The organism is Photorhabdus sp. RW14-46 (genome assembly GCF_963887965.1).
In the GTDB taxonomy this organism is placed as follows: Bacteria; Pseudomonadota; Gammaproteobacteria; order Enterobacterales; family Enterobacteriaceae; genus Photorhabdus; species Photorhabdus laumondii.
The window spans coordinates 1-205,632 of sequence record NZ_CAWPHH010000007.1; the positions used below are offsets into that span (position 1 = coordinate 1).

187 protein-coding genes, 13 tRNA genes, 2 other RNA genes, 6 pseudogenes and 1 riboswitch are annotated in these 205,632 nt (G+C 41.6%); of the genes and pseudogenes, 124 read left to right on the forward strand and 84 right to left on the reverse strand.

What is annotated here, in order from left to right; genetic code table 11:
- The coding region (locus AACQ38_RS07770; protein ID WP_165577844.1) for a ShlB/FhaC/HecB family hemolysin secretion/activation protein at positions 1-664 on the reverse strand (664 nt) is incomplete at its 3' end.
- A gap of 701 nt (positions 665-1,365) precedes the next feature.
- On the opposite strand from AACQ38_RS07770, the gene AACQ38_RS07780 reads away from it, so the two are divergent.
- The 14 genes from AACQ38_RS07780 to der all read left to right on the forward strand — a co-directional run bounded on the left by AACQ38_RS07780 (position 1,366) and on the right by der (position 21,566).
- The gene (locus tag AACQ38_RS07780) at positions 1,366-1,512 is read left to right on the forward strand and encodes a hypothetical protein (protein ID WP_165577845.1); all 147 of its coding nucleotides are present in this window, start codon (positions 1,366-1,368) and stop codon (positions 1,510-1,512) included.
- A 735-nt stretch (positions 1,513-2,247) separates the two neighbouring features.
- The gene (locus AACQ38_RS07785) at positions 2,248-3,048 is read left to right on the forward strand and encodes an MBL fold metallo-hydrolase (RefSeq protein WP_011145677.1); all 801 of its coding nucleotides are present in this window, start codon (positions 2,248-2,250) and stop codon (positions 3,046-3,048) included.
- Positions 3,049-4,213: 1,165 nt separating this feature from the next.
- Positions 4,214-4,396, forward strand: coding sequence for a hypothetical protein (locus tag AACQ38_RS07790; protein ID WP_165577846.1), 183 nt, complete (start codon positions 4,214-4,216; stop codon positions 4,394-4,396).
- 16 nt (positions 4,397-4,412) lie between these two features.
- Positions 4,413-9,443: an alpha-2-macroglobulin family protein gene (locus AACQ38_RS07795; protein WP_165577847.1), complete on the forward strand. Its 5,031-nt coding sequence runs from the start codon at positions 4,413-4,415 to the stop codon at positions 9,441-9,443.
- Positions 9,444-9,499: 56 nt separating this feature from the next.
- On the forward strand, positions 9,500-11,821 hold the full coding sequence (pbpC, locus tag AACQ38_RS07800; protein ID WP_165577848.1) for a peptidoglycan glycosyltransferase PbpC: 2,322 nt from the start codon (positions 9,500-9,502) through the stop codon (positions 11,819-11,821).
- A 219-nt stretch (positions 11,822-12,040) separates the two neighbouring features.
- Positions 12,041-12,466 (forward strand): nucleoside-diphosphate kinase, encoded by a 426-nt coding sequence (gene ndk, locus AACQ38_RS07805; protein WP_011145680.1) that lies wholly within the window; start codon positions 12,041-12,043, stop codon positions 12,464-12,466.
- A 182-nt stretch (positions 12,467-12,648) separates the two neighbouring features.
- A complete protein-coding gene (locus tag AACQ38_RS07810) occupies positions 12,649-13,827 on the forward strand; it encodes a bifunctional tRNA (adenosine(37)-C2)-methyltransferase TrmG/ribosomal RNA large subunit methyltransferase RlmN (protein WP_011145681.1) in 1,179 nt (392 codons plus the stop codon).
- Between the two features lie 92 nt (positions 13,828-13,919).
- Positions 13,920-14,345 (forward strand): tetratricopeptide repeat protein, encoded by a 426-nt coding sequence (locus AACQ38_RS07815; protein ID WP_041379995.1) that lies wholly within the window; start codon positions 13,920-13,922, stop codon positions 14,343-14,345.
- A 121-nt stretch (positions 14,346-14,466) separates the two neighbouring features.
- The gene (gene rodZ, locus AACQ38_RS07820; RefSeq protein ID WP_165577849.1) at positions 14,467-15,507 is read left to right on the forward strand and encodes a cytoskeleton protein RodZ; all 1,041 of its coding nucleotides are present in this window, start codon (positions 14,467-14,469) and stop codon (positions 15,505-15,507) included.
- Between the two features lie 73 nt (positions 15,508-15,580).
- Positions 15,581-16,702 carry a flavodoxin-dependent (E)-4-hydroxy-3-methylbut-2-enyl-diphosphate synthase gene (ispG, locus tag AACQ38_RS07825; protein ID WP_011145684.1) on the forward strand — a complete coding sequence of 374 codons (1,122 nt, stop codon included), beginning with the start codon at positions 15,581-15,583 and terminating at the stop codon, positions 16,700-16,702.
- Positions 16,703-16,820: 118 nt separating this feature from the next.
- Positions 16,821-18,098: a histidine--tRNA ligase gene (gene hisS, locus AACQ38_RS07830; RefSeq protein ID WP_165577850.1), complete on the forward strand. Its 1,278-nt coding sequence runs from the start codon at positions 16,821-16,823 to the stop codon at positions 18,096-18,098.
- A gap of 11 nt (positions 18,099-18,109) precedes the next feature.
- The gene (locus tag AACQ38_RS07835) at positions 18,110-18,730 is read left to right on the forward strand and encodes a YfgM family protein (protein WP_011145686.1); all 621 of its coding nucleotides are present in this window, start codon (positions 18,110-18,112) and stop codon (positions 18,728-18,730) included.
- A gap of 14 nt (positions 18,731-18,744) precedes the next feature.
- Entirely contained in the window at positions 18,745-19,917 is a 1,173-nt protein-coding gene (gene bamB, locus AACQ38_RS07840; RefSeq protein ID WP_011145687.1) for an outer membrane protein assembly factor BamB, read from the forward strand.
- Between the two features lie 167 nt (positions 19,918-20,084).
- Positions 20,085-21,566, forward strand: a complete 1,482-nt coding sequence (gene der / locus AACQ38_RS07845; RefSeq protein ID WP_011145688.1) for a ribosome biogenesis GTPase Der — start codon at positions 20,085-20,087, stop codon at positions 21,564-21,566.
- A gap of 24 nt (positions 21,567-21,590) precedes the next feature.
- On the opposite strand, the gene AACQ38_RS07850 is transcribed toward der, so the two are convergent.
- From AACQ38_RS07850 to hemF, 3 genes are all read right to left on the reverse strand, one after another.
- Positions 21,591-21,908 (reverse strand): protealysin inhibitor emfourin, encoded by a 318-nt coding sequence (locus AACQ38_RS07850; RefSeq protein WP_011145689.1) that lies wholly within the window; start codon positions 21,906-21,908, stop codon positions 21,591-21,593.
- Between the two features lie 160 nt (positions 21,909-22,068).
- Complete coding sequence (prtS, locus tag AACQ38_RS07855; protein ID WP_011145690.1) at positions 22,069-23,166, reverse strand: metalloprotease PrtS; 1,098 nt, start codon at positions 23,164-23,166, stop codon at positions 22,069-22,071.
- Between the two features lie 232 nt (positions 23,167-23,398).
- Entirely contained in the window at positions 23,399-24,307 is a 909-nt protein-coding gene (gene hemF, locus AACQ38_RS07860) for an oxygen-dependent coproporphyrinogen oxidase (protein WP_165577851.1), read from the reverse strand.
- Between the two features lie 137 nt (positions 24,308-24,444).
- On the opposite strand from hemF, the gene AACQ38_RS07865 reads away from it, so the two are divergent.
- Positions 24,445-24,876, forward strand: a complete 432-nt coding sequence (locus tag AACQ38_RS07865; RefSeq protein WP_011145692.1) for a GNAT family acetyltransferase — start codon at positions 24,445-24,447, stop codon at positions 24,874-24,876.
- A 124-nt stretch (positions 24,877-25,000) separates the two neighbouring features.
- On the opposite strand, the gene AACQ38_RS07870 is transcribed toward AACQ38_RS07865, so the two are convergent.
- On the reverse strand, positions 25,001-25,417 hold the full coding sequence (locus tag AACQ38_RS07870; RefSeq protein ID WP_041379996.1) for a YgiW/YdeI family stress tolerance OB fold protein: 417 nt from the start codon (positions 25,415-25,417) through the stop codon (positions 25,001-25,003).
- 174 nt (positions 25,418-25,591) lie between these two features.
- Between AACQ38_RS07870 and AACQ38_RS07875 the strand changes: the two genes are divergently transcribed.
- From AACQ38_RS07875 to AACQ38_RS07905, 7 genes are all read left to right on the forward strand, one after another.
- Positions 25,592-26,200 carry an RpoE-regulated lipoprotein gene (locus tag AACQ38_RS07875; RefSeq protein WP_165577852.1) on the forward strand — a complete coding sequence of 203 codons (609 nt, stop codon included), beginning with the start codon at positions 25,592-25,594 and terminating at the stop codon, positions 26,198-26,200.
- 367 nt (positions 26,201-26,567) lie between these two features.
- Positions 26,568-27,590 (forward strand): sulfate ABC transporter substrate-binding protein, encoded by a 1,023-nt coding sequence (locus AACQ38_RS07880; protein ID WP_165577853.1) that lies wholly within the window; start codon positions 26,568-26,570, stop codon positions 27,588-27,590.
- Positions 27,590-28,423 (forward strand): sulfate/thiosulfate ABC transporter permease CysT, encoded by an 834-nt coding sequence (gene cysT, locus AACQ38_RS07885; RefSeq protein WP_011145696.1) that lies wholly within the window; start codon positions 27,590-27,592, stop codon positions 28,421-28,423. Before AACQ38_RS07880 ends, cysT begins: the two co-directional genes overlap by 1 nt.
- Positions 28,423-29,268 carry a sulfate/thiosulfate ABC transporter permease CysW gene (cysW, locus tag AACQ38_RS07890; protein WP_011145697.1) on the forward strand — a complete coding sequence of 282 codons (846 nt, stop codon included), beginning with the start codon at positions 28,423-28,425 and terminating at the stop codon, positions 29,266-29,268. Before cysT ends, cysW begins: the two co-directional genes overlap by 1 nt.
- A 14-nt stretch (positions 29,269-29,282) precedes the next feature.
- Positions 29,283-30,371 (forward strand): sulfate/thiosulfate ABC transporter ATP-binding protein CysA, encoded by a 1,089-nt coding sequence (gene cysA, locus AACQ38_RS07895; protein ID WP_011145698.1) that lies wholly within the window; start codon positions 29,283-29,285, stop codon positions 30,369-30,371.
- Between the two features lie 138 nt (positions 30,372-30,509).
- Positions 30,510-31,391 carry a cysteine synthase CysM gene (gene cysM / locus AACQ38_RS07900; RefSeq protein WP_011145699.1) on the forward strand — a complete coding sequence of 294 codons (882 nt, stop codon included), beginning with the start codon at positions 30,510-30,512 and terminating at the stop codon, positions 31,389-31,391.
- A gap of 75 nt (positions 31,392-31,466) precedes the next feature.
- Complete coding sequence (locus tag AACQ38_RS07905; protein WP_278249231.1) at positions 31,467-31,592, forward strand: hypothetical protein; 126 nt, start codon at positions 31,467-31,469, stop codon at positions 31,590-31,592.
- A 166-nt stretch (positions 31,593-31,758) separates the two neighbouring features.
- Here AACQ38_RS07905 and crr read toward each other — a convergent pair whose 3' ends face one another.
- The 5 genes from crr to cysZ all read right to left on the reverse strand — a co-directional run bounded on the left by crr (position 31,759) and on the right by cysZ (position 36,878).
- Positions 31,759-32,268, reverse strand: a complete 510-nt coding sequence (gene crr / locus AACQ38_RS07910) for a PTS glucose transporter subunit IIA (protein WP_011145700.1) — start codon at positions 32,266-32,268, stop codon at positions 31,759-31,761.
- A gap of 48 nt (positions 32,269-32,316) precedes the next feature.
- Positions 32,317-34,044 carry a phosphoenolpyruvate-protein phosphotransferase PtsI gene (gene ptsI / locus AACQ38_RS07915; protein ID WP_011145701.1) on the reverse strand — a complete coding sequence of 576 codons (1,728 nt, stop codon included), beginning with the start codon at positions 34,042-34,044 and terminating at the stop codon, positions 32,317-32,319.
- A gap of 184 nt (positions 34,045-34,228) precedes the next feature.
- Positions 34,229-34,486 (reverse strand): phosphocarrier protein Hpr, encoded by a 258-nt coding sequence (ptsH, locus tag AACQ38_RS07920; protein WP_011145702.1) that lies wholly within the window; start codon positions 34,484-34,486, stop codon positions 34,229-34,231.
- 553 nt (positions 34,487-35,039) lie between these two features.
- Positions 35,040-35,993 (reverse strand): cysteine synthase A, encoded by a 954-nt coding sequence (cysK, locus tag AACQ38_RS07925; protein WP_011145703.1) that lies wholly within the window; start codon positions 35,991-35,993, stop codon positions 35,040-35,042.
- A gap of 114 nt (positions 35,994-36,107) precedes the next feature.
- Positions 36,108-36,878, reverse strand: a complete 771-nt coding sequence (gene cysZ, locus AACQ38_RS07930) for a sulfate transporter CysZ (RefSeq protein WP_165577854.1) — start codon at positions 36,876-36,878, stop codon at positions 36,108-36,110.
- A gap of 220 nt (positions 36,879-37,098) precedes the next feature.
- Between cysZ and zipA the strand changes: the two genes are divergently transcribed.
- The 4 genes from zipA (at position 37,099) to AACQ38_RS07950 (ending at position 41,934) form a co-directional block, all read left to right on the forward strand.
- The gene (gene zipA, locus AACQ38_RS07935; protein WP_011145705.1) at positions 37,099-38,010 is read left to right on the forward strand and encodes a cell division protein ZipA; all 912 of its coding nucleotides are present in this window, start codon (positions 37,099-37,101) and stop codon (positions 38,008-38,010) included.
- A 61-nt stretch (positions 38,011-38,071) separates the two neighbouring features.
- Positions 38,072-40,090: an NAD-dependent DNA ligase LigA gene (gene ligA / locus AACQ38_RS07940; RefSeq protein WP_165577855.1), complete on the forward strand. Its 2,019-nt coding sequence runs from the start codon at positions 38,072-38,074 to the stop codon at positions 40,088-40,090.
- A 360-nt stretch (positions 40,091-40,450) separates the two neighbouring features.
- The gene (locus AACQ38_RS07945; RefSeq protein ID WP_011145707.1) at positions 40,451-41,635 is read left to right on the forward strand and encodes a NupC/NupG family nucleoside CNT transporter; all 1,185 of its coding nucleotides are present in this window, start codon (positions 40,451-40,453) and stop codon (positions 41,633-41,635) included.
- A gap of 83 nt (positions 41,636-41,718) precedes the next feature.
- Positions 41,719-41,934, forward strand: coding sequence for a DUF3820 family protein (locus tag AACQ38_RS07950; protein ID WP_011145708.1), 216 nt, complete (start codon positions 41,719-41,721; stop codon positions 41,932-41,934).
- A 92-nt stretch (positions 41,935-42,026) separates the two neighbouring features.
- Here the strand turns inward: AACQ38_RS07950 and AACQ38_RS07955 are convergent.
- The 4 genes from AACQ38_RS07955 to gltX form a co-directional block, all read right to left on the reverse strand.
- Positions 42,027-42,102, reverse strand: a tRNA-Ala gene (locus AACQ38_RS07955).
- Between the two features lie 56 nt (positions 42,103-42,158).
- Positions 42,159-42,234, reverse strand: a tRNA-Ala gene (locus AACQ38_RS07960).
- Between the two features lie 111 nt (positions 42,235-42,345).
- Positions 42,346-42,576: a hypothetical protein gene (locus tag AACQ38_RS07965; RefSeq protein ID WP_162129043.1), complete on the reverse strand. Its 231-nt coding sequence runs from the start codon at positions 42,574-42,576 to the stop codon at positions 42,346-42,348.
- A gap of 34 nt (positions 42,577-42,610) precedes the next feature.
- Positions 42,611-44,029, reverse strand: a complete 1,419-nt coding sequence (gltX, locus tag AACQ38_RS07970) for a glutamate--tRNA ligase (protein WP_165577856.1) — start codon at positions 44,027-44,029, stop codon at positions 42,611-42,613.
- A gap of 269 nt (positions 44,030-44,298) precedes the next feature.
- Here gltX and AACQ38_RS07975 point away from each other — a divergent pair.
- The 6 genes from AACQ38_RS07975 (at position 44,299) to AACQ38_RS08000 (ending at position 44,940) form a co-directional block, all read left to right on the forward strand.
- Positions 44,299-44,374: transfer RNA gene (locus AACQ38_RS07975), tRNA-Val, on the forward strand.
- Between the two features lie 30 nt (positions 44,375-44,404).
- Positions 44,405-44,480 (forward strand) — tRNA-Val (locus AACQ38_RS07980).
- 45 nt (positions 44,481-44,525) lie between these two features.
- Positions 44,526-44,601 (forward strand) — tRNA-Val (locus tag AACQ38_RS07985).
- Between the two features lie 43 nt (positions 44,602-44,644).
- Positions 44,645-44,720, forward strand: a tRNA-Lys gene (locus AACQ38_RS07990).
- Between the two features lie 35 nt (positions 44,721-44,755).
- A tRNA-Lys gene (locus AACQ38_RS07995) sits at positions 44,756-44,831 on the forward strand.
- Positions 44,832-44,870: 39 nt separating this feature from the next.
- Positions 44,871-44,940: transfer RNA gene (locus AACQ38_RS08000), tRNA-Lys, on the forward strand.
- A 134-nt stretch (positions 44,941-45,074) separates the two neighbouring features.
- On the opposite strand, the gene nadS is transcribed toward AACQ38_RS08000, so the two are convergent.
- Complete coding sequence (gene nadS, locus AACQ38_RS08005) at positions 45,075-45,359, reverse strand: NadS family protein (RefSeq protein ID WP_011145710.1); 285 nt, start codon at positions 45,357-45,359, stop codon at positions 45,075-45,077.
- 1 nt (position 45,360) lies between these two features.
- Entirely contained in the window at positions 45,361-45,693 is a 333-nt protein-coding gene (locus AACQ38_RS08010) for a type II toxin-antitoxin system RelE/ParE family toxin (protein WP_165577857.1), read from the reverse strand.
- Between the two features lie 233 nt (positions 45,694-45,926).
- Between AACQ38_RS08010 and AACQ38_RS08015 the strand changes: the two genes are divergently transcribed.
- A tRNA-Lys gene (locus AACQ38_RS08015) sits at positions 45,927-45,996 on the forward strand.
- An 85-nt stretch (positions 45,997-46,081) separates the two neighbouring features.
- Here AACQ38_RS08015 and dinQ read toward each other — a convergent pair.
- A complete protein-coding gene (gene dinQ / locus AACQ38_RS08020; protein WP_272482622.1) occupies positions 46,082-46,174 on the reverse strand; it encodes a damage-inducible type I toxin DinQ in 93 nt (30 codons plus the stop codon).
- An 841-nt stretch (positions 46,175-47,015) separates the two neighbouring features.
- Here dinQ and glk point away from each other — a divergent pair.
- From glk to pgm, 4 genes are all read left to right on the forward strand, one after another.
- Complete coding sequence (gene glk / locus AACQ38_RS08025) at positions 47,016-47,981, forward strand: glucokinase (protein ID WP_165577858.1); 966 nt, start codon at positions 47,016-47,018, stop codon at positions 47,979-47,981.
- A gap of 493 nt (positions 47,982-48,474) precedes the next feature.
- A complete protein-coding gene (locus AACQ38_RS08030; protein ID WP_207631807.1) occupies positions 48,475-48,654 on the forward strand; it encodes a hypothetical protein in 180 nt (59 codons plus the stop codon).
- A gap of 339 nt (positions 48,655-48,993) precedes the next feature.
- Positions 48,994-49,518, forward strand: coding sequence for a replication initiation negative regulator SeqA (gene seqA / locus AACQ38_RS08035; RefSeq protein ID WP_011145712.1), 525 nt, complete (start codon positions 48,994-48,996; stop codon positions 49,516-49,518).
- A gap of 61 nt (positions 49,519-49,579) precedes the next feature.
- Positions 49,580-51,220 (forward strand): phosphoglucomutase (alpha-D-glucose-1,6-bisphosphate-dependent), encoded by a 1,641-nt coding sequence (pgm, locus tag AACQ38_RS08040; RefSeq protein WP_011145713.1) that lies wholly within the window; start codon positions 49,580-49,582, stop codon positions 51,218-51,220.
- Between the two features lie 63 nt (positions 51,221-51,283).
- On the opposite strand, the pseudogene AACQ38_RS08045 reads toward pgm, so the two are convergent.
- Positions 51,284-51,696, reverse strand: a pseudogene (locus AACQ38_RS08045) (EamA family transporter).
- On the reverse strand, positions 51,623-51,784 hold the full coding sequence (locus AACQ38_RS08050) for a hypothetical protein (RefSeq protein WP_339367037.1): 162 nt from the start codon (positions 51,782-51,784) through the stop codon (positions 51,623-51,625). The pseudogene AACQ38_RS08045 and the gene AACQ38_RS08050 overlap by 74 nt, the downstream one beginning before the upstream one ends.
- 686 nt (positions 51,785-52,470) lie before the next feature.
- Here AACQ38_RS08050 and AACQ38_RS08055 point away from each other — a divergent pair.
- The 7 genes from AACQ38_RS08055 to AACQ38_RS08085 all read left to right on the forward strand — a co-directional run bounded on the left by AACQ38_RS08055 (position 52,471) and on the right by AACQ38_RS08085 (position 61,173).
- Complete coding sequence (locus AACQ38_RS08055; RefSeq protein WP_165577860.1) at positions 52,471-53,703, forward strand: MFS transporter; 1,233 nt, start codon at positions 52,471-52,473, stop codon at positions 53,701-53,703.
- Complete coding sequence (locus tag AACQ38_RS08060) at positions 53,669-54,064, forward strand: ParB N-terminal domain-containing protein (protein ID WP_011145716.1); 396 nt, start codon at positions 53,669-53,671, stop codon at positions 54,062-54,064. The genes AACQ38_RS08055 and AACQ38_RS08060 overlap by 35 nt, the downstream gene beginning before the upstream one ends.
- Positions 54,057-55,253, forward strand: a complete 1,197-nt coding sequence (locus AACQ38_RS08065; protein ID WP_165577861.1) for a SidA/IucD/PvdA family monooxygenase — start codon at positions 54,057-54,059, stop codon at positions 55,251-55,253. The genes AACQ38_RS08060 and AACQ38_RS08065 overlap by 8 nt, the downstream gene beginning before the upstream one ends.
- Positions 55,254-55,495: 242 nt before the next feature.
- The gene (locus AACQ38_RS08070; RefSeq protein ID WP_207631808.1) at positions 55,496-57,346 is read left to right on the forward strand and encodes an aminotransferase class I/II-fold pyridoxal phosphate-dependent enzyme; all 1,851 of its coding nucleotides are present in this window, start codon (positions 55,496-55,498) and stop codon (positions 57,344-57,346) included.
- Positions 57,343-58,017, forward strand: coding sequence for a formyltransferase family protein (locus AACQ38_RS08075; RefSeq protein ID WP_011145719.1), 675 nt, complete (start codon positions 57,343-57,345; stop codon positions 58,015-58,017). The genes AACQ38_RS08070 and AACQ38_RS08075 overlap by 4 nt, the downstream gene beginning before the upstream one ends.
- 144 nt (positions 58,018-58,161) lie before the next feature.
- Positions 58,162-58,965, forward strand: a complete 804-nt coding sequence (locus AACQ38_RS08080) for a Cof-type HAD-IIB family hydrolase (protein WP_165577863.1) — start codon at positions 58,162-58,164, stop codon at positions 58,963-58,965.
- Between the two features lie 675 nt (positions 58,966-59,640).
- Entirely contained in the window at positions 59,641-61,173 is a 1,533-nt protein-coding gene (locus AACQ38_RS08085) for an MAC/perforin domain-containing protein (protein ID WP_165577864.1), read from the forward strand.
- A gap of 265 nt (positions 61,174-61,438) precedes the next feature.
- On the opposite strand, the gene kdpE is transcribed toward AACQ38_RS08085, so the two are convergent.
- The 7 genes from kdpE to AACQ38_RS08120 form a co-directional block, all read right to left on the reverse strand.
- Complete coding sequence (gene kdpE / locus AACQ38_RS08090) at positions 61,439-62,131, reverse strand: two-component system response regulator KdpE (protein WP_191214880.1); 693 nt, start codon at positions 62,129-62,131, stop codon at positions 61,439-61,441.
- Positions 62,128-64,821 (reverse strand): two-component system sensor histidine kinase KdpD, encoded by a 2,694-nt coding sequence (kdpD, locus tag AACQ38_RS08095; protein WP_165577865.1) that lies wholly within the window; start codon positions 64,819-64,821, stop codon positions 62,128-62,130. Before kdpD ends, kdpE begins: the two co-directional genes overlap by 4 nt.
- An 8-nt stretch (positions 64,822-64,829) precedes the next feature.
- Positions 64,830-65,411 (reverse strand): potassium-transporting ATPase subunit KdpC, encoded by a 582-nt coding sequence (kdpC, locus tag AACQ38_RS08100; RefSeq protein ID WP_165577866.1) that lies wholly within the window; start codon positions 65,409-65,411, stop codon positions 64,830-64,832.
- Between the two features lie 11 nt (positions 65,412-65,422).
- Positions 65,423-67,489: a potassium-transporting ATPase subunit KdpB gene (gene kdpB, locus AACQ38_RS08105; RefSeq protein WP_165577867.1), complete on the reverse strand. Its 2,067-nt coding sequence runs from the start codon at positions 67,487-67,489 to the stop codon at positions 65,423-65,425.
- Between the two features lie 20 nt (positions 67,490-67,509).
- A complete protein-coding gene (kdpA, locus tag AACQ38_RS08110; protein WP_165577868.1) occupies positions 67,510-69,216 on the reverse strand; it encodes a potassium-transporting ATPase subunit KdpA in 1,707 nt (568 codons plus the stop codon).
- Positions 69,116-69,535 carry a hypothetical protein gene (locus AACQ38_RS08115; protein ID WP_242685538.1) on the reverse strand — a complete coding sequence of 140 codons (420 nt, stop codon included), beginning with the start codon at positions 69,533-69,535 and terminating at the stop codon, positions 69,116-69,118. Before AACQ38_RS08115 ends, kdpA begins: the two co-directional genes overlap by 101 nt.
- Positions 69,536-69,700: 165 nt before the next feature.
- Positions 69,701-70,081, reverse strand: coding sequence for a hypothetical protein (locus tag AACQ38_RS08120; protein WP_165577869.1), 381 nt, complete (start codon positions 70,079-70,081; stop codon positions 69,701-69,703).
- Between the two features lie 518 nt (positions 70,082-70,599).
- Here AACQ38_RS08120 and AACQ38_RS08125 point away from each other — a divergent pair.
- Both AACQ38_RS08125 and AACQ38_RS08130 read left to right on the forward strand, forming a co-directional pair.
- Complete coding sequence (locus AACQ38_RS08125; RefSeq protein WP_011145728.1) at positions 70,600-70,809, forward strand: YbfA family protein; 210 nt, start codon at positions 70,600-70,602, stop codon at positions 70,807-70,809.
- Positions 70,810-70,875: 66 nt separating this feature from the next.
- Complete coding sequence (locus AACQ38_RS08130; protein WP_011145729.1) at positions 70,876-71,619, forward strand: type 2 GTP cyclohydrolase I; 744 nt, start codon at positions 70,876-70,878, stop codon at positions 71,617-71,619.
- A 352-nt stretch (positions 71,620-71,971) separates the two neighbouring features.
- Here the strand turns inward: AACQ38_RS08130 and AACQ38_RS08135 are convergent, their stop codons facing one another.
- Positions 71,972-73,255, reverse strand: a complete 1,284-nt coding sequence (locus tag AACQ38_RS08135) for a citrate synthase (RefSeq protein ID WP_011145730.1) — start codon at positions 73,253-73,255, stop codon at positions 71,972-71,974.
- Positions 73,256-74,125: 870 nt separating this feature from the next.
- Between AACQ38_RS08135 and sdhC the strand changes: the two genes are divergently transcribed.
- The 27 genes and pseudogenes from sdhC (at position 74,126) to AACQ38_RS08270 (ending at position 95,737) form a co-directional block, all read left to right on the forward strand.
- Positions 74,126-74,515 (forward strand): succinate dehydrogenase cytochrome b556 subunit, encoded by a 390-nt coding sequence (gene sdhC, locus AACQ38_RS08140; RefSeq protein WP_058589169.1) that lies wholly within the window; start codon positions 74,126-74,128, stop codon positions 74,513-74,515.
- Positions 74,509-74,856 carry a succinate dehydrogenase membrane anchor subunit gene (gene sdhD / locus AACQ38_RS08145; RefSeq protein ID WP_011145732.1) on the forward strand — a complete coding sequence of 116 codons (348 nt, stop codon included), beginning with the start codon at positions 74,509-74,511 and terminating at the stop codon, positions 74,854-74,856. Before sdhC ends, sdhD begins: the two co-directional genes overlap by 7 nt.
- A complete protein-coding gene (sdhA, locus tag AACQ38_RS08150) occupies positions 74,857-76,623 on the forward strand; it encodes a succinate dehydrogenase flavoprotein subunit (RefSeq protein ID WP_011145733.1) in 1,767 nt (588 codons plus the stop codon). It begins immediately after the preceding gene.
- A gap of 36 nt (positions 76,624-76,659) precedes the next feature.
- Positions 76,660-77,376 carry a succinate dehydrogenase iron-sulfur subunit gene (locus AACQ38_RS08155; RefSeq protein WP_011145734.1) on the forward strand — a complete coding sequence of 239 codons (717 nt, stop codon included), beginning with the start codon at positions 76,660-76,662 and terminating at the stop codon, positions 77,374-77,376.
- Between the two features lie 266 nt (positions 77,377-77,642).
- Positions 77,643-80,450, forward strand: coding sequence for a 2-oxoglutarate dehydrogenase E1 component (gene sucA, locus AACQ38_RS08160; RefSeq protein ID WP_165577870.1), 2,808 nt, complete (start codon positions 77,643-77,645; stop codon positions 80,448-80,450).
- A gap of 14 nt (positions 80,451-80,464) precedes the next feature.
- Positions 80,465-81,685: a 2-oxoglutarate dehydrogenase complex dihydrolipoyllysine-residue succinyltransferase gene (odhB, locus tag AACQ38_RS08165; RefSeq protein ID WP_165577871.1), complete on the forward strand. Its 1,221-nt coding sequence runs from the start codon at positions 80,465-80,467 to the stop codon at positions 81,683-81,685.
- 167 nt (positions 81,686-81,852) lie between these two features.
- Positions 81,853-83,019 carry an ADP-forming succinate--CoA ligase subunit beta gene (sucC, locus tag AACQ38_RS08170; protein WP_011145737.1) on the forward strand — a complete coding sequence of 389 codons (1,167 nt, stop codon included), beginning with the start codon at positions 81,853-81,855 and terminating at the stop codon, positions 83,017-83,019.
- A 2-nt stretch (positions 83,020-83,021) separates the two neighbouring features.
- Positions 83,022-83,897, forward strand: coding sequence for a succinate--CoA ligase subunit alpha (gene sucD / locus AACQ38_RS08175; RefSeq protein ID WP_058589165.1), 876 nt, complete (start codon positions 83,022-83,024; stop codon positions 83,895-83,897).
- 975 nt (positions 83,898-84,872) lie between these two features.
- Positions 84,873-86,441 carry a cytochrome ubiquinol oxidase subunit I gene (cydA, locus tag AACQ38_RS08180; protein ID WP_165577872.1) on the forward strand — a complete coding sequence of 523 codons (1,569 nt, stop codon included), beginning with the start codon at positions 84,873-84,875 and terminating at the stop codon, positions 86,439-86,441.
- A gap of 14 nt (positions 86,442-86,455) precedes the next feature.
- On the forward strand, positions 86,456-87,595 hold the full coding sequence (gene cydB, locus AACQ38_RS08185; protein WP_011145753.1) for a cytochrome d ubiquinol oxidase subunit II: 1,140 nt from the start codon (positions 86,456-86,458) through the stop codon (positions 87,593-87,595).
- 12 nt (positions 87,596-87,607) lie between these two features.
- Positions 87,608-87,730, forward strand: coding sequence for a cytochrome bd-I oxidase subunit CydX (cydX, locus tag AACQ38_RS08190; protein ID WP_058589160.1), 123 nt, complete (start codon positions 87,608-87,610; stop codon positions 87,728-87,730).
- Positions 87,731-87,883: 153 nt separating this feature from the next.
- Positions 87,884-88,145 (forward strand): annotated as a pseudogene (gene ybgE, locus AACQ38_RS08195) (cyd operon protein YbgE).
- A gap of 113 nt (positions 88,146-88,258) precedes the next feature.
- A complete protein-coding gene (gene ybgC, locus AACQ38_RS08200; RefSeq protein ID WP_011145754.1) occupies positions 88,259-88,663 on the forward strand; it encodes a tol-pal system-associated acyl-CoA thioesterase in 405 nt (134 codons plus the stop codon).
- Positions 88,660-89,355 carry a Tol-Pal system protein TolQ gene (gene tolQ / locus AACQ38_RS08205; protein ID WP_011145755.1) on the forward strand — a complete coding sequence of 232 codons (696 nt, stop codon included), beginning with the start codon at positions 88,660-88,662 and terminating at the stop codon, positions 89,353-89,355. The genes ybgC and tolQ overlap by 4 nt, the downstream gene beginning before the upstream one ends.
- A 14-nt stretch (positions 89,356-89,369) precedes the next feature.
- A complete protein-coding gene (gene tolR, locus AACQ38_RS08210; protein WP_011145756.1) occupies positions 89,370-89,795 on the forward strand; it encodes a colicin uptake protein TolR in 426 nt (141 codons plus the stop codon).
- A gap of 45 nt (positions 89,796-89,840) precedes the next feature.
- A complete protein-coding gene (tolA, locus tag AACQ38_RS08215; RefSeq protein WP_165577873.1) occupies positions 89,841-90,911 on the forward strand; it encodes a cell envelope integrity protein TolA in 1,071 nt (356 codons plus the stop codon).
- The gene (locus AACQ38_RS08220; protein ID WP_158538132.1) at positions 90,868-91,017 is read left to right on the forward strand and encodes a hypothetical protein; all 150 of its coding nucleotides are present in this window, start codon (positions 90,868-90,870) and stop codon (positions 91,015-91,017) included. Before tolA ends, AACQ38_RS08220 begins: the two co-directional genes overlap by 44 nt.
- A 107-nt stretch (positions 91,018-91,124) precedes the next feature.
- On the forward strand, positions 91,125-92,417 hold the full coding sequence (tolB, locus tag AACQ38_RS08225) for a Tol-Pal system beta propeller repeat protein TolB (protein ID WP_011145758.1): 1,293 nt from the start codon (positions 91,125-91,127) through the stop codon (positions 92,415-92,417).
- A gap of 42 nt (positions 92,418-92,459) precedes the next feature.
- Positions 92,460-92,960 (forward strand): peptidoglycan-associated lipoprotein Pal, encoded by a 501-nt coding sequence (gene pal / locus AACQ38_RS08230; protein WP_011145759.1) that lies wholly within the window; start codon positions 92,460-92,462, stop codon positions 92,958-92,960.
- Between the two features lie 9 nt (positions 92,961-92,969).
- Entirely contained in the window at positions 92,970-93,746 is a 777-nt protein-coding gene (cpoB, locus tag AACQ38_RS08235; RefSeq protein ID WP_165577874.1) for a cell division protein CpoB, read from the forward strand.
- Positions 93,747-93,893: 147 nt separating this feature from the next.
- Positions 93,894-93,969, forward strand: a tRNA-Lys gene (locus tag AACQ38_RS08240).
- 34 nt (positions 93,970-94,003) lie between these two features.
- Positions 94,004-94,079 (forward strand) — tRNA-Lys (locus AACQ38_RS08245).
- A 34-nt stretch (positions 94,080-94,113) separates the two neighbouring features.
- A tRNA-Lys gene (locus AACQ38_RS08250) sits at positions 94,114-94,253 on the forward strand.
- Between the two features lie 41 nt (positions 94,254-94,294).
- Positions 94,295-94,427: non-coding RNA, RtT sRNA (locus AACQ38_RS08255), on the forward strand.
- Positions 94,428-94,468: 41 nt separating this feature from the next.
- A non-coding RNA gene (locus AACQ38_RS08260) (RtT sRNA) lies at positions 94,469-94,601 on the forward strand.
- A gap of 34 nt (positions 94,602-94,635) precedes the next feature.
- Positions 94,636-94,775, forward strand: a tRNA-Lys gene (locus tag AACQ38_RS08265).
- A 644-nt stretch (positions 94,776-95,419) separates the two neighbouring features.
- On the forward strand, positions 95,420-95,737 hold the full coding sequence (locus tag AACQ38_RS08270) for a hypothetical protein (protein WP_165577875.1): 318 nt from the start codon (positions 95,420-95,422) through the stop codon (positions 95,735-95,737).
- 271 nt (positions 95,738-96,008) lie between these two features.
- Here AACQ38_RS08270 and AACQ38_RS08275 read toward each other — a convergent pair.
- A pseudogene (locus tag AACQ38_RS08275) lies at positions 96,009-96,215 on the reverse strand (helix-turn-helix domain-containing protein); the annotation flags it as partial.
- A gap of 456 nt (positions 96,216-96,671) precedes the next feature.
- Here AACQ38_RS08275 and AACQ38_RS08280 point away from each other — a divergent pair.
- The gene (locus AACQ38_RS08280) at positions 96,672-97,628 is read left to right on the forward strand and encodes a phage tail protein (protein WP_165577876.1); all 957 of its coding nucleotides are present in this window, start codon (positions 96,672-96,674) and stop codon (positions 97,626-97,628) included.
- Between the two features lie 387 nt (positions 97,629-98,015).
- Here AACQ38_RS08280 and AACQ38_RS08285 read toward each other — a convergent pair whose 3' ends face one another.
- Together AACQ38_RS08285 and AACQ38_RS08290 are read right to left on the reverse strand one after the other, a co-directional pair.
- Complete coding sequence (locus AACQ38_RS08285; protein ID WP_113043795.1) at positions 98,016-98,423, reverse strand: type II toxin-antitoxin system HicB family antitoxin; 408 nt, start codon at positions 98,421-98,423, stop codon at positions 98,016-98,018.
- A gap of 63 nt (positions 98,424-98,486) precedes the next feature.
- Positions 98,487-98,675, reverse strand: coding sequence for a type II toxin-antitoxin system HicA family toxin (locus AACQ38_RS08290; protein WP_046397782.1), 189 nt, complete (start codon positions 98,673-98,675; stop codon positions 98,487-98,489).
- 744 nt (positions 98,676-99,419) lie between these two features.
- Here AACQ38_RS08290 and AACQ38_RS08295 point away from each other — a divergent pair.
- The 4 genes and pseudogenes from AACQ38_RS08295 to AACQ38_RS08310 form a co-directional block, all read left to right on the forward strand.
- Positions 99,420-100,166, forward strand: a pseudogene (locus tag AACQ38_RS08295) (tail fiber protein); the annotation flags it as partial.
- On the forward strand, positions 100,155-101,042 hold the full coding sequence (locus AACQ38_RS24025; RefSeq protein WP_445260617.1) for a tail fiber assembly protein: 888 nt from the start codon (positions 100,155-100,157) through the stop codon (positions 101,040-101,042). The pseudogene AACQ38_RS08295 and the gene AACQ38_RS24025, both read left to right, overlap by 12 nt.
- Before the next feature lie 367 nt (positions 101,043-101,409).
- Positions 101,410-102,324: a phage tail protein gene (locus tag AACQ38_RS08305; RefSeq protein ID WP_165577877.1), complete on the forward strand. Its 915-nt coding sequence runs from the start codon at positions 101,410-101,412 to the stop codon at positions 102,322-102,324.
- A gap of 416 nt (positions 102,325-102,740) precedes the next feature.
- On the forward strand, positions 102,741-103,559 hold the full coding sequence (locus tag AACQ38_RS08310; protein ID WP_165577878.1) for a tail fiber protein: 819 nt from the start codon (positions 102,741-102,743) through the stop codon (positions 103,557-103,559).
- 157 nt (positions 103,560-103,716) lie between these two features.
- Here AACQ38_RS08310 and AACQ38_RS08315 read toward each other — a convergent pair whose 3' ends face one another.
- The 3 genes from AACQ38_RS08315 to AACQ38_RS08325 are packed head-to-tail and all read right to left on the reverse strand — an operon-like array spanning position 103,717 to position 105,986.
- The gene (locus AACQ38_RS08315; RefSeq protein WP_165577879.1) at positions 103,717-104,487 is read right to left on the reverse strand and encodes an ABC-2 family transporter protein; all 771 of its coding nucleotides are present in this window, start codon (positions 104,485-104,487) and stop codon (positions 103,717-103,719) included.
- On the reverse strand, positions 104,480-105,232 hold the full coding sequence (locus tag AACQ38_RS08320; RefSeq protein ID WP_165577880.1) for an ABC-2 family transporter protein: 753 nt from the start codon (positions 105,230-105,232) through the stop codon (positions 104,480-104,482). Before AACQ38_RS08320 ends, AACQ38_RS08315 begins: the two co-directional genes overlap by 8 nt.
- Entirely contained in the window at positions 105,222-105,986 is a 765-nt protein-coding gene (locus AACQ38_RS08325) for an ATP-binding cassette domain-containing protein (protein WP_165577881.1), read from the reverse strand. The genes AACQ38_RS08320 and AACQ38_RS08325 overlap by 11 nt, the downstream gene beginning before the upstream one ends.
- Positions 105,987-106,999: 1,013 nt before the next feature.
- On the opposite strand from AACQ38_RS08325, the gene nadA reads away from it, so the two are divergent.
- The 4 genes from nadA to aroG all read left to right on the forward strand — a co-directional run bounded on the left by nadA (position 107,000) and on the right by aroG (position 110,383).
- Entirely contained in the window at positions 107,000-108,040 is a 1,041-nt protein-coding gene (nadA, locus tag AACQ38_RS08330) for a quinolinate synthase NadA (protein WP_165577882.1), read from the forward strand.
- Between the two features lie 25 nt (positions 108,041-108,065).
- Positions 108,066-108,203 (forward strand): hypothetical protein, encoded by a 138-nt coding sequence (locus AACQ38_RS08335; protein WP_165577883.1) that lies wholly within the window; start codon positions 108,066-108,068, stop codon positions 108,201-108,203.
- A 13-nt stretch (positions 108,204-108,216) separates the two neighbouring features.
- Complete coding sequence (pnuC, locus tag AACQ38_RS08340; protein WP_011145772.1) at positions 108,217-108,942, forward strand: nicotinamide riboside transporter PnuC; 726 nt, start codon at positions 108,217-108,219, stop codon at positions 108,940-108,942.
- 388 nt (positions 108,943-109,330) lie between these two features.
- Positions 109,331-110,383, forward strand: coding sequence for a 3-deoxy-7-phosphoheptulonate synthase AroG (aroG, locus tag AACQ38_RS08345; protein ID WP_011145773.1), 1,053 nt, complete (start codon positions 109,331-109,333; stop codon positions 110,381-110,383).
- A gap of 96 nt (positions 110,384-110,479) precedes the next feature.
- On the opposite strand, the gene gpmA is transcribed toward aroG, so the two are convergent.
- The 4 genes from gpmA to modE form a co-directional block, all read right to left on the reverse strand.
- Entirely contained in the window at positions 110,480-111,232 is a 753-nt protein-coding gene (gene gpmA, locus AACQ38_RS08350; protein WP_011145774.1) for a 2,3-diphosphoglycerate-dependent phosphoglycerate mutase, read from the reverse strand.
- Between the two features lie 159 nt (positions 111,233-111,391).
- Positions 111,392-112,219 (reverse strand): CPBP family intramembrane glutamic endopeptidase, encoded by an 828-nt coding sequence (locus AACQ38_RS08355; protein WP_165577884.1) that lies wholly within the window; start codon positions 112,217-112,219, stop codon positions 111,392-111,394.
- A 404-nt stretch (positions 112,220-112,623) separates the two neighbouring features.
- Positions 112,624-114,099 carry a molybdate ABC transporter ATP-binding protein ModF gene (gene modF, locus AACQ38_RS08360; RefSeq protein WP_165577885.1) on the reverse strand — a complete coding sequence of 492 codons (1,476 nt, stop codon included), beginning with the start codon at positions 114,097-114,099 and terminating at the stop codon, positions 112,624-112,626.
- Between the two features lie 176 nt (positions 114,100-114,275).
- Entirely contained in the window at positions 114,276-115,067 is a 792-nt protein-coding gene (gene modE, locus AACQ38_RS08365; protein WP_165577886.1) for a molybdenum-dependent transcriptional regulator, read from the reverse strand.
- Between the two features lie 182 nt (positions 115,068-115,249).
- Between modE and AACQ38_RS08370 the strand changes: the two genes are divergently transcribed.
- The 4 genes from AACQ38_RS08370 (at position 115,250) to modC (ending at position 118,421) form a co-directional block, all read left to right on the forward strand.
- Entirely contained in the window at positions 115,250-115,384 is a 135-nt protein-coding gene (locus AACQ38_RS08370; RefSeq protein ID WP_011145778.1) for an AcrZ family multidrug efflux pump-associated protein, read from the forward strand.
- A 373-nt stretch (positions 115,385-115,757) separates the two neighbouring features.
- A complete protein-coding gene (modA, locus tag AACQ38_RS08375; RefSeq protein ID WP_165577887.1) occupies positions 115,758-116,528 on the forward strand; it encodes a molybdate ABC transporter substrate-binding protein in 771 nt (256 codons plus the stop codon).
- Between the two features lie 142 nt (positions 116,529-116,670).
- Complete coding sequence (modB, locus tag AACQ38_RS08380) at positions 116,671-117,363, forward strand: molybdate ABC transporter permease subunit (protein ID WP_165577923.1); 693 nt, start codon at positions 116,671-116,673, stop codon at positions 117,361-117,363.
- Positions 117,357-118,421 carry a molybdenum ABC transporter ATP-binding protein ModC gene (gene modC, locus AACQ38_RS08385; RefSeq protein WP_165577922.1) on the forward strand — a complete coding sequence of 355 codons (1,065 nt, stop codon included), beginning with the start codon at positions 117,357-117,359 and terminating at the stop codon, positions 118,419-118,421. The genes modB and modC overlap by 7 nt, the downstream gene beginning before the upstream one ends.
- 76 nt (positions 118,422-118,497) lie before the next feature.
- Here modC and AACQ38_RS08390 read toward each other — a convergent pair whose 3' ends face one another.
- Positions 118,498-119,316 carry a pyridoxal phosphatase gene (locus tag AACQ38_RS08390; protein ID WP_058589356.1) on the reverse strand — a complete coding sequence of 273 codons (819 nt, stop codon included), beginning with the start codon at positions 119,314-119,316 and terminating at the stop codon, positions 118,498-118,500.
- A 145-nt stretch (positions 119,317-119,461) separates the two neighbouring features.
- On the opposite strand from AACQ38_RS08390, the gene pgl reads away from it, so the two are divergent.
- Positions 119,462-120,448 (forward strand): 6-phosphogluconolactonase, encoded by a 987-nt coding sequence (gene pgl / locus AACQ38_RS08395; RefSeq protein ID WP_011145783.1) that lies wholly within the window; start codon positions 119,462-119,464, stop codon positions 120,446-120,448.
- A 206-nt stretch (positions 120,449-120,654) separates the two neighbouring features.
- Here the strand turns inward: pgl and AACQ38_RS08400 are convergent.
- Positions 120,655-120,844, reverse strand: a pseudogene (locus AACQ38_RS08400) (helix-turn-helix domain-containing protein); the annotation flags it as partial.
- A gap of 159 nt (positions 120,845-121,003) precedes the next feature.
- Between AACQ38_RS08400 and AACQ38_RS08405 the strand changes: the two are divergent.
- Both AACQ38_RS08405 and AACQ38_RS08410 read left to right on the forward strand, forming a co-directional pair.
- The gene (locus tag AACQ38_RS08405) at positions 121,004-121,675 is read left to right on the forward strand and encodes an antitoxin Xre/MbcA/ParS toxin-binding domain-containing protein (RefSeq protein ID WP_232507905.1); all 672 of its coding nucleotides are present in this window, start codon (positions 121,004-121,006) and stop codon (positions 121,673-121,675) included.
- Complete coding sequence (locus tag AACQ38_RS08410) at positions 121,668-122,333, forward strand: RES family NAD+ phosphorylase (RefSeq protein WP_011145785.1); 666 nt, start codon at positions 121,668-121,670, stop codon at positions 122,331-122,333. The genes AACQ38_RS08405 and AACQ38_RS08410 overlap by 8 nt, the downstream gene beginning before the upstream one ends.
- Positions 122,334-122,553: 220 nt before the next feature.
- On the opposite strand, the gene bioA is transcribed toward AACQ38_RS08410, so the two are convergent.
- The gene (gene bioA / locus AACQ38_RS08415; protein ID WP_165577888.1) at positions 122,554-123,825 is read right to left on the reverse strand and encodes an adenosylmethionine--8-amino-7-oxononanoate transaminase; all 1,272 of its coding nucleotides are present in this window, start codon (positions 123,823-123,825) and stop codon (positions 122,554-122,556) included.
- A gap of 94 nt (positions 123,826-123,919) precedes the next feature.
- Between bioA and bioB the strand changes: the two genes are divergently transcribed.
- Genes bioB through bioD form a run of 4 tightly spaced genes read left to right on the forward strand, consistent with a single transcriptional unit; the run spans position 123,920 to position 127,532 of the window.
- On the forward strand, positions 123,920-124,957 hold the full coding sequence (bioB, locus tag AACQ38_RS08420) for a biotin synthase BioB (RefSeq protein ID WP_165577889.1): 1,038 nt from the start codon (positions 123,920-123,922) through the stop codon (positions 124,955-124,957).
- Entirely contained in the window at positions 124,957-126,108 is a 1,152-nt protein-coding gene (gene bioF / locus AACQ38_RS08425) for an 8-amino-7-oxononanoate synthase (protein ID WP_011145788.1), read from the forward strand. Before bioB ends, bioF begins: the two co-directional genes overlap by 1 nt.
- A complete protein-coding gene (gene bioC / locus AACQ38_RS08430) occupies positions 126,092-126,859 on the forward strand; it encodes a malonyl-ACP O-methyltransferase BioC (RefSeq protein WP_011145789.1) in 768 nt (255 codons plus the stop codon). The genes bioF and bioC overlap by 17 nt, the downstream gene beginning before the upstream one ends.
- Positions 126,852-127,532: a dethiobiotin synthase gene (bioD, locus tag AACQ38_RS08435; RefSeq protein ID WP_011145790.1), complete on the forward strand. Its 681-nt coding sequence runs from the start codon at positions 126,852-126,854 to the stop codon at positions 127,530-127,532. Before bioC ends, bioD begins: the two co-directional genes overlap by 8 nt.
- Before the next feature lie 187 nt (positions 127,533-127,719).
- Here the strand turns inward: bioD and AACQ38_RS08440 are convergent, their stop codons facing one another.
- Entirely contained in the window at positions 127,720-128,613 is an 894-nt protein-coding gene (locus AACQ38_RS08440) for a queuosine precursor transporter (RefSeq protein WP_011145791.1), read from the reverse strand.
- On the reverse strand, positions 128,614-129,228 hold the full coding sequence (locus AACQ38_RS08445) for a helix-turn-helix domain-containing protein (RefSeq protein ID WP_011145792.1): 615 nt from the start codon (positions 129,226-129,228) through the stop codon (positions 128,614-128,616).
- A 1,673-nt stretch (positions 129,229-130,901) separates the two neighbouring features.
- Between AACQ38_RS08445 and uvrB the strand changes: the two genes are divergently transcribed.
- Positions 130,902-132,911, forward strand: coding sequence for an excinuclease ABC subunit UvrB (uvrB, locus tag AACQ38_RS08450; RefSeq protein ID WP_165577890.1), 2,010 nt, complete (start codon positions 130,902-130,904; stop codon positions 132,909-132,911).
- On the opposite strand, the gene yvcK is transcribed toward uvrB, so the two are convergent.
- Positions 132,912-133,820 carry a uridine diphosphate-N-acetylglucosamine-binding protein YvcK gene (yvcK, locus tag AACQ38_RS08455; protein WP_165577891.1) on the reverse strand — a complete coding sequence of 303 codons (909 nt, stop codon included), beginning with the start codon at positions 133,818-133,820 and terminating at the stop codon, positions 132,912-132,914.
- Positions 133,821-134,097: 277 nt separating this feature from the next.
- A riboswitch (molybdenum cofactor riboswitch) is annotated at positions 134,098-134,242 on the forward strand.
- Here yvcK and moaA point away from each other — a divergent pair.
- From moaA to AACQ38_RS08500, 9 genes are all read left to right on the forward strand, one after another.
- The gene (gene moaA, locus AACQ38_RS08460; RefSeq protein WP_165577892.1) at positions 134,232-135,212 is read left to right on the forward strand and encodes a GTP 3',8-cyclase MoaA; all 981 of its coding nucleotides are present in this window, start codon (positions 134,232-134,234) and stop codon (positions 135,210-135,212) included. Its footprint overlaps the riboswitch before it by 11 nt.
- Before the next feature lie 39 nt (positions 135,213-135,251).
- Positions 135,252-135,731, forward strand: a complete 480-nt coding sequence (gene moaC, locus AACQ38_RS08465; RefSeq protein WP_011145801.1) for a cyclic pyranopterin monophosphate synthase MoaC — start codon at positions 135,252-135,254, stop codon at positions 135,729-135,731.
- Entirely contained in the window at positions 135,728-135,973 is a 246-nt protein-coding gene (moaD, locus tag AACQ38_RS08470) for a molybdopterin synthase sulfur carrier subunit (protein ID WP_011145802.1), read from the forward strand. Before moaC ends, moaD begins: the two co-directional genes overlap by 4 nt.
- A gap of 3 nt (positions 135,974-135,976) precedes the next feature.
- Complete coding sequence (gene moaE / locus AACQ38_RS08475; RefSeq protein WP_165577893.1) at positions 135,977-136,429, forward strand: molybdopterin synthase catalytic subunit MoaE; 453 nt, start codon at positions 135,977-135,979, stop codon at positions 136,427-136,429.
- A 203-nt stretch (positions 136,430-136,632) separates the two neighbouring features.
- Positions 136,633-137,343, forward strand: a complete 711-nt coding sequence (locus AACQ38_RS08480; protein ID WP_011145804.1) for a Bax inhibitor-1/YccA family protein — start codon at positions 136,633-136,635, stop codon at positions 137,341-137,343.
- Positions 137,344-138,154: 811 nt separating this feature from the next.
- Positions 138,155-139,111, forward strand: coding sequence for an aminotransferase class I/II-fold pyridoxal phosphate-dependent enzyme (locus AACQ38_RS08485; RefSeq protein WP_242685541.1), 957 nt, complete (start codon positions 138,155-138,157; stop codon positions 139,109-139,111).
- A 70-nt stretch (positions 139,112-139,181) separates the two neighbouring features.
- Complete coding sequence (locus tag AACQ38_RS08490; RefSeq protein WP_242685545.1) at positions 139,182-139,403, forward strand: hypothetical protein; 222 nt, start codon at positions 139,182-139,184, stop codon at positions 139,401-139,403.
- A 107-nt stretch (positions 139,404-139,510) separates the two neighbouring features.
- Positions 139,511-140,665 carry an MFS transporter gene (locus AACQ38_RS08495; protein ID WP_011145806.1) on the forward strand — a complete coding sequence of 385 codons (1,155 nt, stop codon included), beginning with the start codon at positions 139,511-139,513 and terminating at the stop codon, positions 140,663-140,665.
- A gap of 8 nt (positions 140,666-140,673) precedes the next feature.
- Positions 140,674-140,877, forward strand: a complete 204-nt coding sequence (locus AACQ38_RS08500) for a hypothetical protein (protein WP_207631810.1) — start codon at positions 140,674-140,676, stop codon at positions 140,875-140,877.
- Positions 140,878-140,951: 74 nt separating this feature from the next.
- On the opposite strand, the gene AACQ38_RS08505 is transcribed toward AACQ38_RS08500, so the two are convergent.
- Genes AACQ38_RS08505 through cecR form a run of 5 tightly spaced genes read right to left on the reverse strand, consistent with a single transcriptional unit; the run spans position 140,952 to position 146,672 of the window.
- Positions 140,952-142,058, reverse strand: coding sequence for an ABC transporter permease (locus AACQ38_RS08505; RefSeq protein WP_011145807.1), 1,107 nt, complete (start codon positions 142,056-142,058; stop codon positions 140,952-140,954).
- Between the two features lie 12 nt (positions 142,059-142,070).
- A complete protein-coding gene (locus tag AACQ38_RS08510; RefSeq protein ID WP_011145808.1) occupies positions 142,071-143,231 on the reverse strand; it encodes an ABC transporter permease in 1,161 nt (386 codons plus the stop codon).
- On the reverse strand, positions 143,228-144,967 hold the full coding sequence (locus AACQ38_RS08515; protein ID WP_011145809.1) for an ATP-binding cassette domain-containing protein: 1,740 nt from the start codon (positions 144,965-144,967) through the stop codon (positions 143,228-143,230). The genes AACQ38_RS08510 and AACQ38_RS08515 overlap by 4 nt, the downstream gene beginning before the upstream one ends.
- Before the next feature lie 9 nt (positions 144,968-144,976).
- A complete protein-coding gene (hlyD, locus tag AACQ38_RS08520) occupies positions 144,977-145,969 on the reverse strand; it encodes a secretion protein HlyD (RefSeq protein ID WP_011145810.1) in 993 nt (330 codons plus the stop codon).
- A gap of 16 nt (positions 145,970-145,985) precedes the next feature.
- Positions 145,986-146,672, reverse strand: coding sequence for a transcriptional regulator CecR (cecR, locus tag AACQ38_RS08525; RefSeq protein WP_041380007.1), 687 nt, complete (start codon positions 146,670-146,672; stop codon positions 145,986-145,988).
- Positions 146,673-146,973: 301 nt separating this feature from the next.
- Here cecR and rhlE point away from each other — a divergent pair, with 301 nt between their 5' ends.
- Both rhlE and dusC read left to right on the forward strand, forming a co-directional pair.
- A complete protein-coding gene (gene rhlE, locus AACQ38_RS08530; RefSeq protein ID WP_041380009.1) occupies positions 146,974-148,260 on the forward strand; it encodes an ATP-dependent RNA helicase RhlE in 1,287 nt (428 codons plus the stop codon).
- A gap of 3 nt (positions 148,261-148,263) precedes the next feature.
- Entirely contained in the window at positions 148,264-149,196 is a 933-nt protein-coding gene (gene dusC, locus AACQ38_RS08535; RefSeq protein WP_109791421.1) for a tRNA dihydrouridine(16) synthase DusC, read from the forward strand.
- A 310-nt stretch (positions 149,197-149,506) separates the two neighbouring features.
- On the opposite strand, the gene AACQ38_RS08540 is transcribed toward dusC, so the two are convergent.
- The 5 genes from AACQ38_RS08540 to AACQ38_RS08560 all read right to left on the reverse strand — a co-directional run bounded on the left by AACQ38_RS08540 (position 149,507) and on the right by AACQ38_RS08560 (position 156,122).
- Positions 149,507-150,061, reverse strand: coding sequence for a GNAT family N-acetyltransferase (locus tag AACQ38_RS08540; RefSeq protein WP_165577895.1), 555 nt, complete (start codon positions 150,059-150,061; stop codon positions 149,507-149,509).
- Positions 150,062-150,260: 199 nt separating this feature from the next.
- Positions 150,261-151,367, reverse strand: coding sequence for a lipase family protein (locus AACQ38_RS08545; RefSeq protein ID WP_165577896.1), 1,107 nt, complete (start codon positions 151,365-151,367; stop codon positions 150,261-150,263).
- 464 nt (positions 151,368-151,831) lie between these two features.
- Entirely contained in the window at positions 151,832-152,968 is a 1,137-nt protein-coding gene (locus AACQ38_RS08550; protein ID WP_242685546.1) for a lipase family protein, read from the reverse strand.
- 316 nt (positions 152,969-153,284) lie between these two features.
- On the reverse strand, positions 153,285-154,403 hold the full coding sequence (locus AACQ38_RS08555; protein ID WP_165577897.1) for a lipase family protein: 1,119 nt from the start codon (positions 154,401-154,403) through the stop codon (positions 153,285-153,287).
- A gap of 594 nt (positions 154,404-154,997) precedes the next feature.
- Positions 154,998-156,122, reverse strand: a complete 1,125-nt coding sequence (locus AACQ38_RS08560; protein WP_165577898.1) for a lipase family protein — start codon at positions 156,120-156,122, stop codon at positions 154,998-155,000.
- Between the two features lie 403 nt (positions 156,123-156,525).
- On the opposite strand from AACQ38_RS08560, the gene AACQ38_RS08565 reads away from it, so the two are divergent.
- Complete coding sequence (locus AACQ38_RS08565) at positions 156,526-156,702, forward strand: hypothetical protein (RefSeq protein ID WP_165577899.1); 177 nt, start codon at positions 156,526-156,528, stop codon at positions 156,700-156,702.
- 29 nt (positions 156,703-156,731) lie between these two features.
- Here the strand turns inward: AACQ38_RS08565 and sseA are convergent, their stop codons facing one another.
- Positions 156,732-157,568, reverse strand: coding sequence for a 3-mercaptopyruvate sulfurtransferase (gene sseA, locus AACQ38_RS08570; RefSeq protein WP_165577900.1), 837 nt, complete (start codon positions 157,566-157,568; stop codon positions 156,732-156,734).
- 43 nt (positions 157,569-157,611) lie between these two features.
- Entirely contained in the window at positions 157,612-157,773 is a 162-nt protein-coding gene (locus AACQ38_RS08575; protein WP_164488463.1) for a hypothetical protein, read from the reverse strand.
- Positions 157,774-157,963: 190 nt separating this feature from the next.
- Here AACQ38_RS08575 and dinG point away from each other — a divergent pair, with 190 nt between their 5' ends.
- Positions 157,964-160,099, forward strand: coding sequence for an ATP-dependent DNA helicase DinG (gene dinG / locus AACQ38_RS08580; RefSeq protein ID WP_165577901.1), 2,136 nt, complete (start codon positions 157,964-157,966; stop codon positions 160,097-160,099).
- Positions 160,100-160,556: 457 nt separating this feature from the next.
- On the opposite strand, the gene AACQ38_RS08585 is transcribed toward dinG, so the two are convergent.
- Positions 160,557-162,128, reverse strand: a complete 1,572-nt coding sequence (locus AACQ38_RS08585) for an MAC/perforin domain-containing protein (RefSeq protein ID WP_165577902.1) — start codon at positions 162,126-162,128, stop codon at positions 160,557-160,559.
- Between the two features lie 665 nt (positions 162,129-162,793).
- Positions 162,794-162,967 (reverse strand): hypothetical protein, encoded by a 174-nt coding sequence (locus tag AACQ38_RS08590; RefSeq protein ID WP_165577903.1) that lies wholly within the window; start codon positions 162,965-162,967, stop codon positions 162,794-162,796.
- A gap of 295 nt (positions 162,968-163,262) precedes the next feature.
- Between AACQ38_RS08590 and yafC the strand changes: the two genes are divergently transcribed.
- Positions 163,263-164,171: a DNA-binding transcriptional regulator YafC gene (gene yafC / locus AACQ38_RS08595; protein ID WP_011145824.1), complete on the forward strand. Its 909-nt coding sequence runs from the start codon at positions 163,263-163,265 to the stop codon at positions 164,169-164,171.
- 133 nt (positions 164,172-164,304) lie between these two features.
- Here the strand turns inward: yafC and AACQ38_RS08600 are convergent, their stop codons facing one another.
- The 11 genes and pseudogenes from AACQ38_RS08600 to rhtA form a co-directional block, all read right to left on the reverse strand.
- Complete coding sequence (locus tag AACQ38_RS08600; protein ID WP_165577904.1) at positions 164,305-165,405, reverse strand: alkene reductase; 1,101 nt, start codon at positions 165,403-165,405, stop codon at positions 164,305-164,307.
- Positions 165,406-165,679: 274 nt separating this feature from the next.
- Positions 165,680-166,486: a 2,5-didehydrogluconate reductase DkgB gene (gene dkgB / locus AACQ38_RS08605; protein WP_165577905.1), complete on the reverse strand. Its 807-nt coding sequence runs from the start codon at positions 166,484-166,486 to the stop codon at positions 165,680-165,682.
- Positions 166,487-166,494: 8 nt separating this feature from the next.
- A complete protein-coding gene (locus AACQ38_RS08610; RefSeq protein ID WP_207631811.1) occupies positions 166,495-166,863 on the reverse strand; it encodes a hypothetical protein in 369 nt (122 codons plus the stop codon).
- Positions 166,864-166,893: 30 nt separating this feature from the next.
- A complete protein-coding gene (locus tag AACQ38_RS08615) occupies positions 166,894-167,205 on the reverse strand; it encodes an addiction module antidote protein (RefSeq protein ID WP_207631815.1) in 312 nt (103 codons plus the stop codon).
- Positions 167,206-167,207: 2 nt separating this feature from the next.
- Positions 167,208-167,426: a hypothetical protein gene (locus AACQ38_RS08620; protein WP_165577908.1), complete on the reverse strand. Its 219-nt coding sequence runs from the start codon at positions 167,424-167,426 to the stop codon at positions 167,208-167,210.
- A gap of 224 nt (positions 167,427-167,650) precedes the next feature.
- Positions 167,651-168,544: a dihydrodipicolinate synthase family protein gene (locus AACQ38_RS08625; protein WP_165577909.1), complete on the reverse strand. Its 894-nt coding sequence runs from the start codon at positions 168,542-168,544 to the stop codon at positions 167,651-167,653.
- Between the two features lie 16 nt (positions 168,545-168,560).
- The gene (locus AACQ38_RS08630) at positions 168,561-169,499 is read right to left on the reverse strand and encodes an alpha/beta fold hydrolase (protein ID WP_165577910.1); all 939 of its coding nucleotides are present in this window, start codon (positions 169,497-169,499) and stop codon (positions 168,561-168,563) included.
- Between the two features lie 64 nt (positions 169,500-169,563).
- Complete coding sequence (locus AACQ38_RS08635) at positions 169,564-170,259, reverse strand: alpha/beta fold hydrolase (RefSeq protein ID WP_011145830.1); 696 nt, start codon at positions 170,257-170,259, stop codon at positions 169,564-169,566.
- Positions 170,260-170,663: 404 nt separating this feature from the next.
- Complete coding sequence (locus tag AACQ38_RS08640; protein ID WP_011145831.1) at positions 170,664-170,885, reverse strand: alkylphosphonate utilization protein; 222 nt, start codon at positions 170,883-170,885, stop codon at positions 170,664-170,666.
- 291 nt (positions 170,886-171,176) lie between these two features.
- Positions 171,177-171,536 (reverse strand): annotated as a pseudogene (dps, locus tag AACQ38_RS08645) (DNA starvation/stationary phase protection protein Dps); the annotation flags it as partial.
- Positions 171,537-171,818: 282 nt separating this feature from the next.
- The gene (rhtA, locus tag AACQ38_RS08650) at positions 171,819-172,712 is read right to left on the reverse strand and encodes a threonine/homoserine exporter RhtA (RefSeq protein ID WP_011145832.1); all 894 of its coding nucleotides are present in this window, start codon (positions 172,710-172,712) and stop codon (positions 171,819-171,821) included.
- Between the two features lie 489 nt (positions 172,713-173,201).
- Between rhtA and AACQ38_RS08655 the strand changes: the two genes are divergently transcribed.
- Both AACQ38_RS08655 and AACQ38_RS08660 read left to right on the forward strand, forming a co-directional pair.
- Positions 173,202-173,366 carry a hypothetical protein gene (locus AACQ38_RS08655; protein WP_158538161.1) on the forward strand — a complete coding sequence of 55 codons (165 nt, stop codon included), beginning with the start codon at positions 173,202-173,204 and terminating at the stop codon, positions 173,364-173,366.
- 25 nt (positions 173,367-173,391) lie between these two features.
- Positions 173,392-173,955, forward strand: coding sequence for an LOG family protein (locus AACQ38_RS08660; protein WP_011145833.1), 564 nt, complete (start codon positions 173,392-173,394; stop codon positions 173,953-173,955).
- Positions 173,956-174,273: 318 nt separating this feature from the next.
- On the opposite strand, the gene AACQ38_RS08665 is transcribed toward AACQ38_RS08660, so the two are convergent.
- Positions 174,274-174,684, reverse strand: a complete 411-nt coding sequence (locus AACQ38_RS08665) for a hypothetical protein (protein ID WP_011145834.1) — start codon at positions 174,682-174,684, stop codon at positions 174,274-174,276.
- Between the two features lie 1,095 nt (positions 174,685-175,779).
- Here AACQ38_RS08665 and AACQ38_RS08670 point away from each other — a divergent pair.
- Positions 175,780-177,375 (forward strand): ABC-F family ATPase, encoded by a 1,596-nt coding sequence (locus tag AACQ38_RS08670; protein WP_113024880.1) that lies wholly within the window; start codon positions 175,780-175,782, stop codon positions 177,373-177,375.
- A gap of 98 nt (positions 177,376-177,473) precedes the next feature.
- Here AACQ38_RS08670 and moeB read toward each other — a convergent pair whose 3' ends face one another.
- Complete coding sequence (gene moeB / locus AACQ38_RS08675; protein WP_011145836.1) at positions 177,474-178,226, reverse strand: molybdopterin-synthase adenylyltransferase MoeB; 753 nt, start codon at positions 178,224-178,226, stop codon at positions 177,474-177,476.
- Complete coding sequence (gene moeA, locus AACQ38_RS08680) at positions 178,226-179,467, reverse strand: molybdopterin molybdotransferase MoeA (RefSeq protein WP_165577911.1); 1,242 nt, start codon at positions 179,465-179,467, stop codon at positions 178,226-178,228. The genes moeB and moeA overlap by 1 nt, the downstream gene beginning before the upstream one ends.
- Before the next feature lie 109 nt (positions 179,468-179,576).
- On the opposite strand from moeA, the gene AACQ38_RS08685 reads away from it, so the two are divergent.
- Positions 179,577-179,708 (forward strand): hypothetical protein, encoded by a 132-nt coding sequence (locus tag AACQ38_RS08685; RefSeq protein ID WP_278249234.1) that lies wholly within the window; start codon positions 179,577-179,579, stop codon positions 179,706-179,708.
- A gap of 15 nt (positions 179,709-179,723) precedes the next feature.
- Here the strand turns inward: AACQ38_RS08685 and AACQ38_RS08690 are convergent, their stop codons facing one another.
- Positions 179,724-180,470, reverse strand: a complete 747-nt coding sequence (locus AACQ38_RS08690) for an SDR family NAD(P)-dependent oxidoreductase (RefSeq protein WP_011145838.1) — start codon at positions 180,468-180,470, stop codon at positions 179,724-179,726.
- A 505-nt stretch (positions 180,471-180,975) separates the two neighbouring features.
- On the opposite strand from AACQ38_RS08690, the gene AACQ38_RS08695 reads away from it, so the two are divergent.
- The 4 genes from AACQ38_RS08695 to yeiB are packed head-to-tail and all read left to right on the forward strand — an operon-like array spanning position 180,976 to position 184,282.
- Positions 180,976-182,163: a YbfB/YjiJ family MFS transporter gene (locus AACQ38_RS08695; protein ID WP_165577912.1), complete on the forward strand. Its 1,188-nt coding sequence runs from the start codon at positions 180,976-180,978 to the stop codon at positions 182,161-182,163.
- Positions 182,156-182,404, forward strand: coding sequence for a hypothetical protein (locus AACQ38_RS08700; RefSeq protein ID WP_165577913.1), 249 nt, complete (start codon positions 182,156-182,158; stop codon positions 182,402-182,404). The genes AACQ38_RS08695 and AACQ38_RS08700 overlap by 8 nt, the downstream gene beginning before the upstream one ends.
- A 48-nt stretch (positions 182,405-182,452) precedes the next feature.
- Complete coding sequence (folE, locus tag AACQ38_RS08705; protein WP_011145840.1) at positions 182,453-183,112, forward strand: GTP cyclohydrolase I FolE; 660 nt, start codon at positions 182,453-182,455, stop codon at positions 183,110-183,112.
- 21 nt (positions 183,113-183,133) lie between these two features.
- On the forward strand, positions 183,134-184,282 hold the full coding sequence (gene yeiB, locus AACQ38_RS08710; protein ID WP_165577914.1) for a DUF418 domain-containing protein YeiB: 1,149 nt from the start codon (positions 183,134-183,136) through the stop codon (positions 184,280-184,282).
- Here yeiB and sanA read toward each other — a convergent pair.
- Positions 184,254-184,994 (reverse strand): outer membrane permeability protein SanA, encoded by a 741-nt coding sequence (gene sanA / locus AACQ38_RS08715; RefSeq protein WP_011145842.1) that lies wholly within the window; start codon positions 184,992-184,994, stop codon positions 184,254-184,256. The genes yeiB and sanA overlap by 29 nt on opposite strands.
- A gap of 89 nt (positions 184,995-185,083) precedes the next feature.
- Here sanA and AACQ38_RS08720 point away from each other — a divergent pair, with 89 nt between their 5' ends.
- Positions 185,084-185,251: a hypothetical protein gene (locus AACQ38_RS08720; protein ID WP_158538157.1), complete on the forward strand. Its 168-nt coding sequence runs from the start codon at positions 185,084-185,086 to the stop codon at positions 185,249-185,251.
- A 9-nt stretch (positions 185,252-185,260) separates the two neighbouring features.
- Here AACQ38_RS08720 and AACQ38_RS08725 read toward each other — a convergent pair whose 3' ends face one another.
- From AACQ38_RS08725 to AACQ38_RS08740, 4 genes are all read right to left on the reverse strand, one after another.
- A complete protein-coding gene (locus tag AACQ38_RS08725; protein ID WP_165577915.1) occupies positions 185,261-186,958 on the reverse strand; it encodes an NAD-dependent malic enzyme in 1,698 nt (565 codons plus the stop codon).
- A 250-nt stretch (positions 186,959-187,208) separates the two neighbouring features.
- Positions 187,209-188,093, reverse strand: coding sequence for a cytidine deaminase (gene cdd / locus AACQ38_RS08730; RefSeq protein ID WP_011145844.1), 885 nt, complete (start codon positions 188,091-188,093; stop codon positions 187,209-187,211).
- 141 nt (positions 188,094-188,234) lie between these two features.
- On the reverse strand, positions 188,235-188,930 hold the full coding sequence (locus tag AACQ38_RS08735; RefSeq protein ID WP_165577916.1) for a CidB/LrgB family autolysis modulator: 696 nt from the start codon (positions 188,928-188,930) through the stop codon (positions 188,235-188,237).
- A 2-nt stretch (positions 188,931-188,932) separates the two neighbouring features.
- A complete protein-coding gene (locus AACQ38_RS08740; RefSeq protein WP_011145846.1) occupies positions 188,933-189,370 on the reverse strand; it encodes a CidA/LrgA family protein in 438 nt (145 codons plus the stop codon).
- 295 nt (positions 189,371-189,665) lie between these two features.
- On the opposite strand from AACQ38_RS08740, the gene AACQ38_RS08745 reads away from it, so the two are divergent.
- Complete coding sequence (locus tag AACQ38_RS08745; RefSeq protein ID WP_041380015.1) at positions 189,666-190,190, forward strand: DUF2778 domain-containing protein; 525 nt, start codon at positions 189,666-189,668, stop codon at positions 190,188-190,190.
- Between the two features lie 273 nt (positions 190,191-190,463).
- On the opposite strand, the gene AACQ38_RS08750 is transcribed toward AACQ38_RS08745, so the two are convergent.
- The 3 genes from AACQ38_RS08750 to metG form a co-directional block, all read right to left on the reverse strand.
- Positions 190,464-190,922, reverse strand: coding sequence for an Hcp family type VI secretion system effector (locus AACQ38_RS08750; protein ID WP_242685547.1), 459 nt, complete (start codon positions 190,920-190,922; stop codon positions 190,464-190,466).
- Positions 190,923-191,154: 232 nt separating this feature from the next.
- Positions 191,155-191,289 (reverse strand): type I-F CRISPR-associated endoribonuclease Cas6/Csy4, encoded by a 135-nt coding sequence (locus tag AACQ38_RS24030; RefSeq protein WP_157852127.1) that lies wholly within the window; start codon positions 191,287-191,289, stop codon positions 191,155-191,157.
- 223 nt (positions 191,290-191,512) lie between these two features.
- The gene (gene metG, locus AACQ38_RS08755; RefSeq protein WP_165577917.1) at positions 191,513-193,540 is read right to left on the reverse strand and encodes a methionine--tRNA ligase; all 2,028 of its coding nucleotides are present in this window, start codon (positions 193,538-193,540) and stop codon (positions 191,513-191,515) included.
- 261 nt (positions 193,541-193,801) lie between these two features.
- Between metG and apbC the strand changes: the two genes are divergently transcribed.
- The 4 genes from apbC to asmA all read left to right on the forward strand — a co-directional run bounded on the left by apbC (position 193,802) and on the right by asmA (position 198,339).
- Positions 193,802-194,914 carry an iron-sulfur cluster carrier protein ApbC gene (gene apbC, locus AACQ38_RS08760; RefSeq protein WP_011145852.1) on the forward strand — a complete coding sequence of 371 codons (1,113 nt, stop codon included), beginning with the start codon at positions 193,802-193,804 and terminating at the stop codon, positions 194,912-194,914.
- Between the two features lie 257 nt (positions 194,915-195,171).
- Positions 195,172-195,813 carry a uridine kinase gene (gene udk, locus AACQ38_RS08765; RefSeq protein ID WP_011145853.1) on the forward strand — a complete coding sequence of 214 codons (642 nt, stop codon included), beginning with the start codon at positions 195,172-195,174 and terminating at the stop codon, positions 195,811-195,813.
- Between the two features lie 53 nt (positions 195,814-195,866).
- Positions 195,867-196,448 (forward strand): dCTP deaminase, encoded by a 582-nt coding sequence (gene dcd / locus AACQ38_RS08770; protein ID WP_011145854.1) that lies wholly within the window; start codon positions 195,867-195,869, stop codon positions 196,446-196,448.
- Positions 196,449-196,506: 58 nt separating this feature from the next.
- On the forward strand, positions 196,507-198,339 hold the full coding sequence (gene asmA / locus AACQ38_RS08775; protein WP_165577918.1) for an outer membrane assembly protein AsmA: 1,833 nt from the start codon (positions 196,507-196,509) through the stop codon (positions 198,337-198,339).
- Positions 198,340-198,829: 490 nt separating this feature from the next.
- Here the strand turns inward: asmA and AACQ38_RS08780 are convergent, their stop codons facing one another.
- Positions 198,830-200,401: a TerC family protein gene (locus AACQ38_RS08780; RefSeq protein WP_011145856.1), complete on the reverse strand. Its 1,572-nt coding sequence runs from the start codon at positions 200,399-200,401 to the stop codon at positions 198,830-198,832.
- A gap of 192 nt (positions 200,402-200,593) precedes the next feature.
- On the opposite strand from AACQ38_RS08780, the gene AACQ38_RS08785 reads away from it, so the two are divergent.
- Positions 200,594-200,821, forward strand: a complete 228-nt coding sequence (locus AACQ38_RS08785) for a hypothetical protein (RefSeq protein WP_165577919.1) — start codon at positions 200,594-200,596, stop codon at positions 200,819-200,821.
- Positions 200,772-202,178 (forward strand): NADP-dependent phosphogluconate dehydrogenase, encoded by a 1,407-nt coding sequence (gene gndA / locus AACQ38_RS08790; RefSeq protein ID WP_011145857.1) that lies wholly within the window; start codon positions 200,772-200,774, stop codon positions 202,176-202,178. The genes AACQ38_RS08785 and gndA overlap by 50 nt, the downstream gene beginning before the upstream one ends.
- A 181-nt stretch (positions 202,179-202,359) precedes the next feature.
- Here the strand turns inward: gndA and AACQ38_RS08795 are convergent, their stop codons facing one another.
- From AACQ38_RS08795 to AACQ38_RS08805, 3 genes are all read right to left on the reverse strand, one after another.
- A complete protein-coding gene (locus tag AACQ38_RS08795; protein ID WP_165577920.1) occupies positions 202,360-202,989 on the reverse strand; it encodes a beta/gamma crystallin domain-containing protein in 630 nt (209 codons plus the stop codon).
- A gap of 753 nt (positions 202,990-203,742) precedes the next feature.
- Positions 203,743-204,363: a beta/gamma crystallin domain-containing protein gene (locus tag AACQ38_RS08800; protein ID WP_011145858.1), complete on the reverse strand. Its 621-nt coding sequence runs from the start codon at positions 204,361-204,363 to the stop codon at positions 203,743-203,745.
- A gap of 615 nt (positions 204,364-204,978) precedes the next feature.
- The gene (locus AACQ38_RS08805) at positions 204,979-205,470 is read right to left on the reverse strand and encodes a YbaK/prolyl-tRNA synthetase associated domain-containing protein (protein WP_011145859.1); all 492 of its coding nucleotides are present in this window, start codon (positions 205,468-205,470) and stop codon (positions 204,979-204,981) included.
- Between the last annotated feature and the right edge of the window lie 162 nt (positions 205,471-205,632).

The window sequence follows — 205,632 nt, forward strand, 5'->3', positions numbered from 1 at the left end:
CGACTCGCCAGTGCCGGGACTGACGCCAGTCCAGCACAATATCGCTCTCCCCCGGCTGCTCTGCCGGGACAATATTCATATCCGCCTGCACGGTGGGGAAACGTTGCAGATTTTCCAGTCCCTGCTCGATATCCCGTAAATCCAGTAATTTTCCTTCACGCGCGGGAAAGGGGGTTATCCGCTGGATATATTTCCCGCTGTCAGGGGTATAGCGGATATGCCGGACTTTGCCCGGTATCATCACCAGTTTTAGCGTTTGGGTACGCAGATCCTGGGGAGGCACCAGAACCCGGCTGGTGACATAGCCGTGATTAATGAGCTGATCTTGCAATTGGGTTATCAGCCGGCTAATGCCTTTATCGCCCAGACAATGGTTTTCGCCCTGTTGGGCGACACGTCGAAACGGTAACCAGGGCGGGAAATTTTCGGTACCTGCCAGTCTGACGTGGGTAATGGGAAAACACGGAGTTTCCACCGGAAAAGCGGATGATTCCCCGGTTTCCGGTACCGGCAGGTGAACCTCCGCAGGCGGCGGGGCTAATTGCGCTTCCAGAGCTTGCTGACGGGCTTGTTGATGAATGAGTTGTTGATCTGTGATGTCGGCGGCTTGACTACCTGAGACTGCGCTACAAAAAACTATTAATACTACAATACTGCTTTTCATTGACTTGCTATTCCACAATGTTGAAACAGCATTAACCACGAATTTAACTTAGCGATCAATATTTAGTGTTGATTATCAACCGGGCAACTAAAATAGGGAGTTGGTTAAGATAGCAGCAAAAACAAGAGGTTATATGACAAAGCAAAAAACAGGCCAATGTGATTATTTTGTGACAGGATTGTATAAAAAACAGATTAATATTAATCATTTAATAATCAACATTAATAATTTCAAATTAATTTTATTGTTTTATTTTTATTTAGTGATTAGTATCACATTTATGATTATTATTTTCTGTAATAAACAACATAAAATGTGATTTTTGTCATAAATTGGTGATGATATATTGTCTTTTATGATTATGTGAGGGGTTAGGGTTATCCATGCCAATCTTGCTTCTTATCTGCCGCTCGCTCTGCCAGAAGATCACTTAACCTAAATCCTTCATAATTATGTGGGATAAATAGTATGATTTGTTAGCGCCATTCTCCGTAATTGGAGAGTTGAACGTAGTGGCTATTGAGAAGATGATACGATGTTTGGAGTTTGGAGAGCATGAACTAAATTAGAGGCGTAAATTTACTTTTCTCACCCTATTTACCTTGGGAAAGAAGGGAGCAATAAAAATATCAATGGGTTAATCAGTTAATACTTTCTAAAGGGAACCGATTTTAATGAAGTCTCTGAGCAGGAAATAGATTTTGTGGTATACCCTATGGATTTCAAGATACATCGCGGCGGCAAGGGAGCGAATCCCCGGGAGCATAGCGAACTATGTGACCGGGGTGAGTGAGTGCAGCCAACAAAGAGGCAACTTGAAAGATGACGGGTATAAACCGATTAAGTAATCGCTCACGAAAACTAAGGGTAGTAAAACATCCAATGAATTATTTATAAGGAATACGGATATGTTTACTTCCGGATTAACGATGTTGCACTTATTATGTGAATCCAAGAAATATATTAATTCTATTTTTTTACATAAAAATAATATATTTTTGTTATCGTATTAATAAAGGCATTAATAATGGTTTGATATAAGTGAATAGGTTATGCTTATAACAACAGATGATGTTTATATATAACGTTATTAATTATGCTATTTAAATGTTTTTTATGTAATATAAAGTTAAATTATATTTGATAAATATATTATATTTTTATCTTATAATATGGATGAAATGAGAGTGGTAATATAAGTCAATTGCTGGTCTTATAGTGATATCTAAAATTAATCATTGTCAATTATGTGAGGCATTAGTATAGTCTATTTGATTAAATTAATTGAATGGCTTGCCGTTGATTTTTATTTATTAATAATATATTTATCTCTTCTTTTAAAAATATGTTGTACAGCAAGGTATAATATTTGTATGTTAATATTGCAAGACAATAAATATGACAGAGAGATAATCATTTCATGTTGAAAAATTAACTGTCAGTCGAGGAGAAGGAATTTGTGATCTGCTTATAAAAATGTGACGATATAATGGCTTTTCATTATTTTATTGATGTACGTCAATGCTATTGTTACCCGTACCGTTTAATAGAAGCATGACTTCAACAAAATTAATGGATGTGCTATGTCGTTAAAAATAACTGTACTACTGGAAAATAAAACATCTGATTCATATTTGATAGCTAAGCCTGGTTTGAGTCTTTTACTTGAAGATGGTGAAGAGAAGATAATTTTTGATACCGGCCCGGATGGTAGCTATATTGAGAATGCAAATAGGATGGGGATATCTATTGATGATATATCCAAAATTGTTATCTCTCATGGGCATTCTGATCATATAGGTGGTGTTAACTATTTTCCACATAATGCTAAATTAATATGTCATCCTGATGCATTAAATGAGAAGTATTATGGCGTTATGTTCAGGAAAATTGCGTTAAAATTTAAAAAAATGTCGGGTAAAATTAATAAACGAGTCAAGAAGAGAGTTTTTTTTCGTTTAACGAAATCGCATATGAAGATAAGTGAGCGATTTATTTTTTCAGGGGAAATAGCAAATGATCATCGAAAATCCTTTGGGTTAATTAGAAAGAGCTCTTGGGCCAATGATTATATATTGGATGATAGTGCGTTAATTTGGAAAAGTGATAATGGATTGGTGATTATCGTTGGCTGTGGTCATTCTGGTATTTGTGAAATTATTAACCACGCTAAAATGATTACCGGTGTGGACAAAGTATGCGCGGTAATAGGCGGATTGCATTTAAGGAGAGCGTTACCGACAGAGTTATTGAAGATCAGAGAATTTTTTATAAAAGAAAATATAAAAGAAGTCTATGGATGTCATTGTACTGGTAGCTGGGGAAGACTGTGGTTACCAAATGTCAAACAGCTAAAAACAGGACAGGTATTATTAGTCGAGTAACATAATGAAAGTCGTTGAGAAAATGGATGTTCATCAGGTTATTACCCCATTTGCGATAGCGTTGGGGTTGAGGGTTTTATTGTTATTTTATAAAAAACAATTTGTATATTCCGTGTTTCACGCAAATCATTATTGCCACTTTTGATAGGAAAGTGGCACTCTATTTACAGATTACAGATTACAGATTACAGATTACAGATTACAGATTACAGATTACAGATTAATGGTAATTTCTGCATCAGAAGTTAAATGTGTTTTATTTACATAGCTTTTATACCCAATGGATTTCAAGATGGATCGCGACGGTAAAGGGAGCGAATCCCCGGGAGCATAGGTAACTATGTGACCGGGGTGAGTGAGTGCAGCCAACAAAGAGGCAACTTGAAAGATGACGGGTATATTTGTTATAAATATCTTATTGAGATAATGATTAGTCTTAATAAATGGTTAATAATGTATTAAATAAAATGTTAAATATACTTTTATTAAAGTTATTTATTGATTCTATTGGTTGAGATAATTAATTTATTAAACAATGGTATATTGGAACCAGATATATTTAATCCGATAATGATATTTATAACCGGTACAATAATGATAATTTCCTGTTTTATTTAATTTGTTTTAATGGCCGGTTTTATATTGTTTTACTGTTTGTAAATTATCAAGTGCAGTGAAGCTCTATCTTCGGTCACTGAGGAAAATGACGAAAATTTTTTTTTACAAGATATATTGAGTTCTTAATGAAAAATTGAATCGATAAATTTATATTTATTTATCGTTTCTGTGATGTTTAATTCATTAAAATAACAGGCTATTATATACCCAATAGATTTCAAGATGCATCGCGGCGGCAAGGGAGCGAATCCCCGGGAGCATAGATAACGATGTGACCAGGGTGAGAGAGTGCAGCCAACAAAGAGGCAACTTGAAAGATGACGGATATATGAACTTAATGTCTTTACGTTGCTTATATAAATAGGCGGTATATAGGTGATTATATCTATTTGATTTAAATTTAATATACCCTATGGATTTCAAGATGCATCGCGACGGCAAGGGAACGAATCCCCGGGAGCATAGGTAACTATGTGACCGGGGTGAGAGAGTGCAGCCAACAAAGAGGCAACTTGAAAGATAACGGGTATATATTGATTTATACCCAATGGATTTAAGATGGATCGCGACGGTAAGGGAGAGAATCCCCGGGAGCATAGATAACATAGATAACATAGATAACGATGTGACCGGGGTGAGCGAGTGCAGCCAACAAAGAGGCAACTTGAAAGATAACGGGTATATAAAGTTATTCATTAAATCCTACCAGCCATTAGTTGGTCGGAGTTAAGACAGGGGTTATGGTTATGAATCAAGGTCAATTCTGGCAACAGCCAGGAAGAAATAAATGTTATTTGGCGGTGATTTTAGCGTTTTTGCTGATGCTTTCTGGTTGTGACCAATCTGATAGCACTGATAATAAGCAAGCGGCTCAATCGCAGTCCACAGAAATTCAAAGCGAAAAAGCACCTCAACAATCAAATACTCCACCAAAATCAGTAAAACCGAAAGACGCAGCATCACTGGCTGAATTAGTAAAACGTTATGCCGGTAAACCAGTGAAGATTCTGGATGCTTCTGAAGTTCAGCTTGATGGCGCTAGTGCAATGGTGGTGACATTTTCTGTCCCTTTAGATCCGAATCAGGATTTTGCACAGAATGTCCGTTTGGTGGATGTCAAAGAGGGCAAACTTGATGGGGCGTGGGAACTGTCAGATAACATGATGGAACTGCGCTTGCGCCATTTGCCGCCCTCCCGTAAGTTGCAATTGACCGTAGATAAAGATGTTAAAGGTATCAATAATCGTCAACTCGAAACGGCTTATGAGAAAACGCTGACAACCGCGACGATTTCTCCGTCTGTCGGTTTTGCCAGCAAAGGCTCTTTGTTACCCAGTAAAGTTGCTGAAGGTTTGCCGGTATTGGCTCTGAATGTTAATCGTGTTGATGTTAATTTTTTCAGAATAAAAGAGACGGCATTACCGGCTTTTATTGCACAGTGGCAATATCGCAACAATATGAGTTCTTGGGAATCGGAAGAGATGCTCAAAGATGCGGAACTGGTTTATACCGGCCGTTTCGATCTGAATCCAACACTGAATACCCGCGAAAAATTACTGTTACCATTAAGTAATATCAAAGAGTTACAGCAAGATGGGGTTTATCTGGCGGTGATGCAACAAGCAGGTAAATACACTGACTCCAATCCAGCGACAATGTTTACCTTAAGTGATATTGGTGTTTCTGTGCACAGCTATCTGGATAAAATGGATCTGTTTACCCAATCTTTGGCACAAGGTGGCAGCCTGAAAGGGGTGGAAATACGTTTGTTGGATGACAAAGGGCAGTTATTGACAAAGGCAACGACGGACGATGATGGGCACGCCAGCTTAGAAAAAAATGCGAAAGCGAAGCTATTGCTCGCTACCCGTGATCACCAAACCAGTATGATTGATTTGGTATCACCGGCGCTGGATCTGTCTGAATTTGATATTTCTGGCCCACAAGGGTATAGCAAACAGTTTTTTGTTTTTGGGCCTCGTGATCTCTATCGTCCGGGTGAGACGTTGATTGTTAATGGCCTGCTGCGTGATGGTGATGGCCGTGCAATGAAAAGTCAGCCAGTTAAAGTGGATGTATTGAAAACCGATGGTCAGGTTGTTCGTAGTTTTGTCTGGCAACCCGAAAATGGGTTGTATCAGTATCGCTATGCGATCCCCCAGTCAGCGACTACCGGGCTCTGGTCGCTACGTTTTGATTTGGGCGATAACAAACTCCGTTATTACAAGTTTAATGTCGAAGATTTTATGCCGGAGCGTATGGCACTGGAAATTAGTAGTGAGTCGCAACCCGTGATGAAAGACCACGATGTGGATTTCGCGATTAAAGGCCGTTATTTATATGGAGCACCTGCCGCATATAACCGCTTGCAAGGGCAATTATTTCTGCGTCCAGCTCGGGATGCGGTAGCAAAATTGCCAGGCTATGAGTTTGGTGCGGTTGCAGAGGACAATCTTAGTCGTACATTGGATGAATTTGACCTGGTTTTAGGTAATGAGGGTAAAGCCGTAATTAATGTCAGTGCCGACAATTGGCGTTCGGTCTCTTCGCCGGTAAATGTCATTGTACAGGCTAGTTTGCTTGAATCTGGCGGCCGCCCGGTAACTCGTCGGGTTGAACAGGCTGTTTGGCCGACTGAAAAGCTGGTTGGTATCCGTCCGTTGTTTAATCAGAAAGAGATTTATGACTATCGCATAGGTCGTTATCAAAGCCGTTACAATGTGGATGAAAATTCACTGGCGCAATTTGCGGTGGTGTATGCCGATGCCAATGGAAAAAAATATGCGGCAAAAGATTTAACTGCCCGTCTGGTTTATGAACGCCGTGACTATTATTGGCGTTGGTCGGATGGTGAAGGTTGGCAATCAGGCTATGACCAGAAAGATTTAGTGATGGCGGATGAACATATCCAGATTGCTCAAGATGGTACGGCAAAGGTCAGTTTTCCGGTTGATTGGGGGTCGTACCGTATTGAAGTGGTTAATCCAGAAAATCAATTAGTGACCAGCGTTAATTTCTGGGCGGGTTACTCATGGCAGGACAATACCGGTGGTACAGGGGCTGTTCGTCCTGATCAGGTGAAGTTATCTCTGGATAAACCCGCTTATCAGGTAGGTGAGAAGATAAAACTGCATATGGTTGCACCACAGGCCGGTAAAGGTTATCTGTTGGTAGAGTCCAGTGAAGGGCCACTTTGGTGGCAAAAAATTGATGTGCCAGAGCAAGGTTTGGATGTGGAAGTGCCGGTAAATAAAGAGTGGCGTCGTCATGACCTTTATTTAACCGCTGTGGTGGTGCGTCCAGAGGATAAATCTCGTCAGGTGACACCGAAACGCGCCATTGGCGTGTTGCATCTGCCGTTGGCTGATGAAAATCGTAAACTGGATTTGACGCTATCCGCACCGGAAAAAATGCGTCCGAATCAGAACTTGACTGTTAAAGTCAAGGCGACACCACAGCAAGGGCGGAAGTTACCCAAGCAGGTTAATGTTCTGCTTTCTGCTGTCGATATGGGGGTGCTGAATGTCACGAATTTTAAAACGCCGGACCCCTATGAGGCTTTCTTTGGTCGTAAGCGTTACAGTGTCGATCAATATGATGTGTATGGTCAGTTGATTGAAGGTGAAGGCCGTCTGGCGAATCTGCGTTTTGGCGGTGATGGTGATGATAGCGCTCTTGATCGTGGCGGCAGAAAGCCATTAACCGAAGTTAATATTATCGCTGAACAAGCTCAGCCAGTGACGCTGGATGAAAATGGCGAAGGGCAGATCGTTTTGCCAATCCCTGATTTCAATGGTGAATTGAGGTTGATGGCTCAAGCGTGGAGTGAAGATGAGTTCGGCCACGGTGAAAATAAAGTTGTCGTTGCTGCGCCGGTGGTTGCACAGATGGCACTACCTCGCTTTATGGCCGGTGGTGATAGCGCATTGTTGTCGTTGGATTTGACTAACTTGACTGAACAGACGCAAAACTTGACCTTGAACTTTGCGGCTAATGACCTGATTAAGTTAGAGGGGGATGCTAGTAAAGAGATAACATTGGAAAAGGGCAAACGCACCACAGTAGAGATTCCGGTCACAGCGGATTTGGGGTTTGGTCAAGGAGAGGTTTCCTTGACGGCTGATGGTCTGAATTTACCCGGTGAAAATCTGAAACCGTATAAAAATAGTTGGCAGATTGGTGTGCGTCCGGCACAGCCAGCGGAAACGGTTCTGTTCGCTAATGTTATTCATCCGGGAGAGGAGTGGCAGTTGCCGTTAAATGCTTTATCGGGTTTATCGCCAGAAGGCGCCGAGGGGCAGTTGTTACTGAGCAGCCGTCCACCGTTACAGATTTCACGCTATATTCGTGAATTGTACGCCTATCCATATGGCTGTCTTGAACAGACAATCAGTGGGCTTTATCCGTCACTCTATTCGAACAAATCAGAGCTGAATAGTTTGGGTATCAGAGCGGAAGATGATAATAAACGCCGGGCGAGTATTGATGAGGGAATTATTCATCTGTTGAGTATGCAGCGTCATGACGGTAGCTTTGCTTTATGGGATAAAACCGGTGATGAAGAGTATTGGTTAACCGCCTATGCCACCGATTTTCTATTCCGTGCAAGTCAACGAGGTTACAGCGTACCTAAAGAGGTACTGACTTCTGCCAATAACCGTCTGTTACGTTATTTACAGGATAAGAGTGTTATTAACTATCCCTACAGCCAGAATCAGGACGCAATGCGATTCTCGGTTCAGTCTTATGCTGGTCTGGTGCTTGCCAATCAACAGAAAGCACCATTGGGCGCTCTGAGACAAGTTTATGAACGCCGTCAGCAAGCAGGTAATGGCTTGTCACTGGTACAACTGGGTGTTGCACTGAAACTGATGGGGGATAACACCCGAGCAGATGAAGCGGTTCGTTTGGGGATCAGTAAAAACCGTCATGATGATTTAGAGTTAGGTGATTACGGCAGTGCCATCCGTGACAACGCCATGATTGTTGCTCTGTTGACTGAAAATAACATGCAAGTAAAGGAACGTGATGAGAAATTGCTGGCGCTGTCTGATGAATTGACATCCCGCAATTATTTCTCAACTCAGGAGAGTCATTCACTCTATCTGGCGGGGCGTTTCTTTATCGATGCGTCGGTGCAACCGTGGAAAGCGGTGATTAATCAGCGGACTTTACCAATAAGTAGGGATAAGTCCTATAGTGAGATGCTGTATCCACAGGATATTCAGCAAGGTGTGAGTCTCAGTAACCTTGGTGACAGCACGCTCTATTCACGAGTGAATGTGGTGGCCTACCCGCTGCGCTCTCCGAAGCCTTATGCTAATGTGCTGAAAATTCAGCGTAGCTATTTGGATATGAAGGGTAATCCGATTGCCAGTGATCTTCTGAATAGCGGTGATATGGTGGTTGTGAAGCTGGTGGTGAGCTCAGATAAACCCGTACAGGATGCTTTGGTTGTTGATTTATTACCCGCTGGTTTGGAGCTGGAAAACCAGAACTTGGCTAACAGCAGTGCCAAGTTGAGTGAGAGTGCCGCTAATCTTCAGGAGTTGATTGGCGATATGCAACAGGCGACGATTCATCATATTGAATATCGTGATGATCGATATGTGGCGGCAGTCGCGGTTGATCCGTCTCAGCCAGTGACGTTGCTCTATCTGGCTCGCGCCGTGACGCCAGGCGTCTACACCATTCCTGCACCACAGGTGGAATCTATGTATGTGCCTTACTGGCGTGCAGTGGGTTCTACACCTGAAAAACTGGAAGTTGTCCGCTAAATTTGTCAGCCCTTATGCTCCGGTGTAAGGGCTGGTTTCTCTCCAGGTGTTCATTAATGAAGAAACCGTATCGCCTTATGTGGCTGATTGTACTGTTGTTGTTTTTGTTTCCGGCGGGTTTATGGCTGGCAGATAAAATCTGGCCTCTGCCACTGCGTGAAGTCAAAATGGCGCGTATTGTCGTGAGTGAGGATGGTACGCCACTTTGGCGTTTTGCCGATGATGAAGGTGTTTGGCGTTATCCGGTGACGTTGGGTCAAGTGTCGCCGGAATATATTCAGGCTTTGCTGACTTATGAAGATCGTTGGTTCTACCAGCATCCGGGGATTAACCCGATTTCTCTGGTCAGGGCTGCCTGGCAGGATATTCTGGCAGGTAAAATTTTGTCCGGCGGTAGTACGCTGTCAATGCAGGTAGCCCGGTTGATTGACCCCCATTCACGCACTTTAGGCGGGAAGTTGAAGCAGATCTGGCGTACTTTGCAGCTTGAATGGCACTATTCTAAAGATGAAATTCTGGAAATGTATCTGAATCGTGCGCCGTTTGGAGGCACATTACAAGGTGTCGGTGCGGCGAGTTGGGCATATTTGGCTAAACCGCCCTCTGAGCTTTCGGCGGGAGAAGCGGCTTTACTGGCTGTTTTGCCACAGGCCCCTAGTCGTTTAAGGCCAGATCGCTATCCTGAACGGGCACAGGCTGCTCGTGATAAGGTGTTGCAACGGTTGGCGCACTATAAAATCTGGCCGGAACAGACGATTGCTGATATTCGGCAAGAAACGTTGTGGTTGGCTCCTCGGCAGGTGCCACAGCTTGCTCCTTTGCTTGCCAGAAGAATGGCGAAAGGCATTCGTCAGGAGATCATTAAAACAACCTTGGATGTGGGATTACAGCGTCAGCTTGAAGATATGGCGGTGAATTGGCAGTACCAGTTACCAGAAAAAACGTCGATTGGCGTGTTAGTAGTTGATCATACAGACATGGCGGTAAAAGCCTATATCGGTTCGCTGGATCTACGGGATGATAGCCGTTTTGGTCATGTCGATATGATAAGTTCATGGCGTTCGCCGGGATCAACTCTGAAACCATTTTTGTATGCAATGGCGCTGGATGATGGGTTGATTCATGGGGAATCACTGTTACAGGATGTGCCTCGCCGCTTTGATTATTATCGCCCGGGAAATTTTGACAGTGGCTTTCATGGGCCGGTCAGTGCCAGTGAGGCGTTGGTTCGTTCACTGAATTTGCCCGCCGTGCAACTGCTTGAAGCCTATGGTGCCAAGCGGTTTACCGCCAACATGCGTAATGTGGGAACCGTATTGCGTTTTCCTCCCGGCAGTGAACCCAATTTATCATTGATTCTTGGTGGCACGGCAACCCGGATGGATCAACTGGTGGCGGCTTACACGGCGTTTGCCCGTCAGGGGAGGGTTTCCCCTTTGAGATTCACTCCGCAGCAGAAATTGCGTGATCGGCAGCTTTTTTCCCCCGGCGCGGCATGGATAGTCAGGCGGATTATGGCTGGAGAAGCTCTGCCGCAACCTGATGATGTGTTACCGGCACAAGTGCCGTTGGCTTGGAAAACCGGTACCAGCTATGGCTACCGTGATGCTTGGGCTATTGGCTTAAATGCGCGTTATACCATCGGTGTTTGGGTTGGCAGGCCGGATGGCACGCCGGTTGTCGGGCAGTTCGGCTATGCTACGGCGATTCCCATCATGAATCAGGTCAATAATCTGTTATTCGTCAATATGCGAAATGGGACTAAACGGATTCCGGTTGATCCGCGTCCAGCAAGTGTCAGTCGGGCAATCATCTGTTGGCCGGGAGGGCAGAGTTTACCGAAGGAAGAGAATAATTGCCGTCAGCGGCGTCTGAGCTGGATACTGAATAACACTATTCCGCCTACGCTGCCTGCGGTGGGGCAAGAGGCTATTTCAGGCACTAATGAACAGGTGTGGTTGGATAAGCATGGTTTGCGCGTGGCTCCTGATTGTCCCGGTGCTCAGGCTAAAAATATCGCTTTGTGGCCGATTACCCTCGAATCATGGTTACCGGCACAAGAGCGACGGGCGCAGCGTTTGCCACCGGTTAACCCTGAGTGCCCACCGTTGAAATCAGATGAAGCACCTTTGTTGATCGTGGGTATTCATAACGGAGATGTATTGAAACGGCTTCCCGGTGTTGGCAGCCTTGATTTACGTGTTACCACTCAGGGCGGTAGTGGTGGGCAGCAATGGTGGTTTCTGAATGGAGAACAGGTAATGACCACCGAAAATAATCAGGGATTTGTTCAGACTTTAACTCAACCGGGTAAATATCAGCTTAGTGTTTTGGATTTGGGTGGACAGGTTGATGCTGTCAATTTTACCTTGAAGTAAACGATTCAGGTAAAAGTGTGATTTGTACGAAAAAATGGTAATTTTCGCTAAGGAAAATTTAATGGAATGTTATGTTTTCTGTAGGCAACCGCTATTCGTACCCCTATAATCAACGCCGTTTTTATCTCCGCTAAGGTGGCGGAATGAAGTATTAACCGATTAACTTATCGGGAAAAATTAAAATTATCAGTTGCTGACAGAAGAACCAAGAGGTTATCCATGACGGTTGAACGTACTTTTTCTATTATTAAGCCTAACGCGGTGAAGAAAAATGCCATTGGGGCGATTTATGCTCGTTTTGAAAGCGCCGGGTTTAAAATTATTGCCGCCAAAATGCTTCACCTGACCCGTGAACAGGCTGAGGGTTTCTATGCGGAGCACAAAGGCCGTCCTTTTTTTGATGGTTTGGTGGAATTTATGACTTCTGGTCCGATTGTGGTTCAGGTATTGGAAGGTGAGAATGCAGTGCAGCGTCACCGTGACCTGATGGGGGCAACTAATCCTGATAATGCATTAGCAGGTACTCTGCGCGCCGATTACGCGGATAGCTTCACTGAAAACGCGGTTCACGGCTCTGATGCGGTGGAATCTGCAAACCGTGAAATTGCTTATTTCTTCACAGAAGATGAAATTTGCCCACGTTAATTGATTTGCCGTTACCCGTAGCATCATTGCATTAAAGTTTGTACAATGCGGCGCCCCGTTGTTAATTCAACGGGGCGCTTATTATTTGTTACTATACTAAACTGATAGTGACCTGAATTGAAACTTCGCGTTGAGTTCATTAACGCAGAGCCGAAAGTGTTACAACGAGGCGATATAAAAAGATGTCCCAACCAAATACTGCGGCACAATTTGCTGCTTCTGTCGTGTCTGAAACTCCAGAAAAGAAAGGCGGTAAAATTAACCTGCTTGATCTGAATCGCAAGCAAATGCGCCAGTTTTTCATTGACATGGGAGAAAAACCCTTCCGTGCTGATCAAGTGATGAAATGGATATATCACTACTGTTATGACGATTTTGAGCAGATGACAGATATTAACAAAATTCTGCGAGCAAAATTGCAGCAAGTTGCAGAGATCCGCGCACCTGAAGTAGCAGAAGAGCAACGTTCGGCCGATGGTACGATTAAATGGGCGATCACTGTTGGCGATCAGCAGGTTGAAACGGTTTATATCCCGGAAGATGATCGCGCAACCTTGTGTGTCTCTTCTCAGGTAGGTTGTGCACTGGAGTGCAAATTCTGTTCCACTGCTCAGCAAGGGTTTAACCGTAATTTGCGGGTTTCTGAAATTATTGGTCAAGTTTGGCGTGCCGCAAAAATTATTGGTTCCCTGAAATCCAGTGGCCGTCGCCCGATTACCAATGTGGTGATGATGGGGATGGGAGAACCGCTGCTTAACCTAAATAACGTGGTGCCTGCCATGGAAATCATGATGGATGATTTTGGTTTCGGTTTGTCAAAGCGCCGTGTGACGTTATCCACATCCGGTGTCGTGCCAGCACTGGATAAACTTGGCGATATGATTGATGTTGCTTTGGCCATTTCCCTGCATGCACCAACAGATGATGTACGGGATGACATCGTTCCTATCAACCGTAAATATAATATCGAGCAGTTTCTTGCCGGTGTGCGCCGCTATTTGACTAAATCTAATGCCAATCAGGGCCGTGTAACCGTGGAATATGTCATGCTGGATCATATTAATGACAGCGTGGAACAGGCACATCAATTAGCTGAATGTTTGAAAGAGACGCCGAGTAAGATCAATCTGATCCCGTGGAACCCATTTCCGGGGGCACCATATGGCCGTAGTTCCAACAGCCGGATTGATCGCTTTGCTAAGGTGCTGATGGAATATGGTTTCACCACGATTGTCCGCAAGACGCGCGGTGATGATATCGATGCTGCATGTGGTCAGCTTGCCGGTGATGTCATTGATCGTACCAAACGTACATTGAAAAAACGTCAGGCCGGTGAACCTATTCAGATAAGATCAGTCTGAATGGGAATGTTGGTATGTCCTGCCATGCAGTAATTGAAATACATAAGTGAAATGATCGTTACAATGGCATATCTTTGGTCGGTGGGGATGGAATGATAAGGAAATCGTTATCGGGAATGATGGTTGTTGCCGTGGTGGCTGTTATGTTGTTGGCAGGATGTGCCAATCAACCAACAAATGGCAATCAACAGCGAAAAGTCGCAGCAGAAACCCGGATTCAACTGGGAATGGCCTATCTGGCTAAAGGTAATTTACCTGCCGCCAGATATCACTTTGATAAGGTTTTACTGGCAAAGCCAGACCATTATCAGGCTCAATTAGGTATGGCGTTGTATGAGCAATATTCTGGTCAACCGGAAGCCGCTCGTCAACGTTACAAAATGGCGATGCAGTACGCGCCAGGAAATGATACGGTATTGTATCATTACAGCGTTTTTCTCTGTGAGCAGGGGCAGTATGAAGAAGTCAAGACTCTGTTTACTGGGAGCTATGCTGACAGGCGTGTTTGTTATCAGTGATTTGCCGCTAGTAAAATAGCAAATCTATTTCGCCGCGCAGGCCATTGTGTAATTTAAAGATTATAGCAAGGTGCCGGCGCGAAGTTTTTCACAACCTGAACAGTACCGCGTCTTCTTGCTAATGAATACTGAAACGACTCCAGAACAAGCTTATTTAACCGCAGGTCAGCTCCTGCGTCAGGCTCGTGAACAACACGGGCTAACCCAGCAGACTGTAGCTGATCGCTTGTGTTTAAAACTTTCTACTATCCGTGATATTGAAGAGGACAATATTCCAGCCACTATGGTACCGACTTTCCTGCGTGGTTATGTTCGCTCTTATGCTAAGTTGGTACAAATTCCAGAAGCAGAAATTCTGGCAATTCTGGATAAGCATACCCCGGCAAAAACAGCGAAAGTTTCACCGATGCAGAGTTTTTCGTTGGGTAAAAAACGTAAAAAACGCGAAAGTTGGTTGATGTGGATTACGTGGTTGATTATTTTAGTCGTAATTAGTTTGACGGGAGCATGGTGGTGGCAAAACCACATAGCCCAACAGAAGGAACTGATTTCGATGGCTGATCATTCCGCGGCTAAAATTGCTCATAAAAAAGCCAGCTCAGAGGATTTACCCACTGAAAATCACGATCAGGTGACACAGTTACCAACCCGCGAGCAGGCAACAAGTGAGCCATCACCCTCTGTCGCTGTCGCTGAAAATGTAGCTGAAAATGCCGTGGCCGCGAATAATACCAGTAGTCATCATCAGGAAGTGGCTCAATCTGTGGCATCAACGCAAAATCAAGCGGTGAAAACACCTGAAACTCAATTAGCTGGTAACGGGCCACAGGCTCAGACTGCTCCGTTGTCAGCTAATCAAGGGACAGCTCAAGTGCCGAGTGTGTCTGAAAATAATTCAACGACAGTCGCTGACAGTAATAAGTTGATGATGAATTTTAAAGCATCTTGTTGGTTGCAAGTTGTTGATGCAAATGGAAAAAAACTATTTAGTGGAACTAAACATAAGGGTGACCATCTGAGTCTCTCTGGCTCATTACCTTATGAGTTAACTATCGGTGCTCCGGCTGTTGTGGATGTACAGTTCCGGGGGCAAGTTGTCGATTTAAGCCGCTTTATTAAAGAGAGTCGTATCGCGCGTCTTAAAGTCCCGACAGCACAATAAAAGGCCTGTTGCAGTAGGGCATAGAGTTGTAGTTTTATCAGTAAACACATGGAAGTATGGGAGAAACATCAGTATGCATAATGAATCGCCGATAAAAAGACGCAAATCTACGCGTATTTATGTAGGCAATGTGCCCGTCGGGGATGGTGCGCCCATTGCGGTGCAGTCAATGACAAACACACGTACTACAGATGTGGAAGCGACTGTTAAACAGATTAAATCGCTTGAGCGTGTTGGCGTTGATATTGTCCGTGTATCAATACCAACGATGGACGCAGCCGAAGCATTTAAATTGATTAAGCAGCAAGCTAATGTTCCTTTAGTTGCAGATATTCATTTTGATTACCGTATCGCACTTAAAGTTGCAGAGTATGGTGTCGATTGTCTGCGGATTAACCCTGGTAATATCGGTAATGAAGCGCGTATCCGTGAGGTTGTGGCGGCTGCCCGCGATAAAAATATCCCAATCCGCATTGGTGTAAATGGCGGATCACTGGAAAAGGACATTCAGGAAAAATATGGTGAGCCAACCCCGGAAGCATTGCTGGAATCGGCTATGCGCCATGTGGATATTCTTAACAGGCTTAATTTCGATCAGTTTAAAATCAGTGTAAAAGCGTCGGATGTCTTTCTGGCGGTTGGCGCTTACCGTTTATTGGCCCAAGAGATTGAGCAGCCATTGCATCTTGGTATTACTGAGGCCGGTGGCGCTCGTGCAGGCTCTGTAAAATCTGCCATTGGCTTGGGTATCCTCCTGTCGGAAGGTATCGGTGATACCCTACGTATTTCTTTGGCGGCCGATCCGGTCGAAGAAGTTAAAGTGGGTTTTGACATTCTGAAAGCATTACGTATTCGTTCCCGTGGTATAAATTTTATCGCTTGTCCAACCTGTTCCCGTCAGGAATTTGATGTTATTGGCACAGTAAATGCCTTAGAACAGCGTTTAGAAGATTTACTCACACCGATGGATGTTTCTATTATCGGTTGTGTGGTTAACGGGCCCGGCGAGGCGGAGGTTTCTACTCTGGGTGTCACCGGTGCCAGAACCAAAAGTGGTTTTTATGAAGATGGGATACGGCAGAAAGTGCGTCTCGATAATGCTGATATGATCGATCAGCTTGAGGCTAAGATCCGTGCTAAAGCATCAATGCTCGATGAAAATAAGCGCATTGGCATAAGTCAACTGGACAAATAATGTATCTGATACTGGCTTATCGTGATGATGAGCCAGCGTTGTTTTGTTTGTTAATTGAAGCTCGTCGATATTCGCTTCAATGCAATATCATTTTTGAATCATTAACTAGAGATAAAACGTGGCAAAAAATATCCAAGCTATTCGAGGCATGAATGACTACTTGCCGGCAGATACGGTTATCTGGCAGCGTATCGAAACTATTTTGAAACGAGTACTGGCGGGTTATGGTTATAGTGAGATCCGCACACCGATTGTAGAGCAGACCCCGTTATTTAGACGGGCTATTGGGGAAGTCACTGATGTGGTTGAAAAGGAGATGTATACCTTTGATGATCGCAATGGTGAAAGTGTGACCCTACGCCCTGAAAATACCGCAGGTTGTGTGCGTGCCGGTATTGAACATGGTCTGCTGTACAATCAGGAACAGCGCGTATGGTATTTAGGGCCAATGTTCCGTTATGAGCGTCCACAAAAAGGCCGTTACCGCCAATTTTATCAGTTAGGTGCTGAAGTTTTTGGTCTTCAGGGGCCTGATATTGATGCCGAACTTATTTTATTGACTGCTCGCTGGTGGCGTGAGCTCGGTATTTTTGAGCATGTGACGCTTGAACTGAATTCCATTGGTTCGTTGGCGGCACGCGCCAATTACCGCGAAGCGTTGGTGGCTTTTCTTGAACAGCACCAAGATAAGCTGGATGAAGATTGCAAACGCCGTATGTACAGCAATCCATTACGTGTTCTGGATTCAAAAAATCCAGAGGTTCAGCAACTTCTTAACGATGCACCGGAACTGTGTGATTATCTTGATGCCGAATCAAAGGAACATTTTGATGGCCTGTGTGCACTTCTTGATGGGGCAGGTATCAAATATCGGATTAATCAGCGTTTGGTTCGTGGTCTGGATTATTATAACCGCACAGTATTTGAATGGGTGACAACGGCACTCGGGGCTCAAGGGACGGTCTGTGCCGGTGGTCGGTACGATGGGTTGGTTGAGCAACTGGGGGGTCGACCAACGCCTGCTGTGGGTTTTGCCATGGGGATGGAGCGTCTGATTTTGCTGGTGCAAGAAATTAATCCAGCATTTGTTGCGGAGCGGACAGTTGCAGATGTTTATCTCGCTTCTTTTGGTGAAGGTAGTCAGCAAGCGGCATTGATTTTGGCTGAACAAGTACGTGATACGTTGCCCCAATTGCGTTTAATGATGAACCACGGCGGAGGGAACTTTAAGAAGCAACTGGGGCGTGCGGATAAACAAGGCGCCAAAATTGCACTGATTCTCGGTGAGGATGAAGTTCGTTCTGGTCAAGTAGCCATTAAAGATTTACGTACAGGTGAGCAACAAACGTTGCCGCAAAGCGAAATTGCAGCTCGTTTGGTTGAACTGTTAGGTTAAGGAGAGACTCTGTGGAAGTCTATACCAATGAAAACGAACAAGTAGACGTGATTCGTCGCTTTTTTGCCAATAATGGTAAAGCCTTGGTTTTAGGGCTGGTGTTGGGTGCTGGGGCGCTGATTGGCTGGCGTTACTGGCAATCTCATCAGACAAATCAGTTGCAGGAAAGTGCAGAAGCTTTTGAACGAGTAGATCGAGGATTAATTACCAGTACAAAAGAGAGTCATACTGCTGCCGAAAAATTTGCCAGTGAAACCAATAACAGTTATGGCGTGATGGCGCATATGCATTTGGCTCAACTTGCTGTTGAAAAGAATGAATTAACTAAAGCAGATCAGTTTTTATCCGCGGCTACCGGCCAGGTAAAAAATGAGGATTTGCAGGCTCTGGTGAATATTCGCCTAGCCAGGGTTCAATTGGCGGAAGATAAAGCGGATGCTGCGCTGAAAACATTGGAACAGGTCAAAGGTTCCGGTTGGGTTGGCGTTGCAGAGGATATTCGCGGTGATGCACTGGTGAAAAAAGGTGATATTGCTGGTGCCCGCGCAGCGTATACCAAAGGTTTGAGCTCAAATTCACCACAGGCGATCAAATCGATGTTAAATCTTAAATTGAATAACTTATCCAGCTAAGGGGAATTCTTTCAATGCAACTGCGTAAAACACTCTTGGTTGGTTTGGTGGCTTCCGTTCTGCTAGCCGGTTGTTCAACGGAGCAAGATACAGTAACGATGTCACCATTGCCACAGGTCGAAAATCAATTTAATCCAAGCGAAGTTTGGGATAAATCTGTCGGTGATGGTGTAGGCCGTTATTATTCTCACTTGACGCCAACCTGGCAGGGCTCCGCTGTTTATGTTGCTGATCGTCATGGCATCGTTAAGGCGTTGGACATTGATAGTGGTAAAGAGATATGGTCGGTGAATCTGGCGGAAAAAGCGGGTTTCCTCTCTTCTCGTATACCTGCATTGCTCTCTGGTGGTCTGACCGTTGCTGGGGATCATCTATATGTAGGTACTGAACGTGCCAAAGTTATTGCATTGAATACTAAAGACGGCCAAGTTGCCTGGCAATCCGACGTTGCCGGTGAAGCATTGTCGCGTCCTGTGGTGAGTGATGGTCTGGTGCTGATTCATACCAGTAATGGGATGTTGCAGGCATTAAACGAGTCAGATGGTAAAGTGCAGTGGTCCGTTAATTTGGATACACCATCATTATCATTGCGTGGTGAATCGGCACCTGCCGCGGCTTACGGTGCTGCCATCGTGGGTGGGGATAATGGTCGTGTCAACGCCGTCTTGATTTCTCAAGGGCAGTTGATTTGGCAACAACGTATTTCTCAGGTAACCAGTTCTACAGAAATCGGTCGTCTTAATGATGTTGATACGACACCGGTTATTTCTGATGGCGTGATATATGCAATAGCTTATAACGGTAATCTGGTGGCGCTTGATATGCGTTCAGGTCAGATCCTCTGGAAGCGCGATTTGGGTTCAGTGAACGAGATGGTTGTTTATGGTGATAATATCTATATTGTTGACCAAAACGATCGTGTTATGGGTCTGCGTCAAAGTGATGGTGTCACTTTGTGGACTCAGACAAAATTGCAACACCGTAATTTAACCGCGCCTGAAATGTATAATGGCTATCTGGTTGTCGGTGACAGTGAAGGTTATCTGCACTGGCTGAATATGGATGACGGTAAGTTTGTTGCCCAACATAAAGTTGATAGCTCCGGTTTAATGAGTCGTCCGGTTGTTGCCAGTGATAAATTGATGGTACAGGCGAAAGACGGTACGGTTTATCTGTTTACGCGTTGAGTTTTGCTTACTGCCTGTTTACCGGAAATAAAGTAAAGCGTTAGTTATATAGTCCTACGGCTCCTGGAGAGAACAGGAGCCGTTTCGTCTTTTTAGTGCTCTGTTGTGATTAACACTAGATGAACAGCGGAATACTAATTTCAAATTAAGTCATGAGGCATCAACAAATGATACCTGTCGTCGCTCTGGTAGGGCGCCCAAATGTGGGTAAGTCCACATTATTTAACCGTTTAACCCGTACAAGAGATGCGCTGGTAGCGGATTTTCCAGGTCTGACTCGCGACCGTAAATATGGTCGAGCTGAGGTTGAAGGGCAGGAGTTTATCATCATTGATACCGGTGGTATCGATGGCACTGAAGATGGTGTGGAAACCCATATGGCAGCTCAATCTTTGTTGGCGATTGAAGAGGCCGATATTGTTCTGTTTATGGTAGATGCTCGTGCCGGGCTCATGCCAGCAGACCACGCGATAGCAAAACATCTACGTGGTCGTGAAAAAGCTACTTTTTTGGTCGCGAATAAAACTGACGGTGTTGATATTGATACCGCTATTGCTGAATTTTATTCCCTTGGATTGGGGGATATCTATTCTATCGCGGCTTCTCATGGTCGTGGTGTCACTCAACTTATCGAACGAGTACTGTTGCCTTTTTCCGGCAAAGGTGAAGAAGAAGTGGTTGAGTTGACTGAGGAAGAGGCCAACGCAGCTTATTGGGCAGAGCAGGAACAGAATGAAATTGAGATGGTAGAAGAGGAGGAGGATTTTGATCCATCAACTCTGCCATTGAAACTAGCCATTGTCGGTAAGCCAAATGTGGGCAAGTCTACGTTGACTAACCGTATCTTGGGTGAAGAAAGGGTTGTGGTTTACGATATGCCAGGCACTACCCGTGATAGTATTTATATTCCAATGGAGCGGGATGGCCGTGAATATATCCTTATTGATACCGCGGGGGTACGTAAGCGGGGTAAGATCACTGAAACAGTTGAAAAATTTTCAGTCATCAAAACCCTTCAAGCGATTGAAGATGCTAACGTTGTATTGCTGGTGATCGATGCGCGAGAAGGCATTTCCGATCAAGATTTGTCATTATTGGGTTTTATTCTTAATAGCGGGCGCTCATTGGTTATTGCGGTCAATAAATGGGATGGTATGTCACAGGAAGATAAAGAGCGTGTGAAAGAGATGCTGGATTATCGTCTTGGTTTTGTTGACTTTGCCAGAGTACATTTTATCTCTGCTCTACATGGTAGTGGGGTGGGGAATCTGTTTGACTCGATTCTTGAGGCTTATGATTGCGCCACTCGTCGTGTCAATACTTCACTGCTAACTCGTATCATGCATATGGCCGAAGAAGATCATCAACCGCCGATGATCCGTGGTCGCAGGGTGAAAATGAAATATGCTCATGCTGGTGGTTATAATCCGCCAATTGTTGTGATCCACGGTAATCAGGTAACCGATTTGCCTGATTCTTATAAGCGTTATCTGATGAACTATTTCCGCCGATCCCTAAAAGTGATGGGGACGCCCATTCGGATTCAATTTAAAGAAGGGGCGAATCCCTATGCTGACAAACGTAATACGTTGACACCAAATCAAATGCGTAAACGTAAACGTCTGATGGCGCATCTGAAAAAGCGTTAATGCTAATAGGAAAAGGGGTGGTGATTAACCACCCTTTTTGTCGGTGTTCCATATCTGAGTAATGATTTCCGGTGCATCTGACTCAGGAAGGGTGAAGTGGTATTCTTCATTTCCATTGACGATACTGAGCAGATAATAATCTTTATCAGGATATGGTGCTGATGGCATAGAATCGGAAAAGTCTTGCTCTATGGCTTGAAGAAATAACTGTTGTTGGTGTGAAGATAATGATTCTAAATTCACTGTCTTATCTTGGTTAAGGCCAGGTGTAGCGGCAAATCCTCCTTGTAGGGAAATTGTGATTTTACTATCAGTTGTGAGTTTGAGCGTTTTATTATTCATGATATACCAATTTTTTACGGTTATTTTTCAGGTCTCTTTAGTATAGCGTGAAATTCGGCGTTAACAATTTTAGCATCTTCTATTAGATATATTTTTTTACTAGTCAGGTATTACAAATAATAAAATATCGCTGGCGTTACACCAGCGATATGGTTATAGATTACTCTTCAGTTTTATCTTTATTTTTGTCCTTATCGTCTTTATCTTCCTTCACTTTAACGCCCACTTCTGTCCAGCTATCAATCGTTGCTTTTTCAACATCTTCATCAAATAACTCACGAGCATGTTTAATTGTTAATTTAGCGAAGGATACGAAGTTAGTATCACGTGCAAGATCTTTATCCAACAATGTGTTGTACCATATTTTTCCTGCTCTTTCCCAGGCATATCCACCTAATTTTATCGCCAGATTATAGAAGGCTTTATTAGGAATACCCGAATTAATATGAACTCCACCATTGTCTCTATAAATCGGCAAGTCTTTATAATCATCCATATGACCAGGCTGTGGATCTTTACCGAGCTCCTTATCATCATATGCACTGCCTGGGTTTTTCATTGAACGAATCCCTACGCCTTTAACGTCTTTGCCCAGTAATTCACTACCTATAATCCAATCAGCTTCTTCAGCTTTTTGTTTCAGATAATGTTGTTTTACTAATGTACCAAAAACATCCGCTATTGATTCATTCAACGCGCCAGACTGGAAGAAATAGACCAAATCTGCGGTTTTTTCAATAACACCATGTGATAATTCATGGCCGATCACATCGACAGAGGTTGTGAAATCATTAAAGGTTTTGCCATCTCCGTCGCCAAATACCATTTGCCCGTTGCCCCAGAATGCATTCATATATTCTTCGCCATAATGCACAGTGGCAATCAATTTCATTCCTTTATCATCTAATGAATTGCGGTTGAAAACTTCTTTATAGAAATTGTAAGTTGCTTCTAAATATCTATATGCGTTATCAACTGATTTATCTCCGTTATCTGGGTCTCCTTCATCTCGTACTAATTTTCCTGGCAACTTGCGTTTATTTTCTGCATCGTGAATAGAACGATGTATAGTTGTTTTGGTAACTTTATCATCATCGTCGGAATCATCGGATGATTCGTTAATAACAGTGTCCAACATTAAACTCTTAGTATGATTTAATGTCATTAATACTTTCTTCTTTTTATTGTCATTATTATAAATATTTTGAAGAATGTACGGCGGTATTAAGCCTCTGTAGTTATTGTTTTGTATTTGCATAAAATATCTCCTGGAATAAATTTTTAGTTTTAATTAGAGGTACTCTTTAAGTACGGATTCATATTAAACATGTTTCCAGCAGATAGTCATCAGGGCCAACCTGCTTCTTTTATGTTAAGGGTTTGTTAACAAGTTGTTAAGTTTTTTTATGTGAGGGATTCTTGCATTGGCTGTAATAAAAATATAAATAGTTAGGAATAGTTTTTTATAATATTCCTAACATGATGGAAAATCATATCCAGTTTTTTGCGGGTAGAAAGTCGGTATATAAAGCGGCTTCCTCAGATTCGGGTTCAGGGTGATAATCATGTTCCCAGCGAGCTAATGGTGGCATGGACATTAAGATAGATTCTGTTCGTCCCCCACTTTGTAATCCAAATAAGGTTCCTCTGTCCCAAACGAGGTTAAATTCTACATAGCGACCACGGCGATATAATTGAAATTGCCGTTCACGTTCACCCCATAATATCTCCTTTCTTTTTTCCACAATAGGTAGATAGGCAGAAAGGAACCCTTTACCTATATCTTGAGTAAAATTAAAACAATGTTCAAAGTCAGGTGTATTTAAGTCGTCATAGAATAAGCCACCAATTCCGCGGGCTTCGTTACGATGTTTAATATAGAAATAATTATCACACCATTCTTTATATTTTGGGTAAACATCTTCTCCATAGGGTCGACATATATTTCTGGCAGTGGTGTGCCAATGAATAGCATCTTCCTTAAAACCATAATAAGGTGTTAAATCAAAACCCCCACCGAACCACCATACTGGCGCTTCACCTTCTTTTTCTGCAATAAAGAACCTAACATTAGCATGGCTGGTCGGTATATAGGGATTCAAAGGATGAATAACGAGGGAGACGCCCATCGCCTGATAATGACGACCAACCAGTTCAGGGCGGTGAGCTGTTGCTGATAAAGGAAGCATATCTCCTGATACATGAGAAAAATTAGCGCCTGCTTGTTCAAATATCGTGCCTTCTTTCATAATTCGACTACGGCCTCCGCCACCTTCTTCTCGTTGCCAGCACTGCTCAGTAAATTTCTCTTTACCATCTATTTGTTCCAGTTGTTGGCAAATTTCATCCTGTAATGAAAGGAAAAAAGATTTAATCTGATTAATGTTTGGTGTATTCATGGTTCTTTTCCCATTATGGTGTGGTGAGCGCTATATTATAGCTATTAGTGGAAGAGAACGCATTTTCGTATTGATTCCGGTGTTAAAGCGGAGATAATGAGAAAATAGTTATTTCAATAAAAACAGGTTGGTTAGGGATGGAAATTCGGGTATTTCGACAAGATGATTTTGAAGAAGTGATCACCTTATGGGAACGCTGCGATTTACTTAATCCTGGTGTTGACCCTGAAGTGGATATCGAGCGTAAATTGACGCATGATCCTGACCTGTTTTTAGTTGCGGAAGTGGTTGGTGAAGTGGTTGGGACGATTATGGGTGGTTATGATGGTCATCGTGGTTCAGCTTATTATTTAGGAGTTCATCCTGAATTTCGCGGTAGGGGAATTGCGAATGCATTAATTGCCCGGTTGGAGAAGAAATTGATTGCTCGTGGTTGCCCAAAAATAGTTCTTATTGTTCCTGAAGATAATGATGCCACTATCTATATGTGTGAAAAACTGGAATATGAAGATCGTCATCAAGAGAGCGTTATTTTCAGTAAGCGTTTGATTGTTGATCAGGAATACTGAGTTTCTACCCTATGGATTTCAAGATGGCTCGCGACGGCAAGGGAGTGAAGCCAACAAAGAGGCAACTTGAAAGATGACGGGTATAGATATGGCTGAGTGAAAGAATTCCACTCAGCCGCAAGCATTAGTTCAATTTGGTGACTTTTTTCACATCAACAGTCATACCATTCCACTCTTTATCGACTTCACCTTCAAGGCGGACTCTATCTTGAGGCGTTATCGTTTGACCATTCCAGTATTTATGATCAACTTCAACTTCAACAATTCCGGCATTATCGCGGAATATGAAGTGATCACTGTGGATACGGGATTCAATATGCCCTTCCAGCACGACCCAACTGTCGTCTCTCATATTTTTAACTTGTTGGGTGGTGGAAACTCTCGCATTTTGATCGATAAAACCACCTTGTGGTACTGCTTGGACCGGAGGCTGTGTTGAATCGGGACCAGAAAAACCACCAAATTGCGTTTGTGAGGCTTGAGCCATTGACGGCATACTGAACAAAGTAATCAAAGCAGTGGTTATAAATATTTTTTTCATCATATTGACCTTATCAATAGTAATGACTTTTATGGGGGGGTAATGATACCGCTAAGTTGTATTTTATCAATAAAATATTAATCTAAAGTAATTAATTTAAATATTCTCTGAAACTAACAATCAGATGTGATGTCTCAGTGCCTATCTCTGTATTGAGTCATAAGGGAACCCGTTATGCAGAAGTATACTTTAACTAACATGTTGTCAGGATTGCGTTTTTTCATAATAAGTGGTGCATTGTTGCTGGCCGGTTGTACGGGGTCATCGGGTTTTTCATGGTCGGATTTGTCTCCTATTAGCTGGTTTGGTAGCCCCTTAAAAATCTCAGATCAGGGGGTGGGGGAAATAAATGCTCTGACAGCAATGAATGAAGAGGCAATAGAAAAGGGGTTGGATGGAAAGTACCACTTACGCAGTGGTATGGAAACAAAAAATGGCCAATTGGTGACAGTATTTCAAGCAATGGATAGTGATCAATTGAAGATAGCGTTATTTGGTCAGGCTGATGGAAAAGTCAATCGCATTGAAGTGTTGGATGAAGATATTAAAACCGTCTGGGGAACAAAGGTCGGCGTGCCATTTTCGGCACTTTATAGCAAAGCATTTGATGTTTGCCGAAATGCGGTGAGTGAATCAGAGAAGAGCGCGATTGTCTGCGTATCCCCACAGAGCAAACATGTCAGTTATCTGTTTACAGGTAATTGGAATGGCCCTGAAGGCTTGATTCCTTCTGATGATGTACTGAAAAACTGGAAAGTGGAACGTATCATTTGGAAGCGATAAAAATATCTGATTAAAAACATAAACTGAGTGGGTTTGGTGAATTTGATGTTCCTCTTGCGGAGCCGTAACAGGCCCGCATTTTTCATTTAAAAACCTTATTATACCCAATAGATTTCAAGATGCATCGCGACGGCAAGGGAGCGAATCCCCGGGAGCATAGATAACGATGTGACCGGGGTGAGAGAGTGCAGCCAACAAAGAGGCAACTTGAAAGATGACGGATATATTCCTGTCATCTTATTGCGTTTCATACTTTCTAAGTGCAATTTGGTATATTAAACGGCGATAGTTATCTACCCTGTTATAAATAAACTGGATACATTAGTCACTGGCGCGTTATTTGATGAAATAACGGATAAGGTGGAAAATGAAAAAGTATTCAATAAAAAATACGATACTAAACGGACTGGTAGTAGTAACTTTATTAGGCAGCAGTCATGCCTTTGCTGTAGAGCTATTAAACAGCTCTTATGATGTTGCGCGTGAGTTATTTTCTGCATTGAATCCTGAATTTGAAAAACAGTGGAATGAGCAGTATCCACAAGATAAGTTGATAATCAAACAATCCCACGCTGGCTCCTCCAAACAAGCACTGGCAATTCTTCAAGGATTGCGGGCTGATGTGGTGACTTACAATCAGGTAACGGATGTGCAAATTTTGCATGATCGTGGCAATCTGCTCTCGGCTGATTGGCAGAACCGCCTGCCAAATAGCAGTTCACCTTACTATTCCACGATGGCGTTTCTCGTGCGTAAAGGTAACCCCAAAAATATTCGTAATTGGGATGATTTAGTGCGTCAGGATGTCAAATTAGTCTTGCCAAACCCTAAAACCTCCGGTAATGGCCGTTATGCTTATTTGGCCGCTTGGGGGGTTATTCAACAGGAAAATGGTGGAGATCAGGGTAAAACTCGCGAATGGATGCAACGTTTCCTGAAAAATGTTGCTGTGTTTGATACTGGTGGTCGCGGGGCAACAACGTCATTTATTGAGCGTGGTTTGGGCGATGTACTGATCAGTTTCGAATCTGAAGTGAACAACATTCGCAAGCAGTATGGTGAGGATAAATATGAAGTGATCGTTCCACCGGTAGGTATTCTGGCGGAATTCCCTGTGGCTTGGATTGATAAGCATATTGCGAAAAACGGTACAGAGAAAGCGGCTAAAGCTTATCTGAATTATCTTTATAGCCCACAAGCACAGCAGATCATTACCAGTTTTAATTATCGTGTCAGTAATAAAAACGTGATGAATCAACAGAGAGCCCGTTTTCCAGCAACTAAGCTGTTTCGATTGGAAGATCAATTTGGTAGTTGGCCACAAGTGATGAAAACTCACTTTAATACTGGCGGTATACTGGACCAATTGCTGGCCGAGGGGCATAAGTAATGTTTTCGAGATCCAGTAAGCGAGTATTGCCTGGTTTTGGGTTGAGTTTAGGCAGTAGTTTGTTCTATACCTGTTTGATTTTATTGTTACCCCTGAGTGCATTAGTTGTGCAGCTTTCCAGTATGACTTGGGAACAGTATTGGCAGGTGATTGCTAATCCCCAAGTTGTAGCAGCTTATAAAGTGACATTGCTAGCAGCAGCGGTTGCCAGCTTGTTTAATGCGGTGTTTGGTATGTTGATGGCATGGGTTTTAACCCGCTATCGTTTCCCAGGCCGTAGCTTATTGGATGGTTTGATGGATCTCCCTTTTGCGTTACCTACTGCGGTAGCGGGATTGACATTGGCAACGCTATTCTCTGTGAGTGGTTGGTATGGCTCTTTGCTTGGGCACTTTGATGTGAAAGTAGTAAATACTTGGTTGGGTATTGCGGTAGCGATGGCGTTTACAAGTCTGCCATTTGTAGTGAGAACGATTCAGCCGGTACTTGAAGAGCTAGGGCCAGAATATGAAGAAGCAGCTCAAACATTAGGCGCTAATCGTTGGCAAACTTTCTGGCGGGTTGTATTGCCAGAATTATCCCCGGCTTTAATTGCCGGCACCGCACTCTCTTTTACCCGCAGCTTGGGGGAGTTTGGTGCAGTGATCTTTATTGCCGGTAACATTGCATGGCAGACAGAAGTGGTATCGCTGATGATTTTTATCCGCTTACAGGAGTTTGATTACCCCGCAGCCAGTGCTATCGCATCAGTTATATTGGCAATATCCCTGATATTACTATTTAGCATTAATACTCTGCAAAGCCGCTTTGGTAGGCGGATTGGAGGGCATTAATGGTTGAATTATCTGAATCTTATGTAGCGCAACGACCACCTGTAAATTGGGCGAAATGGACGTTGATCATAACAGGCGTATTGTTTTCAATCTTACTGTTAGTGATCCCGATTGTCTGGATATTTATGACTGCCTTTTCTAAAGGCGTTGAGATAGTCACTGAGAATCTTTTAGATCCTGATATGTTGCATGCCATCTGGTTAACGATACTGATCGCGTTAATTACCGTCCCGGTAAACCTAATTTTTGGCGTCATGATTGCTTGGCTGGTAACGCGCTTTCAGTTTCCAGGGCGGCAATGTTTATTGACATTAATCGACATTCCGTTTGCTGTTTCGCCGGTCGTAGCTGGTTTGATCTACCTATTGTTTTATGGTTCGAATGGCTGGGCCGGAAGTTTGCTGGAACCCTATGATATCCAATTGATGTTTTCTTGGCCGGGGATGGCCTTAGTAACGATATTTGTGACTTGTCCTTTCGTTGTTCGAGAGCTGGTGCCGATGATGCTTAGTCAGGGGAGTCAGGAGGATGAAGCTGCAATTTTATTGGGGGCATCTGGTTGGAAAATGTTTTGGCGGGTGACATTACCTAATATCCGTTGGGCGTTGTTATATGGCGTGGTTTTGACCAATGCCCGGGCAATTGGTGAATTTGGTGCTGTCTCAGTGGTATCCGGTGCTATTCGTGGTGAAACTTACACATTGCCGTTGCAGGTTGAATTACTGCATCAAGATTACAACACCGTAGGGGCATTTACTGCGGCGGCATTGTTAGCATTGATGGCAATTATCACTTTGATTGTTAAAAGTGCTTTGCAGTGGCGGTTAAGTCGCCAACATGGTTAAGGTAGGAGCAGAATATGAGTATTGAAATTAACAATATTAGTAAATATTTTGGTCGGACTCAGGTTCTGAGCGATATCACTCTGAATGTTTTTTCTGGAGAAATGGTTGCTCTGCTTGGTCCGTCAGGCTCCGGTAAAACAACCTTGTTGAGGATTATTGCTGGTCTGGAACAACAAACCGCGGGGAAGTTGAGTTTCCATGGGCAAGATGTTAGCCGTATGCATGCTAAAGATCGGCAAGTTGGATTCGTATTTCAGCATTATGCACTGTTTCGGCATATGACCGTGTTTGATAATGTTGCTTTTGGATTGACAGTACTGCCACGACGTAGGCGTCCGAATATGGCGGCTATCCGCCGTAAGGTGATGGAGTTGCTGGAAATGGTGCAATTGACGCATTTTGCTGAACGTTATCCATCGCAACTTTCTGGTGGACAAAAACAGCGGGTGGCGTTGGCAAGAGCATTGGCTGTTGAACCACAAATTCTATTACTCGATGAGCCATTTGGTGCACTGGATGCTCAGGTAAGAATGGAGTTACGCCGTTGGCTACGCCAGCTTCATGAAGAGCTTAAATTTACCAGCGTCTTTGTCACTCACGATCAGGAAGAAGCGATGGAAGTGGCTGACCGGGTTGTTGTTATGAGACAAGGGAATATTGAACAGGTAGGTACGCCACAAGAGGTATGGCGTTATCCGGCAAGCCGTTTTGTGATGGAGTTCTTGGGTGAGGTCAATCATTTTAGTGGAGAAATTAAAGGCTCTCAGTTGTTGATTGGCGGACAGCACTTGCCTCTCAATGTGACGCCAATCCATCAGGGGAATGTTGATGTATTCTTGCGTCCGTGGGATATCATGATGAACTCGCAACCGACACTTTCCAGTCCATTGCCGGTACAGGTGACCGAGGTCAGTCCTAGAGGGCATTTCTGGCAGCTTTCGGTTCAGCCCTTAGGCTGGCATCATGAATCGGTTGCTGTTGTTTGGTTTGATGAAACTTCAGTACCCACAAGAGGAAATCGTTATTTTATTGGTGGCACTGAGGCGCGTTTATATGCGGGTGATAAACAATTGCAAACACTGAGTTTAGCCCAAACGGCCTGATAATTATTTAGATTTGGTTGGTACCATTTTGCTCATCTCCTTACCGTCAGGGATGGGCATTTTTTATTTAAAGTCTTGCGATATATTCCTGAATATGGTTATTTCGCTTTTCTATTAAATAAAATTTGGGTAATAGCTGTGGCAAGCTTGGAACATTTTATAGGTAACACCCCGCTGGTAAAATTACAACGAATCACCGATAAGCTAGGGGGGGAAATATGGGTGAAGCTTGAAGGTAATAATCCGGCAGGCTCAATAAAGGACAGGACAGCGCTATCAATGATTCAGCAAGCTGAATTGCGCGGTGAAATTTCTCCCGGTGACGTATTAATTGAAGCCACTAGCGGAAATACGGGTATTGCGTTAGCAATGATTGCCGCAGTGAAAGGTTATCACCTTAAATTACTGATGCCTGATAATATGAGCCTTGAGCGTCAGGCTTCTATGCGAGCTTATGGTGCAGAACTGATTTTGGTGAGTAGAGCAATGGGCATGGAAGGTGCACGTGATTTAGCTCAGCAAATGGAGCGTAATGGTGAAGGTAAAGTTCTTGATCAATTCAATAACCCAGATAATCCTTTAGCGCATTTTACGACGACAGGGCCGGAAATTTGGCAGCAGACGCAAGGGCGTATTACACATTTTGTTTCCAGTATGGGAACGACGGGAACCATTACCGGTGTTAGCCGCTATTTAAAAAGCCAGTCTAATCGTGTACAGATTATTGGCTTACAACCGGCGGAGAATAGCCATATTCCCGGTATTCGCCGTTGGTCGCCGGCTTATTTGCCTGGCATTTTCCGCAAGGAGCTAGTTGATCAAGTGCTGGATATCACTCAGAAAGAAGCTGAAGATACCATGCGTTTGTTAGCTCAGAAAGAAGGGATTTTCTGTGGAGTTAGTTCCGGCGGTGCTGTTGCTGGAGCATTAAGTATTGCAGCACAAAATCCAGGTTCTGTTATTGTTACCATTATTTGTGATCGTGGTGATAGATATCTTTCTACCGGAGTATTTAATTAATCAGGTTATACACTATGGATTTCAAGATGCATCGCGACGGCAAGGGAGTGAATCCCCGGGAGCATAGATAACTATGTGACCGGGGTGAGCGAGCGCAGCCAACAAAGAGGCAACTTGAAAGATAACGGGTATATATATTTATACCCTATGGATTTCAAGACAGCATCGCGACGGCAAGGGAGTGAATCCCCGGAAGCATAGGCAACTATGTGACCGGGGTGAGTGAGTGCAGCCAACAAAGAGGCAACTTGAAGGATAACGGGTATAAATAGAAAACGATATTAATTGAATATAAGGGATAAAAAAACAGCCGTGATTGTCGGCCGTTTTTTAATATGAAAATGGAATTATAACAGTTAAAATGTTGCTACTTTTTAATACGCATAATGGGTGTTTCACCAACAGTGACAGAACCACTCAACTTGGATAACTCTTTAATTTCATCCATGTTGGAAATAACAACAGGTGTCAGGGTCGATTTTGCTCTCTCTTCAAGGAATTTAAGATCGAATTCCAAAACTAAATCACCTTTTTGTACACGCTGACCTTCTTCAGCAATACGTTTAAAGCCTTCACCTTTAAGCTCAACCGTATCAATACCAAAATGGACAAATAGCTCAATACCGCTGTCCGATTCGATAGAAAATGCATGGTTGGTTTCAAATATTTTGCCGATGGTTCCATCAACTGGTGCAACTATCTTGTTGCCGGCAGGTTTTATAGCGATACCGTCGCCGACAATTTTCTCGGCGAAGACAACATCTGGAACATCTTCAATATTGACAATCTCACCAGATAAAGGTGCGATAATTTCAATAGTGCCGCTGTTTTTTTTATCATCTGAAACTAGAGATTTCAGTTTATCAAACAGACCCATGAATCTTCTCCTAATTGTTTATACTGGACCGCGTTTTAACCGATATTGTTAGCAAAGTGTTTTTTCTTTGATGAAGGTATCAACCAATGCTATCAACCCCTTAGCGGTAGACTGAGAAAGGGCTTGCTCAGCTAGCGCTTTTGCATCTTCGTAACGCGTATTACGAATGATTTTCTTGATGCGGGGAATAGAAATCGCACTCATACTAAACTCATCCAGCCCCATGCCTAATAGCAACAAGGTAGCACGTTCATCACCTGCAAGCTCGCCACACATCCCCGTCCATTTACCTTCAGCGTGTGAAGCATCGATGGTTTGCTTAATCAGGCTCAATACTGCTGGTAGCATCGGGTTATAAAGATGAGAAATCAACTCGTTACCGCGGTCTACAGCTAGAGTATACTGAGTTAGATCGTTTGTCCCAATACTGAAAAAGTCAACTTCTTTTGCCAGGTGATGAGCAATAACTGCTGAAGCTGGTGTTTCTATCATCACTCCCACTTCGATTGCTTCATCGAATTTTTTACCTTCTTCGCGAAGCTGGCCTTTCAGCAATTCAAGTTCTACTTTCAGCTCCTGTACTTCTTCTACAGAAATAATCATTGGAAACATAATACGTAATTTACCGAAAGCAGATGCACGTAAGATAGCACGTAACTGAGAATGTAAGATCTCTTTTCGATCAAGGCAAATACGAATTGCACGCCAACCAAGGAATGGATTCTCTTCTTTCGGTAGATTCATATAGGGCAGATTTTTATCACCACCGATATCCATCGTACGTATAATAACCGCTTGGCTGCCTATTGCTTCGGCCACGGCTTTATAAGCTTGGAATTGTTCTTCTTCTGTTGGCAGTGCATCACGATCCATAAACAGAAATTCTGTACGGTATAAACCGACACCTTCGGCACCATTACGTTCAGCGCCGATCACATCACGGACGGTACCGATATTGGCACAGACTTCAACTTGATGACCATCAAGAGTCATTGCCGGGAGATCTTTCAACTTTGCAAGTTCAGCTTTTTCTGACAGATATTCGTTTTTGGTCTTTTTAAGCTGTTCAATTTCTGCATCAGACGGGTTGATGTAAATATGGTTATTTACTGCGTCCAGAATTAGGTAATCACCATTCTGGATTGTCGTCGTCGCTTGAGTGGTACCCACGATCGCTGGCAGTTCAAGAGAGCGGGCCATGATTGACGTGTGGGAAGTTCGGCCACCTAAATCGGTAATAAAGCCGAGTACTTTTTCCAGATTGAGTTGTGCGGTTTCAGATGGAGTCAAATCGTTGGCAACCAGAATGACTTCTTCTGAAATGGAGCCAAGATCAACAATGGGTATACCGAGAATGTTTTTCAGCAAGCGTTTCCCGATATCACGCACGTCTGTGGCACGTTCTTTCAGGTATTCATCATCTAATTCTTCAAGGGCTTGGGCCTGGGTTTCAATAACAGAATAAACCGCGGCATCTGAGGTTTTTAAATCGTTTTTGATTAACGCAATAATTTCTTGCTCAAGTTCTTCATCTTCCAATAGCATGATATGCCCTTCGAAGATTTCAGCTTTTTCTTCTCCGAGGTTTTTTGCTGCTATGTTCTTGATGATTTCTAGCTGAGATGAGGCTTTTTCACGACCTTGCTTGAAATAGGAAATTTCTTGTTCGATTTGCTCTTGGCTAATTTTTTTCTGATTGATAATGATTGAGTCTTCTTTCAGTAATAGTGCTTTACCGAAAGCAATGCCTGGTGATACTAATATGCCTGAAATCATGATGTTACCTAACTACTAATAATTATTCTTTAAAGAGCCAGCCCACAGATGGTCTGCTGTTTTAGGGCATGCATTTAAACTGATATCCCCAGATAAAAGTTTATCCGGGGATGAGGAACGGCTAAGTGAATACCTGTCTATTCACAATCTCTAAATCTTGACTGGCTTTACGGTTAATGGAAAGTTATTCCAGTTCTGCCATCAACTTAACCAGATGCTCGATTGCTTTTTGCTCATCTTCACCTTCAGCAGAAATGGTCACTACAGTGCCTTGAGTGAGTCCCAAAGTTTGTAGCTTAAATAGGCTTTTGGCACTGGCAGTTTTACCACCGGAAGTCAGAGTAATGTCGGAGGCGAAACTTTTGGCTTCTTTAACAAACTGTGCAGCGGGACGGGTGTGTAGGCCATTTGGCGCAGTAATAGTGACTTCTTGCTGGAACATAACGTTTCCTCAATAACTTAGATTTTTGCTATGTAAGTTAAGAACTTGTCATGGACAAATTTTAACTTGAGTGTTTATTCACTGCCTATCCCATTTAAGACGATTTTATTTACCTAAAGAGCGAACTGAGTAATGTTCTGGCAAAAGCGATAAATAGCTCTTGAACGTTCTTTAGTACGGCCCGTAAGTTCCGGGTCATGTGTGCTGTCTGTATTCACTTTTACTGGTTAAGAATGAACAGCACTAACGACGTCTACTGAGATAGGCTCTCAGGTTGATAATGTAATAAAAATTTTTATTCATTATCAGAAAAATTGTTCTTTCCGATGCTTCTGATTGATAGTTTGAAGTAAAGATAGATCGCGGAACTACTTAACTGAAACTACTACTTCTGCTAATTAATTTCGAGCATCGAAATAATTATTATTGGTTAAATACTAGACCCATTGTAAGAAATCATCTGGCAAAGTGTAAAAGTTTGATCTACCACACAGAAAAAGCACCATTCAGGTGCTTTTTTATCAATAAATCTAAGTAACTTACTTAAAAACTTTTATTCATCAGACAAGTCAGCAAACAGTACACTGCTTAGATAACGTTCACCTGATGAAGCCAGAATGACGACGATATTTTTATCTTTATATTCTGGTTCCTGAGAAAGTTTCACCGCTGCTGCAACGGCGGCTCCAGAGGAGATACCTGCCAGAATGCCCTCTTTTACCATGATTTCACGTGCGGTTTTGATAGCTTCCTCACTGCTGATTTTGAAAACGCGATCAACCAGTGTCAAATCAAGGTTATCTGGAATGAAACCTGCACCAATACCTTGAATCTTATGGGGACCCGGTTTCACTTCTTCACCGGCCAGAGTCTGGCTGATGACGGGTGATTCTTCCGGTTCTACAGCAACCGTGGTGATATTTTTACCTTTGGTGTTCTTCAGGTAACGGGCAACCCCTGTTAATGTACCACCAGTCCCTACACCGGTAACAAATACATCTACTTCACCGTCTGTGTCTTCCCAGATTTCCGGGCCTGTGGTTTTTTCATGGATTTCCGGGTTTGCCGGATTGCTAAACTGTTGCAGGATAATATAACGATCGGGATCGCTAGCTTTAATCTCGTTAGCTTTCTCAATGGCGCCTTTCATACCTTTAGCGCCTTCTGTCAGCACCAGTTGCGCTCCCAATGCTTTCAATAGCTTGCGGCGCTCAATACTCATGGTTTCTGGCATAGTCAGCGTTAATTTGTAGCCCCGAGCGGCGGCAACATAAGCAAGGGCTATCCCGGTATTACCGCTGGTAGGTTCTACCAACTCTTTCCCGGGTTGTAGGATACCGTGTTTTTCAGCATCCCAAATCATGTTGGAACCAATGCGACATTTTACACTAAAACTTGGGTTACGGGATTCTACTTTTGCCAGAATACGCCCATTGCCAAAGTGTTTTAGGCGAATTAACGGGGTACGACCAATAGTCAAAGAATTATCTTCGTAAATTTTATTCATACTCGTCTTTCAACTCCCTTTAGTGATATCCGATCAACAATACGCCAACAACCGGTTAATGGAAATATAACTTAAATATATTTTTATTGTCTAAAAGGATACCTTAAATGAATATCACGGCATAATACGAGGAGCGTGTTGATCTCGATAGCGATCGACCCACATTGCCGTCGCTGCGCATACGGCAATAGGCATAATGACCAAATTGACAATGGGTATCATGGTTAAAATATTCACTGTTGCGCCAAATTGCAGATTAATTATTTTGTTTTGGCGAAGGGCACTACGCATTGTTGGAAAACTGACTTTATGGTTATCAAAGGGGTAATCACAATACTGAATCGATAACATCCATGCACTGAAAATAAACCAGAGCACAGGTGCGGCAGTCTGGCCGATAACAGGAATAAAATAGAGTAGCAACAAGATCAGAGCGCGTGGAATATAGTAGCGCAGCTTGACTAATTCCCGTTTCAGGATACGTGGAACATCTTTGAAGAGTGCGATAACGCCGGTATCCGGTGCGGGGATTCCTGTTAAATCCGCTTCCAGTTTCTCTGCCAGCAAGCCATTGAATGGCGCTGCGATAAAATTCGCTATTGTGCTGAAGAAGTAAGTAAAAATCAGCAAAACAGAGATCACGGCCAGCGGCCATAAAATATAACTGAGCCATTGCATCCAATCTGGTACTTTGCTCACTATCCAAGGGAGCCAATTCTCCAGTTTTTGGTAGAGCCACCAAAATGAGCCACCGAGAAACAAAACATTTGCCAACAAAGGCAATAAGACAAATCTTTTAATGCCTAGGCGAGTAATTAATTTGCAACCTTGCACCAAATACTGAAAGCCGCTCAAATTTTTTGGCGATTTTGTCAAATTCAGCATACTTCCTATTCTCTCCTGTGTGATTGAAACGCTATCATATAGGCAGGATTTTCGACTGACTAGTATTGTTCTGTATAAAAAAAATGCAAAAGAGGCTTATTAGGCATTTTTCTGATAAGAAAAGTGTGTATAAGCTTGCACTTGTGTTATTTGACAAATACAGTTAATACAGAAAATATTCCGCCGTGGTGGCATACTTAATTAAACAACAGAGATAGCAATGATGCAGGATTTGCGTCTGATATTAATCATTGTTGGTGCGATAGCAATAATAGCTTTGCTGTTACATGGGTTGTGGACCAGCCGTAAAGAGCGTTCTTCGCTTTTTCGTGATCGCCCAGTTAAACGTCATAAACATGATCGTCAGAATAGTTTCGTCGATGACAGTGATGATGAAGCGTTCGACAATCAGCAAAAGCCTTATGCCCATAAGCAGGTGAAATCTCATCAGGAGTATAAAGCTGAGCCAGCTATCGAGCGTCGTCAGCAAAAATTGACTGAAATTGATGCTGCAACGCCTGAAGAAAGCGATGATCCGTTGCTGACGGGCCGTCAGCCTGAAACGACAGCGAGAAGGGCAGCTATAGAAGAGCAGGAACCCCAACTCGGTCTGTTTGAATTTGAAGAGCAGAATGAGTCTGAAAGAAACGGATCTGCGATTGAAGAAAAATCTCAGGAGGCGGCTGGCGAAAAAGAAGCTCAGACCAAAGTGAAAGAAATTGTTTTGGTTCTTCACGTAGCAGCACACCACGGCCAGGAATTGAATGGTGAGTCCTTGCTGCAAAGTATTCTACAATCTGGCTTCCAGTTTGGGGAAATGCAGATTTTTCATCGTCACGTGAACCCATCAGGTAGCGGTCCGGTCCTGTTTAGTCTGGCAAATATGGTGAAACCGGGTTCATTTAATCCTGAAACAATGGTTGATTTTACGACTCCAGGGGTTTCCATATTTATGATGGTCCCTTCTTACGGAGAATCTAGTCAGAATTTTAAACTGATGTTGCAGGCGGCCCAGCGTATTGCTTCTGATGTTGGGGGTGTGGTGCTTGATGATGAGCGAAAAATGCTGACACCGCAAAAAATCGAATTGTATAAGGCACGTATTCGCAGCACACTTGGTGTTCAGGTATAATCAATTTATCGAATGTTCAAGCCCCCGCCAGTCGGGGGCTTTTTATCGCTGGTTATAAATCATGAAATCAACTGCTCAACAAATAGAAAAGCTCAGAACAACACTGCGTCATCATGAATATCTGTATCACGTCATGGATGCACCAGAAATCCCTGATGCAGAATATGATCGGTTAATGCAGGAATTGCAGGATCTTGAAGAACAATACCCTGAGTTGATTACATCGGATTCACCAACGCAGCGGATTGGCGCTGCTCCTCTGGCGGCTTTTGAACAGGTCCGCCATGAAATTCCTATGTTGTCATTGGATAACGTATTTGATGAAGAGAGTTATCTGGCGTTTGATAAGCGGGTGCGTGACCGCCTGAAAGAGACCCAGGATTTAGTGGTGTGCTGTGAGCTGAAACTGGATGGTTTGGCGGTCAGCCTGTTGTATGAAAATGGTGAATTGGTACGGGCTGCAACTCGTGGTGATGGTACAACAGGGGAAAATATTACATCAAATATACGGACTATCGGCGCAATTCCACTGCGTCTATTCGGCGAAAATATTCCAGCTCGTATTGAAATTCGCGGTGAAGTTTTCATGCCGCAAAAAGGGTTTGAGAAACTGAATGAGGAAGCTCGCCGCACGGGTGCAAAAGTATTTGCTAACCCACGTAATGCGGCGGCTGGCTCTTTACGTCAGCTCGATCCCCGTATTACGGCTAAACGTCCATTGGCTTTCTTCTGTTATGGTGTTGGTATATTGGAGGGGGGAGAGTTACCCGCCAGTCATTACGAACGATTGATACAGTTTAAGAAATGGGGATTGCCGGTCAGCGATAAAGTTAAAGTTTGTACCGATAGTCAGCAGGTTATTGATTTTTATCATGATATTGTAAACCAGCGTTCCGCATTGGGGTTTGATATCGATGGTGTTGTTGTCAAAATCAATTCGCTGGAATTGCAGGAAATATTGGGCTTTGTTGCCCGGGCGCCACGTTGGGCCACAGCATTCAAATTTCCTGCTCAGGAGCAAATGACGATTGTTCGTGATATTGAGTTTCAGGTTGGTCGTACTGGCGCAATCACACCGGTAGCACGTCTGGAGCCAGTACAGGTCTCTGGTGTCATTGTCAGTAATGCAACATTGCACAATGCGGATGAGATTGAACGTTTAGGTTTGCGGATTGGCGATACGGTTATTATCCGCCGTGCTGGTGATGTGATTCCACAAGTTGTCGGTGTTTTGGAAGAGAGAAGGCCACAGGACAGTAATGTAGTTGTTTTCCCTGAACATTGCCCGGTATGTGGGGCAGATATTGAAAGGATTGAAGGGGAAGCTGTCGCGCGTTGTACGGGGGGATTGGTGTGTGGTGCTCAGCGTAAAGAAGCGCTTAGGCATTTTGTTTCCCGTCGGGCGATGGATGTTGACGGCATGGGAGAAAAGATTATCGATCAGCTAGTGGATAAAGAGTATGTCAAAACCCCGGCAGATCTTTTCAGGCTGACGGCAGGTAAATTGACCGGGCTTGATCGCATGGGGCCGAAATCTGCCCAGAATGTAGTAGATGCGTTGGAAAAAGCAAAAAAAACCACCTTTGCCCGTTTTCTTTATGCATTGGGTATCCGTGAAGTTGGGGAAGCGACCGCTGCTAATCTGGCTGCTCACTTTGGCGAACTGGATAAATTACGTTCCGCTGATGAGGAAGCATTGAAAGAGGTTCAGGATGTTGGCGAAGTGGTGGCGAAACATGTTGTTAACTTCTTCATTGAACCTCATAACCAAACAGTTATTGACGATCTGATTGATGATATTGGTATCAACTGGGAACCGGTCGTCGTAACGAGAGCTGAGAAGATTGATAGCCCATTTTCGGGTAAAACAGTTGTACTGACAGGCTCCTTGCATCAGTTATCCCGGGATGAAGCCAAAGCTAAACTTGTTGCACTTGGGGCAAAGGTGACGGGCAGCGTTTCTAAGAAAACAGATTTAGTGATTGCGGGTGAAGCCGCTGGTTCAAAATTAGCTAAAGCGAATGAGTTAAATATTCCGGTTATTGATGAAGAAGAAATGATCCGTTTATTGGGTGAATAACTTTTTGTTTACATGCTGATTATTGAGAGCTTTTCTCAATAATCAGTTATGTGCGATAAGGTGTTTTTAAAGTTTATTTTATACGATTCAGCTAAAAATGTGGTCAGACTCATTAAGTAAAGGTTTACAGCAAGAATTATTTCAGTCTAATGTGATATCTATACTCTATGGATTTCAAGATGGATCGCGACGGCAAGGGAGTGAATCCCCGAGAGCATAGATAACGATGTGACCGGGGTGAGAGAGTGCCGCCAACAAAGAGGCAACTTGAAAGATAACGGGTATATACTTTTTTGCTCGCCTTTTATTACATAGAATGCGTTGATAAAAACTCGCTTTCTATCGTGTTTGGAGTGTGATATGTCTCAAATCCTGCATTTCTTTTTAGCTTTGATTGTCATTGGCGGCCTTGCTATTTTGGCGAGTAGTGACCGTAAAAGTATTCGTCCTCGCTATGTTATTCAATTGCTTGTTATTGAACTTATCTTGGCTTGGTTTTTCCTGAATTCTGGTATTGGTCAGGAATTTGTCATGGGATTTGCTGGTTTGTTTGAGCATTTACTGAAATATGCGGGTGAAGGGACTGAATTCATTTTTGGCGGCATGATGGATGCAAAACTGGCATTCTTCTTTCTGAATGTATTGTGTCCGATTATCTTTATTTCTGCGCTGATTGGTATTTTGCAGCATATCAAGCTATTGCCAATCATCATCCGGGTTATTGGTACTCTGCTGTCCAAAGTCAACGGTATGGGTAAACTGGAATCATTTAACGCAGTCAGTTCTTTGATACTTGGGCAGTCTGAAAACTTTATTGCTTATAAAGATGTACTGGGAAAAATGTCAGAGCGTCGTATGTATACGATGGCGGCGACTGCAATGTCAACGGTTTCTATGTCAATCGTTGGTGCTTACATGACAATTTTAGCGCCTAAATATGTTGTAGCGGCATTGGTGCTTAATATGTTCAGTACCTTTATCATCCTATCATTGATTAATCCGTATGCTGTTGACAGTGAAGAAGATATTCAGATGAGCAATCTTCACGAAGGTCAAAGTTTTTTCGAAATGCTAGGTGAATATATTTTGGCGGGTTTCAAAGTGGCCCTCATTGTCGCTGCTATGTTGATTGGTTTCATTGCCCTGATTGCGGCGGTTAATGCGTTGTTCAGCATGGTGTTTGAGAAGAGCTTTCAGGAAATGCTCGGCTACGTATTTTATCCATTTGCTTGGGTGATTGGGATTCCCACAGATGAAGCATCGAAGGTTGGTAGCATCATGGCAACTAAATTGGTTGCTAACGAATTTGTGGCGATGCACAGCTTACAATCAATTGTGACAGAACTTTCTCCTCGTTCACAGGGCATTTTGTCGGTATTCTTGGTTTCTTTTGCTAACTTCTCTTCCATTGGGATTGTGGCAGGGGCGATTAAAGGCTTGAATGAGAAACAGGGTAATGTCGTTTCCCGCTTTGGTTTGAAACTACTGTTTGGTTCAACGCTTGTCAGTTTCTTGTCTGCGGCTATTGCAGGTTTGTTACTGTAAAAGATAACGTTTTATCGTGGAATATTGCATCATGGATGGTGCAGATTCCCTTTCACCTATTTCTCCTTATCGATGTGCAAATTATGGAAAAAGAGAACCTGATAGAAATTGCTAATACTGCAATGCCGTTCGGTAAATACAAAGGGCGTATGCTCATTGACTTACCGGAAGAGTATTTATTGTGGTTCGCTCGTAAGGGTGAATTTCCACAAGGTAAATTGGGTGCGCTGATGGAAATGACTTTAGCAATAAAACTAGAGGGACTAGATTCGTTGGTGAAGCCATTGAAAAAAGGCTAGCCAAGGTTGGCGTTTTTTCAACCGATAATGGTGGTTAGATAGGGTAATGACCAAAAGGCCCTGAAAGCATGGCTTTCAGGGCCTGATAATTTTGGTGGAGCTAAGCGGGATCGAACCGCTGACCTCTTGCATGCCATGCAAGCGCTCTCCCAGCTGAGCTATAGCCCCACGAGTGTGGTATTTCCTAATTTAGGACCAAATACCTTATTTCAATATAAAGGATTTGGTGGAGCTAAGCGGGATCGAACCGCTGACCTCTTGCATGCCATGCAAGCGCTCTCCCAGCTGAGCTATAGCCCCAATCAAAATTAATGGAACGGGGCGCATAATATGAAACCCTGCAAATACTGTCAACGGCTAACTCATCATTCTCACAACAAGCGTTGAAAAAGCCATCAATTTTATGATCAATTAACAAAATAGAGGCTGAGCAATGGGTTGAAGTGAAATATACCGGTCATCTTTCAAGTTGCCTCTTTGTTGGCTGCACTCACTCACCCCGGTCACATCGTTATCCATGCTCCCGGGGATTCGCTCCCTTGCCGTCGCGATGCATCTTGAAATCCATAGGGTATAGAGAGTGTTTGATAAAGTGATAAAAAGGGAGCAATTAAATGAGATTTTCTGAGAACAAAAAGGCATCACAATGTGATAAGTGATGCCTTGGGTGCATTAATTAAGATTGAGTTTCACGTTGAGCAATGAACTCTAGCGCTTGATTAATACGGGAGAGAGTACGGGTTTGCCCGATAGCGTGAATAGTGACATCCACACCTGGGGATTGACCCGCACCGGTAGCCGCAACACGCAATGGCATACCCACTTTACCCATACCGACTTCTAGCTCATCAGCGGTGGATTGAATGGCATGATGCACATTTTCTGGTGTCCAATCAGTAATTGAAGCCAGCTTTGCATGGACAACTTCAAGAGGCTGACGGGCAACTGGGCGCAAATGTTTCTTCGCCGCATCGGCATCAAATTCAGCAAAATCTTCATAGAAGTAGCGGCAGGATTCCGCCATCTCTTTCAGCGTCTTACAGCGTTCGCCCAGTAATTTAATTAGATCAACCAACTGTGGGCCATTACGGGAATCAATACCTTGTTGCTCAATATGCCATGCTAGATGAACGGCAACTTTCTCTGGAGGCAGGGTATTAATATAGTGATGATTCAGCCATTGCAGTTTTTCTGTATTGAATGCGCTGGCGGATTTATTGATAGCATCCAGGCTGAACAGCTCAGTCATTTCTTCAATGCTGAAAATTTCTTGATCACCGTGCGACCAACCCAAACGCACCAAATAATTCAGCAGTGCTTCTGGCAGGTAGCCATCATCACGGTATTGCATAACGCTCACTGCACCGTGACGTTTGGATAATTTTTTACCGTCATCACCGAGGATCATCGAAACGTGTGCATATTCTGGCACGGGAGCGCCGAGTGCTTTCAGAATATTGATTTGGCGAGGTGTATTATTGATATGGTCTTCACCGCGGATGACATGGGTGATCTCCATATCCCAGTCATCGATAACAACACAGAAGTTATACGTTGGCGAGCCATCGGTACGACGGATAATCAGATCATCAAGTTCCTGATTGCTGAACTCAATTGGGCCTCGGATCTGATCATCAAAAATAACAGAACCTTCCTGTGGATTGCGGAAACGGACAACATGGGGTTGAGCTGGGTCATGTTGACATGGATTATCACGGCAACGGCCGTCATAACGCGGTTTCTCGCCATTTGCCATTTGAGTTTCCCGCAACGCTTCCAGATGTTCTTTAGAACAATAGCAGCGATAGGCATTGCCTTGTTCTAGCATTTGATCAATTGCCTGATTATAACGATCAAAACGTTTCGTCTGATAATAAGGGCCTTCATCCCAATTCAGATTTAACCAGTTCATACCGTCCATAATGGCATTGATAGCTTCCTGAGTTGAGCGTTCAAGGTCAGTATCTTCGATACGCAATACAAATTCGCCTTTGTTATGGCGGCTATACAGCCAGGAATAAAGTGCGGTACGAGCACCACCAACATGGAGATAGCCAGTTGGGCTTGGTGCGAAACGGGTTTTAATTTTACTCATCGGGGATTGCCTTAATTACGTTTCACTTTTCAATGAACGTTATTGGTGATTTAAAGTAATAAAGTGGGGGTCATTTTATCACTGCACCTTAATTCCTCAATGCTGTTAACGGGAAGTTATTGAGGAAAGTCAGTGTATTTGTCTAAACTGCACCCTATAGTGACGATAATTATCTCACCCTTGTTTAATTTTGAGACGAACGATATTTTTCTCTAGAAAAAGCGTTGACTCACTCTGAACTATCCCTATAATGCGACTCCATCACGACGGGGCGATTAGCTCAGTTGGTAGAGCATCTCCCTTACAAGGAGGGGGTCATCAGTTCGAATCTGGTATCGCCCACCATCTCGTTGTGATAAGAATGATTTTATGATTGGGCGATTAGCTCAGTTGGTAGAGCATCTCCCTTACAAGGAGGGGGTCATCAGTTCGAATCTGGTATCGCCCACCAATCATAGATTCAGTGGTATAGAAGCAGTAATAGTCATCATGAAGTGGGCGATTAGCTCAGTTGGTAGAGCATCTCCCTTACAAGGAGGGGGTCATCAGTTCGAATCTGGTATCGCCCACCACTTCATTAAGATTGTTTCAGGCGGTATCACATATCTTTGGTGCGGGTCGTTAGCTCAGTCGGTAGAGCAGTTGACTTTTAATCAATTGGTCGCAGGTTCGAATCCTGCACGACCCACCACTCCAAAAGATATTCAGAGTAGTTCTCCTATAGATGGGTCGTTAGCTCAGTCGGTAGAGCAGTTGACTTTTAATCAATTGGTCGCAGGTTCGAATCCTGCACGACCCACCACTCCAAAAGATATCCAGAATAGTTCCCCCTATAGATGGGTCGTTAGCTCAGCCGGTAGAGCAGTTGACTTTTAATCAATTGATCGCAGGTTCGAGCCGAGCGAAGCGAGACAACAGCGCGTGAGCGCTGGCCCGCAGCAAAAGAAGTCACAAACAATGAGAACACTCAAACTATGGCCTCTTGGAAACAGGTAGAACCGAGATGTGGTAGGTAACTTTAATACTTGTACGACACACCGGCTAATCAATGCGTCGCCAGGGCTTTATAGAAACTAGGGTTTTCTTGGATGATAGCTAACACCTTTGCCGCTAGTCCTGTCGGATTTCGACGCTTCTGCTCCCAGCTTTTAATTGTATCAAGGCTAGTGCCTAAAGCCTCCGCCATCTCTGTCTGTGAAATGTTAAGTTGAGCACGGATAGCTTTAACGTCGGTAACTTCGTATCGGGTTACACGCGCTGCGGCTTTATTACCTTGTTTAATTTCAACTGCTTCTTCTAGGGATGCTTTTAATTCGTCAAAAAAACTCATATTACACCTCATCTTTTAGTAATTTTGTTAGTTTTTTCAGTTCTGCTTTCTCGGCATCCGTTAAGCTATCTTTTTTACTTTTCGGATAAGCCATCACCAGATAGATAATATCTTCAGTCGCTAGAAGATAAATAACTCTGGCACTACCATTTTTTCCTTGTGAGCCTATAGCCATTCTGATTTTACGTAACCCCCCAGTACCACGTATTAGATCACCTTTATCTGGTGACTCGATAAGCTCTCGTTGCAGTTCTTTAAGTTCATCATCAGTGGCAATCTCTTTTATCTGTCGGGTAAACATACTAGTTTCGATAAACTCTATCGCATGACTCACTGGAAAACCTCCTTTATCCTAGAGTACAAGGTACTCTTATAATTCTAAAATTGCCAGCATGACTTACAAATTTATTCCATACCTTTAGTCGTACTACAGATCCGGTTATTTAACAAAGCCTGCCAAACGAAACCAGTAGTCACCGAACGAAGTGAAGAAAACCTCGAAGGCCGAGTCATCCTGCACGACCCACCACTCCAAAAGATATCCAGAATAGTTCCCCTATAGATGGGTCGTTAGCTCAGTCGGTAGAGCAGTTGATTTTTAATCAATGGGTCGCAGGTTCGAGCCGAGCGAAGCGAGACAACGGCGCGTGAGCGCTGGCCCGATATGAATATTAAAGGCCATCGGATGGTTAATCCGATGACCTTAGCTACGTTTCCGTTATCTATTTCAGAAATGCGCGGATCAATTCTAAAAGCGCAACTAATGCTTTGAGAACGATGATAGCAGTATCAATAAAGGCTTTGAATGCTTTCATCCGTTTTGCTCCTGTTAGGGAGCGCGATTTACCCAGCCATTGCCTTTACACTGCCTGTCTGGCTGGTTCTCATCAGTGTTAGTTGAAGAGTAACGCGCTCTGACTGAGGCACTGAATCAGCACCACCTGTACTTCAGCCAGGGCTTAAGAAAACTTGCGTAGTAGATACACGGTCAGAACACTATCTCTAAACTAACAGCCGTTGATTATAAGTTTATTTTGTCCTGATTCAATGGATTAGAACGTGAATAGATAAAAACAAAAAAACCAACTGGTGAGGTTGGTTTTTTTGCATTTACCCTTAAGTAGGGTGATTTATCTTTAATGCTATTCACCAGGTTGGTAGCCTCGGTTTTAGCGCGTTACTCTTCAACTAACGTAGTTAGTCTACCCCCTAAAGTACGAAATATCAACATGAGGGGCTCATACTAAATTGACGGTATTATCATGATGAAAGATCATCATAAATTGTGGGAAAATATGTTTTTTTGTTAAATAACAGAATAATATTTCTTTTCCGGTCCATCAGATTTACAAGCCGTGTTTCTGATAGTGCTGACTTGAAGGATAAGGCCGTAGGCCGAGTCATCCCGCACGACTCACCATCTCAGAAGACAAAATCCGCATAAAAGCGAGACAACAGCGTGTGAGCGCTGGCCCATATATACCCTAAAGATTTCAAGATGCATCGCGACGGTAAGGAAGCGAATCCCCGGGAGCATAGATAACTATATGACCGGGGTGAGTGCAGGTTATTCACTCCTAAACGATCTATACCAATAATGCCAGATGGGATAAGCTTTACCTAATGGTTGTACTAGCTGATTATTAGGATATAAAAATGAATCTCTACGGACTTGTTGCTGATATTGGCGGCACTAATGCCAGATTAGCACTTTGCAATTTGGAAAATGGGGTTATTGAGCGGATCGAAACATATAGTGCAAAACAACACGCCGGATTAGAATCTATTATCAGTCACTATTTAGCAGAGCAAAAAACAGTAGTGACTTATGCATGTATTGCTATTGCTTGCCCGATAAACGGTGATTGGGTAGAAATGACCAATCACCAATGGGCATTTTCTATTAGTGAGCTGAAACGGACACTTGGGCTAGAAAAATTAGATGTGATCAATGACTTCACGGCTGTATCTATGGCTATTCCAATGCTGACAGAAGAATACAAGCTTCAATTAGGAGGAGGAGAAGCGGTTAAAGACAAACCGATAGCGGTTTACGGGGCAGGGACTGGCCTCGGTGTCGCTCATTTGATCAAGGTAGACAAGCAATGGGTAAGCTTACCGGGTGAAGGTGGTCATGTAGATTTTGCCGCGAATAGTGAAGAACAAGATGCAATATTGGCTGTTTTACGGCGTAAATTTGGGCATGTTTCAGTAGAAAGAATCTTGTCCGGTAGTGGATTGGTAAACCTTTATCAGGCCATTGCCATTTTGGATCATCGTCAGCCGGAAGATTTAGAACCAGAAACCGTGACGCAACGAGCATTGGATAAAAGTTGCCAATATTGCCATCGTGCTCTGACACTATTTTGTGAAATTATGGGGCGATTTGGCGGAAATTTAGCGTTAAATATGGGAACTTTTGGTGGTGTGTATATTGCTGGTGGAATAGTGCCGCGGTTTCTTGATTTCTTTAAGCAATCGAACTTTCTAAATGGATTTGGAGATAAAGGGCGCTTTAAACCGTTAGTACAACAGATTCCTGTTTATCTGATTACTCATCCACAACCAGGATTATTAGGTTCAGGTACCTATTTACGGCAACAGCTTTCACTTATTGATTAAATTATAGGGTCAGATATACATTTCAAAATTAATGATTGTGTATATCTGACTGGAATTTTTTAAATATCACTATTGCAACTGTATATTAATATTGAAAGCCATGAAAATCCATTTTATTTTTGAGTTTTTATGGTTTTATTTATATTAAATCTTGGTTTAATAATATTGTTTTGGATTTATAAGAATAAATTTAAAGAATAGATATTATGATTTTAACGATTAATGATTGAAATTATTGATTCTATAATTCACATTGAAAATATAATAATGGATATGATGATTTTTTCATATAACTTATATGGTTACGATTTATTTTGGTAAAATTTAAATGTTATATTCAAATAAAAATTTACAAATTTATTAAAACATATTTACTGTTAAGATTTAATGATAATAAACATACATCTCTATGAATTTAAACAGTTTTACTGTTTATAATCAATCTCCCCATTCACAGTCTCATCTCTCTTGATTGAATTTATTATCGGCAGTATTGCAACTAAGTTTATCATTATCTGGGTATAATATCAGAATAAATTATACCCTATGGATTTCGAGATGCATCGCGGCGGCAAGTGAGCGAATCCCCGGGAGCATAGATAACTATGTGACCGGGGTGAGAGAGTGCAGCCAACAAAGAGGCAACTTGAAAGATAACGGGTATATTATGTGATTATCAACTCCTAAATAGGTGGTATTAAAAGATTGAATATGACATTTGACAATGAGTAAATAGGTCTTGTCACATTCTTTACTATCACCATCAAAACTTTCTGCAATATAGCGATGATTTATTCTCCTGCGTGTGGGAAGTATTTAACATGGCAATGAAATTTATATTCACAATATTTATGTAACTGATTGATTTATTTTAGATGAAAAGCGGATATTTTATTATGCTGTTTTTCATGTTTAAATACTTTTAAGTTATTGAAATTTTAATTGTTTTGTTTTCTCTTTTTATACTTTATAATCGGTCTAAATTTTTTATTTAGAACAGTACTGGATAGAAATGAAAACGATAGAAGTTGATGAAGACCTTTACCGCTATATTGCCAGCCACACACAACATATTGGTGAAAGTGCATCTGATATTTTACGGCGAATGTTGAAATTTAACGCCGAGCAGCCAGTACAAAATGTGCAGCCTCTCAGTGCTGTGGAGAAAGCGCCGGTAGCCCGCCAGCGTGATTCTGTCCGTGTGATACGTGAATTGTTACTTTCAGATGACTATTCTGATAAGAAAAAATCTGTTGAGCGTTTTATGTTGATCTTATCTACGTTATACAGCCTGAACAGTGAAAGTTTTTCCCAGACGACTGATACCATGCATGGTCGTACCCGTGTTTATTTTGCTGGTGATGGACAGACATTGCTCGCCAGTGGTAAACAAACTAAACCTCGCCACATTCCGGGCACACCTTTTTGGGTCATTACTAACACCAATACTGATCGTAAGCGTAATATGGTTGAGCAAATTATGCAGGACATGAAATTCTCAGCCAATTTTATCGACAAGGTGTGTGGCACAATTTAACTGATTAAGGCTGTGCTGACGGATAAAGTTCAGTGCAGCTCTTGTCCAGGGGAGATTTAAAGTGGTAAATCATCCGCGCGCGGGGCAGATTGCCCGCCAAAGTGATCTGATAAATGTAGCGCAGCTTACATCACAGTATTACACCTTGCATCCTCAGCCGGAAAACTCAGAGCATAAGGTTAAATTTGGTACATCCGGTCATCGTGGCAGTTCTCAGCGTCACAGTTTTAATGAGGCACATATTCTGGCAATTACTCAGGCTGTTGCGGAAGTTCGCAAGCAACGGGGAATCAATGGCCCTTGTTATGTGGGTAAAGATACCCATGCTTTATCAGAAGCGGCATTTATTTCCGTATTGGAAGTCTTAACGGCTAACAGCGTGAATGTGATTGTGCAGGAAAATAATGGATTTACGCCAACACCTGCGATTTCTCATGCCATCCTCTGTTATAACCGCTTGGGGAAAGCATTAGCTGATGGAATTGTTATTACCCCTTCCCATAATCCTCCTGAAGATGGGGGGATTAAATATAATCCACCTGATGGTGGTCCCGCAGATACCGATTTGACAGCAATTATAGAACGTCGTGCCAACGAGTTGCTCACGGCAGGTCTGAAAGGCATTAAACGTTTGCCATTTGTTCAAGTATTGAACAGTGAATATTTGCATCAGCAGGATTTAGTTGAACCGTATGTTAGCGCGTTGGGTGATGTGGTTGATATGGCTGCTATCCAGCGGGCCGGGTTGAAAATCGGTATTGATCCTTTGGGGGGTTCTGGCATTGCGTTCTGGCAGCGTATCGGTGAGCGTTATAATTTGGATCTGACGCTGGTTAATGATCAAGTTGATCAGACATTCCGTTTTATGCACTTGGATCATGATGGCGTCATTCGTATGGATTGCTCATCCCCTTGGGCAATGGCGGGTTTGTTAGCCATGCGCGATAAGTTTGATCTGGCTTTTGCAAACGATCCTGATTATGACCGCCACGGTATTGTCACCCCTGCCGGTTTGATGAATCCTAACCACTATCTGGCAACCGCGATAAATTACCTATTCCGCCATCGTCCGCAATGGTCAGAAAGTGTTGCGATAGGTAAGACATTGGTATCTAGTGCCATGATTGATCGGGTTGTCGCCGATCTTGGCCGTAAATTGGTGGAAGTACCCGTAGGTTTTAAATGGTTTGTTGATGGGTTACATAAAGGTGAATTGGGCTTTGGCGGAGAGGAGAGTGCGGGGGCTTCTTTCCTGCGTTTTGATGGTACGCCGTGGTCTACAGATAAAGATGGGATTATCTTGTGTTTGCTGGCGGCAGAGATGACCGCAGTAACAGGGGAAAATCCGCAGCAGCATTATAATAAGTTGGCAGCTCGCTTCGGTACGCCAAGCTATAGCCGCATTCAGGCACCGGCAACTTATCAGCAGAAAGCATTATTAGCCAAGTTGTCACCAGAAATGGTGAAAGCGGATAAGCTTGCCGGTGATCCAATCACCGCCCGGTTGACAAAAGCTTCGGGTAACGGCGCGTCAATAGGCGGTCTAAAAGTGATAACAGAAAACGGCTGGTTTGCTGCTCGCCCATCGGGGACAGAAGAAGCCTACAAAATTTATTGTGAAAGCCTGCTTGGCCCTGAGCATCGGCAGAAAATTGAGCAGGAAGCACTGGATATTGTTAACCAGGTTTTTGCCGCCGGTTGATCTTTTTGGCCGATGAAAAAGAATCCGCAACAGTGGTAACGGCTTTTGCGGATTTTTTATTTTTCAGCCCAGAGCAACCATTAATGCACCGGCAGTAATCAGTGCAACACCACCTGCGGCCATCAGTGATATTTTTTCACCAAATAAGATAACGGCGAAGATGACGGCAAACACGACACTGAGTTTATCAATTGGGGCAACCTGAGAAACATGACCGTTTTTAATTGCTAGAAAGTAAAACAGCCATGACAATGCCCCCGCCACACCGCTTAAAACGATAAAAAGCAATGCCTTGCGGTTTGCCACTATTTCACTCACCAGATTTAACTTTCCCGTACGACAACAACGCCGACAAGAAACAACGCCATAATGACTGCGCGTATTGCTGTTGCTGTATTGGCATCAAGATTTTGCAACCCGATTTTCCCGAAGATAGCGACTAAAGCGGCAGTAAACGCTGATAATAAGGCATAGATAAGCCAGGTACTCATCGCGAATAAATCCTATATACCCGTCATCTTTCAAGTTGCCTCTTTGTTGGCTGCACTCGCTCACCCCGGTCACATAGTTTGCTATGCTCCCGGGGATTCACTCCCTTGCCGCCGCGATGCATCTTGAAATCTATAGGGTATATTACCTTCATTAAATAAATTAAAGAATAAACTCATTACTAATCCCCATTTTAGTTAGTGAATATTTTGGTCTCATGAGATAGTTTCCAGTTTTAATCTCGGATGACTTCATATAAATCTATAAATAATAATTATCCCCACCGGAGTTTAGCTATTAAACTAAAATATAATTTTATTTATATATTTCACTTTGAACATAATATTACAGTTTATTTTTTAGTTAGATTAAGCTGAGTTTTTCAGTTAATTGATGATTATTTGAATAGATAAAGATTGAACGGAAAGGTTTTTATCTGAGATTAAGAGCCCTTTTTACCGGTGTTTTTACCGGTTAAAGTGCGAAGTACTTATGTCATTATGTTGCTTACTAACATCACCAGCATTTGACCTACGTTTAACATGTAATAAAAATGTCATATTTCGTTTGCAATTAACATCTGTTTTGATAATATATTAAAAATAAATTATATATCATTGAATTTGCTTTATCGTACAGATCATCCTAGTTCTTGCTTCTACATTTGATTTTTGTAGAGGCAGGTGGATCTTATGTACTCGCATAATATTTTAAATGCTTGGTTTAAAAGATACCAATATAAATAATATAAGAAAATAACAATGAAAAATTTTTCTCTTAGTAATTATACATCCATACCGGCATGTATATGGGGTCTATTTCTTGGGACTTTTGTAACAAGATCAACATCAATGATGGTATGGCCTTTTATATCCATCATACTATATACAAAGTTTCATTTTACTGCATCGATGATTGGATTAGTTCTTTCTTTATCCATTGCGATTTCATCAATATTAAGTTTTTATGCGGGTTACTTCTCTGATAAAGTCGGCCGGGCTAAGATAATCATCATTGGATGTCTTATCTCTTCATTGGCATATTTAATATTATGGTTATCTGAACATCAGTCTGGTTTTATTATTGGTACTTTATTAGCGAATATTTCCTGGGCGCTGGTGAATAACCCAATAAAAGCCGTTATCGGTGATATTATCGAGGAAAAGCAGGTAAGAGAGAATGCCATGTACTTAAGGTATTTATTTCTTAATGCGGGTGCGGTAGTCGGGCCTTATTTAGGCGTAAAATTAAGCTTGGATATTAATTCTATTTCTTTTCTGATTGTTTCGCTATCTTATGTAATTTTTATGATCCCTGTTTATTTATTTGGTAAGAAAATAAAAATAAAATTAACAAATAATGATGATTTTAAAGGAACGATGAAGGTTTTATTAAATGACCGGGTGTTTTTAATGTTGGTCATAAATAATATTCTCATGATGTTTATTTTTGGCCATTTTGATTCAACTTTGCCGCAGTTAATTACTTCATTAGGGTTTAATGGGTATGCTGAGTTTATTGCTTCGCTTATTATGTTACATGCGGTAACCATTGTCGTTATGCAGTTACCGTTTTCCATATTAACGCAAAAAATGGCGTTAGAAACGAAAATAAATATAGGGTCTGTATTACTCATTTTATCTGAATTTATGTTCTTTATTTCATTCAAATATTATGATGTTTATTTATTGTGGTATGTGGCTGCTTTTATCATGAGTATCAGTCAAACTATTTTGTTTCCATGTGTGAATGTTTTTATTGATCGTTTGGCACCAAATGATTTACGTGGCGCATATTTTGGTACAGCGTCACTCTATAGTATCGGTTTTTCTATATCTCCATTGGTTGGTGGTACTGTTATCCAATTATTTAATGGTGGAGTGTTATTTCAATTATTAGCGATATTAAGTGTATTGATGTTGGTAATTTTCTGTCGGATGTTTAAACTAAGGGATAAACATGAAATTAATATTAGAAGAAGTCTCAAATCTTAGACCAACTGAATTACATTGTCCTGTTCGTGTTGAGCAGTTAATAGAGAAAGTTAAACTTGAAGGTTTTTGGACTCAACCAATCTGGATTGATGAAGCAACGCATGTGGTTATTGATGGTCATCATAGACTGGAATTAGCCAAGACACTAAAATTAAGTTGTATTCCTTGTCTGGCATTTGATTATGAGAAGGAGCTGTTGGTTTATTCCCGCAATGAGAATAAAACAATTAATCATCGTGATGTTATTAAGGCGGGTTTAGATAAGCAACCTCTTGGTTATAAACAGACTCGTCATGAGTTTGCCGGGAATGTTATTGAAACACAAATTTCGTTAAAAATGTTAGGGTTTGTCAATGAATAAGCAGTTTTATGATGTGGTAATGTGTGGTGCAGGTCCTGCAAATATTTCATTAATCCCGGATTTATTAAAAGATGAAGCTATAAAAAATTGTCTGATTTTAGAAAAAACAGAGATGGTGGGTTCTGGTTCATTAAAGAAATATAAAATTACCGCGAACTCTTTAGGTAGTGTATTTTTAGAGAAATTTGACGGTTGTGATGATGAGCTTAGTCAATATATAAGATCAACATCGGAATGGGAACATTTTAGTGCCAATAAAGATAAGCCCGTTGAATTGAGATTTGTCGGCCAATATTTGGAGAGAATTGCCCGCTTTATTCAGGAAAACAAATATGGTGATCGGTTTAATATTTTGACTGAAGCGGAAGTGAAAAAAATTAAGCAGAATGAAGAGGGTAACTATGATATAACTTATCATAAAAATAATGAAGATTATATTGTATCCGCGCGAAAAGTACTGTTTAATATAGGTGGAAATCCAAACGAATCCAGATTATTGCATAATAGCAATAATATTACCTCTGGTGATTTTATTAAAGGTTTTTATGATGAGGTTATAAATAAAGGTGATGTAAAAAGTATATCAATATTGGGTTCATCACACAGTTCAGTTTCTTGTTTGATTAGACTTATTGAGCAATTAGAATTTGCAGGAAAAATAAATGTTTTTGTGAATAAAGATTTCAAGTTGTTTTTTGATTCGCCTTCAAGCGCAGAATCTTACGACTACGATTTTACACAGGAAGATATTTGCCCTTTAAGTAACCGAGTTAATAGATATTCAGGTTTAAGATATGACTCTTTTGCTTTTGCACAAGAACTTAAAGAAAGAAAATATAAAAATATTTCTATCTTGAATATTTCAGAAATTTCTGATGATGAAATTATTAAACTCATTAATTGTGATGATTTATTGATTCACTGTACGGGATATCACTCAAAACTTGTCGAAATTATTGATAAAAATAATATTCCTCTTGAATTTAAAAGTGATAGATATGGTTTGCTAACTAATGAAAAATTAAGTCCTATATCGACGTCAGGTGAAGTACTTAATAATTTTCACACATTTGGTCTGGGATCGGGTGTCAAGACGGGGGGTGAAAATGGTGGAGAGGCGAGTTTTCATGGAAGAATTGACGGGGTTTGGGTATATCAGCATGTTATATATGACATCGTATTTAATTGATATTTAATTCAATATCAATTTTATATCATTAATGAACTATATTTTAGGTTAATTCCTATTTAACAATAAAAATAACCTTTTAACAGTCATTTATACCCTATGGATTTCAAGATGCGTCGCGACGGCAAGGGAGTGAATCCCCGGGAGCATAGCGAACTATGTGACCGGGGTGAGCGAGCGCAGCCAACAAAGAGGCAACTTGAAAGATAACGGGTATAAAATAATTTATTAAGACTATGCATATGAAAACAGTAATACTTCTCTGTGCCGGAAGAGGCAGTAGATTATCAACGAGAACATCAAATAAACCAAAACCTTTGGTAGAAACAAATCAGATATCATTTATCGATAATGCGCTGAGGAATATCGAATCTGTCGGTATTAAAAAAGTTATTATTGTGGTGGGTTATAAGAGCGATGTTTTAATGGCTCATATTAAACAAAACGCATATAACTTGCATATTGAATTTGTTAATAGCGATAAGTGGGAATCGACGAATAATATCTATTCTTTATATCTCGCCAGAAATTGGATTAAGCAAGATACCCTGATTCTTGAAGGCGATATCTTCTTTACTAAGAAATGCTTGGAAATTGTCATGTCAAAAGCGGGAGATCTTAATGTACTTGTTTCTCCTCTTAGCCAAAATATGGAAGGAACTTACGCAAAAGTTGATAATGATAATATCGTTGCGCTAAATTCCACCAAAGATAACAACTATCAGGTTGAAGAAGGTCAATATAAGACGGTAAATATTTATAATATTTGCACCGCTAATTTTGCTGAATATGTTACTAAAGAGCTAGAAAGTTACGTTGATAGTGGATCGACGGGGTTATATTATGAGGATATATTTAAACACTCTTTACTGAATAATATGGCTGAATTTAAAGCAAGTATTGTTGATAATTCTCAATGGTATGAAGTAGATAATACTTATGATCTGGCTATTTGTGATTTCATTTCAAGTAATAATAAATTAGATCTTGTGCAAAACAGGCATGGTGGATACTGGCGTTATCCTATTATTGACTTTGGCTTAATTTACAATTTCAACTTTCCACCTAAAAAATTGAAAGATGAAATAAAGAATCATTTTGATGAAATATTATTAAATTATCCTGGCGGGAATCGTTTAGTCGAGCAGGCTTTATCTGAATTTATTGGAATAGAAAGAACGCAATTATGTATTTCAAATGGCGCTGCTGAGATAATTAAACGGCTTCCTGATGTTTATACAGGCAAAGTATTAGTCACTGTACCATCATTTAATGAATATGCTAATTGCTTTGGTAAAGACAGAACAATATTTAGCTATAGTAAAGAGAGCAGAGATTTTGAAATAAATATTGATGAACTATTAACGTTGGCGAAAGCAGAAAAGCCAAATGTGGTGGTGATTGAGTCACCAAATAACCCAACAGGTAAATTGACGCCTATTGATAGTCTGTTATATTTGGCTGGCGAATTGTCGGCATTAAATATCGACTTAATTGTTGATGAATCTTTCTTAGATTTCTCTAAAATGCGTGATGACACAATGTTAACGCATTTAGATAACTATAAGAATTTATCTGTTATTCGCAGCATGAGTAAAACCTTTGGCATTGGTGGTATTCGTATCGGGTATATTGCCACCGCAAATCAGGAATTACTTGGTAAAGTAAGAGCTGTGTTACCCATTTGGAATATGAATGGTTTTGCTGAAGAGTTTTTATTGAGATTACCGCAATATAGAGAGAGTTATAAATTAAGCTGTGAAAAAGTGATTAGTGATACGTTAAAATTACAACAGGAATTAAACTCAATCGAGGGTATTACCGCATTTGAGACAGATTCTAATTTTGTTTACTGTAAATTGCATGTTTCTGATGCAAAGACGATATCAAGGTTACTGTTAGATATTCATGGTCTGTATGTGAAAGAGTGTTCTGGCAAAGGAAATATAGGCTCTGATCTCTATTTACGTATTTCTTGCAGAACACCAAGTGATAATGAAATTTTAATAGGTTCATTGCGTATGGTGATGCAGGGGTTAATTAATATTAGTGATATTAGCGTGGTCAAGGAAGTTAACGAGGTTTGCGAATGAATAATCCCAAAACAGTGGTAATTTGTGGTAAAGGAGAATTGGCAATTTTCATTTGTCAATATTTCTTAAATCATAAAGAGTATAAAATATCGCACGTGGTGGCAGATAAATTCGAACCTGTAAGCACTGATCAGACGTTAATTGATTTCTGTTATCAAAATAATATTGCTGTTATTGAAGATAATAAGGTTGAAAATCTACCCGGCTATGAAAATGGTGATTTCACTTGCGATTTATGTTTTGTCGTATTTCATAAGCGGATATTGCCTTTAAAATTCATTAATTCGTGTAAGAAAATATTAAATATCCATTTGTCTTATTTACCTAAATATCGAGGTGTAAGACCGGTTAATTGGGCTTTGAAAAATGGAGATCAATCTCATGGCGTGACGATCCATGAAATCAACGAAGGTATTGATGCTGGGCCGATTGTGAATCAGATTTCGTTTTCTATTTATCCTGAATTTGAAGAGGTCATTGACACTTATACACGGGCTATTCGCTATGCCAGACAATTATTCCTTGACACGATGCTGATATTGGAAAAAATAACACCAAGACCTCAGATTGATTCAGAGGCGACAATTTATTATGAAAAGGATAATCATAGTCTGGAAGAAAGGATGACATTTACCAAGCAGGCATCGCTCGAATTGCTTAATAAAGCTTAGATAATATACCCTATGGATTTCAAGTTGCATCGCGACGGCAAGGGAGCGAATCCCCGGGAACTATGTGATCGGGGTGAGTGAGTGCAGCCAACAAAGAGGCAGCTTGAAAGATGACGGGTATAACTAAATACTGGAACGCCCTCTATGCATAACCTCATTGCCACAGATCTTGATGGAACGCTTCTCCTTCAAGGAGATACAATTGGTAAGTTTACCCGTAAAGTGCTTACTGATTTATCAAGTATGGGAAAGCAAATTGTATTTGCCACCGGCAGGCACCATGCTGATGTGAATTCCATTATTGGTGATTTTGATATACCTGTGCATTTGATTACTTCGAATGGTGCCAGATTAACCAGTGCTTGTAAGAGCTTGGATATTAGACAACATTTGCCAAGTCACGTCGTAAAAAGAGTGATTGAAGAAACTCAGGCGGATAATGATTTAGTGATCAATATGTATTGTGGTTCTCAATGGTTAACCAATGAAGTGAATCATAATTTTAGCGATTTTAGCCAGAATGATAATTTTAATCCAACATTCAAGCATGTTGATGAAATGCCTTGTGATGCGGTTGAAAAATTTTTTTTCATTCATAAGAGTAGAAATCATGATGCATTGATTAAATTAGAACGCCATTTAATTGATCTCTTTTCTGATAATGTCAGTATTGCTTTTTCATTCCCTTGGTGTCTGGAGGTAATGGGGAGTGGTGTTTCGAAGGGGCAAGCTTTAATTCAGCTCGCTGGTTTTCTTGGTATCCCAATGAATAAAACGATTGCATTTGGTGACGGTATGAATGATGTGGAAATGCTTTCAACCGTAGCTAAAGGGGTCATCATGGGAACGGCGCATAATAGGGTAAAACAAGCTCTTCCTGATGCCGATATTATTGGTTCTTGTTGTGAAGAGTCTGTGGCTCATTATTTATCTGAAAATATGTGCTAGGCAAACTTGGGGCGTTAGGATTCAAATCTTGGCACCCTTTGCCAATAGCTGAGCTGGCTCTATCTTTTGTTCGCTGAAACATATATCCCGTGTATTAGTTGTTTTTTAAAATTATTTCTATTGATTTCATTTACGAGTTAATATACCCAATGGATTTCAAGATGGATCGCGACGGCAAGGGAGAGAATCCCCGGGAGCATATACCCAATAGATTTCAAGTTGCATCGCGACGGCAAGGGAGAGAATCCCTGGGAGCATAGATAACTATGTGACCGGGGTGAGCGAGTGCAGCCAACAAAGAAGCAGCTTGAAAGATGACGGGTATAGATAACTATGTGACCGGGGTGAGCGAGTGCAGCCAACAAAGAGGCAGTTTGAAAGATGACGGGTATAGTTATGAATATTCAATAGGGTAATAGTGAACAAAGAAATATAATGCTAATTTTACTCTATGAATTTAAATAGAAAAGTATGAGCTCATCGACAATGATTGATATTTTAGATGAGCTGAATGGCATCTATTTCAGGATACATATGCCATTATTTTCATGATCACTTTGTTGATATTTCTCACTTCTACTCTATTCTTTTTTATAGGTATGAAATTCTGAACCCTCATCAAGAATGTGGCGATAGCTATTGTCAATTTATTCCCTATCAATATGAGGTTCCATTATGTCTAACGATAAAACAGGAAAATCACTAGAACAGGAAAACAGCGAAAGAGATGTCGAAATACGTGACCGAAATTATTTTCGAAAATTGTCCCTATTCGATGATACTGTTATAGCTGGTGCTGAAATGATCGGCACAAGTTATGATGTTTTTGGTAAGTATTGCAATGTGGGAAGTTGTATGAATTCGCTTTTCGATGAGCGGAAAATCAATGCCAGTGAAGATAACTTCAAGAAGGTCACTATTCTCGGCAAAACCCTAAAAGTCCCCTATTATGTCGATTGTTATAGTGTCGGGGATTTAAAATATACCAATGCATCAGGCGAATCTATTGAGTCATATCAAAGCAATATTTCCAGTAAAAGCCGCATTAAAGGTAACTATTTATTCTTTAGTGCCTCACTGAAAGTCGATTTTGATACGGATAGTCTGACGGATTTTGAAAATGCGTTTTCCCGCATTCAGTATACTTATGATCTCTATATACTTAAAAGTTCAGCAGAAGCACTAAAAGAGTTTCTTAAAGAGAGTGTTAAAACAGCCCTTGATAAGGCGGATACTGAGGAGGATATGAATGACCTATTTAATACTTGGGGTTCTCACTTTCTGAGTGGTGTGGTCATGGGCGGCTGTGCGCAATATTCATCATCTACGAACAAATATACGTCGAATCTAACAAACTCTTTTGATGTGGTTGCCGCAGCCTCATTTGCGGGATTTATCGGTCTCTCTGCTCGTACAGGAAATTCATTTATGGAGGATATAAAGAAATTTCGTTCAGCATCCAATATAAAAACCCACGCCATTGGCGGTGACTTATCTCGATTTGATCCTTTTGGTGGCGCTACAAGCGCAGATCAACCTTCCGCAGAAGAAATAGCAGCAGCGAAAAAAGCCTTTGAAGACTGGAAAGCCAGTGTGCCCAATGCCCCTGAATTAGTTAACTTTGCAGATTCCAACCCCTTGACGGGGATTTGGGAACTGTGTTCAGACAGAACACAAAAGGCCAAGCTTAAAAAGCATTTTGAAACTGTTTGGGCTCCGGCGGAGTCTGCTAAACGACGTGTGCATGCGGATTATATTGATGAGATTATTATTGGAATCAATAATACTAACACCCCTCCTGAAGGGTATATTGGATTAAAATCCACTAAAGACGAAAATCTGAATAGTAAGGGTAATATTTGTCTTTTTATGCATAAAGCAAAATATGATCCCAATATCGATAATAAGGATTGTATCACTGAATTAAAGTTCATCACTGTAAGAGATAAAAGTCCGGAGGGAGATTGGGTTAAAATCCCTCAAGATATTTATATCTCACCCAATCAATATTTATATTTGTGTTATTTACCAGCGAAATATTCCGCCGAGAAGGCGATAAAGGACATTCAATTGTTATGCAGCAGTTGTGGTTCCAGCATGATACTTCCTTATGGATATAACGATGTCTTAGATGAAAGAGGTGAGAGAGTTAACACTACTGAGGATAAATATGTTCATTATCTTATCTATAGCGCTGGGTGGAAATGAAAAATATGAATAGGTGAGTTTTAGCCATTTGGAAATCGCTGAAAACAGCGTTATCTTTGGGGGAATTTATTTCCCCTTTATTAATTTAAAATATTCCCACCTCGCGATCTATATATTTGTTCAAATGTTGTCGTTATTGTGAGTTTGAACACCAGTAAATAGCAGCTAATATGCACCGAAAAACGCAATACATAAATGCAGGTTTGCGATATTTCAAACTCAAGTTGCTGCAACTAGAATCTTGTGACTTAGCGGCGGGGGCAAGTTAAGGCATAAACCGATAACCAATGCCGGTTTCAGTCAATAAATGTTTTGGTCTGGTTGGGTCGGTTTCTAATTTTTGTCGTAAATGCCCCATATAAATCCGTAAATAATGGTTGTGTTCAACATAATTAGGGCCCCAAACTTGGTTGAGTAATTGGCGTTGGGTGAGTACTTTACCGCTATTCGCTAATAATTCACCGAGTAACCGGAATTCAATCGGGGTGAGATGCAGTTCTTCATCGTTTTTAGTGATTCGGCGGTTAACCAGATCGACAACTACATCAGAAAAATGAACGATCGATTCTTCTTTATTAGTTCTGGCAAAGCGGCGTAAGGCAACCCGGACTCTTGCTAATAGCTCACTGATGCCAAAGGGTTTACTCAGGTAGTCATCAGCGCCGACATCCAAGGCCGCAACTTTATCCGCTTCTTTATCACGGGCAGAGAGAACAATAACGGGAATTGCGCTCCATTGGCGTAGATCACGGATCAAATTAATACCGTCACCATCCGGCAATCCCAAATCAAGAATAATTAAGTCAGGCTTACGGGTTCCCGCTTCAATCAGGCCCCATTTCAGCGTATCACTGTCAAATACGCGATAGCCTTCACCTTCCAACGCTAGCCGGACAAAGCGTCGGATCTCTTTTTCATCTTCAATAATCAAAATGGTGTTATTGTTGGTAATAATCACATCTCCTCAGTAATAATTTCTGGCGGTTTCTCTAACGGTAGAACAAAGTGAAAACTTGCTCCACCTTTTTCGTTATTGCTCGCCCAAATCTTTCCTTGGTGAATTTCAATAATTGCCCGGCAAATTGCCAATCCAAGGCCCACGCCGGGAATAGCAGATTCTTTACGAGCGCGGGAGAATTTATCGAAAATTAACTGTTCTTGTTCCGGCGGAATGCCTTTACCCGCATCCCAAACTTCAATATGAATTTGATTTTTTTCTGTTGTTGCTTTAATACCTAATGGTATTTGCTCATCGGTATATTTAATTGCGTTTTCCAACAGGTTGATAAATACCCGCTCCAGTAAACTGGCATCACAATGCAACAGTAAATCAGATGGCAGGGAAACCGCGACGGGATGACGGTTGAGTGCATATTCCAGCGAACGCAAGGTACTGCCGACGATCTCTTCCAGCGATTGCCATTCCAGATTGAGCTGAATGCCTCCCGATTGGATACGCGCCATGTCCAGTAAGTTATTAACCAGACGGGAAGTGCTGAGAATTTGTTGACGAATCTGATTCACCTGTTTGGTGTGTGGAGAACCTTCGGCAGATAAATCCAGCATCAGGATTTCCGCTTGCCCGAACAGGACGGTTAGCGGTGTACGTAAGTCGTGAGACAGGGCCGCCAGAAGTGAGTTACGTAACTGTTCCCTTTCTGTATCCAATTTGGCGGATTCTGCCCGGCGCGAGAGTTGTAATCTTTCCAGCGCATTGGCGATCAGGCCGGTAAATGTTTGCAGTAATCGCTGTTGTTCAGGGATCAGTAACTGGCGCAAGTAGGAGGGCTCAATAGCCAATACCGCCAGTATCTGAGAAGGTGTGGCGATAGGCTGTAGTTGGTAAGGTACGCTAGGTAGCGTATCGGTTCCCGCTCCGGCCGGCAGATTTTTATCAAAACTCCATTTTGCAATGGCATCGTCAATCAGCATATGACCGCCATTATTGGTCGTCAGTTGATATAAATTGCCATCGTCGTTGGGTAAAAAGAGGCCAGTTTTAGCTTGAAAACTATTGGTAAGAAAGTGGTAGCTGGTGCGGGCAATATCTTCTTCATTCAGCGCTCGGCTCAGTTCACGGGTCATTTCATAGAGATTGCGGGTTCGTTGTTCGCGGTAACGGGCAATTCGCGCCTGATATCTCATTCCTGCTGTTAAGTTTCCGACGACGACGCCCACTATCAGCATGACACTAAAAGTCAGCAGGTACTGCATATCGGTAACAGCAAGAGACCAATGAGGCTGTACAAAGAAGATATCGAAACTAATGACATTAATAAAAGCAGCAAAGATTGATGGTCGGCGTCCGTAAAATAGCGCAATGACGACGACGCCAAGCAGGTAAAGCGTGACAAGATTGGCTTTATCAAGGGTCAGTAAAAACGTTCGGGAGAACAAGGTGATAAGTGTACAGAGCGCAATCGCGATCAGGCAGCCCTGAATCTGTACTCGCCATTTTTCACTCACAGAGCGGTTGTCTTGTTCTTTATCCCAGTGGCTGCGTTCTTCTAATGCGACAATCACCAGATCCAAATCTGGCCCTAGTTTCCCTAGTCGGTCAGCAAAACCTGAACGCCATTGCCAGCCAAACAGTTTCTGTTTGGATGTACAGCGGCGGCCTATCAGAATCTTGCCGAGGTTATGTTCTCTGGCATAACGTAATACCGCTTTTTCTTTGTTTGGATCAGAAAGCGTCGCGGTTTCAGCCCCCAATTCATGCGCTAATCTGAGCGCTTTTAAGATAGAGCGCCGTTTACCTTCGGGTAGTTGGTACAGTTTTGGGGTTTCAACGTAGATTGCATGCCAGATACAGCCTAATCGGGCCGCAAGGCGAGCGGCAGTGCGGATGAGCTTTTCATTACCTGAGCTGTTACCAATGCATAGTAGAAGATTATCACGGGTATGCCAGACCGGTTCATGCCCTTGTGTGTCGCGGAAAGCACGCATTTGATCATCAACCCGATCAGCCGTCCGGCGCAAAGCCAGTTCCCGCAATGCAATCAAATTACCTTTGCGAAAAAAATGTTCAATAGCACGTTCTGCCTGGCTAGGAATATAGACTTTACCTTCATTGAGCCGCTGGCGCAGATCATCCGGGGGCAGATCAACTAAGACAATTTCATTCGCTTGATCAAAGATATGATCAGGAATGGTTTCCCTGACCCGGATACCGGTAATATCCCCCACAACATCATTGAGGCTTTCCAGATGCTGAACGTTGATGGTAGTCAGTACATCTATGCCAGCTTCAAGCAGTTCTTCAACGTCTTGCCAGCGTTTGGGATGACGGTTGGTGTGAGGATTACTGAATGCCAACTCATCCATCAAAATGATGGCCGGGTGGCGGGCAATGGCAGCATCAAGATCAAAGACGCTGATTTTGCGCCGTCGGTAGTAGATCTGCTTCAGTGGCAGTTGTGGCAGACCATCAAGTAAAGCGGCAGTTCCTTGCCGCTCATGGGTTTCTACCACGCCGATAACCACATCCAGTCCTTGAGCACGCAATCTTTGCGCTTCCTGCAACATGGCATAGGTTTTTCCGACGCCAGCGCAGGCACCGAAAAATATCTTTAATTTACCGCGCTGTTTCTCATTAACCAGTGTTAGTAATTCATCAGGGTCAGGGCGCTGTGGTTCGTGTTGATCCATATTCAGCCTTACTGTTTTTTCTCTGGTAAATTATCAAGGGCAAGATTAAGTTTTAACACATTAATTACGGGCTCACCGAGGAATTCCGATGGGGGTGGCTCAATATTATCCCTGATTAATTGTTTTATCACTTTAATCGGTAAATGGCGTGCATCAGCGACTCTCTGTGCTTGAAAGTCAGCGGCGGCGGGTGAAATGTGAGGATCAAGACCGCTTGCGGATGCGGTGACCAGATCAACCGGCACAGGTATATCAGGTTGACGATTAAATTGACGCAGTTGTTCAACTCTGCGTTTGATTTCATCATCCAATATCGGGTTGGTAGTCGCTAAATTACTGCCGCCAGAGGACAGGGTGTTATAGGGATAATCTACGGTAGCAGAAGGGCGACCCTGAAAATAGATCGCTTTAGTAAAGGGTTGACCAATCAGCTCAGAGCCAACGGTTTGACCATCTTGTTTAACCATAGAACCTTGGGCTTGATAAGGAAACATCAGTTCTGACAAACCTGTTGCCAGCAATGGATAAGCTACGCCGGTAATCAGTGTCAGAAATATCAACAACACAACAGAAGAACGTAACCAAATCATTTTCATCACCTTTATTTAAGTATCAGCAAAGTCAGCAACAGATCTATCAGTTTGATGCCGATGAAAGGCGCTATCAGACCACCGAGACCATAAATCCACAGGTTGCGGCGTAAAAGCGCTGATGCATTCATTGGGCGGTAGCTCACGCCTTTTAGCGCTAGCGGGATCAAGAAAACAATAATCAGTGCATTAAAGATAACGGTCGATAAAACCGCCGAAGTAGGCGAGTGCAGGTGCATGATATTCAAGATATTTAATTGTGGGTAAGTGACGGCAAATGCCGCGGGGATAATGGCAAAATATTTTGCGATATCATTGGCGATACTGAATGTGGTCAGAGAGCCGCGTGTCATCAACATCTGTTTACCAATATGGACAACTTCAATCAGTTTGGTTGGGTTGGAATCCAGATCCACCATATTGCCGGCTTCTTTGGCTGCTTGAGTGCCTGAATTCATAGCAACGGCAACATCGGCTTGAGCAAGAGCAGGGGCATCATTAGTGCCATCACCTGTCATGGCAACCAGACGGCCTTCGGATTGATATTGGCGGATCAGGGCTAGTTTGGCTTCGGGGGTAGCTTCCGCCAGAAAGTCATCAACTCCAGCTTCTGCGGCAATCGCAGCCGCGGTCAGACGATTATCGCCGGTAATCATAACGGTTTTGATTCCCATACGGCGCATTTCACTGAATCGCTCTTTAATGCCGCCTTTGACGATATCTTTTAGCGCGACAACGCCCAGTACCTGTTGATTTTCTGCGACAACCAGCGGAGTACCGCCTTTCCGCGCCACGGTCTGTACCAAAATTTCCACGGCTTCAGGGAATTTTCCGTGATTGGCTTCAATATGGCGGCGGATTGCATCGACAGCGCCTTTGCGGATCATGAGGTTTTCCACATTAACACCACTCATTCGAGTCATGGCAGAGAAAGGCACAAAAGTTGCGTTCAGTGAGCGCAGATCACGTTCACGCAGATTGAATCGCTGTTTTGCCAGAATGACAATGCTGCGGCCTTCTGGTGTTTCATCGGCTAAAGAAGAGAGTTGGGCGGCATCTGCCAGCCGCTGTTCTGTTATGCCAGGCACGGGCAGAAACTGAGAGGCTTGGCGATTTCCCAAAGTGATGGTGCCGGTTTTATCCAGTAGCAGCACATCCACATCACCCGCGGCTTCAACGGCGCGTCCGCTGGTGGCAATAACATTCGCACTTAGCATGCGGCTCATGCCTGCGACACCAATGGCAGAAAGTAAACCGCCAATAGTGGTAGGAATAAGACAGACTAATAACGCTATCAATACCGTGACAGTGATAGGTTGGCCAGAATGGTTAATCTCCACGCTGAATATTGAAAATGGCAGCAGAGTGACACACACCAATAGAAAAATAATTGTCAGCGCTGTCAACAGGATAGTCAGTGCGATCTCGTTTGGGGTTTTACGACGTTTAGCCCCTTCCACCATTGAAATCATGCGGTCAAGAAACGTTTCACCGGGATTAACTGAACATTCGACCACCAGCCAGTCAGATAGTACATGGGTGCCGCCGGTCACAGAGGAAAAATCACCGCCAGATTCGCGAATAACGGGGGCAGATTCTCCGGTGATGGCACTTTCGTCAACAGAAGCGCCACCTTCGATAACTTCACCATCGCAAGGGATGGTTTCACCGGCTTCAATAATGACGATATCCCCTTTGCGTAGGCTGTCAGAAGGGACTTTCTCTCTGGAACCATTACGATTGGCTGAGTGTAGTTTAGTTGCCCAACTGGTTTTTCTTACCCCTTTAAGGCTGGCCGCCTGAGCTTTGCTTCTGCCTTCTGCCAGCGCTTCGGCAAAGTTAGCGAATAGCACGGTAAACCATAGCCATAAGGCGATGCTACCGGTGAACAAAGCATTTCCCTTAAATTGACCCGCTAACATGGCAATCCATAAAATGGTGGTTAATCCACTGCCTAGATAGACGACAAACATCACTGGGTTGCGCCATTGTGCAGCAGGATGACATTTTTTGACTGAATCCATCAGGGCATTACGAATCAAAACGGGTTCGAATAATGTCTGTTGCTTGTTGGTCATGGTATTCCTCTCTTTGGCGCTTACCGAGCCATTAGCCAGATTTGTAAATGTTCAATGACCGGGCCAAGGATAAGAGCCGGAATAAAAGTCAACGCACCGATTAGCATGATGGTTAAAATTAATAGACTGATAAACAGTGGGCCATAGGTGGGCAGTGTACCGTTGCTGGCAGGCTGGCGTTTTTTTACGGCCAACGAGCCGGCAATAGCAAGTACTGGCAGGATCATGCCAAAGCGACCCAAAAATAGGATGATGGCTAGCAACAAGTTGTAGAACATGTTGTTGGTATTGAGGCCGGCGAAAGCACTGCCATTATTGTTGGCAGTGGAGGAGAGGGCATAGAGCACTTCACTGAAACCGTGAGCGCCGGGGTTCAGAATACCGGCGCGTCCACTGGCAGTGGATATGGTAAGTGCCGTTCCTAAAAGAGCCAGTGTCGGGGTAACCAGAATCGCCAGTGCCACCATTTTCATCTCGAATACTTCGATTTTCTTACCGAGATATTCAGGCGCACGGCCTATCATTAAACCGGCGATAAAAACGGTTAGCAGAACGAACAGTAACATACCATATAAACCAGAACCCACACCGCCAAACACGACTTCGCCAATTTGTATCAACCACATTGGGATCATGCCGCCAAGCGCAGTGAAAGAATCATGCATGGCATTGACTGCGCCACAGGAAGCGGCGGTGGTTACGACGGCATAAATGGAGGTTGCGAGGATGCCAAAGCGATTCTCTTTACCTTCCATATTGATATTACTGTTGGCACCTAACAGACTGAAATGGAGATTCCCTTTCAGTTCGGCATACATGACGCCTACGGTGGCAATGACGAAGATGATGCTCATTGCCCACAATAGAGTGTGCCCTTGACGGTTATCACCAACCACTTGCCCAAAGGCAAAACAGAGTGCACAAGGGATCAAGAAGATAGACAATATTTGAATGAAGTTGCTGATAGTAGTTGGATTTTCAAAGGGGTGTGATGAGTTAGCCCCAAAGAATCCACCACCATTGGTTCCCAATAACTTGATGGCTTCCTGTGAAGCGACCGGGCCCATCGGGATCAATTGCGGTTGGCCTTCAATGGTATGAGCTAATTGATACGGCTCGAAATTCTGAATCACGCCCTGACTGACAAAAACTAGAGCGATAACCATAGACAGCGGTAATAGCAGATAAAGTGTGATACGTGTGATATCAACCCAAGCGTTTCCTGCGGTGTTGACACCGTGACGGGAAAATGTGCGTATCAACGCAAATGCCACCGCAATACCGGTCGCGGCAGAAAGAAAGTTCTGCACGGTTAGACCTGTCATTTGGCTAAAGTAACTTAGTGTGTTTTCTCCACTGTATGCCTGCCAATCGGTATTGGTGATAAAGCTGATGGCTGTATTCAGCGCCAGGTCCCATTTGAGCCCGGGGAAATGTTCAGGATTAAGGGGGAGGGCGTGTTGTGTGACTAAAAGCGTGAATAGCAGTAATAGTCCGGTTAGATTAAAAATAGTGATAGCTAATGCATATTGCCACCAGTTCATTTCTTTGACTGTGCCGCCAGGTTTCTGTAAGCCACAGCAACGCCAAAGGCCAGACTCTATTTTTGTTAGCCAGCGTGGAATATCACCGTCGATCAGGTTGGCGATAACGTTTCCAAGTGGTTTTGCCAGCATCAGTAGAATCAGTAAAAAACTGGTGATCAATAAAAAAGCGGATGCTGCCATTTAAAAATCCTCCGCATGAAGTAGCGCATAAATCAGATAAGCCAATAACAGGGCTACTAATAACGTGCCGGAAATGAAGAATATGCTCACTGCTTAATCTCCTGAAAACTTGGATGAATAAATACCCGTTATCTTTCAAGTTGCCTCTTTGTTGGCTGCACTCACTCACCCCAGTCACATAGTTATCTATGCTCCCGGGGATTCGCTCCCTTGCCGTCGCGATCCATCTTGAAATCCATTGGGTAAAGATTAGGGAAGGAGATGCAAAGAAGCTGATAAAAGAGTGAGGGGATGTGTAAAAAAAGTATAAAAATGACAATAAAAGGAAGCCAAAGTCATTAGGGGGTTTTAAGGCTTTTAGCCAAAGCCTGTAACTGTTTTTGGTCCATCATTTCACTTGTTTTAGTTGATAAATCAAATATGGCAAAAACAGGTAATTATACAAGCTTATGATTAGGATTTAACAAAAAGCCATAGCTTTTCATCAACTTAAAGCGTTGACTATTTCTTCAAATGTTATATTCGAATCTATTGCCTGATAGAAACCATTTTCGACATGTATTGGCGTAACTATATTGGTGTTTTTCAATATTGGTTTATTATTAAAGAAAACAGATAGTTTTTTTCCTACGTTTTGCTTTATAAAAAGATTAAATGGTTTGCTACAATCAGAGTTATTTTTTACTTTGATGAAAATGGAATAGTAATTATCTCCTTTTTCCGGGAAAATTTCCTCTATACATAATGGAGTCAAATGAAAAGTTTCACCATTTGTTTTATAGTCAATAGAAAAAGCGTGTTTTTTGGAGACGCAGCCTGAAATATTTGTTATTAATATCAATAATATAACAGTTAATGCTTTCATCTTTCCTCCTATTATAGTTAATTCACAAGTATTCTGGAAAAACAGCATGGTGCAAAGGATGGCATCATTTTTCCGTGCTCATATAATAATTATCAATGAAAATTTTCATATTGGCAATCCTTGTTCTATTGCCAGAATCAAAAGGATATTTTCACATGGCTATTTCGTTAATTTCTTTATTTTTTTCAATAAGAATTATCTATTGAGTCTAGTTCTTTTCCTAAAGCAAAGTGAAATCGATGATTATAGGAATAGGATCAAGGATCATGAAAAAATTGACTCTGATTATCGTTGATCCCATTTTTACCAACTGTTAATAAAATGTTTGTAATATTACATTTTTATCATATTTTATGTAATAAAATTACATAAAATAGAAAATATAGCGACAATAACGGCTTAAAAGTGGTCTGATAAGTGGTAAATTTTCATTTTTTGCGATAAAATTTTAAACAATTTACAGATTGATTATTTTTAAGATCCTGCGGAAAAGTGGGATCATTTTAAGGAGGACTAATATGTCTTCATATCGTGAGTATCCTTGGTATCAAGTTCTTTTACGCCGTATTGGCGCTGTCACTTTCGGTATCCTGGCGTTTCCGGTTATGTTGTTTCGTCGTGATCGCGCCCGTTTTTACAGTTATTTGTATCGTGTATGGGTAAAAACCAGCGATAAGCCCGTATGGTTAAAACAGTCAGAGCAGGTTTTGGCAATCAAAAGTAGCTGACAACTGACAATTGGCGGCAGGTAACGGTATATTATTGTCATACAATCAATACACAGGACAAATATGATGCGTAATATTGAGCTGGAAAATGTCATTAACCAAGAGCTGAATGTTGGTGATTTTCAGGATTATGCCCCCAATGGTTTACAAGTTGAGGGGCGTGCTCATATTCAGCGAATTGTTACTGGTGTGACCGCTTGTCAGGCTTTATTGGATGAAGCGGTTCGCCTTCAGGCTGATGCTGTTATCGTCCATCATGGCTATTTCTGGAAAAATGAGCCGGCAGTGATTCGTGGTATGAAACGTAATCGCCTGAAAACGCTGCTCTGTAATGATATCAATTTATATGGTTATCATCTGCCCCTTGATGCCCATCCATCATTGGGAAATAACGTGCAATTGGCCCGTCTGATTAATGCGAAAGTGGTCGGGTTGGTTGAGCCATTCGTGCCGCATGGGGAATTTGAACAGCCAATAACACCGGTGGAGTTAGCTGCACGTATCGAACAGGCGCTGGGTCGCAAAGCGTTGTATGTCGGTGACAATGCACCCGCAGAGATTCGCAAGCTTGCTTGGTGTACCGGCGGTGGTCAGAGTTTTATTCAACAGGCGGCGGAATTTGGTGTTGATGCTTTTATTACCGGTGAAGTGTCAGAGCAGACGGTTCATATCGCCCGCGAAATGGGGCTGCATTTTTATGCGGCGGGTCATCATGCCACCGAACGTTATGGTATTAAGGCGTTGGGGGAGTGGTTGGCTGGTCATTATGGTCTGGATGTCACTTTTATCGATATTCCAAACCCGGTTTAATCACGTTTTCCTAAGACGGAAATAAACGAAGCCCACCAACGGCGGGCTTCAAAGCTTTTGACAGACTTTTCATAACTAACGTTTTTTTGTCAATAACGTTATTCTATCCGATTCATAGAGCTGTGAATTTTGATCTTGGTGATCTCGCTACACACGCAAATAGAGGCTACGTTTGATAATTTAGAGAGTAAGTCGCTTGTACCTACTCTTGGATAACGAGCATACATAAGGAAGGTGATGAGATCAATTTTGACGGTGCTTTAAGCCGTACTCACCGAATAATCTTTCCAATTAAATAAAGCCCTAACGATTAAGTTAGAGCTCTGCCTTCTATCGTAATGGGATTTTATTATTATTTTTCAAGCTGGCTATCGAAATCACGTTTTGTGTAGCCGGTATAGAGTTGACGTGGGCGAGCGATTTTCACGCCACCATCATGCATTTCATTCCAGTGAGCGATCCAGCCGATAGTACGGGCAATGGCGAAAATAACAGTGAACATAGTGGATGGAATACCCATTGCTTTCAGGATAATGCCGGAGTAGAAATCCACGTTCGGATACAGTTTTTTCTCAATAAAATAAGGATCGTGCAGAGCGATACGTTCAAGTTCCATAGCAACTTCCAGCAGGCTGTCATTCAGGCCGAGTTCATCTAGCACTTCATGGCAGGTTTCACGCATGACGGTTGCACGAGGATCATAGTTTTTGTAAACGCGATGACCAAATCCCATCAGACGGAAAGCATCATTTTTATCTTTGGCGCGTTTAATGAATTCCGGAATATGTTCAACTGACTGAATTTCTTCCAACATACGCAGACAAGCTTCGTTTGCGCCGCCATGAGCGGGGCCCCAAAGAGAAGCGATACCTGCGGCAATACAGGCAAATGGGTTAGCGCCAGAAGAACCTGCGGTACGTACTGTTGAGGTAGATGCATTTTGTTCATGGTCCGCATGTAGGATAAAGATGCGATCCATAGCGCGTTCCAGTACTGGGTTCACTTTATACTCTTCACACGGCGTAGCGAACATCATGTTTAGGAAGTTGCCTGCATAGGAGAGATCATTGCGTGGATAAACGAATGGTTGACCGATAGAGTATTTGTAGCACATGGCGGCCACTGTCGGCATTTTTGACAGCAGGCGGTAGGCGGTAATGTCACGGTGACGTGGATTGTTCACGTCCAGAGCATCATGATAGAAAGCAGCCAGAGCGCCAGTAACACCACACAGTACGGCCATAGGATGCGAATCACGGCGGAAACCGTTGAACAGGCGATGGATCTGTTCGTGAATCATGGTGTGGCGGGTAATGGTTTTTTTGAATTTATCAAACTGTTCTTGTGTTGGTGTTTCACCATACAGCAGGATATAGCAGACTTCCAGATAAGTGGATTTTGTCGCTAGCTGGTCGATAGGGAAACCACGGTGCAGCAATACACCTTCGTTACCATCAATGTAAGTGATCTTGGATTCGCAAGATGCTGTGGAAGTAAAACCAGGATCGTAGGTATAGAAACCTTGGGAGCCGAGAGTACGAACGTCGATGACTTTGGACCCAAGGGTCGGTGTGAGCACGTCCAATTCAATAGCAACTGAACCGTCTGGGGCTAGAGTTGCTTTGTTATCTGCCATTACAGTCTCCTTAGCGCTTTCATTTTTATAACTCTTAACAACCACGGCAGAAAGACACCGTATAGAGTCTATCTTGTCAGGCTATTTTATCGACTATTCTTTGTCATCAAGAACGGGCTTGGACAGTGCTCTGACAAAAGCGGTCACTTTTGAATGCACTTTGGTGTGGCCAGCGCCGGTGAGCGATTTGTGGGTGAATCGCCTCTTACAGATTGTGCGCATACTCCGGTTGCTGTGCAATCTGTGTTCCCAATTTATTGACAAGAATGGTCTATACCTATGATGCCTGGTGGAATAGGTTCTTATACTGTGTCCCCTGACACTGTACTACCGGGGAAAAGCTGAAATCAGGCCAATATCACATTTAAGGCTGAAATCTCACCCCGGACGACAATGGTTTTCAGGTTGTTAGCGAATTTTTGAGAGTTATGTTTTATGCATTGACTACAAAAATGATTATGATTCGTGCGGACTACACAGTTACATAACTTTAGCTTTTCTTGAGGTCTTTCCTCTTACCAAAAATCAATCTCAAAAGTGTTTTCAACCATATATGTAAGATAAATGTTTAAAGTTTGTCAAACAAGATAATTAATTTTGTGCAATATGTTTGAATCGTGATCTTAATCACTGTTCAGTGGAAATGTAGCTAATCATATTGTGTTGGAATTGTAATAATAATGTGAAGCACATATACTGCCGCCAGGTCTCCGGATTACCCTGCTGTAGGAGCACCCAGCGTAACTAAATCACAACACTTTTTTAATCATGAAGGATCTATCGTTTGATTAAATGTTGTGTCTTTGTATCCTCTTATCGCTGTCTGATTTCCGCCCAGGTCCGGAGGAAGGAAAATAATAAAAGAGCTGTGTGGGCAAAATTGTGAAAAAACAAAGACCTGTCAACCTTGATTTGCAGACGATACACTTTCCAGTCTCTGCAATAGTCTCGATCTTGCACCGTGTCTCCGGCGTCATTACTTTCGTAGCAGTAGGAATTCTCCTCTGGTTGTTAGGAATGTCTCTCTCCTCGCAAGAAGGGTTTCAGCAAGCCGCCGATATTATGACGGGATTTTTCGCTAAGTTTATTGTGTGGGGCATTCTGACTGCACTGGCTTACCATATCTGTGGTGGTGTCCGCCACATGCTGATGGATTTCGGCTACTTGGAAGAAAACTTAGCGGTTGGTAGTCTCTCTGCCAAAGTGGCAATCGGGATTGCTGTTATTCTGTCGATTCTGGCTGGAGTACTGGTATGGTAAGTAACGCATCTGCATTGGGTCGCACGGGTATCCATGATTGGCTATTATTGCGCGCGTCCGCAATGATTATTGTTTTATATGTTCTTTATATGCTGGGCTTTATCGTTACAACGCCGGATATCACTTATGAAGTCTGGCGGGGTTTCTTCGCCTCATCCATCACTAAAGTCTTCACTGTGCTGACACTGTTTTCCATTCTGGCTCACGCCTGGATTGGTATGTGGCAAGTACTCACTGACTATGTAAAGCCGCTGGCACTGCGTTTAATGCTGCAATTAGCGATTATCGTTGCACTGATGGCTTACTTGATTTACGGAACAATTGTGGTGTGGGGGGTATAGATGAAACTGCCAGTAAGAGAGTTTGATGCAGTCGTTATTGGTGCAGGTGGCGCTGGCATGCGCGCTGCGCTACAAATTTCACAAATGGGATTATCCTGTGCTTTGATTTCCAAAGTATTCCCAACCCGTTCTCATACTGTATCTGCGCAGGGGGGGATCACCGTTGCGTTGGGTAACTCTCATGACGATAACTGGGAATGGCACATGTATGACACGGTGAAAGGCTCCGACTATATCGGTGATCAGGATGCGATTGAGTACATGTGTAAGACCGGGCCCGAGGCCATTCTGGAACTGGAACACATGGGGTTGCCATTTTCGCGTTTGGATGACGGTCGTATTTATCAACGTCCATTCGGTGGCCAGTCAAAAAACTTTGGTGGTGAACAGGCTGCACGTACCGCTGCGGCGGCAGACCGTACCGGTCATGCCCTGTTGCATACGCTGTATCAGCAGAACTTAAAAAATCACACCACTATTTTTTCTGAATGGTATTCGTTGGATCTGGTTAAAAATCAGGATGGCACTATTGTTGGTTGTACTGCGATCTCTATTGAAACCGGTGAAGTGGTTTATTTCAAAGCGAAGGCAACGATTCTGGCAACGGGTGGTGCCGGTCGTATTTATCAATCAACCACTAACGCCCACATTAACACCGGTGATGGTGTAGGTATGGCGCTGCGTGCGGGTGTACCTGTACAGGATATGGAAATGTGGCAATTCCACCCAACCGGTATTGCCGGAGCAGGTGTTCTGGTAACAGAAGGCTGCCGTGGTGAAGGTGGTTATTTGCTGAATAAAGATGGCGAGCGCTTTATGGAGCGTTACGCGCCAAATGCTAAAGATCTGGCTGGTCGTGATGTCGTGGCACGTTCCATTATGATCGAAATCCGCGAAGGCCGTGGTTGTGAAGGTCCTTGGGGTCCTCATGCCAAGCTGAAATTGGATCATTTGGGCAAAGAGGTGCTGGAATCTCGTCTGCCGGGCATTCTTGAGTTATCCCGTACTTTCGCCCACGTTGACCCAGTAAAAGAACCTATCCCGGTTATTCCAACTTGCCACTATATGATGGGAGGAATCCCAACTAAAGTGACCGGTCAGGCTCTGATGGTTAACGAAAACGGTGAAGATGTGGTTATTCCGGGTCTGTTTGCTGTCGGTGAAATTGCCTGTGTATCGGTTCATGGCGCAAACCGTTTGGGGGGGAACTCGCTGTTGGACTTAGTGGTGTTTGGCCGTTCTGCCGGTTTGCACCTGAAAGAATCGTTGATGGAACAAGGGACTAGCCGCGAAGCCAGCGAATCGGATATTGAAATATCTTTGCAACGTCTGAACCGTTGGAATAGTACCCGTACGGGTGAAGATCCGGTTAAAATTCGTAAAGATTTGCAAGCGTGTATGCAGAACAACTTCTCGGTATTCCGTGAAGGTGATGCAATGGCGAAAGGGCTGGAGGAACTTAAAGTTATCCGTGAACGCTTGAAGAGTGCGCGTCTGGATGATACTTCCTCAGAGTTCAATACTCAGAGAATTGAGTGTCTGGAGCTTGATAACCTGATGGAGACGGCATTTTCTACGGCTGCTGCTGCTAATTTCCGTACTGAAAGCCGTGGTGCTCACAGCCGTTTCGACTATCCGGACCGTGATGATGCGAACTGGTTATGTCATACCCTCTATCTACCGCAAACTGAGACCATGACTCGTCGTGATGTCAACATGCAGCCAAAGCTGCGTGAAGCATTCCCGCCGAAAGCGCGTACTTACTAATGAGTTGCTGGTAATCCAGTTGCGGAGGAATAGATTATGAAACTTGAATTTTCGATTTATCGTTACAACCCGGATGTTGACAGCGCTCCTCATATGCAGGATTACACGCTGGAAGCAGAAGAAGGGCGTGACATGATGTTGCTGGATGCGTTAATCCAGCTTAAAGAACAGGACCCAACACTCTCTTTCCGTCGTTCTTGCCGTGAAGGTGTTTGTGGTTCCGACGGCCTCAACATGAATGGTAAAAATGGTCTGGCTTGTATTACGCCTGTTTCGGCTTTGCGGCGTGGTAGCAAGAAAATTGTTATCCGTCCGTTGCCCGGTTTGCCGGTTATTCGTGATCTGGTGGTCGATATGGGGCAATTCTATGCGCAATATGAGAAGATTCGCCCATATTTGCTGAATGACGGTAAAAACCCGCCGGCACGTGAACATTTACAATCACCTGCACAGAGGGAAAAACTCGATGGTCTGTACGAGTGTATTCTGTGTGCTTGTTGTTCAACTTCCTGTCCGTCATTCTGGTGGAATCCTGATAAATTTATCGGGCCTGCGGGTTTACTGGCAGCATATCGCTTCCTGATTGACAGTCGTGATACTGAAACGGCTTCACGATTAGATAAGCTGAATGATGCTTTCAGTGTTTTCCGCTGCCATAGCATCATGAATTGTGTCAGTGTGTGCCCTAAGGGGTTGAATCCAACAAAAGCTATAGGCCATATTAAGTCTATGTTGCTAAAGCATAGTGCGTAATAGGTCCTGCCCTCCGCGAGATTTTCTCCGTGGAGGGCACAAAGAATTGAAGAGTATGAGTTGCCAACTGCTAATGATGACAAAAGCTTGAAGTGAGGAACCTTTAAAAACGGTTAGGCGGTTTTTAAAGGTTCCTTGAAGGGTTCCTAAACCCAAAAGAGAACATGCATAAAGCACGTCCAAATGAACCTTTTATCGATACCGTATTTAAGCGGTAATAGTTAACCACGGCGAAAACTAAAGCTTTTAAAGCTTAAGGGATCACAATGCAGAACGGCGCAATGAAGGACTGGCTGGATTCAAGCTTCCTGGCTGGTTCAAACCAGTCTTACGTAGAGCAGATCTATGAAGACTATATAACCGATCCAAACTCCGTTGATGCAAGTTGGAGAGAGATTTTCCAACAATTGCCGAATGCGGGACTCAGCGGTGAACAACTCCACTCGCAGACGCGTGATTACTTCCGCCGTCTTGCGAAAGATACTACGCGTTATCATTCCTCTGTCAGCGATCCAGCGATGGATGCAAAACAAGTTAAAGTTTTGCAGCTCATCAACGCATTTCGCTTCCGCGGTCATCAAAATGCGAACCTTGACCCGTTGGGATTATGGAAACAGGATAGTGTTCCTGATTTAGATCCGGCTTTCCATAATCTGACGGAAGCGGATTTTGCAGAAACATTTAACGTAGGTTCTTTTGCGATCGGCAAAGAGACGATGAAATTGGCTGATTTGTATGAAGCACTGAAACGCACTTATTGCGGTTCTATTGGTGCTGAATACATGCATATCACCAATACGGAAGAAAAACGTTGGATTCAGCAGCGTCTGGAGTCTGTCACTGTCAGCTCTCAGTTTAGCGTAGAAGAAAAGCGGCGTTTTCTGGCGGAACTGACGGCAGCCGAAGGTTTGGAGCGTTATCTGGGAGCGAAGTTTCCGGGAGCGAAACGTTTCTCTCTTGAAGGGGGTGATGCGCTGATCCCCATGTTGAAGGATCTTATCCGCCATGCAGGTAAACATGACACACGAGAAGTTGTGCTGGGAATGGCTCACCGTGGTCGCCTCAACGTCTTGGTTAATATCTTAGGTAAAAAACCGGCTGATTTGTTTGATGAGTTTTCGGGTAAGCATAAAGAGCATCTCGGTACCGGTGACGTGAAATATCATCAAGGTTTCTCGTCTGATTTTGCCACTGAGGGGGCTAAGGTTCATTTGGCATTAGCATTTAACCCATCTCACCTTGAGATTGTTAGCCCTGTCGTTATTGGTTCAGTACGTGCCCGCCGTGACCGTCTGGATGAAGGTCGCAGTAATATGGTATTGCCAATCACTATCCACGGTGATGCTGCTGTTACCGGCCAAGGCGTGGTGCAGGAAACTCTGAACATGTCTCAAGCTCGTGGTTATGAAGTGGGTGGTACAATTCGTATCATCATCAATAACCAGATCGGTTTCACAACGTCTAACCCAAAAGATGCCCGTTCAACACAATACTGTACCGATATTATCAAAATGGTACAGGCACCGATTTTCCACGTTAATGCAGACGATCCAGAAGCGGTGGCATTTGTTACCCGCCTAGCACTGGATTTCCGTAATACCTTCAAATGTGATGTGATGATCGATTTGGTTTGCTACCGCCGTCATGGTCACAACGAAGCTGATGAGCCAAGTGCAACTCAGCCAATGATGTATCAGAAAATTAAGAAACACCCAACGCCACGTAAAATCTATGGTGACAAGCTGGTGGCTGAGAACTTGATATCAGTCGATGATGTGACCGAGATAGTTAACCTGTATCGTGATGCCCTTGACCGTGGTGATTGTGTCGTTGATGAGTGGCGTTCAATGGGGCTGCACTCATTTACCTGGGAGCCTTATCTTAATCACGAATGGGATGAAGAATACCTACATAAAGTTGATGTTAAACGTTTGCAGGATCTCGGTAGACGCATCAGTTCTGTCCCGGAAGAAGTGACAATGCACTCGCGTGTAGCGAAAATTTATAACGACCGTGCAGAGATGGCAAACGGCGATAAATTGTTCGACTGGGGTGCCGCGGAAACATTGGCCTATGCAACTTTAGTGGATGAAGGGGTTCCGGTACGTTTGTCTGGTGAAGATGCCGGTCGTGGTACTTTCTTCCATCGTCATGCGGTTATCCATAATCAGGCTAACGGTTCTGTTTATGTTCCTCTGGCGAACGTTCATAACGGTCAGGGAGCATTCAATGTTTGGGATTCTGTTCTGTCGGAAGAGGCGGTACTGGCGTTTGAGTATGGCTATGCAACAACAGAACCTCGCGCTCTGACAATCTGGGAAGCACAGTTTGGTGATTTTGCCAACGGTGCACAGGTTGTTATTGACCAATTCATCAGCTCTGGTGAACAGAAATGGGGCCGTATGTGCGGTCTGGTAATGTTGCTACCGCATGGTTATGAAGGGCAGGGACCTGAACACTCTTCAGCCCGTTTGGAGCGTTATCTGCAACTGTGTGCAGAACAGAACATGCAGGTTTGTGTGCCGTCAACGCCGGCTCAGGTCTACCACATGCTTCGCCGTCAGGCTTTGCGCGGTATGCGCCGTCCGTTGATCGTTATGTCACCAAAATCACTGTTGCGTCATCCATTAGCCGTTTCTAGCCTGGATGAGTTGGCTAACGGTAAATTCCAGACGGTTATTGGTGAAACTGATGCTCTGGATCCGAAAGGTATTAAACGAGTGGTACTCTGCTCAGGTAAAGTCTATTACGACCTGTTGGAGCAACGCCGTAAAAATGAACAAACTGATGTCGCTATCGTGCGTATTGAACAACTATATCCATTCCCTCATCAAGATGTTCAGTCAACACTGGAACAGTATGCTCATGTACATGATTTTGTCTGGTGCCAGGAAGAGCCATTAAATCAGGGGGCCTGGTATTGCAGTCAGCACAACTTCCGTGAAGTGATCCCGTTCGGGGCTTCTTTACGTTATGCAGGTCGTCCTGCGTCTGCTTCCCCGGCAGTTGGATATATGTCAGTTCACCAGCAACAACAACAAGAGCTGGTTAATGACGCACTGAACGTTGAATAAATAAAGGATATAAAATGAGTAGCGTAGATATTCTGGTTCCGGATCTGCCTGAGTCTGTTGCTGATGCCACTGTGGCAGTCTGGCACAAAAAACAGGGTGACCGTGTTGAACGTGATGAAGTGCTGGTTGAAATCGAAACAGATAAAGTTGTGCTGGAAGTGCCGGCCAGTGAGGCGGGTGTTTTAGAAGCCATTTTAGAAGAGAAAGATGCCACCGTTCTGTCCCGTCAGCTTCTTGGTCGTATCCGCTTGGGCGATAGCACCGGCAAGCCGGCAGAAATAAAAGAAAAAACAGAAGCAACTTTGGCGAAACGCCAGACGGCGGGTTTAGACGAAGAGAGCAATGATGCACTCAGCCCGGCGGTCCGCCGTTTGATTGCAGAGCATGATCTTGATGCCAAAGCGATTAAAGGCAGTGGGGTTGGTGGACGCATCATCCGTGAAGACGTGGAAAAATACATGGCTGATAACGAAAAAGTGGCTAGCAAGCCAGCAGAAGCCTCTGCTGCTTCTGCCCAGGGTTCTCTGTTGCCACACCGCAGTGAAAAACGTGTGCCAATGACTCGCCTGCGTAAGCGTGTGGCTGAACGTCTGCTGGAAGCGAAAAACAACACCGCGATGTTGACAACATTTAATGAAGTTAACATGAAGCCAATCCAAGAAATGCGTAAGCAGTACGGCGAGGCGTTTGAAAAACGCCACGGTGTGCGTCTGGGCTTTATGTCTTTCTATGTGAAAGCCGTGGTTGAAGCACTGAAACGCTATCCAGAAGTGAATGCTTCTATTGATGGCACTGATGTGGTTTACCACAACTATTTCGATATCAGTATTGCGGTATCGACACCACGTGGTCTGGTAACGCCAGTACTGCGTGATGCGGATGCGTTGAGCATGGCTGATCTCGAAAAACGCATTAAAGAGCTGGCTATCAAAGGCCGCGACGGCAAATTGACCGTTGAAGAGCTAACGGGTGGTAACTTTACCATTACCAATGGCGGTGTATTCGGCTCCTTAATGTCTACACCAATCATTAACCCACCACAGAGTGCGATTCTTGGCATGCATGCTATAAAAGATCGGCCAATGGCGGTTAATGGTCAGGTGGAGATCCTTCCAATGATGTACCTGGCATTGTCTTATGACCACCGTCTGATTGACGGGCGTGAGTCTGTAGGCTTCTTGGTGACCATCAAAGAAATGCTGGAAGATCCTGCACGTTTGCTGCTGGACGTATAGCAACATAATCAGGGCAGATACGCGCTAATATCTGCCCAGTCTGAAGTAAACAAATGTATATGAACAGTCAATCTTTAGAGATTGGCTATATCCAGAGCAACAAAAAAAATCAGAGAGCAACTTACCCATTTTTTGCTCTTCTCAGACTTAATTATGGATAGAACATCATGAATTTACACGAGTATCAGGCAAAACAGCTTTTTGCACGGTATGGTTTACCCGCTCCGGCTGGTTATGCCTGCACGACACCGCGTGAAGCAGAAGAAGCTGCATCTAAAATCGGCTCTGGCCCTTGGGTGGTGAAGTGCCAGGTTCATGCTGGCGGTCGCGGTAAAGCGGGCGGCGTGAAAGTTGTTAACAGTAAAGAAGAAATTCGCGCTTTCGCAGAGCAGTGGCTAGGAAAACGTTTGGTCACTTACCAAACAGATGCGCAAGGGCAGCCTGTTCGTCAGATTTTAGTGGAAGCGGCAACTGATATTGCGAAGGAGCTGTATCTTGGTGCTGTGGTTGATCGTGGTACACGTCGTGTAGTGTTCATGGCCTCTACTGAAGGTGGTGTTGAAATTGAAAAAGTTGCGGAAGAGACCCCGGAACTGATTCATAAAGCGATTATCGACCCGCTGATTGGTCCTATGTCTTATCAGGGGCGTGAACTGGCATTTAAATTGGGTTTAACCGGTAAACAAGTTAGCCAGTTCACTAAAATTTTCTTAGGGTTGGCAAATCTATTCCTGGAGCGCGATCTGGCTCTGGTTGAAATTAACCCATTGGTTATTACGACTCAAGGTGATTTGATTTGTCTGGATGGCAAATTGGGCGCTGATGGTAATGCACTGTTCCGTCAGGCTGAATTGCGTGAAATGCATGACCCATCTCAGGAAGATCCTCGTGAAGCTCAGGCGGCACAGTGGGAGCTGAACTATGTTGCGCTGGATGGCAATATTGGTTGCATGGTAAACGGTGCGGGCTTGGCAATGGGGACGATGGATATCGTTAAATTGCATGGCGGGGCGCCAGCTAACTTCCTTGATGTCGGTGGTGGTGCAACCAAAGAGCGTGTTACAGAAGCGTTTAAGATCATTCTGTCAGATGAAAACGTGAAAGCGGTATTGGTTAATATCTTTGGTGGTATTGTTCGTTGTGACCTGATTGCTGACGGTATTATTGGTGCAGTGGAAGAAGTCGGGGTTCACGTACCGGTTGTTGTTCGTTTGGAAGGGAACAATGCTGAGCTGGGAGCGAAAAAACTGGCTGATAGTGGCTTGAATATCATTGCTGCAACCAGCCTGACGGACGCAGCTAAGCAAGCAGTAGCCGCAGTGGAGGCAAAATAATAATGTCTATTTTAATCGATAAAAACACCAAAGTTATCTGTCAGGGTTTCACTGGCAGCCAAGGTACTTTCCATTCAGAACAAGCGATTGCTTATGGTACCCAAATGGTTGGTGGGGTAACGCCGGGTAAAGGCGGTACTGAACATCTAGGGTTACCTGTTTTCAATACCGTTCGTGAAGCCGTAGAAGCAACCGGGGCAACGGCTTCTGTTATCTATGTTCCGGCTCCTTTCTGTAAAGATTCCATTCTGGAAGCGATCGACGCAGGTATCAAACTGATCATCACCATTACTGAAGGCATCCCAACGCTGGATATGCTGGCTGTTAAAGTGAAACTGGATGAAGCGGGTGTGCGTATGATCGGTCCTAACTGCCCGGGAGTCATTACGCCAGATGAATGTAAGATCGGTATTATGCCGGGACACATTCATCGAGCAGGTAAAGTTGGTATCGTTTCCCGCTCAGGAACATTGACTTATGAAGCGGTAAAGCAGACCACTGATGCCGGTTTAGGACAATCTACTTGTGTTGGTATCGGTGGTGACCCTATCCCCGGTTCTAACTTCATTGATATCCTGAAATTGTTCCAACAAGATCCGCAAACAGAAGCCATTGTAATGATTGGTGAAATTGGTGGTACTGCGGAAGAAGAAGCGGCAGCTTATATTAAACAGCACGTTACTAAGCCGGTTGTTGCCTACATCGCGGGTGTGACTGCACCAAAAGGTAAGCGTATGGGCCATGCTGGTGCCATTATTGCGGGTGGTAAAGGAACCGCAGATGAAAAATTTGCTGCTCTGGAAGCGGCTGGCGTGAAGACGGTTCGCAGTCTGGCAGACATCGGTGATGCGGTGAAAGAGTTACTTGCTGGCAAGTAAATTTAATAAACAAATCTTATCTATTAGGCCGCTGGAAAGTGGCCTTTTTATTTGTATGGGCAGTATTCACCGCGATTAAATTCATTAACTGCCATCCCAATAGGGCTATTTTATTTGCCCTTCTTGGCTATAAAGAGCGAACCTGGGCAGTGCTCAAAATCCTCACGTACTACGTGTACGCTCCGATTTTTCCGCGCTGTCCGTGTTCACTGTTCATTGATAAGAATGGTCTGCAACAATTACGCCTATTGAGATAGGCACTAAGTCTTTATTTTCACTTTGTTATTCTCCAATTAAATTAAACTGAATTTTATTAGTATTCTTTATTAAAATTAAATTTAATAAAGATGAGGTTAATAATATTTTCTTAAGGATCAAAATAAAAAGTTAATTTTAAAAGTCATTTCACAGCAATATAGAAATCAATATTTATCTAAATAAACAAATAATTAACAATATGTCAACCAAAATGAAATAATAGACAAGATAATTAACACTAACCAGAAAAAGATAAATAAAATCAAGTTATTACTATAGTATTATTGCTTTCATTTGCTTAAATTGACTCTAATCAAATTAGTTCTTATTAAACAGCGGTTGCAATTCTTGACCTATATTCAGAATTCTAATCTGAATCACGTAAAACCTATTTATTGTATGGGAATATAAGCGTACTATACTATTAGTCTAATTGGTTTTTAATTTACTTAGTAATGAGTTGTTATACCCAATAGATTTCAAGATGCATCGCGACGGCAAGGGAGCGAATCCCCGGGAGCATAGGTAACTATGTGACTGGGGTGAGTGAGTGCAGCCAACAAAGAGGCAACTTGAAAGATAACGGTATATTTTAAAGGCATTTATTGCTGGTAGTTACGAGGCTTCCGCATGAGTACTTTGAGATTTGAGAAAAGGGCTTATATGAAGTCAGGTTGCCGCAAGTCGGTGTCTTCCTGCTAGGAGCAAGGAGTCAAGATGTTTGATATTGTCGAACTGTCACGATTACAGTTTGCCTTAACTGCAATGTATCACTTTCTATTCGTTCCGCTAACGCTCGGTATGGCGTTTTTGCTGGCGATCATGGAAACGGTATATGTGCTCTCCGGTAAACAAATTTATAAAGATATGACAAAATTCTGGGGCAAGTTGTTTGGTATTAACTTTGCTCTGGGGGTTGCAACAGGGTTGACTATGGAGTTCCAGTTTGGGACTAACTGGTCATACTTTTCTCACTACGTCGGTGACATTTTTGGCGCACCTTTGGCGATTGAAGGGCTGATGGCGTTCTTCCTGGAGTCTACATTCGTAGGCTTGTTCTTCTTCGGTTGGGATCGCCTCAGTAAGACACAACATCTGGCGGTAACTTGGTTGGTTGCATTAGGATCTAACTTCTCCGCACTTTGGATTCTGGTTGCTAACGGTTGGATGCAAAACCCAATTGCTTCTGATTTCAACTTTGAAACCATGCGTATGGAGATGGTAAGTTTTGCTGAACTGGTACTGAACCCAGTTGCTCAGGTGAAATTTGTGCATACTGTTGCCGCGGGTTATGTGACAGGAGCGATCTTTGTTCTCGGTGTCAGCTCTTACTACCTGCTTAAAGGCCGTGATATTCCATTTGCTAAGCGTTCATTTGCGATTGCTTCAAGTTTTGGTATCGCGGCTGTGCTGTCTGTTATTGTGCTGGGTGATGAATCTGGTTACGAAATGGGCGACGTACAGAAAACTAAGCTGGCCGCCATCGAAGCTGAATGGGAAACCCAGCCACCACCGGCCGCTTTTACACTGATAGGTATCCCAGATCAGGATAAAATGGAAAACAAATATGCTATTCAGATCCCTTATCTTATGGGGCTGATTGCTACCCGTTCTGTTGATACTCCGGTCATTGGTCTGCGTGATTTGATGGACCAGCATGAGCAGCGGATTCGTAATGGTATAAAGGCTTATCACCTGTTGGAAGAATTGCGTGCAGGTAACACCGACCCAACGGTTCGTACAGCATTCAATGAAAATAAACAAGATCTAGGTTATGGCATGTTGCTGAAACGCTATACCAGCAAAGTGACTGATGCCAGTGAAGAACAGATCAAAGCAGCCGCAAAAGATTCTATTCCTCGGGTTGCACCGCTCTATTTTGCATTCCGTATCATGGTTGCAGCAGGTTTCCTGATGTTACTGTTGATCGGTCTGGCGTTTTGGAGCGTTATCCGTGGCCGCATTGGTAAACAAAAATGGTTGCTACGCGCAGCACTGTACAGTATTCCATTGCCGTGGATTGCCATCGAATCAGGCTGGTTTGTGGCGGAATATGGTCGTCAACCGTGGGCAATTGGTGAAGTTCTGCCAACTGCGGTGGCGAGTTCCAATTTAGCAGCCAGCGATATCTTGTTCTCTATGGCGCTGATTTGTGGCCTTTATACCTTATTCCTGATTGCGGAAATGTTTCTGATGTTCAAATTTGCTCGCCTTGGCCCAAGTAGCCTAAAAACGGGGCGTTACCATTTTGAACAGAAAACAACTTCAGCACCTGAAGCTCAGTAAACAGGAGTCCACTTATGTTTGATTATGAAGTACTACGATTTATATGGTGGCTACTGATTGGTGTATTGCTAATCGGTTTCGCGGTAACTGATGGTTTTGATATGGGAGTCGGTATCCTGTTACGTATCATCGGCAAAAATGATACTGAGCGTCGCATCATGATTAACTCAGTGGCACCGCATTGGGATGGTAATCAGGTTTGGCTGATTACCGCCGGTGGAGCGCTGTTCGCCGCATGGCCGATGGTCTATGCTGCGGCGTTCTCTGGCTTCTATGTTGCTATGATCTTGGTGTTATCTGCGTTGTTCTTCCGTCCGGTTGGTTTTGATTACCGCTCCAAATTGGAAAACCGCAAGTGGCGTAACATGTGGGATTGGGGAATATTTGTCGGTAGCTTTGTTCCACCATTAGTTATCGGTGTGGCATTCGGTAATCTATTACAGGGGGTGCCGTTTAACGTCGATTCCCAACTCCGTCTGTTCTATACCGGTTCCTTCTTCGGATTGCTCAATCCATATGGTTTGTTGGCGGGAATTATCAGTTTGATGATGATTGTGACTCAGGGGGCAACTTATTTGCAAATGCGTACTACGGGTGAGCTGCGCCTGCGTTCTCGTGCGGCAACTTATCTCTGTGCGCTGGTGACAATGGTGGCTTTCCTGTTGGCAGGTGTATGGCTGATTTATGGTATTGATGGTTATATTGTGACTGGCGGCTTGGATACGGTGGCTCAGTCTAATCCATTACATAAAGAAGTCGCTCATCAGGCGGGTGCTTGGTTGACCAACTTTAACAACTATCCGTGGTTGTGGGTACTACCGGCATTGGGTGTGGCTTCGCCTTTGCTGACGATGCTGATGACGCGTATGAATAAAGCTGGATGGGCATTCCTGTTCTCTTCACTGACAATTGCTGGCATCATTCTGGCCTGCGGTGTAACGATGTTCCCATTTGTGATGCCTTCAATCACTGATCCTAATGTCAGTTTGACGATGTGGGATGCGACTTCAAGCCTGATGACGCTGCGTGTTATGTTTGTAGTTGCATTGATTTTTGTCCCAATCATTCTGGGATATACCATTTGGTGTTACTACAAAATGTTCGGGCGTTTGGATAAAAGTTTTATCGAAGATAACAAACATTCACTGTACTAAGGAACATAAAGCATGTGGTATTTTGCTTGGATTCTCGGAACGCTCTTGGCTTGTAGTTTCGCTATCATCGCAGCCTTAGCTCTTGAACATAATGAAGAAGAAAAAGTCGCGAAAAATAGCGAGAAATCTTGTTGATATACCCAATGGATTTCAAGATGGATCGCGACGGCAAGGGAGCGAATCCCCGGGAGCATAGGTAACTATGTGACCGGGGTGAGTGAGTGCAGCCAACAAAGAGGCAACTTGAAAGATGACGGGTATGGATAAATACTATCGGCATGGATACTAATGGATAAAGCCCCTGTGCGGGCTTTATCCTTATTGTGGCATTAATATTCGTTGCTTATGTATTCTGGGACCCTGCTCGTTTTGCGGCTAACACCAGTTCATTACAGATATGGCAAAGTATTTTCTAATATGGTCTGTATGTACAGGTGTGACTTTCGGGATGGGTTTTCAGCCAAGAAATATCGTCTGGCGTATCTTTTTCTCTCCCTTGCCGGCATGCTTGATTTTGATTTGGGGGCTGTGTCATTTCTTTATAAGTTAATTCTGTATGTTATTGGGGCATCTAACCCATAAATTTTTTATTTGCACATTATTCCAAAGCCGCATTGTCTTGAGTATAGTGGCAACGTTAATTCGCCTTATGTAGGATTGAAAGTGAGTAATACGTTGTTCCGGTGGCCCATTCGTATTTATTATGAAGATACAGATGTAGGCGGGATAGTTTATAACGGCCGTTATGTCGTCTTTTATGAAAGAGCACGTACTGAGATGTTACGTCAGCATGGAATTCATCAACAGCGTTTACTTGATGAACAAATTGCATTTGTTGTACGGCGTATGGTGGTTGATTACCGAGCCCCGGCCCGGCTTGATGATATGTTGGAGGTGCAGAGTGAAATTACGGATATTCGTCGAGCATCTTTGACATTTATTCAACGCATTGTTGATGGTAATGGAGCAATGATTAACAGCGCAGAAGTTTTAGTCGCCTGCGTGAATACATCTCAAATGAAGCCGATTGCGCTTCCAAAGTCTATTGTCGCGGAGTTTAAGCAGTGACTGACATGAACATTCTAGATTTATTCCTGAAAGCGGGCCTTTTGGTGCAACTGATCATGCTTATTTTGATCTGCTTTTCCGTTGCTTCATGGGCGATCATTATTCAAAGGACCAAAATTCTCAATGCAGCAACCCGAGAATCGGAGGCGTTTGAAGATAAATTCTGGTCGGGTATTGAATTATCACGCTTATATAAGGAAAGTCAGTCGCGTCGAGATTCTTTAGGTGGAACAGAACAAATTTTTTATTCTGGGTTCAAAGAATTTGCCCGTCTGCATCATGCAAATAATCATGCGCCAGAAGCGGTAATAACAGGGGCTTCACGTGCAATGCGTATCTCAATGAATCGTGAATTGGAATCGCTGGAAAGCCATATTCCATTCTTGGGGACAGTTGGCTCAATTAGCCCGTATATCGGTCTATTTGGTACGGTTTGGGGGATCATGCATGCATTTATCGCGTTAGGTGCGGTAAAACAGGCCACGCTCCAAATGGTAGCGCCGGGTATTGCAGAAGCGTTGATTGCAACGGCGATTGGTCTGTTTGCGGCGATTCCAGCCGTTATGGCATACAACCGTCTGAATCAGCGTGTTAATAAGCTGGAGCAAAATTACGATAACTTTATGGAAGAGTTTTTGGCTATTTTGCATCGTCAAGCTTTCGCGGCTGAAAATAAAGCAGAGAACAAATAGTAAGGGGAGAGGCTATGGCACGCACTCGTAGTCGCAAGCGTGAGCTGAAATCCGAAATCAATATCGTTCCCTTACTGGACGTATTGCTGGTTCTGTTGCTGATTTTTATGGCAACAGCACCGATTATCACTCAAAGCGTAGAAGTTGATCTGCCGGATGCGGTAGATTCTAAAACGGTTTCCAACTCCGATAATCCACCGGTAATCGTGGAGGTTTCTGGTGTTGGTCAGTACACCATGATAGTTAACCATGAACGGTTGGAATTATTGCCTGAGCCGCAGATTATTGTTGAAGCGCGGGCACAAATAGAAAAGAATCCAAAAACCGTTTTCTTGATTGGTGGTTCGAAGGAAGTGCCTTACGATGAGATTATTAAGGCACTCAATATGCTGCATCAGGCAGGTGTGAAATCCGTTGGTTTAATGACTCAGCCTATCTGAGTTTGGCCGACAGTTGCTGTTATTTGAAGATCTTGGATATCGAGCGTGGGAAAGACAAACGGGCAAAACAATAAATTAAATCGCGCTGTTATCGTTTCGGTTGTGTTGCATATTATTTTGATCGGGTTACTTATTTGGGGTTCCCTGACACGAAAAACTGAAATGGGTGGCGGTGGTCAGGATGGTTCTGTTATTGATGCTGTTATGGTCGATCCGAATGCGGTAGTACAGCAGTACAATCAACAGCAACAACAGCAGGCTGATGCTAAGCGTGCAGAGCAGTTACGAAACAAGAAAGCCGAACAGCAGGCCGCTGAATTAAGGGAAAAACAGGCTGAAGAGCAGGAACGTTTAAAAGCGGTAGAAGAAGAACGAATTAAAGCGCAACAGGCTGCGGAAGAACAGAAAAAGCAAGCTGTAGAAGCGGCAAACAAAGCCCGTGAAGAGCAAAAACAGGCAGAAGAAGCGGCGGCAAAAGCTAAAGCTGAAAAAGAAAAACTGATTAGAGAGCAGTCTGAGGCACAGAAGAAAGCCGAAGCGGAAGCTAAGAAAGAAGCTGAAGCCGTGGCGGCTAAACAAAAAGCCGCGGAAGAAGCGAAAGCCAAAGCAGACGCTGAGGCTAAAGCAAAAGCCAAGGCTGAAGCGGATGCTAAAGCCAAAACTGAGGCAGATGCAAAGGCTAAAGCCAAGGCCGAAGCTGACGCTAAGAAAAAAGCTGCTGCGCAAGCCGCTAAACAGGAAAGTGAAGTTGATGACTTACTGGGTGGCTTAACTTCCAATGCACCGAAACAGCAAGGAGGAGCTTCTGCTGCCGGTAAAGGTGGCGGCAAGAAAAGTGGCGCTTCAAATGCCGACATTAATAACTATCTGGGGCAGATCCAGATAGCGATACAGAATAAGTTTTACGATCCAAGCATGTATCGTGGGCGTACCTGTACATTACGGATTAAACTTGCTCCTGATGGCTTATTAATTGATGTCAAGTCAGAGGGAGGAGACCAGGCGTTGTGCCAAGCGGCGGTAGCGGCGGCTAAACAAGCGAAAATTCCGAAACCACCAAGCAAGGAGGTTTATGAAGTGTTTAAAAACGCGCCGCTTGATTTCAACCCTCAATAAAGTGGTTATTTATACCCTATGGATTTCAAAATGCATCGCGACGGCAAGGGAGAGAATCCCTAGGAGAATAGCAAACTATGTGACCGGGGTGAGTGAGTGCAGCTAATAAAGGGGCAACTTGAAAGATAACGGGTATATCTGGTTTTGTTTGTTGACGTTTGTTAATATTCTGCGAATTATTGCGACCATTCCATCGTGATAAGGGAGAGATTAATGAGGCAGGCTTTTAAAGTAGTACTAAGCATTTTAATGTTGTGGGTCACGGTTGCTCACGCAGAAGTTCGAATTGAGATCACCCAAGGTGTTGATTCTGCACGTCCTATTGGCGTTGTGCCCTTTAAATGGACTGGTGCGGGTAATGCACCGGAAGAGATAGGGGCGATCGTTGGGGCCGATCTTCGCAACAGCGGTAAATTTAACCCTATTGATATCAGCCGCATGCCACAGCAACCAACGACGACATCTGAGGTGACACCTGCTGCATGGTCGGCGTTGGGGATTGACGCTGTTGTTGTTGGTCAGATCCAACCAAGTGCGGATGGTGGTTTTTTAATCTCTTATCAATTGGTTGATACTGCGAGTGCTCCGGGTACGGTGCTTGCTCAGGATCAATTTAAAGTGACCAAACAGTGGTTACGTTATGCTGCACATACAGCCAGTGATCAAGTATTTGAAAAACTGACGGGCATCAAAGGCGCATTCCGTACTCGTCTGGCTTACATTGTAAAGACTAATGGCGGTAAATATCCGTATGAACTGCGTGTATCTGATTACGATGGTTACAACCAGTTCACTGTTCACCGTTCGCCGGAACCGTTGATGTCACCGGCTTGGTCTCCTGATGGTGCCAAACTGGCTTATGTGACATTTGAAAGTGGTCGTTCTGCCTTGGTTATTCAAACCTTGGCGAGTGGTGAAGTACGCCAGGTTGCTTCCTTCCCACGTCATAACGGTGCACCTGCATTTTCCCCTGATGGCAGTAAATTGGCATTTGCGTTGTCTAAATCGGGTAGTTTGAATCTTTACGTGATGGATTTGGGTTCAGCTCAGATCCGTCAGATTACAGATGGCCGCAGTAACAATACTGAGCCGAGTTGGATGCCGGATAACCAGACTTTGGTTTATACCTCTGATCAGGGTGGTCGTCCACAGTTATACAAAACCGATATAAATGGCGGTGCTCCGCAACGCCTCACTTGGGAAGGCACACAAAACCAGGATGCTGATGTAAGTGCTGATGGTAATTTTGTGATGATGGTCAGCTCAGAGAGTGGTAAGCAGCACATAGCTAAACAAGATCTGGCAACGGGAGCCGTTCAAATTTTGACGGATACGTTCCTGGATGAAACGCCGAGTATCGCACCTAACGGCACTATGGTGATTTATAGCTCCACCCAAGGGTTGGGGACTGTATTGCAGCTAGTTTCGACTGACGGGCGTTTCAAAGCGCGTCTTCCGGCAACCGATGGACAGGTAAAATTTCCTGCCTGGTCGCCGTATCTGTGATGCATAATAATATGTATGGCAAATTTTAAAAGGATCAAAGAGATGCAACTGAACAAAGTGCTAAAAGGGCTGATGTTAGCTTTACCAGTTATGGCCGTAGCAGCGTGTAGTTCTAACAAGAATGCTGATAACGATCAGACTGGTGTGGGCACTGTTAATGAAACTAATGCGGGTCTGTCAGCAGAGGAATTAGCTCGTCAGCAAATGCAAGAGCTACAAAACAACAACATCGTATATTTCGGTTTTGACAAATACGACATCAACTCAGATTTTACTCAGCTGCTAGACGCTCACGCGGCATTCCTGCGCAGCAACCCATCTTATAAAGTTGTTGTAGAAGGTCATGCTGACGAACGTGGTACTCCTGAGTACAACATCGCATTAGGTGAACGCCGTGCTAATGCAGTGAAAATGTACCTGCAAGGCAAAGGTGTTTCCGGTGAGCAAATCTCTATCGTCTCTTACGGTAAAGAGAAACCCGCTGTACTGGGTCACGACGAAGCCGCCTATGCTAAAAACCGTCGCGCAGTACTGGCATACTAAGAGTAGTTCATGAACAGTAACTTCAGACATCATTTTTTGGGTCTGTCGTTATTGGTTGGCGTAGCGGTTCCTTGGGCCGCTATTGCCCAAGCGCCAATCAGTAATGTCGGCTCGGGTTCTACCGATGAACGCCTTACCCAATTAGAGCGTATTTCCAATGCTCACAGTCAGCTATTAACTCAGCTCCAGCAGCAACTTGCTGATTCTCAACGTGATATTGACATGCTTCGAGGGCAGATTCAGGAGAATCAGTATCAGCTCAATCAGATTATAGAGCGGCAGAAGGATATTTATCAGCAACTGGAAGGTGCTACTAGTTCTGAGGGGAGTAAACCTGCTGCAAATACAGCTTCTTCAACGGCAAGTAATACAAAAAACAGTGGCAATCAGGCATCATCATCTGTCAGTACAGGCAGCGAGAAGGGTGATTATGACGCTGCTGTTCATTTGGCAGTGAATACCAAAGAATATGATAAAGCGATTGTAGCCTTTCAGAGTTTTGTGAAGAGTTACCCAAAATCGAGTTACATGCCTAATGCTAATTATTGGTTAGGACAGCTTAATTACAACAAGGGTAAAAAAGACGAAGCTGCGTATTACTTTGCTACGGTAGTAAAAGAGTACCCTAAGTCGCAGAAGAGTGGTGAATCGCTTTATAAAGTTGGTTTAATCATGCAAGACAAGGGCCAGAAAGATAAAGCGAGATCGGTTTATCAACAGGTCATGAAACAATATCCTGGTTCGAACGCAGCTAAACTGGCAGAGAAAAAGCTTTCTACGCTGTAATTATTGGCCCCGGAAGGGTGTAATAATACATTTTCGGGGTTTGTTGAGTGCTTAGTAAGCATTTAAACGTAATTTGAAAAAATAATTATTGCGTAGTGCAGAAAAATCAGTAATATATGCCGCCGTTGCCGAGAGAAGTCACAAGATGGGTCGTTAGCTCAGTCGGTAGAGCAGTTGACTTTTAATCAATTGGTCGCAGGTTCGAATCCTGCACGACCCACCATCTTAAAGCTTCATTCAAAACCAATTTCCCAGATGGGTCGTTAGCTCAGTCGGTAGAGCAGTTGACTTTTAATCAATTGGTCGCAGGTTCGAATCCTGCACGACCCACCATCTTAGAGTTTCATTCAAAACCAATTTCCCAGATGGATCGTTAGCTCAGTCGGTAGAGCAGTTGACTTTTAATCAATTGGTCGCAGGTTCGAGCCGAGCGAAGCGAGACAACAGCGCGTAAGCGCTGGCCCGAAGGGCGAGGCCGTAGGCCGAGTCATCCTGCACGACCCACCATCTTAGAGCTTCATTCAAAACCAATTTCCCAGATAGGTCGTTAGCTCAGTCGGTAGAGTAGTTGACTTTTAATCAATGGGTCGCAGGTTCGAGCCGAGCGAAGCGAGACAACAGCGCGTAAGCGCTGGCCCGAAGGGCGAGGCCGTAGGCCGAGTCATCCTGCACGACCCACCATCTTAGAGCTTCATTCAAAACCAATTTCCCAGATAGGTCGTTAGCTCAGTCGGTAGAGTAGTTGACTTTTAATCAATGGGTCGCAGGTTCGAGCCGAGCGAAGCGAGACAACAGCGCGTAAGCGCTGGCCCGAAGGGCGAGGCCGTAGGCCGAGTCATCCTGCACGACCCACCATCTTAGAGCTTCATTCAAAACCAATTTCCCAGATGGATCGTTAGCTCAGTCGGTAGAGCAGTTGACTTTTAATCAATTTGTCGCAGGTTCGAGCCGAGCGAAGCGAGACAACAGCGCGTAAGCGCTGGCCCGAAGGGCGAGGCCGTAGGCCGAGTCATCCTGCACGACCCACCATCTTAAAGCTTCATTCAAAACCAATTTCCTTGGATAGATCGTTAGCGCAGTCGGTAGAGTAGTTGACTATTTAATCAATAGGTCGCAGGTTCGAGCCGAGCGAAGCGAGACAACAGCGCGTAAGCGCAAAGCTCCCAATAAATTATTTAAAGGAATACGAACTTATTTACTTGCAGAGTAAATGACTGTTAAAAACCTCCGGAAATTCATTTCAAATATAGTCTAATTTGAATGAATAACAATGAAACATTCTTGCATTTTAAATTATTAACCATTTTCATGTAATTAGCAGTAATAAACAACCCATTTTTTGAAATTAAAAAAATACCAAAATAAAATATATCTATTAATTTAAAATTGAATTTCTAGATGATATTCATCATTCTTTTATTTTCCAAAGTATACCAATGTATAGCTTATAATTAACCTAAATAATTTTAATGTTGAGATTTAATGTATTCCAGAAAACATTCTTCCTACTAATCATTTAATACTGATATGGCCATGAGATTATATTATTATTTTCACATCACTGATAAAATTCAATATTTAACTGCTTGTAGTAAATGTTAATTTAAATTTCATCGATAAGGTCACCTGCTATATAGGCAGTCAAATAACCGTAATAATAAGGAAACAATAAAATGGCACGAGTATATATAAACCCTAATCAGACTCTTGATATTTATAAGAATGGCAGTGTATTAGTTCCTACGCGTCAACCTTATATAACGATAAAAAACGTTAGCTTAGCGCTAGTTAAAGTGAGTGGCTACTGGTCATCCTTAGTTGGAGATTATACTTTGTATAATTCTATAGAGATCTATCCCGGTAGAAGTGAAATACTTGTACCGCCTCCTAATCTTATTTACTACTATAAAGTTACAGCCACCAATCTTGCTAGTTATTTAAACGCAGAAATTGAAGTGGGGGTTGGGTCGAATAAAAATCCTCTCTTTTAACCTGAGCTGGCCCTAGTAGAAAATATCCAAGGCGGGTCAACGTCAGTGATGCACCTCTGATCAGCACTATAGAAGCATTAGTCAGGGCATTCTATCGATATTTGTAAATGGTGCTAAGGCATACGGGAAAAAGATCTGACATACGTTACGAACAGGCATAGAGGTGATTTCACTGAATTGGCTGCGCAATCGGTGGAGCACAAACGCTCTATGTCTGTTTCATGTTTTGGGGACTTCTCGGTTGTTTTGTGAATTGCAGCCTCTAAATAGATTGTTCTATTCTGAATTTGATAGCTTCGATTGGATCTGGTGGATCGATAGGGTAGTGTTTTGCTTCATAGGCTTCAATCAGCAGAACCATAACTTCCATATAATCGAATTCAGGTGTGCCGATTTCAGGTTGATTATCAAACAGTGAGGCAACAGTTTTTAATGCTTCTTGATAGTCTTGTTCTGTTCTAATGGGTTTAATATTCATTGTTCACTCCAGCTCTACTTTGTCGATAACCGCGTCAACCCGGTATTCCATCATATTATTGAAACCTTCCATTGTCAGTATTCTCATTTACCAACACGTTTTCAGAACTGGCAACTTAAGTACATCGATGATAACAACAAGCGTGTCTTCTACAAGATGGGAAATCCTGTGATATTTCTGAACATTACCGCTTAGATATTTTTGTTCAAATGCTGGAATATTCAGTTTGGAATTTAAAATAGAAAAAGTTATAGGATGAAATAGAAAGAGTAAAATAAAAATAATTTCCAGATGTTAAATATAAATTTGGAAGGTATATTTTTGATTCAAAAATGTTGAACCACATTCTTTTTCTGGACTAGACTTTGATTAGTGTGAATTGCAAGGGAGACTATTTTTACAATAATTTAATATGTTGATTATAAAATAACATTGTTTAATTTAAGGAGAAAGTACATGAGTCACAAGAATGATTTTAAGGCTTTTTCTATTAGTAATAATGCGAATATAATTAGTCAAGAAATATATGAAGAAAGTAAGGATTTACTGACAGGGTTTCCACCAAATACTATTTCTATCGATTTATTAAATAAAGTTCTTCGCCAGTCATCAATTATATCATCTGTGGTAGCTGATTTTATCGCTACACAATCTAGCGATAATATTCTAGATGATGGTGATATAATTAAAATCACAGCCCAATTAAACAGAGCGTTAGAGCAAAAAATCACAGCAGAAGTGCCAAATGCCTCATTAACACAGAAAGGTGTTGTTCAGCTTACAGATGTAGTGGGCAATAGTGATACATTGGTTGTCACTCAAAAGCTAGCCCAGGAAATAATAGATTCATTGCGTGAAAATATTAATGACAGAGTGCCTAATAGCCGAAAGGTGAATGGGAAAACATTGTCTACTGACATTAGTCTAGAGGCTGGTGATATAGGTGCATATACCAAGGCAGAAGTTAATAATTTAATCGATGCAGTTAATAATATTCCTGTGGGTGTTCCTATTCCTTGGCCTACAGTTATACCACCAGCCGGGTGGCTACAATGTAACGGAGCAGAGTTCGATAAAACAACTTACCCACAATTAGCGGCAGTGTATCCAACCGGAAAATTACCTGACCTGCGTGGAGAATTTATTCGTGGTTGGGATGATAGTCGAGGTGTTGATAGTGGCCGTATTATTTTAAGCGCACAGACTGACAACACAAAAAGAATACAACTTTCTCAAGGGAATGAGAGAGGAAAATACCTTTCTAATTATCAAGGACCTCTGGATGGATACCAATACCCGCTCGGTAGGGATGTTACAGGCGACGCAACTGTTATATCAATTGCTAACAATACCGGCGGTTATGAAACTCGTCCCCGCAATATTGCATTTAATTACATAGTGAGAGCAGCATAATAGCTGAACGGAAATATTCTTTGAAAACCAGCAATATAAGAAGCCGCTTTATTTGAATGGAAAAAATATCGGGTATTATTGAGCAGAGTAAGATATTTTACAAGCTTCCGGTATTGAATGGCTGGATAAACTGAGGTAGTAACAAAGCCGGTTAGCCCGGCTTTATTTTTATCCTGAAAACTAAAAATGAAAAAAGGTAATGTATCCTATTTGTGCCATCATTGTGTGCCGTGAATGCGTCATAATTATGCCATTTGTCAGCTTTGTGAGTGATATTTTTTTCTTTTAAATCAAATGGCAATATATTGGGAGGTTGAATTTTAATCGATGAATCGCAAGTCCGATCCGGGTGAATTTTGCTTAGGGTAGTTTCCTACCCTAAATCTGTTAGTGGGGAGCTATTTCTTTTCTGGCTAACTCAGCTAGAAAAGCAGAGCGGTTTTTATAGTGTCCGTTTTTCTCAATGTAGCGATCTATAGCAGTTAATAGATTACCAGGCATAGTTAAATTGAACTTTATGGCCTTTGACTCATATTTCGCTGGATCTAACTCGATGAGGGCAATAACCCCTCCATCTTCAGACAAGCGAGGATCACCGATGTAATCAGATGAGTCTTTAGGGGTAGGGACATAGCCGCCGTGTTCGGTTAAAACTTCCATGTGCTGCGCGAATGCTTTTTTAGCATCCCGAATAGCATCTTCTAAGGTATTGCCAGCAAAGAAACAGCTTTCAACATCGGGGAAGTAACCGTCAAACCCATCTTCTGTTTTAAATATAAAGAGTGGATAAATCATAGTATTACCTCTTAATTTGATCATGAGCTTTGCAGAGAAAGGGCGGTATAACTGTGCCCGTTATCATAGTAATTTCAGCCCTGAAATATTTTGTGCCTGCCGGATAACACCTTTTGATGAGTCTTTTCTTGGGTGCGGTATTGTGATTATTTTTGCAACACCGGGTTTAGTTAGAGTGATGTGACTACCGTCTTGTCTGGCCTTAACCCATCCGTCAGCTATTAGGAGTTTTATTAGTTCTGCACTACCCATAAATCCTCCGTTTGGTTAATGTATGAGTATAATACCTATACATTAATTCCGTTATCAATATATTTGTAGGTGTTATGCCTACTTTTTATCGGTGTGAAACATGCTAACTGTAACAATTAGAGGCCGAAAAGGTGATAGCGGGCATCTACTTACACTAATTGAAGCTTCAAATATCATTCAGTCAATATCTAAATGAAGTGAACTAATGAAGAAAGTTTTATTTTTTATATAGATACATCAGCGGCACTATCAATGGTAATATTTATTGCATTGATAATTGGTTATCAGAAATATATAAAAGGAGGAAAGATGTGGCTAGTAAGTAACGTTGGTTAGTCCGGCTTTATCTCCTTAGATTTTGAGGTGTACCGGTTAGGATTACGATAGGTTAAGACCCACATATAAAGTCATTAGAGTAATTCATAAAAGAGGCACTCAGAATTAGATGCCTGTTGTCATTTCAAAAAGTTCAACCTTTCGGTTCAAGACCCCGTTCCTGTAGTTTTTTACGCATTTGTTCTTTTAATTGCTTGCGAAATTTTCTATCAGACGACAGGAATAATAGAAAAATAATTTCCCGATGTTAAATATAAATTTTTGTAGTATATTTTTGTGCCAAAATGTTGAACCAAATTCTTTTTCTGGACTAGACTTTTATTAGTGTGAATTGCAAGGGAGACTATTTTTACAATAATTTAATATGTTGATTATAAAATAATATTATTTAATTTAAGGAGAAAGTATATGAGTCATAAAAATGATTTTAAAGCTTTTTCTATTAGTGATAATGCAAATGTAGTTAGTCAAGAAAGATATGAAGAAAATAAGGATTTGCTGACGGGGTTTACACCATGTGATGTTCCCACTCACTTGTTAAATAAGGTATTACGTCAATCATCAACAATATCATCAGTCATTGCTGATTTTATCGCGACACAATCTGGTGATGATGTTCTGGATGATGGTGATATAGCCAAACTTACCGCTCAACTCAATAAAGCGTTAGAGCAAAAGCTTACAACAGAAATTCCTGGTGCTTCATTAATACAAAAAGGGGTTGTTCAACTGACTGATCAGGTCGGTAATAGTGATACATTGGCAGTGACGCAAAAATTGGTTCAGGAAATAGTAAACTCACTGTATGAAAATATTAATAGCAGAGTGCTTAATAGTCGAAAAGTGAATGGTAAAGTGTTAGCTGAGGATATTAATTTGAATGCGGCGGATGTGGGAACGTATTCGAGAGAAGAAATAGATAAGCAAAATAAAGCAGCTAATAATATTCCTGTTGGTGTTCCAATTCCCTGGCCGTTGCCTTATCCACCTGTCGGCTATCTCACTTGTAATGGTGCATTTTTCAATAAGTTACAGTACCCAAAGTTAGCAGAAGCTTATCCTGACGGTAGATTACCTGACTTAAGAGGTGAGTTTATTCGTGGTTGGGATGATAGTCGAGGTGTTGATAGTGGGCGTGGAATTGTGTCTTGGCAAAAGGGATCGCTGATTAACGGTGATATTTTGACTTCTGTAGCGACGCTTGCTAATACATCACGAGGAAGTGTGAAATATGGGTGGGATGATCCTATAAATATAGCAAAATTATATACAGATGCGACAGTAGTGGGTGGAGGGATATCGTGGAAGAAGCTTGATGCGGATGTAGTCATGAATTATGTTGGTGTCACCCGTCCCCGTAACATAGCATTTAATTACGTAGTGAGAGCAGCATGCGGCATAATGGCTGAACAAAAAAATTCTTTAGAACCTGAAGTGGCAGTATTAGGTAAAGATGGATTAGCAGAAAAACCCGGCTGGTTGACAATTTATCATGTAGCACCATATTCCCGCGAGTTTATTTTCGCTCGCCCGGAATATCTAATGGAAGGCATAGGGCTACCAGCTAGTTCCTATATTGATGCGCCAGAACTTCCAGATTCTGATGACAAAGTGGTTTGTCGTAGTGAAGATGGTAATTATTGGGAAATTGTACCCGATTACCGGGGGAAAACAGCTTACAACATGCAAACTTGTTTGCCGATTGAGATAACAGAAATCGGTGAGTTATCAGATACGCTAACATTCAAGAAACCTGCTACTCATTTTGATAAGTGGACCGGAAAAGAGTGGATCGTTGATGAAGTTGCAGTAAAAGCTAATCAGATTGAACGGGCAGAACAACAGCGAGATACATTGCGTCAACATGCAAATGAAGTAGTTACATTACTGCAACATACCGTTGATGTTGAAATGGCGACGGAAGCAGAGAAAATAGCATTGATGGCTTGGAAAAAGTATTTTGTATTATTGAGCCGTGTTGATGTTCTGCAAGCTCCTAATATTGAGTGGCCGGAGCAGCCAAGTAATTGAAGCCGGGTAACCGGCTTTATTTTTTTATTCTGAAAACAGAAAAAGGGTAATGTGCCATATTTTTGCGGTAAAATTTCATAATAGCATCGATGGGGTTTCAATATGTACTCGCAACAAATGTACATATCTACACACCATCGAGATATTTTCTTAATTCCCATTTCTTGCAAAGCCGAAAGCGACTCCAAAATATTGAACTACTTATTGCTGCCAATGATACAAAAACGGTTAAGCTTATAAGTAATAAGAACACAGTGTTATTTTTTTCTTGAACTAGACTTTGATTAGCCTGAATTACAGGGGATTATTTTTACAATAATTCAAGATGTTGATTATTAAATAACATTATTTAATTTAAGGAAAATATATGAGTCACAAGAATGATTTTAAGGCTTTTTCTATTAGTAGTAATGCAAATGTCATTAGTCAAGAAAAATATGAACAAAACTTGGGTTTGCAGGTGGGGTTTTCTCCGGATAATGTTCCCACTCACTTGTTAAATAAGGTATTACGTCAGTCATCAACCATATCATCTGTCGTCGCTGATTTTATCGCGACACAATCTGGCAATGATATTCTGGATGATGGAAATGTAGCTAAACTCACCGCTCAATTAAATAAAGCGATAGCACAAAAAATTACAACAGATATGCCCAATGCTTCATTAACACAAAAAGGTGTTGTTCAGCTTACAAATGTGATTGGCAATAGTGATACATTGGCAGTGACGCAAAAGCTTGTTCAGCAAGAAATAAACTCATTACGTGAGCATACTTATACCCGCGAAGAGATAGATAACCGGATTAAAACAGTCGGTGAAATTCCTGTTGGTTCTCCTATTCCCTGGCCGTTACTCTATCCACCTTTCGGTTATTTTATTTGTAATGGCTCACCTTTTAATAAATCACAGTATCCGAAGTTGGCGGAGGCTTATCCTAGCGGTAGATTACCTGATTTAAGAGGAGAATTTATCCGCGGATGGGATGATAATCGTGGTGTTGATAGTGGTCGTGGGCTTTTGTCTTGGCAGGGAGATGCAATTAGAAATATTACAGGGACAACTCAAATGATACATGCTCAGATGGGCGGTGCTCCCCAGACGCCTGTTGTGAGTGGGGTTATGGCATCGTCGCGATATGCTACGGCAGATACACGTTCAGCAAATAGCGGCGGTAGTACTGATCTTACATATTTTGACATTGATGCATCAAGACAAGTCCCAACCGCTAACGAAAATAGACCCCGTAACGTGGCATTTAACTACATCGTAAAGGCGGCATAATTCTAGTGGCTGGAGCAGCTTGCAGTAAGAATAAAGCCGGTTATTCCGGCTTTATTTTTTTATTCTTAAAATAGAGAAAGTTGTGTGACATTCCAGAACACTGTCGCTTAGATATTCGTGTCTAAATGTCAGAAGATTCTATTTTGAATTTAAAACAGAAGAAGTTACAGGAAGGAATGTAAAAAATAATTTCAGATATTAAATATAAATTTTGAGGGGATATATTTTCGATTCAAAAATGTTGAGCTATTTATTGCTACCAATTATATAAAAATGATTAACCTCATAAGTAATAAGAATGCTCCATTGTGATTTTTCTGAACTAGACTGTTATTTATGTAAATTACGATAAATCGTTTTTACAATAGTTTAATATGTTTCTTATGAAAGAATATTATTTGATTCAAGAGGTATGTATGAGTCCTAAAAATGATTTTAAGGCTTTTTCTATTAGTGATAATGCGAATGTGGTCAGTCAAGAAAAATATGAAGAAAACCAGGGTTTGCAGACTGGCTTTCCCCCAGATAATGTTCCTACGCACGTGTTAAATAAGGTATTACGTCAAGCATCAACGGTATCATCTGTGGTGGCTGATTTTATTGCGGCACAATCTGGCAATGATGTTCTGGATGATGGAAATATAGCTAAACTCACAGATCAATTGAATAAAGCGTTAGAACAAAAAATTACAACAGATATTCCCAGTGCTTCGTTAACACAAAAAGGTGTTGTCCAGTTGACAAATGTGATGGGTAATAGCGACACATTGGCAGTGACACAAAAGCTTGTTCAGGAAGTAATAAATGCATTACGTGCAGATATTACTATACCTGTGGGTTCTCCTATACCGTGGCCATTGCCTAATCCCCCTACCGGTTATTTTATTTGTAATGGTTCAGCTTTTAATTCATTACAGTACCCGCAATTAGCTGAAGCTTATCCTAGTGGTAGATTACCTGATTTAAGAGGTGAGTTTATCCGGGGATGGGATGATGGGCGTGGAGTTGATCTGGGGAGGGCGCTATTGACTTGGCAAGAAAGTACTTCATTGGCGGAATACCTTGGTCATTTCCCAAGAGGGGGAGGGCAACAGATAGTAAACTACGACGGTATTGCAAGTAGTGCGGCAGGATATTTAAAATACAACGTAACATCACCAACAACCACTGGGGTTAATTTCTTACGATTTCGACCACGCAATGTCGCATTTAACTACATTGTCAGGGCGGCATAATTTTAGTGGCGGAAGCAGCGTGCAGTAAGAATAAAGCCGGTTAGTCCGGCTTTATTTTTTTGGTTATTTTAAATAAATCTAAGGAATTACCAACTTTACCTGAATTAGAATGTGAACTATAGCTTACTGAAATAATTTCCAATTTCATTACGTTTCCTCACGTTATATATTTCGAATACCTTTTGACACCAATATCAAAAACCAATTTCGCTATAAAAATTAAAATCAATGTGACCAGAGTTTGAATAAAAAACCATTTCATACTCATTATTCCACTTGCTACTGAAGCTGGAACGCCAGTTATAAATAGACACGGAAGTATGAACATTAAAATAAAACGAACTACACCATGAAAAGATTGTTCAGGTCTCACCAATACTTTAAAACAAGGATTTGAGTTCTTAATACTAACTAATGAAGCTGTCCAAAATATTGTTGTTCTTATGATCCATGTAATTGAAGTAAGTATTAAGACTCCTTCTAATGCCATTATCAAATGTAAAAAAACCAACAAAATATTAGTACCAAGGTAAATATGTACAGTAAAAAATAACACTAAAGATAGGAATGACAATAAAAAATGCTCAAATGCAATATTTGTAGTGACATATAAAAATTGAGTATTTATAGGTAACGTTAAATGAGGTTCTAACTTTAATGACTTGACTTTTTTAACCAGCAAGAAGCTTCCTTTACCAAATAAAAAAAGATAAAAATTATCGACTAAACATACTGTAGTGAAAAATATAATAACAAAATCATCAGATAAAATATAATTTGAAGATTGTGAATTTAAAATAGCATACCAAAAAAAAGCTTGTGCTATATAGTAACTAAAATTAACAAAAGCGGATAACCAAAAATTTAATGGGCTTCTTTTTGCTTCTGATAATCCACTTTTAAAACCAATAAATATAACTCTAAGCATTACCATTATATCCTTGATTGTATTTTAACATATAATTCCAAATAAAATTAAAAATCATCATTAAACACATCATGACTAAGAATCCATTAAATATAAAATAAATAGATATTGAATTTGTTGCAAATTTAACTGGAATATAGGTAATGTATTGAAACGGAATATAATTAAATATTGATTTTAAAGAGTCACCAAACACATCTAATGGTATCAACGCACCTGAAAGGACCCATGACAAAGTATCCTTAATAATTATAAAAGAGTACGAGCCTCTAAATTTGAATGCCATACATGACAATATCATTGTTAAGTACAAATTGATAAACAACCCTATACATAACGAAATAAATAGATATATAATATTAGGAATGTCTTTTTGGTATATAATTATGAATGAAATTAATGGTGACATTATAAATAATCTAGCTAATATCTGTCCGAAAGCATATTCTGAATAATATAATAGTATGGATTTTGGCATTATAATTAGTCTATCTATACTACCATCTTCAATATGGAACGATAAATTTTCTGGAAATCCGGTAATACTTGTCAATTGAAATATAATAACAGACCATAATATATAAACTATTATCTCATCATGCGTATAGTTAACAAAACCATTTGATTTTGTCATGGTATCCCAAAAAGATAGTTCAACCGCATATAATGTTACAATTATAAATAAGTAACCAAATATTATATTCTTAGCCCTAATGGTTTCAATAAAAGAAAATTTAATTATCACAGAAAAGCCTCTCTAGATATAGCGCATTCTTTTCTTTCGAATTATTTTTATTTAGATGTATTTTTGATATTTCACCATCCTTCAAGAAGATAATATCTTTGCAAACATCCGCAATATCTATCATATTATGTGAGGTAATTAGTATTTTACTTTCATTATTTTGAGCATAATCTTTTAAAATATTTCGTAATAGAATTTGTGACTCTATATCTAATCCGATTGTTGGTTCATCCAATATCAGTAATTTTGGCCTATTAAGAAAGTGTATTAATAAGTTAGATTTTACAGATTGACCTAAAGAGCACGTTTTTGCAGGTTTTTTTGCTATGCTATTCAGGTTCAACATTTCTATCATATTTTCAACACTATTCTTATCATAATTACGTTTATATATCTTAGAAAAAAGCTCAATATTTTCATAGAGAGATAACTCATCCCAAAGCATTGACTTATTGCCAAAAACGATACCAAGATTAGATAAAAGATTAAGAGGTCTTCCATTTGAATCAATACCAAAAACAGTAATATTTCCAGAATTTGGAGTTAAAATACCGGAAATCAGCTTTATTAAAGTTGTTTTTCCGGCGCCATTCCTCCCCAGTAATCCTATAATCTTGCTATCGTCAAATATTTCAATATTTATATTTTCAAATAAAACTATTTCTATTTCATTTAATGAAAATATATTTTTAAAAATATTTTTTTTAATTTCTCTACTTTTATAACTAAAGCATAAATCAGTAATTTTTATCATTTTAATTCACTGTTTTTGTAAGTAATATGTCATTGTCATGCATGATATATTCTTTTACTTTACTATTTTCACCATAAACAATAAATTCTTCTTTATCTAGATTCATTATTCTTTTCGCATAATCTTGATCCTAAAATAACCTATTTAATACTTCACCAGTTTCTAAATGCCAACTTAAAATATAGCAACTGTAACTTAATTTATAGTAAAATTAATATTTGTTGTCAAATTAGAAAACCTGTTTGTTAACAAAAATGTTGAATCACATCACAAAGCAGACTCCTTATTAGATGCTATATTTACTCTTTTATGTAAAATGTTAAAACCACCGGCTTCGAGATAAAGATAGTTTGTCTTTCAAAGTCGAAATGGTATATCGTGTTTTATATTTAAAAAACATTAATCATACCCGATTTTTATCTTTATTAATGCGGTATTACTGGCAGTCTTGAGTCGTTTTTATCAGTCGCTACCCTTTATGTTTTTTAGGATAATCAAGCTTTTTTCAGAGCTTAAATCTTGCCACATTAACTGTTTTGTCCGCTTTTTTATTTTGTTATCTTTTATGTCTTTGTTCATGAAATAACGGCGAGAAAACGCTTAAATACCAGTTATTCGGATAATGTTTTTTTGTGTTTTAATTTCTTTTTAACTCATTGCTAATGGTTAATGGACTTCGATTAAATTCAATTAACACTTTTTTTAAAAGTGCATTTATTATTGATTTTAATTCGTTATTAAAAAGAGGGTAAGCCGGTAAAACGATTCTCATGCTTGGGATTTCCTTATTTTTTAATTAAAAAATAATTTAATAAATAGCTTTAATAAAACAGATTTTATAAATATAATAATGTTTTCTGTTTAGCCATCCTATCATAGATAAAATATCTCGCGATAAATTACTATAAATTGATCATTTTGTTTAGTATATTAAACAAATCTGGGCAAATTTTCGGACTGAAAACCAAAATTATCGCTTTTTAAAACCATATACTAAACAGAGAGTCAAAGTAATGAACCAGTATATTGATTTTAATTCAACCATTTATCCATTCCCACCTAAACCTGCCTTTCTCAGTAAGGATGAAAAAAAACATTACCGTGAAAAAATTAAACGCCTTCTAAAACAGCAGGATGCCGTTATGGTCGCACATTATTACACCGACCCTGAGATCCAAGCTTTAGCTGAAGAGACAGGAGGGTGTGTTGCCGATTCATTGGAAATGGCACGTTTTGGTAATAATCATCCGGCCTCTACTTTATTAGTTGCCGGTGTGCGGTTTATGGGAGAAACCGCCAAAATTCTCAACCCGGAAAAGCGTGTTTTAATGCCAACGCTGGAAGCTGAGTGTTCGCTAGATCTTGGTTGCCCTGAAAAAGAGTTCACCCAGTTTTGTGATGACCATCCTGATCGTACCGTTGTGGTTTATGCAAATACATCAGCAGCCGTTAAAGCACGAGCAGATTGGGTTGTGACTTCAAGTATTGCTGTTGAACTGATCGATTATCTGGATAGTCAGGGAAAGAAGATAATTTGGGCACCCGACCGCCACTTGGGGAATTATGTCCGTAAACAAACAGGAGCCGATATTCTGTGTTGGCAGGGGGCTTGTATTGTTCATGATGAATTTAAAACTCAGGCTTTAATAAGGGTAAAAGGTCTGCATCCCGATGCTGCGGTATTGGTTCATCCTGAATCACCGCAAGCGGTTATTGATCTGGCTGATGCTGTTGGTTCGACCAGCCAATTAATCAAATCAGCGCAATCTTTGCCACATCAGAAACTGATTGTGGCAACGGATAAAGGCATCTTTTATAAAATGCAGCAAGCATGTCCTGAGAAGCAGTTATTTGCAGCACCTACGGCTGGAGAAGGGGCGAGTTGCCGTAGTTGTGCTCATTGTCCGTGGATGGCAATGAATGGTTTACAAGCCATCGTTCAGGGGTTGGAGCAGGGAGGGGGTCAACATGAGATATTGGTTGAAAAAGAGTTACGGGAAAAGGCGCTTATTCCTTTAAATAGGATGCTTGATTTTGCAGCTCAGCTAAAATAGAAAATTGAATAATGAAGGTAATATTTTGTTGTATACCCAATGGATTTCAAGATGGATCGCGACGGCAAGGGAGCGAATCCCCAGGAGCAGAGATAACGATGTGACCGGGGTGAGTGAGTGCAGCCAACAAAGAAGCAACTTGAAAGATGACGGGTATAGATAATAGGATATAACAGATGAATTTTTTCAGCATTAACAACATATTAGTCAATATCCCTCTGGGAAAAGGAGGATATGATTTATCGTGGATTGAAGCGGTAGGGACGATCGCTGGCTTGTTATGTATTTGGTTTGCCAGTCAGGAGAAGATAATTAACTATTTGTTTGGGCTAATTAATGTCACATTATTTGCTGTGATTTTCTTCCAAATTCAACTTTATGCCAGTTTATTGCTGCAATTATTCTTCTTTGCGGCAAATATTTATGGTTGGTATGCCTGGAGCAGGGTTAATGATCAGCAGCAGATTGAACTTAAAATACGTTGGTTAAGTTTGAATAAGGCGGTAATAATTAGTCTGATTTCTGTGCTATTGATCGCCATTATGACTTTTAATATTGATCGAGTCTTTGGCTATCTGACTCAGATTGCCGTTACGATTATGCAAAAATTTGGCTTTAATGTTCAGATGCCGATATTGGAGCCTGATGCCTTCCCATTCTGGGATTCGACAATGACGGTGCTATCTATTGTGGCAATGGTTTTGATGACTCGTAAATATGTCGAAAACTGGCTGGTATGGATGGTCATCAATGTGATAAGCGTTGTTATCTATTTCCATCAAGGCGTGCTGGCAATGTCGTTGCAGTATGTGATTCTCTTGGGCATTGCATTTAATGGTTCCCGTTTGTGGATTCAGGCAGCTAAGGAGAACCATTCTTTGCCATTATCTCATGTGAAATAGTTTGCTAACTATGCCAGAGAATTGTTTTGTCGATTTCTGGCATATTTTTAGGTATTTACTTTAATAATTTTCATTTCTAAAGATATTTCAACTATAAGAATGGAATTAACCACATTTGACTATATCTTGCTATGTCTTGAGTTCATCAGCATTGATTTATTTATTCTCTACAAAGAATATTTACAGTTTGGCTTCTAACAGTTAGATTAAAATCACGAGATTGCTTTAATTAAATATATACCCAATAGATTTCAAGATGCATCGCGACGGCAAGGGAGCGAATCCCCGGGAGCATAGGTAACTATGTGACTGGGGTGAGAGAGTGCAGCCAACAAAGAGGCAACTTGAAAGATGACGGATATACAAAGATGTTAGATGAGAGAGGGTTATGAATTACCAGAATGACGATATAAGAATTAAAGAGATAAAAGAATTATTACCTCCTGTGGCACTACTTGAAAAATTTCCAGCAACTGAAAAGGCTGCATTGACAGTATGTAAGGCGCGTAAAACGATTCATCAAATTCTGACGGGTGAAGATGAGCGTCTGTTGGTGGTGATTGGGCCATGTTCTATTCATGATCCTAAAGCAGCAATGGAATATGCCGGGCGGTTGAATGAATTGCGTGAAGAGCTGAAAGAGGATCTGGAAGTTGTCATGCGAGTTTATTTTGAAAAACCTCGCACAACTATTGGCTGGAAAGGGTTAATTAATGACCCTCATATGAATCACAGTTTTGATATTAATGATGGTTTGCGTTTAGCTCGTCAGTTGTTACGGGATATTAATGATATGGGGCTACCGGCTGCGGGTGAATATCTGGATATGATTTCTCCACAGTATTTAGCCGATTTGATGAGTTGGGGAGCAATTGGCGCTCGTACAACGGAATCTCAGGTCCATCGTGAGTTGGCTTCTGGTCTTTCCTGTCCGGTTGGTTTTAAAAATGGTACTGATGGTGCGATAAAAGTTGCCATTGATGCGATTAATGCAGCGGGTTCCCCTCACAGTTTCCTTTCTGTCACTAAGTGGGGACATTCTGCGATTGTAAATACCAGCGGAAACAACGATTGTCATATTATCCTGCGTGGCGGTAAAGAGCCGAATTACAGTTCTGAACATGTTGCTGTCGTGAAGCAAAACTTGGAAAAAGCAGGTTTACCGGCAAGAATTATGATTGATTTCAGTCATGCCAATAGTTCTAAGCAATTTAAAAAGCAGATGGATGTGTGTTCAGATGTGAGCCGGCAGCTTATTGCTGGGGAGAAAGCGATTATTGGTGTCATGGTAGAAAGTCATTTGGAAGAGGGAAATCAGAACCCGGATAGCGGTCTGCCATTGGTATATGGCAAAAGTATTACTGATGCTTGCATTGGTTGGGCTGACACTGAAATTTTGTTACGTCAATTGTCGTCGGCAATAAAAGCGCGTCGTGGCTGATAACATTTTTCCGATGTAAAAAAACCGGAATCGACAACTCCGGTTTTTTATGTTCGCTGGAAAATAGGGTGTCAGCAATTTTTTATCGGCAATGAATTATTTTGCCTTACCTTGGTTTGCTACCGCCGCGGCTTTTGCTGCGATTTCATCAGCGTTACCCAGATAGTAATGTTTGATTGGTTTCATGTTTTCGTCGAATTCATAAACCAAAGGTACTGCTGTTGGGATATTCAGCTCAAGAATGGTTTCTTCGCTCATATTATCCAGATATTTAACCAAAGCACGCAAAGAATTACCGTGCGCTGCGATAATCACTTTCTCACCTTGAGCAACGCGCGGTTTGATCACTTCTTCCCAGTAAGGGATCACGCGTTCAATCGTTGTTGCCAGGCTTTCAGTCACGGGTAACTCTTCTGGCTTCAAATTTGCATAACGCGGATCATGGCCTGGGAAACGTTCATCATCTTTAGTTAAATCTGGTGGGGTGATAGCAAAACCACGACGCCACAGTTTAACCTGATCATCACCGTATTTAGCTGCGGTTTCTGCTTTGTCCAAACCTTGCAGAGCGCCATAATGACGTTCATTTAGTTTCCAGCTTTTTTCAACAGGTAACCACTGTTGATCAACCTGATCCAGAATGTTCCACAGCGTATGGATAGCGCGTTTTAGCACGGAGGTGTAGGCAAAATCAAAAACAAAACCTTCTTCTTTCAACAGTTGCCCTGCTTGTTGAGCTTCAGCGCGACCTTTTTCAGATAACGCGACGTCAGTCCAGCCAGTGAAACGGTTCTCTCTGTTCCACTCGCTTTCGCCATGTCTTACCAGAACCAGTTTAGTGACAGCCATAGCTTAAACTCCTTAAAAATCAAACTTAATAATAACTAAGCGCATTATATTGCCCTATGCACCAGAACAGCAATCAATAGTCTTGTTTCAAACTTTATTTGTTTTAAGGTTTGCATCTTTTGCAGATTGCTGAATATATACTGGGCAAGTTTGACACGTTTATAACGCAGTCACCAACTTGATTGGATAAGTAAAGAACAACAAATGAACCAAATTGAGCGCGAAATGGAACCCAACAGAAACCCACAGACGGCCACTCCACATCCATGCCAGCCCATATATTAATCCGGCAAGTGCAGCAAATATCATCAGTAATGGGCCGCCAGCGAAGTGTGCGCCACCAAAAATCAAAGCAGTGATGATCAGGGCAAAATAGGGGTTAATCCACTGACTCAATCTCTGTTGGATATAACCTCGGAATAGCGCTTCTTCTGCCAGAGAAACGAAGAAAATATTGGCCAATATAAACATCGGTAACCATTGTGGCATGTGCAATTCAACTGCGAGCCCTCCGAGAGCCGTTGCTATGCTTAACAATACAGGAATAGCAATAGCTAAGATTATCCATGCATAAGGCCGAATTTTGGTCAGTGGCTTTGTTGTAAATAGGCCAGGCATGCAACATAACAGCAGGAAAGGAATGAGGGCTTTGTCAAAGTTGAAATACATTGAGAATGGGGCACTGTGAGGGCCTGCCTGAACTTTATCGAGATATTTCAGGTTATTAAAACCGGGGAGCAGATGTAGGAATAATGCCACCGCAAAGGCGAGTAATAGCAGTTCAGTTGTGATTTTAATGATGTTATTTTGTTGAAAATGAATACGTAGCGCACCTAACAAAAAAATAATCGCAATAGTGGCGACTGCCGGATAAATCACAGTTTGTGTGACAAATCCGGTAATAACTGCGGCCAGTAGAACAATCAGTGCAGTAGTGCGGTGTATAGCTAATAACGCTAGTGATGTAGTAAGTAAACCCCAAATCATATATTTCCCTTTATTTTTAACAAATTAAAAAAGGCTCTGAAAAGCAGACCAAAAATTAATGATAGATGTTATTTAGTGAGCAAAAATAATAATGCATGATAACTAAATTGCGATGTTTTTTTCACTGGTCGGAGAAGTTTTTATGCTGGTAATCATCGTTCCTTAATTCAGACTCTTTGGTCAAGGATCAATCACCTTATTAAGGTACTAATAGAAATGGCCGTGATGAAAATTGGCTATACCCGTTATCCTTCAAGTTGCCTCTTTGTTGGCTGCACTCGCTCACCCCGGTCACATCGTTATCTATGCTCCCGGGGATTCACTCCCTTGCCGTCGCGATGCATCTTGAAATCCATAGGGTATAGACTCATTAAGATCCCCGCATAACGGGGAACTATCAGAAATCAATCAGAAACTTTCTCTGTTTTGTAGCAGTATAGATCACCATCAGGGATAAATATCAGTCGGTGAGTAATGCATTGCGGCGCATCTTCTTGATGATGAGAAACAAACAGTAGCTGAGTATCACCGTCAGCGATCATGACATCAATAAAACGTAATACTAACTGGCGGTTGAGTGGATCAAGCCCTTGGAGAGGTTCATCAAGGATTAATAAAGCCGGATGTTTAACCAGTGCGCGAGCTATCAGAACAAGTCGTTGTTGTCCCCATGAAAGGCGGTGAAACGGGCCGTTGGCAATCTGAGCAGATAAGCCCAGTAAAGCCAGCCATTCATCAGCAAGTTGCTGCTGGCGATCTGATACTGTCTGATAAAGACCAATTGAATCGAAGAAACCGGACAGAATCACATTACGAACGCTGATACTGACACGATATTCCAGATGAATGCTGTTGCTAATATAGCCAATATGGCGTTTGATATCCCAAATGGTTTCGCCGCTACCGCGTTGACGGCCAAATAGGATCAGCTTATTACTGTAGCCTTGAGGATGATCTCCGGTAATCAAACTCAGAAGCGTTGATTTTCCGGCACCATTTGGGCCAATAATTTGCCAATGTTCACCTGAATTCACTTGCCAATCTAGCCCATGCAAAATTGGCTGATCATTATACTGAACGATACCATTACGTAGAATAATCAGCGGTTGATCGGGCGGTAGCTGATTATCGACAGGAAATTCATCTGTTTCAGGTAAATGAATACCGTTCAGTTTTTCACTGTGTGCCAGTTGAGCCACCAAGGAATCTGCCATCATTTTTTCTTTGGTGCCAATAGAGGTTAGCTGGCAATCTGCTAGTACGCCAATCTGATCAACAAAATCTGGGATTTCACTGAACCGGTTAAGGATAAGTACCAAAACGATTCCTTTTGATGACAATTTTTCCAGTAATTCAGTGAATTGACCACGGGAAAATAGATCAAGGCCATTAAAAGGTTCATCAAGAATCAGCAAATCAGGTGAAGTCATCAGTGCCTGGCAAAGTAATGTCTTGTGGGTTTCACCAGTAGAAAGATATTTAAAACGACGGGAAAGTAAATCCATAATACCGAACTGTTTTGCCAGTTCCAGGCAAAGTTCATTATCTTTATGATAAAGCTGGATAATTTCTGCCGCAGTGCGGCCGGTATCATCTTCATCATCACTGAGCATATCACTATTATTACGTTGCCACTCTTCTTCCGTCAGTTTTTGTAATTGTTCTAGAGAGACGCGGGCGCACTTGCGAAATGAGCAATTTCGTTCGCCGGAAAGCAGGACTAATTCATTTGAAAGCGCACGGGCCAATGATGATTTTCCGCTACCATTTGCACCAATAAAAGCCCAATTTTCGCCGGAGGCTATTTTTAGTGATGATAACTGCAAGGTACGGGTATCACTTAAACGGAAACAGCCTTGCGTTATTTGCAATTCAGACATCTTTTATTCCTTTTTAAGCAACGCAAATATTTTTCCACAAATAAGCGGAATGGCGCGGAATGTCAATATTAACTTTTAATTAACATTTAATATTGGACACTAGGGGAGGTGTAAGGTACGTAACACCATAATATTCCTGGACATTCCGAATTGTTCAGTGATAATAGAGTCAATTCTTAACACAGAGTTGCAATAATCACCTGGTCAGCATTAAAAAGTGCAGTGATTTTATCTCCAGAATGTAGTTTCAGGTTATTTGCTTCTTGATTGGGCAGAGTAGAACAGAGGATTTCACCGCCATCAAGAACAATGATAATTTCGGTGTTCTCTTCGCTGGTTTCAATATTACTGATCAGCCCTGTCAGGGCATTGTCGAAATGACCGATAGAGAATGGCTCTTTAGTGAGTTTCACCCAAGGTGCTTTAATGAGCGCCAATACCTCCTTACCTTTTACCAAGCCAAGACGGTTAGCGCTTTGTTCTGTTAATGCCGCATTCAGTGATGTTTGACCATCTGTCAGCAAGATGCGGATATGTTGCTGGACCTGATTATGGTTACGGTCAGTAATTGTGCCAAAGAATTGGTTGCGGGCGCTGGTTTGCAGAGAAAAACGGCAAATGGCCGCTAACAGACTGTCGAGGGGAAGTTGGTCATCTTTTAGCACATCAAAGGCTTTTTGCTGAATTTGTGTCAGTAGATCGTAAAGTTGCAATAGACGTTCGCCATAATGGGTAAGATTTGTCCCGCCGCCTCCTTTACCTCCTGTAGCACGCTCTACCAGTATTTCGTCTGCCAGTTGATTCATTTCGTTAATTGCGTCCCAGGCGCTTTTATAACTGATACCGGCCTGTTTGGCTCCCTGACTGATAGAACCCGTTGCTTTAATCTGTTTTAGTAATAATATTCGCCGTGGATCGGCGAATAACCGTTGTTGTAATTTCAGTGTCAGTAGAATTTCGGCTTGCATGATAGTTTTTTTTAGTAAATATAATCGTAAATTTTTATAGGCTAACCCGAAAAACGCACGTTTAGCCGGTTACAGTTGTCTGTCTTTGTCTAGAATGGTACTAATTATAGCGGTATTACCCGCTATGGTTAAAAATGTGTTATGTTGCGGGCTCATTAAATGAGCCATTGTGTGAGGCTACCATGTTTGAGTTGATTAAAAGTATGGCTTTCGCCCTGGTCATGGTACCGGTAGTGACGGTCGGAATTTTAGGTTTAATTTATGGTCTTGGGGAACTGTTTAATATCGTTTCCCGTATTGGTCGTTCTGAAAAGTAAAACTAATATTTCTTTTACACCAGATGCTATTCTGATTACCCGGTGATTAACCGGGTAATTTGTCTTAATTAATCATAATCAATTCCATTTTATTCATTTGGTTTTCCTATTACAGTATTTTACTTCGAATTAAATTAGACAGTAAAAATTGCTTACAATTTGCCGATTAATATTGGAATACTCTTCCAATTGACGTTATATATCCTATGGATTTCAAGATGGATCGCGACGGCAAGGGAGTGAATCCCCGGGAGCATAGCAAACTATGTGACCGGGGTGAGCGAGTTCAGCCAACAAAGAGGCAACTTGAAAGATGACGGATATATCTTGCTATACACGACGAACTAATAGGTAAGAAACAGGTGGAAAACAAATGAAAAAGAGTTTTGGCAAACTGCTAGTCGGCGTTGTCGTTTCTTTTGCTTTGACGTGGCAAGCGTGGGCTACCGAAAAAGTCACGTTATTCGCTGCTGCCTCGTTGACTAACGCACTTGATGATATTGCGGCGCTGTATAAGCGAGAGAAAAGAGGTGAAGTGGTGGCTTCTTATGCTGCATCTTCCATTTTGGCTCGCCAGATTGAGCAAGGTGCGCCGGCAGATATTTTTATTTCCGCTGATCAACAGTGGATGGATTATGTTGCCGGGAAGAAACTGATTATTGATGAAACTCGGTTGACTATGTTGGGAAATCAACTCGTTCTGATTGCACCGAAAGCAAGTAGACTCAATAAAGTTGATATTAATAAAGAAACCAAATGGAAATCCTTATTAGAGGATGGGCGTCTTGCTGTTGGTGACCCAGATCATGTTCCTGTGGGCATTTACGCTAAAGAGTCTCTGCAATATTTGGGGGCATGGGAGAGGGTTAATCCTCTGCTGGCGCGTACCAGTAATGTGCGCAGTGGTTTGGCGCTGGTGGAGCGTGCTGAAGTTCCATTGGGCATTGTTTATGGCTCGGATGCCGTTGCCAGTGATAAAGTCAAAGTGGTGGGGATTTTCCCGGAAGAGAGCCACAAACCTATTGAGTACCCAATGGCGATTATCAAAGATCATAGTAATCTCACCGTTCTCGATTTTTATGAATATTTGAAAACCCCTAAAGCCGTTGAAATTTTTAAACGTTATGGTTTTCACCCACGTTAGGAATATACCCTATGGATTTCAAGCTGCATCGCGACGGCAAGGGAACGAATCCCCGGGAGCATAGCAAACTATGTGACCGGGGTGAGAGAGTGCAGCCAACAAAGAGGCAACTTGAAAGATGACGGGTATAGATTTTTTGGCGATGTTGAGTGAATACGAATGGCAAGCCATCATCCTGAGTCTGAAAGTGTCCGGTATGGCAGTGTTACTTAGTCTGCCATTTGGGATCTTGATTGCATGGATTCTTGCTCGTTTCCAGTTTCCCGGTAAATCATTACTTGACAGCATTATCCATCTGCCGCTGGTGTTACCACCCGTGGTAGTGGGTTATTTGCTGCTGATCAGTATGGGACGTCGTGGATTTATCGGTGAATGGTTATATGACTGGTTTGGCATCAGCTTTGCATTTAGTTGGCGTGGTGCTGCACTGGCTTCTGCTATTGTTGCTTTTCCGTTGATGGTCAGGGCGATACGTCTGGCGCTGGAAGGTGTTGATCGGCGGCTGGAACAGGCTGCTCGTACCTTGGGCGCGAATCCGTTTAAGGTATTTTTTACTATCACATTGCCGCTCTCTTTGCCTGGGGTTATTGTGGGTACTGTGTTGGCATTTGCCCGTTCATTGGGTGAATTTGGCGCAACTATCACTTTTGTATCCAATATTCCAGGCGAAACGCGGACGATCCCTCTGGCAATGTATACCTTGATTGAAACACCTGGAGCAGAAACGGCTGCGGCTCGTTTGTGCATCATTGCCATTATTCTAGCGTTGATGTCACTGATGGTTTCTGAATGGTTAACCCGTTGGGGCAGGAGACGTTTGGGAGCAACATGTTAGAGCTGGATTTTGAGCAACAACTTGGTGATCTTTATTTACAGGTCAATACACAGCTACCCACTGAGGGGATCACGGCTGTTTTTGGCCTTTCAGGTGCCGGGAAAACTTCACTGATAAATGTTATTGCTGGTTTGATACGCCCACGGAAAGGGCGGATTGTCCTTAATGATCATGTGTTGGTTGATATTGAAAAAGGTATCTGCTTGTCACCAGAGCAGCGTCGTATAGGCTATGTTTTTCAGGATGCCCGGCTTTTTCCGCATTATCGAGTAAAGGGTAATCTGCAATACGGGATGTCGCCGGAGATGAAGCCAGAATTTGATAGCATTGTTAGTTTGCTTGGAATTGAGCACTTACTATCTCGTTTTCCTCTTACCTTGTCCGGCGGTGAAAAGCAGCGGGTTGCTATCGGTCGTGCTTTATTGACGGCGCCGGATCTGTTGTTAATGGATGAACCGTTGTCATCGCTGGATCTCCCTCGTAAAAGAGAACTACTGCCTTATCTTGAAAAGCTTTCTGGAGAGGTCAACATCCCGATTTTATATGTCAGCCATAATTTGGATGAGATTCTTCGTCTGGCAGAAAATGTACTCGTCGTGGATAACGGAAAAGTCAGGGCAACGGGAAAATTGGAAGAGGTTTGGTCCAGTAGTGCATTACGTCTTTGGTTACAAAAAGAGACTCTTAGCAGTATTCTGAATGTTTCAATGGTTGAACATCATAATCGTTATGAAATGACCGCGGTGGCACTTGCTGATCAGGCTTTATGGTTGCCGAAAATGGATGTTCAACCGGGAACTGATTTGCGTATCAGAATAGATGCGTCAGATGTTTCATTAGTACTGGAACCTCCTCGCGGCAGTAGTATCCGTAATATTTTAGCGGTGAAAGTGGTTGAATTCTTTGATGATAATGGACACGTTGATGTCAAATTGGTGTTGAGTGGCCACTATTTATGGGCAAGGATCACTCCGTGGGCAAGGGATGAACTTAATTTGCGGTCTGGGCAGTGGCTTTATGCCCAGATAAAAAGTGTTTCTTTTCATCGGCAACTCTAGTCTCTGCTATAAATAGCAAAGGAAAAGGGGAGCTTATCGGAAGGTTCCCCGCACAGTAATCTTGTCAGACAAGCAATTAAAGAACATACTTGCGAATAACTTCGGCAATACCTGGCTGAGTATTATCCAGCGTCACCAAATCGGCTTGTTCTTTAATCGCATCCACACTGTTACCCATAGCGACACCGAGTCCGGCGGCTTTCAGCATGCTCAGATCATTAAAGTTATCACCAAAAGCAATAACATCTTTCATCTTCATTCCCTGTGATTCAACCCACTGTTTCAAACGCATACCTTTGCTGTTACCTTTCTTGGCAATATCCACCTGATCGAACCATGACCATTCACACGAAAGACCTGTGTCATTTGCGATTTGTGCAGTCACTTCCCGCAGTTTTACTAAATCAGGAGAACAGGTTGCAAATTTCCAGATAGATTGTACTTCGTCAATAGCATGTTGAAAGCTATTAACATGTCGCACAGTTGGGCGTTGAGATTCAGGTAGGGTTTCAGACCATTTTATGGTACGGACAACTGTGTCATACGGTTCTTCATATAACATGGCATCATCTACATACATCAGACGGTGAATATCTGTGTTTTTTAAGTGGCTGAGAACTTTTATAGCTTCTTGAGTTGACAGTGGATCTGAGGCTAAAACGCTCTTTTCATGGTAATCATACAGATAAGTACCATTACAGCAGATGGCAGGCGTGTCGAGTTGCAAAGTCTGATAAAAAGGGTGGATAGCAACATGATGACGGCCAGTAGCAATTAGCACCTTAATACCAGCTTTACGTGCTTCGTTTAGTACAATGAGTGATTCGGGTAGGATATTTTTTTGAGGATCGAGTAGTGTACCATCCAGATCCAGTGCAATGATGCGATATGACATAAATTAGCCTCATAACTATATATAATGTAAGGATATTACATTGAAACTGAATAAAGCTACACCAATTGTGCGGTGAGTTTAACCGATAAAACCAATCGAGTCGTTACAGCACAATAAAATGGTCATGGATAATTAAGGAGTGAAGATGAAACAAGTGGTTTATACGGCGAGTCCAAACAGTTGTCAGATTCATGTTTGGAGCCTGAATAATGAAGGTGAGTTATCACTGATTCAGACAGTTGATGTACCGGGGGAAGTACAACCAATGGTGGTTAGCCCGGATCGTAAACATCTTTATGTTGGCATCCGGCCACAATTCAGTATTGTCACTTACCAGATTGGCTCTAGAGGGGAACTGGCACAACAGGGGATTTCATCAATACCGGGTAGCCCGACTCATATCTCTACTGATAAACAGGGCCGTTTTCTATTCTCTGCCTCCTATAGTTATAACAATTTGAGTGTCAGCCTAATTGATGATCAAGGTATTGTGGGTGAACCTGTTCAGGTTATTGCCGGTTTGCAAGCACCGCATTCGGCTAATATTGACTGGGATAATAAACAACTATTGGTTCCTTGTCTGAAAGAAGATCGCGTCCGTATTTTTGAGATGGCAAAAGAGGGTTATCTGACAGAAAAACGTGCTGAGGAAATCACTACCGCAATGGGTGCGGGCCCTCGTCATATGGCATTTCATCCAAATCAGCAGGTGATTTATTGTATTAATGAACTGGATTCTACAGTGGATGTTTATCGCAAGTGGGAAAAATATCGGACTGTTCAGACGGTTGATTCATTGCCGGCAGATTTAGCGGGAGTTCGTTGGTCTGCGGATATTCATATTACACCGGATGGTCGTCACCTTTATACCAGTGAACGGACTTCAAGTTTGATCAGCCATTTTGTTATTTCGCAAGATGGTTCTAATTTGACGCTGGCAGGACACTATAAAACTGAAATTCAGCCGCGTGGTTTTGCTATCGATCACAGTGGAAAATATCTGATTGCATCCGGTCAAAAGTCTGACCATATTTCAGTCTCTTCTATTGATAAATATACCGGTAAATTGACTGAATTGACGCGCTATCCAGTAGGTAAAGGCCCAATGTGGGTAACGGTGTTGGCCCTGTGAATTTGATAAGATTATTGGATGTTAATGGTGATCGTATGTGCTGGTTTACGGTTTAATTTGATAGGCATTGATGCAAATAACCGGTAGGCACCAGATCAAGTTTGAGCTAATGCAACACCAAATCTTGCAGTTATTCAACCGGACAGATGCAAAAATGGTTTTCTATGTCTGCCCGGTTTCACTAAACTCATCCAGTGATTATTTCCCGCCTGCTGTAACGTGATGGCGTCACATACCTTGAGCAGAGGCGTATTTGCGTGATTTTTTCGCGACCGCTAGTAGCGGTTTGAGGTCTTTGCGCGGATTTAAACTCACATCGTGACTTCTATAAGCATGCTTTTTGATGTGCAGCGCCTTGTTATACGCAAAACGGACCGCGCCGAACGGGTTGTGCATGTGATATTCACGACAAAATCCCGTTGAAAGCGCTTTGATGGAAGCCTCGTGTGATGCAACTACACCAATCCTTGTACTTTTAACAAATACGCAATATCATCCATATAACGAAAATACGCAAAATACGAACTCAAACAGATGCAGTAGGGAGGCAGTATGATGACTAAATCGCAATCCAAATCGGAGAATGTTAGCTTTGACTTTCTTTCAATTGAGTTATCAAATGACAAGGATGTTGCCAAACATATCAATTTGTCTGAAATTCCCGCTGATGAGGCAGATCAGTATGTGGTAATAAAGTTGCCAAAAGCAATTGATTATCATGATATTAAGTTGGCAATAGCTAGTGCAGTAACCGCTGTCACTACATTCAATAAGAATAAACATCGGTCTGTTATGACCGAACCATCTTCAAAAATTGGATTTGCTTCCCGTAATGAAGCACGCCTTGAAAAATTAAAAAATCAGATCATTACTGATTCAGAGTGGCTGACTGCAAGTGAACTTAGCAAATTGGCCGGATCTAAATCAATGAATTCCAGCGCTGCGGCAAATCGTTTGAAAAAGTCGAAAAAAATATTCGCATTGCCAATTAATGGCAAAGACCTATTCCCATTGTATGCTCTAGACGAAGGTGGCCAACCGTTACCAGTGATAAAGAAAACTATTGCGCTGTTTGGAGACAAAAAGACCCCTTGGTCAATGGCTATTTGGTTCGGCACACCAAATAGCTGGCTTGGTAATAAAAAACCAAAGGACCTTGTATTAACTCAACCTGATGATGTTTATATGGCAGCCAAAGAAGAAGCTGAAGGGCCGCGTCATGGTTGATGATAAAAAAGAATTTCAAGAAGATATACCGCTTCCCCCAGAGAATACAGCAGCCAAAATCCAAAAGTGGAAAGCGGGTACACCTATTGAACGTATTCATAAAGCCGAGTTTAAAGGCGCTGAATTTAATCCTGGTGTTGGTAATGCCCGTTTTAGCCCGTTCAAAAATAATGGAATCTTTGTTCCAACACTCTATGGAGGTGAAAACGTAGGAGTCGCTATTATGGAGACGATTTTGCATGATATTCCACTAAATTGCGCCGGTATACCTGTTGAACTGAGTAAACTAGATGATTTAGCGTATAGCCAAATTACGCCAAAAAAAGACATCAAGTATGTGGATATCAACCCACGAATATTGAAGAAATGGGGGATTATTCAAGGTCAACTAGTAGAATCAGAAGCATCGGATTATCATATTACTCAGCTCTGGGCAGCAAAAATTTATCATGACAATCCTGATGCTCAAGCAATTCGATGGCCCTCTAAGCAGCACGGCGGTAAAGCAATAATAATTTTTGGAGATCGGGTGGAAGAAAAAGATTTGCATGTGTCTCTTGAATCAGAGTCCGCCGCTACTTCTAAAGAGGTTAACGAAAAACTTAGAGAGCTTGCAGATGAAATGGAATTGGTTTTGGTACCTACAGATATGACATGAAGGAAAGGCCATATATACCCGTCATCTTTCGAGTTGCCTCTTTGTTGGCTGCACTCGCTCACCCCAGTCACCCCGGCCACATAGTTATATGTTCCCGGGGATTCACTCCCTTGTCGTCGCGATGCATCTTGAAATCCATAGGGTATAAGTACAGAATGAAACTTAGCTCTATTAACTGCTCAGCAATAAATTCAGCAGAATTTATTTAATACAAGAAAAATTACAAATTAATTGCGCCAGAAACGGCCTTTGTCAGGCGTGAAAGCTGCTCTGGCTGAATAATATAAGGCGGCATCAAATAAATCAGCTTGCCAAATGGTCTTATCCAGACGCCTTGAGAAACAAAATGGTGTTGTAGCACCGCCATATTCACGGGTTGATTCATCTCCACGACGCCAATTGCACCTAATACCCGAACATCAGCCACTTTTGCATGATGTTTTAGTGGCATCAACTCACTCTTTAATTGGTTTTCAATTGATTTAATACGTTGTTGCCAAGGGCTTTGTAATAATAAGTTCAAACTGGCTTTTGCTACGGCACAAGCTAATGGATTGCCCATAAACGTTGGGCCATGCATAAAACAGTCTGCTTCACCATTGCTAATTGTTTCAGCTACCTTACGGGTTGTCAGTGTGGCTGATAGTGTCATATAGCCGCCTGTCAGCGCTTTCCCTACACATAAAATATCTGGCTCAATTTCAGCATGTTCACAAGCAAACAATTTTCCTGTGCGGCCAAAGCCGGTGGCAATTTCATCTGCAATTAATAGGATCTGATGCTGATCGCAAAGCATTCTGACCTGACGCAGATATTCAGGATGATAAATTCGCATTCCGCCGGCACCCTGTACGATAGGTTCAAGGATCACTGCGGCAATATCACCGGAATGCTGCTCCAGCAAAGTACGAAATGGCATGATATCCCGCGGATCCCATTGCGAATCAAATCCGCACTGAGGCGATTCAGCAAACAGATGAGTGGGCAGATAGCCTTTGTAGAGATTATGCATTGAATTGTCGGGATCACAGACAGACATAGCGCCGAATGTGTCACCGTGGTAACCGTGGCGTAATGTCAAAATACGCTGACGTTTTTCACCTTTTGCTTGCCAGTATTGCAATGCCATTTTTAACGCCACTTCCACTGCGACAGAACCTGAATCCGCTAGAAAGACACATTCCAGTGATAGCGGGGAGATTGCTACTAATTGTCTGCAAAGTGCGATGGCGGGCGGATGGGTAATTCCACCAAACATGACATGGGACATCTGATCAAGCTGAATTTTAGCGGCTTGGTTCAGTACCGGATGGTTATATCCATGAATGGCGGCCCACCAGGAAGACATACCATCCACCAGCTTACGGCCATCAGCCAACTCCAGTTCCACCCCAGAAGCGCCAACGACAGGGTAAACTGGAAGAGGGTTGGTCATGGAGGTGTAGGGGTGCCAAATATGGCGTAGATCAAATTCAATATCGGAAGGGGTCATAAGGCTTGACGTAAACCAATTTTATTAAAATTGGTTGACAGTATAACGGCATTATTTAAACTGACTAGACTTTTTTCACATTGGAGATGTTATTGTGATTGAGCGTAAGCAATGGACAATTAAGCAGGCGCAAGAGCTGTTTGATAAACCTTTTTTCGAATTATTATTTCAAGCACAGCAGGTTCATCGTATTTACTTTGACCCACAGCAAGTACAGGTCAGTACACTACTTTCCATCAAAACCGGGGCTTGCCCGGAAGATTGCAAATATTGCCCGCAAAGCTCCCGTTACAAAACAGGTATTGAAAAAGAGCGGTTGATGGAAGTGGAACAGGTGATTGATTCTGCTCGTAAGGCTAAAAATGCGGGTTCAACACGTTTTTGTATGGGTGCCGCGTGGAAAAATCCCCATGAGAGGGATATGCCTTATCTGGAGAAAATGGTTAAGGAAGTCAAAGCATTGGGAATGGAAACCTGCATGACACTGGGCATGCTCAATGGCTTACAAGCACAGCGGTTGGCGGATGCAGGGTTAGATTACTACAACCACAACCTGGATACCTCCCCGGAATTTTATGGCAACATCATTACAACTCGGACCTATCAGGACAGATTGGATACCCTGGATAAAGTACGGGAGGCCGGAATAAAAGTGTGTTCTGGTGGTATTGTTGGTCTGGGTGAGGCGATACGTGATCGGGCCGCATTATTGGTACAACTGGCAAATCTGCCAAAACCGCCGGAGAGTGTACCCATCAACATGTTGGTTAAAGTCAAAGGTACGCCATTGGCTGAGAACGAAGATGTAGATCCTTTCGATTTTATCCGCACGATTGCTGTTGCCAGGATCATGATGCCGTCTTCTCATGTTCGGTTATCCGCAGGTCGTGAACAGATGAACGAGCAGACACAGGCAATGTGTTTTATGGCTGGCGCTAATTCTATTTTCTATGGCTGTAAGTTGCTCACTACACCTAACCCGGCGGAAGATAAAGATTTACAACTATTTCGCAAGTTGGGCATTAATCCTCAGCAGACTCAGACAGCATTTGGTGATAATCAGCAACAGCAGCATTTGGCGGAAGCCATTATCAATGCGGATAACGAACAATTTTATAATGCGGCATTATAATGGACTGGTCATCTTATCTTTCCCGACAGTTGTCTGAGCGTCGGAGCACTTCGCTATGGCGTCAGCGGCAGGTCAATCAGAAATCAGATGGGCGTTTCCTGTATGCTGCTGATGGCAAATATCTTAATTTTTCCAGTAATGATTACCTTGGGTTAAGTGCAAATCCCGCAATTATTTCCGCATGGCAGCGGGGAGCTGAACAATATGGTGTTGGTAGTGGAGGTTCAGGTCATATTACGGGTTATACAAAGGCTCATCAGCTATTGGAACAACAATTGGCTGACTGGTTGGGTTATCCAAAAGCATTACTGTTTATTTCGGGGTATTCTGCTAATCAGGGGGTCATTGCCGCGTTAATGACGGAACAGGATCGGATTATTGCTGATCGTCTGAGTCATGCTTCATTAATGGAAGCGGCGATGCATTCCCCCGCTCAGCTACGGCGTTTTCTGCATAATCAACCTGAATCACTTGCAAATTTACTGGCAACGCCTTGTGTTGGAAAGACGTTGGTGGTAACCGAAGGTGTATTCAGTATGGATGGTGACTGCGCACCGCTAGCCGATATTCATCAGCAAACCAGAATTTCTGGCAACTGGTTAATGGTGGATGATGCTCACGGTATTGGTGTTTGTGGTGAGCAGGGAAGGGGAAGCTGCTGGCAACAGAAAGTAAAACCAGAAATCCTGATTGTTACTTTTGGCAAAGCATTTGGGTTGAGTGGTGCGGCGGTGCTTTGTGATGAGCAGACAGCAGAATACCTAATTCAGTATGCCCGTCATCTGATCTACAGCACCTCTATGCCTCCGGCACAGGCACAGGCGCTTTCTGAAGCTGTTCGGCAGATACAATCTGGTGATGAATTGCGCCAACGATTACAGCAGAATATCAATTACTTCCGCCGGCAAGCTCAGAAACTGCCGTTCAATCTGACAGATTCAACCACCGCAATTCAGCCATTGATTGTGAGTGATAATGAGTTGAGTGTGTCCTTGTCTCAGTCTCTGCAACAAAAAGGGATTTGGGTTAAAGCGATCCGTCCACCAACAGTACCGCCGGGCAGCGCCAGATTACGTATTACTTTGACGGCCAGCCATATGCCACAGGATATTGATATGTTGATGGAGGCGTTGCATGGGTTCCGTAGCTGAATTTGCCAATAAACAGGCGATTGCGGGAGCGTTTGGACGAGCGGCCGCCAATTATGATGTGGTAGCGAAATTACAGCAGCAAACCGGTGAATTCCTCATGCAACAAGTTGGTGAGCATTCCGGCAAATTAGTATTGGATGCAGGTTGCGGTACCGGTTTTTTTAGTCACCGCTGGCGACAACAGGGGAAGCAGGTTATTGGGCTGGATTTGGCATCAGGCATGTTAGCTCATGCCCGTAAGCAATTGGCGGCTGACTATTATTTACAAGCGGATATTGAACATTTAGGGCTTGCTGACAACAGTGTTGATATCTGTTTCAGTAATCTGGTTGTTCAGTGGTGTGATGATTTATCCAGTGCTTTAAGAGAACTTTATCGGGTAACCCGTCCTGGTGGATTAATTCTATTTTCCACCTTAGCTAAAGGTTCATTGTATGAATTGAAGCAAGCTTGGAGTGTGGTTGATAACTACCAGCATATTAATCAGTTCCTGCCGCAACAGACAATTAAAGATGCCTGTCAAGGGTTCCGGCATTGTCTTATTAGTCAGGTTTATCGCCAGCAATATTCTCATATATTGCCGCTATTGGGTTCTCTGAAAGGGATTGGTGCGACTCACCTTCATGATGGGCGACAGCAAGGACTGATGACGCGTGGACGACTGATTGCTCTGGAACAGGCTTATCCACGAGAAAACGAACAGTTACCTCTTAGCTATCAGGTGGTTTTTGGAGTGATTCATCGTGACTAAGCGCTGGTTTTTGACGGGTACAGATACCGAAGTGGGGAAAACAGTTGTAAGTTGTGCTTTGTTACAAGCGGCAACTAAAGCAGGATATAAAACAGCAGGTTATAAACCCGTTGCTTCTGGTAGTGAAATAACACCGGCAGGTGTTCGTAATGCTGATGCAGTGGCATTGCTGGCAAATAGTTCTGTATCTTTGCAATATGAAGAAGTGAATCCGTTAGTATTTGTTGAAGCAACATCACCCCATATTGCCAGTGATGATTCGAATCAACCTATTGATTTTACTGTTATGTCTATGGGGTTACATCAGTTAGAAAAGAAAGCAGACTGGGTTTTAGTTGAGGGCGCGGGTGGTTGGTATACCCCTTTATCAGAATCGGTGACTTTTGCTGACTGGGTGGTTAAAGAGCAACTGCCGGTTATTTTGGCAGTGGGAGTGAAGTTGGGCTGTATTAATCATGCGATACTTACCGTGGAGGCTATTATAGGTTCAGGATTACATTTTGCAGGCTGGATAGCTAATGAGGTTGAACCCGCAGGCAAACGTCAGCAAGAATATTTGGCGACATTAGAGCGGATGTTACCGGCTCCTTTATTAGGTACGATTCCTCATTTAACGCAAGAATATTTTAATCATTTAGGGGAATATATAGATTTAAAATTACTGAATAATTAATTTGAAAATTTAATCTGGTAGAATATTCTTTCAATGTCATGATGAATGATTACATTATTCATATCTATATTTTACTGTTGATGATATATAAAGGGTTATTTTAGCACAATATGCCGGAATAACATTCCGGCATAAAAATGATACTTTTCAACGATTTTTCTCTATTCTGACAAAACGTTATCTCTATTTATACTTCAGCGAGTTTTTTATTCACTGGTGTATCTTCTGGTCGATTTATATAATTTCTGAATATCTTCCTTACCAGATAAATAGGGCCTACACCCAGGATAGAATAAGCCACTTTAATGAGGAACTGGGCGATAATCATTTCTTTTATGATGTCTATGCCGAGAACACCATAGAAAGCGATTGAACAGAATATTATACTGTCGAATGCTGAAGCGATAACAGTACTGGTTATTACTCGCAGGAAAAGATACTTTGAGTTTGTGAGAGATTTTATTTTGCAGAGGAGATACGAGTTTATATTCTCAGAGATAAAATAAGCAAGAGATGATGCCAGTAATACAGATACGATACTATTCACTATTCCATTATAAGTCGCACCAAATTCCCATCCAGGAACACCCGGCATCAGTGCGGTTCCCCAAAGCCCTAGAACAAATAATAAGTTCGCAGCAAAAGAGATAATAATCGTTCTTCTTGCCAGACGTAATCCATAGAATTCGTTTAGAATATCGACCAGTAAGAAAGTTATAGGGTAAATAAAAACCCCAGGAGGCGTGACAATATTAAGGATCGGGATATGAATGGGTTTCACACCACATATGGTAGAGAAAATATAGATAACACTGAGTGCGATGCTAATGAGTAAATAGGCTTGCCATGAACGTTCATGACGGTCCCCAAGTTCATAAGCGGTTACGATATTACTGTGGCTGTATAGTTTCCGGTATATCGTACTGAGCTCATGTCTGCTCAGATCTTCTGAAATATCACTGTCAACGAGCTCTTTTAACCCCATAGTAATGGTCTTACCTGTCGCTAGCACCATGACATTTGCCGATAATTTACCATACCTTGAAAATCCCAGTAACTTAAACTTTTGATTTGCTGTCATTTATAGTCTTTCTCCTACAATGTAGCCCAAAAAATGAGCATTTCTGTAGGGTTTCCTATCGAGGCTGTCATCATTTTTCTCTTGCCGGATAAAGAACCCAATTTCCTTAGCGTAATACAATAATGGCGTATTGGTGACTAATGCGGGGGGACGTTTTATGATGATCACCTCACCGGGTATGAATGTATCTTCTATTGCCGATTCGACTTTAAGAGCCAACATGTTTGATTCATCACCAAAGAAATAGGTCAGCGGATACTCGGTAACAAGCTGACCTATTTTTTTCTCAGAAACGGCTAAAAATTCAGATTGGGGAACGATAGGGATAGCCGAAGGATTTTTATTGCCTTCGGTTGAAAGTGTTTCATTGAGGCGCTCTAATTGTTCAAGGTCATAATATTCTATTTCTTCACAGGAGACACCGAAAAAATCGGAAATCCGAAGAACAGTAGATTGTTGAACGTTATTGACTTGTCCTTCCAGGATTTTATAAATGGTGGTACGGGTCAATCCTGTTCGATTGGAAAAAGAGCTCTTGGTTTCTCCACGGGTACGTATCAAATATTCTATATTTTTAATGATATTTGTTTTTCGCTGTGCATTAGACGTTTTCATGAGAATCCTTTATATAAAGATAACAGCATTACTATATATTACTTGATGGTATTGTCCAGTGTGAAAAAACCACCCATTGTGATAATTTATTGATTTTACTTTTAATATCTTATTTTTATGATTATCTATATTAGCACATCCTATATCAGAAAAGGCTCATGGATTTACCTTTATATTCTAAAAATGAAAGTTAAATCATAGAATTAAGTGAAATTCATTATAAAGTTTACACAAAACTGAACTTTATGTTTATTTTTGTGTTGACTTTATGGATTTTATTATAATAATGTTAAGTTGTGTTGATGTGTTTTTGGTTTATCAGATAGCATCAAACAAAATATTATTCTTATTATAAATCTCTCGGGGAGGAGCTGCTTTATCCTTCGAGTTTGGAAGTGGGTTATTTTTTTAGCACTAGGGAATATTCAAGAAAATAGAGGAAGTTAAATAAACATTAGGACTGAAATTAGTAAATTAATAAAATGATAACACGGTTAAAACACCAGGAAATGGCAGTATAAAGATGCTTTGGAACAGCAATCGATTGAAATTGTGAATGATAGATACAAAGTAAGTTTTTCGATCGAAAATAGCCAGCAGAATATTGGACGTTTTACGAAGGCTATGTCGATTTGATATTTATGTATCTATCATTTTTTTTGAGCGGTCGCGATGGAGCTCATTTTGTAAAATAGAGGATATGTTGATGTGAATTCATTAATTTATCAAGGACATATATTAATGTCCTAATTAAAAATCGGGTTTTACTCACGCCAATTAAGCTAGTTTTTTTGGGTAAATATTTATCGGTATAATTTATATCGGCATTGTTTATATCGGTATTGCTTATATCGGCATAGTCAAAAATGCTATTGATGATCTTGAGCCTGCTATTGCTGAAAGTAGAGCATCCTATTTCCGCTTAGGTAAAACACGACTCCCCTCTTGAAGAACAGATTTCATACGGAAACTGTTCACTGGCTACTTCTTATTGAATAAAAATTCTAATCTAATCCATATTGTTTACTGTTGTTTGGTGCAGAAAAGACAGTTTTTTTCGCTCAGTCTACAGAAAAAATAGACAATTATCTATCTTTAATGTGGGTAATATTGAACGAATATAATTTATTGATATTTAATTTCTATGAGAAAATTCTTACTTTTTCAGCAAATTTATTCATTTTTTTGAGAGGAAGTATTGAGATAAAGGTTAAAAAAATAGTAAAAATTTTTATCGGTAGAGGATACCTATTTTGTGGCATGATGTTGCAACCTCGTACAGTTAATAGGGTTTGTAGAGTTATCCACTATTCCTGTGGATAACCTTGTGTATTAGACTTAGAAAAGTTACGCGACGCAAGAAAGTACGCGGCTTTCGTCAAGGTTGATGTTATTCTCGTCTTTGTTTTAATTGTATTAAATATCAATAAGATAACTAAAATCAAGACCTGCCTGACCTGTGATGATGTCCCATGTTGTCACCTTTCAGCCAATCATATAGAAAATAGAAAAATCAAGATAATTTTGGGGATAAAATGGGATTTATTTTGATATCAACGAATGTTTAATTGATAGGGAAGTGACCTATTTGAGTCCGTTTTTATAAAACCAACTTGAAGCTGGTTTTATATCCAGTATTATATGTGAATCAATGTTAGGAAAGTGAGATACCGATGAGTAAGGTGTTCAAATTACATTCTGACTTCCAACCGGGGGGTGATCAACCAGAGGCCATCCGTCAATTACAAGAAGGCTTAGAAGATGGGCTTGCCCACCAGACTTTGCTAGGGGTCACGGGGTCGGGTAAGACATTTACTGTCGCTAATGTGATAGCCAATTTAAACCGACCAACGATGGTACTTGCTCCGAACAAGACACTGGCGGCTCAACTTTACAGCGAAATGAAGGACTTTTTCCCAGAAAATTCCGTAGAGTACTTTGTTTCCTATTACGATTATTACCAGCCGGAAGCTTATGTGCCGAGTTCCGATACTTTTATCGAAAAAGATGCTTCCGTGAACGAACATATTGAGCAAATGCGCCTGTCCGCGACAAAAGCTTTGCTGGAGCGGCGAGATGTGATTGTCGTTGCGTCTGTATCGGCTATTTATGGTTTGGGTGATCCTGATAGTTACCTGAAAATGATGCTCCACCTGACCAACGGTATGATGATTGATCAACGCTCTATTCTGCGGCGTTTAGCTGAATTGCAATATACTCGTAATGATCAGGCATTCCAGCGAGGGACATTTAGGGTTCGTGGTGAAGTGATTGATATCTTTCCGGCTGAATCTGATGAGCATGCCCTGCGGGTTGAACTATTTGATGATGAAGTAGAACGGTTATCGTTGTTTGATCCGCTAACGGGGCAGGTTCAATATCATGTTCCACGATACACCGTTTATCCGAAAACCCACTATGTTACTCCGCGTGAGCGTATTATTCAGGCAATGGAAGCGATTAAAATTGAGCTTGAGCAGCGGCGTAAGGTATTGCTGGCAAATGGTAAGCTGCTGGAAGAACAGCGTATTACGCAGCGTACTCAATTTGATTTGGAAATGATGAATGAATTGGGTTATTGCTCCGGCATTGAAAATTATTCCCGTTACCTCTCTGGCCGCGCTGAAGGGGAACCGCCGCCGACACTGTTTGATTATCTCCCTGCTGATGGTTTGCTGGTAGTGGATGAATCGCACGTTACCATCCCGCAAATTGGTGGGATGTATCGAGGGGATCGTTCTCGCAAAGAGACGCTGGTGGAATATGGTTTCCGTATGCCTTCTGCGCTGGATAATCGCCCACTTCGGTTTGAAGAATTTGAAGCACTGGCTCCACAGACCATTTATATTTCGGCTACGCCGGGCAAATATGAATTGGAAAAATCCAGTGGCGATGTGGTGGAACAGGTGGTGCGTCCTACTGGTTTGCTTGATCCAGAAGTGGAGGTGCGTCCTGTAGCGACACAGGTTGATGACTTACTGTCTGAAATCCGTATTCGGGCGGTGAAAAATGAACGGGTGCTGGTCACCACGTTGACTAAGCGAATGGCAGAGGACTTAACGGAGTATTTGGAAGAACACGGTGAGCGGGTTCGCTATTTGCATTCGGATATCGATACTGTCGAACGTGTGGAAATTATTCGGGATCTTCGTTTAGGTGAGTTTGATGTATTAGTGGGAATTAACTTGCTGAGGGAAGGGCTGGATATGCCAGAAGTTTCTCTGGTGGCTATTCTTGATGCGGATAAAGAAGGTTTCTTGCGGTCTGAACGTTCATTAATTCAGACGATTGGGCGTGCTGCCCGTAACCTGCATGGTAAAGCGATCCTTTATGGCGATAAGATCACTGATTCAATGGCAAAAGCTATTGGTGAAACGGAACGCCGGCGTGCTAAGCAGCAGATATTTAATGAAAAACACGGTATTGTTCCAAAAGGTCTGAATAAGAAAATTAATGATATTTTGCAAATTGGGCAGCCAGCGGGTGGTAAAAGAAAGGGCAGAGGTAAAGCGGTTGCCACAGCGGAAACATTCAGCAACCTGTCTGCCAAAGAGCTGGAAAGCAAAATCCGCGAGCTGGAAGCGAAGATGTACCAGCATGCGCAGGATCTTGAATTCGAACAGGCGGCTAGTGTTCGGGATGAGGTTCAGGCATTGCGAGAGCAATTTATTGCCAATTCTTAATTAACCAAGGTTTTGCAGGGTATTCTCTAACGCCTGATGCAATAATTCACGGTCGTGGCGATAGGGAACATCCTGTGCTTCGAGTATTTGCTGAGTAATAATCCGGTCGTTAAGCTCGCTGATATTTGTGCACGGGCCAACAATTACCGCATCAATTATCCGGCTGCCAATTTTGTTTTCCATTATTTCCAGCTTATCTTTCAGTGTCAGTTCAGCGGCCGCGGCACTGAGTTCTTTGCCAAGGTTACCGATATAAATCATATTGGCGTTGCTACGGCGCAGTGCTTGGGTGAGATCTTCAAGCAGAAGCAATGGCATCAGACTGGTGAAGAAGCTGCCAGGGCCGATAATAATCAGATCTGCTTGAGTGATAGCATCCAATGCCTCTTTTGTTGCGGCCGCAGGTGGATAAAGCATCAACTCCTGAGGAATACAATTCAATTGATCAACATTAACTTCGCCATAAATGGTGTTGCCTTGATCATCTATCGCCATCAGGTCAACGGGCTGCTCAGACATTGGAATAAGATGAGCATTAACTTTCAACAAACTGCGGATTAAATTAATTGCCTCAAGGGGTCTGATACTTAGATGATCTAACGCTTTAAGCATCAGATTCCCCAGATTATGCCCTGCCAGTTCGCCATTGCCACTGAAACGGTATTCGAACATTGCCGACGCGACACTGGGTTCGGTAATAAGCTGATTTAAACAATTGCGGGTATCACCCCAGGCAATACCACCTTCTGAACGCCGGATCCTGCCGGTTGAGCCGCCATTATCTGTCGTGGTGACAATGCCTGTTAGGCGAGAGCCTAGTGATGAAAGAGAGGACATAACGCGTCCAAGGCCATGACCTCCGCCTAAGGCAACTACCCGATCTAAATCGGCTAATGTGCGGTTTCGCATAGAATTCCTATTACTGACTGAGCATATATTCGCTGAATAATTTTAGCGTAATTTATTATAAAACACGATTAACCGAACAAATGTTATGATTGGGTACAATGTTTTAACTGATCACAAATAGAAATTGTCCTTGGATTCGCTCCCTTGCCGTCGCGATGCATCTTGAAATCCATAAGGTATATATTCAATTATATAACGAAAGTAGGTATTCGCATTTTTCTTTGTTAAGCGCTAAAATCCATATCACAGAGGGTCGTTTTACATTAAATCATATACCCTATGGAATTAACTCCTAGCCTCTGCATCTAAGTCACTTTTTACACAGCGATATGATGTTTTGGCCGTGACCACTGAGTCACCAGGATGTGAGGCAGAAATGCCCACGTCTCCCATGTTTGGAAAGGTGTTATGGTGAAACAACTCACAGATGCTTTTGCCCGCAAATTTTACTATTTGCGGCTATCAATCACCGATGTATGTAATTTTCGGTGCACTTATTGTTTGCCGGAGGGTTATAAACCCCGTGGACATCACTCCTTTTTGACATTACCCGAAATCCGTCTTGTTGGCCGGGCATTTGCCGATCTGGGTACCGAGAAAATCCGTTTGACGGGGGGTGAACCGACCATGCGCCGCGATTTCACCGATATTATTTCCGTCATACGTGAAAATAAGTTGATTAAAACCCTCGCGGTAACCACTAACGGTTATCGAATGGAGCGAGATATTGCTAAGTGGAAAGAGGCGGGTTTAACCGCAGTGAATGTCAGTATGGATTCGCTTGATCCCCGCCAATTTCATGCGATTACCGGGCAGGACAAATTTTTTCAGGTGATGCGTGGTATTGATGCAGCATTTGCGGCGGGTTTTAGTAAAGTGAAAGTCAACGTGGTGCTGATGAAAAATGTTAACGATATCAGCCTGTCGGCTTTCCTGCATTGGATAAAAGATCGTCCGATTCAACTAAGATTTATCGAATTGATGGAAACGGGTGACGGTGGTGAAATGTTTCGCCAATACCACATTTCGGGGGAAATTATCCGGGAACGCCTGCTGCTCGATGGCTGGCATTTGCTTCAACGTTCACGCAGTGATGGCCCTGCACAGGTTTTTAGCCATCCTGATTATCAGGGAGAAGTGGGTTTAATTATGCCTTATGAGAAAAATTTTTGTCAGAGTTGTAATCGATTACGTGTTTCTTCAATAGGTCATCTTCATTTATGCCTGTTTGGTGAACAGGGGATACCACTGCGTGACTTATTGGCGAGTGAAAAACAACTCGATGATCTGAAATTGCGTATTCAGGATGGATTGCGGCATAAACGGGAAACCCATTTTCTTCATCAAGGTGACAGCGGTATCACGCCAAATCTTTCCGTCATCGGCGGTTAATTTACCGTCTGGATATTGTTGTTTTTTCAGGAGCTGAGAATGTCTCAATTAACCCACATCAATTCTACCGGTGAAGCGCATATGGTTGATGTTTCTGCTAAAGCTGAAACATCACGCGAGGCACGGGCAGAAGCGTTTGTTGGAATGAAGCCGGAAACACTGGCGATGATTATTGAAGGTCGCCATCACAAAGGTGATGTATTTGCCACCGCGAGGATTGCGGGTATCCAAGCAGCCAAGCGCACATGGGAATTAATTCCGCTGTGTCATCCATTACTGCTCACTAAAGTAGAAGTCCAGTTGGAAGCTCAGACAAAATATAACCGGGTCAGAATTGAATCCTGTTGTCGTCTGACTGGGAAAACCGGTGTTGAAATGGAGGCCCTGACAGCGGCGTCAGTCGCGGCTTTGACAATTTACGATATGTGTAAAGCGGTACAGAAAGATATGGTCATTGGGCCAGTGCGTTTACTGGAGAAAATCGGTGGTAAATTAGGTCATTTTAAGGTGGAGCAATGATTAAGGTCCTGTTTTTTGCTCAGGTACGTGAGCTGGTAGGTACTGATTCACTGGATCTCGATAATCGTTACACAACCGTTGACAGTTTGAGAATGGCGTTAATATCAAAGGGAGAACGTTGGGCTCTGGCGTTGGAAAATGGAAAATTGTTGTCAGCGGTAAACCAATCTCTGGTTCATGGCGGGCACCGATTACAGGATGGCGATGAAGTGGCCTTTTTCCCGCCGGTGACTGGGGGATAATAAATGGAAAACACCCGCATTTTCGTTGGGCCGGAGAATTTCAAGCTAGGGGATGAATATCAATGGCTTGCTCAATGTGCTGAAGATGGTGCTATTGTCACTTTCACTGGCAAAGTCCGCAATCATAATTTGGGAGATAATGTCGGGGCGCTGAGATTGGAACATTATCCGGGAATGACGGAAAAAACATTACGGCGTATTGTCACCGAAGCACGCAGTCGCTGGCCGTTGCAGCGAATCAGTGTTGTCCATCGGGTTGGTACATTGTATCCGGGTGATGAGATCGTGTTTGTGGGTGTGACCGGTGCTCATCGTCATATGGCTTTTGAAGCAGCTGAATTTATTATGGATTTTTTGAAAACGCAGGCACCTTTCTGGAAAAAGGAGTTCTTGCCTGATGGTGAACGTTGGGTTGAATCCCGAGAGAGCGATCAGGAAGCCGTGAAACGCTGGTGATGAAAGTATTGGTTAAATTCTGCGAAACGCTTCGAAAAAGGATTGAATAAAAGGATTACTATATGAGTAATTATTGAATAGTGAATTGTTTTGTTTATATTCTATGATGTTTTGTTTATATTCTATGATAATGTATAAAACTTGAGTGGGTTGTTGGTACTGAACAACCTAGTTCTTTAATATCGTTATAAAAGGTAAGCTTCATGGATCGATATCCACGCTCTAATGGTTCGATAATCCAGCAAGCTGGAACCGGCCTACAAACTTATATGGCCCAGGTTTATGGTTGGATGACTTGTGGTCTGTTGTTAACCGCGTTTGTGGCTTGGTATGTGTCACAAAATCAGAATGTTGTTTTATATATTTTCTCAAATTCAATACTATTTTATGGGTTGATTATTGCTCAGTTTGGGTTGGTTTTCGTCCTCTCTGGCATGATTAACCGCATAGGAGCTTCGTTAGCCACAGGGTTGTTTATGCTCTATTCAGCTCTGACCGGCCTGACGCTTTCCAGTATTTTCGTTATCTATACTATTGGCTCCGTTGCGAGCACTTTTGTCGTGACGGCCGGGATGTTTGGTGCGCTGAGTTTTTATGGCTATACCACCAAACGTAGCCTGAGTGGCCTTGGTAGCTTCTTATTTATGGGGCTAATCGGCATCATTTTGGCTTCTCTGATTAATTTATGGTTAAAGAGTGAAGCGTTGACGTGGGCGGTAACCTACATTGGTGTCGTTATTTTTGCGGGCTTAACCGCTTACGACACTCAGAAGCTGAAAGAGATGGGTGAAGATTTGGATGTGAATGACAAAGAGAATTTGCGTAAATTTTCTATTGTTGGTGCATTGACGCTGTATTTAGACTTCATCAATATGTTCTTGATGTTATTGCGTATTTTTGGCGATCGCCGTTAATTGATATTTTCAGTGTAGCTAAAGTAACTTTAGCTACACTGAGTTTTAGGTTTATTTTCTAATAACAAAGAATTATATTGCTTTATTGATCTAAAAATTCACAATTATACCCTATGGATTTCAAGATGGATCGCGGCGGCAAGGGAGCGAATCCCCAGGAGCATAGATAACGATGTGACCGGGGTGAGTGAGTGCAGCCAACAAAGAAGCAACTTGAAAGATGACGGGTATATATTTTTATGAATTGTGCTGGCGCTTATATTAAAAAAGTATTTATGGAATTAATAATATCTGAATAACAGGTGTGGTTATTTTGCATACCGAGTGATTCTTTTAAATTGGTTTAACAGTTGATGGTGAGAAATATCTATGAAGCATGTCTTGAATGCGGATTAACTCCACGTAATTCATATTTAACCTCAGCTTTGTTTAAAAATATCGATATCACAATCCCGTAAATTCAAGCTCGGTTTTTTTAGGTTGGAATGTATAAGCAATTTTAGACATGCCTGACGATCTCCACTATTTTGTTTTCTTTAGCAAAAGCTTTGATCGTATCTCAGGCGCTTAATTCCCTTCTTAAGCAAATCTCAGGTTATTTACTGAGACATTATTACTTCAAATATAATAATGTTTTGTTATTATTAAATAAGTAGTGTAATTATAATGGTTAATATGGATTTTATATAAATTATTTATGATTAATTGATTTTTGATTCATGGTAATATAAATTGCTACAAAGGGAAGGTTTATTATATAGGAGCCATGATTCACGATATTCTTACAAGAGAATTCAATGGGGTTTATTATATGAACAATAATAAATTTATGAATTACAAGAAAATTATTAACATCTCAGAAAGTGATTGGGAAAATGCAGAAAATAATAAGATATCAGGTTTAGATGTAAAGGTATCTGGTATAAATTATATGACAGACCAATATGGCCGAGAGTTTCATCATTTCTGTACTACATCATATCTTGGTCTGGATTATCATAAAGATATATTAAATGGTGCTATAGACGCGATAAAAGAAACTGGGTCACTTCGTATACCTAACTCGAAGAATAGGTGTAAACTTTCCATCTTGGAAGATTATGAACGGGAATTGTCAGCGTTATTTAATGCCGAATGTTTAAGTACATTATCATGTAGTTCTGCAAGTTCAGGTATATTGCCTTTGCTTGCATCGGGTGTTTTCACTGGAAACGTAAACCCTGTGATGGTATTTGACAAATATTCTCATTATTCTATGAATCATTTAAAACCATCATGTGCTGATGAAACAGAGGTGATAACAGCCCCACATAACGATATGGGTTATCTTGAAGATATATGTAAAATACATAAGAAAGTGGTTTATGTAGCAGATGGTGTATATAGTATGGGAGGTGTTGCTGACATAAGTTCAATAATGTATTTAAAAGAGCGATATGGGTTATTCACCTACTTGGATGATTCACATGCTTTATCTGCTATAGGAGATAAAGGCTGTGGATATGTAAGGTCACATATTAAGGAGCTGGATGAGGACTCCATTATCGTTGCTTCTTTGGCTAAATCATTTGCAGCCAGTGGTGGTTTAGTCATGTTGGGTAGTCGTAATCAAAAGAAACTCATTCATCGCTATGGTGGCCCGAGTAATTGGTCTCAGAGCTTAAATTCAGCGGCAATAGGAGCTGGAAGAGCTTCAATTAGGATACATTACAAGCCTGAGCTTAAAGAGCTTCAGGAAAAATTGAAAAAAAAATATACAATTATTTGACAGTTTAATAACTACAGATCAATTTGGCAGTTCGACTGCAATACGATTAATTCAATGTGGTGATGCTTCGTTGGCAAATAAAACGGCTGCATTTCTAGCTGAAAATGGCTTTTTTACATCGTCAGTTTTTTTCCCTGTCGTTCCTCAAGGGCGGGCTGCAATTAGAGTGACTCTCAGAGCTGATATGGATAGTGATTTAATTAAACGATTTTGTTATTTAATTACTGATTTCTTAAGAGAGTCCTTATATCAAGAGAGTGCCACTTTAAACTCCCTAATAAGTGTAGCGTAAAGAAGACAATTTTATTGTGGGGAGGGGATAAAAATCTCATACCCCATATTAAATCTTCTTATTAAAATTATTTTCCAAGTGTACAAGACAATTATCGGTTAATAAAAATGAAAAAAAATTTATTATTAATACCATGTATATCCATTTTTATAGCCCAACTTGGTATGACCATGTATCTCCCTGCTGTACCTGAAATCGCGTCAGACTTACACTTAAATATAAACCATACTTCATGGATGCTTTCATCATACTTAATTGGAATGGCTTCATTAATGCTGGTGTGGGGCGGAATATGTGATATTTGGGGGGGAAAGAAATCAATGTTTTTTGCTCTTATTATATTATTTGCATGTAGTGTTGGTGTGACGCTATCAACTAATATTTATTCTTTGATTTTAATTAGGTTCTTTCAGGGTGTTGGCGCTGGTGGAGTTTCTGTTATTGCCCGATCAATTTTGCGTGATAATTTTAGAGGAGATGAGTTGGCAAAAGCATTATCTTACTTATCTATAGCATTTGTCATTTCTTTGGGCATTGGGCAATCGATAGGTTCTGTTATACTGACTATTCTGGGATGGAAATCTATATTTTATGTTTTGGCTTTTGGAGCATTAATCTCAATGCTGTTGTTATCAGCAAAAAAATATAATCATAGTAAAAATGAAAAAAATTCAGTATATAAATATATCAATTTGTTAAAAAATAAATATTATATATATGCGGTTTTCATTGGTGGAATTGGCTATGGTGCAATTATATCATTCAATATTATGGCTCCATTGATTTTTAAGTTTAATTTTGGTTGGTCGGAAAGCCAATATGGTATTATAGGCATTCCAATCAGTATGTCTTATTTACTTGGAGCGATAATTTTAAATCGATACATAGTATATTGCGGTAGAGCTAATCTCATGAAAATAGGAATAATTTTAATTCTTATTGGTGGTGTGGTTATGTTTGTTGGGAGTATTGTGGGGGGCATTCTGGAGATAATACTATATAGTGCTTATTTCTTAGTTGTTCTTGGACAAGCGATAAACTACCCGATCAGTTTATCTATTGCCTCAGATAAAACACCTGTAACAGGTTCTTCTGTGATGGCATTAATTGGTTTTATTCATCAAATCATAGCCGCGTTTGTTGGTGGTATAACCGGTCTTTTTTCATATAAAGAATCTTATATTCTGCCTTTAACGATAATAGTGTTATCATCATTTTTACTATTTCTGTTTTATAAAGTTAATAAAAAATCTGAGAAATGATCATTGTCATGTATACCCTATGGATTTCAAGATGGATCGCGGCGGCAAGGGAGTGGATCCCCGGGAGCATAGCAAACTATGTGACCGGGGTGAGCGAGTGCAGCCACCAAAGAGGCAATTTGAAAGACGACGGGTATAAGCTAAAGTCTGGTTTCTCCTTAATATCAGCCCAATTGGCTCAATTGGTTAATATCTGTATAAAAATACGCTGACTTTTCGTAGGCTTACAGGTGTCTACCACCGATATTTTGGTGGTAGGTTATATATTTCATTTCTATTCTTTGACTTAAGCAATCTTCCGTCTAAATAACCAATAGGCAAGATTACCGGTTGTGGCAGTAATGGCTAAAAGAGGCCATAGACTTCTCCAGATAACCGTGAAATCGGCATCTTTGAGATAAATTTGCTTGGTGATGTCGTTAAAGTGCCAGATAGGATTAATCCAGGTGATGTCTTGTAACCATCCGGGCATATTTTCAACCGGAGAAATATAACCGGAGATTAAGATAGCGGGCATGATAAAGACAAATACGCCAATAAACGCCTGTTGCTGAGTGTAGCAAAGGGAAGAGATTAACAGGCCAAATCCCACTAGCGATAAACTGTAGATCAGCATAGCGCAGTAAAACAGCGCCAGTGAACCAGAAAAGGGAATTTGATAGCAGAATATGCCAATGGCGAGCACTAAAGTTGCTTGAAAGGTAGCGACAATCACCGCAGGAACGGCTTTGCCAATGAAAATCTGCCAGGTGGTCATGGGTGAAACGAGTAATTGATCCAGCGTTCCCTGTTCCCTTTCGCGCGCAATTGACAGTGCCGTGACCGTCAATATCCCAACCGTAGTAATCAGTGCCACCAAAGAGGGCACGACAAACCATTTATAATCCAAGTTAGGGTTATACCAGTTGCGGATCACCAACTCGCTATTATTGGCTTTCGGCAAGTTACCCATCAGCTCCTGTTGATAGTTAAGGACAATTTCTTGGATATAGCCCGCGGCAATTTGAGCGCTGTTAGAGTTGCGCCCATCCAGCAATACTTGGAGGGAAACCGGGTCATGACTGGCAATTTTAGCACTGAAATCTTGTGGGAAACGTACCAGTAATAAGGCTTTTTGGTGATCGATTACCGGTTGTATTTCTTGTGAATGGTTCAGTAATAGCACGTCAGGAAATGCTTTTGATTTTGCCAGCCGTTGGGTGAGTTCAATAGAGGCTTTGCCTTTGTCTTCATCAAAAATAGCAATAGTTGCATTAGTCACATCAAGGGTTGCGGATAAAGGAAATAAGATCATCTGGAAGATAACCGGCATAACTAAGATAGCCCGTGTTTGCGGATCTCTGAGTAGAGATTGCAATTCTTTAATAATCAGTGTGTAAAGACGATAAAACATGCTAATTCCTTCTTAATCCAGACGCCGCTGGGTTTTCCATGCTGTCAGGCCAATAAACACAATAGCGGAGGCGATCAGTAATAATAGATTTATCACCAGTACCGTACTGATATTTCCAGCCAGAAAGAGAGTATGCAAACTACTGACAAAATAACGAGCCGGGATGAAATAGGTCACTACCTGAATAAAGGCAGGCATGCTGTTTATTTCAAAGATGAAGCCGGAAAGCATAATCGCAGGCAGAAAAGCGACATTCAGCGCTATCATTGCAGCATTAAATTGGTTGCGTGTCACCGTAGAGATCAAAAGCCCAATACCAAGGGCCGTAGCCAGGTAGAGGCTAGTGATTGCAGACAATATCCATAACGAGCCTCGGTAGGGGACATCCAGCACAAATATTGCCACCAGCATACAGAGCAGCATGGAGAATGATCCAAGCACTTGATAAGGCAAGAGTTTAGAAAGCAGTAATTCGGTGCGGGTAATTTGAGTCGAAAGCAGGGCTTCCATCGTACCGCGTTCCCATTCACGGGCAACCACCAATGATGTCAGAATGGCACCAACCACGGTGATGATAATGGTTATTGCGCCGGGAATGATGAAATGCTGGCTAATTGTTGCTGGATTGAACCAATAACGAACCTGCATATCAATTAACGGATTAACAGCGTTCCCCTGATCTTGCCCTCTTTGTTGTAGCCAAATCTGCCACACTCCTTTAGCATAATTTTGTACAAAACTTGCTGTATTGGGTTCACTGCCGTCAGTAATGACTTGAATTTGTGCTTTACCATCAGGACGAGCAAGTTGCGCATCGAAATTAACAGGAATGACAACCAGTCCACGTATTTCTCCTGATTGCATCATATTAATTAATTGCTGACGATTATCGCTGATTTTGGGTTCAATATAGGGTGAACCGGCAAAAGCCTGTATTAATTCACGAGCATCTTCACTTTGCTGCTCTACCAGAATACCAAGGCGGACGGTACTGGAGTCGAGATTAATACCGTAACCAAAGATAAACAGCAGAATCAATGGAATGACAATAGAAATTAATCCGCTGGTGGGATCACGTAAAATCTGTTTTGTCTCTTTTACACAAAGTGCTTTCAATCGCCACCAAGAGAAGCGGACAGCTTGCTGTGGAGCATGTTGCGTTGGGCTACTCATTGTTGTAGCTCCTCATCATAATTAACGACCAGATCAATAAATGCCTGTTCCATTGATGGGTCAGGATTTTCATCAGTAGCAACCAATTGTTTCAAGTCATCAGGCGTTCCGGCGGCAATTAATTTACCGCGGAATACCAACCCTATTCGGTCACAATATTCTGCTTCATCCATAAAGTGGGTGGTCACCATAACGGTAACGCCTTTATCTACCATGCCGTTGATATGTAGCCAGAATTCCCGTCGTATCTGCGGATCAACCCCCGAAGTTGGCTCGTCCAGGAACAAAATATCTGGCTCATGCATCAGTGCGCAGGAAAGGGCAAGACGCTGTTTATATCCCAGAGGCAATTGGTCGGTGGTTTGATGTAAAACAGATTTGAGATTGAAAGCGTCGATCATGCCATCAATTTTTTCTTTTTGCTTGCGCCCTTGCAGGCCGTAAATGCCGGAAAAGAATTTCAGGTTCTGTTCAACCGTCAGGTTGCCATACAGAGAAAATTTCTGCGCCATATAACCCAAATGTTGGCGGGCTTTCCCAGAGCTGGTTTTTAGATCCATTCCCAATACCAGCGCCTTACCGCCAGTCGGCACCATGAGCCCGCACATCATTTTAAACGTGGTGGATTTACCGGCACCGTTCGGGCCAAGCAGACCAAAGATTTCTCCACGTTTCACCTGAAAATCAACATGGTCAGTGGCAGCAAAATCGCCAAATTTCTTAGTTAAATCCTGTGCTTCAATAACTGTTTCTGCCGGGTTAGCAGCAATTCGTGGCATGATCTCTGCCAGTTCCGAATGGCGGGTGGAACCCCCACCGAGTAAATCGATAAAAGCATCTTCAAAACGGGGGGCGGCTTTAATGATTTCAGCATCTGGCAGTTCAAGCTGGTTAAGTAATTCTTGCGGAGAGGCATCAGGTTTGAGAATAAGACGAACATATTTCCCCTGAATCACGCCATCGGTTACTTGTGGCAAGGTAAGAGCGTGTTGCAGCATTTTTCTACGGGAATCCTGTTTGGCACCAAGCAGAAAAGAACGCCCGGACATCTTTTGGGTCAGTTTTTGTGGTTGTCCGCTGTAGAGCAGTTTTCCTTGATTAAGTAACAGGACATCACGACACTGTTCAGCTTCATCTAGATAAGAAGTACTCCAAAGGATTAGCATCCCATCATCTGCCAGTTCGTGAACCATCCGCCAGAGTTCGCGGCGGGCTATCGGGTCAACTCCAACGCCGGGTTCGTCCAGCAGCAGAACTTTGGGTTTGCCAAGCAGAGTACAAGCAAGCCCCAGTTTTTGCTTCATGCCGCCTGAAAGTTTGCCCGCCAGTCGCCCGGTAAAACGGGTCAGATCAGTAAACGTAAGGAGTTGCTCATAGGTTTTTTTACGCTCGTCACCCAGTACGCCACGCAGATCTGCATATAGATTCAGGTTCTCTAATACGGTTAAATCTTCATACAGGCCAAATTTCTGTGGCATATAGCCCAGTTCAAAACGCACTTGTACGCCATCTTTTATCGGGTCAAGCCCCATTATCTCAATAGAACCGCTATCGGGTTTCAGTAAACCCGCTAACATGCGTATCAGCGTAGTTTTTCCTGCTCCATCCGGCCCGACAAGGCCGGTAACGGAGCCACCGTAGATCTCTGCGGTCAGGCTGGATACCGCAGGATTATTCAGGCTGGGAAAAGTTTTTTCGACTTTTTCTAACCTTATCGTATATGCAGAGCTGCTCATGACAGCCCCTTATTTATCTGAATCAGAAAAATGCAGAGTAACTGGCATACCTTGACGCAGGGCATCATCCGGGTCGGTGACAATAATGCGCAACCGATAGACTAGATCAGTACGTAGATCGGGGGTCTCTACATTCTTTGGTGTAAATTCGGCGGTGGGTGAAACAAAGCCAATTTTGCCGTGATAAGGTTTATCTTTGCGGCTGTCGGTATAAAGTAAAATTTCACGCCCTGGCGTTGCCTGTCCGAGATGGCTTTCAGCGATATAGGCTCTTACCCAAACCGGATCAGTCAGAGAAAGGGTAAACACCGTATTGCCGGCTGACAGCATAGTGCCTGGTTCAATGGCGCGGGTCAGGATAGTACCGGATGAGGGGGAAGTCAGTTGAGTATCTTGTAAGTCCAATTCAGCCTGAGCAACAGCCGCTTCGGCTTGAGCAAGCTGGCCTTTAGCTTCTGCAATTTCTTCTTTACGATAACCGGTTTCGAACTGGTTCAGTTTATCTTTAGCGGCTTGTAAAGCCGCTAATGCTTGATTGTGATTCGTTTTAGCATCATCTAATTCGTTAGCCGAAATAACTTTGCTTTGCCACAAACCTTGCTGGCGTTTGAAGAAACTATTAGCGAAATGCCAGGCAGCCTCGCGTTGTGCCACTTCCGAACGGACTTGGGCAATTTCTTCCGTGCGATAACCCTCTTCCATCATGGCTAAACGTGCTTTAGTGCTATCACGAGTGGCTTTTGCTTTATTGAGGGCGTTAGTAAATGGCCCATTATCCAGTTGGCCGATGACTTGATTGGCCGCAATGGTATCGCCTTCATCAACTTGTAGACTAGCGAGTTTACCACCAACCCGGAAACTAAGATTAACAGTACGTATATCTACATTGCCATAGAGGGTCAAAGTTTTATCACTTTTACCTTGATAATAGTAACTGCCTAAAATGGCACTAAGAATAATTGCGGTCACCAATATTGCCAGAGTGAGTTTTTTGTTGTACATGATATTCCCTGTTATTTTATTTATTCAGATTATGTTTTTTCAGTCCATTCAGTAATAAATCGATATGCTGGATAAGGATCTGATCAATCAATTTATATTCTTCGGGCCCGATATTATTCCAGCCTGTCTGACGTAATAACGTTTCCCTCGCCATGCGGAAAGTGAGAACTTCTCCCATTAAAGCATGAGTGTGTAGCATGGTAGAAAGCTGATGTTCATCGGCATCGATATAGCTGGCAATCAGTTTATTTAATCTGCTGTGAAGAGGTACAAGTGCTTGCTTATGGATTAGGGTATAAGCATCCGTTGGTGCAAGTTGTTCTCTGGCCATTATCCGGCTGATATTAATACTCTCTTTTTCAATCATCAGGCGGTTAATGCCAAGGAATCCTTCATGAATCATCCTCAATATATTTTCTGCTGAGTACGGTGCTGATGATGAAAAAAAATCATCAATTTCCTTAAAAAGATGCGTGAACTCAGTCTTAATTGTGTCAGTAATATGCTGGGCAACTGCCTGATAAAGCCCCTCTTTAGAGCCAAAATAATAAGCTATGGCGGCAATGTTTTGTTGAGCATGTAATGCAATTTCCCTAGTCGTTGCACCGGTCAGTCCTGATTTACCGAAAATTTCAAGGGCTGCTTCGAGTAGCTGTTGTTTGGCTTGTTCGCCTCTGGCGGTTTGGGTGTTGTTGACTGACATCGACATGAATCCTGTTGCAAATAATCAAAAGACTTAAACAAAATATCAATCATTAGTTAACTCTATACTTATAGTAAATCAATGTAAATTGCATAAAAATGTTATGGATCATGAAAATTACCGGGTAAATAGCTATTGTTTTAGTTGCATCATCAGAAAGTATATCTGGTATAATAGCTAAAATATGGAGCATTGCAGTTGTGTTTTTTCCTTTGTGGTATTTACCACGTCTGATTTTCTTCCCATAAAACTGCCCCTGAATAGCGTTCAGGAATGGTGAAGTCTGGAGCATTTCTTATTTATGAATTTTAAATCACTTGGCTTAAGTGCTGATATTTTGCGTGCCGTTGAAGAACAGGGTTATTCAGCGCCGACACCAATCCAACAACAGGCAATTCCTGTTGTATTAGCAGGTAAAGATTTATTAGCGAGTGCTCAAACAGGCACAGGTAAAACCGCAGGTTTTACCTTACCCATGCTGCAACGGTTAAATGATTCCCCTATTCAGATGAAAGGGCGCCGGCCAGTCAGAGCATTAATCCTGACTCCAACTCGTGAATTGGCTGCTCAAGTGGGTGAAAATGTCCGCGACTACAGTAAATACCTCAGACTGCGCTCTCTGGTTGTTTTTGGCGGTGTCAGTATTAACCCTCAGATGATGAAATTGCGTGGGGGTGTGGATATTTTAGTCGCAACACCGGGGCGGTTACTGGATCTTGAACATCAAAATGCGGTTGATTTATCCCGGGTAGAAATTTTGGTATTGGATGAAGCTGACCGGATGCTGGATATGGGGTTTATTCATGATATTCGTCGAGTGCTGAATAAATTACCACCGAAACGGCAAAATTTACTGTTTTCCGCGACTTTCTCTGACGATATCAAAAGCTTAGCCAGTAAGTTATTGCGTGATCCCGTCAGTGTTGAAGTTGCACGTCGTAACTCTGCTTCTGAACAGATTGAACAGCTTGTTCACTTTGTCGATAAAAAGCGTAAAGGTGAGCTGCTCTCTTTCTTGATCGGCAGCCGTAACTGGCAGCAAGTTCTGGTATTTACCCGAACCAAACATGGCGCGAACCGTTTGGCAGAACAGTTAAATAAAGATGGTGTAACGGCTTCGGCTATTCATGGTAATAAAAGTCAGGGGGCGAGAACCCGTGCACTGGCTGATTTTAAAGATGGCCGGATCAGAGTGCTGGTAGCGACAGATATTGCGGCCCGTGGTCTGGACATTGATCAACTGCCTTATGTGGTGAATTTTGAATTGCCTAATGTCGCTGAAGATTATGTCCACCGTATTGGTCGTACTGGCCGAGCAGATGCAACAGGGCAGGCACTTTCTCTGGTCTGTGTTGATGAGCATAAGCTGTTGAAAGATATTGAGCGTTTGTTAAAACGGGAGATTCCCCGTATGGCAATTCCCGGTTATGAGCCAGATCCAACGATCAAGGCTGAACCTATCCAAAACGGTCGTCAGGCACGTGGCGATAATCGGCAGAAAAATAGCCATCGCCGTTCTGGGGCACCTTCGCGTCAGCGTAGCAGCAGTCATGATGTATCCCATAAATCGCCTAACGTCAGAGGTTAATCGATGCGGGTTTTACTGGCTCCGATGGAAGGTGTGCTGGACTCTTTGGTTAGGGAACTTCTGAGTGAAATCAATGAGTACGATTTGTGCATTACGGAATTTTTACGGGTTGTCGATAGCCTGTTGCCGGTAAAATCTTTTTATCGACTTTGTCCTGAATTACGTAACCAAAGCCGGACACCATCCGGCACATTGGTACGGATTCAGCTTTTGGGTCAATATCCACAGTGGCTGGCGGAAAATGCGGCACGAGCGATTGAATTAGGATCCTATGGGGTTGATTTAAATTGCGGTTGCCCGTCAAAAACGGTCAATGGTAGCGGTGGCGGAGCAACGTTGCTAAAAGATCCTGAACTGATTTATCAGGGAGCGAAAGCGATACGTGAAGCGGTACCTGCTCATTTGCCTGTGACGGTTAAGGTTCGCTTGGGTTGGGATAGCGGTGATCGGCAATTTGAAATTGCCGATGCGGTACAACAGGCGGGTGCGACGGAAATGACAGTTCATGGGCGAACCAAAGAGGATGGTTACCGAGCGGAGCGTATTAACTGGCAAGCGATTGGTGAAATTCGTCAACGTCTCTCTATTCCGGTTATCGCTAACGGTGAAATTTGGGATTGGCAAAGTGCGCAGAATTGCCAGAGTGTGACAGGCTGCGATGCGGTCATGATTGGGCGGGGTGCGCTTCACGTTCCTAATTTGAGCCGAGTGGTGAAATATAACGAACCAAAAATGTGCTGGCAGGACGTTGTTCAACTATTGCAAAAATATATCCGATTGGAAAAGCAGGGTGATACCGGGCAATATCATGTTGCTCGGATTAAACAGTGGCTTGGTTATTTGCGTAAAGAATATGAAGAAGCAACAATGCTGTTTGAAGAGATAAGAAAGTTAAAAACATCTGCTGATATAGCGCATGTGATCTCTTTGGTATGATATACCCGTCATCTTTCAAGCTGCCTCTTTGTTGGCTGCACTCACTCACCCCGGTCACAGAGTTCTCTATGCTCCCGGGGATTCGCACCTTTGCTGCCGCGATGCATCTTGAAATCTATTGGGTATATACCCGTTATCTTTCAAGTTGCTTCTTTGTTGGCTGCACTCACTCACCTCGGTCACAGAGTTCTCTATGCTCCCGGGGATTCGCTCCTTTGCCGCCGCGATGCATCTCGAAATCCATAGGGTATATAAAAAGTGAATTTGGGCAGTGCTCAGACCAAAGCATGACCATGAATATGTAAGACCGTTACTCTTTTTGAGGATTATTTCTATTCCACTCGTCGCGAGTTATTTCCCATATTTCCGAGGGCATTTTTCCGCTAATAAGGTCTTTATTTCCTAGTTTTATTAATCGCATACCACTTTTAATTGATATTTTCCTTGAAGCAATATTATTACTGGATTTAGGTGTTCTGAGTACATTGCGATTTAGGGTATTAAACCAAAAATCAGTGACTACTTGGGATGCTTCGGTCATAAATCCGTTTCCATGCCATTGTGGATCTAGCCAGAAACCTCTATTATTATTTTCTTGATCATATAGCGATATCATTCCTATTATTATTGATGGATCATCCTTCCTTCTTATAGTCCAAAACCATGCATTCCCTTTTGCCATTGATGGTAGCGCGATATTATTTATATATTTTATGGCTCCATCATCTGGGTAGGGCCACGGGATGTCTGCTGGAAGATAGCGAACAATTTCCCACTGAGGAAAGATGTTTTGAACTTGTACATAATCATTACTTTCTAAAGGATATAATATTAGTCTTCTGGTTTCTAGCTTTTTTAGTTCCATTTTGGCTTCCTTTTATAAATTTTTATAAAAAGTCAGATGATAATGAATTTAATTACCATTATGTGATATTTTTGTCAAAGAGATTTTAATTGATGTGATAATAGTTACTATGAATGATCTGGGCACGTTGGGAAAAGAATGGAACCTTTAATCAAGGTTCCATTTGGTTTAAATTAAAGCAAGAGGCAATACGATGAAATTATCGGATATTATCTTCATCTTGAATAATAGATGAGAAAAGTTTTCTAATATTGCGAGATTGACCATCGTTAATGACAACAATATCATAATCAGTTGGTGGATTAGCACGATCATTAACTACAATAAAACTCATGCCGTACTCTTTGGCATAAGCATCAATATGTTGAAGTACGAGTTTTTCAATTAAACCTGTAGAAGGTTTTAAATCAGGTGCAGTAAAAGGTAAATCTGGCGTAAGTTGAGTGTAATTCTTATCTTTAACAACTGAAATAAAACCGTTAACAATTAAAGTTGATATTGGATAGAGAACCTTGATTTCTTCTAATCCTTTTACGCTCCAGGCTAGGGTAACGATATCTTTACGATTATGGACCCGGAGAAAATGACTTTCATAGCTAGATAGTAATGTTCCATTAAAAACAGATTCACTATAGGATGCAAAAACATCATTACCGGCAGTTGGGGCAGCAAAGGAGGAAACATGAATACGAATATTATTGTTTCCTTTATCAATATAACGTCTCTTTAAATACAGACCAAGCGTAGAGGCCATTACACCGCCTAAACTATGTCCCGTAAGAGTAATATTATGTACTCCTTCTTCCAGAGCAATTTTATCAATTGCCTCAATCAATGATTCTCCATAACCGGGAGGGTTATTGCTCTTTATTTGGTTGATAATATAGCCTAAAGTTATATGGGTTCCTTTTGAAATTTTAGCATCTTTGGGGGCTTTTGAATCCCAAATTGACCAGTTTTCAGTTGTGCCTACATTGAAATTCTCATCAAACCAGTTAACCGTGGACCATGAACCACGAATAACAATTCGATAATCATTTGGATTTTTGAGATCTTTTACAATGAATAAAACATGATCATCTTTTTTATCTGTAACGCTTGTTTTATTATTAACACTACCGACACGAAAAACAGCAGGTCCCCAAATGATAGAGAATCTATTTGCTGTCGCTTTACTATTTGCTAATGATTTTTGAATATTTTCTGAAACGATAGCCGGTTCTGGTTGATAGGTTATTATACTCCCCGAGTTAATAATAATGCCTAACGCGAAATTTATTTTTTGATCTTCAAGAGAAATTGTCATTTTTGTTTCCAATTTTTAATATAATGAATGTTGATCTGATGTATTAGCTTAAACACCAATGATCAATACTTTGGGTTTTTATTTAAACAACAGAATAAAAGTTAATAATAATCTTTAAATCTGTTAAATGAGAGTATATGATTTTTTAAAGTTATTTTATTTAACAAAATAAATTATCTATTATGAACTTTAAAATAAGTGACAAAAATTATGCTATGCCTTTGTAAGATTATATTAGCATTGGTAGTGATAACGTGAAGGATGTAGCTATGGAAAATAATTTATATTGGTATCTACAAAAGTGAGTGATAGTGAGTTGCTGTAATTAGTGATAGGCAGGAAAAAATAACTTATTTACGCTATTCAATTGTAATTTATTTCAACGAATGGAACCTTTAATAAAGGTTCCATTACTAATGAATAAAAAAATATATTACAATATGGTAAGGTTATGTAATATTGCTCTAATCTTTAATTAGAGAGCTGAAACAGTCATGAATATGTTTAGATAAATTACTGTCAACCACAACAATATCACAACCAGTCGGTATCGTTGAATTGCCATGAATTTCTTTGTAACTCATTTGATAATGTTTTGGATATGCATTGATATGTTGAAACCCTATACTATCAAGTAAGTTTTGATGTTTATTTAACTCTTCTGAAAAAGAGAACTCAGGAGAGAGTTGGGTATAGTTTATATGGTGGGTTTTGTGGATATAAATCTTAACTCCAATTGTTAATATTGGATAGATCTTTTCAATTTTCTTTAAATCATTTTTAGCCCATGCTAATGGAACGATATCATTGATATTATGAATTCTTAGAAAATGACTTTCATAAGAGTTAGGGCTTAATGTTCCTTTAAAAAAAGAGTCAGAATAGGAGGCGAAAATATCATTGCCGGCAGTTGGCCCTGCGAAGGAGCAAGCGTGAATACGTATATTGTTGTTGTTGATGTAGCGCCTTTTAAGATATAAACCAATAGTAGAAGCGAGTAAACCACCCAAACTATGCCCCGTGACGGTAATATTCAGTATCTTATCTTTTCCTTCTTCTGTGGTAATTTTATCAATTACATCAACTAATAATTCTTTCTTATCATTAATAGGATGATCATTAATAATCGAATTTAATGCTAAGTTTGTTCCGTGGGAGATCTTAGCGCCTTTAAATTCTTGAGGGATATCTGTGTCCCAATTTGACCAGTCTACAGTTTTAAGTACACTGAGATCTTCATCAATCTCATTAATCTTAGACCAGGTTCCCCGAATAACAAGGCGATAATCAATGGGATTATCGCTATTTTTCACAATCATGACAACGTGATCATATTTTTTGTCATGGTGTTTTTCATTAATATGAAATATGGCCGGTCCCCAAACAATAGAGAATTTATCTGCTGTTGCCTTACTGTTTTTAAGTGATTTATTAATATCAGATTCAATGATTTTTATTTTGTCTGGTTTGTCAGATATTTCTCCAGAATTAATAATAAGGCTTAACGCGAGATTTAATTTTTGCTCTTCAAGAGATATGGTCATTTTTACCTCTCCCATTTTTTCATCTGGTAAATGTTGATCTGATGCTTTGGCTAACATATCTAGGGTTTAATTTTTTTGAGTCTTTCGTTTAAATAAAAAATATAGTTAAGTTTAAAGTTAATAATGAATTTTGAATCTGTCAAATGTGTGAAGAGGATTTTTTAATATTATTTTATTTGGTAACATGTAAATTATTTATTATGAAATTAAAGATGGATGATAAAATGAGGTGAAAAATAATTCTACAAAAATACCATTACTTCTTTGAAAGGTTAGATAAGTTAATTTGTATATAATTCTGTTTATGGAAAGTCATTTATTGCAATGAATGGAACCTTTAATAAAGGTTCCATTTATGTGATAAATAATAAGGTTATGTAATATTGATTTTATCTTTGGTTAGAAACTTAAAGAGATCAATAATACTTTCGGATAGGCTATCATTAACTACAACAATATCGTAATCAGTCGGTATATTTGAATTATCATCAATGGTGATGAAACTCATATCATACTCTTTGGTATAGGCATGAGTATGTTGATTGCCAATATTAGCCAGTAAACCGTCAAACGATGTTATTGGTGAGATTGGAATCTGTGAATGAATAGGGAAATCTGGGAAAATTTGCGTGTAATTCTTATCAAGGACAGAAAGGATAAGACCATTAATTGTGACAGTTAACACGGGATAGATAGCTTTAACTTCCTCCAAACCTTTTATATGCCAGGCCAGGGGAACCACATCTATACTATTATGAATTCTCAGGAAATTACTTTTATAACCGGCTACTGATATGTCATTGAAAATAGATTCGGAGTAGGATGCGAAAATATCGTTACCAGCAGTTGGTCCTGCAAAAGCACAAACATTAATCCGAATATTGTTATTTCCTTTATCAAGATATCGTCTCTTTAAATATAAACCAATGGTAGAAGATAGTACGCCTCCCAAACTGTGTCCTGTAATAGTAATATTTTGTATCCCTTCTTTCAGGGCAATTTTATCAATGGCATCAGTGAGTGATTCTCCATAACCCGGAGGATTGTTGCTTTTCATTTGGTTAATAATATAGCCTAATGCCATGTCAGTTCCGTAGGCTATCTTGGCATTTTCAGGTGATCTTGAATCCCATCGTGCCCAATCTTGAGTTTTACAAACAATAATATCTTCATTAAGCCAGTTAATATCGGACCATGATCCCCGAATAACCACGCGGTAGTCATTTGGATCATGGCGATTTTGCGCAATGAATAGAACATGATCGTCCTTTTTGTCTATAACGCTTTTTTTCACATTAACGTCGTCAACGCGAAACACCGCGGGGCCCCAGATGATAGTGAATTTATTTGCTGTTGCTTTACTGTTTTCCAATGATCTGTGGATATTTTCCGAAACAATGCTCGGTTCTGATTTGCTAGTTTTGATTCCTCCAGAGTTAATAACGAAGCTGAGCGCGAGATTTATTTTTTGATCTTCACGAGAAATAGTCATTTTTACTCCCTATTATTTCATGTAATCAGTGTTAATGTGAGGTATACCCGTTATCTTTCAAGTTGCTTCTTTGTTGGCTGCACTCTCTCACCCCGGTCACATAGTTATCTATGCTCCCGGGGATTCGCTCCCTTGCCGCCGCGATGCATCTTGAAATCCGTAGGGTATATTGGTTTAAATATCAAGATTTAATTCTTTTGCTCTTCCATTTGGATAAAAACAGAATTTAACTTAAAGTTAATGATAACTTTCAAATCTGTCAAATAAGTACATGGGGTTTTTTGATATTATTTAATTTAACAAAAATATAAATTATTTATTTATAAATTAAAAGTAAATGATTGGGGTTATATATTGAATAATTACATGTTAATATTATTGCTATCTTTTGTTATTATATATATTACTTAATGGTAGTGATATGTAAATATCTTTGAGATTATCTCTGTGAATAATATTTTTGGGAATAATTATAAATTGGTGATATTCTAAATGATATATATAAAAGTGATCTTATTATTATGTTTAAATAATTTTAGTTTAATGGAGCCTTTGCAATAAGGCTCCATTGAATTGAGATAAAATATAATAAATTTATGAGATATTAATATTGTTATCAGGCAGAGGTATCCGTAAGAAATAAGCGACGATATCTTGAGATAGATTACTATTAATAACCACAAGATCATCAATAGGTGGTTGAGTACCGTCATTAACCTCCACTAAATTCATGCCATATTGGTTGGCATAGGCTTTAATATGTTGAAAAACAACTTGCTTATTGAGATCCAGTTCTGCAATAGGTGCTGTAAAAGGTAAATCTGGTGTGAGTTTGGTGTAACCTTTATCTTGCACGAGAAGAACAATCTTTTTAAATCTGTCAATTAGTTTCTCATCTAATTTAATTAATGGTTCATAGATAGTTGGGATTTTTGCTAATCCATCCAGATTCCAAATGAGGGAAATAACATCTTTACGATTATATATCCTTAAAAAATGGCTCTTATAGCTAGTTGCTGACATGTGGTTGAAAACAGATTTAATGTAAGAGGCAAAAACGTCATTACCGGTATTTGGGTTAGCAAAAGAACAAACATGAATACGAATATTGTTATTCCCTTTATTAAGGTATAAGCGTTTTAAATATAACCCAAGGGTAGAGGCGAGAATACCACCTAAACTGTGCCCGGTAATGGTAATATTATGTATGCCTTTTTCCGAAGCAATTTTATTAATTGCGTCAATAAGTGATTCTCCATGACCAGGAATATTGTTACTTTTTACTTGATTAACAATATAGTCTAATGCTATGTGAGTTCCATAAGAGATCTTAGCGTCTTTAAACTCTTCCGGGATATTTTGATCCCAAAGTGACCAATTTACGGTTTCGTGTACAGCAAAGTTTTCAACCTGCCAGTTAACATCAGACCATGATCCTCGGATAACGATGCGATAATCATGGGGAATTTTGCGATTTTTTACAATGAATAAAACGTGGTCGTCCTTATTATCTTTACTGTTTTTTCCATTATCAACACGAAAAACAGCGGGCCCCCAAATAATAGAGAATCTATTGGCAGTTACTTTACTCTTTTCCAATGATGCTTGAATGTTTTCCGCAACCATAGTCGGTTCTGGTTTTTCGGTTATTATACTTCCAGCACCACTAATAAAGCTGAGCGCGAGATTTATTCTTTGATCTTTAAGAGAAATAGTCATTTTTACTCTCCATTTTTATGATATAAATGTTGATATTATGCTTTGGTGAATACATTAATATTCAACTCTTTCAGTACTTAGTGCATTAGGATGTTTTATTTTTCTTGCTTTATCATAAAGAGTTTCAATACATCTTGGGATTGATCTCCTCACATGTTGCTCATGTCCACGATTTATTGACAAGAATGGCGTGCAATATTAGTGCCTATTGGAAAGTAGCTTAATCTTATTTTTAAATAAAAAACAGAGTCGAATTTTAAGTTAATAATAATAATATTTGAACTTACAAATATATTTATTTCATTATTTTATGTCACTCTGATTGATAAAAAATAGTATTGATTGAAGAATAGAGAATTAAATTAATAAATAGGATTGTGAAATATAACGATACGGGGATTATTTGATTGGCTGTTATCTGGTGATCGAAAAATATATCTATACCCTATGGATTTCAAGATGCATCGCGGCGGCAAGGGAACGAATCCCCGGGAGCATAGATAACTATGTGACCGGGGTGAGTGAGTGCAGCCAACAAAGAGGCAACTTGAAAGATGACGGGTATATATTGAATAATTAAAGGGCATAGAGATGCCCTATAGCATTTAATTATTTTTCAAGTGGTAAGGCTTCATCTGCTCCCCATTCAGCCCATGAGCCGTCATATAAATAAACATCTTTCTTGCCGATGATATCTAAGCCCAGTACCAAAACGGCAGCGGTCATTCCCGATCCACAACTGGTGATAACCGGTTTGTTTAAATCGACGCCTTGTTTATGGAAAATATCGGTAATTTCAGTTTCTGATTTAAAGTGGCCATTCTCTACTAACATGGTCCACGGAATGTTTTTACTACCGGGAATATGGCCCATTCTTAATCCGGGACGCGGTTCTGGGGCCTTAGCTTGAAAGCGGTCTGTCGCTCTAGCATCGACAATTTGGATTTGTTGATCATTTAGCGCACCCAGAATTTGTTCCAGTGATTTCACTTTGTCGGCATTGAAATCGGTATTAAAGATTTGAGGATTGCGCTTCACTTCCCCTGATGCTGTTGGAAATCCTGCCTGTTGCCAGCCTTGTAAACCGCCATCAAGAATACGGACGTTGTGGCTACCGAATATCTTAAATGTCCACCATGCGCGAGGAGCGGAGAACATATTGCCTTGGTCATAAATCACGACTAAATGATTTTCACTAATGCCCATTGCGCCAACAGCCTGACTAAAAGTTTGCGGATCGGGCAGCATGTGAGGTAATCCACTTTGATGATTGGCAATTTTGTCTAAATCAAAAAATTGGGCACCGGGGATATGGGTATTCAGCCAAAGTTTATGACAATCAATTTGTTGAGGTGGTGGTGGGGCGGTTGCATCAAGGATGACGAGATTCTTATCATCAAGATGATCTTTTAGCCATTGTGGAGTGACAAAGTATGCGTTATTCATGAGGTCCCTCACTTGATACAAAGATAAAATATGCCACAGCCCGTTATTGTTGTTGTACCGGTGCCGTGGTGGTTTCTGGTTGTTGGCTGGTTAGTGATTCTATCGGTGTGGTCGAACGGGTATACATATTAAGGCCCGCTAAGAATACGCCGCCAATTGAACCAAATGCAAAGATAGCGATGAAAATGATAAGGAGCTTTTTCATTATTGTTCTCAGGTGTTGTAGAAAATAGGAAGTATGTTGTAGAAAATAAGAAGTATATAGCGTTCTGAATAGCTGACAAGGTGCTCACTAATTTAACGAGCGAGTTGACTGATTATTGCCTCGACATGGAGCTGATTTCATTTCTGCTCTGTGGGACAATAGCGCTCCGATTTCATAGCAGTAGAATCCAATGGCACTTTCCAATTCAATAAAAAATCAGATAAGTCAGTGGTATAAGATATTACCTCAACATATTAATGGTTTTATTTCTCGTGCTCCGCAGCGGCAGATGATTGCCGAAGTTGCAAAAACACTTGCGGATCAGGAAGGTCGTCATTTGGTTATCGAGGCACCAACGGGAATCGGTAAAACCCTTTCTTACCTGCTACCTGGCATTGCTATCAGTAGAGCGGAAAGTAAGCCATTGGTTGTAAGTACGGCGAATGTTGCTTTACAAGATCAGATTTACAGTAAAGACCTGCCACTGTTGCGCAAAATTATTCCCGATCTGAAATTTACCGGTGCTTTTGGTCGTGGTCGTTATGTTTGCCCTCGCAATCTTGACGCTATCTGTGCAACCGATAGCGAACAGATTGATCTTATGTTTTTGGTTGAGGACAAAACAGAGCTTGCCAGTAGTGAAGAGCGGGAATTGTGTCGTCGGTTGCGTAGTGATTACACAACCTTTGCCTGGGATGGGTTGCGTGATCACCATAAATTGGCTTTGTCCGATGCTTTGTGGGGGAAAGTGAGTACGGATAAAGCAAATTGTCTGGGACGTAACTGTCAGTATTATCATCGTTGCCCATTTTTTATTGCTCGCCGTGAGATAGAAAATGTCGATGTGGTGGTGGTTAACCATGCGTTAGTGATGGCGGCATTGGAGAGTGAATCGGTACTGCCTGATGCTAAAAATTTGTTATTGGTACTCGACGAAGGGCACCATATACCGGATGTTGCCAGGGATTCTCTGGAAGTTGAAGGGGAAATCACCCTGTTTCAACTTAATGGTCAATTGGATACTTTTGTTCGTCATGTTGAGCAATATCTGGTGCAATTCCATCCGGCAAAGCCACCACGCTTAGCGAATGCCAGTCGCCTGAATGAACACAGTGAAAAATTACGGGAATGCTTTAGAGAGCTCGCAATTATCACTCAGGCGTTTTTACCGGAAAAGAATGAAGTCGATGAGTATCTGTTTGAGCGGGGTAAATTACCGGATAACTTGCTACTTTGCTGCCAGCAGCTATTTAAACTGACTGATGGTTTACGGGGTTTGGCAGAAGCGATACTGAATGATTTGACTGAGCGGACGGCTAAACAGGATATTGTCAGATTACATCGGTCTATTTTGCATACCAGTCGTGCGCTTGGATATTTTGAAAATATGACTAAGTTGTGGCGTTTGGCAGCGTTGGAAGAGTCATCCAGTGCACCGATATCAAAATGGCTTAGACGCCGTGATGAGAAAAATCAATCGCACCTCTATTTCCATTGTGCCGGTATCAGAGTCAGTGAACAGCTTAATCAACTGCTTTGGCGTAGCATTCCTCATGTGGTCGTGACATCGGCAACGCTTCGTTCTCTGAATAGTTTTTCTCGTATTCAGGAATTGACCGGGTTAACTGAAAAAGCCGGGGACCGTTTTGTCGCATTGTCATCACCTTTTGACCATGTACGGCAGGGTAAATTGGTTATTCCCAAAATGTCATGGGAACCGACACTGCACAATGAAGCCGCTCATTTGCAAGAGATGGCAGGTTATTTCAGGGCTCAATTGCTGAGTCAGCAACATAAAGGCATGTTGATTTTGTTCAGCAGTCAGAGAGCGATGGATATCTTTCTCTCTTATGTAACGGATTTACGCCTGATGTTACTTGTGCAGGGGGATCAGCCACGTTATCGGTTAGTGGAAACACATTGTCAGCGTATTAATGAAGGGCAATGTAGTGTACTGATTGGATTGCAATCTTTTGCGGAAGGGCTGGATTTAAAGGGAGATTACCTGTCCCAAGTTCACATTCAAAAAATTTCATTTCCGCCGGTGAATAATCCGGTCATTATTACTGAAAGCGAGTGGTTGAAATCACTTAAACGTTATCCTTTTGAAGTGCAGAGTTTACCAAGTGCTTCTTTTAGCCTTATTCAGCAAGTAGGAAGGCTTATCCGTAGCCATGAATGTTATGGTGATGTGGTGATTTATGACAGGCGCTTACTGAGCAAAAGGTATGGCCCAAGATTATTGCAAGCGCTGCCCGTTTTCCCCATTGAGCAGCCGGAAGTTCTTTCAGAGGCGGAAATTGGGGACATGAAAAAGGATAATTGAAACTCACATCTAGCGAAAGCAAGGCGATTCTTGTGGTTATTGGCAGTAACGTTTAACGTGTTGGTATTCCCTATCACCATAAACATATTATTCGACTGAGAGTATTCGCAACCCCTCAAGGTGAATATTGGTTACGGCGTTTAAATCACGATCATGTCCAATCCCGCAACCGTAAACTTACTTGCTGAACGGCCCACGTAACGAGAGGCCCATTCCAAGGCCTCCAGGCTCGGTTGTAAAATATTTCAATGCAATTGAAAATATTAGCACTGATAAAGTTGCAAGTCTTGCAGGCAGATACGTTCTCTAACTCGTTCCTTTTAAGATTGTTAAAAAATCATTTGGTCACGGCATTATCCTCGTGTTTAGCTCTGGTGTACCAGGGAAAGTTTAACTTGTATTGCTGCTTGCAACAGGACTATATTTAGACAACCTATATATTAACATGAAGATTCAATCACTTATCTACACCACGAGTAGTGGCTATATAAACACTCCATGCAGTGGTCCACCCCTCATTAACATTACCGTTTGAATTCTGTTCGCCGCGAACCACCTGATATCCGTAAGGTGGAAGAGTAACTGGAGGATAAGAATCATAAATAGTAATAATGTCTGTTATTGCTTTCTCATGGTTGTATTCTTCTTGTCGATAACATAGATAGATTTTTTTTGTGCCCATTCCCCAGTTTATATCCTGTGGAATTTTAATCCAGCCTTCTTCGCTTTCTGAGTGAATACCTTCCTCTGCTATTACCTTCATATCGCTAACACATTTATGACGTTGTTCATTGTCGATAATCGAGTTGAATGACACCCTGTGGTAACACAGATAAATATAGGGAGTGCTTAGACTATTCGTTCCTCCCAGCCAGCCAGGATAAGCACACCCTCCTGCTAATATATAATTTTCAGGGATAGGTGCTTTTGAAATAATGATTTCATCAATATAATCTGCATGCAGTTGCCGCTTAGCGGACTCTCTTGGCCCCCAGACAGTTTCGAAATATGTTTTAAGTTTCTTCTTTTGTACTGATGCTGTACATAGTTCCCAAATCCCCGTCAGTGGTTTGGAGTCTGTAAAGTTAACTAATTCAGGGGCACTAGGAACACTGAATTTCCAATCATCAAATGCTTTTTTTGCTGCTGCTATTGCTTCTGATGAAGGTTGCTCTGCGTTTGTCGCGCCACCGAAAGGATCAAATTGAGACAGATTACCGCCAATGGAGTGGGTTTTCGTGCTGGATGCTGAACGAAATTTCTTTATGTCTTCCTTAAGTGAATTCTCTGTACTAACAGAGAGACCGACAAATCCCGCGAATGAGGCTGCTGCAACCACGTCAAGAGTGTTTGTTAGATTCGAAGTATATTTGTCCGTAGATGATGAATATTGCGCGCAGCCACCCATAACCACGCCGCTAAGAAAGTGAGAGCCCCAGGTATTAAAGAGGTCATCCATATCCTCCTCGGTATCTGCCTTATCAAGGGCCGTTTTAACACTTTCTTTAAGAAACTCTTTTAACGCTTCCGCTGAACCTTTGAGTACATAGAGGCCATAAGTATATTGAATGCGGGAAAATGCATTTTCAGAAGCTGTCAGGCTGTCTGTGGCGAAATCGACACCCAATGATGCGCTAAAGAATATGTAGTTACCTTTAATGCGGCTTTTACTGGAAATACTGCTTTGATATGACTCAATTGATTCTCCTGATGCATTGGTATATTTCAAATCTCCGGCACTATAACAATCGACATAACGGGGGACTTTTAGAGTCTTTCCGAGGATGGTGATCTTCTTGAAGTTATCTTCACTTGCGTTGACTTTTTGTTCATCAAAAAGCGAATTAATACAACTTCCTACGTTGCAATACTTACCAAAAACATCATAACCAGTGCCGATCATTTCAGCACCGGCTATAACAGTATCATCGAATAGGGCCAGTTTTCGAAAATAGTTTTGGTCACGTATCTCAAGATCTCTTTCGCTGTTTCCCTGCTTTAGTGGTTTTCCTGTTTTATCGTTAGACATAATTAGAACCTCATATTGGTAGGGAATAAATTGACAATAGATATCGTTGCATTCTTGATGAGAATTAGGAATTTTTATACCTATAAAAAAGAGTAGAGAAGAAGTGAAAAACATCAACAAGATGATAAAAATAATGACATGTGCATCCTGAAATATACGCTATTAGATAATCAAACAAATATTGCTATCAGGGTAATAATTTGTCATATCATGTATTTTTAAACTTAACGTGCCATCGCGATTCAGCTCATCTAAAATATCAATCGCTGTTGATAATCTCGTGTTTTTACCTTGAAATTCATTGTATAAAGCATTTCCCGATAAGGTGTCTGTATAAAATCAGTCGGTAGTTCTCATACAATCACGTAATGTCTTTGCGTGTGGTTTTCAGATTGTGTAAGCCTTTTGGTGTGGTAAAAAAAATGTATTATTTAGCGTGAGTGTCAAGGGATTTCCTTCTGGAGTGGTAGTACAAAAATGGTTATGAGAGTGATCGACTATTGCAAGGTTGCCGGTTAGTGGAAACACATTGTCAGCGTATCAATGAAGGGCTGTGTAAAATTGAAACTTACACCTGGCGAAGGCAAGGCCGATTCTTGTTGTTATTGGCAGTAATATAGCAATATGAGATTGCTTTAGTCTTAATATGACTGAAGTTTATGTTTTTATCGGGTAATAGAATCGCCCCGTACAGCTTTTTTCCAGACAGTGTTGTCCAGTGGTGCGGTATCATTGTAATCAATGTCATTATCAGGCTTGTCAGACAGCACATTAAGTTCAGATTTCCGTGTTTCAGTCAAAGGTGGCAATTCACTTCGTTTGTATTTAACTATACTCATAACGTTTCCTCTTATTCCGCGTTGTTTTTCGTGCGAATGACCTTGATACCATCTTCAAAACGAATCCCATTCTAATGGTAGTGAAATCCCAAGTTGTTCCGTAATTGTTGGTCCCAGACCGACAATAACAAACCCTGTTGTATCTATTGCAAATGTACTGATAATCAGTGCAAGTAATACCGGCGGAATAGATTATCTTCATAGCAAATGTCCACTGATGGCATTTAATATGAAAAAGTGTTTTAATAACAAAAATGTTTAAAATATCAATTCTCTATTCCAAAAAAAAGCAACGATGAAGGCAAATTCAGAAGAGTTAACAATTTTCGTGTCAGTCGTGGAAAACGGGAGTTTCAGTCGTGCGGCGGAACACCTGCAATTAGCAAATTCCGCCGTGAGCCGTTCTATAAAAAAACTGGAAAAGAAACTAGGCGTGAGTCTGCTCAATCGCACAACACGTCAGCTTAGCTTAACCGAAGAAGGTGAGCGTTATTTCCGCCGAGTTCAGCATGTTCTACAAGAAATGGCCGCCGCTGAAACTGAAATTATGGAATCTAAACACACTCCAAGTGGTTTATTGCGTATCGATGCTGCAACACCCGTCGTATTACATTTACTGATACCACTGATTAAACCTTTTCGCGAACGCTACCCAGAAATAACGTTATCACTGATTTCTTCGGAAACGTATATCAATCTGATTGAACGCAAAGTGGATATTGCCATTCGTGTAGGCAACTTAACCGACTCCAGTCTACGAGCTCGACCACTTTTTTCCAGCTACCGAAAAATCGTCGCCTCTCCTGAATATCTGAAAAAATATGGCATACCGCAATGCATTGAGGAGTTGAAAAACCATATTTGTCTTGGCTTTACCGAACCGGTATCACTGAATACCTGGCCGATAGCTTGTCAGGACGGACAACTGCATGAAATAACCGTTGGACTTTCTTCCAACAGTGGTGAAACCCTTAAACAACTGTGTGTGACGGGTAATGGTATCGCGTGTCTGTCTGATTATATGATTGATAAGGAGATTACCAGTGGTGAACTTGTTGAACTACTGGTTGAAAAACGTTTACCCGTCGGGATGCCTTTCAATGCCGTATATTACAGCGATCAGGCTGTAAGCACCCGAATCAGGGCATTTATCGATTTTCTGAGTGAATATGTCAATGACTCCCGTAAATACTTTGGTCGTTAAAGCAAACATTAATCTTTATAAAGATGATTTCAAGATGCATCGCGACGAGAATCCCCGGGAGCATAGCCGAACTATGTGACCGGGGTAAGTGGGTGTAGCCAACAAAGAGGCAACTTGAAGGATAACGGGTATATTAGTTTATAGCCAAATAATCGGTATAACCTTCCATATTACCACCGAAAAATTTTTCTTTTATCGGCGGGTTTAGCTCTAGCTTATTAGCAAGACGATAGGGTAAATCTGGGTTAGCAATAAAAGGGCGACCAAATCCGATCAAATCCGCCCAGCCTTTAGTTAGCGCTTCTTCCGCTCGTTCCAAAGTGTATTTACCGGAATATATCAACGTGCCGTGATAAAGGAGGCGAAAAGCTTCTTTGAAGGTTACTGGCATGACGGGAGCGTCTTCCCAATCCGCTTCGGCAATATGAATATAGGCTACGCCGATATCATTTAGCACACTCGCGGCAGCCAGATAAGTGGCTTCGGGCGTATCATCTTTTGAACCCATCAGGGTTGTGAGTGGTGCCAGGCGAACACCTAGCTTATCTTTCCCTATCGCGTTAGCCACTGATGTAGCGACTTCTCTCAAGAAACGTAAACGATTTTGTAAAGTTCCACCATATTCGTCATCTCGTAGATTAGTTTGAGAATCAATAAACTGATTAATAAGATAACCATTCGCCGCATGAAGCTCTACACCATCAAAACCTGCTGCAATAGCATTATTTGCTGCTTGAACATAATCATTTACGATATCTGGAATTTCATCAAGTGTCAGTGCTCGTGGCTGCGAGTGTTGTACCATTTCACCGATACCATGTTCAGGTCCACGGCCTGCCACATCCAGAAAAACTTTTACACCTTTTGCTTGAAGGGCAGAGGGAGAAACAGGCGCAGAATTATTGGGTTGTAGAATCGTGTGTGAAACACGTCCTACATGCCATAATTGAGCAAAAATTTTGCCTCCTGCCATATGTACCGCATCTGTTACTTTTTTCCATCCTATTATCTGCTCAGGCTTATAAATACCTGGCGTCCATGCATATCCTTGCCCCTGTTGGCTGATTTGTGTACCTTCGCTGATAATTAGTCCTGCACTGGCACGTTGTGCATAATATTCAGCCATCAAATCAGTCGCTATACCGTTTGTTCCAGCCCGTGAACGAGTCATCGGTGGCATAACAATACGATTAGATAACGACAGACCATTCAGAGAATAGCGTTCAAAAAGCATAATATTTCTCACTCTTTATTATTCATTGATTTTGATTTGTGTATATGGAGATATTATGCTTCGCAAACTCTTTCTAAAAAGGCTTATTACGACAAAAGACTTTTGCTGTAAGTGTAAAAATGTTCGAGTTTTCTTATTATCTAAGATAATTAAGGGTAATTTGTAAAATCGATTTACTAAGTGAAAATGGAAGCAGCTCCCGAAGGAGCTGAAATAAGCAAGTATGTTTCTGCAAAGCGGAGAGATTACTGAGTTTATTAAGAAGTGGGAGTCATTAATTATCCCATTGGGGAGCAAGTCCTTCTGGATTAACGAGACGTTCGTTGTGATCAAGTGTGGCGATCGCCGCCATGTCGTCTGCATCAAGTTTAAGCACGGAGGCTCTCAGATTACTTTGTAAATTTTCGCGCTTAGTTGAAGATGGGATCACGCTATAACCCAATGCCATCGCCCAAGACAAAATCACCTGCGCAGGCGTGGCTTGATGTTTGGTGGCTATGCGTCTGATAACTTCATCTTGAAGAGCTTTACTATAAGCGAGGGTCATATAGGAAGTGATATGAATTCCATGATCTTTCGCCCAAGCTGTCACGTGGCAGTTTTGTAGATAGGGAGAAAGTTCAATTTGGTTCGTGGCGATGTGTTCAGCACCTACTGCATCGATAGCCTGTTGCATGAGATCAATCGTAAAGTTTGAAACACCGATTTCACGTGTCAACCCCATATTTTTAGCGTCCAGTAACGCATTCATTGTTTCATCAACACTGACAACGTTGTGTGGTGATGGCCAATGAATTAGCGTCAAATCAACATAATCAGTGCGCAGCTTCGCTATACTCTCTTTAAGACTTGGTATCAATTTTTCTTTGCTTAAATTTTCTGTCCAGATTTTTGTCGTGATATAGATATCTTCACGAGCTACACCGCTTTCTTCTATGGCTTGTCCTACTGCGGCTTCATTCTCATAAATCTGTGCCGTATCAATCGCACGATATCCCAATTCAAGGGCATTTTTTACCGATGTGATCACAACATCATCTTTCAGACGAAAAGTACCTAATCCAAATGCAGGAACAGACATAATAAACCTCATGTATACCCGTCATCTTTCAAGCTGCCTCTTTGTTGGCTGCACTCACTCACCCCGGTCACATCGTTATCTATGCTCCCGGAGATTCGCTCCCTTGCCGTCGCGATGCAACTTGAAATCCATAGGGTATAATATTTAATTAAGAAAGGCTTTATTATCATGAGATAAATTGCAATAAAAAAGAGCAGTAAATGCAGAAGTCTTTTGCTGATATGACAAAAATATAATCTATACCCGTTATCTTTCAAGTTGCCTCTTTGTTGGCTGCGCTCGTTCACCCCGGTCACATAGTTATCTATGCTCACGGGGATTCTCTCCCTTGCCGTCGCGATGTATCTTGAAATCCATAGGGTATATATCATCGCCATCCAGACTTTATCATTCCAATCAATCAAAGACTAAGCTATCGTAGCAATATGCGAGAATTGGAACCCTGTTGCTGCAACGACGCTACGCAGAGTTTTGAGTGTTGGATTGCCTTTCGGCGACAGTGTGCGATACAGTGTCTCACGAGAAATGCCTGCTTTTTCAGCAATTTGAGCCATTCCTCCACGCGCCTCTACTACGTGGCGCAATGCCATTAGAAACGCTTCCTGCCCGCCTTCTTCATCCATATCAATAAAAGCCTGATGCAGATAATGCTGCGCAAATTCAGGGTCTTCGCGGAGAAGCTGCACCATCGCATCATCATGTAAACGTGCTTTGGCCATAATCACCTCTTTAAGTAATCTTTCAGGCATGTAATAGCCTGATCTATACGAAGCTCCCAGACACCTTCTCTGCATGGTTTATGATCACCAAAATTTCCTGTGACCATCCGGTTAACCCGCGACGAAATTTTTGATTTCGCTATCGGGTCACGAATCCCTTTCAGGAACTCCATATACAAATCCCGATCGTCGGGGGTGAGATAATGTTTAATCGTATTCATGTGATACACTGTAGCTTTAAAGCTACAATTTTGTCAATATAGCTTAGGCTTTATTATTCGCCTTTACCAGAATTTTTGAATACTATATCTCCTATAAGTGATATAGATTGAACTAAATAACGTAGGTAAGGTAGTCGCATCATCTACAAGCACGATGGTGTAAAGAAAGACGTCTCTTCGCCGGAAAAGAAAATCTCCGGCGATCATATTTTTCATCATTTGGTTTAAATAAGGTTTTTTAAATCTTCGAGAATGGTGCCTAGCTGATCACGGGGCTGACCTGATAATGACTTGAGTGGAAAGGGAAGACAAGGGGCGGTTACTTTGCCCAGTAACTCAGCGGCGGCTGCGGTGACCCTGAGGCTACCATAGGTTTTGAAGAGCCTCCAGACAGGTTCAAGGGTAGCCGACAACATCTGTACCGTTTTTGTATCATTATCCTTTGCTGCGCGAGTGATAGCCAGTGCAGTTCGCGGAAAAAGCCCACCCATGACAGAGAACCAGACATCACATCCAGCATAGAGGCCCGTCGCCGCTTGCCAGTCCCCGCTGATTCCGAGCGAAACGTGGCTGGGAAGGCGAGAGCGAAGCGCATTCACCTGTTGTGTAGCCAGAGACAGTGCCTGCGGCAAGCGAGCAAGTTTGAGCGAGCTGACAGACGGTAAATTGGCAATGTTAATCAGCAGCTCATCGCTAAATTCAAAACCTGTCGTTGCAGGATTATCATAGACGCAAAGCGGTACGGATAGATGACGGCTGACTTCTTCATAGAGCGAATACACCTCGTCCGGTGTGGGACGCTGGTAAGAAACAGGTGCCAGCATTACGGCGCTAACACCCGCGTGTTGAGCATCTTCAGCAAGGCTGAGTATATCCGCTACACGCAGCGCTCCAATGCTGACCATCACCGGTATACTGTTCGCATGTTCAACAGCCAGTCGGGCGACATGCGCGCGCTCCGATAATGTAAGATAGGCGTAGCTACCCGTCGATCCCAGTGCGCCGATAGAATCCACTCCAGCTTCAACAAGATTTTCAATAAGCGAGATAAATGTCTTCTCATCTACCTTGTTGTCATACAGCGGTGTTAAAGGAAAAGCACTTAGTCCGGTAAACATTCTTTTCTCCTGTTTTTTAATAAAAGAAAGCAGAAAGATCCTTTGAAAATCTTAATGGATCTTTAAGCGCTAAGAAGTGATCTCCATGCTCTTCCCGACCATAAATTATAATTTCCCCTTTTGGTACAGTAGATGAAATCCATTGTTGGCTTTCTATCCAGTCGCTGTTTTCACCTGAAAAAATTAAAGTAGGAACGGTTATTTTATGGGAAATAACATCTCGCCAATCATTTAAAATATGTTCAAATAGTACTGATTTCAAATCATCTATACTTTGTGGAACAAATTCATTGGCAAAGGTTTGTGAATTGAAAAATGCGGGTGCTCCTTCTGTTGTATAATATTTAAGTATATCAGAATTAAAGAACATTTTATTCCCGGGAATTTTTCCACTGTAGACGTCTATCAAAGCTTCTGGCGAATTTGTAAAAGCTCCTGCTTTAATTCTTTCTTCCTCTGACCAATCCGCGTGGCAATAAATAGAAGGTGGTTCATCAATCAATGCTATTTTTTTTATTACTTCCAATCCGAAAAGATCAATGTAGCTCCATAGTACCGAACATCCCATAGACCACCCACAGAAATATGCTTTCTTTATATTAACAGCAACAATAAATTCATGAAGATCAGCAGAAAAACGAGAAATTCTATTTCCATAATTTACTTTTTGAGATAAACCATGATTACGCTGATCCAATACATAAACTTCATATTTCTTGCTGAGAAGATATATTATATTTATATATTCTGCACCATGTGAGGACCAACCGGGGATGAATATTAAAGTTTCTCCTTTACCGGCCTTCCAAAAAGAGAGAGATACCTCATCACTTGTTTTAAAAAAACCAATTTCAAGATCTTTCAAATCGGATAACTTCTCTGGAAGTTCTTTAATTGTGTGGGGAAATTTGAAATCACAACCAAAGAACTCTAGAGCTTTATTGTATGTTAACATATTCTAACTTCCGTTTAATTTAACTGTTTGATATGTTGAAATAATATCATCGTGCATAGATAGGTTAACTCATATTTAACCACTCGATGAGCGCTTTGTTCACTTCTTCTGGCTGCTCAAGTGTTGTGGCATGTCCACACCTGTATAATTTAATTAATTTTGCGTTTGGTATCTTTTCAGCCATTTCTTCTGAATATTCAGGTGGAGTTATGGTGTCACTGTCACCGACAAGAACCAATGTAGGTACACTGATATGGGTTAAAATATTTCGATTATCTGTACGATCACCCAAAGCCTTGGATTGACGAACATAAGCATCAAAGCCAGTTTCTTTCCCCATGCGAATAATAGTATTTATAAGATTTTTATCGTGCTGACGAGATTTGTGCACTCCTGTGGTAGCCATATTTTTTAAGATTTCTTCGAAATTTTCCAGAGTGGTTTTATTTAGTAAATTTTCTCTCATCTTTTTTTGCTCTTCTGTCTCTGGACGCGCAGAGCTATTAAGTAAAGCTAATCGGCTTACGCGCTCCGGAGCTAACTTCATTATTTCCAGACAAATGAAACCTCCCATAGACATGCCAGCAAGAGAAAAATAGGAAGGTGCCTTCTGGATGATATCTTTCGCCATTTCTGTAAGACTACTACCTTCCAGTATTGATGGTATTGTAACGGAACTATGCTTCCAAAGATTAGGTATTTGGTAGGCAAATAACTCGGATGTGCATAAATGACCGGGGATGATGATTGTTGGTTCCATATTGGATTTCCTTGCATTAATATTACTGTTTTTTTATACAGTACGGCATATAAAAAGTCAACTTTTTAGTATTTATTAGAAAACAGTAGCATGCCTACGGTGTGAGCTAAGACGCTGTAAGAAGAGTGCGCTATATTGAGATTGAATGATTTTATAAAAAAATATTTATTTGTTTGGGGATGATTTTAATTGTCCCTGTTTTATTTGTGAATGTTAATTTTTTATATGAGAAAAATTAAAAGATATTAGATTGCCTTAACGATAGTTATAAGCATAGGTATAAAGAAAGGGGGGCGTATCTGTTAGTTCGCTTCGCTTACTGCTTAACAAGGTTGCCCCTGAGCAGCCCTATCCCCCCTTTTTTATCGGCAAATTCAGTAAATAAAATCGATAGAAAAGGCGACTTATCCTACTTTTTTCAGAAAACAGGTTTTCAGTACTAACCCTCTGATTTTATCTGCGTTACATTCGATTTCATCTTCACGATGGGTAAGACGGATATTTTTAATCAAAGTGCCGCGTTTTAACGTTGCTGATGTGCCTTTTACTTTTAGATCTTTGATGACCTGTACAGAATCGCCATCATTAAGTAGGGTGCCATTGCTGTCTTTTACTTCGTTGTCCATTTTGCTATTTCCTCAAGTTATTTCTGAAAATAAGTGTGGATTATAGACAGTTTGTACTGATTTTTAAAGAATATGACGAAATTTATCCGAATGGAGGGCATTTTATGATGTTTTGCCGTGTCGGATCTTGGTAATGAAAGGCTAATGTAAACAGGCCCCTGTGTTAATAGGGGCCTGTAAGTCTCAGAGCTCTATACCCGTTATCTTTCAAGTTGCCTCTTTGTTGGCTCCCTTGCCGCCGCGATGCATCTTGAAATCCATAGGGTGCATAATATGGTGGCTCTTTATATTTTACTGCTCAACGCTTGCTTCAATAAACCATAAGAATTTGTCGAGATCACGGGAGGCGGCGGTTAACATATCTGCGGTGTTTTCATCTTCAACTTCGTTCAGCGCTTTGCGGATATCATTAGCGACAACAGCATAACGGTCGGCCAGTGCTTTTAGATGGTCCTGCACGTCATGGATATTTGTTGGGTAGCTTTTCAGTGCTGTGTGTCTATTAACTTCTTGTACGGTACCGAGAGCTATTCCACCAAGTTGTACGACTCTTTCTGCAAAGATATCTGAATGTTCAATAATTGTGGCACGAAAGGTATCCAGCATTTCATGGATGGAAATGAAATTTTTGCCACGCATGTTCCAATGTGCTTAATAATTTCCCCTGGATGTTAATAATGAATTTTTCGTTGGCGAGATGAATGTAACTCGATATTAGTCTTAAATCATATAGTTTATTCCTATTAAATCAATAGTTAATTTTTATAGGGAAATATTCACTATAAAATTCTTAGATTAATATTGAAAAGTATAATAATTTATCAGGTAAATCTGCGTGAATAATTTTGTTATGAATGAGTTTCTTTATTTATAAAAAACCGGAGAATGACTTTACTCCTCCGGCTTCTATTTCATTTCGATTAAATAAAATGATTAATCAACTTCGGTGATTTTAGGTTTTCTTTTTATTGTTGATGTAGAACCGATGGAGGCAAAAATAATACAGAACAGCGCCAGCCATTGCGTTATAGTTAAATGTTCATTCAGAAACACAATACCAGATAGCGCACCCAGTGCGGGTTCAAGGCTCATTAGAGTACCAAATGTTTGTGCAGGTAAACGGGTTAGGGCAATCATTTCTAGTGTATATGGGAATGCAGTAGACAGAATCGCAATTGCCAGTGCCAGAGGGAGAATTGACATATCAAATAATAGTTCTGGCCCCGTTTGTATTAAACCGACAGGGAAAAATATCATAGCAGCGATAAATGAACCAATAGACACCGTTGCTGCTCCATGACCTGCACCGGCGCGTTGGCCGAAAATAATATACAGTGCCCAGCAAACACCTGCGCTGAGTGCATAAATAATCCCTATAGGATCTAAACTATTAATATTATTATTGCCAATGGGGAGTAGGAAAGCTAAGCCGGCGATAACCAATGCCACCCAAAGAAAATCTATTGGTCGGCGTGATGAAAACATAGCTACAGCCAATGGGCCGGTAAATTCAAGGGCCACGGCAATACCTAAAGGAATAGTTGTTAGTGCCATATAGAATGTATAATTCATCGCGCCAAGAGCAATACCATATGTAAGCAGTGGCATGATGGATTTTCGGCTAAAACGCAGGCGCCAGGGTTTAAAAATAATAAACAGAATGAGAGTTCCAAGACCTAGGCGCAGTGCGGTAACACCCGGTGCACCGATGACCGGAAACAGCGTTTTGGCAAGAGAAGCACCGCCCTGAATTGATGTCATAGCAAGTAGTAACAGTATTACAGGTATTAATGGAAAGGCACTCTTTTGGAGCTTGGAAGGAGACATCCGGGCAAAACCTCAATTAAAATCAAGTGATCTGACCGATAATCTTCGCAGTGAAATGCAGATAACTCAATAGGTTTAGAGAATATAATTTTAGCGAAATATTTTTCATTTATTAGACTATTTTATATGTTTATAGTGAGATTAAATTTCATTATTGGTGTATAATTCTGGTATGGATTTACATTGTATTTTAATATGTTGATAATTTAGGAATTACAAGTGATGAAGGTATTTATTATCATCTGATTGATGCTTGATTTCATATTATAATATACCCAATGGATTTCAAAATGGATCGCGACGATAAGGGAGTGAATCCCCAGGAGCATAGCAAACTATGTGACCGGGGTGAGCGAGAGCGGCCAACAAAGAGGCAACTTGAAAGATAACGGATATAATTAAGAATAAGTTATGATTAATGCTAATATTGAATATGAAAGAAACCGTTTTTATTTTGTTTTCTTGGTATCAGTTTTATAAGTGAGTTGTATGATTGTGATACTAACGTATACCCTATGGATTTCAAGATGGATCGCGACGGCAAGGGAACGAATCCCCGGGAGCATAGCAAACTATGTGACCGGGGTGAGTGAGTGCAGCCAACAAAGAAGCAACTTGAAAGATGACGGGTATATAATCCTATTTTTCATGTGAAGGTAAAGTAACAGGAGCTAAGATAATGAAAAGTATTGCTGTTTATTGTGGTTCAAGTCTGGGTATATCTGAAATCTATAAAGAAAATGTCATTATCTTCGCAAAGGAATTGGTTAAACGTAATCTTACGCTCATTTATGGTGGCGCAAGTGTGGGCATTATGGGAACTGTTGCTAATACGGTTTTGGCAGAGGGTGGGAAAGTCATTGGTGTTATTCCAACATTATTGGAGTCGCGGGAAATATCACATAAAAATCTGACAGAATTATACGTTGTTGAAACTATGCATCAGCGTAAAAACAAAATGATTGAGTTAGCTGATGGTTTTGTTGCTTTGCCTGGGGGTTTTGGCACATTGGAAGAGTTCAGTGAGGTATTTACCTGGAGTCAGATTGGGTTACATACGAAACCTTGCGGTATTCTTAATATTAATAACTTTTATGATCCGTTAATTGCGATGATTAATAAAATGGCTGATGAACAATTCTTACATGAAAAATATCGTCATATGGCAATAATTGAGCAAGATCCTGCTATCTTACTCGATCGTTTTAATACTTATCGGTCGCCATCTATAAAAACATATTAAAATCAATTTCATAATAAAAAAGCGATATCATTGTAATGTGTAAATAAGAAACCAGAAAATAGAATTTAAACTGATAAGAGAATTAAAAATAGTGGCTAGAAGTCACTATTTTAATCAGGTTGAGTTGATTGTATTAGCCAGAATGGAGATATGATCCACTTTAATAAAAGAGAGGGTGGTACAGAAATAATCAGCATTTACCTTTAATTAAGGTAAATAAAAATGTTGTTTCTCGAAATAAATAAACCATTCCTGTTGTATAGATATTAATTAAAATATCTTCTCACAGGAATGGTTGTTAATACTAGTGATTAAGTATTAGCTTACAATCATATATTCTACTACTGGATTATTACCGCCATCTGCTGTATAGGATAAATGTAAATCATCACCTAAATAATCGGTTGAGATTGAGTAGCTGCTGCTGCCAATCAAAGGGTTACTCCATGTAATATAGATACTATAGATTTCGCCTTTGCTATCCACAAATACATAAGTACAGCGCCCTGCAACACCACCTATCAGGCTGTTTGAATCACTTCTCCAAATCGCTTTTCCAGGTGTGCTATCATTGCTTCTATTAATGACTTGAGGAGGAAGAGTAGTCCACTCACCTTGATCCAGACGAATAGAATCCTGGATAAGTTTAAGTTTATATGGTGATTTGTTAGTTACTTTTGCAATAACGCTAATTGGTGCTTTTAAAGAAATTACTTCGATCTCTGACATAATATTACCTCTTGTGATTGATTTTAAAAATATAATTAATAAATTCCAGGATTTTAATTCAACCTGTTATGGTTATATAAAATCACTTGGGGTGGAACTAACCTTCTTAGCTATATTGGATAGCTTATTTTTACTTCTTATTAGAATTCCGTTTCTTTATGTTTCCTAAAAGTCAATTTTTATATCTGAGTCTTTTTATTTATCGTTATCACCATTTTATTACCATTTTTAATAATTTTAATCTTTTAAAATATTAAAATTAAAAGCAAGCTATTTATTCATTGGTGTAGATAAAAAGATTTATTTTGTCTCGATGTTTTTTAAGATACCTTTTCTCTCAGATAAAAGTCAATTTTTTTGATCTTGGTGTTTTATTATAAAATAACAACCGGTTAATTATATTTTCGTACTTAAAAACGTAGATATAAATGATAAAATATGTCTATGTTTTTAATAACTAATATATAAAACAACTATAATGACAAACAAAAATAGGCCGCTGGGTCTATGATGAATGATAATAATTTTATTATTTTTTTGAGCATTAATTCATCATTATATTGATGAGATGTTAATATGTTGTAATATTGAATGAGTATAACTTAGTAACAGATTGTATTTATTTTGAGTAGTTATAAACGCACTAATTTGATAAGTCTTTATTATTGCTAAGAAGTTTACTGATTTATTGATTAGCAAATATTTGGATAATTAGGCAAAATTATATTCACTATAGGGACTATTACATCCTTGATGAAAAAACTGTAAAAAGGAAATTATTGTGAACGTAATGTCATTAATCCCTAATATGTTTATTTGCAGTGTGCCAATATTGATTTCTCTTATTTTCTTCTTTTTGCCTGATTTGAAAGCACATTCCGCATAAAATTAAATCACGATATCGTTTTGTCATTCAGAGTACCAGAATGAATTATTCTATTGATTAGCGGCTGGTGTAATATCTGTTTCAGAATAACGGGTATAGCTCGAATAACGCTCAAAACTCCCCGCGATCTCTTAACACTATTGTGGCATAATGCGCCGTTATCGATTTTTCCGATTTTCCTTTTGTTTCTAAATGTAAGAGCGAACGCAGTGTTAAGTACAAACAACATCACCATGCAGTTTGGCAGTAAGCCCCTGTTTGAAAACATTTCTGTCAAGTTTGGCAACGGTAACCGTTATGGTCTGATTGGCGCTAATGGTTCTGGTAAATCCACTTTTATGAAAATTCTGGGAGGTGATCTGACACCCTCTGTCGGCAATGTCAGCACCGATCCCAATGAACGTATTGGTAAACTGCGTCAGGATCAGTTTGCTTTTGAAGAGTTCACGGTGTTGGATACCGTGATTATGGGGCACACGGAACTGTGGCAGGTAAAGCAGGAGCGTGACCGCATCTATGCCATGGCAGAAATGAGTGAAGAGGATGGCTATCGCGTTGCCGATCTGGAAGTCGCTTATGGCGAGATGGATGGTTATAGTGCCGAAGCGCGTGCCGGAGAGTTGTTGTTAGGTGTTGGTATTCCAGTAGAACAGCATTACGGTTTGATGAGCGAAGTGGCACCAGGCTGGAAATTGCGTGTATTGCTGGCTCAAGCGCTGTTTTCTAATCCTGATGTTCTGTTATTGGATGAACCGACGAATAACCTGGATATTGATACTATTCGTTGGTTAGAGCAAATACTGAATGAACGAAACAGCACCATGATTATTATTTCCCATGATCGTCACTTCCTGAATACAGTTTGTACTCATATGGCCGATCTTGATTACGGTGAGTTGCGTCTGTTCCCCGGTAATTATGATGAATATATGGTTGCCGCCACTCAGGCTCGTGAACGTCTGCTAGCTGATAATGCGAAGAAGAAAGCACAGATTGCGGAATTGCAGTCTTTTGTCAGCCGTTTTAGTGCTAATGCTTCTAAATCAAAACAGGCGACTTCGCGTGCTCGTCAGATTGATAAAATCCAGTTGGAAGAAGTTAAAGCATCCAGCCGTCAGAATCCTTATATCCGTTTTGAGCAAGATAAGAAATTGTTCCGTAATGCTCTGGAATTGGAAGGTTTGACTAAAGGCTATGATAATGGCCCTCTGTTTAAAAATCTTAATCTCCTGCTGGAAGTTGGTGAAAAACTCGCTGTTATTGGTGCTAACGGTATTGGTAAAACAACTTTCTTGAAAACGCTCGTTGGTGAAACAGAGCCAACCAGTGGTGTAGTTAAATGGTCTGAAAATAGTAGCATTGGGTACTATGCTCAGGATCATGCTAGTGATTTTGACTGTGATCTGACAGTTTTTGACTGGATGAGTCAATGGAAGAGAGAAGGGGATGATGAACAAGCTGTTCGTAGTGTATTAGGCCGTTTGTTGTTCAGCCAGGATGACATTAAGAAAAAAGTCAAAGTATTATCGGGTGGCGAAAAAGGACGGATGCTATTTGGTAAGTTGATGATGCAACAGCCAAATATTCTGATAATGGATGAACCAACAAACCACTTGGATATGGAATCCATTGAATCTTTGAACCTTGCGCTTGAATTGTATAAAGGTACTTTGATATTTGTTTCTCATGATCGGGAATTTGTTAGCTCATTGGCAAGCCGAGTGATGGAAATTAAATCTGATAAGGTCATTGATTTCAAAGGTACTTATGATGAATATCTAAGAAGTCAGGGAATTATTGAGTAATCATCTTGTGGCATAAATCGCCCTGGTTGAGATAACCGGGGCGTGTTATTTCTATTGTTTGTTATTTCTATTGCTTGTTATTTCTATCGGTGGATAAATTAACTGTTGCACACTTCGCAATTGGGATCTTTAAGTAATTTAATATCACGAAATTGCATTGTCATCGCATCAAACAGTAAAACCTTTCCACTGCTGACTTTGCCATATCCAGTAAGGAGTTTGATGGTTTCCATTGCCTGTAATGTACCGATGGTACCGACCAATGGTGCCATAACTCCCGTTTCCACGCACGTTAGATTATTTTCGCCAAACAGTCTGCTCAGGCAACGGTAGCAGGGGGCATTTGGCTGATAAGTAAATGTAGTGAGTTGTCCTTCCATGCGAATAGCTGCGCCGGAAACCAGTGGCGTTTTCCTTGCCAGACACAGGCGGTTCAGTTGCTCGCGGATTGTTACATTATCAGTACAATCCAAGACAACATCATTCTGGCTGATAAGTTCATCTAGCGCTTGATCTTCCAGTAATCCATTAACGGTTTTAATCGTGACATGTGGGTTTATTGCTCGGAGTGTCAACTGGGCTGAATGCACTTTAGCCATGCCGATACGTTCATCTCGATGTAGGATCTGCCGTTGCAAGTTTGAGAGAGAAACGGTATCAAAATCCAGCAGTGTTATTGTTCCCACACCTGCTGCGGTCAAATATTGGGATGCTGCGCAACCTAAACCACCGGCACCAACTATCAGGATCGCCGAAGATTTCAATTTTTCCTGACCGTCAAAATCGAACCCGCGTAGAACAATCTGGCGGTTATAGCGTAGGGTTTCTGCATCTGTTAGTTCAATGGTCATTATTCATTTTTCAGTAAGTGATTGAACAATTCGATTTCAACATTTTCACCAACTTCTACCTGTCCACGTTCACGTTCCAGAACAATGAAGCAGTTCCCCTGACTGAATGAACTAAATATATGAGAGCCTTGATGTCCTGTTGTACGAACTTCTAGTTCACCTTGTTCATTCACCGAAGTAATGCCCCGTTGAAAATCCATTCTTCCTGGTCTCTTTTTCAATGGCGTGGTGACCTTGGCGCGCATACGCATAGGGGGTTGCCATGCCGTAAAACCGGATAGACGCGCGATTAAAGGTTGAACTAATTGATAGAAAGTGAGAACGGCTGAAACTGGATTACCGGGCAAACCGCAGAACCAGGCGTTTTTTAGTTTGCCAAAAGCGAAAGGTTTACCCGGTTTCATTGCCAGTTTCCAGAAACTGATTTCGCCTAATTCATCCAGTATCTGCTTAGTGTAGTCTGCTTCACCTACAGAAACGCCACCACTGCTGATGACTAAATCTGCTTTTTGATCTGCTTCCTCAAAAACATGGCGTAAAGCTTGAGGATTGTCTGCAATAACCCCTAAATCAATAACGTCGCAATCCAGTTTCTCCAGCATCAGTCGAACGGCAAGACGGTTGGTATCATAAATTTGCCCTTCCTTAAGTGGGTGACCGATAGCTTGTAGCTCATCGCCGGTCGAGAAAATGGCGACTTTTAATTTGCGAACCACCTCAACGTCGGTGATGCCTAAAGATGCAATTAGGGGTAACTGAGCGGTGGATAATTTGCTGCCTGCCGACAAAACTACTGCACCTTTAGCAATATCTTCGCCAGCCAGACGGATATTCTGACCTTGCTTGGCTGGCTGAGTGAAAACGATGCCATCATCAGTAGTTTCTGCGTGCTCCTGCATAATGACCGTATCAGCGCCTATGGGAATCGGTGCACCAGTCATAATGCGGATACAAGTTGCAATTGGCCATTCTCCTTGAAAAGGTACGCCAGCCAGTGCTTTTCCTGCCAGAGGCAGTGGTTTATTGCTGTTTAAATCCGCATGGCGTACGGCATAACCATCCATTGCTGAGTTAGCAAAAGGGGGCACATTGATAGGAGAAATAATATTTGTTGCAGTAATGCGTCCTGATGTTTGCGGGAGGCTGACGGTTTCTGTGTCAGTCAGTGGTGTAACTTGCGTCAGAAGTTTTTCCAACGCCTGCTGCAAAGAGATCAATTCAGAGGTATGACAGTGATCCATAATGATGCTCCCAGATAAGGTTTTTCATTAGTGGCATTATGGCAGAGATCATCATATGTGTGAGTGATATTTGACTTTGCTCGTATGTTCCATAAACACGGCGATATTGGTGTTGGTTATCCAAAACGCCGCGACATGTGAAATCCATAGGGTATATACCCTATGGATTTCAAGATGGATCGCGACGGCAAGGGAGCGAATCCCCGGGAGCATAGATAACGATGTGACCGGGGTGAGTTAGAAAGTGAATAAGCGCTTATAAGGTTTGACCACTGTCAACGGTTATGATTTGTCCTGTCATCGATTCTGCTTTTAACAACATTAAGGTTATTTCTGCAACATCTTCTGGCGTTGAAATTCTTTCTAAGGGCAAATAAGTGCAAAGCGTATGCATTTTCTCTTCTCTCCCTTTCCACCATCTTGTTTCAACGGCACCTGGCGCTACGCAGTTAACCCTGACCGATGGAGCCAGTGCCCGAGCTAAGGATTTTGTCAGTCCGTGAACTGCTGATTTGGAAGCGGCGTAGGGGATACAAGAGCCCAGGCCGGTTTCGCCGGCGATACTACCGACATTCACGATAGCACTCCCTGTTCTTGCTTTAAGATAAGGTGCCGCATACCGGCAACAATGAAATGTGCCTTTCACATTAACATCAATAATGGCATCCCAAATATCGCTAGATATGGCATCAAGATCTTCAAATTGAAGTTGCCTAGTTGTCGCCGCGTTATTTACCAGATAGTCGATCCCGCTAAATTTTTCCACGACGGTGTTTATCATGGCTTGTACAGCCGATTCGTCGGCAACATCTGCTTTTATCGCGATAGCTTGTCCCCCATCCTTGATAATGGCCTCTGTTGTTTCCTGCGCTTCAAGTTCACTTTGTGAATAGATCACTGCGACAGCAGCACCTTGTTTCGCCAGCATAATACTGATAGCCCGTCCTATACCGGTTCCACCACCGGTTACAATAGCCGTCTTACCTTGAAATGCTTTATACATAACAATGCTCCTTATTAATATTTGTACATAACATGATGAATCATATCTCTTATATACCCGTTATCTTTTAAGTTGCCTCTTTGTTGGCTGCACTTACTCACCCCGGCTACATCGTTATCTATGCTCCCGGGGATTTGCTCCCTTGCCGTCGCGATCTATCTTGAAATCCATAAGGTATAGACAAGTTTGTTAGTACTATTTTGGCATTATTGTGTGGACAATATTGTGTGGAAGCTTGGTTAATTCAGCTAATGTTATGTTGTAAAACTCGATTTAACCTTAATAGAGGTAACTGAGTAGAGGTAAAAATAAATAAATGGAGCAGAGGACGAAAACTCATATACTCCGATGTTCCAGATACTGTCATTAATTGCTTACTGACTTTTTATTTATGGGCAGAAATAATTTACGTTTTTCTGGAGTTTTGTTAATTAAAAGTGTGTATTTTATTTGATTTTTGTTATGGCTTATGAGAAATAAATTAAAAAAATAACATTTTATGGCTATGAACAATTCAACTTCTCCTCAACAAAGTCACCGCTACCTCGCTTTTCATATCGCAATGAGTGGATTTTTGGCGCTGGTCGTCGCTATGGGAATTGGGCGTACTGCCTTCACTCCTCAAGTGCCTTTAATGATCGCAGAATTCCAGTTTAGTCTAACTGGGGCAGGTATCGTTGCGGCTTTTAACTATTTGGGATATCTGGCTGGTTCTTACGATGCAATGCGGGCGCACCGTTTGATTGAATATCGGCTTTGGGCCGGATTATGGGGAGCAGTGATTATCACATTGCTCTCTGCGCTACTGTATGGGGCGATATTGCACAGTATTGCCCGTTTTCTTATTGGTTGGGCAAGTGGCTGGACATTGGTATTGGTGACATCATGGGCCAATGAACAGTTGGCTAAATTGAATCGTCCTGCGTTGAGTGCTGCTATATTTGCGGGACCGGGAGTCGGGATATTCGTTACTGGTATCCTTGCTATTGGTATTCAAGCATGGCAAGTGAGCGCTGCCGAAGCATGGATGTTGTATGGCATTTTGGCGCTGATTTGTAGTATCTATATTAGTCGGCATTTACCCCGTGGTGGTGAGTTACACCGTTCACAGGCTGAGGTGAAGAAACTGACTTTGACGCCTGCAATTAAGCGGTTGGTATGGAGTTACAGCTTAGCGGGTTTTGGTTATATTTTGCCTGCGACTTTTCTTTCACAAATGGCGAGTGATCGTTTCCCTGGCAGCTTGTTTGCGCAGTTTGTCTGGCCAATATTTGGTGGTGCCGCAGTCATCGGCATTGGTTTTGCTATTCTGACCCGTCATATGCTGACAACTCAAATCCGGCTTGCGATCACTTTATGGATTCAGGCTGTGGGCATTCTTATCGCTGAGATCATTCCGGGAATAGGTGGTCTGGCATTAAGCTCTTTGTTGGTTGGTGGGGGGTTTATGTGTGTGGTGCAAATGGCGTTTCAATATGGGCGTGAATTAGCGCCAGAACATAGCCGTTATATGGCCGGATTGTTAACCACCGGATATGCTGTCGGGCAGCTAATTGGTCCGATGCTGTCAGCGGTTTCTACCACAATAACCGGGAGATTGGAGCCAGCGTTATATGTTGCATTGATTACCTTGGTCATTGCCGGGTTATTGGTTTGTGACAGGAATAAACTGACCGGTGGAGGGCGTGTGTAAAAAATTCATATATACCTTATGGATTTCAAGATGCATCGCGACGGCAAGGGAGCGAATCCCCGGGAGCATAGATAACGATGTGGCCGGGGTGGGTGAGTGCAGCCAACAAAGAGGCAACTTGAAAGATGACGGGTATAATTATGAAAAGCAATCACTGGATAATCACCACGTGCTCATTTACAGTGTGTGCAATAGTTATCTGTTAGTCGTGATTGTTTCAGTGATAGTATTCATGACTTGAATTTTACTACCCGCCAGATGATGGAAAGTAATGTCTTTGGAGAAAATAATGTCATCCTTAAGTAAAGAAGCTGAGCTTGTGCATTCGGCGCTGGAAACTCGTGGCCTTGAAACGCCTTTGCGTGGTCAGGCATTGGTACCGGAAGTGCGCAAAGCGCGGATTGAGGAGCATATGACGGAAGTTATGAAACTGTTGAATCTCGATTTGCGTGATGACAGTTTGGCAGAAACCCCAGGTCGTATTGCGAAAATGTATGTCGATGAGATTTTTTCAGGATTGGACTACAGCAATTTCCCGAAAATCACATTGATAGAGAATAAAATGAAAGTGGACGAAATGGTGACCGTTCGTGATATCACACTCACCAGTACCTGCGAACACCATTTTGTGACCATTGATGGCAAGGCGACGGTTGCCTATATTCCAAAAGATAAAGTGATTGGGTTGTCTAAAATTAACCGTATTGTGCAATTTTTTTCTCAGCGTCCACAGGTTCAGGAGCGCCTGACCCAGCAGATTTTGATTGCATTACAGACACTCCTTGGTACCAATAATGTTGCCGTATCGATTGATGCGGTTCATTACTGTGTGAAAGCGCGGGGTATCCGTGATGCAACCAGTACCACGACAACAACCTCTCTGGGGGGATTGTTTAAATCTAGCCAAAATACCCGTCAAGAGTTTTTACGTACAACTCGCCATGTGTAATTTTTACACCGGGATATAAACATGGCCTGCCAGAGAATTGACTCACTGGATAGTATTCGTGGCTTGGCAATACTGGGGATATTGCTACTCAATATCTCCGGTTTTGCTTTGCCATCCGCCGCTTATTTGAATCCGGTATATAATAGTTCAGCTTCTTTAACTGATTTGATTGTCTGGTCTGTACTTAGCGTCCTTGTTCAGGGAAAGTTCCTGTGTATTTTGGCCTTCTTATTTGGTGCAGCATTGGAGTTACTATTACCAAGGGGCAAAATCTGGAATTATCCACGATTAACCATACTTGCTCTAATTGGAATGGGACATGGTATCCTATTCTGGGATGGCGATATTTTGCTCTCGTATAGTTTAGCAGGTTTTTTCAGTTTTCAATTGATTAGCCAAAATAGCGCCAGTAACCGGTTATTTATGAAAGGCGCTATTTTTTATCTGATCGGATTAGTGCTATTGTTTATTCTCGGCTTTTTTTCCAGCGGCGAATCTAATGATGTTTCTTGGCAGTTGACGGAATTCCAGATGTTATACGAAACATATTGGAAAACGTCTGGTGGATGGCTGGCAGTAAAAGAGCGTTTCAATCAGGTCATGTTGATGATGGTCATGCTGTTTGTTCAGTATGGTTGGCAGCTTATCGGTATTATGTCATGTGGTGCTGGATTAATGCGTAATGGTTGGCTAAAAGGTGAATTTTCAGTGAGCCATTATCGAAATGTGGCGCTAGTGCTGATACCGCTCAGTATTGCTGTTCAGATATTCTCTGTGGTTTTCCAATATATCCATAATTGGGATTACTTTTGGTCAGGTATTGTCGGTTATATCCTTGCTGAGTTGGTAACGCCATTTCAGGCACTGGGGTATATGGCTTTAATATATGGTTTCTGGCCGGTCATTTCATGCTGGCGAATTAATTACTGGTTCAATCAGGTTGGGCGAATGGCGATGAGTAATTACTTGCTACAAACCTTAATCTGCACCCTGCTATTTTATAACTTTGGGTTGTTTGGTCAATTTAGCCGTTTGGAACTACTTGCCTTTATTCTTCCCATTTGGGCGGTGAATATTCTTTTTTCATGCTGGTGGTTACGTCGTCACCCGCAAGGGCCAGTAGAACAGCGGTGGCGTGATATCACGGCGGTGTTGGCCCGGTCGGCTTAAGCTGGGTTTTATCCATTGTCCGTAACTCTTCTGGAGTGACGGCGGGGTAATTAGTCATACCTTTTGGTACCTTATACGGAGCAGGAATAGGGATCAACGGGCCCAAGAAACGAGGTTCGCGTTTCAGAATATAAAGATCAGTCAAAGCACCAAGACGGGCAATGATTTCACGTAATCGAACGGTAATCATATTCTTGGGGGTTGAAACTGCATAACACTGAGCATCAATTCCCATATGCATAGCGATAAACAGGGCTCGTTCGCAATGAAATCGTTGGGTAATAATCGTGAAATCATTAGTGTTAAAAACTTTCCGGGTTCTGACTATTGAGTCAAGTGTTCTGAAACCAGCAAAATCCAGTACGATATTTGCAGCAGGAATACCCGCTTTTACCAAATCCCTGCGCATAGTGACCGGTTCGTTATAACTTTGCTGAGCATTGTCACCACTCAGTAACAAGTATTTGATTTTGTCGCTGTTATAAGCATTAATGGCTCCCTGAATACGGTACATATAGTACTGATTTGGCGCACCAGAGAGGTAATATTTAGCAGTACCAAGTACTATACCCACTTCACGTTCAGGAAGTTGTTTGAGATCATCAAAGACATAGGGGGCTGTTTTCCAACTCATCCAGCGGTCAAGTGCAATAGCTGTCAGTATCAGCATCCCTGTGATGAATAACAGACTTGTTATCAGGCGATTCCACATGCTTTTGCCTTATACACATTAATGACTGGATTTGTTAAAGGCTACTTTACCTGAAATTTCGAAGCAAGTTTTCTCTATAAGAAAAAAGCTTGATAGTAAAAGAGAACTATACCCTATGGATTTCAAAATGCATCGAGACGGCAAGGGAGCGAATCCCCGGGAACATAGATAACGATGTGACCGGGGTGAGAGAGTGCAGCCAACAAAGAGGCAACTTGAAAGATGACGGGTATAACAAGCTTTTTACGTATTTTTAATGATAAAAATCAGAATGAAGTCCGTTTGTACACGCGGTATTCAGGTTTCCAGAAGTTGCGTTCAATCGCTTCATCCAGTGCTCCATCTGAGGTCACAGTGGCAACGCCCTGTATTTGTGCTTCTTTGGCGACTTGTTTAGCAATTTTGCGTGACACTTCTTGAATATCATCGATAAGTGGCAGTAACGGACCTTGACCTTCTTGGGCTAAGGGTGAGCAATCCGCCAATGTTCGGCTTGCTGCCATCAACATACCGTCAGTAACCAGTTTGGCCCCTGATGCGATGACACCCAGACCAATGCCGGGAAAGATATAGGCGTTGTTACATTGTGCTATTGGATATTCCTGATCTTTATATTTTACCGGATTAAATGGGCTACCTGTCGCAACCAGAGCGGCACCATCTGTCCAGTTGATGATATCTTCGGGACGGGCTTCAACACGGGAAGTTGGATTCGATAATGGCATGACGATTGGGCGTTCACAATGTTTATGCATCTCACGGATGATCTCTTCTGTAAACAAACCTGCCTGACCTGAAACACCAATCAATACTGTCGGTTTAGCATTACGGACAACATCAAGCAGCGAGATTGAATCGTTGTTTACATCCCATTTAGCCAATGAGCTGCTTTTCTGCACCAGCTTGTTCTGGAAATCCAATAGATTTGGCAGCTTGTCTGTCAATAAACCGAAGCGGTCAACCATGAAAATACGGGCACGAGCCTGTTCGTCACTTAAACCTTCTGATTTCATCTGGGCGACGATCTGTTCTGCAATGCCGCAACCGGCAGAACCTGCGCCGAGGAAGGTGACCGTTTGATCTTTTAATTGACGGCCAGCCGCGCGACTGGCGGCAATTAAGCTACCTAACGTAACAGCGGCAGTTCCCTGAATATCATCATTAAAGCAACAAATCTCGTGGCGATAGCGATTAAGAAGAGGCATGGCATTTTTTTGTGCGAAATCTTCAAATTGCAGTAGCACATTTGGCCAGCGGCGTTTAACAGCCTGAATAAATTCGTCTACGAATTCATCATATTCTTTACCGGTGATACGTGGGTGACGCCAGCCCATATATAACGGATCATTCAGGCGTTGTGGGTTGTTGGTGCCTACATCCAGGACGACTGGCAGTGTATAAGCAGGGCTGATACCACCGCAGGAGGTATATAAGGAGAGCTTACCGATAGGAATACCCATACCGCCAATACCTTGGTCACCCAAACCGAGGATACGCTCACCATCGGTAACAACGATGACTTTTACATTTTGTTTGGTCGCATTTTGCAGCATATCATCAATATGTGCTTTGTTTGGATGTGAGATGAACAGGCCACGGGCACGGCGGTAAATATCGGAAAAGTGCTCACACGCTTCACCCACGGTTGGGGTGTAGATGATTGGCATCATTTCGTTCAAATGGGCATCCAGCAGGCGGTAGAACAGGGTTTCGTTAGTGTCCTGAATATTTCGCAGATAAATGTGCTTATCTGCATCATTTTTGAAATCAAGATATTGCCGATAGGCACGTTCAGCTTGTTCTTCGATGGTTTCGACCGCTTCCGGTAATAAACCGTGAAGATTAAAGTTCCTACGTTCTTCTTCAGTGAAAGCGCTGCCTTTATTCAGCAGGGGGAATTCCAACAGAATTGGGCCAGAATAGGGAATATATAGTGGACGTTTACTTTCGTGTTCCAGTTCCATGAATCTTACTCTTTGAACTAAATGGATAATAAGGTTAGCTACAGATCCTAAGAGATAGGAAAAATATGTACAGTAAATGTTACTTAATTGGAGGTATGCTCCCGGGGATTCGCTCCCTTGCCGTCGCGATCCATCTTGAAATCCATAGGGTATAACATCCAGAGTTAGATAATAAAATGTTACGGTAATTATTTTTTATAGCGGAAAACCCTCTATCTGCATAGAGGGAAAAATGAATTTTCCACTGAACTCAGAAAGTGTAGTAATCAAATTTGCTGCAACCGAGTGCAGCAAGTATAGATTGAGTCGCACTCCGTTGGGATAAATCACTGTGTTTTCCCTCAACTAACACCGCTCTTTCGATAGCCAGGCAATCACCACCAGAAATGTTCATCAGAATCAGTGCTGCTTGTAATGGGGGCAAGCTTGGGTTAAATGCCGCATTTTCTGCATAACGCCCAGGATAAATTATTCCATCTTTTCCCAGAAGTGCGGTACCACTGTAGGAATTACTGTATGGGGCATAGCTCTGGTTTGCTGCATCTAATGCCGTTAGTACTAATTTATCCGTCGTTTCTAGTTTATAGCCATGATTGACCGGATCCATCAACAAAGTTGTGATGCCCAGATCGTTTGGGCCAAAAGAATCTGGCAGATAGTGATCTAATGTTGAAGATGCCTGTTTTGGCAGATGAATCTCTAATTGTGTGCCACTATTAAGTTCATTCATAAATTGACGGCAGTGGCCGCACGGAGAGTAATTCACAGTAACAGATGCCAGTCTTTTCTCGCCCAATAACCAAGCGTGAGTAATCGCACATTGTTCAGCATGAATCGTTTGCTGTAGTGGTACGCCAGCAAATTCCATATTAGCGCCAAAATAGAGGTTTCCGCTTTCACCGCGGGCAATTGCACCAACATTAAAATGTGAGATTGGTGTCAGGGAACTGGCCGCTGCGAGTGGTAACAGGGCGACAGCCAAGGTGTTATCGTCAAAACCGCAGGCTTTCTTAATCGATTTAGCTTGCTCAGCAGTGAGCATGGCAGGAAAGTCATCGTTTCCTGCGTAAGGTAAAAGTGCATCCTGTAGTTTAGAGGGCAACTGTACCCATATGGGGTGAAAACGAGCTTGCATAGCGTGATCTCCGAAGTAACTTAAGATCATTCTAAGTTGTCTGATGAGATTTGTAATGTGATAAATATCATATAGATGATGAGAATTATGTAATTGAAGTTAGTAATCGAGTGAATATTATCAAATTTCCTAATAGATAAACTAGCTAAATAGGTATAGCAGCACCGGGAATACAAAAGGGGCTGTTAGTGAAGTAATGATACCGCAGGTCATCAATGCCAATGAACTGTATGCGCCTTCAACGAAATTGACCTCTGCACAGCGGGCGGTACCCAAAGCATGTGATGCCGTTCCCATTGCTAAGCCGCGGGATGCTTTGGTTTTTACCTGTAAAATATCGAACAGGTTATGGCCAAATATTGCGCCGAGAATGCCGACAAAAATGACGCAAGCAGCACTGATTGCAGGAATACCGCCAATAGCATCTGCTACTGCCATTGCTATTGGTGTTGTAACAGATTTAGGCAGTATCGAAGCGGCCATTTCAGGCGTTGCGCCCATCCACAAGGCAATAGCAGTGCCTGTCACCATAGCGACAATACTGCCGATAAAACAGATGCTAATAATGGACCTCCATTGGGCTCGGATCTGGTGTATCTGCTCATATAGAGGAAATGCCAGCGCAACTACGGCGGGCTGGAGTAGATCATTTAGAATTCGACTGCCGGCAAAATAGTGTTCATAAGGCGTGTGGGTTATTAACAATATTGGAACAAGGACGGCGATAGAAACCAATAAGGGGTTCAGAATGGGAATTTTGCATCGTAATGAAAGTTTTCTTGCGGTGTAAAATACAATCAATGTTAATGGCAGTGACCACCAAATGTGACTTAACATTTTTATTTCTCTTGTTTCTCTTGTTTCTGTTGTTCATTGTTAATTTCTGATGTGGATCCTACAATCGGACGTTCACGATGAACATAATGGGAACTGTAAGCAACGATAATCATAACAATTGCAGTACTGATCAGGCATGAAAAAACAATCGGAATTATCTGTTGGCTGAGTTGATCGTAATAATTCATTACGCCTACGCCAATAGGCAGAAACAGCAAAGTCATATTTTTTAGTAACAGACTACAGCCTGGTTTTGCCCAATGAGCAGGAATTAGCTGGAAAGCTAATAAAACGAACAAGATCAACATACCGATAATACTGCCGGGAATAATGATAGGTAGTAGGGAAGAAATGGCATTACCTGTCAGCAAACATAAATAAATCAGAACAAATGCTCTTAGATACTGCCAACCAACAATCAGTACTTCACGAAACGACATAACAAAATTCCTAATTCCGGTGAGGTATTCATCATACAAGTGACCTTGGGAATGTGCCATCTTTTCCTTCGAAAGGATGACGGAAATTTCGGCGGTTCTGGATTACAGCCCCGATAAAATGATTAGCAAGATTGGTAATGTGTGGTTTGATTTAATATGAGGTTTTCTAGAAAAAAGTGAACTTTATGATAGCGTTGAAGTCCAACCATACGAAAACATACGCTATGGAAAAAATAGTAATTTAATCAATTGCGGGTTGGAATACAACTCGCAGATATATTATATGGGAATAACCATGCAAATTTGTAGGATGAATTATAACGACCTGTCCGATAATGGACGAAAGGCTAAATTTCATTGTTATGGCGTTGGTATATTTGACGTTTTCTCTGGTCAAGATCCATACGTCAACAAGTCTGAATGTTCTTACATTGAGAAATCAGCAATTCCTCCAGGTCAGTATTGGATTGTTGATCGTCCGGTTGGTAGCATAGCGAACCAAGTCAGAGGCACAGCTCTTGATATGATTCATGGTACTAATCATTCTCAATGGTTTGGGTTATATAGTTTTCAGACAATGAATGATTATATATTCGTGAACGGTGTTCGACGCGGAGCATTTCGTCTTCATCCATTGCGTCCGAATGGTAGCGGCGAGTCTTGGGGATGTATCACCTTTTATCGTGTTTCTGACTTTAATATCGTACGAAACGCTCTGCTCCGTACCCATAAGTTTAAAGTACCGGGCAGCTCATTGATGGCATACGGTAGAGTTGATGTTACGGGGAATACAAATTTTGGTGCGTGTAAAGTTTCTTAGCTTTTTTGGTTATTTACTATGCCTGTTGATCGCACTGCTAGCGTTCCGGCTCATTACTCCGTTAAACTTGGCTGTTTATCAGGTGTATCGTGTGGTAGAACGTTTCCTGAATAGGATAAATTTGGGTTGGTTAGGAGGAAATTACGAGGATAGCTGGATTGAATTGTTTATAGACATCTTTGCACTCTTAATGATAGCTCTAATTATACACAAAATCGCCAGTCGGATCTTTAATAGACTTCGGTAAAATGCCGGATATTCCGGCGTTATTTCTTAGCGCTCTTTCCACGAATCAGAGTAAATGATGTTACCGTCAAGGTATTTCCACGTAATTTTCTCGTATCTGATTTCAACGGATTCTAGATGATTAAGATGTTGATAAGATGGATCTTTTATATTATGCATTACTGGAGAAATTGAAACAATTTTCACTCCGCTCATAAGGATATGGAAATACTCCTCTTCCTGACCTGCATTGTCTATTCTGTACCATTTGATATTGGCAGATTGTAACGCCTGTCCAGTGGCAACAGCTTTATAAAGGTATGGAGATGCCCGATCAAATTCTTTTTCGAAACTCATTGAACCATGTACTCTGGTACCCGTTAGTTTTCCTGTACTACTATCAGTGGGAATATATAGACTATGGTTAAAACTCAGGATTTCAATGCTACCCTCGCGATTTTGTATATCGACAGATCCCTTAATGTCTGCACCACCATCATCTTGCAACTATATATATGCCGGTATGGCCATACTAACCTCCTAATAATTTTCCTACACATTGATTTACTTCAATTCCATTCTAAATTCGATGATAATTTAACTGAATTATCTCACTATAACTAGTGATAATTTTATTAACTACTTTGAACTTACTTTTTATTGAAGAAAATCTAAAGTGGATACTGGAGATGGAAATTTTCCATGTCACATATACATATAATTAACCAATAAAAGAGGATCAAAACCAAGGTACGGTAGTTGATTTGTTCAACACAAAACAGCTAAAAAATCCAGGTGCAGATCTATCTTCTATCGGCCCTTGTTCGACAATTAACGAAAAAGTTTGCCCAGAAAACCGATTCTTAAGACACAAGCTGGATACCAGTCGCCCCAGTAATAGTCCCTACTGATAAGCAGCAAGTATTTTGAAATGAAGACTCTAATTTACTGGCAACTTTCACGCCTTGCTCGCTGGCATGTTGAAAGTGATGCTCTGGATAAATCCAAGATACAAGGATGTCAAAGCTCACATTAAAATAAAGCGGGGACCATTACTGATCCCCGTGGGTAAAAATATTAATGAAATAAATTAACTATTATTTCACTTGCATACCGGGTTGGGCGCCGCTGTCAGGGCTGAGTAAAAAGATATCTTTTCCGCCAGGTCCGGCGGCCATAACCATCCCTTCCGAAATACCAAAGCGCATTTTGCGTGGTGCCAGATTAGCAACCATAATGGTTAAACGGCCTTCCAGTGCTTTTGGATCAGGATAACTGGAGCGAATACCCGAAAATACCTGGCGAGTTTCGCCACCAAGATCCAGCATCAGTTTCAGCAACTTATCTGAGCCTTCGACAAAATCAGCCTGTTTAATAAGGGCGACGCGCATATCAACTTTGGCAAAATCATCAAAGGTAATGGTGTCCTGAATGGGATCTTCTGCCAGTGGACCGCTGACTTTTTGTGGTGTGTTGATGCTCTCTTTAGATGCCACAACCATAGCGTCCACTTTATCCATATCAATGCGATTGAACAGGGCCTTAAAGGCAGAAACTTGATGATCCAGCAGCGGCTGTTCAATACCATACCAGGTGAGTTCTGTATTTAAGAACGCTTCTGCGCGTTCTGCCAGACTTGGCAAAACGGGTTTCAGGAAAGTCATCAAAACGCGGAACAGGTTGATGCCCATTGAACAGATAGCTTGAAGATCGGCATCACGGCCTTCTGCTTTTGCCACCACCCACGGTGCTTGCTCATCCACATAACGGTTTGCCAAATCAGCCAGTGCCATGATTTCACGGATTGCTTTGCTGAATTCGCGGTTATTAAACTCTTCTGCAATCACCTTTGCCCCATCAATAAACTGTTGGTAAAGCGTCGGATCAGCCAGTTTATCCGCCAGCTTGCCGTTAAAGCGTTTATTAATGAAGCCGGCATTACGGGAGGCCAGGTTAACAACTTTATTAACGATATCGCTGTTAACACGTTGAACAAAATCTTCCAGATTCAGATCGATATCATCAATGCGAGCCGAGAGTTTGGCTGCATAGTAATAACGCAAACAGTCTGCATCCAGATGATCCAAATAAGTGCTGGCTTTAATAAAAGTACCACGGGATTTGGACATCTTCGCACCGTTGACGGTGACATAGCCATGAACAAACACGTTGGTTGGCTTACGATAACCGCTGCCTTCCAACATGGCCGGCCAGAACAGGCTGTGGAAATAAACAATGTCTTTACCGATAAAATGATACAGATCAGCGGTGGAATCTTTTGCCCAGAACTCATCAAAGTTCAGATTTCCGCGTTTATCACATAGGTTTTGGAAAGAACCCATATAGCCGATAGGCGCATCCAGCCAGACATAGAAATATTTGCCCGGCGCATCAGGAATTTCAAAACCGAAATAGGGGGCGTCACGGGTGATATCCCACTGTTGTAAACCGGATTCAAACCATTCCTGCATTTTGTTAGCAACTTGCTCCTGTAAGGCACCGGAGCGGGTCCAAGCTTGCAGCATGTCACTGAATGCGGGCAGATCGAAGAAGAAGTGCTCTGTTTCACGCATTTCTGGCGTCGCGCCGGAGACAGCAGAACGTGGGTTGATTAGTTCAGTTGGGCTGTAGGTTGAACCGCAAACTTCACAGTTATCGCCATACTGATCTTCTGCCTTACATTTCGGGCAGCTACCTTTAACAAAGCGATCCGGCAGAAACATATTTTTCTCAGGATCATATAACTGAGAAATAGTACGATTCTTAATATGACCGTTTTTTTTCAGTTCGAGATAGATTTTGGTTGATAACGTTTGGTTCTCTTCGCTATGCGTAGAGTGATAGTTATCATAGCTCACTGAAAAGCCAGTAAAATCCTGATGATGCTCTTGGTTCACCGTTGCGATCATCTCTTCAGGAGCAATACCCATTTGCTGAGCTTTCAGCATGATTGGGGTTCCATGAGCGTCATCGGCACAGATAAAGTGAACCTCTTTGCCGCGCATTCGCTGAAAACGGACCCAAATATCTGCTTGGATATGTTCCAGCATGTGACCGAGATGGATTGGACCGTTAGCATATGGCAACGCGCACGTCACCAATAATTTTTTTGCGACTTGAGACATAGTAAGGATCTGACTTCCAATAAGTGAAAAAGGGAGTTTGATGTTAACCGATCAAAAAAATTGTCGCTAGGGTAAGGTTTAATATTAATGAGTTTTATCCAGTGCGCCTTGAAACCTAAACCCTTCTGAGGTTGTTAATGGATAAAAATTGAATCAGTGAGCCGGAAGCGGGTTTTTGTCGCTAATTTTATCCGAACGCATTGGGTTCTGTTATGATGGCGAGATGGTTTTTAGCTAATGATAATCATTAAAGGAGCCGGGATGAACTCACAATCCCCCGAGCAGACCAATCCTGACCTGCTGAAATCTCAGGTAACAAAAATACTTGCTACTTTTACACACCTGACACTAGAACGTGATTTGACAACATTGAAGGCGTTACATCACTGCACGATGCTTGATGGTGTCTTGCACATTGAATTACTGATGCCGTTTGTCTGGCAAAGCGGTTTTAAGGCGTTAAAAGCGGCCACCACGGAAGAATTACAGGCGGTAACTGGTGCGAAATCGGTAGCGTGGAAATTGATCCATGATATCAGCACATTACGTCGGGCTAATGATCTGCCGGGAATTAATGGTGTCCGTAATATTTTGGCTGTCAGCTCGGGTAAAGGTGGGGTGGGTAAATCCAGCACAGCCGTAAACCTGGCGCTGGCATTGGCTCAGGAGGGGGCAAAAGTCGGTATTCTGGATGCAGATATCTACGGTCCTTCTGTTCCGAGTATGTTGGGAACCACCAAAGAGCGTCCAACTTCCCCAGACGGGCAGCATATGGCACCGATTATGACGCATGGCCTTGCCACTAACTCGATTGGTTATTTAGTCACAGATGACAATGCAATGGTATGGCGCGGCCCAATGGCTAGTAAAGCATTGATGCAGATGTTACAGGATACATTATGGCCGGATCTCGATTATCTGGTTATCGATATGCCACCGGGAACCGGTGATATTCAGCTCACTTTGTCACAAAACATCCCGGTAACGGGGGCACTGGTGGTAACAACGCCTCAGGATATCGCCTTAATTGATGCAATGAAAGGCATCGTCATGTTCCAGAAAGTGAAGGTGCCTGTACTGGGTATTATTGAAAATATGAGTACACATATTTGTGGTAACTGTGGTCACCTGGAACCTATTTTTGGAACGGGTGGAGCAGAAAAATTGGCGGCTAAATATCACTGTAAATTATTGGGACAAATCCCGCTGCATATTTCACTGCGTGAAGATCTTGATCGTGGTGAGCCAACCGTTATCAGTAATCCTGATAGTGAATTTACCGATATTTATCGCGAAATTGCCGCGAATATTTCAGCACAGATGTATTGGCAAGGCGAGAAGATACCAACAGAAATTTCGTTCCGTGCTGTTTAATGCAGGTATTTGATTGAAGATAACGGGTGGTGGATGTTTTCATTGCCCGCTTTTTGTATGGGGAGATTTTGTATGGGGAGAAATATGCTTGTTCGATTTCCCTCGTTACATGGTTTTTATGCGAAACGCCTCGAAAAAAGTGAGACTTCTCTTGTTTACACTGGAACAGATACCATTAACTCCCTATAATCTCGCCAAACTTAGCACTCATAAGTGCTTTGTTCCCATTTTTTTCTAGAATCAGGTTAATCTCTATTATGGCTGACGAAGCATATCAGTGCACAATTGTAGGAATTTCTGGTGCATCTGCCTCAGGTAAAAGTCTCATTGCTAATACACTTTATCGTGAATTACGCGCTCAGGTTGGTGATCACAATATCGGTATTATACCAGAGGATTGCTATTATAAAGATCAGAGCGATCTATCAATGGAAGAGCGTTATAAGACTAATTATGACCATCCAAGCTCAATGGATCACAATCTGCTCTTTTCTCACCTACAAGCGCTGAAAATGGGTGAATCAATTGAATTACCACAATACGATTATGTTGCTCATACTCGTAAACCAGAAGCGATTCATTTTGCACCGAAAAGGGTTATTATTCTGGAAGGTATTCTATTATTGACCGATAAGCGCTTGCGCCAGGAGATGGACTTCTCTATTTTTGTTGATACGCCACTGGATATTTGCCTTATGCGTCGTATTAAGCGGGATGTGCATGAACGGGGGCGTTCTCTGGATTCGGTGATTGAGCAATATCATAAAACTGTGCGTCCAATGTTCCTGCAATTTATTGAACCATCAAAGCAATATGCAGATATTATTGTGCCGCGCGGGGGTAAAAACCGAGTAGCAATTGATATATTGAAAGCCAAAATTGGTCAGTTCTGCGAATAATAAAACTTTGCTTGTCAGGCATTGATAAGCAGCATCGTATTGGAGAGGAAATAATGCGACTCTGTGACCGCGACATTATTAAATGGCTTGATGAGGGTAAATTGGTCATTGCTCCACGTCCGCCGATTGAACGCATTAACGGGGCAACTGCTGATGTGCGCCTTGGGAATCAGTTTCGTGTTTTCTGTGGTCATACTGCGGCATATATTGATTTGAGTGGTCCGAAAGATGAGGTCAGTGCTGCGCTTGATCGTGTGATGAGTGATGAAATAATTCTGCCTGACGATGAGGTTTTTTTCCTCCATCCTGGCGAGTTGGCACTGGCCGTTACGCTGGAGTCTGTCACATTGCCGGATGATTTGGTGGGCTGGCTTGATGGCCGTTCTTCGCTTGCTCGTCTTGGGTTGATGGTGCACGTGACGGCACACCGGATTGATCCGGGCTGGCATGGTCAAATTGTTCTTGAATTCTATAACTCTGGTAAATTGCCTCTGGCGTTACGTCCGGGTATGGTCATCGGTGCTTTGAGTTTTGAACCATTGTCTGGTTCCGCTGACCGTCCGTATAACCGTCGTCAAGATGCGAAATATAAAAACCAACAGGGTGCGGTGAGTAGTCGTATTGATGAAGATTAACATCTTTATCGGCTATTGAGCTGCATTGACTGTTTTGACAAAAAAAGCTGAGGAAGTCATGAAGAGATTGCTGACAACACTGATTATTTTGCTGGTTGTGATTATTACCGGTCTGGCAGCATTAGTCATGTTAGTAAACCCAAATGACTTTCGGGCTTATATGGTCAAGCAGGTGCAAAAGAAGAGTGGCTACCAACTCGTCTTGCAAGATGGTATGCGCTGGCATGTCTGGCCAAAATTGAGCATCATTACCGGGCGTATGTCATTAACGGCCCCAGGGGCGGCGCAGCCAACAGTGACGGCAGAAAATATGCGTCTTGATGTGGCGTTGTGGCCGCTTCTTTCTCATCAGCTTGCCGTTAAAGAGGTGATGCTGAAAGGGGCGATATTGAGAGTAACCCCGGAGAGCCAGTCGCAGAAAAAAGGGAATACCCCTATTGCACCAACAGGGAGTACAGCCAATCCTGTTGCGAAGGGGGAGGGTTGGGAGCTTGATATTGCCAGAGTTAAGATCGCGGATAGTTTGCTTATTTGGCAGCGAGATGATCATGAGCAGTTAAATGTCCGCGATATTAATCTGCTAATGGAGCGAGATAACCAAAACCATATCAGCGTAGAGTTAAGTAGCAAAGTCAGTAAGAATCAGCAAGACTTGGCTTTTAATCTTAATGCAGATGTCGATATTACTGATTATCCATATCGTGTTGCGGGTAATATTGACTTCTTTGATTATCAACTCCAGGGCGCAGGTATACCTACGGGAGGAATTAGTGGTTCAGGAAAAGTACATGCTGTTTATCAAAAAGAGACGACAGATGAACTGCAAACAATTTCTTTACAGGCGCTAAGTTTCACCGCTAATGAGAGTGAACTGCATGGCAGTATAAAAGCAATGTTGGGGGCTCATGCGGATTATCGGATCGATTTATCTTCCCAAAAACTGAATTTAGATAATCTGATGGGATGGGACTTGCTTCCTAAAGAGGGTTCAGAAGTTAAACGTTATTACCGGATAGAGAATAGTTCAGCTAAACCGGTAATCGCCGTTTCAAGCTCTGCCGAGCCTGATTATAGCGCTGCATTTCTGAATGACTTTAACGCCAATGTGACTATTAATGCGGACAAATTTGTTTATCGAGGAATGGAGATCGATAATCTGATATTGAAAGCGACAAATAATAGTGGTATTGCTGAAATTTCTACTCTGAATGGCAAATTATTTGGTGGTGATTTCTCTATTCCGGTTATTTTAGATGCAACGGGTAATCAACTTAAGTTACACGCAAAACCTTTACTGCGGAATATAGAACTGGAACCAGTACTCAAAGCCTTTTCCTTACCTCCGGCATTTAGTGGCAAATTCGATCTGAATGGGGATCTTTCTGGTAAAGGATATGATGGTTATGCGATTTCGCATATTTGGCAGGGTGATCTTAATTTCAGTTTAGTTAATGCCAAAATGTATGGATTAAATATCCCCCAATTAATCCAGCAATCCGTTGCTCGTGCAACGGATAAAGTGAATATCCCTGATAATATGGATAATTTCACCCGCGCTAAAAAGCTTGATGTTAAAGCGGTACTGAATCGAGGTGATATAAAAATCAGTCGATTGCATGCGGTATCCGATTTGCTGAATATTGATGGGCAGGGTAAGACCAATCTGCTTAAACAAGATGTTGATGTCGCTTTAAAAGTACAGATAACACAAGGATGGGGCAAGGATAATGAATTGGTTAGTCGTCTGCGAAAAATGAAAGTACCACTGCGGGTTTACGGTAATTGGAGTAATCTGCAATACAATTTGGATATTGAGCAATTGCTACATAATGAGTTAGAGAACAAGGTAAAACAGGCTATTAATGATTGGGTTGAACGCAGCAGTAATTAGCTGTATTAATAACTCATGCCTGATTTGACCGCTCAATCCGGCAGTTGACTATTATGCTTAAATGAATGCTTATCGTTGTCTGAGCATAGTTGTTTGAGCAGTCAATTTCAGTACAAAGGTGGATTTCAACTTGTGGATTAAATTTTGATAATTGAATTGAGAAGCTATGGCTTTTCTGTTCTGAATATAAAATTATTTAATCTAGTTATACCCTATGGATTTCAAGATGCATCGCGGCGGCAAAGGAATGAATCCCCGGGAGCATAGATAACTATGTGACCGGGGTGAGTGAGTGCAGCCAACAAAGAGGCAACTTGAAAGATGACGGGTATAGATAAATCATTTAACCGTATCCGCATAGAATTCCGCATATGGCATTAATAGAAAAGATTAAAAAAATCCCGGTACAGTTTAAACTGACCGGGTTTTATTTTGTTTCAGAGGAAAAACTCAGTGATGACAAATATGATGAGTCATCAATAACACTGAGTTATTTTTTATTTTCTTCATTTGACACCAGAGGGGTAATTTTTACCTTATTAATTCGGTGACTGGTTACTTCCAACGGTTCAAACAGATAATTATCAATCTGTAATTGCTCACCTTGCCGTGGAATATGTTGTGAATGTTCCATTAACAAACCTGCTAAGGTTTGATATTCACGTTTTTCATCCAGTTGCAAAGGGACATAAAGGATCAAATCATCCAGCGGCATATAACCATTGGCGATCCAACCCCCATGTTCAGTCGCTTGAATATCATGGCGGGCATCAGTTTCTTCGCCATCTACCGGTAAATTACCCGCGATAGTTTCCATTACGTCGGTCAAAGTCACCACACCTTCCACAGAACCAAATTCATCGACAACAAACGCGAAGTGAGTTTGTGCCTGGCGGAACTGCTCCAATGCCTGGAGTAGTGAAAGCTGTTCAGGGAAAATCAGAGGCTGTTTTATCAGCGAATGTAAATCAAAAGGCTGTTGGTTGAGTTGTTGATTCAGTAGATCAATAACATGGACAACACCTAATGGTTCGTCACTGATATTTTCATCAGTTACCACAATGCGTGTGTGAGGATTTTTATTCAGTATTTGCGTCAGATTTTCAGTTGGTGCATGAATATCAAGGTACTCCACGTCGTGACGGGAAGTCATGATACTGTTAACGTTACGCTGCGCCATGCCTAGAACCCTGGCAATCATTTGACGTTCTTGTGGATCAAACACTTCCTGATTATCAGAAATCAGATTAGATGTATGATTATCCAATTCTGCATTTTCATGCTTACCACTCAGGATACGTAAAACGGCTTCCGCTGTTCTTTCACGTAGTGAACGGGAAGCAGTAAGAAATCTGCGGCGGTTAAATTGAGCAAATTGGTTTAAGGCTTCAATCATAATGGAGAAGCCGATAGCGGCGTACAAGTAACCTTTGGGGATATGATAACCAAAACCTTCGGCGACCAGACTGAAACCGATCATTAACAAGAAGCTCAGACAGAGAATAACGATAGTCGGGTGAGCATTGACGAAAGTGGTCAACGGTTTACTTGCCAGTATCATCAGGAACATCGCAATGGTGACGGCCGCGATCATGATACCGATGTTGTCTACCATACCAACAGCAGTCACCACTGAATCCAGTGAGAATACAGCGTCAAGGACAATTATCTGAACGACAACCGTCCAAAATTTAGATGTTTTACGTTGTTGTCCTGAGTGGGCATCTTTACCTTCCAGCCGTTCATTGAGCTCCATTGTCGCTTTGAACAGTAAGAAAAGACCACCTATTAGCATAATCAGGTCACGGGCACTAAATGGATGTTCCCAAAGCGTAATTAATGGATGAGTTAGCGTTATCAACCAGGAAAGACTAAAAAGCAGTACGATACGCATCAGTAACGCACAACCTAGACCTGTAATTCTTGCTTTGTCTCTTTGTTTTTCAGGAAGTTTATCTGCCAGAATGGCAATAAAGACCAAGTTGTCAATTCCGAGGACAATTTCTAGAACGATAAGAGTAACTAGCCCAGCCCATATCGTCGGATCAGCGATCCATTCCATACAGTTTGTTTTACCTTTTAATATGACGGCTCATGCCGAATAATGAATAATGGGCATTGACTCATCAAATTTCAATAGTTGATTTTTCATCTGAGGAAGTTTTTTCCAAAAAATGGGGTGTCGCGGTATTGATGGCACCAATAACTATCCATTAGGACTCGTCCTGAGTTAACATGTGATCACATTAACAAATTGCGCGCTAATTATACCCTATGGATTTCAAGATGGATCGCGGCGGCAAGGGAGCGAATCCCCGGGAGCATAGATAACTATGTGACCGGGGTGAGTGAGTGCAGCCAACAAAGAGGCAACTTGAAAGATAACGGGTATATTATTGGTGAGCAGAATTATCATCAGACAGGAGTTATTCATGTCCAAGCAGCAGATTGGTGTTGTCGGTATGGCGGTGATGGGGCGTAACCTGGCATTAAATATTGAGAGCCGTGGTTATTCCGTATCTATATTTAACCGTTCAAGTGATAAAACTGACGAAGTGATCGCCGAAAATCCGGGGAAGAAATTAGTTCCAAGTTACACTGTCGAAGAATTTGTCGATTCACTGGAAAAACCGCGCCGTATTCTGCTCATGGTTAAGGCTGGCGAAGCAACCGATAAAACTATTGCTTCACTGACTCCACATCTGGATAAAGGTGATATTTTGATTGATGGGGGTAATACCTATTTTCAGGATACTATCCGTCGTAATCGCGAGCTTTCTGCTCAGGGTTTTAATTTTATCGGTACTGGGGTTTCCGGTGGTGAAGAGGGGGCATTGAAAGGTCCATCTATTATGCCTGGCGGCCAGAAAGAGGCGTATAAATTGGTGGCACCAATTCTGCAAGAGATTGCGGCTAAAGCTGAAGGTGAACCTTGTGTGGCCTATATTGGCCCGGATGGTGCCGGTCATTATGTGAAAATGGTTCACAATGGTATTGAATACGGTGATATGCAGCTCATTGCTGAAGCTTATTCTTTACTGAAAAATGCCCTAAATCTGAGCAATGAAGAACTATCTGAGATTTTCACTGACTGGAATAACGGCGAATTGAGCAGTTATTTGATTGAAATCACGGCTGATATTTTCCATAAGAAAGATGAAGCAGGCCAATATTTGGTTGATGTGATTTTGGATGAAGCAGCAAATAAAGGTACGGGTAAGTGGACCAGCCAGAGCTCTCTGGATTTAGGGATTCCAGTGACGTTGATCACAGAATCGGTATTTGCACGTTATATCTCTTCTCTGAAAGATCAGCGAGTTGCTGCGGCTCAAGTTTTGAGCGGGCCGGATGTACAACCATTTAAAGGTGATAAGGCCGAATTTATTGAGAAAGTCCGCCGTGCGCTTTATTTGGGTAAAATCGTCTCTTATGCCCAAGGTTTTCAGCAATTGAAAGCGGCATCTGATGAGTACCAGTGGGATCTCAATTACGGTGAGATTGCTGGAATTTTCCGGGCGGGTTGTATTATTCGTGCTCAATTCCTGCAAAAAATTACTGACGCGTATAACGAAAATGTGGATATTGCTAACCTGTTGTTGGCACCTTACTTTAAGAAAATTGCTGATGAATATCAGCAGGCGCTGCGTGATGTCGTCTCGTATGGGGTGCAGAATGGTATCCCAACCCCGACTTTCTCTGCTGCTATTTCTTACTACGATAGTTATCGTTCAGCGGTACTGCCTGCTAATTTAATTCAGGCTCAGCGTGATTATTTTGGTGCTCATACCTATAAGCGTACTGATAAAGAAGGTGTTTTCCATACTGAATGGATGGAGTAAGCCCGGTTATCACCGATTGACCAGCAGAGTGGAGAGTTTACATCAGATATGATGTGGTTTTAATTTCTACGATCTTCTGGAACACGTCGTTGCGGCTTTTCTAACAAATGACCGCAACGGCGTAGCTTAAATTTCAGAATATGACTTTTCTGAGAGTGATGATTGTCACATTAATCCCGGATTAAGCAATAGGATCAGTACTAATAATGTGAAAATCAAAACGATTATTTCCTACATGAACCAGTTTCAAGTTTTTAGGGAAATTGAGACCTTCATCAATAGTTGCGATACCGACAGCATCATAAGAAAAATAAAATGACCCGTTACTAATATATTCTCCGGTGTTGACATCTCTTACATAAATTGAAGTGACTATCTCTTTCTGTACCAGTAGTTCGTTAACGACAGTATAATTATCATCTGTTATTGCGTTAACGTCGATTGTTTCCTCTTCTTCTCCATGAAATATCTTAATGGCCATAGAGAATTTTGTATCTGAATGAGTATCATCAATGATTCTTAGTGCAACCAGTTTTGTATCTCTCTGTATAATTCTGAATTTAGATAACCCTCTAATTTCTCTATCGATATCTGGATTGTCGACTACCCATTCATAATATTGGCTCTCTGGATCGTTATAGTGACGCCACGCATGGACTTTTGATAACTTTCCAATTTTTACTGAACGAAATTTATCGTTAAGATTGGAAGGGAGCGATATAATTTTATCGAGCTCAGGGTAATCATGTGACTTACCCTGATAGTTTTTCTCTTCGAAAAACGTGACGCCTGTAATTAATTCTTTTGTCATTTTTTCTACTCCTCAAAGTTAATGTAAGTAATATATAGGTTGCCAAGAAAAAATTTTTTCGTTAATAAACCCGCATGTCATGTTTTTGCCTGGCTGTATTAATATGAAATATATACCCGTCATCTTTCAAGTTGCCTCTTTGTTGGTTGCGCTCACTCACCCCGGTCACATAGTTCGCTATGCTCCCGGGGATTTGCTCCCTTGCCGTCGCGATGTATCTTGAAATCCATAGGGTATAGTATTTACTCGTTTATACTATTTGTAAAAATTGGCTTTTTTTGTGTAATATTTCCCACTAATAATTTATTTATTCCTTATCTTTAGATGTAATATATCCAGTCAATAGAAGAATAATATTCGATGGGTTAATGTTAAAATTAGCATAAAAATACATAAAGTAAAGTTGTTTAAAAAATACCTAATTACCTAAAATAAGATATATAATAATGGAATGGTTGGATTTTACTATAATTTTCAAAATTAATCGTTAGGGAAGTATTTATCTCAAAGGAAATAGCTTGTGAACATTATTTCTAATGGACCTTAATTTAATGTTCTTTTTAAAGGTTAAGTGACTATTGTAATGATGCTTATATCATAATAAATAAAAAATTATTTATCGCCACGAAATTTTTGCTGATTTATGAATACACCGTTGCGGTTTTTGATGATATTCCGCAACGGTGTTGCTTAAATTTTCAGAACGTAGCTTATCTGAAAATGGCGGTTAATTATTGTTACATTATAACCGGATTAGTTAGAAAAATCGGTACTGATAATATGAATATCAAAACGATTGCCACCTACATTAACTATTCTGAGATTTTTAGGGAAATTAGCTTTCTCATCAATAGTAACAACGCCGTTCGCATCACGATAGAAATAGAATGATCCGTTATTGATATATACTCCAGTACTGGTATTTCTTATTGCAATGGCAGTAACTAACTCGGTCTCAAATGGCAGTATACCAACCAGTGCATAATCATCATCAGTTGTTGTTTCAACTGGGCCCACGCAATGTGTATTCGTGAACATTGAGAATTTAATACCTGAATAAGTATCATCAATAAGTCTTAATGCAACCAGACAGGTATCTTTTGGTGCCACTTTAAACTTAGATAATCCTCTAATTTCTCTATCAATATCTGGATGATCGTATTCCCATTCACGATAGCGTTGGCCGGGTTCCCAATCGCTCTGATGGCGCCATGCATAAACTTTTGATAGCGTTCCAATTCTTACTGAACGGAATCTATCGTTAAGATCATAAGGCAATGGAATAATGATGTCGTTTTCTGGATAATGGTGCGCTTCACCCAGAAAGTATTTTCTATCGAAAAAAGTTGCACCTGTAACTAGCTTATTAGTCATACTTTTCTATTCCTTAAACTTTATTTTGAAAAAACGTCATCTTTCTTTTTGAAAGCGATATGAGAATACAATGAGTGTGGGTTTTTGTATTTAATAAAATATAATGAATAGGCATATGAAATTGTTGTCAATACAACATTAATATAATTGACATGTCATTTTTCACCGATATTTGAAATAAAGGTTCTGAAATTAAAAATAATTGAAAATTCCTATCAAGAAACACCTTTGTTTGGGTAGGGAATTATCCCATAATGTAATTGGTAATTTTTTGTATATGCCTCAATAGTGAATAATTAGATATTCATGGTATTTGATAATTATACCTCTCTGTTTAATGTTTGTATAATGTAGCAATAATAACTTTATCTAGTGATATATACCCTATGAATTTCAAGTTGCATCGCGACGGCAAAGGAACGAATTCCCGGGAGCATAGATAACGATGTGACCGGGGTGAGCGAGTGCAGCCAACAAAGAGGCCGCTTGAAAAATGACGGGTATAAACTTATTGGGGCGGGATAGTTACTATTTTAAATGAGTATATTTAAAATATTATCTTAAATAGGCTATTTTTATAGGCTATTTGACAAATATCATTTTTCGCGATGGTATTTATTCTACTCGACGAAAAATCATCAATTCAGGTTGTGCAATTCGGTGGTAATCTTGGGTGTTAAGAATCACTGAACGTTCAAGGCTGCCGGCATTAAAAGCCAGTTCATCAAAACGTTCAAATAATAAAGGGTCTGCAACCAGTTTCAGATCTGGATGAAAACTAAAAGGTGGAATAGCACCAAATACACATTGAGTCAGTTCAAAAACTTCTTTAGGACTTGCCAGTGAGGCACGGTTGCCACCGATCTGTTTTGCTAGTGAAGAGAGGTCTGCTTGTTGATCCGCAGGCAGTACAGCGAGTACATATTGGCGGAATCCTTCCCCTTTAACATGGCAAACTAACCCTTTTGCCCCTTGTCCAAGTTGTGTACCACGGATTTTTGCAACTTCTTCAGAATGTCCGGCGGTTGAATGTTCCATCACCCGATAGCTGGCATGATGATTATCCAGTAATGTGGTCAGGCGGTTAAATATTTCGTTAGAGGACAAAATAAACTCCTAAGTAATAATTTGGTGAATTGATATAAATAACTTTTCAAAATAGTAGAACACTTGGAGGGAACTCAGTCCAATTTTTGCAATCTGATCAATTGTAGATAATCCCAAACCACTAAACGGACTGAGTTATGCCTATCATAGCACCTATACCCC

Bases quoted from the DNA above. Each gene is read 5' to 3' on its own strand.
- AACQ38_RS08370 (WP_011145778.1), top strand. From the start codon at position 115,250: ATGTTTGAGTTGATTAAAAGTATGGCTTTCGCCCTGGTCATGGTACCG.
- AACQ38_RS08410 (WP_011145785.1), top strand. From the start codon at position 121,668: ATGGTTGATGATAAAAAAGAATTTCAAGAAGATATACCGCTTCCCCCA.
- AACQ38_RS07785 (WP_011145677.1), top strand. From the start codon at position 2,248: ATGTCGTTAAAAATAACTGTACTACTGGAAAATAAAACATCTGATTCA.
- modF (WP_165577885.1), bottom strand. From the start codon at position 114,099: ATGTCTGAATTGCAAATAACGCAAGGCTGTTTCCGTTTAAGTGATACC.
- AACQ38_RS08060 (WP_011145716.1), top strand. From the start codon at position 53,669: ATGAAATTAATATTAGAAGAAGTCTCAAATCTTAGACCAACTGAATTA.
- AACQ38_RS08630 (WP_165577910.1), bottom strand. From the start codon at position 169,499: ATGTTAACATACAATAAAGCTCTAGAGTTCTTTGGTTGTGATTTCAAA.
- ptsI (WP_011145701.1), bottom strand. From the start codon at position 34,044: ATGATTTCAGGCATATTAGTATCACCAGGCATTGCTTTCGGTAAAGCA.
- prtS (WP_011145690.1), bottom strand. From the start codon at position 23,166: ATGCAAATACAAAACAATAACTACAGAGGCTTAATACCGCCGTACATT.
- AACQ38_RS08125 (WP_011145728.1), top strand. From the start codon at position 70,600: ATGTCTTCATATCGTGAGTATCCTTGGTATCAAGTTCTTTTACGCCGT.
- aroG (WP_011145773.1), top strand. From the start codon at position 109,331: ATGAATTACCAGAATGACGATATAAGAATTAAAGAGATAAAAGAATTA.
- AACQ38_RS08610 (WP_207631811.1), bottom strand. From the start codon at position 166,863: ATGGCGATGATATATACCCTATGGATTTCAAGATACATCGCGACGGCA.
- AACQ38_RS08640 (WP_011145831.1), bottom strand. From the start codon at position 170,885: ATGGACAACGAAGTAAAAGACAGCAATGGCACCCTACTTAATGATGGC.
- sucD (WP_058589165.1), top strand. From the start codon at position 83,022: ATGTCTATTTTAATCGATAAAAACACCAAAGTTATCTGTCAGGGTTTC.
- AACQ38_RS08510 (WP_011145808.1), bottom strand. From the start codon at position 143,231: ATGAGTAGCCCAACGCAACATGCTCCACAGCAAGCTGTCCGCTTCTCT.
- AACQ38_RS08055 (WP_165577860.1), top strand. From the start codon at position 52,471: ATGAAAAATTTTTCTCTTAGTAATTATACATCCATACCGGCATGTATA.
- dinQ (WP_272482622.1), bottom strand. From the start codon at position 46,174: ATGAAAGCATTCAAAGCCTTTATTGATACTGCTATCATCGTTCTCAAA.
- AACQ38_RS08515 (WP_011145809.1), bottom strand. From the start codon at position 144,967: ATGAGCAGCTCTGCATATACGATAAGGTTAGAAAAAGTCGAAAAAACT.
- metG (WP_165577917.1), bottom strand. From the start codon at position 193,540: ATGTCTCAAGTCGCAAAAAAATTATTGGTGACGTGCGCGTTGCCATAT.
- pbpC (WP_165577848.1), top strand. From the start codon at position 9,500: ATGAAGAAACCGTATCGCCTTATGTGGCTGATTGTACTGTTGTTGTTT.
- cecR (WP_041380007.1), bottom strand. From the start codon at position 146,672: ATGTCAGTCAACAACACCCAAACCGCCAGAGGCGAACAAGCCAAACAA.
- AACQ38_RS08800 (WP_011145858.1), bottom strand. From the start codon at position 204,363: ATGACTAATAAGCTAGTTACAGGTGCAACTTTTTTCGATAGAAAATAC.
- AACQ38_RS07870 (WP_041379996.1), bottom strand. From the start codon at position 25,417: ATGAAAAAAATATTTATAACCACTGCTTTGATTACTTTGTTCAGTATG.
- sucC (WP_011145737.1), top strand. From the start codon at position 81,853: ATGAATTTACACGAGTATCAGGCAAAACAGCTTTTTGCACGGTATGGT.
- yeiB (WP_165577914.1), top strand. From the start codon at position 183,134: ATGGCCTGCCAGAGAATTGACTCACTGGATAGTATTCGTGGCTTGGCA.
- AACQ38_RS08500 (WP_207631810.1), top strand. From the start codon at position 140,674: ATGTATACCCTATGGATTTCAAGATGGATCGCGGCGGCAAGGGAGTGG.
- AACQ38_RS08355 (WP_165577884.1), bottom strand. From the start codon at position 112,219: ATGATTTGGGGTTTACTTACTACATCACTAGCGTTATTAGCTATACAC.
- pgl (WP_011145783.1), top strand. From the start codon at position 119,462: ATGAAACAAGTGGTTTATACGGCGAGTCCAAACAGTTGTCAGATTCAT.
- cydX (WP_058589160.1), top strand. From the start codon at position 87,608: ATGTGGTATTTTGCTTGGATTCTCGGAACGCTCTTGGCTTGTAGTTTC.
- gpmA (WP_011145774.1), bottom strand. From the start codon at position 111,232: ATGGCTGTCACTAAACTGGTTCTGGTAAGACATGGCGAAAGCGAGTGG.
- AACQ38_RS08485 (WP_242685541.1), top strand. From the start codon at position 138,155: ATGAACAATAATAAATTTATGAATTACAAGAAAATTATTAACATCTCA.
- hemF (WP_165577851.1), bottom strand. From the start codon at position 24,307: ATGAATACACCAAACATTAATCAGATTAAATCTTTTTTCCTTTCATTA.
- modC (WP_165577922.1), top strand. From the start codon at position 117,357: ATGTTAGAGCTGGATTTTGAGCAACAACTTGGTGATCTTTATTTACAG.
- nadA (WP_165577882.1), top strand. From the start codon at position 107,000: ATGAACCAGTATATTGATTTTAATTCAACCATTTATCCATTCCCACCT.
- AACQ38_RS08695 (WP_165577912.1), top strand. From the start codon at position 180,976: ATGAACAATTCAACTTCTCCTCAACAAAGTCACCGCTACCTCGCTTTT.
- AACQ38_RS08120 (WP_165577869.1), bottom strand. From the start codon at position 70,081: ATGAAAGCATTAACTGTTATATTATTGATATTAATAACAAATATTTCA.
- AACQ38_RS07965 (WP_162129043.1), bottom strand. From the start codon at position 42,576: ATGCCTTTTTGTTCTCAGAAAATCTCATTTAATTGCTCCCTTTTTATC.
- pal (WP_011145759.1), top strand. From the start codon at position 92,460: ATGCAACTGAACAAAGTGCTAAAAGGGCTGATGTTAGCTTTACCAGTT.
- AACQ38_RS08480 (WP_011145804.1), top strand. From the start codon at position 136,633: ATGGATCGATATCCACGCTCTAATGGTTCGATAATCCAGCAAGCTGGA.
- dusC (WP_109791421.1), top strand. From the start codon at position 148,264: ATGCGGGTTTTACTGGCTCCGATGGAAGGTGTGCTGGACTCTTTGGTT.
- cysW (WP_011145697.1), top strand. From the start codon at position 28,423: ATGGTTGAATTATCTGAATCTTATGTAGCGCAACGACCACCTGTAAAT.
- ispG (WP_011145684.1), top strand. From the start codon at position 15,581: ATGCATAATGAATCGCCGATAAAAAGACGCAAATCTACGCGTATTTAT.
- AACQ38_RS08745 (WP_041380015.1), top strand. From the start codon at position 189,666: ATGCAAATTTGTAGGATGAATTATAACGACCTGTCCGATAATGGACGA.
- pnuC (WP_011145772.1), top strand. From the start codon at position 108,217: ATGAATTTTTTCAGCATTAACAACATATTAGTCAATATCCCTCTGGGA.
- AACQ38_RS08655 (WP_158538161.1), top strand. From the start codon at position 173,202: ATGATTGTGATACTAACGTATACCCTATGGATTTCAAGATGGATCGCG.
- AACQ38_RS08315 (WP_165577879.1), bottom strand. From the start codon at position 104,487: ATGCTTAGAGTTATATTTATTGGTTTTAAAAGTGGATTATCAGAAGCA.
- ndk (WP_011145680.1), top strand. From the start codon at position 12,041: ATGACGGTTGAACGTACTTTTTCTATTATTAAGCCTAACGCGGTGAAG.
- AACQ38_RS07880 (WP_165577853.1), top strand. From the start codon at position 26,568: ATGAAAAAGTATTCAATAAAAAATACGATACTAAACGGACTGGTAGTA.
- moeB (WP_011145836.1), bottom strand. From the start codon at position 178,226: ATGACCATTGAACTAACAGATGCAGAAACCCTACGCTATAACCGCCAG.
- sdhA (WP_011145733.1), top strand. From the start codon at position 74,857: ATGAAACTGCCAGTAAGAGAGTTTGATGCAGTCGTTATTGGTGCAGGT.
- moaC (WP_011145801.1), top strand. From the start codon at position 135,252: ATGTCTCAATTAACCCACATCAATTCTACCGGTGAAGCGCATATGGTT.
- crr (WP_011145700.1), bottom strand. From the start codon at position 32,268: ATGGGTCTGTTTGATAAACTGAAATCTCTAGTTTCAGATGATAAAAAA.
- AACQ38_RS08325 (WP_165577881.1), bottom strand. From the start codon at position 105,986: ATGATAAAAATTACTGATTTATGCTTTAGTTATAAAAGTAGAGAAATT.
- AACQ38_RS08440 (WP_011145791.1), bottom strand. From the start codon at position 128,613: ATGACAGCAAATCAAAAGTTTAAGTTACTGGGATTTTCAAGGTATGGT.
- rhtA (WP_011145832.1), bottom strand. From the start codon at position 172,712: ATGTCTCCTTCCAAGCTCCAAAAGAGTGCCTTTCCATTAATACCTGTA.
- folE (WP_011145840.1), top strand. From the start codon at position 182,453: ATGTCATCCTTAAGTAAAGAAGCTGAGCTTGTGCATTCGGCGCTGGAA.
- bamB (WP_011145687.1), top strand. From the start codon at position 18,745: ATGCAACTGCGTAAAACACTCTTGGTTGGTTTGGTGGCTTCCGTTCTG.
- AACQ38_RS07875 (WP_165577852.1), top strand. From the start codon at position 25,592: ATGCAGAAGTATACTTTAACTAACATGTTGTCAGGATTGCGTTTTTTC.
- bioC (WP_011145789.1), top strand. From the start codon at position 126,092: ATGGGTTCCGTAGCTGAATTTGCCAATAAACAGGCGATTGCGGGAGCG.
- AACQ38_RS08575 (WP_164488463.1), bottom strand. From the start codon at position 157,773: ATGAAAAAGCTCCTTATCATTTTCATCGCTATCTTTGCATTTGGTTCA.
- AACQ38_RS07790 (WP_165577846.1), top strand. From the start codon at position 4,214: ATGGATTTAAGATGGATCGCGACGGTAAGGGAGAGAATCCCCGGGAGC.
- rhlE (WP_041380009.1), top strand. From the start codon at position 146,974: ATGAATTTTAAATCACTTGGCTTAAGTGCTGATATTTTGCGTGCCGTT.
- modE (WP_165577886.1), bottom strand. From the start codon at position 115,067: ATGCAAGCCGAAATTCTACTGACACTGAAATTACAACAACGGTTATTC.
- AACQ38_RS08280 (WP_165577876.1), top strand. From the start codon at position 96,672: ATGAGTCACAAGAATGATTTTAAGGCTTTTTCTATTAGTAATAATGCG.
- AACQ38_RS07815 (WP_041379995.1), top strand. From the start codon at position 13,920: ATGATAAGGAAATCGTTATCGGGAATGATGGTTGTTGCCGTGGTGGCT.
- AACQ38_RS07865 (WP_011145692.1), top strand. From the start codon at position 24,445: ATGGAAATTCGGGTATTTCGACAAGATGATTTTGAAGAAGTGATCACC.
- moaE (WP_165577893.1), top strand. From the start codon at position 135,977: ATGGAAAACACCCGCATTTTCGTTGGGCCGGAGAATTTCAAGCTAGGG.
- cpoB (WP_165577874.1), top strand. From the start codon at position 92,970: ATGAACAGTAACTTCAGACATCATTTTTTGGGTCTGTCGTTATTGGTT.
- glk (WP_165577858.1), top strand. From the start codon at position 47,016: ATGAATCTCTACGGACTTGTTGCTGATATTGGCGGCACTAATGCCAGA.
- AACQ38_RS08620 (WP_165577908.1), bottom strand. From the start codon at position 167,426: ATGAATACGATTAAACATTATCTCACCCCCGACGATCGGGATTTGTAT.
- sucA (WP_165577870.1), top strand. From the start codon at position 77,643: ATGCAGAACGGCGCAATGAAGGACTGGCTGGATTCAAGCTTCCTGGCT.
- AACQ38_RS08390 (WP_058589356.1), bottom strand. From the start codon at position 119,316: ATGTCATATCGCATCATTGCACTGGATCTGGATGGTACACTACTCGAT.
- tolR (WP_011145756.1), top strand. From the start codon at position 89,370: ATGGCACGCACTCGTAGTCGCAAGCGTGAGCTGAAATCCGAAATCAAT.
- AACQ38_RS07795 (WP_165577847.1), top strand. From the start codon at position 4,413: ATGAATCAAGGTCAATTCTGGCAACAGCCAGGAAGAAATAAATGTTAT.
- AACQ38_RS08080 (WP_165577863.1), top strand. From the start codon at position 58,162: ATGCATAACCTCATTGCCACAGATCTTGATGGAACGCTTCTCCTTCAA.
- AACQ38_RS08725 (WP_165577915.1), bottom strand. From the start codon at position 186,958: ATGGAACTGGAACACGAAAGTAAACGTCCACTATATATTCCCTATTCT.
- AACQ38_RS08540 (WP_165577895.1), bottom strand. From the start codon at position 150,061: ATGGAACTAAAAAAGCTAGAAACCAGAAGACTAATATTATATCCTTTA.
- odhB (WP_165577871.1), top strand. From the start codon at position 80,465: ATGAGTAGCGTAGATATTCTGGTTCCGGATCTGCCTGAGTCTGTTGCT.
- AACQ38_RS08445 (WP_011145792.1), bottom strand. From the start codon at position 129,228: ATGAAAACGTCTAATGCACAGCGAAAAACAAATATCATTAAAAATATA.
- gltX (WP_165577856.1), bottom strand. From the start codon at position 44,029: ATGAGTAAAATTAAAACCCGTTTCGCACCAAGCCCAACTGGCTATCTC.
- kdpA (WP_165577868.1), bottom strand. From the start codon at position 69,216: ATGGCAGCATCCGCTTTTTTATTGATCACCAGTTTTTTACTGATTCTA.
- rodZ (WP_165577849.1), top strand. From the start codon at position 14,467: ATGAATACTGAAACGACTCCAGAACAAGCTTATTTAACCGCAGGTCAG.
- kdpB (WP_165577867.1), bottom strand. From the start codon at position 67,489: ATGACCAACAAGCAACAGACATTATTCGAACCCGTTTTGATTCGTAAT.
- cysZ (WP_165577854.1), bottom strand. From the start codon at position 36,878: ATGCTGAATTTGACAAAATCGCCAAAAAATTTGAGCGGCTTTCAGTAT.
- kdpC (WP_165577866.1), bottom strand. From the start codon at position 65,411: ATGATTTGGTTACGTTCTTCTGTTGTGTTGTTGATATTTCTGACACTG.
- AACQ38_RS08085 (WP_165577864.1), top strand. From the start codon at position 59,641: ATGTCTAACGATAAAACAGGAAAATCACTAGAACAGGAAAACAGCGAA.
- der (WP_011145688.1), top strand. From the start codon at position 20,085: ATGATACCTGTCGTCGCTCTGGTAGGGCGCCCAAATGTGGGTAAGTCC.
- AACQ38_RS08270 (WP_165577875.1), top strand. From the start codon at position 95,420: ATGGCACGAGTATATATAAACCCTAATCAGACTCTTGATATTTATAAG.
- AACQ38_RS08660 (WP_011145833.1), top strand. From the start codon at position 173,392: ATGAAAAGTATTGCTGTTTATTGTGGTTCAAGTCTGGGTATATCTGAA.
- sdhD (WP_011145732.1), top strand. From the start codon at position 74,509: ATGGTAAGTAACGCATCTGCATTGGGTCGCACGGGTATCCATGATTGG.
- cydA (WP_165577872.1), top strand. From the start codon at position 84,873: ATGTTTGATATTGTCGAACTGTCACGATTACAGTTTGCCTTAACTGCA.
- dkgB (WP_165577905.1), bottom strand. From the start codon at position 166,486: ATGTCTGTTCCTGCATTTGGATTAGGTACTTTTCGTCTGAAAGATGAT.
- modB (WP_165577923.1), top strand. From the start codon at position 116,671: ATGTTGAGTGAATACGAATGGCAAGCCATCATCCTGAGTCTGAAAGTG.
- AACQ38_RS08635 (WP_011145830.1), bottom strand. From the start codon at position 170,259: ATGGAACCAACAATCATCATCCCCGGTCATTTATGCACATCCGAGTTA.
- AACQ38_RS08070 (WP_207631808.1), top strand. From the start codon at position 55,496: ATGAAAACAGTAATACTTCTCTGTGCCGGAAGAGGCAGTAGATTATCA.
- sseA (WP_165577900.1), bottom strand. From the start codon at position 157,568: ATGAATAACGCATACTTTGTCACTCCACAATGGCTAAAAGATCATCTT.
- udk (WP_011145853.1), top strand. From the start codon at position 195,172: ATGGCTGACGAAGCATATCAGTGCACAATTGTAGGAATTTCTGGTGCA.
- AACQ38_RS08585 (WP_165577902.1), bottom strand. From the start codon at position 162,128: ATGTCTAACGATAAAACAGGAAAACCACTAAAGCAGGGAAACAGCGAA.
- bioA (WP_165577888.1), bottom strand. From the start codon at position 123,825: ATGACCCCTTCCGATATTGAATTTGATCTACGCCATATTTGGCACCCC.
- AACQ38_RS08555 (WP_165577897.1), bottom strand. From the start codon at position 154,403: ATGACTATTTCTCGTGAAGATCAAAAAATAAATCTCGCGCTCAGCTTC.
- AACQ38_RS08625 (WP_165577909.1), bottom strand. From the start codon at position 168,544: ATGTTTACCGGACTAAGTGCTTTTCCTTTAACACCGCTGTATGACAAC.
- AACQ38_RS08075 (WP_011145719.1), top strand. From the start codon at position 57,343: ATGAATAATCCCAAAACAGTGGTAATTTGTGGTAAAGGAGAATTGGCA.
- AACQ38_RS07850 (WP_011145689.1), bottom strand. From the start codon at position 21,908: ATGAATAATAAAACGCTCAAACTCACAACTGATAGTAAAATCACAATT.
- AACQ38_RS08310 (WP_165577878.1), top strand. From the start codon at position 102,741: ATGAGTCCTAAAAATGATTTTAAGGCTTTTTCTATTAGTGATAATGCG.
- AACQ38_RS08065 (WP_165577861.1), top strand. From the start codon at position 54,057: ATGAATAAGCAGTTTTATGATGTGGTAATGTGTGGTGCAGGTCCTGCA.
- yvcK (WP_165577891.1), bottom strand. From the start codon at position 133,820: ATGCGAAACCGCACATTAGCCGATTTAGATCGGGTAGTTGCCTTAGGC.
- cysT (WP_011145696.1), top strand. From the start codon at position 27,590: ATGTTTTCGAGATCCAGTAAGCGAGTATTGCCTGGTTTTGGGTTGAGT.
- apbC (WP_011145852.1), top strand. From the start codon at position 193,802: ATGAACTCACAATCCCCCGAGCAGACCAATCCTGACCTGCTGAAATCT.
- AACQ38_RS07810 (WP_011145681.1), top strand. From the start codon at position 12,649: ATGTCCCAACCAAATACTGCGGCACAATTTGCTGCTTCTGTCGTGTCT.
- bioF (WP_011145788.1), top strand. From the start codon at position 124,957: ATGGACTGGTCATCTTATCTTTCCCGACAGTTGTCTGAGCGTCGGAGC.
- moeA (WP_165577911.1), bottom strand. From the start codon at position 179,467: ATGGATCACTGTCATACCTCTGAATTGATCTCTTTGCAGCAGGCGTTG.
- AACQ38_RS08545 (WP_165577896.1), bottom strand. From the start codon at position 151,367: ATGACAATTTCTCTTGAAGATCAAAAAATAAATTTCGCGTTAGGCATT.
- gndA (WP_011145857.1), top strand. From the start codon at position 200,772: ATGTCCAAGCAGCAGATTGGTGTTGTCGGTATGGCGGTGATGGGGCGT.
- AACQ38_RS08505 (WP_011145807.1), bottom strand. From the start codon at position 142,058: ATGTTTTATCGTCTTTACACACTGATTATTAAAGAATTGCAATCTCTA.
- zipA (WP_011145705.1), top strand. From the start codon at position 37,099: ATGATGCAGGATTTGCGTCTGATATTAATCATTGTTGGTGCGATAGCA.
- AACQ38_RS08305 (WP_165577877.1), top strand. From the start codon at position 101,410: ATGAGTCACAAGAATGATTTTAAGGCTTTTTCTATTAGTAGTAATGCA.
- ptsH (WP_011145702.1), bottom strand. From the start codon at position 34,486: ATGTTCCAGCAAGAAGTCACTATTACTGCGCCAAATGGCCTACACACC.
- AACQ38_RS08285 (WP_113043795.1), bottom strand. From the start codon at position 98,423: ATGATTTATCCACTCTTTATATTTAAAACAGAAGATGGGTTTGACGGT.
- kdpD (WP_165577865.1), bottom strand. From the start codon at position 64,821: ATGGATCAACACGAACCACAGCGCCCTGACCCTGATGAATTACTAACA.
- AACQ38_RS08795 (WP_165577920.1), bottom strand. From the start codon at position 202,989: ATGACAAAAGAATTAATTACAGGCGTCACGTTTTTCGAAGAGAAAAAC.
- seqA (WP_011145712.1), top strand. From the start codon at position 48,994: ATGAAAACGATAGAAGTTGATGAAGACCTTTACCGCTATATTGCCAGC.
- AACQ38_RS08290 (WP_046397782.1), bottom strand. From the start codon at position 98,675: ATGGGTAGTGCAGAACTAATAAAACTCCTAATAGCTGACGGATGGGTT.
- ligA (WP_165577855.1), top strand. From the start codon at position 38,072: ATGAAATCAACTGCTCAACAAATAGAAAAGCTCAGAACAACACTGCGT.
- tolB (WP_011145758.1), top strand. From the start codon at position 91,125: ATGAGGCAGGCTTTTAAAGTAGTACTAAGCATTTTAATGTTGTGGGTC.
- AACQ38_RS07945 (WP_011145707.1), top strand. From the start codon at position 40,451: ATGTCTCAAATCCTGCATTTCTTTTTAGCTTTGATTGTCATTGGCGGC.
- nadS (WP_011145710.1), bottom strand. From the start codon at position 45,359: ATGAGTTTTTTTGACGAATTAAAAGCATCCCTAGAAGAAGCAGTTGAA.
- uvrB (WP_165577890.1), top strand. From the start codon at position 130,902: ATGAGTAAGGTGTTCAAATTACATTCTGACTTCCAACCGGGGGGTGAT.
- AACQ38_RS08560 (WP_165577898.1), bottom strand. From the start codon at position 156,122: ATGACTATTTCTCTTAAAGATCAAAGAATAAATCTCGCGCTCAGCTTT.
- AACQ38_RS08130 (WP_011145729.1), top strand. From the start codon at position 70,876: ATGCGTAATATTGAGCTGGAAAATGTCATTAACCAAGAGCTGAATGTT.
- AACQ38_RS08615 (WP_207631815.1), bottom strand. From the start codon at position 167,205: ATGGCCAAAGCACGTTTACATGATGATGCGATGGTGCAGCTTCTCCGC.
- modA (WP_165577887.1), top strand. From the start codon at position 115,758: ATGAAAAAGAGTTTTGGCAAACTGCTAGTCGGCGTTGTCGTTTCTTTT.
- hlyD (WP_011145810.1), bottom strand. From the start codon at position 145,969: ATGTACAACAAAAAACTCACTCTGGCAATATTGGTGACCGCAATTATT.
- AACQ38_RS08220 (WP_158538132.1), top strand. From the start codon at position 90,868: ATGAAGTGTTTAAAAACGCGCCGCTTGATTTCAACCCTCAATAAAGTG.
- cdd (WP_011145844.1), bottom strand. From the start codon at position 188,093: ATGCAAGCTCGTTTTCACCCCATATGGGTACAGTTGCCCTCTAAACTA.
- AACQ38_RS08155 (WP_011145734.1), top strand. From the start codon at position 76,660: ATGAAACTTGAATTTTCGATTTATCGTTACAACCCGGATGTTGACAGC.
- AACQ38_RS08405 (WP_232507905.1), top strand. From the start codon at position 121,004: ATGACTAAATCGCAATCCAAATCGGAGAATGTTAGCTTTGACTTTCTT.
- dinG (WP_165577901.1), top strand. From the start codon at position 157,964: ATGGCACTTTCCAATTCAATAAAAAATCAGATAAGTCAGTGGTATAAG.
- cydB (WP_011145753.1), top strand. From the start codon at position 86,456: ATGTTTGATTATGAAGTACTACGATTTATATGGTGGCTACTGATTGGT.
- AACQ38_RS08690 (WP_011145838.1), bottom strand. From the start codon at position 180,470: ATGTATAAAGCATTTCAAGGTAAGACGGCTATTGTAACCGGTGGTGGA.
- sanA (WP_011145842.1), bottom strand. From the start codon at position 184,994: ATGTGGAATCGCCTGATAACAAGTCTGTTATTCATCACAGGGATGCTG.
- yafC (WP_011145824.1), top strand. From the start codon at position 163,263: ATGAAGGCAAATTCAGAAGAGTTAACAATTTTCGTGTCAGTCGTGGAA.
- AACQ38_RS08780 (WP_011145856.1), bottom strand. From the start codon at position 200,401: ATGGAATGGATCGCTGATCCGACGATATGGGCTGGGCTAGTTACTCTT.
- AACQ38_RS08665 (WP_011145834.1), bottom strand. From the start codon at position 174,684: ATGTCAGAGATCGAAGTAATTTCTTTAAAAGCACCAATTAGCGTTATT.
- moaD (WP_011145802.1), top strand. From the start codon at position 135,728: ATGATTAAGGTCCTGTTTTTTGCTCAGGTACGTGAGCTGGTAGGTACT.
- AACQ38_RS08600 (WP_165577904.1), bottom strand. From the start codon at position 165,405: ATGCTTTTTGAACGCTATTCTCTGAATGGTCTGTCGTTATCTAATCGT.
- AACQ38_RS07950 (WP_011145708.1), top strand. From the start codon at position 41,719: ATGGAAAAAGAGAACCTGATAGAAATTGCTAATACTGCAATGCCGTTC.
- AACQ38_RS08735 (WP_165577916.1), bottom strand. From the start codon at position 188,930: ATGTTAAGTCACATTTGGTGGTCACTGCCATTAACATTGATTGTATTT.
- cysK (WP_011145703.1), bottom strand. From the start codon at position 35,993: ATGAATAAAATTTACGAAGATAATTCTTTGACTATTGGTCGTACCCCG.
- AACQ38_RS08740 (WP_011145846.1), bottom strand. From the start codon at position 189,370: ATGTCGTTTCGTGAAGTACTGATTGTTGGTTGGCAGTATCTAAGAGCA.
- AACQ38_RS08550 (WP_242685546.1), bottom strand. From the start codon at position 152,968: ATGTTAGCCAAAGCATCAGATCAACATTTACCAGATGAAAAAATGGGA.
- asmA (WP_165577918.1), top strand. From the start codon at position 196,507: ATGAAGAGATTGCTGACAACACTGATTATTTTGCTGGTTGTGATTATT.
- dcd (WP_011145854.1), top strand. From the start codon at position 195,867: ATGCGACTCTGTGACCGCGACATTATTAAATGGCTTGATGAGGGTAAA.
- cysA (WP_011145698.1), top strand. From the start codon at position 29,283: ATGAGTATTGAAATTAACAATATTAGTAAATATTTTGGTCGGACTCAG.
- AACQ38_RS08495 (WP_011145806.1), top strand. From the start codon at position 139,511: ATGAAAAAAAATTTATTATTAATACCATGTATATCCATTTTTATAGCC.
- AACQ38_RS08135 (WP_011145730.1), bottom strand. From the start codon at position 73,255: ATGGCAGATAACAAAGCAACTCTAGCCCCAGACGGTTCAGTTGCTATT.
- AACQ38_RS08590 (WP_165577903.1), bottom strand. From the start codon at position 162,967: ATGAGTATAGTTAAATACAAACGAAGTGAATTGCCACCTTTGACTGAA.